A 230,686-nucleotide genomic window follows, 5' to 3' on the forward strand; every position below is an offset into this window, starting at 1 on the left:
TCAGCTCCGCTGGTGATTCTTCCTGATCCGTGTAAAATCCATGCACCCCGAACCTGGACAGAATCTGCATAACCGGTCTGCTGTTGACGGTGTGAACATAGCTTTTTACCCCAAACTTATGTAGTGTTGGAACTAAATTGGGGTTTAGATACACACGGTATACAGGCATGGCAACCGCTGTCAGTTGTTTGTCCCTTACGAATTCTACAATACTTTCGGCGGAGGCGCCAGTTTTGTAAAGTGAATATATTTTGTTTGGAAAGGGGTGGATTCCCATAACCGTGTCATACATTTCCGGGCTGAAAATTTCAGGTATAATCCGGTTGAGCAGTGCAGGATCCGTACGTTGAACCTCATTGACTAGATGCGCAAACTGCTGCTGAATTTGCTCTTTGCTGCCTGCTTTCGTATCCACAATTAAGTCAAAATCAGGATATTGCTGCATCAGCTGCAGTATGTCCGGCAGTGTAAGAGGGTGGAATCTTCCCATAATAAGCGAGTTTTCAAACTGAAGCGTTGTTACGTTTCGTCCGCGATGAGCGGCCAAATCCGGCTGTAGCTTCTGCGACCAATCATGTCTGGCTACAAGTTTCCCGTCCGTCGTCTGCACCAGATCAACCTCGAACAAACGGTACCCTCTATTGTAATTGGTTATAAACGCCTCATAAGAATTGGTGTAGCTAGCCCCGTTAACTCCACCAAATGCATGTGCAATAAGCCTATTCTCCTGCCAGCCGCTGGTGCCAAATGTAGAGTCCGGCTGATTCTGACCTGTCCTAACAAGCCCCCAGTTGAACCAGATCATTCCTGCCGTAATGACTATGAGTAAGGTTAACATCATCGTTTTCTTCATTCGTTGTGCTCCTTCGTTATCCCGATGTAAGACATACTACAGGACGCAAATGAAGAAGGAGTCGTATAAAAACGAAGGAATTTATGAAGTTTTTACATTTCACTACCAAACGAGATTTCTTCACTGAAGAGAAGACATTCACAGTCACAACTTTCCGCCTAGTCACGCCCACCGTATGACCCCGAATGAAATGAAATTGGTACTTCAGAGTTTAAGAAGAGTTTTTTTGGTAATCAACAAGTATTAACAGATCTGAATTTTCAATTTGAAAAGGATAAATTTATGGCCTTACCGCTGGCAATACTACCAACTCTCTGAACACCGATGCAAACATCACGATGTTAAATAATTATTATCGCTTGTTTGATGCATCTCGCACTGACGATCGGGCTATGAAGGACTTGTTATCCCTGTTCACGCAGAATGCTGAAATTGTTTCAAACGGTAGCAGTCGTACAGGATTCGAGGTGGTTATTAAGACTTTTTATGAATACAATAAAGACATTAAACATATGTGGGATGCATGGGTTCTTCAGCCCGACGGCAGTTATCGAACTAACTGGGCAGTATGCGGGCAAGCAGTAGATGGCACGGTGTATGCGAAGGCGGGTATAGATATTATGCGTGTGAACGAGTCAGGGCAGATCGTGTATCTGAAGAACGTGCAGACGACTGAAGATGCTTACAATGAATATAACTCGTAAGATGAATATAGGTGGTTGTTACTTCATAGGCCTCTGGTAAGCAACCATTGCTAGTTTGCTACATAGTAACCCATTTTTTTGATCAGTAGACATAATTTTATCGACTTATATTTTAGATTCACAGCATCTGTGGCCTTCAACCGAACTATCCTAAAACTAAAGAAACCGATGGGACTTTACATAAGTAAAATGCCCATCGGTTTTTATTTTATCTCAACAATAAGATACCTTCTTATTCTGGTGGTGAAAATAGGTCAGGCTGGATAACTTGGCTAGGTACGTCGCGTAGAGTGAGCTTCATGCTAGTCTAACATGATTTTCTCGTTAACCATTTGATAGTAATACTCATCCATCTGTCCTGCCGTAACATCTTCTTCAAGATGATATATCCACCACGTGACAAGTAAACTAATGACCCCTGAATGATATTCGGCTAAGAGTTCTATGGGGGGTGAAAATGGTTTACCTCTTCTTTTTAGTTCCAGAAAATCTCTTCTGGATATATCTCCGATATAGTTTTTGAAAAAGTCAGTAAATCCCTTGTCATTCTTCTGGTTTTGAACAATCGGCTCCAGTAAATTCTCCAACATGAATCTAGATAGGCTTTGCAAGGGCTGCCGAAGCCGATCTTCTATACTCATTTGTAAATAATCCTGAAGAACCCACGTGAGGGTAGCGGATAACAGCGCAAATTTATCCTCAAAATGTTTGTAAAACGTTGTACGGTGAACCATCGCTTTATCACATATCTCATTAATCGTGATATTGCTGAATAGTTTGCCTTGCTCAGATAACAGATCTCTAAAGGCCGTAATTAACAATTTATGAGTCCTGGCAACTCTTAAATCAAGCTTTTTTTCATTGATTTTCATCTACACCACTTCCATATCGTAGTTTAACTATATGCCATCGCTATATTGATTCTTACTATAAAAGAAATTTTGATTATATATTGGTATTATAAGTAATATTTTGATTGATCTACAAGTGTAGATTAAAATCTAATTTCTAGAAAGGATGAATCTTCGGTGTCTGACATGAAAAAAGCTGTGGTGATCGGAGCAGGGATTGCTGGATTAATTACTGCAAGAATGTTAGCCGATTATTATGAGGAAGTATGTGTGATTGAGAGGGATGAATTCCCTTCGGAGCCAAATAACCGGCAGGGTGTACCTCAATCTTTTCATCCACACCGTGTACAACCACGCGGCGCGCTGATTATGGAACATTATTTCCCAGGTTACAATGACGAATTGATAGCATTGGGAGCGATCTCTTCACACGATGAGAAGCTTATAGTTACTAATCGATACGGTACATTAGTTAACAAGGAGGATCCTTCTTCATTCAAAATTGCATCGTGCAGCAGAGCTTTGCTGGAATGGGTGCTGCGCAAACGACTCCAGGACATTTCTCATGTAAGCATCTTAACCAGCTTGGAAGTTACCGGGCTAATGGTCTCTGAAGATCAGCACTCCATTACAGGAATTTACACAAAAGAAAGAAAAGGAGAGAAGCGAGAAGACCAACTTCCAGCGAATATGGTTATTGATGCCTCTGGTCGTTCCTCCAAATTGATCAGATGGCTTGATAAATTAGGGTTGAATGTGCCGGAGCCGGAGGTGCTGAAGGTATCTCTTGGTTACAGCACTCGTTATTACAAAATAAAATCCTCTATTCCAAATGAATTCGTGATGTCTGATTCAGATCCTGAGCAAGGTATTCGTGCAGGCATATTTACGCGCATTGAGGATGATATCGCTGGACTCATTCTTTTCAATGCTGGAGGGGAGGAGTATCCTTCAACTCAGCCAGAGGAGTTTCAAGAACAACTCAAGCATCTATTTGCTTCAGATAAAATTGTGGAGTTGATGGAACGGTTGGAGCCTGTGCAAGGGCCGCGCGGATATCGTATATCCGAGTCTATTCGTCAGCATTTTGAACTCATGGAAGATTGGCCATCTGGTTTACTCGTCCTTGGTGATGCATTTTGCAGCTTTGATCCAATTCATGGACAAGGCATCACCGTTGCTGCGATCGAAGCTGAGACTATAGGGAAATGTTTGGAAGCACAGCGCTTGCATCCCGATCCGCAGTTTGAACGGAACGTATTGCTGCGTATGCAGCAGGCCATCGATCCGGCTTGGTGGCTTAGTTCCGTGGCTGACCTGCGTTGGAGAGGGGTAGAACATGGTGGGCCTTATGAACTGAAAGGAGTAGATTTTGCTCAGAAATATATCAACTTATTTACGAAGAAAGCGATGAAAAAAGCGGATCAGGAAAAAGATAACCATCTCTTTTTTATGCAATTCCTGATGAATGCTTTGATCCTTCCTCCAAGTGAATATTTCAAAGCGGATGTCCTGGACATGATTTTGAACGACAATGGTTCAGAAGAAGAAATGGAATTAAGAGCAGCGCTTCGTGTCCAGGATCCGGAATTGTACCAGCAAAAATTAGATGAGGTAATTCCATTATTCCAACTGGACTATGATGAAGAGATTAAGAAACTGCTGGAAACTCTTCAGCCTGCGATGAGCTAATAAAACAACTTAAAAGCTGTATGTAGGGGTGATTACAACCACCACAACTAATAGTCGAGAAACCCAGGTGATTCATAGACCTTGGGTTTCTTTCGTGTTTGAATGAGGACGTACAATTGAATAACGAGGTGACGCTGCTCGCAAGTGAGGAGGCTGCACCCTGTTTGACCGGAGCCATTCCGCTTATTAAAAGTAAAGTTACCCTCGAGCTAGCATGCAGCAATCCTTTGAAACACTGCGTTACTTTTATGTTACAAATGTGAATCTGTGATACCTTGAACTAAATACGAAATAACATATATTTTATGAATTAATCTATGTAGCATAAGTTGTGCAAACAAATACATGATAAAAAAACCGATAAAGCGGGATTCGTTTTTTATCCAGATCAGCTGAAGGTTTAAAAGAAAGGTGGGCTTACCAAATGAGTCAAACATTTCAATTTCCTAATGGTTTTTTGTGGGGCGGTTCCGTCTCTGCGAACCAAATTGAGGGTGCATATCTAGAGGACGGGAAAGGACTATCCATTTCGGATATCATGCCGCACGGCATTCAGACACCTCCAACAACAGAACCAACAGAGGAGAATATGAAGTTAATCGCAATTGACTTCTATCATCGATACAAGGAGGACATTAAACTCCTTGCCGAAATGGGTTTCAAAGTTTTCCGCACGTCTATCGCCTGGTCCAGAATCTTCCCCAAAGGGGATGAACTTGAGCCAAACGAAAAAGGCCTCCAATTTTACGACAACCTTTTTGACGAGTGCCGGAAATACGGAATTGAACCTCTAGTTACGATCTCTCATTATGAGACTCCTCTACATCTCGTTAGGGAATATGATGGCTGGGCGAATCGAAAAATGATCGGTTTCTATGAACGGTATGTGCAAGCCATTTTCGACAGATATAAAGACAAAGTGAAGTATTGGCTTACATTTAACGAGATTAATTCTATTCTGGAACACCCGTTTGTGGGCGGCGGGATTAACACGCATGCGGATCAACTTAGCAAACAGGATCTGTACCAAGCGGTTCACCACGAGTTTGTTGCAAGTGCTCTGGCGGTTAAAATAGGGCATGAAATTAACCCTGATTTCAAAATTGGTTGTATGGTCATTGCTATGCCGATTTACCCATTGACTCCTGACCCTAATGATATGATCAAAGTGATGGAAGCTGATCATAAGAATACAGGTTTCACGGATGTCCATGTGCGTGGTTACTACCCAGGCTACATGAAACGTTATTTGAAAGATAACGGAATTACCATTCATTTTGAACCTGGCGACGAAGAAATATTGAAAAACACCGTTGACTTTATTTCCTTTAGCTACTACCAAAGTAGTTGCGAAACGGCTGATCCAGCCAAGCAAATTAAAGGAGAAGGAAACCTGATTGGTGGTGTTCCTAATCCGCTCTTGGGCGCGAGTGAATGGGGTTGGCAGATCGACCCCCAAGGCCTGAGGTACATCATGAATGCGATGTATGACCGTTATCAGAAACCATTATTCATCGTTGAAAATGGATTAGGAGCCGTAGATGAACTGATCACGGACGAGCATGGCCACAAAACAGTTATTGATGATTATCGCATCAATTATTTGAAGGAGCACTTGCTTCAAGTCGCTGAAGCCATCCAAGATGGTGTTGAATTAATGGGCTATGCAACATGGGGTTGTATTGACTTGGTTAGTGCAACAACTGCAGAAATGAAAAAACGGTACGGATTCATCTATGTGGATCGTCATGATGATGGTTCAGGAACATTGGAACGCTATCGTAAGAAGTCCTTCCACTGGTATAAGGATGTCATTCAGAGCAACGGGATCAGCTTGTTTCGTGAATAGCGACAGCTGCTGATGTTGGAAATACGTTTATTACAGATTAGCGTACAGGCCTACAGAATAAATTAAGAAAGGGCCGCCAGTCAGCGGCTCTTTCTTAATTTAATATTGATATTTGAACGATTAGGGAGCAGAATATGAGAAAAAAAATGTTTTTAATAATTGCATTATTTGTTGCTACATTGAATTTGCGCCCAGCTATTAATTCTATATCTCCGCTGCTAGATACGATTCGGGAAGATCTGGGGATGAGCGCTGCACTAGCCAGTTTGCTAACTTCTATACCTGTACTATGTATGGGCGTATTTTCACCTTTTGCCGTCAAAGCAAGTGGGAGATGGGGAATAGAACGAATCATTGGATATTCCCTGATTGTGGTGGGAATCGGAATAGGCACTCGGCTATTTACACAGTCTACGTTCGTTTTACTTTTATCTGCATTGATCGTAGGTATCGGGATCGCTTCGATTGGCCCGTTAACTTCAGGTTTTATTAAAAAGTATTTTCCCGATCATGTGCCATCCATGATTGCACTCTATAGTATTGCGATCACTGTAGGGGCTGCAGTTAGTTCAATGGTATCCATTCCCTTAGAGGCATACTTCAATTCTTGGCAGACAGCGGTAGGAGGGTGGGCATTAATTGCCTTTGTGGCAGCGATCGTTTGGTGGATCATGGTGAAGCCGCGGTCTGAATCTGTTCATGTGAGTGAAATAAAAGAACGTCCGCAAATTAAACTTCCTTGGGGAAATAGAAGCGCATGGACGCTTACGCTTTCATTTGGATTAATGGCTATGTTGTTTTATTCTTTTACAGCGTGGCTCCCGTTAATGATTCAGGAAATGGGGTATAGCAAATCCTATGCAACGCTTTGTCTGACCATATTTGTTGTAATCCAAATCCCGATTAGCTTTATACTTCCTGTATTATTGAAGAACTTTCCCTCAAGAAGAGTATGGATGGTTGGTGAATCTCTGTTCATGATTGTTGGTTTGATTTTATTGATGATGAATTTCATACCGATGGTTTCCGTTGTACTCTTTGGAGTTGGAGCAGGGGGCTTGTTCACTTTAAACCTGATGTTACCAATTGATTCTACAACCAATGTGAACGATGCAACTTCCTGGTCTGCGATGCAGCAATCTGCTGGGTATGTTATTGGAGCGATGGGTCCAATATTGCTAGGTTGGATTCATGATGCTTCCAATAGTTTCACACCTGCTATGATTGGAATGATTGTGATCATCATTCTAATGATTATGACGCAAATTGCAGCAACACGAGGAAAAAAAGTAATGGAAAGCGTCTAACGTAGTCATCCCATAGAGAGTCATTAAGACTGAAAAGAGAGCCTAGAGGGCTCTCTTTCTGGTGCGTGTTTATAAAAAGATCGGGTTCTCTCTCATAGCTCTAATTCTGTATTTACCATTTCTTTGAAAACCTCTCGTCCCAGCCATTCTAAAAGGAACGCAACTGGAACCTGAGTGGTGATGTTAGTGGATTCATAATACTCTTCTTTTACATAATAAGGGATATTCACATCTGATATTTTAGCCATGGTGGATTGGCGATTGTTTGTTATCGCCACAATTTTATTTTGCTCCTGCTTGATCCGTTGGAGATAAGGTAGAACATATGGGTTTTCACCTCGCGTAGATAATGCAATCGTAACGCTGTCTTTTTGCATTTTGATATGAACAGGATAATGAGGATCTTTTATGTACACGGAGCATATCCCTAGATTTGAGAAAAATCGGGCTCCATACTCACCCATTATTCCGGAGCTCCCGATACCAATAAAAATGACGCTACTGGCTTTAGCAATTAATTTTGCTGCCGTTTGAATTTTTTCCTCCAATTCAGGAGATTGAGAACGTTCAAAAAACTCATACACAGCATGATGTGGACTTTTTAACTCCTGCTTCGTTAGTTTACCCTTTTGGGAAATGAGCATCTTAAGTTTTACTTTAAATTCCGAAAATCCCTCACATTGATTCTTTCTGCAAAATCGCATAATGGTGGCTGTAGATACATGAGTTTCATCGGCCAGCTCTCTAATCCGCATGTACGCCACTTTTTCCATGTTCTGAGAAATATAGTTATATAAAGATAATTCCAATTCATTATAGGATGAGATTTGTTCACTGGTGAACATGGATATGCACTCCCTTAGACCATAATAAAAATAATAGGTAACCTGCTTAGGCAGTATACATTACCTGTATTCAAAAAACAACACGTTACATTTTTGTTACAAAAATCATTTCGTGTCAAAGGAAACTAAACACTTAAACAATATATATTTTCTTCTCTGTTCTGAGTAACATGACGTTATAACATATGTTTCGCACTTCCATTATAACTGGCTAACGCGTCCATGGTCAGAGAACGAAGGTGGCAACGAATAAACCAACCTACCCTTAACTAGTTCCAGTTTCAAGCTTGTTGAGCTTCCTTAGTCTGCTTAAGAATGTCACAATAGCTGTCATATGAAAACATAATGAGTTTGTTTTGCCATCCTCAAAATTTTAGCTTTACTACCTTAATATACGTCGAAGGAGCCTTACATCATGGATAAACAACAATTGTCCAAAGATATTCTCAAACTGGTTGGTGGGGAAGAGAATATCGATCAAGTTACCCACTGTATGACTCGACTCAGATTCAATCTAAACGATAACAATCTAGCAGACAGAACAACGTTAAAAAACACACCTGGCGTTATGGGTGTAACGGAAAACGGTGGACAGTTTCAGGTGATTATTGGCAATGAAGTTTCCGAAGTGTACAAAGCACTAGTGAACAATATGAGCATGAAGCCTAACGGAGAGAGTGCTCCAAAAGGTGGAAAGAAACAAAGAAATCCGATCAGCGCATTATTTGATTTCATCTCGGGCATGTTCACGCCAATCCTGCCAGCAATTGCTGGCGCAGGTATGATCAAAGGGATCGTGTCCATTCTGGTGGCTCTTGGTTGGATGACGAATACAAGTTCAACCTATATCATTTTGTCTGCGGTTGGCGATGGCGCATTCTACTTCCTGCCCATTATTCTGGCCATTAGTGCTGCGAAGAAAATGGGAAGCAATGTTTATGTAGGTGCTGCACTAGCGGCTGGTCTCATGCATCCAACCATTACAGCGTTGCTTCAAGAGGGTAATACTTCGTTTGCAGGCATTACGGTTATTGCCACATCCTATGCATCATCGGTTATTCCCATCGTCATTGCAATCTGGATCGCTGCTTACGTGGAGAGAGCCATTGACCGCATCACTCATTCTTCACTGAAACTGATTGTTGTACCAACTGTTACGTTACTCATCATGGTACCACTAACCTTGATCGCGATCGGGCCACTGGGTGGCATTATTGGAAACGGTTTATCTGGGGGTATCAGATGGTTATTTGATAACGCATCCATTTTGGCAAGTATCTTGATTGGTGGCACAATGTCTGTGCTGATTATTACAGGCATGCATTATGCACTGTTGCCGCTTGCAGTTGGTTCGATTGCAACACTTGGTTACGATTTTATCGTTCCGTTAATGTTCGCAGCTAATATGGCCCAGGGTGGTGCTGCATTTGGTGTGGGCTTCAAGTCTAAAAACACCCAAACCAAATCACTTTCATATTCTACAGGACTGACCGCTCTTATGGGAATTACGGAGCCTGCCATGTACGGAATTAACATGAAATTCAAAAAACCATTTATTGCAGCGCTCATTGGGGGCGCAGTCGCTGGGGCGTTTCTGGGAACCTTTTCTGTTAAAGCCTATTTCATTAGCACTGTAGGTCTTCCGGGAGCTGCCTCATATGTCGGTCCAGACATTAGCAACCTGCTCTTTGCACTGATTGCTGCTTTAATTGCATTCGTTGTAGCTAGCGTAATTACTTATTTTCTGGGCTTCCAGGAAGAGGTACCTGCACCATCAGCAACGTCTGCAACTATACCTGTAGTAGCTGAAGACACTAAATTACAGGATGAACAAATATTCAGCCCTATGAGTGGGGAAGTTAAGCCACTTAGCCTAGTTCCAGATCCTGCTTTTTCAGAAGAAATGATGGGTAAAGGATTTGCCATTCAACCTTCAGAAGGACGTGCAGTTTCCCCAGTTAACGGCACAGTATTCTCTGTTTCTAAGAGTGGTCACGCTATTGGTCTCGTAAGTGATCTTGGCGCAGAGATGCTGATTCACATCGGGATTGATACTGTAAAGCTGAAAGGCCAATTTTTCTCGCCCAAGATTCAGGCAGGAGCAAAAGTATCCGTAGGTGATCTATTGATGGAATTTGACCGTGAAGAGATCGAAAAAGCGGGTTACAATATGATTACCCCGGTCATTATTACGAACATGGTTCAATATACCGATGTCCAATCGGCTGGGCGTACCACAATTAATGAAAAAGAATTGATGTACACAGTCAAAGCCTAATTTGGTGTTATTAATAGCGGCAGTGATTCCAAGTTATTTCTGGAACGCTGCCGTTTTTAAATAAAATAAAACACTGCGTTACTTTTGAGTAACAAATGTGATCTCATGTTAATTCAAACTAAAATGCCAAAATGTATATATTTATTTGAATAATAAAAGTAACATAAGTTTTGCAAAATAAAATGTATTACAGACGGATAAGTAGGATTACTCTGAATATGGAGAAATCTCTTACGGAGTTAACACTGAAAGGTGGAACACACAAATGAGTCTAACCATTCGATTAGCGGATGTTTTAATGTGGGAAGGTCTTTAGCTACTAATTCAATAGAAGGGTCTTATATAGAAAATGGTTTTGTCCCAAATGAGTGAATGTAAAATATTTATTTTAGTGAATAGTTAATTAATCTATTTTTCTAGAAATACAGAAATAAGAAGGTGAAATTGTTGAAAAATATGTGGAAAATATATTTATTAGCTGTAATTAGTTTTCTTAATGGAGCATCAGAATATGTTATTGCCGGGATCCTAGACAAAATTGCTGAATCTAGCAACATTTCAGTTTCTTCTGCTGGACAGCTAATTACAGTGTTCTCTATAGCATTTGGCGTAGGTACTCCTTTTTTAATTGCTTTCACATCTAAATTAGATCGAAAAAAACTCTTAGTTTATGCATTAACTGTATTCTCTGTTATTAACATTTTAATTGCAACGATAACAGGATATGAGATGCTTATCGTAGCTAGAATTATTTCAGCACTTAGTGCCGGTGTTATTCAGGTTACGCTCCTTACTCTTGCTGCGGTTTTGGCTGCTCCAGGAAAGCAAGGCAGCTCAATTGCTACTGTTATTATGGGAAATAGTACGGCATTAGTTATCGGTGTACCCATAGGCAGGGTTGTAGCTTCCCATTATGATTGGAACATCATATTTATTGGTCTTGGAGTAATAGGACTTATTCTCTTATTCCTAGCGCTGCTGATCATCCCCAAAGTAGTTGCTGAAGAAGTTGTTCCTTTGCGTGATCAGTTTAAATTCATCATGCAACCGCGTATCGCAGCAGCGTTACTGATTACGTTCGTGTGGTTAGGCTCATATTCCATTTTATTTACGTACATTTCACCGTATCTCCTTGATATATTTAGCATGAGTGATCAAGGTGTAACGTTAGCCCTGTTTATATTTGGTATCGCTAGTGCTATTGGTTCCAAAATAGGAGGACTCAGTACAGATAAATGGGGTACATTCCGTACACTAGCTGGTGGAATGATACTCCATGCCACTGCATTACTGTTGTTCCCGTTTATAGGCCAATCCATATTTCTTCTATATATATTACTTATTTTCTGGGCAATAGCAGCCTGGTCCTCAGGTACGCCGATCCAATTTCAGCTTATAAGTCTCGCTCCCGCTGCTTCAGGCATTGTACTTAGTTTGCATAGCGCGATTGGACAAGTTGGAATGGCTGCCGGAGCTGGTATCGGGGGTATTGCTGTCAACCACAGTTTGTTGAACTACATCCCATGGATCGGCGCGCTTGCCCTTGTGATTGGCATCGTAACAACGTTGCTTGATAACTCTCTACCTAAAAGAAAACAAACGAAAAAATCTTTGCAATAAATAAACACTTGTATCATCTTCGTTTGTTACATGCCTCTTAACGATGTATAAAACCTTCTATAACAATAAGAAAGCAGCTGACCCAAGTGATCAGCTGCTTTCTTTGTTATATAATTCATAACTCATTAACCCAATAATAGTAGGTCCAACTGCACCAAAGCTTGATGTGATGGGATTAAGTTCACAGCGAATGAAGTCAAGCTTATCGACGGTTTCCGCATACATTTATATACCGGTTGAGACGAGTACTAACCTCCAAGCCTTGTTACACCACAACTAACAGTACGATAATTCCGAGAAAAATTAGCCAGCATACTGGGTGACCGAAATTTAATCCCCAGCCGACTCCGAATCTTTTCTCAACGATTAGGTTTGGATCCTTCCGATTGAAATAAATCATACCTAATAGCCATTTATCATCATCATGGACAGGTCTGAAATTGGAGCGATCTGCCGATTGCTCCAAGCGGCTTCCACCCTGACCAGCCCAAAACGATAATGCTAAGGCGTATAGGATGATAAAGGCTATTATGATTAGGACAATAGGAATAGCGAAATTGATGTTAAGCAGAGATATCATATTTAGTTGCACGACGGACAACAGGATAACTATTAAGAAGCTTGCTGTAATCATAAAACCTGACCAAGTACGGCGGAAAATTACGTCTTGTCTGATGGAGCGGTTCGGATCAGTGGGTTGAACCTGCTGCTTCACTCTGCGAATACTCCAATTCTCAAATATGAACACAAGCATTAAGAACACTTGCATTATCGTAGGCATAAACACAGAACTATAAGATTTAGCTGCATAGCCGTCTACGTTCCAACTGCTGTTGTAATGGATCGGAATCTGATCAGGAATTAGGTCGTAGTTGAGTAGCACAGTTACAATACCAACAACAATAATGAAAACATGGATGAGGAACCAGTTACTAGACAAGTTAATGTTTCTTTTCCGAAAACCAGTGTCCACTGCTATGATCGATGGTTCCAGAGCAATAGGCAGCATAGGTAGTAAACTTTTCATTTTGAAATGATAGCTAATGTTTATGACTAGGGAGATTACGACCATGGCGAGTGAATAAGTGACAATGATCCAACTTTGTTGCTTGGAATGTTCATCACCGTATATTAGGCAGATGATACAAACAATGAATAGGATGGTATGCAAGGTAGCACTAATCCTAACATATAACTTCCGCATCTGGCGCAGAGGTTCGCTGTGAAATTGTACAGCGCTGACGGTGACCCCAAAACTAATCGTCTCTCTTGTTAAATAAGGCATGCTTATCATGAGTATAATGGAAGGTACAAATACAAAGATCATTACTATAACAGGCATTATCGTCATATCTTTCGCCTCCTCTTATACATAAGTGTGTATTTGAAAACTCTATAACCTTTAGAGCATATGCGATGCATCACTATGTCTTTTTGCGTTTTAACTTAGGGTAGGTAATCGACTTGAATATAAGTTAATTATAATCGATTTTAGTGGATATATGGGTGGAATTAACATTTGTTCAGGCCAACAATGTTAATCAAAAGTTTCTTATCAAAATCCATATCTCAACGATTTCCATTCAATCAAAAGGGAATATCGCATCAGAGCTTATTTGGCTTGAAGCTCTGGTTAAAGATACAAATCTCGTCGTACCTGTACCTGTTAGAAATCTTCAAGGTGATCTGGTAACAGAAATCTTAACTGATCTTAGAGAAAATACAATCATGGTGACTATTGGATTCATGGAAGCGTACTTCAAAGAGAGCCAACAAGTAATGAAACTGAAAATTTGGCTCTCTTAATGGCGGCTCACTTAATCAATTAAAACGGTTAGTAAATTTAGAGCTTATCTCAAGTGAAGTGTTTGTTCATGTGGAAGAGTCAGCACATAAAATAGCAAATGTGATACAAAATCATAAACGTTTGCCAAGTAACTGGGGAATTATTCATTCTGACCTTCATGAGAGTAACTATGTATTTTATGACGATACTCCTCAACCTATAGATTTTTCGAATTGTGGCTATGGCTTTTATTTATTTTATTTCATCGTATAGCAAAGTAAATCAACTGGAAGAGAATTATGTCTAGTTATTTAGAAGCATTTTTTATTTGGTCAATCATTAGGACTTTCGCATTCCATTCTCTAAATCCAAATGAACAACAATCCTTAGCGGCAAATTTTCCATTAGTTATTGAAAACTATTTTAGGAAATATCTTAAAGGAGAAATTTTTTTGTTAAACTAAGGAGTAGGTTAGTGTAATTTCCCGTTTTAGATAACGTTATAATATAAACAGAGTTCAAGACATGAATACAATAAATGGAGGGGTAGGATTGAACAAATATGTGTTACATATAGTTGCAAGTGTAATTTGCATATTGTTACCTGCTATTGGTCTCTTATATGTTTTGTGGGATAGCCACCAACCCAAAATAGGACCTGTAGGAGACGGAAAACCGAATTATCCTTCAATATCTCAATGGATATCTATTAGCTCTTCTTTTATTCTTGGAGTAGTTAATTTACCTCTTTCCATAATTCGATATAGACAAAAGGCTAAAGAAGATATTAAAAGTTAATGCTTTATTGCGCTAACGTAGAAACTATAAAACATAAACTTTTAAGATTAAAGTAATGCTACAGTCTTCAAAATCGCAGAATTCGTCAAAGGAAGTACGATCGAAGAATAAAGAGGTCGAACCCGTCCGAATTTTATGGCTATCAGCCCTTCGATGGTGAAGTGCCTTCATGCACAAGATACGATCATAATCCATTAAACCGGAAGGAATATCTCTTACATATCTTGAATCACGATAAATCTGAATTAAAGCTGGAGGCGAATGAGATGCTGGAATTAGAGTTTACGACTATAGAGGAGTGGGATGAAGCATTGTGGGCGCGGATGGAGCGAATCTATCATGAGGCTTTTCAAAGCGGCGCTAAGACAAAAGCGATTCTGCGCAGTATGCTGGACCGGAAGATTGGTTATTTACACACGGGCGTGCATCATGGAGAAGTGGTTGCGATGGCTGTTACTGGACTGGAGGGGAAGGTTGCGGACCGCATCCTGATCATCGATTACCTCGCGGTTGAACAGAAGCTGCGTGGGTGGGGCATAGGGACCTGGATGCTGGAGCAGCTCAGAGCCTGGGCGTTAAGGGAACACCGGATTAAAGGTATGATTATCGAGGCGGAGTTCGGGACAACGGAGGCTCATCAGGAACGCATTCAGTTCTGGCAACGTAACGGGTTCATCCTAACCTCCTATGTCCATCAATATAGAATGGTGCCAGAGCCGTATCAGGCAATGATGCTGCCACTGGATACAAGTACGCATGTGCCTGATGATGGTGAAGCACTGTTTCGTTATATCAATGCTTTTCACAAGGTTGCTTACCGGAAGAGTTAGACCGCATTCAATGGACCTGCAGGAAATTACCGTAGAGATTAGGATGTAAAATGATCAGTTCTTGACTGCATGGTCAATAACTGATACATTAATCCCATGAGCAGACCAAGAGAATTTGATGTCGATCGTGTATTACACCAGTCTATGGAAGTGTTCTGGAATCAAGGCTTCAAAGCAACTTCTTATGAGGACCTTACGCGTACTACAGGAGTCAAAAAGCAAAGTTTGTACTGTGTTTTTAAAGACAAGCGATCGTTGTTCCTGAAGGCGCTGGCACTTTACCGTGAACAGGTTATAGCGAAACTGAAAGAGATTGAAGCCCTGGATTCGTCTCCCGTTGATAAACTGGATACCTTACGATATTCCCTTTTAGACGATGAAACTAGCTGCCAAGGGTGTCTAATTGTGAATGCATCACTCGAATTCGGAACAGATGACGAGCAGGTCACACGCGAAACTGAGCTCATGGCAGAAGAGATTCAACTGGTATTAGAGAAGATCATAAGTAGTGGCCAGAAACAACAGTTAATTTCCAACCGATATACGAGTATAGAGCTTGCATCTTATCTAAATAACACCATTCTTGGTGTGAGAGTTATGGAGAAATCAGGTTCATCCCGTGAACAGATCGAGACGGTTCTGCGTACTTCATTTGGCATGATCATGTCTTGATCTTTTTTTTGTGGAATTCTTGACTACGAAGTCAAAAATAATTGAAGGCGGATTAATACACCACGAAACCTTGAAGGAGGTGGGGCTTTTCGATAAAAATCGTGTATTGATTCATTTGGAAATAACGTCTAGCTGTTAACCAGGCTGATTGCTGTTTAACATCTCCTAGGTCAATTTATATAAAAAAAACGAAATATGTGGAGGTTATTATGAATTATTCTCAATCCGTAGAAGCATTGTTCCAACCTATAGAGTTAGGTCACTTGAAGTTATCCAATCGGATCGTGATGGCGCCGATGACGCGTCAATTTTCTCCGGACGGTATCCCGGGTTCGAATGTTGCGGGCTATTACCGCCGCAGAGCAGAGAACGCAGTGGGGCTTATAGTGACGGAAGGGACAATAATTAATCATCCGGATGCATCCAATCAAGCCAATGTGCCGCACTTTTATGGTGAAGCTGCAATGAATGGTTGGGCACATGTTGTATCTGAAGTACATGAAGCTGGCGGTCGAATTATTCCACAGATCTGGCATATGGGAGCCAAAGGTCATGTTAATGATTATTCGGAAGCTGAGATTGCTACAATCGTTCAGGAATTCGCAAAAGCAGCCTCAGAAGCGAAACGCGTTGGGTTCGATGGTGTTGAAATCCATGGAGCACACGGCTATCTGATCGACCAATTCCTGTATGAGAAAACCAACTCTCGTACGGATCGTTACGGTGGAGATATGATGGCTCGCACACGTTTTGCAGTTGAAGTGATTGAGGCTTGCCGTAAAGTAGTGGGATCGGAATTCCCTATTGTACTGCGTTTATCTCAGTGGAAGACAGATGATTATCAGGCTAAATTGGCTGAAACACCGGAATTACTGGAGCAGCTTCTCGCACCGTTAGTTCAAGCTGGAGTCGATATCTTCCACTGTTCCACACGCCGTTTCTGGGAACCGGAATTCGAAGGGTCTGATCTGAATTTTGCTGGATGGACCAAAAAACTGACTGGTAAACCGACAATCACTGTTGGATCGATTGGTCTTGATGGTGACTTTACAAGTCTATTCACAGAAGGTAAAGGCGCAAGTAACGCCAGTATCGAAGGATTGGTACAACGACTTCAGAATAATGAGTTTGATCTGGTTGCTGTAGGCCGTGCTCTTCTAGTCGACCCTGAATGGGTTAAGAAAATTCAAGAAGGACGTACTGATGATCTGGTTCCATTCACAAGAGAGGCGATGACTGTACTTACTTAATTGTAGTTATAATCCTTAAGAATATGTATTAATCAAACACACCTTCAAGATCATCTTGGAGGTGTGTTTGTAATGGCAACCAGAGTGAGTTATCCGGTGGAACTAAAGATGAACGCCATAGAGATGAGACTGGCAGAGGATGCAAAAGAAACATCGGAATAAGGTCCTCAACTTCATTATTGCTGGTTCCTTAATTTCTACATCATCACTCAACAACACCACTGCTTGGGGGGAGCTCTCCCTCCGAAAGATCAACGCTTCTCTTCACTGAATTCCCAATGCAAGTGACGATCTATTCATTAGTGCTAAGTGACAACAAGTGTTTTAGATTGTCATCAATAAATTGATTATCGGCACTGTTGATTCCACGACCGGCAAAATGGCCCCAGATCGATTGGATTGGTTTCAAGACAGCATTAGGTATACGCTTAGCTTCGTATTCATTATCGGCCGCTGTGCAGAAGAGATCCGTGCTTCCCGGCATGATACAGGCATAAGCTTTTATGCTCTGAAGTGCTTTATCAAAGTCTCCGTTATAGGAGGGGTTTGCACTGATATCTGCATGTTGTCCTGTCCATAACATAGCCAGAACATTATACGGATCCATATTCATAAAGCTATTTTCCCAAACACCAGCTACAAAATCCTCCAATGTGTCAAATCCCATCTCACGGTATAGCTCTTCTCTATAAAACGCATGTGATAGTCCCCATCCCGCATACACCCGACCAACGGCACGCATATCTGTAGAACTTAGTTGGTTTAATTTACTTGAGTCGAAGCCGACTGCGGACAGCAATGAAGCTTTCACGCCTTCCAGAACCACAAATGTGTGAGGCCAAGGTTTGGCGATGCCTCCGAAAGGTGCGATTCGTTCAACCACCTCCGGGTAACTTGCCCCCCATTGAAATGCCTGAATACCACCCATCGACCACCCGACGACGAGAGCAATCTTTTTAATACCTAATTTTTCGGTCAGCAGTTGGTGCTGGAAACGTACGTTGTCATAGATGGTTACCTGTGGAAAGTTAGCGCGATCGAATGGAGGAGGCGTGTTACTGGGAGAGGAAGAGAGTCCATTGCCCAGCAAATTGGGAACGATAATAAAATATTTCTCTGGATCCAGTGCCATCCCGCTGCCAATGAGCCATTCATTCTGAACATGCTGATCACCAAAAGCCGTTGGATAGACAATAACATTATCTTTCTGTTCATTTAATTTTCCGTAAGTTTGATAAGCGAGATAAGCGTTTGGTAACGTCATTCCTGATTGTAAGATGACATCACCCAAGTTAAAAATTTCATAATCCATCGTATAATTGCTCCCTTCAAAATGAAACACCACAGGTTCACTGTGATCTCTTGTACTCAGTATAGAGCTGTGATACTCTCAATAAAAGTGAATAGAATTCAAGATAGTATTCAATAAAATTGAAAGATGAAGGAGGGATTATTGGATGGAATTGCGTCAACTGAATACGTTTTGTACGGTTGCAAAAACATTGAATTTCACGCGGGCAGCAGAAGCGCTGAGCTACGTTCCTTCCAACGTCACGATGCAAATTAAAGCATTGGAAGATGAGCTAGGTGTTCGCCTCTTTGATCGGTTGGGCAAGCAACTCGCGCTCACAACTGCGGGTAAACGCTTTTTAACACACGCCCAAGGCGTTCTCAAAAAAATGGACGAGGCTCGTAGTGCTGTCCATGATAATGAAAAACTAAGTGGAACCTTAACGATAAGTGCGAATGAGGTTATTTGCTCCTATCGGCTTCCACCTGTCTTCCAACGGTTTCGTTCGCAGCATCCGGGAGTTCGCTTAATTTTCCGCTCAGTTCCGAATCAAGAGCTCAAGCAAACGCTCTTTGAGGGGACCACGGATATTGTTTATATGTTGGATGAACCCATTCGCTCGAGTGGACTTTCCGTGGAACCTTTGCTGGAAGAACATTTCCGATTGTTAGCTGCTCCAGATCACCCACTCGCCAAACGAACTGTGTTGCAATTGGAAGATTTTCATGATGAAGTGTTCCTGACAAATGAGAAGGGTTGTCCCTATCGGACGATGTTTGATCGGTCATTTGAGAAAGAGGGCATTGATAGCATTACATATTTAGAGTTTCAAAGTGCCGAAGCCATTAAACAATGTGCAATTTCAGGAATCGGTATTGCCTTTCTTCCTGAGATCATCGCGGAATCTGAAGTTGAACGCGGAGAACTTGTTGTCCTCCCCTGGCAAATTCCGGACTTGCAGGTATATACACAGATGTTGTGGCATAAAGACAAGTGGCTTTCACCAATGATGTTATCTTTTATAGAAGCAACCAGGGAAGTTTTTGGTTCACAGAGTGAAAATAAAACCGTATAGCTTATGTACGAGACATCAAACTCTTGAGCACAGTAAAATGCTGTTGAAAGTGAGGAGACATTATTTATGATTCCATTAGTATATGACCAGATTAACCATTGGGGAAAAGACGATGAATTTTTCCTTGCATTGTTAAAGAGATTACAAGTAGAATCTATAGCTGACCTGGGCTGTGGAACAGGAAGATGGACTACTCATCTTGTTCAGTACGGTTATAAAATTACCGCTATAGATCCCAATGAAGAAGCGATTGAAATAGCGAGAAGTAAAGATAATTCTGAAAGTGTGGAATGGATTATAGGTGATAGTGCAGATTTACAAACCAATACCTATGATGCGGTAATTATGACAGCGAATGTTGCACAGGTATTTCTTACAGATGACAGCTGGAAACGAGTAATCTCAGACGTATTCCGATCCCTAAAAATCGGGGGTCACTTTATTTTTGATACAAGAAACCCTTTGGTAAAAGTATGGGAAGAATGGGAGAAGGACAAAACTCCTGACTTAGCTAAATATAGACTAAGCGGAGATCCTTTAGAAATTTATACAGAATATGAAGGGTTTGAGGGAGATATTTACACTTTCTATGAAATTGTAAAAAATACCAAAACAGACAAAGTATTAGTTCATGAAAAAATGCAGCTGAGGTTTCGAAATCAAGAAGAATTCAATGAATCGCTGAAACAAATCGGTTTTTCAAAAATTAAAACATATGGTGATTGGGAATTCAAACAAGCAAATTCTCAGAATAGATCGTTTATTTTTCATTGTGTAAAATACTAAAATAACTACAAACATTGTTTCATTCAAATCCATTCAATGAAATTTGTTCATATATGATGAACTGGAGTATGATTGGGGAAGGCGTTGCTGATAACTATCATATAATCAATGCCATGTACAGAGTGTAATTTGATATAGGTCTAAAGCTTTTGGACCCGGCTATACAACACCATACTTCCTTGAAGGGGGACATCTGTTTTGGATGAGCAGTTTCTAGATTTATTGGCCGAGAAATATGATACGGAAGAAAAAATCATAACAGAGATCATCAACCTTGAAGCGATCTCCAATCTCCCGAAGGGAACCGAGCATTTTGTCAGTGATTTGCATGGGGAGTTTCAGGCTTTTCAGCATGTACTACGAAACGGTTCGGGTACCGTCAAAGAGAAAATCAAAGAATTATTCCGGGAGGTTTGGACGGATCAAGAGATCAATGATTTTGCGGCGTTGGTTTATTACCCTGAAGAAAAAATACAGCTGGTTATAGGGGAACTGAGCAATAAACAGGCTTTGAACCAGTGGTATAGACTAACAATTGAACACATGCTTAAGCTTATTTCTTATGCCTCTTCCAAGTATACACGCTCAAAATTGCGTAAAGCTCTGCCGGAGCAATATGTATATATTGTAGAAGAGCTTTTATACAAGACGGATTCGACCAACAATAAGGATCCTTATTACGAGGAAATATATCGGCAAATTATATCCTTGGGCCAGGCGGACAATCTCATTATCGGCCTTGCTTATACGACACAGCGCCTGGTGGTTGACCATCTTCATGTGGTTGGAGATATCTATGACCGGGGGCCGTACCCCGATAAAATTATGGATACGCTGATCAACTACCATTCTGTAGACATACAGTGGGGGAACCATGATGTCCTCTGGATCGGAGCCTACGCAGGTTCTCTAGTCTGCCTTGCGAATATTATTCGGATCTGCGCCAGATACGATAATCTGGACATCATTGAAGATGTATACGGAATCAATCTGCGCCCACTGCTAAACCTGGCGGAGAAATATTACGAAGACAATCCGTCCTTCAGACCTAAGTTACAGGCTGGACATAATGTATCGGAGCAGGAAATTCTGCAGATCACCAAAATTCACCAAGCCATTGCCATGATTCAGTTTAAACTTGAAAGCCCGATTATCAAGAGACGCCCATACTTTAATATGTCTGAAAGACTTTTGCTGGAGCAGATTGATTACGACAACAATGAAATCAACATCTGCGGTAAAACGTACCTGCTGGAAAACACCTGTTTCGCAACCGTAAATCCGCAGAAGCCCGAACAATTGCTTGAGGAAGAACGCCAGGTGATGGAAAAGCTGTTGTTTTCCGTTCAGCATTCCGAAAAGATGGCCAGACATATGAATTTTCTCATGAAAAAGGGCAGCCTTTATTTAAAATACAACGGGAATTTGTTAATCCACGGCTGTATTCCTTTGGATGAAGAAGGAAATATGGAAGAAATGCAGATTGAAGACAAGACATATGCGGGCCGTCAATTGCTTGATGTTTTTGAAGATTATTTACGTTACGCCTTTGCGCATCAGGAAGAGACAGAAGATCTGGCGACGGATATGGTATGGTACATCTGGACAGGAGAATGTTCCTCGCTCTTTGGAAAGAGAGAAATGACCACTTTTGAACGGTATTTTATCCAAGATAAAGAAGCACATAAAGAGAGAAAGAATCCGTACTACCATTTACGTGAAAATGAAGATATCTGTCGAATAATCTTGCAGGAGTTTGATTTGAATCCAGATCATGGACATGTCATTAATGGGCACACGCCAGTCAAAGAAATTAGTGGAGAGAGCCCTGTTAAAGCAAACGGAAAAATGATCGTGATTGACGGCGGTTTTTCCAAAGCCTATCAATCCACAACGGGCATTGCCGGATATACCTTGTTGTACAATTCCTTTGGCATGCAGCTCGTCGCCCACAAGAAATTTAATTCAAAAGAAGATGTGTTATGTAACGGAACGGACGTGTTATCTCTAAAAAGATTGGTGGACAAAGAACTGGCGCGGAAGCTGGTGAGGGAAACCAATGTCGGAGAAAAGCTGTTGCAGAAAATTTCAAATTTGAAGGATCTATTAGACTATCGCTACATGAAATGAAACGATTGCTAAAAGTACACATTCGGATCAACCGTTTGAGTGCAATATGACATAGACGCTCGTATTGGGCAGGGAAGTAATAATACCCTGCCTGTGCGAGCCTTTCTTTTGTAACATGCGATTTAACAACAAACTTTATGACTTACAGTTGAACTAAACGAGGATTTTCAATTGGTGGAGAGGAGGAAGATATGGACTACAATTCACGGAAGGAAGCGGTTTTTGAGACGAAACGGTTCCATAACTGTACCATAGCGGCAGGTCGTCGTCATACCGTTGCTCTTAAATCTGACGGAACAGTAATAGCTGTGGGTGATAATAAATATGGTCAATGTAAGGTAAGCGATTGGTGCCATATCGTCGCAGTTGCAGCGGGTAATGTTCATATGGCTACGAACACCGGTAATGCACATACCGTTGGTCTTAAATCTGATGGTACGGTAACTGCTATAGGTTGGAATAAGCATGACCAATGCAATGTAAGCGAATGGCGCGATATTGTAACCGTTTCGGCAGGTTGGTGCCGTACGGTTGGGGTTAAATCAGATGGCACCGTGGTTGCGGTGGGGCGAAATAATGAAGGGGAATGCAACGTGAGCAGCTGGCGCGATATTGTATCGGTCACGACGGGTGACTGGCATACAGTCGGTTTAAAAATAGACGGAACGGTAACAGCAGTTGGTAACAATAAGTATAACCAATGTAACGTAAACGACTGGGGCGACATATTGGCTGTTTCGGCGGGGTATCTTCATACAGTTGGGCTTAAATCGGATGGTACGGTATTGGCTGTGGGAAGAAATAATGAAGGTGAATGCGACGTAAGCGGATGGCGCGATATTGTAGCAGTTGCAGCGGGGAGTTATCATACTGTTGGTCTTAAGTCCGACGCTACAATGGTTGCTGTGGGTTCGAATAAACATAACCAATGTGATGTACGTGGCTGGCACGGAATTAGAGCTGTTTCGGTGGGGTGTGTCCATACGATTGGACTGAAATCGGATGATACGATGGTTGCTGTGGGTAATAATGATTATGGACAATGTGATGTAAGCGGATGGAGTAACATTCAACCATAAATAAAGGAATTTTATATCGAGGGACAAGATCATGGTCCAATTGAAGTCGCTATTTTAGCGGCTTTTTTGTTTTATCAGGTACAAGTTTTATTCCCAAGTCAAGGACAAGAACATGGTCCGATTACCAATCAGCGTATAAATAATCGATTCTTCTCTCCATAAATTCATTGATCTAACGAGAGAGATAGTCCATATAGGGTAGGGGGGTATAAAAATATGTTGACTAATATAGGGTAGGGGGGTATTGTATTGTACAAGAGCTTGATGAGACCTGAAAAACTGGCCTCGAGAGTTTAGCCCATCGTTTAGGTCAAACTAAACCAAAAAATCACCCACAAGAAGGGACGAAATAAGATGAAAAACATTGTTTTGAATGTACAAGGTATGAGCTGCCAACATTGTGTAAACTCCATCGAAGGTGCTCTGAAAGAAATTGGAGTGAGTGGCAAGTTGAACCTCAGTGATGATTCGGTTGAAGCGACGTATGATGAAAATCAAGTCTCCTTGGAGCAAATTAAAGAAGTTATTGAAGAGCAAGGCTACGAAGTAGCGTAAGTAATGGACGATGAGGGGAGTGAGTTATTGTGGCAACAGCAGCGGCTCAGACAAAACAGTCGAGTATACAAATTACAGGTATGACCTGTGCAGCTTGTGCAAACAAAATTGAAAAAGGCCTCGGTAAGATGGACGGGGTCACATCAGCAAATGTTAACTTTGCTTTGGAAAAGGCGAGTGTAACGTATGATCCCACGAAAGTGGAAATGAAAGAACTTGAGGAAAAAATCAAAAAACTTGGATATGGTTCCGTATCAGAGGTTGCGCAATTCAATCTTGAAGGCATGACCTGTGCAGCATGTGCGAACAAAATTGAAAAGGGCCTGAACAAATTGCCCGGCGTGACTAACGCTTCAGTAAACTTCGCCATGGAAACGGCTCGAGTTGAATTTTCTCCTGGTGAAGTTTCCATCGAAGACATGAAAGACAAGGTAAGAAAACTCGGTTATACAGCGATCAGCAAAGCAGACGGTTCCAGTGGTGGTGCAAGTGAGCATCGTGCTAAAGAACTGAGCAAACAAAAACGGAAATTACTGATTTCGGCAATTCTTTCCTTGCCGTTGTTGTGGACTATGGTAGGTCACTTCTCGTTCACTTCATGGATCTATGTACCGGAATTGTTTATGAATCCGTGGTTCCAACTAATTCTGGCTACACCAGTACAATTTTATATTGGTAGACAGTTCTATGTGGGTGCGTATAAGGCTCTCCGGAATGGGAGTGCGAATATGGATGTGTTGGTATCACTTGGCACCTCTGCAGCGTACTTCTACAGTTTATATTTGACCATTCAATGGTCAAGTATGGCTGACGGGATGCATCATGGTCCATCCCTGTATTATGAAACGAGTGCGGTCCTTATTACTTTGGTTCTTATGGGTAAATTGTTTGAATCACTTGCGAAAGGCCGAACATCAGAGGCAATTAAATCACTGATGAGTCTGCAGGCGAAGACGGCATTAGTGGTTCGGGATGGCAAAGAACTTACCATTCCAGTGGATGAAGTCATTGTAGGAGATGTTGTCCTTATTCGCCCAGGAGATAAAGTTCCTGTAGACGGAGAGGTGCTGGAAGGGTTCTCATCTGTAGATGAATCCATGCTTACGGGTGAAAGCCTTCCAGTAGAGAAAAAAGTCGGAGATGCTGTGATTGGAGCTACGATTAATAAAAACGGTATTCTTCGGATCAAAGCAACCAAAGTAGGTAAAGAAACCGCTCTTGCACAAATTATTAAGGTTGTTGAAGAAGCTCAGGGATCAAAAGCACCAATTCAGCGGGTAGCCGATGTGATCTCGGGCATATTCGTCCCGATCGTTGTAGGGATTGCAATAGTTGCTTTTGTGGTTTGGTACTTCTGGGTTACACCAGGCGATTTTGCAGGTTCGTTAGAAAAAGCAATTGCGATTCTTGTTATCGCATGTCCTTGTGCACTTGGACTTGCAACCCCAACATCCATTATGGCGGGGTCTGGTCGTTCGGCTGAACTAGGGGTGTTGTTCAAAGGCGGGGAACATCTGGAACAGACACATAAAATTGATGCGATCCTTCTGGATAAAACCGGTACTGTTACAAAAGGTAAACCTGAATTGACTGACGTCGTCGCTCTTGGCAATGAAAATGAATTCCTGAAACTTGTTGGAGCTGCAGAGAAAAATTCTGAGCATCCACTTGCAGAAGCCATCGTTGTAGGCATCCAGGAACGAAATATCGAACTACCAGGAACTCAATCCTTTGAAGCATTTCCGGGTTTCGGAATCCAAGCAATGGTTGAAGGTAAACAACTGCTCGTGGGTACACGTCGACTGATGGAAAAGTATAATATCGATGCAAAAGCAGCTTATCATTCGATGTCACGTTTGGAAGAAGCGGGGAAAACTGCGATGCTGGTTGCCATTGATGGTCAATATGCAGGTATGGTCGCTGTGGCAGACACAATTAAAGAAACGTCGAAAGCTGCAGTGAGCCGTCTGAAAGAAATGGGCATTCAGGTCATTATGATTACAGGTGACAATGAACGGACGGCAAAAGCCATCGCTGCTCAAGTAGGTATTGACCACGTTCGTGCAGAGGTCTTGCCTGAAGGAAAAGCGGAAGAAGTTAAAAAACTTCAGTCTCAAGGTAAAAAAGTGGCCATGGTTGGCGATGGTATCAATGATGCACCGGCTTTGGCAACTGCAGATATTGGTATGGCGATTGGTACGGGGACAGATGTAGCGATGGAAGCAGCTGATGTAACACTCATGCGCGGCGATCTATCCAGTATTCCTGATGCTATATACATGAGTCGTAAGACCATGCGCAACATTAAGCAAAACTTGTTCTGGGCACTTGGTTACAACACTTTAGGCATCCCTATTGCAGCTATCGGTCTGTTAGCACCATGGGTTGCAGGCGCAGCGATGGCCTTGAGTTCGGTATCCGTCGTTCTGAACGCCCTGCGATTGCAACGCGTAAAAGTACGTCACTAGTCAAAGTACTAGAATAGGAGCGAACAAAATGATGAGGAGGAGTAAAAAAATCATGCTAATGTTAACCGGTGTTTTAGCTTTCGGTGTGTTGTCTGCTTGCGGAACCCCTAAAGAAAGTGCACATACAGATGGACATGGTGGTATGAATCATACTGAGATGAATTCTGAAACTGAAGGTGCGAGTCATGATCATGCAGGGCCTCACGCTGATTCAACAGCAAGTAGCCCTAAAGCCTCGTTCTCCTTTGCATCAGATGTGAAGGCCAATGAAAATTCGCATCTGACAATCCAAATCACGGACGCCGATGGAAATCCGGTTAATGAATTTGAAATGGGCCACGAAAAACGAATGCACCTTATCGTAGTGAGTAAAGATCTTTCTTACTTTAATCACATTCATCCTGATTATAAAGGCGATGGAAAGTTTGCGATTGAAACTTCATTTCCAGCCGGTGGCGAATACAAAATCCTTGCCGACTTTGTTCCAAAAGGTGGAGCGAGTACTACACTCAGTGAATGGGTGAACGTTGGAGGTCCAGAAAAAGCCCAAGAGCCTGTTCAAGCGGATTCCGACCTTATAAAAGAAGTGGATGGTAAAAAAATCGAACTTTCATTGAGTACCAAAAAGGCCAACAACGACGTAAATCTGACCTTTAATATCATGGATGCGTCAACGAACGAAGGGATTAATAATCTTGAACAATACCTCGGTGCTGTAGGTCATGTTGTTATCCTTTCTGAGGATGCAGAGCAATATCTGCATGTTCATCCAACAGAGGAAAAGGCAACAGGTCCAAAAGCGGAATTTATGACCTCCTTCCCGCATAGCGGAATCTATAAAATCTGGGGCCAATTCCAACATGATGGGGAAGTCTTTACAGTACCTTTTGTCGTAGATGTAAAGTGAGTAGAGAGGTATGAGCATGGGAGATCAAATTAAAATAGCGATTAGTCCAGCAATCCAACTTGGTGGAAGCTTATTCACTCCAGAGCAACTAGTTAAAATTGGCGAGATTATTGGTCCCGATTCAAAAGTGGAAATGACACCTTTTAAGCAACTCTACGCAGAAGTATCGATTGAACAACGAGATCATATCACAAATGAACTTGAGGATCACGGTCTTGAAATAAACCCTGCAGGATTTGTAACCAAAAGTCTGATCGCTTGCAACTTTTGTAGAGGTGCAGAAGAAGCAGGCATGGAAACAGCCAAAAATTTAAATCAGGCCATTTCCGGTATCGATACGCCTACACCACTCAAGATTGGATATGCTGGATGCGCCTTAGGCACAAGTGAACCGTTGATTAAGGATATTGGGATCGTAAAGATGCGCGATAAGTTCAATGTTTATGTTGGTGGCGAGTCGAAGGGGCTTAAACCCTCCTTCGCCAAGCTGCTACATTCCGGATTAACGGAGGATCAGCTTATTCCTTTCGTTACCGCAATTATTGATTATTATAAGATGCATGCAAAAGGCAAAGAAAAGTTCAGCAAATTCGTTAATCGAATGACACTGGAAAACTTGAAGTCTAAGACGCTTGAAAGGGGGTGAAAACAGTGAAAGAAGCAACTGTAAAAATTCAAGGTATGTCTTGCCGTTCTTGTGTATCTAAAATTGAAGGTGCAATTAGCGCTCTTGGCGCTGAAGGCCACGTTAATTTTGAACAAGGAACAGTAGAACTTCGATTTGACGAATCTAAAGTTCAAATCGCTGAAATTGAAGAAGCGATCCGTAAAAAAGGATATAACATCGGAGCGTAATATATATTGAAATACAAGGGAGAGTAATTGGGCATGACGGAATCCATTCAGATTTATTCAATCCCAACCTGCAGCGATTGCAATTATGCTAAACGTTACTTTAAAGAGCATGAGCTTCCCTATACGGATTACAATTGTGAAGAAGATGCCAAGTACGCTGAGGAAGTCTGGAAGTTGACTGGAAAACAGGTTGTTCCAACCATTGTCATTGGAGATAAGGTGTTTGTAGGCTTTGCCGAAAATCTAACTGAAATCAGCGAGTTAGTTAAATAACTGTTAGGACCCCGGTCAACTTCCGTCCGGGGTTATTCTTAATAAAAATATACCTTTGACTGATATATCTTTGTAGGAGTGGAGGGTATAATATGCTTACAAAATGCAGTAGATGGTTGCCCAACCGATTCAATCTTGGTTGATGACAAGCCGTTCTCTTAGCACGTACCATGATACTTCTTGCTCCCTTTACATAGGGTAGGGGGGGATGGTAATGTGTAATAAAGGAGTTGATCTACATGGATGATACGATACTTGAGGACGCCTCATGTGACCATACATCTTCAAACGAGCGGAAAAGCCATCATTCGGAGAGTACAAAGCGAAAATTAATTAGCCGGTTGAATCGGATTGAAGGGCAAGTGCGTGGAGTAAAAGGAATGATTGAGAAGGATACGTATTGTGATGACGTGTTGCACCAAATTGCCTCCATTCAATCCGCGTTGAATGGGGTAGGAAAGCAGCTTTTGGAACATCATATGAAAAGCTGTGTCATTGAACGCATTTCAGAAGGCGATCACAACGTTTTGGATGAACTGATGATCACTGTAAATAAGTTAATTAAGTAAGCTAGGATAGGGGAGATATCCTCTTGTTTTATTCAGGCAAATGCCCCATCAGTACTTCAAATGACCATATTGACAAATCTAACACCTTCCACTAAGATAATCGTACAAGTAAATAATGAATATAATCAGGATTGTTACTGATCAGCAGGCAAGACCGATTAATATGCAAACATGTAGAGTATAATTACCATGTGTGCACTATTAATGGTCTTTTTTATTTGCTAAATTCTGTTAACGTTTCATTTTAAAAGGAGATTCGTATGAAAATCACGCGAATTATTAATAATAATGTCGTCTGCGCTGTAAATGAGAGACGCCAGGAAATGATGCTTCTAGGAAGTGGCATTGGTTTTCAGAAGAAAAAAGGAGACGATGTGGACACAGAGAAGATTGAGAAAGAATTTTTCCTGAAGTCCAAAAATGTAACTGGCAAATTATATGCCCTGCTCGCGCAGATTCCGATGGAGTACATCCGTGTGTCCGATAGTATTATTCAATATGCCAAGCAGTCCTTGGATAAAGAGCTGAATGAAAATATATATTTGACGCTAACAGACCATATTAACTTCGCCGTATCACGCTATAAACAGGGAATGAACTTCAACAATGCGTTATTGTCTGAAATTAAAGCATTCTACGCCAATGAGTATCGAGTGGCTTTGAAGGCTTTGGATATGATTAATCAAGAATTCAACATTACGTTGCCTGAAGATGAGGCCGGCTTTATTGCGCTTCATATCGTCAATGCAGAGCTCGGATCTGAAATGGAAGATACCATGAAGATGACACAATTGATTCAAAAGGTCTTAAATATTATTCGTTATCAGTTCAAAATTCACTTTAACGAAAGCTCCCTTCACTACTCCAGACTGATCACGCATCTAAAGTTTTTTGCCTATCGTCTGTTTAACAATACGGTGATGAAAAGTAATGATAACGATTTCCTCAATATTATTAAAGAAAAATATAAGCTAGAGTACCAATGTAGTCTAAGAATTGCGCAGTTGATTCGGGTAGACTATGGGAAAGAATTAACCGAAGACGAATTGGTGTATTTAACTGTTCATATCAAAAGGGTGACTGATGAAGAAAGGGATTGACCCATCATCGCTCCATAATGACTATACTAGGATTGTTACTGGTGATGCAGGCAAGACCTAGAGTTCCATCGTGTATAGAGCATATCTATATTCGATAGAACTCTAGGTCTTTTTTTGTAGAATAATGCATTGAAGGGGGAACAAAAATGAAACATGAACAAACGGCTACCGACATTCTAAAACTTGTTGGTGGTGAAAAAAACATTGAAAGTGTTACACACTGTGCTACCAGGCTGCGCTTTAACTTAAAAGACGAGTCGATTGCAAACAACGAAGCACTGAAAAACGTACAAGGAGTTGTGGGCGTTGCCAGTAGTGGAGGTCAGTATCAGGTCATTATTGGTAATGAGGTCAACAACGTCTATAAAGCCCTTGCGCAGCTAGGGAACTTTACAAGCAAGAATGATGCTCCAACTGTGAAAAAAGGAAAAGTTTCTACTGTTCTGGACACGATTTCCGGAATCTTTACACCCATCCTACCGGCGATGATCGGTTGTGCCATGATTAAGGCAGTTCTTCTTATTTTGAAAACCTTTGATCTCGTTGACCTTGACGGTCAATTTAATACGATTATGACTTTCGTCGGGGATGCGGCTTATTACTTCTTGCCAATGCTGCTCGCTTGGAGTGCTGCTGTTAAACTTAAAGCTAATGTGGGTTTTGCGTTAACCATTGCGGGTATCTTGTTACATCCTAGCTTTTCGGCATTGATGTCTGCAGGTGAGCCTGTTACGTTCTTGGGTCTGCCTGTCACACAAGCGACGTATTCTTCTTCCGTTATTCCAATTATTCTAGCTGTATGGATCCTGTCATATGTGGAACGATTTGCTGAAAAGTATTCTCCTTCCGTGATCAAATCCATTTTGAAACCTTTAGTTGTAATCCTTGTTATGGCGCCTCTAACATTAATTATTCTAGGACCATTGGGTGCGATTGCCGGTAACTACCTTGCTTCTGCTGTATCCTATGTCAATACACACGCAGGATGGTTAGTGTCTGGTATTATCGGCGGGGCATTCCCATTCCTGATTCTGACGGGGATGCACTATAGTTTGGGACCCGTTGTCCTCACTGCTTATGCACAGACAAAAACCGATGGCATTGTTGGCCCAGGTATGCTCGTACACAATATAGCTCAAGGTGCAGCTGCGCTCGCGGTCGCATTAAGAACCAAAAATAAAGCATTTAAACAAGTTGCTTACTCTACTAGCGTAACTGCGCTGTTAGGAATTAGCGAACCTGCATTGTTTGGTGTAAATCTACGGTTAAAAAAACCACTGATCGCTGTTGTCATTGGTGGTATTGTAGGCGGAATATACGTTGGCTTGTTCGGTGTAGCTCGATCTGCTCTAGGCATTGCCGGCTTGGCTACGTTACCAGCATTTATCACAGATAATCCATGGAACCTAATCCATGCAGCAATTGGTCTGGTCATTGGCTTTGTTGTTACCTTCTTGATGACGCTTATTTTAGGATTTGAAGATGTGCCTGAGGATGGAGAGGATCAACGAACACCAGCCAATTCATCTTCAACAAACCGTGTGCCTGTTGTTAGTGATTCTGAACATGTGCTCATAGCACCAATGACTGGTCGAGTTCTAGAGTTATCAACAATAAAGGACGAAGCCTTTGCAACTGGAGCTATGGGAAAAGGGATCGCCATTGAACCTACGATTGGAAAGCTTGTTTCACCAGCCGATGGTGTCATATCCGCGGTATTCCCTACCTTCCACGCAATGGGTATTAGCTCGAATAATGGCGCTGAACTCCTCGTTCATATCGGCATGAACACGGTGAAGCTGAAAGGTGAACATTTCAAGGTGCATGTACAAGAAGGTGATGAAGTAAAAGCTGGGGATTTACTTATCGAATTCGATACAGATGCAATAGCCGCCAAAGGTTATGATCTGACTACACCTATTATTGTTACGAATTCAGATGACTTTACAGATGTAATTGGTATAGATAAACCATCGATTACGATCGGGGAAAAACTAATTAAGATCATATAAGGAGGAATTTCCAATGAAGAACACAACCGTATTCCCAGACTCTTTTATGTGGGGCGGCGCAACAGCGGCGAATCAATACGAGGGTGCCTGGAACATTGATGGTAAAAAAGCAAGTACAGCAGATATGATGACGGGTGGAACGCATACTATTCCAAGACGGATCACTAAACACATTGAGGAAGGTGTAAACTATCCTTCCCATGAGGCAGTAGACTTTTACCATCATTACAAAGAAGATATCCGTCTGTTTGCAGAGATGGGCTTTCGATGCTTCAGAATGTCCATTGCTTGGTCCAGAATATTCCCCAACGGGGACGATGTAACGCCAAATGAAGCAGGACTTCAATTTTACGACAAGGTGTTCAGTGAACTGAAAAAGTATAATATTGAACCTATCGTTACGATCTCACATTACGAAGCTCCGTTTGCGCTAACTGAGAAATTCAATGCTTGGGCTTCCAGAGAAATGATCGATTGCTACGTACGGTATTGTGAGACCATTTTCACCCGTTACAAGGATGTCGTGAAGTACTGGATTACATTTAATGAGATCAATAGTTTAATTGTTCCAGCAGGAGCATATATAGCAGGGGCATTATTAGTTGATGATAGTGGTGTATTTAACAATACGGTTGTGGATAGTACGCAATTAAGATTCCAGGCTTTACATCATCAATTTATAGCAAGTGCAAAAGCAGTCAAGCTTGCTCATGAAATTAATCCGGCGTTCCAAATCGGTTGTATGATTAATTATAGTCATGGTTACGGAAGTACATGTAAACCGGAAGATATGTTGAAGGCTCTGAGAATGGATCAGATTAACAATATGCTGAGCAGCGACGTGCAAGTTAGAGGGGAATACCCTGACTTTGCCAAGAGATATTTTAATGAGAACAATATTCAGATTGAGATGGCAGAAGAGGACGTAGAAGTGCTAAAACAAGGCTGTGTTGATTTCTATAGCTTCAGCTACTACAAGTCTCATGTAGTGGGTACCCGCCCAGAAGGTGATGAGACCCAGGGGAATGTCTTTGGTGGATTCAAAAATCCTTATTTGAAGGCAAATGATTGGGGATGGCAAATCGATCCAGTTGGACTTCGTTACGTCCTCAATCATGTGTACGATCGGTATAGAATCCCTATAATGATCGTTGAAAATGGTCTAGGAGCGGTTGATGTCATAAAAGAGGATGGCTCTATCCATGATACGTATAGGATCAATTTCCTGCGAGATCATATCGAACAAATGAGAGAAGCTATCCTCGATGGCGTTAATCTTATCGGCTACACGGCTTGGGGTTGCATCGACATCGTTAGTGCCTCAACTGGCGAAATGGAGAAACGCTACGGATTCATTTATGTAGATAAGGATAACGAGGGCAGAGGTACCCTGAAAAGAAGTAAAAAGGACAGTTTCCACTGGTATAAAAAGGTGATTGAATCCAACGGGGAAAGATTGGATTTGGAAATATAATTTGCAATCGAACGAAAGATGATCCAATCTTTAAATCCTATCAAATAGACCAAGTACTTATCACTTTGTGAGACAAGTACTTGGTTTTTTGTGCATCAATAATAAAACTAAAAATTAATTATTTGGATGGCTACAGTGGCTGACAATATCCAGTCTACAGTTCATTATGGTGTCCAAGGGTTTTCAAAAGCTAATTATAAATATTTACCTCTTGCATAAAGAACATGTGTTCGGTCTATAATATATACAAACATACGTTCTCAAAAGTACAGGAGTGATTACAGTGTTGACTAAGCAACGAACCATTATGCTCATTGATATGCAGAGCTTTTATGCTTCAGTCGAAAAGGCAAAAATGCCTCAATACAAAAATAGACCATTAGCTGTTGCGGGAGACCCCGCAAGACGCTCTGGAATTATCCTTGCCGCTTGTCCACTAGCCAAAGCGAAGGGTGTGTCTACCGCGGAACCACTCTGGCAGTCTCTTCAGAAGTGCCCTGAACTGATCATTGTGAGACCACACATGCAAGAATATATCGAAGTATCCACTCAAATCATGTCCATTATTGAAGAGTTCACCGATCTGGTCGAACCGTACAGTATAGACGAATTATTCGCTGATTTTACAGGGTCTATGCATCTATTCGGTAATGATCCAGTAGATTTGGCCAAGCAAATTCAAGACAAAATCTATAATGAAACAGGCGTTTACGCGAGAGCTGGCATTGGTGAAAACAAAATCATCAGTAAATTATGCTGCGATATAATCGCTAAAAAAGCAGAGGGGGGCATTTTCCACTTAAAAAAAGAGGAGTTACACCTCCATATTGGAGATAAGCCCATCCGCGATATGTGGGGGATAGGCTCAAGAATGGAAAAACATCTGTGGAAGATGGGGATCCGAACCATTAGAGACCTGGCGAATACGCCTCTTTCCAAATTAAGAAGTAAGTGGGGCGTTAATGGAGAAGTCATCTGGCGAGTCGCAAATGGACTCGACAATTCGCCGGTAACCGTCAACACGCACAGTACACAAAAAGATATCGGAAACGGAATGACCTTGCCTAGAGATTTCACAGAGGCTTGGGAGATCGAAGTGGTTATTCTCGATATCTGCACAGAAGTATGCAGAAGAGCCCGCCAAAAGGGACTGATGGGTAGTGTCGTGTCCGTAAGTGTGTCTGGAGCGGATTTTGACCACCCCACTGGTTTTCACAGGCAGGTTAAACTGTCTGATCCTACAAACATAACCGTTGATGTATGCAAGATAGCCAAACGCATATTTCATCAACACTGGGATGGGCAACCTGTGCGCCGTGTAGGCGTATCCCTGTCTCAATTATCCAACGCGGATACATATCAACTATCTTTTTTTGATGATCAAGAACAGAAACGGGCCATTGATCAGGTGATGGACGACATTAAGGATCGATTTGGCGACATTGCCATTCTACGAGCAAGCTCCATTACGGCTGCGGGTCAAGCGATCGATCGAGCATCTAAAATTGGGGGGCATTATAAATGAGCAAAAAACTGGAGGCCAATGGATTATGGGAATCGAGCCGCATGATGCTTCCACAACATAAAGAACGGATTATACAGCATCGTACTCAAGTTCATTATCTAACGAAACCGCTGATCCATGAAGATGAGTGGGAGATTATTACACAAAATATAGATATGTCGCTCAATTATACATTGCAAGCCACCTTTGCAATATTTACTGAGTCAGGCAATCGTTATATACACGGGATCGTCACTTCAGTCAGTACCTTTGGAAAGAAAATCAAAATTGAAATGGAGAATGGATTTGAATGGGTCGATTTTGATCAATTGGTCGCTGTAAAACTTGAAGAAGGAGGCGTGTAAAGTGCGACAGACTTTCGAGGAACTTTCACTCGTAAAGAGGGTAGTGGAGCTCCCTTATCTGTTAGGTGCTCTGGAGGTAGATAAGCATAAAATATACGCTTCAAACTTCAAAATGAAATCTGTGTATGTTGACTACCTGGACGGTACCCAAAAGAAAATAGCTTTAGAAATGTACAAATCAAAGCAAAGGCTAAAGGAACATCATATAAAAATCATAGATGAAGTGAGATCTGAGCTGAGTTTAACGGTAGATTATTCGGTGAGAGGTTACATTCATAAAATGACATTATTATGGAGCAAAGTGAAAGTAGATGTAACCTTAATGCTTACTGAACATATGAACGTTGATATTACTGAATTGCCCACATGAACATAGAAAATAAGAGTCTAACTTATGGGTGCGGCAACAAATACGAGCAGATCTTTCGGCAAACCGGGAATCACAAAAAAGATAAATAAAGAGGCAGAGTAAACTATGTTTGGATGTCAAAGATAAAAAACTTCATTATTATAAATCTGCCCCTGTATTCAGTAAGGACATTCAAAAGAAAAGCCACGAAGGAGGAGGAATAGCAGAAGGTTTAAGACAGTCGAGAAATCAGTAGGATGCCCCATTTCCCGGTTCGCTTGCGGGACGTAATTTTCAAGTCGTCATTTCAAGTAGCATGAGAAATTTTAAGATAAAACTCAAGAGGAGAAGTGGGCGTAAAAGTAATTGAGGGGATGGTAGCGTCATGCCAATTGAAATCAAAGACATTGTGTCTAAGAAAATATTAAGTGAAGTAAAAGGTTATCTAGATATTGGTTTTACTCATTCACTAAATCCCTATACGGGTTGTGCATTTGCTTGCGAATACTGTTACGTCAGAGAAATGCCTATTCAAAAGTTTAAGGATATTCCTTGGGGATCGTGGGTGGATGTCAAGAAAAATGCAGCAGAAAACTATCTAAAGGAAGTCTCTCTTCTAAGACGTAAAAATAAACCCATAAGTATATTCATGTCATCAGCCACAGATCCTTATCAACCTGTAGAGCAGAAGGCAAACATTACAAGAAGCCTGTTGGAAGAAATGGATAAAAACCCACCAGATTCACTTCAAATTCAAACTAGAAGCCCGCTGGTTGCCAGAGATCTTGATATACTGCTGAAATTAAAGGAAAAATGTAGAATTATGGTTTCAATGACAATCGAGACAGATCGCGAAGACGTGAAACGAATTTTTTCGCCCTATGCTCCTGGAATAGATTTACGAGTTAAAGCCTTGAAAAAGATAAATGATGCAGGGATACATACACAAGTATCTATTTCCCCTGTGCTACCTTTTTCACCTAATTTCGCTAACATGTTACAAGGCATAACTGATCGAATTTGGATTGATACGCTATTGATTGGTGATGGTCAAATGGGGATGAGATCTAAGCGGTTAGGGATGCCACAATTATTTGAGGCGAACGGCTGGGAGAAATGGTACGAGAAAAGAATTCATCTGAAAGTCGAAAAATATTTTAAGGCAAGGTTTCCATCTGAAATTATTCATGTATCCAAAAACAGTGCATATCCATTTTGATTTTAAATAGCCATTCATTTAATAAGGATCTTGCCCGTTTTTTCTTCATGCAATAGAAATATTGCAGAAACTGGTGTTCGAAGATCAACTCTCTCATACGAGTCAATGGAGGACGTATGAGTCCTCCATTGATTTAACTTGAAGATGTAGAGGGATTCATTTTATTTTGAAATGACCGTGGAGTAACAATTTGACATCATTCACTCTGATGAATATCGTTTGGAAGTTCATCATTGAGTTTCTGGTACCCGAGCCCCCATGTTTCCATAGAGAATATAATTGGCTTCAGTGAATTTCCTAAATCACTTAAGCTGTATTCGGCTCTCGGAGGGACTTCTGCAAAAACAGTACGAATGACAATTCCATCCTCTTCCATTGAACGCAAATTTTCAGTGAGAACCTTTTGACTGATCTCAGGTATACTTTTACGAAGTTCTCCGAATCGATGAGTTCCCTTCAAAAGATCCCTCATAATCAATAACTTCCACTTGTTACCTATCAATCCAACTGTCGTTGCGACGGGACACAACGGCAACTCTTTTTTTGAAATCACTACATTATCGCCTCCAATAGTTACTATTAGTATCCTATATAACAAAAAGGTGCCTACTTTCAAAATCAATACATTGCTTATATTATAATTCTGTCGATGAAAAATCAAATGAAAGGAGGAGGGAGTTTGCAAGAGAGTTTATGCAACTGAGTGACTATTTTTTGAATCATATGTTAACGTTCTTGAATTCTTGGAGACAGCATTTAGAGATCAGTTTATTGGCTCTGCAGCCTAGAGATAAAATAATAGTTACAAAAAGGTTCCTATATAACAAAAAGGTGCCTACTTACCAATTATCTAAAGTAGCGATAAAATTTAAGTGAAGGCATATGCTCACGAAAATAGAAAGGGGTTTAAATATGACGATTACAGAAAACAAACAATTGATGTATCGTTTCACGAACTTCATTAATACGGCAAGCAAGGAACTTGCTGAAGAATTGATTGCTCCAGATGCTGTTTTTTATGTACCTATGCAAAAAGAACCAATGAATGGTCCAAGTGGTTATCTCTCCATAATTCATATGATGAGATCTGGTTTTTCCGATATACAATGGACTGTTAAGGAGCTGGTAGCAGAAGAGGATCTAGTAGCAGCTCATTTTGTCATGAAGGGCACACAAGACGGAGAGTTTCTCGGGTTTCCACCAACGAGCAAAAAAATCGAAGTAAATGCAATGAATTTTTATCGGATCTCTAATGGCCAAATTATTGAAGAGTATGGTCAACCCGATATGCTTGGCTTGCTTCAACAAATAGGGGCAATTCCAAAAGCATAATTAGATTAAAGTCGAAGAGGGACTGCATTTTGCAATCCCTCTTCTTAGTGATTTTACAATTAGGAAATATAAACTACTAGTTTTAGCCTAGTTTTTGCGAACCATTGAACCACACAGATTTGATTGACAAGGTATCTGAAATATTAGTGATCGGATCACCGTTTATAAGAATAAGATCAGCACGTGCACCTTCGGTAATCCGGCCACGATCTTGTAGACCAAAGCAACGGGCCGGTTTGGAAGTAGCCGACTGAAGAGCTTCGATCGGAGTGAACCCAGCCTTCACCAGCAGCTGCATTTCGTGGTGAACACTGGCCCCATGAGCAAGGCCACCAAGGTTCGGAACGGGAACCGGCGCGACATCCGTCCCTACAAGAATATCAACTCCGGCACGGTGAAGATCCATCACATTTTTAAAGCTGTTCTCCATGTTACCTTGTGGGAATGTATTGAAGCTTGAGTTCAAAATATCGATCCAATCCGGACTTAATTTGGAATGAACTCGTGGATCACTAGCCAATTCCGATGCCGGATTACCAATAATCGATGAATTTAACACCAAGCACGGTGTAACAAAAGCTCCAGAATCTGCTATGGATTTAACCAATTCGGACGTGTACTCGGGTCTGTCGATAAACAAGTGGCCCAATCCGTCAACTCCAAAATCGATGGCAGCTTTCGATGAAAGAGCCGTCAAAACGTGGGCAATGACCAACTTATCGAACTTGTGGGCTTCAGTAACGGCTGTTTTTAGAATCTCGTCACTTAGAACAGGCAGGCCGGGTGCACCCATAACCGTTCCCTCTTCAATCATGATCTTAATATAGTCAGATCCATTCTCCACTTGGGTATGCACATGTTTGATCGCTTCTTCAACCGTTGTCACTTGAGGTATTTCGTCGTGATCGTGAGCGTAGGCGGCCAACATTGCTTCCCGGTCTTCCTCCGATAACTTCTCTAGTTCCTTTAATACGAATTCAGGTATTTCATCTCCATCAGGCAGTAATTCATCTGGGTGCCCACCAGGAGCGGTAATCGCTGTCCCAGCAGATCGGACGTCTGCAATGTCATCCACATTTTTTAGCTGAATTTCGCGCCCTCTTTTCGTAAAATCGCCGTTCATTTCGAGTTCTGTTGTAACACCGAATTTTAAGGCATCTCGTAATCCGCCAATTGAGGTATGGACATGTGCATCAACCAGGCCGGGTATTAATGTCGCATTTTCTCCATCGATAATTGTTGCGTCGCTTGGGATGTCTCCGCCCACTGAAATAATGGACACCCCTTTAATGACAATATGTCTGGGAGCAATGATTTGATATCCATCAAAGATTCGTACATTTGTAATCGCCGTAATTTCTTCTAACACAGCATTTTGATTTAATTTCTCCATCATAAATCCTCCTAATGTGTTTGTGACCGAACACTTAGCAGTATAACTGTTAGATATCTAACAGTCAATAGTCTAACAATTGTTTGACAAGCCTACTGGGATCACTGTATATTTTAGCTACTTACAATTAGATTCCTAACAATTACAGAGGGGACGATGGACGGTCATGCATTCCCGAGAAGATACGCCTTATATGGAATTGTTTCAAATTATCGGTCTTAAGTTAAAGAAAAGAGCGGATGAGAGTATAAAAGAGCTAGGATTAAGTTCTCAACAAGGAAAAGTAATTGATTATATTTATGAGAATCAAGATAATCATATTATTCAAAAGGATCTTGCAGATCGGTTTCATCTGCGTGGGGCAAGCGTTACAAGCATGCTTCAAGGTCTAGAGCAAAAAGGTTTCATCGAACGTAAAATCCCGGCCAATAATGAACGGCAAAAAAATATTTACGTATTACCAAAAGCGGTTGACTTGATTGAAGACTTCAATAACTCATTTCAAAAAGTGGAGGATGAAATCGTTCAAGCCCTTAATGACGAGGAGAAGCAAATCTTAAAGAAATTACTGATCAGAATTAATGAACGCATATAATAGACGGGCAGGAGAAGTAAATGGTGGCCATAGAACACTGATGACATTGATTTCTCATCAGGAATTATTACTTACAATAGAACGGAAATCTTGGATCAAGAAGATATTTTTCAAGTCATTACTGCATCGTTTGAAAATCTTTCTATTTAAGGCGGTATATTAATGAACAAACTTGAAATTAAAATATCTAACTATAATCCCAAGTATGCTGAACATACAGTGAAAATGTGGAGAGATAGTAAGGAACGGGCAATTGGTCAGGCTGAAACCCATAGCTTCGAAAACCATCTATATTTTTTAAATCATATACTATCTAAACAGTATCAAATAGATTTAGCGTTAATTGATGAAAAAGTAGTTGGAATGATTGACTATAGTGAAACTGAGATAAGCCAACTTTATATTCATATTGATTATCAAGGGAATGGAATAGGGCGAACCTTGCTTAATAAAGCAAAAGCACAAGCAAATGGAAAATTAACTTTATATACATTTGAAGTGAATAAAGATGCCCAAAAATTTTATGAGAATAATGGGTTTGAAATTACTGGTAGAGGACAAGAAAATGAAGAGAATTTACCTGATATACGATATGAATTGAAGTTGTAAGAATTGAAGTTGTAAAAATCGAACATAAAGTTACATTCAAAAAAGTGAACAGTCTGCAGGTTAGCAGGATGCTTGACCACCCAACCATTTTCACTGGAAATGTAATCCCATGTATTTGTCTTGACAGTAATTGAGTCTGACTCGTAATATTTGAAGTGGAGATGTAGGAAAGGGGACTCGCCGGACCATGTGGACTTCCTTGTAATGATTATCTAAACTGGATCGCTCGACTTGGTGTTTTGGTTATAACCACACGCCTGGTTTGTGATGCCGATCCGCAATCATTCAAGGGACGCGAGGAACCGTTTGAATCAAACCCGGGCGCGGATACTTGATGTATCCGCTTTTTGTTATACCTAGGATAATTCCATCTCCAATGAAAAATGGTTTTCTCCCTCCCTTATTAAACGGAGGTAATAAAATGACCAAACTATACGGAAAAACCGCTATTGTGACAGGCACAAGCCGCCCCGGAGGTATTGGAACCGCTGTCTGCCGCACGTTGGCACAAGAAGGCGCTAATGTGTTCTATACCCATCTGTACGATTACGATAAAACAGAGAATCCGGGGGATGCCGACAAAAACTGGCCGGATTTCTTTGCCGAAGAACTTCGCTCCTATGGCGTTAAGGTAGCGCATATGGAGGTCGATCTTACCGATCCCAATTCTCCAGCGCAACTGCTTGATGCATGCCGATCGGCTCTCGGGCTGCCGACCATTCTCGTCAACAACGCTACTTACAGTGTAGCAGCTGATTTCCGTCAATTAAATGCATCATTGATCGATGCGCACTGTGCCATGAATATTCGAGGTACATTCATGCTATCGGCCGAATTTGCGCGTATGCTGGAGGTTGAACTGGCCGTCCATCAGGACCTTTGCGGCGGCCGGATCATCAACCTCACGTCCGGTCAAGGTAAGGGGCCGATGCCTGGCAATCTCGCTTATGCCGCAACAAAAGGCGCTGTCTCCACCTTTACCGAATGTCTATCTGCTGAACTGGCTCCGTTTCACATTACTGTGAATGCGGTTGATCCCGGTCCTACCGATACGGGTTGGATGTCGGAAGAAGTGAAAAAATCTTTGCTACCGGGATTTCCGATGGGCAGGATCGGTCTTCCTGAAGATGTATCCCGTCTGATTGCTTTTCTCGCAAGCGACGATTCTCAATGGATCACCGGACAAATCATTCATTCTAGAGGTGGTTTCTAATTTCCATAAAACCAAAGGAGGCCGCCGATCAGCAGGATCGGCGGCTTTATTCGACTACCGGGTGGAAACTACGCTTTGTGAAGAAGATGATGCAACGGTGGCGAAAGAAGCTTTACGTCAATACCCAATCAATTGGGTAAAACTTGTCGTCTCCGCCTTTTTAACGTCTTCGAAACGCTCCAGCGCGCGCCAGAGCATAGAAAATCAAGAGAGCAATGATTGACCCGACGATCGCGGGTATGATATGAAATCCACCCACCACAGGCCCCCTCGGTCCCAACAGTTCATACCCTAACCACGATCCAACAAAGCCAGCAATGATATTTCCAAGTACGCCTCCCGGCACGTCCCGTCCAATCAGATTTCCACTTAACCAGCCAATTAGCCCACCGACAATAAGTATCCAGATTAAATACACGAATTGGTCTCCCTTCCATTCATTTATTACAAGTTATGTTTCGTTAGGGGGAATGTTGCGGATCATCTGCGAATCGTCCACTAAACCATTTCCATTTTAATCCAAGGGTAGTAAAATCGGTTGTACCACCACTAGTATGAATGCTGGTGCAGATGGGGATGGAGATGGCCAGTATAGAAAGGAGGCGCTCAGGTGTTTATGTTTCGAAGTCCTTTTATTTTAGCCTTGTTGATGATGAGTCTGATGTCAGGCTTGTCTGCTTGTTCTGAGTCAGAGCAATCGGAAGATAAGGGTGCTTCGACAAAGGCTGACTTCACGGAGCAGATACAGAGCCTTAATCTGAATCTGGAAGAACCGTCATGGAAGCTGGATACCACCCCCGTGAATCTAACGTGGTTCGTTGGAGCCGAATGGTACGGGCACACTTGGGGTGAGAGCCTGACTTCCAAATATGTCACCCAAAAAACAGGGGTCAATATCGAATTTGAAGTATCAACTGGTGAACCAAGCGAGATGTTATCACGAATGTTGACGACCGGTAGTCTGCGGGATCTGATAACCATCGGCTCCTGGGAGAGTGCGGTTAACAAACTTCGGGAGAGTAATCTCGTCTATGCCCTGGATGAGCTAGCCAACCAGTATGATCCTTACTTTTACAAGGTAGCAGGTGATGGTATTCTACAATGGTATCGGCAGGAAGACGGCCATACCTATATCATTCCCAATGATGCGTACAGTCCCGAACAGATGCGTTCAACCGGCTTGACGGGAGCGAACCAAACCTTTCTCGTACGTAAAGATCTGTATGAGTCGATGGACAAACCGGACCTTACCACACCAAAAGGTTTTTTAAATGCATTGCAACTGCTGAAGAATCAATATTCTGTTTATAAAGGTCAGCTGATCAGTCCGTTTTGGGCACAGGGGAATGCATCCTATGGGTTGACCGAATATTTGCAAAATCTGCTTGCGATCCCCCATGAACAGAACGGTAAAGTATACGACCGAATGACAGATCCCGATTATATGGAGTGGCTGAAAACATTTCGTACCGCTTACGAGCAGGGCCTGATTAATGTTGATTTTCTGGTCGACTCCAGTGCGCAGGTGCAGGAAAAAACCAACCATGCCCAATATTTTATGATGATTCGGGAATGGACAGACATATCGGACCTCAATTCGAAATTGGAAGTCCTTACGAATCAGAGTTCATACTATATCGCTGTAGATGGACCCCGGAGCAGCAGGGGAGAATCCGCCAAACTGTTTCCCGGCAGCATGGATGGCTGGATGGTTACGTTGATTAGCAAATCCACGGAAAACCCTGAACGGGCCATTCGATTTTTGACCTATCTGGCCAGCGAAGAAGGCCAAAGGGATTTATTTTTGGGCAAAGAAGGTGAAACCTGGGCGATGAAAAACGGCAAACCGCAGTTGACTGCGGCGATGGTTCAGTTGTATGACACGGATAGGGAGCGGCTGGAAAAGGAATATGGCATTATGGATACCTACTGGATGCTGCGAAACCCTGCTTTCGTTAACAAGTGGAGACCAGAGAATGCACCATCCATTAAGCAAATGGAGGAGTTCGCCAACCAACAGGCCGATCTGGACAGCGGCATCTATAAGGGACTAGATCCTATAGGGGATTCCGATATAGCGTTAGCCTGGTCACGTATTTCTCAAAATTGGGAAGAAGTGCTGCCAGAACTGATTACAGCGAAGGATGAAGCTGCCTTTGACAAAATTTTTGAGAATTTTCTGATACGTCGTGTGAACTACGGCTTTAACCAGGTGATGGAATATCGCCAGGCTGAACTGGAACTGCGGAAATCCAAGATAGCCAGATAACCACTCGCTACTACATTGTTAACGATCAGCTAACTAGTAATATATGGTATAACAAAGGTGGTGAATACATCAGAATGAAATACCTACTAACGAGATTGAGGAAGCTTTATCGCAATGCCCGTATATCCCAAAAGCTGTTTCTGGCATTTAGCCTGATGATTGCCATACCTGTTATTTTGATATCCTTTGTGTATATCCGCATGCAAGAAACCCAGCTATATAAGGATGCTATGGCAACGGGCAACAGCCATGTTTCATGGCTGAATGAACAATTGCGCAGAAGAATGGACATGATTGAGAACGCTTCCAACACGGCCCTTACTCAAAAGTCATTTGTGGATTTTATTCATTCCAATATGCTTGTGGATGGACTGCGTCTGGTGAAGTTTAAGCAAAACCAGTTTGAGCAAATGCTTAATATCATTCAAAGCAATGCGATGATCAGTGAGCTTAGCTTTTACGTTGATAACCCAAACTTGTATGAAATCTGGCCTGAAATCTATCATTATAAGAAATTTTGGCCGCAGGATTATTGGATAAAGCTACGGGACGAAGGTGGTGCGGCTTACCGTTTATTTTCTTTTAGGGATGGTGAACACACTTTATCCTACTATCGTCTGGTTCGCCTTCAAGGTCAGGAACAAAAACGCCCTAGTATTATGGAAGTGCGAGTCCCGCACAGCATGTTTTTCAGCGACCTGCTCCAGGAGAGCAAGGGGGACTTCTTTTCGGTATTGATGAACGCAAGTGATCCTCCTCAGTATGTTTACAATCCCCAGCATGAGTTTTCTGAGAAGTACGGGCAGAGGATGAAGGAGATCCTTGGCAGTATTCATCGACAGCTGGATATATTGCCGCAGGAAAGCCCGCTTCAGGTTAAGGTGGGAGATCAGAGCTTCTATGCATTGTATCGATACATCGCTCCGTTGAACACTTATGTGGTTGAGATTGCTTCCCATCAGGCATTGATGAAGGGGCCGCGCAGTTGGTATGCATTTGTGGTAACGATTACATTATGTGTATTGCTGCTGATTATGCTACTCGTATCCCAAACGACACGGCGTATTTTCCGGCGGTTGGACAGCGTACTGATATCCATGCGTCAGGTACGAAAAGGCGAGCTGGATGCAATGATTGATACAGGCCTTGATGAGAACGAAAGAGGAGATGAAATCGATGAGGTGGCGGTGAATTACAATAAAATGTTACATGAGGTCAAACGTCTAATGACACAGGTCGTGGATAAACAGTTAATTGCCAAAAACGCACAGTTGCACTCCTTGCATTCGCAGATTAATTCTCATTTTTTATATAACGCCCTGGAATCGATCCGTATGGTGGCAGAGGTACAGAGGCAGCCTGCTATAGCCAATTCATTGGTGTCGTTGGGCTCCCAGCTACGTTACAGCATGCAGTGGCGTAGCGATACCGTTGCTTTTCGTGAGGAGCTTGCCAATATCCAAAGTTATATTGAATTTATCAACTTTATGGAAGTCGGCAGTATCGTTATGACGGCAGATCTTCCTCAGGAGATACTTCGCTACGCCATTCCCAAGATGTGTATGCAGCCCATCGTTGAAAATGCAGTTCATCACGGGGCACCTTCAGGCGGCAGGGTAACTATAGAGATTACCTTTTCTGTGGAGAATGACAGTCTGCTTTTCATTAACATAAGAGATGACGGAAAGGGGTTAGAGCCTGAGATGTTACACCGTCTTCAGTCAGTACTGCGGAGCGAATCGGATACGCCGATGGTTACTAGCAGGAGCGGACTTGGTTTGGAAAACGTGAATAAGCGATTACAGCTTCATTATGGCAAGAATTGCGGTCTTTGGATTGATAGTGTTCAAGGTGCATATACCTGCGTAACGATACGTTTGCCTTGGGAAAATGTAAATCTTGGAGGGTGGTAGAGCATGATTAATATCCTGATTGTGGACGATCAAAAACACATTCGTGACGGCCTGCAGGCCATGCTGCATCAATTTCCTCTGGAGCTGAACAACATATACTGTGCCGCGAGCGGGATTGAGGCGCTGTCCCTATTGCGGCAGCATTGCATTCACATCGTGATTACCGATATTATGATGCCGGATATGGATGGGTTGGCACTCATGGCTCAAACCAAAGAGGAATACATGGATGTGGAGTACCTCATTATCAGCGGTTATAGTGATTTTACATATGCCCAAAAAGCGATCGGGCTTGGTGCAAAGGGTTACTTGCTCAAACCTTTGAAGCGAGAGGATCTGCAACATTCCCTGGAGCACGTATGGCAAGAGATCCAGACACGGCAGGCACTTACGCATAATATGCAGCGTGTATCCCGCCTCGCCCAAGAGACCGATCGTAAAGAATTAAGAATGTTTATGCAAGGTGCGTTAAGTGATGACGCATGGATTCTTCAGATTGAGAAAAAAAATGATGCGTTATGGCGTAATTATCGCCTAGCCCTGCTACGGGAAGAAGTTTGCATGAACCAGCCCGGAGCAAGCAGTGCACATAGCATGGAAGCCATTGCTTATCGTGTGTTTGGCAGACAAGGTTGTATTTGCCTGCAACATCGCCCATACCTGATCCTTGCGGTAGATGCATCCATAGATTCAAGTGTTTTGCCTGCAGCGCTCAAGGAAGGAAAGATCAATGTCATAACGGCCATGACTAACCCGATTCAGGGGTTAAAAGAACTACCCGACAGCTATACCCAAGTGCTTGAGCTCTATCGCCACAGTTACCTGTTTCCTGATCAGTATAGTATCTTCCCAGCACATATTGAGCATATGGAACAGCAGTGGCAACTTCCCTATGAAGACTTATATGAACTGTTCCAGTCGATTGGAACAGATAACAGCGGAACAATTACTCAGGGTATTTCTGCAATATTTCACAAAAAGGTGCTGCAACGTTATCCTATTCGCTATACCCAACAGCTCTGCGCCGCCACCGTTCAGATGATGGAGGAATACGAACGAGTTATCCACCCTTATATGGGGGAAGAAGTGCTGGATCTTGAATCATTGCGTAATCTCTTTGATTATCAAGGGATGCGTGAGTATATACAAGCACTGCAACAGCAGCTGCTTCGGCTGAATCAGTTATATTATGACTATAAGTGCAGCTATCGCCATTCGCAGGATCTAAATGAAGCCATTCGTTTTATACACGAGAGTTACCACAAACCGCTGGACCTCGCGATGGTATCCAATCATGTATCGCTTAATTATGCTTATTTTTCAAATCTGTTTAAGAAGAATGTTGGTAAAGGTTTTGCTGAATACCTACGAGATGTGCGTCTGGATAAAGCGCGGCGGCTTCTCGCCGAAACCGATCATAAAATTGTTGAGGTGGCTGCTATGGTTGGCTATGAAAGCTACAAAAGCTTTACACGCGCGTTCCGACTTGTGATGCAGATCCAACCCACAGAGTACCGACAGATGATGCGGCAGAAGGCAGATTGAATCAAAAGCCAAAAAAATGGGATACCACAAAAACAATTGTACCTTTTCAGCGAATTAACCTATTCGATAGAATAAAGATATCCCTTCATGTAAGCGATTTCCTTAATGCACATGGATTGGGAAAAGCTATTATTCTATTAAAGGAGGACAATTATGAAACCATCTCACTTTACGGCGAAACGGTTTATGAAAAAGGTACTCGGTATGTTCCTTGTGGTTGTGATGCTGGCTAGTATTGGCATACTGCCAGCTTCAAAGGTTCAGGCAGCGGGAACTACCGTAACCTCAATGGAGTACTTCTCACCAGCAGACGGGCCTGTTATTTCAAAATCAGGGGTTGGCAAGGCCAGCTACGGATTTGTTATGCCTAAGTTCAATGGAGGCTCCGCGACATGGAATGATGTTTACAGTGATGTAGGCGTTAATGTAAAAGTGGGCAACAACTGGGTTGATATCGACCAGGCAGGCGGTTATATCTATAACCAAAACTGGGGGCACTGGAGCGATGGCGGCTTCAATGGTTATTGGTTCACCCTCTCCGCAACAACCGAGATCCAACTGTACTCCAAAGCGAATGGTGTTAAACTGGAGTATCAACTTGTATTCCAAAACATCAACAAAACAACCATTACCGCGATGAATCCGACACAAGGTCCACAAATCACGGCAAGTTTCACAGGCGGTGCAGGCTTTACATATCCAACGTTCAACAATAATCCTGCGGTCACTTATGAAGCTGTTGCGGATGATTTGAAGGTATATGTCAAACCTGTAAACAGCAACACCTGGATTGATATTGACAATAACGCAGCCAGCGGATGGATCTACGATCACAATTTTGGCCAATTCACGGATGGCGGCGGTGGGTACTGGTTTAACGTAACGGAGTCGATCAATGTCAAATTGGAATCAAAGACTTCTTCAACTAACCTTGTTTATACCATTACGTTTAATGAACCTACAAGAAATTCATATGTCATTACGCCATACGAAGGAACAACCTTCACAGCAGATGCGAATGGTTCCATAGGGGTTCCGCTTCCCAAAATTGATGGAGGCGCGCCAATCGCCAAGGAACTGGGCAATTTTGTATACCAAATTAACATGAATGGGCAATGGGTTGATTTGAGTAACTCCAGCCAGAGCAAATTTGCATACTCCGCTAATGGGTATAACGATATGTCCGATGCCAATCAGTGGGGTTACTGGTCCGATTATATCTATGGTCTTTGGTTCCAGCCAATCCAAGAAAATATGCAGATCCGTATTGGATATCCACTGAACGGACAGGCGGGTGGAAATATTGGCAACAACTTCGTCAACTATACCTTCATCGGCAATCCAAATGCCCCGCGTCCGGATGTATCTGATCAAGAGGATATCTCAATCGGAACGCCAACCGACCCGGCAATCGCGGGCATGAACCTCATTTGGCAGGATGAATTCAACGGAACTACGCTGGATACAAGTAAATGGAACTATGAAACAGGATATTATCTCAATAACGATCCCGGTACTTGGGGATGGGGAAATGCAGAACTGCAGCACTACACAAACAGCACTCAAAATGTTTATGTACAGGACGGGAAGCTGAATATCAAAGCCATGAATGATATTAAATCTTTCCCGCAGGATCCAAATCGGTATGCACAGTATTCTTCGGGAAAGATTAACACCAAGGATAAACTGTCCTTGAAGTACGGCAGAGTCGATTTTCGTGCCAAGCTTCCTACAGGTGATGGTGTATGGCCAGCACTGTGGATGCTTCCAAAAGATTCGGTATATGGCACTTGGGCTGCATCAGGTGAAATTGATGTTATGGAAGCGAGAGGCCGTCTGCCTGGATCAGTAAGCGGTACCATACACTTTGGTGGACAATGGCCCGGGAACCAGTATTCGGGCGGCGATTATCACTTCCCGGCGGGGCAAACTTTTGCCAATGATTATCATGTATACTCGGTAGTCTGGGAAGAGGACAACATTAAATGGTATGTGGACGGCAAGTTTTTCTATAAAGTCACTAACGAGCAGTGGTATTCCGCAGCTGCACCGAATAATCCGAATGCACCTTTTGATGAGCCGTTCTACCTCATTATGAACTTGGCAATCGGTGGTAACTTTGACGGCGGCCGTACCCCGAACGCCTCCGATATCCCGGCGACTATGCAGGTAGATTATGTACGCGTGTATAAAGAACAGTAATTTGCGATTTCGGATAGAGCGAATGAAGATCAGATGGAACAGATGCTGGGCAAACCGGAGATCCTGAAATCTCATACTCTATAATTGGCTTACGACCGATTCCCAATATTTCAACCTGGGAATCGGTCGTTTAATTTTAGACTTGATACTGTAGTTCATCGGCTGCAACTCTTGTCGAAGGACAACATCATTAGGAGGAAATATGAATCAGAAAGAATTTGAATCAGTCATCAATCTCCCTGCAAATATTCGTTATGAATACTTCATCAAAAAAGTAGTGGATTCAGAAGAAGTGTGGGGGCTTTATGAGAATGCTTGGTCAGTTACTGAAGATGATAAAGGTAATAAATTACTTCCATTTTGGCCTAAGAAAGAATTCGCGGAATACTGTGCAACTGATGGTTGGGAAATTTACTCAAGTAAAAGTATGGATTTGTACGAGTTCATAGACGATTTTCTACCCAATTTAAAAAAAGAGGGTTTTAAACCTTCAATATTCTTAAATAATGCTGATTCTGCTGTATTAGAAGTCGATATACTAATTGAGGATTTAAAGACAGAACTTGAAAAATACTAACTTAAAACCTCAACGAAGGAGTTTGGAAAACCGTGAAAAATACGAGACGTAAACGAATAAAATTGGGTGATATCTACGCTATACCTCTGCCTAACGGTAAGTTTTCCTTTGGGAGAAGGCTTAAAGATGCCAGCATTGCAATCTATAATGTGATAAGTGACACGATAGAAGAGATACCTCAAGAAGAGGAATACCAATTTATCGTGGGTGTATATGATGATGTACTGAAATCAGGTGATTGGTCGGTCGTTGAAAATCGTCCGTTCCCGGATGAAGAAGAGGCGTGGCCCCCACCTGCCTGTATCATTGATAAGATATCAGGAGAATATTTGATTTATCATATGGGAGAGATTAGACCTTCTAATAGCGAAGAAAGCGAAGGATTAGAGATTGCGGCTGTTTGGGAAGCCCATCATATTGTTGATAGAATAATGGGAGATGATAAGTGGCACCGAGACCCGAATAAATAGCGAATAAATAGTGTACGAGTATACCATCTATGGTTCCAGAAATCAGGTGTAGCGGTTTGAACCGCTTTTTTACTTTCCAATACTAACATTAAGTCACGTTTCTATAGGGGTAACACCAAGCGCTTCAACCATTTTCTCTGTTTAAGTAAACTCTTCTGGCATCTTATATAATCAAAATCAACCAAGCCAAGCCCTCCTTTTACAAAGAGGGGCTTAGCTTGTTTTGCATTCAGAGGTAAGTAAAAATGCAAAGTTAACTTGACACATAATGCAAAGTGAACTATGCTAAAAATGCAAAGTAAACATTGCAAGGACGTGATCACTTGAAGACAAGAATTGCAGAACTGCGTAAGCAGCATAAGCTGTCACAGGAAGAGCTGGGACGAATTGTTGGTGTTACCCGGCAAACCATTACCTCTCTTGAAAGGGGAAAATACACGGCTTCCCTTATTCTTGCTTACAAAATTGCCAATTTTTTCGGACTCGCCATTGAAGATGTTTTTGATTTCAGCGAAGTGGAGGAAATGTAAATGGACAAGTACAAGATTAAAATAAAAACTCGCAAAAACGTACTGTCACTGGTAGCCGCTGCTACCCTATTGATCTATGTAGGACTTATATTTTACCGAGGTGGACTACCCGATTTACCTAGTTTTATAAAGGGATTTCACACAGGCGCTTTTATCGGGGTTGAAGTGGCCGTCGCTTTTTTCCTCGTCAGGTATATAAAAGCCAGTAATAATGAAGCCGAGCTGAAGAAGCAGTATATTGAGGAGAATGACGAGCGGAGTGTAATGATACTCCAGAGAGCCGGCACACTCAGCACAGCAATCATTCTCATTGGTCTGGGCATCTCCTCCGTGATCGCCGGTTTCTTTAATCCCTTGATATTCTACACCTTACTAACTTGCTTATTATTTGTTTTAATCGTATTTTTTGCACTGTGGATGTATTATGCGAGAGAAATTTAAGGTTTAGATCAATGATGCTCATACAACCAAAACTAATGTACTTAATATAACAAAGTTGTCGAGGGACAAAAACATGATCCCATTGAAGTCGCTATTTTAGCGGCTTTTTTGTTTTATCGGTACAAGAACATCTTCCGCTTACCGATTAGATGAATATCTATTGGCTGGTGAGACTTTCTCAACAGCTTGGAAGCAGGAATTTCCCCGCTTTTTTAATAATATAGGGCCTTGACCTTCACATGGGCTACCCAGGAATATTCGAAATGGCTAATTTTGCATTATGCATAAAACAAGATATAAATAGTTTTGATCTTTTATGATCAAGTTATCGTTAATTAGTTTGAGGGGGTGAGGGAGCGTTGGATGATGAAGAATTAATTCATGAGATTCGTGAAGGTAGTCGGGCTGCAATGGAAGTTTTGGTGAAGCGGCATTACAAGTCGATATTTTCATATGTGTACCGAAAAACGGGAGATTATCATATCTCTTTTGATCTAACTCAAGAGGTATTTGTAAAAATGATGAATTCATTGGAGAATTATCGAGATAACGGAAAATTCAGTCACTGGTTGCTGAAAATAGCAGTGAATCATTGTATGGATTATTTTCGTGGGCGCGAGTTCAAGCAACAACTCAGAGAGAGCGAGTTAACAGAAGAGGCGCTCCCAGCAAGTGAGCACCAGAATGTGTGGAACATATTCTATAAACGGCTTCAGAATGATAAGGTCAGGCTGGCGGTACAAAGTTTGCCTGAGCACCAGCGGGACGCAGTCATTCTGAACTATTACAACGGGCTAAAGATCAAAGAGGTTGCCGAGCTGACGGGATCGAATGAGTCGACAGTGAAATCACGTATACGCTTGGGCATAACAAAGTTAAAAGAGATCATTGTGGGAGGTGAGCGGGATGAAACGTACAGAAAACGAAGATAGAAGGAAGCGTCGAGCTGAATTAGAGATGGAGGAGTACGCCGAAATTGCCCCTTTTTTGGATGACTATGTGGTTGAATATCCATCCGAGATGGAGATCGAAAGGACGATAAGGGCCTTGGATGCACATATGCCGGGACAGATGAATGTTCATCTGGAGCAATCACCGGGGAAATCATTTACAGAACTGTTCCAACTCGTTCGGGGTGAGGTTATGGTTTTCCACAAATCGTACTGGCTAGTTTGCGCATTGCTTCTGTTGTGCGGATTCTGGTTGGGAACCCGCAGCACAATATCCCCATACATGAGTGGACTTATTCTGGTACCTGTACCTTTTATTCTCGGATTACTGGAAGTATTCAAAGGTCGGGATCAGGGGCTGATGGAGATCGAACTGACCTGTAAAATTACGGCACAACAGCTGATGCTGACTCGTCTGATCGTCGTGCTTGCAGGAAATATGGTATTTGTTCTGCTTCTTATGCTATTGGTATCTGGCGGAAGAGGAAGTTTCATCTCATGGAGTGGCGTCGGTCTGTGGTATACCCAACTGATGATTGCGGCAGGGGCTAGTTTGTGGCTGGCTATGCGTGTTCGGGGTGGAACAGCTGTTAGTATTTTCTTGGTCGCATGGTTTGGGCTTTTCTGGCTTATGTTAAGCAATCCCCGATTTGTTACTTTAGTACAATCGATTCAGACCCCAGTACTTATTGCAATCGCATTATGTGGAGTGGTTCTGTTGATCAGTCAGATCCGGCAGATGACGCGAAAATATACATCACAAACGGAAAGAGGTTATTCCTTTGAAATTGACCATGGATAACGTATCCAAGAAGTATAGAAACAAGTGGGCCGTGAAATCGTTCACGCTAGAGCTGTCCAGCGGTGGCGTCTATGGCCTGCTTGGACCAAATGGAGCGGGCAAAACAACGCTGCTTCGCATGCTTGTAGACATCGCCAAGCCAACGTCCGGACAAATTATGCTGGATGGGCAACCCATTGAACAGATGGGGGATCGTTATCGCGATATATTGGGCTATATGCCGCAGCGCTTTGGATTTTATAATCGTTTCAGTGCTCATAAATTTCTCATGTACATGTGTTCGTTAAAAGGACTGAGTACGAATCAAGCCGCTATTCGAGTGCAGGAGACATTACGTATGGTTGATCTGGAAAAGCAGGCACAACATAAAATTCGTACGTTCTCTGGAGGCATGAAGCAGCGGCTCGGAATTGCACAAGCCTTGCTAAATGATCCGCAAATTCTAGTTCTCGACGAACCTACGGCTGGCCTTGACCCGAAGGAACGTATTCGATTTCGTAACATTATCGGTGAGTTGGGAAGAGACCGGATTGTACTGTTATCGACGCATATTATCTCTGATCTGGAGTTCTCGTGTAAGGAAATGATCCTGATGAATGAAGGTCAACTGATTACTCAGAACACACCGGAAGCGATCATGAACAGTATGCAAGGCAGCGTTTGGACTGCAACGTTAACAGAACAGCAGCTTGCCGAACTCACCTCTCGTTTCAAGGTAAGCGGATTGTCCTATCAGTCCGATGGTATTGTGGCGAGAATCTTGGCAAAAGAACGGCCTGTCCCACAAGCTATGCCAGAGGCCCCTCGGCTTGAAGACGTATATATGCACTATTTTGATGAGGAGGCGACATCGTGATTCGTTTGATCGGATATGAATTTGTTAAAATAATGACGCGTAAAAGTATCTATCTTGCACTCACCGGGCTACTAATGTTGCTTGTTCTGTATGCCTATCTCGGACATCCGGGGCCGATGAAGGGTACATCGTTCTACAAACCCTATGAAGGAGCCATTACGGCTGAGAAGGTTCAGGCTGCACAGGAACAGTTACAAAACAAGGGTTATAGTGATGAAGCGAATCAGAATCGATATGGCGTATTTTATGAGATTTCCATGTTTTCGCCGGAATTCATAAAAAACTACACCAAAACTGATGATAGCGGGAATGTCATGGAACGGACCGTAAACGTCACTGAAATTCACTACAATAAACCTTGGGGTTATCTGTTGGAATACATTGATCAATTTGGCGTGCTTTTTATGATGATCATGATTTTGCTGGGACTGGCTCCCGTATTTGCAGAGGAATATGCATTGGGAACGGCAGCGTTGGTACGCAGCAGCAAGCGAGGGAAGAGCCAAATCGTATCGGCTAAATTGATGGCTTCAATAGTATATATTGTCCTATGCGTCATCTTGTTTACAAGTATCAACTTGCTAATCTACTGGTTGAGGTTTGGAAATTTGGCTGGAGCAGATACCCCAATACAGAGTGTAGGCATGTACTTTCAAGGCTTCGATTATGAGTTCTCGCCTTATAGGTTGTCTGCGCTTCAGTATTATGTAGTTCAGTTGGTCACACACTTGGCAGGCAGCCTGATTTTTGGATGCGTTGTGCTATGGGTTTCTTCGCTCAGTTCAACGGCGTTTGTTGCCATAATCATTAATGTGGCTATTGTAGGCGTGCCCTATCTGGCATTTGATGTAATGAACTTTAACCCAGGATGGGCGAAGTGGATTGAGGAATTTTCCTTCAGTACAATGATGCGGGTAACGAGACTGTTCCAAACTCCAGTAAACTACTCCATATTCAGGGTGGAGGTGTCATATCTACAGTTGTATTTGCTTATTATGACTGTAGTTACAGCTGTAGTTGTACTTGGTACATATCGAGCGTTCCGTAATCGTGAGGTATTTTCTTGACTTGAAGCACTATGAGGAACATGATGTATTACACAATTAGGTCCGCAGATTCTGCGGACTTCTTTTCATATGAATAAGCATGGCAGTGTCCCCAGCTGAGGACAAGAACTTGGTTCCATTGCCAAAAGGACAAGAACATTGTGTCATTTCAGATTAGATAGTTATCTAAATAGTAGCATGATGGAACTCCTATGGCGAGATAAAACCCACATTAATATAAGACTTCGTTTGAATGACGATTTTAAGAACATGGTACCGATGTCGATTAGAACATTTATCTGTTTCATTAAACTAACGGGCAGGTTAGTTTCGGTATGTGGTATTATTTGTTTGATGGAGTAAACTAAAGCTTGAGACAAACATCAGTCAGTGTTTTCCAAAAAAAAGGTAAGCATAACGATCAAAGTTTTAAAAGGGAGTGAACTATATTAATATACAGCATCCCTATTTACGACAAATTCAGCTTAAGCGGCAACAAGTACCCACCTATAATCGTTACCCCTTTGATTTGGCAGTCATTCGAAACCTAAATACTCTTGATTTCCACCCCAAGGTAACCTATATCGTAGGTGAAAATGGAATGGGCAAATCAACACTGATGGAGTCCATTGCTGTCGCATGGGGATTTAACCCGGAGGGTGGGACGATCAACTTTTCCTTCTCAACCCAGGCTACTCACTCGAACTTATATGAATATATACAATTGATTAAAGGTCCGCGACGCCCGAGGGATGGCTTCTTTTTCCGGGCAGAAAGTTATTATAATTTAGCCACAACGATCGATGAGTTGGACAGTCAGCCTTCATTCGGTCGCCCTATTCGCCCTATTAAAGATTCGTACGGTGGCAAGTCCTTGCATGAGCAATCGCACGGAGAGTCGTTCTTTTCCACTTTCATTCATCGGTTCGGAGAGAATGGATTATATATACTGGATGAGCCTGAGGCTGCACTGTCTCCCCTTCGCCAAATGGCGATGCTGACACGAATCCATGAACTTGTTTTGCAAAACTCTCAATTTATAATTGCGACCCATTCCCCAATCCTTATGGCATATCCAGATTCGATTATTTACAATCTAAAGCCAGATGGTATCGAAGTCCAAGTATTGGAAGAAACCGACCATTATATGATTATGAAAGAGTTTGTGAATAACAAGGATAGGATGCTCAGAGAGTTATTCGAGTAAGCTAAAGATTAATTCCACTGCTATCCTATAGAATCTAAAAGCTTAAGAGAGATCGTTACAAAGAAAGCGATCTATTGTCGAGATTAAGCTAACGAGAAACGTTAGCTTAATCAAACTTAATAAGGCATCAAATTGATCATCTGCTGATTTCAACTAGCGGACTGACAACAGGGATCGTTGCAGAAATGCTAACGATCCTTTTTTGTATATGTTTACGTATGAGTATTTAAATCACGAAAAAGGGCTCCTCCGTAGATTAGGACGCCCCAAGTGCAGGTCAGCGATCACGTACCTGGATATAAAGGGAAAACAGTGGGTGTTGCCCAACAAAGTGACGTTTTTATTTTTCACAGTCCGATCGGTAATTTTGGTGATGCTGAGTATCTACATGCTGTAAGCTTAGTAGAAGTGACTTTGTAGAACCATTCGAACGCTCTACAAAGAGAAACAACGGGTCGAACAGGAAGAACGGTACAACTATATTGGACTTTTATGGAGAAATAAGGATATAAAGCTACTGCTTCTATATATTTTAAAACAGAAGATTCTATTTTTTAGCATGGGTGCTTGTAGGGGGGGATGCATGTTTCATTATTTTCTGAAGATAAGCAGAAACATTGTTAGGATTGCAACTGCGAAGCATTCGTCCTAAATCGAGGAAGTATAAATATACTATTCTCTATTTTCATCATCTAATCGCCGACGAAATATCAAAGCCGAAACAGCAAATATAATAAAAGATAATGTTGAAGCAGCAGTAACCATCTTCAACACACTTCCTATCGGGGGGTTAAACAACAGAGCAATTGAGATGATTAAAACAGCACCTGTTAAACCCATTCCCAAAATCGAGATCGCTAAAATCTTGTTCATCAAATCACCTCACAGGTTGAAATAGAGTTTCTCATTGCATAATAATAGTTTAATACATGATGAATTAGTATAGAATGTAACAAAAAGTATAGCAAAGATTTAGTAGCGATTGCTTCCGAGAATGGGGAAGCAATCGCTATGTTTTTTTGCAGATTTTTTTATTTTTTTGTCCGCCACATGTGTACAAAAAATAAAAATGATGATACATTGAATTTAGTTTATTTCCTTTTATAACAGGGTTTTTTCGAAGAATACTGTGTCTCCTGTACGAGGACATGCGTATATCGAGGAGGGAATGGAATGTCAAGTCAAGCATTGGACCAATTTTTAAGTTCGAACATCGAAGATCTAAAGACTAAAGGTCTATATAACGTCATTGATACGCTGCAGGGTGCAAATGGTCCTGTTATTCGTATCAACGGAAAGTCCTTAATCAATTTGTCTTCCAATAACTATTTGGGACTGGCAACAGATCACCGCCTGATTGATGCTTCAGTTAAGGCGTCGCAGACATACGGGGCAGGCGCAGGGGCTGTGAGAACAATTAATGGTACGATGGATCTTCATATTGAGCTTGAAGAAAAACTGGCCCGTTTCAAAAAAACGGAAGCCGTTATCGTGTATCAATCGGGATTTAACTGCAATATGGCTGCTATATCCGCGGTAATGGACCAGCATGATGCGATTTTATCAGATGAGCTGAACCACGCTTCGATTATTGATGGCTGCCGCCTGTCGAGAGCCAAGGTGATTCGCTTTAAGCATTCGGATATGAATGATTTAAGACAGCAGGCGAAAGATGCCAAGGAATCCGGTCAGTACCATAAAATTATGGTCATCACCGACGGGGTTTTCTCCATGGATGGTGATATAGCAAAGCTGCCTGAAATCGTGAAAATAGCAGAAGAATTCGATCTGATTACTTATGTGGATGATGCCCACGGTTCTGGCGTTCTCGGAGCAGGTGCGGGAACCGTGAAGCATTTTGGATTGTCCGACCGCATTGACTTTCAAATTGGTACTCTTTCCAAGGCGATTGGCGTTGTCGGCGGTTATGTGGCGGGTAAAAAACAACTGATCGAATGGTTGAAGCTGAGAAGCCGTCCGTTTCTGTTCTCGACATCGCTACCTCCGGCTACAATCGCTTCTTGTAGCGCTTCTGTCGACATTTTGATGAATGACAAAGAGCTGATCGAGAAGCTGTGGGAGAACGGCAGTGATTTGAAAAATGGCTTGAGCCGGCTTGGATATGATGTAGGCCAAAGCGAAACGCCGATCACACCTTGTATCATTGGCGATGAAGTAACCACCCAACAGTTCAGCAAACGGCTTTATGAAGAAGGCGTTTACGCCAAGGCAATCCTGTTTCCGACGGTTCCGAAAGGAACCGGAAGAATACGCAACATGCCGACAGCTGCCCATACCAAGGATATGCTCGATCAGGTGATCTCCGTTTATGAGAAAGTTGGCAAGGAAATGAAGCTGATTTAGCTACATTCGCGGGAGTACATTTCGGGAGGAATGTCTTATGAACAAGATTTTGGTGACCGGAGCACTGGGCCAAATCGGTTCTGAGTTAGTTGTTAAATTACGTGAAATTTATGGTGCGGATCACGTCATTGCTACGGATCTCAGGTCATCAGCCCACGAAATTACCCGATCCGGGCCATTCGAGCTGCTGGACGTGACGAATGATAAGGCGATGTTCGAAATCGCCAAGCGGTACGAAGTTGATACCGTCATCCATTTGGCTGCGCTGCTGTCGGCTACCGCAGAGGAGAAACCGCTACTTGCCTGGAATTTGAATATGGGTGGATTGATGAATGCACTTGAAATATCCAGGGAGCTCGGCTGCCAATTTTTCACTCCAAGCTCCATTGGATCTTTTGGTCCTTTGACTCCGAAAGACAATACCCCTCAGGATACGATCCAGAGGCCCAATACGATGTACGGCGTGAACAAAGTGTCCGGCGAACTGCTTTGTGATTATTATTTTCACAAATACGGCCTGGATACTAGGGGACTGCGATTCCCGGGTTTGATATCTTATATGACGCCTCCCGGCGGAGGAACGACGGATTACGCCGTGGAAATTTATTACGCAGCCGTGACGGCTGGCCGGTATACATCTTATATCGCCAAGGACTCAAACATGGACATGATGTATATGCCGGATGCCCTGAACGCTATCATCGATTTGATGGAAGCGGATTCTTCCCGGTTGATGCACCGAAATTCATTTAATGTCACGGCAATGAGCGTGGATCCGGAGGCGATCGCTGCAGCGATTCGGGATGAGCTTCCCGGCTTTATCCTCGATTATGACGTTGATCCGAAGAGACAGGCGATTGCCGATAGCTGGCCGCATTCCATTGATGCAACGGCAGCGAAAACAGAATGGGGATTTCATGCTCGCTACGACTTGAAGGCCATGACGAAGGATATGCTTTCACATCTAAGCGAGAGACAAATGCTTCGCAAGGCTTAAAGTTATTATGAATTCGATCGAAGAGTGACATCGCTAAAAAAAGCAAGAAAGGGGAACTTATAAAAACAAAAACAGAACGAAACTGTCGAGGGACAAGAACATTGTTCCATTAAAGTCGCTATTACAGCGGCTTTTTTTGTTTTAAGGACAAGAACATTGTGTCATTTCGAATTAGGTATCTATCTAAATAGCATCATGATGAAGATCATGTGGCAAGAAAAAAGCACATGAATTTAAGAATTCGCGTGAATAACGATTTTTTTATTAGAAATAACGTTTTTCCGGTAAAGACCAATCAATCTGCGCCAACCATCGGGACGCGAATATGTGCTTACGAACTCGTCGATGTCGGTTTCGTAGATTGCTCTTGGTATCTCACGCTCATGCTTAGGAACACGAATTGTGGCTTCTTGGCAGAGGTAGTAATTCAAATGTTCGTGTCCAAATATGATTGTCATGTGGATTCATGACAGGCTCATGGTACTTGGAAGCGTTGAGAACGCCGGAGTAAGGACAGTACCGTTATCTTCGTATCTGACTGCAAACATTATTCTATGCCTGCCTAGTTCTGACAGATCTAAGCAGGGAGTCGAGCCAGATCAGATTCGGCAAGAATAGCCTTTCTGTTCATATCATACTAGTTTATTATCAAGTATCCTTCAGCAAGTCAACCATGTTAGAATAGTGAATTTCACTCAGTTGCTCGATAAAGTTATCTACCCTGTAGTTCTCCGGTTCAACTATCCAGAGACAAATTACTCCTACCAATCCAGATATCATGTATTCGATGCCAATTTTTATCTTCTCATCGTGGCGATGATCGCCGATTCCCGAAAAAATGATCGTTTTAAAAGCCTCTTTCAAGTAAACGGAGAAGTTTGGATAAATATTTTGAGTGATCATTGTCTTAAAAAATATCATATTGGCTTCAATATCGTCGAAAATCGTTTTTAACATGGTAGCAAACATATCTTTATCCATCTCATGAATTGAACTCACTTCCAGGCTTAAGCAAGCATTTAAACTCTCCACGTTTTCCTGAAATAACTTCTCCATGAATTGAGGTTTATCTACATAGTGCAAATAAAATGTGTTGCGATTTATCATCGCTTCTTTGGCAATGTCCTGCACAGTAATTCGTTCATAGCCTTTGGTTTGTACTAATCTCAGAAACGCTTCTTTAATGGCTTTCCGCGTTTTGAGAATGCGCAGATCCACTTTATCTTTACCCAATTCGTACTTCCCCTCCATAAATAATAGTCGGATTTATCAAAAGTGATGTTTAATTAACAGATTGAACAATATCAACCATTGAGTCGTTTAAGTGTACGTTTTACAATCAAAACTGTCAATTGAACTCACTAACTCATTCATAAAAGGAGAATCATAAATGAAAACACTGGCGATTATTGGTGCAGGTAAGGGATTAGGATTATCTATTGCGAAGAGCTTTGGCAAGCGCGGCTTCCAAGTGGCATTAGTTGCAAGAAATGCTGCAAAACTGCAAGATATGGTGGATGAACTGAAAGCGGATGGTATCGAGGCATCTTATTTCGTAGCAGATATTTTTAACAAGGAACAGATTGCACAGGCTATGACCAACATGAAAGAAAAGTATGGTCAGATTGATGTGTTGGAATTCAGTCCAACAGCAGGCAATTATCCTCCCACTTCTGTATTGGAGCTAACGGCGGAGAACGCCAGGGACGCATTTGAGGCGAATGTGGTTAGTGCCATCCATGTCGTCAATGCTGTTCTCCCTGCTATGCTCGCCAGGAAAGAGGGAGCCTTGCTCTTTACCTCAGGATTATCCGCCATGTACCCTGTGTCCATGATGGGGAATATCGGTATTGCTCTTTCAGGGTTACGCAATTATGTTGCTAATCTTCATACTTCATTGTCTGCTCAAGGGATTTTTGTGGGCCACCGCTCATTAGGTTTATTGATCAAGGAGTCAGGTACCGGCGCAATTAATGATCCGGATGTAATTGCAGAGATGTGGTACCAGGCCTATGTAGAGAAAAACGTATGGGAAGAAGAGTATCCTGAGGGGGTTACCCCCGAAACCATTCTGTTTTAACATTGGTGATGATTTCAGCAGGTCATAACATACAGTTGTAACCAAGTAGATGAGCTTGAGAACTAGGCATATATTTTGTGCTAAGAGACGCTTGAAAGAGATGAAGAAGTCGCTAATTTAGCGGCTTTTTTGTTTATCGGTACAAGTTCTTGTCCCGAGTCGAGGACAAGAACTTGTACCGATTGCCGATTAGATAAACACCTAACTAAGTTTCATGCAATTTCATTTAACAAATGTGTAGGAAAAATAAACTAATTGTCCAGTGAAAATATAGTATTTTCTTAGTGTTTAGGTTAAAGATAAGTCCCTGTTTAAGCACTACATGCTACACGCGTAGGTTCTTTAATAAATGATTGGAAATGGAATATAAAAAGGAGGACGTAACCCGCGAAGGCGCGGAGGGCAGTGCTTAGACTTTCATGAATAAAAGAGGTGTCTGGGGTATTATATGTAATTATGGGTTATGAAATAAATGGATTATTTGAAAAGAAAATGGGGGAATCAAAATATGGAACGTAAAATTCAACTAATGGAAACCTACGTAAATATCGACTTTGGAAACTCACCCTTTTTAAAATTAGATAAAGGGTTGCAAATTCCATACTCTTTAATCGAGGGAATAACAACAGGTAGACCAATACCCAAGGCTTTTAAACTATATGGTGCTTTATTAGGAGAAAAAAGAAATGGGTTATTTAGATCAAATGGTGGTTATCAACTCCACTTTTTTGAAAATGAGCTTGAAACTCTTCATTTAGATTTGAATAGCTTGAAAGTTGGTATGTTCAAAATATCAAAGTTGATCATTGGTGTTGAAAATCCTGAAGAAATAAGTGAAAATATTTCCGAAAGAGTGCAGTGATAATAAAGGAAAAGTGTATTACGAACGTGAGACGGTGGAACTTCGAGAAAAAAGCTTACGAGCTCAAAAACTTGTGAAGACATATAATGGTTGCGATCCAGAGGAGAAGAAATAATATGTGCGACAAGACAACGCAAAAAAGATCACTTCATTGTAGAATATAAGAATTATGAGATGGGCGGGAATTGTACATTTTTTCGGGGGAAGTTCTTTATTATGTGTACTAGGAAAGAATAAGCGGAGCTTATACAATAACATTAGAGATTGTAAACGCTTGCTTTTAATTCTGAGGATGCAATCAATGAATTACCGTAATCCCGTATATGAAGGATTCTATTATTCCAATACCAAAGGAGATGCCTTATGAATCAACAACAACTACCTAAGCCCCACCAACCGCTCGTAACCCACATCTTCACTGCTGACCCGTCCGTCCATGTCTACGAGGGCAAAATCTACATCTATCCTTCCCATGACTTCGATCATGACGAGCCGAGCAACGATAACGGCGACCAGTATAAAATGGAAGACTATCATGTCCTCTCGATGAACAACTTCGATTCCCCGGTGGTTGATCACGGCGAAGCGTTGCATCTGAGAGATATTCCGTGGGCCTCCAAGCAGCTCTGGGCACCAGATGCCGCTTATAAGAACAATACCTATTACCTGTTTTTCCCGGCACGGGATCATGACGACATCTTCCGTCTGGGTGTGGCAACATCAGAGTCTCCGGCAGGCCCATTCATGCCGCAACCGAATTATATGGAAGGCAGCTTCAGTATCGATCCGGCCGTATTGGTGGATGACGACAATCAGTCATACATCTATTTCGGCGGACTCTGGGGTGGCCAGTTGGAGAAATGGCAGACCGGCAGCTTCGTGCCAGATGCAGAAGGACCTGCTCCTGACCAGCCGGCGCTTGGACCGCAAGTTGCACTGCTTAGCGACGACATGCTGTCCTTCCAAGGCAAGCCTGCCGAGATATCGATTGTCGATGAAGACGGGAATCCGATTCTGGCTGGGGATGAGGAACGGAGATATTTTGAAGGCCCATGGGTGCATAAATATAACGGCTATTACTACCTGTCCTACTCTACAGGAACCACGCATAAGCTCGTATATGCGATCGGCAAGAACCCGATGGGACCATTCACGTTCAAGGGCGAGATTCTCTCTCCGGTTATCGGCTGGACAACCCATCACTCCATTGTGCAAGTTGAAGACAAGTGGTATCTGTTCTATCACGACAGCTCCCTGTCGGAAGGCGTCAACCACAAGCGCTGCGTTAAATATTCGGAGCTGAACTACAACGAAGATGGAACGATCCAGAAGATCAATCCTTATCCGGGTGCGGAGTAAGTTAGCTGGTTAGCGGAAACAGATAAGATTACAATATAAGGCATAATACATGAGGCAGCTCCTGACGGGGCTGCTTTTTTGATAGGAGGAGGATCAGTTGTTTCACTCAAACTTGGAGAAAATCTCTGCTGAACAAAGAATACTTCAGCAGTATACTGATTGAATTAATAAATTTATCTTAATTAAACATAAAGCCTTCTTTCCTTCGGAGAGAAGGTTTTTAGTTTAATTAGAATTTTGTTGACACATATAATATCCTAATGGCTTTATCCAGTTGAATGCGTGAAGCGCGTGTCGACGAGTTTTAGTAGGGAACTTCTTTTCCTGTGGAGGGACAAGAAAATAGTCCGATTAACGATTAGATGAGTATCAAAATAAAAAAGCTATATAGAGGAGAGTGGGCTTTAACTTGGGTCAGTAGCGCTACAGGGAAATACTTAACCCATAGAAAGGGATGAAATAGTTGTTTACTTAGATACGTATTGTGTCTTATAATTTTCACAAAGATACAAATCGTATCCTAAAAAGTTTGTATCGCACAAGTAATGTAAGGGTGCTCGCATCTTGGTTCCAGTTGGTTCCAGTTTTTGTAGAAAGAGGGGACGATCGATGGAAACGAAAAAAACGCCTTGGCAGGCACCGGAATTAGAGGTGCTGGATGTGCAGCAAACGATGGCTGGCTATGGATTCAGGCAAATTGATTGGATCGAAGAACATGATGCAGACCTATATGATCCATCGTCCTGATAATCATACTTCAAATTAGAAATCGTATTCTTGCTCAAAAGGTCGCCTGTGGGCGGCTTTTTCGATGCTCAGATGAGGGACAAGAACATTGTACCATTCCAGACCAAGACGACTATGATTGATATTGAGCAGCAGCTAAATAAGGCGTAGCATCAGCCTCCTGTTGATGTAACATTTGTTCGAATACGTTGCGAAATTCGTTACGCCGCTCGACAAACATTGTCCAATTGAGGCCTCCACGAAAAAATGATTTCTCCAAAAACGGCTTATACAGACAGTTCATAATATATAACGGAACCTGTTCTTTCAAATCCAGTGGTTGAAACACATGTGATGCATCATCGTAAACGGCTCTTCTTTTGTCAGCTTCAAATGAACGGGGGTGAAGGAGTCAAAAAATACTCTTCTCTAAATACGATTGAATTGTGCATGATCAGATTCCCTTCGCTTCGTAAGTCATTTGGAAGGAAGCATTGCTTACGGACAGTATGTCTGTATTTTTCAGCGCATTCAACCATATATAGGATTTGTTTATTATGTTAAAGAGGTTCTACACCATTTATAGCGTTGTGAGAGGGGAGTGATCATTTTGAATACTTCTAAACAAATGATGTCTCATAATTCCAATGATCGTTTTAGTAAACTTGGAATTTATAGCGTCCAAAGTGTCTTTATTATTCTGTTCTTGCTGTTAACCCCTGTCTACTATTTGAACAAGTGGGACTTTAAACGTCAGAAAAAGCGGAATCCTTTCTACACCAGTAAATTGGTTCGATTGCAAGAGCGTTATCCGATTTTCTACGAATTGGCCATGTACGTTCAAAATTTTCCTATTCCTCGTAATGTTTACAAAGTTTTACCCCCTTTAAAGGGCGATGTTCTTCAGGTGGGCTGTGGTACAGGTTTATTGAACAAGTATTTTCGCAAGCAGAAGGATGTTCGTTTTTTTAACATGGATCCGAATATAAATGCTCTAAAACTTGGAAAGAAGTGGGGAAGGTTTAATTCTTATATCCATGCTTTCATTGATAAACCGACTTCTTTACCTGATCATAGCTGCGATATGATTTTGTTTGCAAGAAGCTTTCATCACATTCGCTATCACAAAAAAGCCTTCATAGAGAGCTGCAGACTGTTACGTGACGGTGGATCTATCATTATTGCGGACCCGGTTGTTCTCAAGTCTCTTTCAGGTTCTGTAACGGACGGTGGTTATATGGCGAACTCTTCGATTGATGGTGTAATTTGGAGATTTACCAAAGAAACATTAATTACTCACATAGAGCGCTGTCTTCCTCCTGAATTAAAGATAGAATCAGTAACCGAAACGAGACAAGTGCATGTAACGAATTATAATTTATTTGTACCTCAGACAGATATCGTAGTGGTACTGCGAAAAAGGGAGGCTGTATACAATGACAACTAAATTTATTTATGGTGTTTGAAATCTGCAGCATTATTCAATGTTTATCCATTGCTCAGCCAGAAACATGTCTTGCGGATAATATAGGTAAAGGTATCTCTCCACAGAGGTGCCTTTTTTTGTTTTTAGGAACCAAGTCTTGTCCCAAGCTGAAGACAAGATCATTGTGTAGGCTGCAACGTTTGTCGTGTCAAGGGAAGATGAGTTGCACGGGAATAACGGCGTTCTTAGGAGAATAGATATCATCCATTTGTTCACGTAACAGCTTTACGGCTGTTCGTGCCATTTCCTGTTCATCCTGCTGCACATAAGCTACGCCTGAAAGATGTGGATTATCAAAAGATAGCAAGTCGATATTTGAGTGAACGTTCAGAAGACTGATAGCGGCGGATGTAAGGCGTGCTGTTTCTTCAGTCAAGGAAAAGGCTGCCGAAATTCCAATGTGGTTCTGCAAGAAGTTGCTTACATAGTCCAATGCTTGCTCGCTGCGTAGAATGTCGAGAGGGATGTGACACCACAAGCTCTTGTCAATCGAGATGCCTTGATCTGTGTACGCCTGCTCAAAGCCGAGCGTGCGATCCTCGACGGCTGTATTGGCATTTTCAGGTGAGATGAGCGCAATCTGCTGATGGCTCTTGGATAACAAATGGGATACAGCTTTATACGCACCGCCGTAATTGTCGGATGTAATGGTGTACGTCTCAATGTTGCGCAGATAGCGGTCGATGAACACACACGGGAATTTATCGAGCGACAGACGCAGTAATGATTCGTTATACTTCTCATCTTCTGTTGGAAAAACGATCAACCCCTTCACACCGAGCTCCGTTAGTGTACGAATGACGTTTGATTCGATAGAGGAGGACTCGCGCGTGATGCTTAGTACCATGCTGAGGCAGGCTTCTTGTAGGAAGTGTTCCGTGTAGTCAACGAGCTTCTGAATGACACGGGTTCTCATCGTCGGAATGATGAAGCCGATGAGCGGCATGGAGCACGCGCTACTTGGGGATGGCGAGAAATTGATGCTAGAAACAACAAGACTAGAAGAGACGAATGAGCCTTTGCCTTGTACGCGTATAATTAATCCTTCGTCAGCTAGTAGGGTTAGGGCGTTCCTGACGGTTATTTTACTTACTCTGAATTCGTCCATTAGTTCTTGTTCAGAAGGAATGCGGTCCGTTGGCCGAAGCTGCCCCGATTTAATTTTCTGTATAATATTTTCTCGAATTTGTTTGTAGAGCGCCAGCTTTTTCAAAGAGTAGCATCTCCCCATAAACTTTATGATTTTATAATCAATTGGTTATATAAAGCTTATTTCATATATATTATAATACGGCATGTAAAGCGCTTACAATACGAAATCTGAGAAATTGTTGCGAAGGGGTCTTTTCTTTGAAAGGTTAGAATTATGTTAAGGATGGTGGTGCCAAGATGGATTGTAACCGCTTAAATTAACAGAACTAACTAGTCAGCCGACTTTTCAAATGCATAACAAAAAAGAGAGGATGACGAACAAATGAAAAAACGCAGTGCTTTAATCTCCATCGTTACTCTCCTGATTATGTCACTTGTTTTTACTGCATGTGGTAGTCCTTCTGGTTCAAAAACGGAAACACAACAATTAGGCGCTAATGCCGGTGAGAATGCAACAGAATTATCATTTTGGACATTCGCAGATTTGCACGGCAAGCATTTGGATAAAATGCTGGGGTTATGGAACCAACAGAACCCAGACAAACAGATTAAGTTGAATGTAACGGTTATGCCTTACGATGATATGCACAACAAGCTCTTATTGGCAGTTACAAGCGGAAAAGGTGCTCCTGATATCGCGGATATTGAGCTTGGTCAATTCCCTAAATTCTTGGAAGGTGACAACGTTCCCCTGGAATCTTTGAATGATGTATTTGCACCATACAAAGACGTTGTTGTTCCTTCACGTGTCGAGATTTACTCCAAAGCCGATCAGGTTTATGGCTTTGATTATCACGTAGGTGCTACGCTTGCTTTCTACAACACTGAAATTCTCGAACAAGCAGGTGTTGACTACAAGACAATCAAAACGTGGGAAGATTACAAACAAGCAGGTATCAAGGTTTACGAAAAGACTGGCAAGTACTTAGGTACTGCTGATACATCAGCTTCGTGGCAAGCATCGCTGCTACTAGCTCAGCAAAATGCCGATTTTACAGATGAAAATGGTAATCCAAAAGTGAACTCGCCTGAAATGATTAAAGCGTATGAAATGTTAGTCGATCTGCAGAAGAACAATGTTATTCATACGATCCCTGGCGGACAACCCGACACAGAAGAAGCAAAAGGTGAATATAACAAAGGCAACTACGCAAGTGCATTGATGCCTGAGTGGTACATGTCCCGCTTTGTAAACGAAATGAAAGACCTTAAAGGTAAGTATGCAATAGCTCCATTGCCTGTATTCGAAGAAGGTAATCCTCGTTCCGTTGGTTTAGGCGGTACTGGCACAGTTGTTACTAAGAATGGTAAAGACGTTCTGTTGGCAAAAGAATTTGTAGCCTTTGCTAAGCTTTCGAAAGAAGCTACTACAGAAATCTGGAATACACTTGGATTTGACCCAATCAACATGGAAGTATGGAAAGATGATGCAGTTACGAAAAACCCTGAAAATGAATACGTCCAATACTTTAAAACAAATGCATTTGATACTTTGAATGAAATCAAAGAAGAAATTAGAGCGATTAAGTCCGTTAAAGCTTCACCAACCATCGGCAATATATTCAATACGGTTACTTTGAATGCTATCTTTGAAGATGGCCAAGACGTGAAGGAAGCGTTGGATGAAGCACAAGCAGCAATTGAACAAGAATTGAAATAAATATAATAAGTAAATGATTTGATTAAACCTGTCGGCAGGTACAGTGGTCGGCAGGTTTAACCATAGTCAAGGGAGATTGAGAATATGATAAAGAAATTTGTATACTCTCAAAAAGTTGCACCTTATGTTTTTGTATTGCCATTTATACTCATATTTTTGATATTCTGGTTTTTTCCGCTTGTAAATTCATTCGTAATGAGCTTTCAAGATAGGATGCTGGGACAGGATCCTAAATGGATTGGTGAAGCAAATTATTCGAAATTACTTACTGATAAAGTGTTTTTGACATCTATTAAAAATAGCGTTGTGTACATGTTAGGAACCTTAGTGCTGTTGATTCCTTTTCCCATGTTATTCGCCGTTATGATCAACAGTAAGTTAATGATGGGAAGAGAGTTTTTTAAATCTTCTTTCTTTCTCCCTGCATTGACATCTGTCGCAGTTGCGGGTACCATTTTCCGCCTTACATTTGGTGAGATGGAAGGTTCATTAATGAACAGTTTCCTAGGTATATTTGGTGTAGAGCCTATCAAATTTTTGAAAGACGGAAATTGGAGTATGGCAGCACTGTTAATCCTCGCATGTTGGAGATGGACAGGCGTTAATATGCTTTACTATCTATCGGGTTTGAAAAGCATTGACAATGAATATTATGAGGCTGCTTCAATTGACGGTGCATCTGCTTGGCAGAAGTTTAGAACGATCACAATGCCATTATTGAAGCCGACCACGGTATATGTTACCACAATTAGTGTTTATGCAGGTTTAGCAATGTTTACTGAGAGCCTGATGATGTTCAACGGTAACAAATCACCACAAAATATTGGCTTAACCATTGTTGGATACCTGTATAGACAAGGGATTGAGCAGAATAAGCTGGGTTACGCAGCAGCAGTTGGTATCGTTCTGTTAGTCATTGCTATGGTTATCAATTTAACGCAGTTGAAATTTAGTGGAATGTTCAAAAAGGAGGAGGATTAAAGTGGGCAGAAGTCAGACGAGGAGTGATTTCATCTCTAGAATAGTAATTATTTGTTTATTCATTATACTATTCGTTATAATTATGATCCCATTCTACGCAGTGGCCCTATCTTCCTTTAAACCAGGTGAATCATTAGTTAGATATGGTCTTAACCTAAGTTTGGATTTTGAAATCATGAGTTTTGATAATTTCATCTTTCTGTTTACTGGAGAACATGATTATTTTGTGTGGTTTTGGAACAGTATGATTTTAACAATCGTTCAAGTGGTTTTAACACTTTTTGTAAGCGCATTTGTTGCATATGGTTTTGCAGCATATCATTTTAAAGGTAAGAACTTCCTCTTTATATGTGTTTTACTCATTATGATGGTGCCTTTCGAAATACTGCTGGTTCCTTTGTACAGCCTAATTAATGATTTGGGAATGGTGAATAGCTATACGGCAATCATTCTGCCCGGTATAGCCAATGCCGCGACAATATTTTTCTTCAGGCAATATCTACGAAGCATACCCAACGAGATTATTCAATCTGGGCGGGTTGATGGCGCAAACGAGTATGCGATTTATTTCAGACTAATTATGCCGATTATGAAGCCATCGTTTGCAGCAATGGCCATATTGAATGGTATGAATAGCTGGAATAATCTATTGTGGCCATTCATGGTGCTCGGAGATCAGAGTAAATATACACTTCCAATCGGTTTGAAAACATTGTTAACTCCTTATGGCAATAACTATGACTTATTGATCGTGGGCTCCTTCTTCTCCATCATTCCAATTTTCATATTATTCATTGCTTTTCAGAAATATTTCATAGACGGTATGACTGCAGGCGCTGTTAAAGGGTAATCTATATTATGATGAAACAGGTGATAAGATGGAAATCCAACAACGAGCGTCACACGACATTCAACCATTAATTGAACAGAGAGCTGATCCTTTTATTTACAGACATTCGGATGGTTATTATTACTTCGTAGCATCCGTTCCGGAGTATGATCGGATTGAAATCCGTAGAGCCCAGAACCTTGAGAAGCTTGTTACATCAACTCCTGTAGTGATCTGGAGAAAGCGCGAGAATGGTATCCTTAGTGCCAATATTTGGGCACCCGAACTGCATTTTATTGATAACAAATGGTACGTGTATTTCGCTGCCGCATACACGACGGAAACGAATGAAAGCTTGTTCGACCATCGGATGTACGTGCTAGAGAATGAAAATGACAATCCGCTCGAAGGCAGTTGGATGGAAAGAGGGCAGATTCGTACCGAATGGGAAAGCTTCGCCCTCGATGCCACTACCTTTGAGCATAATGGCAGCCGTTATTACGTATGGGCACAAAAGGATCCGAACATCGGAGGTAACTCTAATCTGTATATATCTAAAATGAGCAATCCGTGGACGCTGACTGGGTCGCAAACGATGATTTCGATGCCGGAATATGACTGGGAGATCATTGGTTATAAAGTGAACGAAGGCGCGGCATTTCTTCGCAAGGGTAATCGGGTATTCCTCTCTTACTCGGCTAGCGCCACCGATTTCAATTATTGCATGGGCTTACTTGAAGCCGATGCGGATGCTGATTTGCTCGATGCCACCTCATGGCGCAAGTCTCAAGCAGCGGTTTTCTCTACAGATGAGAGTATCTCAATGTATGGTCCCGGTCATAATTCCTTCACGGTGTCAGAGGACGACGAAGAGACGCTATTTGTGTTTCACGCAAGAACGTACAAGAACATTATAGGAGATCCGCTGTACGATCCGAATCGCCATACATTTGTGACGGAGCTTTTGTGGACGGCTGACGGCAGACCCGATTTCCGCGGTTCTGTTGCAGCACTTGCACGTTCTTTACAATGAACGAGTGTCCCAACAAGGTTGGTTGATGGATTTGAGTTCGTTTATCCAACTTGCCAAAGAGAGACAGTTAGAACATCGAAGGCACCCTACTGGGTGCCTTCGATTTCGCTCTACAGATAATACTTCGAACCGTATCATAAGGGCAGGATAGTTTAACAAATAAGTCGAAGAGTTGAGTGGGACTAACCTTGCTTAAAGAGGAAAGAGATAACGTTAAATTATAAAAATGTTGTTCACACTTAAATTAACCATGAATTAACCAAAAGTGAGGAAAAAATACTTGTGATAATTTTGGGTTTTATCGAACAAATAGCTTTAAGTAATGATGTTGATGTTCGAAATGTTGTAAGTGTATCAGTTATGACTCGGTTAGGCGACGATACAACAGTTCTGACTAACGACTTGAAATATCTAGGGGAACAAACAAATGTATTGTCTAAAGAAATTGAGGCGAGTTATGGAAGAAGTTGCAATCTAAAGATTCGGGAAACGATAGCTCAATAAAACCGAGGATAGGGCAGGTTATAATCAAACTGCTTAGCAACTTTTTTTGTTTTAAGGAACCAAGTTCTTGTCCCAAGCTAAGGACAAGAACAAACCGACCAGATTTACACATGATAACGGCATCATTTCGATGATAAATCTTTTACCATTAGATAATGCGGAATTCCATCTTCCATAAATACATCGGAGGTAGTCTGGTATCCTAGCTTGTGATAAAATCCCTCTGCATGTGTCTGTCCGTGTAATTTAACTTTGGATATTTCTTTATTTTCTGCAATTTCTTCCAGTGATGTAACGATTAATTTACCGAGACCATATTCGCGATAAGGTTTTAAGATACATATTCGATCTAATTTACCTACGCCATCTCGAATAATAATTCTGCCTGTTCCGGCGGGTAGTTCATTAAAATAGACCAGGATGTGCTCACACTGTCCATCTAAATTATCATAATCATCAAACTCATCTTCAATTGGTACATTTTGTTCTTTCACAAACACTTTTTCTCTTATTTGAAAAGCGATGTTGAGCCCCTCAATTGAGTCTATTTTTTTTGATTTCATTTCTTATAATCCTTTCAGAAATTCATTTTGTAATTAAAAACAAATTAAACATACTTTTAGAATGATTATAAACGATAATTTTTTTGTTGTAAATACAACAAAAAAGGAGGAGCTAAAGGACTACGACAGATCATTAAAGACTCCTAGATACCGAGTGTTAAATTACCAGTTGCCTTATCATTTGTAGTGAGCGCTTGAGTGTACAACTCAATGATTTTTAAAGCATACGGCAGGAATTGATGACCATACTGAGTAAGAACGACTTGTTTACCCAAGCGATCAAAGATAGGTTTTCCAAGTTCAGTTTCCAATTCTTTAATATGCGTTGTGACAGAAGACTGAGCATAACCTAGTTGATAAGCTGCTTTCTTAAATCCCTCTTTTTCAACGATGGTCTTTAAGGTAATTAGATGACGAAGTTCCATAATTACATCCTTAATTAATTGCTCTTAATAGGAGGTTTTATTATGATTTTAATTGAACTTTGGAATCATTATAAGGCTGATAAACGAATTCAAGGGTTGAGCCCTCAAGATGTTGGTTTCTGATCTAGGGGATGTCGATATTTCGGGAGTAACTCTAAATCTCCTGAAGGAATACTTAGCAAAGCAATCTGATCGTCTAAAACCAAGCAGCCTAGGGCACGGTATCCCTTTTGTACGTTCCTTATTTTGCTTTGCACATGAAGAAACCTATCTATCTAGCAATCCTTCTATTAAACTGCATGAGCCAAAACATGGAGAAGCGGGTATTTAAGTTTTTGATGGAAGAAGATGTGATTCATTTAAAGATCTCTTGTCAGACCTTACGGGAAGGAGTTTAAATTAAAATAGTATGCCTTCATAAACTGTTAAGAATTGCTCTCTATAATTCAAACTGTAAGCATTAAAACAAATTATTAGGAGGGCATTAATATGAAAAGAAAGAGTTTGAAGTGGGTTGGATCAACAGCATTATCACTTGTACTGGTAACTAGCATATTACCAGTGGCAGGGGCGACTGGTGTGTCTAAAGTTAATAGAGTTACGGAAGTGAATGGAACTGTGACTACAAAAAGTGAGAAAAACAATGTATATGTAGAGAGTGAGTTCGCCACGCTAAAAAGAGTTGTATTGACACAATCTGAAGCTTTTATGCACTTCAATTTTGATGATTTTCCAGAAGGAGACATGCCTATGCCTGAAGGAGGCATGTCTATAATGAATACGGATCCGGCAGAGGCACAGAAAAAGTGGGAAAAAGAGCGTGAAGATCTTAAAAAGGTTCTTGAAAAATACGGGGTTGAGGTTCAACGTCCACGCCTTTTAAATGAAAAAGAAAAACAACTAGGGGCTGTGAAAGATGGCATTACAGGTGGCGAAGGAGTAACTAATTTCTTTGTCAGAGATCCATTCTTCACAATCGGAAATCATCTAATTGAAGGTTCATTTAAATCGGCTTACCGGAGACTTGAGGTTTTACCTGTTAGAAGTATTCTGGATAAGGAAGCAGCCCAAAATAACGTTCCGCATGTAGCTGTCCCACAACCAGACGTTTCTAAAGGAATCAACTCTGCTGCCGGTCCTTACCTTGAAGGTGGAGATATCCTCGTGTATGGAAAGACTGTATTTGTCGGTAATTCTGGTCTAGCTTCAAACAAAGCCGGTATTGATTGGCTCAGAAACTATTTGACACCATCAGGTTATAAGGTGGTTGAGGTGAAGCTAGAACCTGGCACATTGCACCTGGATTGTGCTATCAGTTTTGTAAGAGATGGATTAATGATTGTTAGCATGGATTCGTTAGCCAATGGGCTCCCAGAAGAACTTAAAAATTGGGACAAAATCGAAGTGAGTTACAAGGATGCTCAAGATTTGGCAGTAAATGGATTGCCAATCAGTAGCAAAGTATATGTTACGGACATTGCATTCAAAAATACAATTGGAAAAGAGCTTGAGAAAAGAGGAATCAAAGTAGAATATGTTGATTACGAAATTTCTCGTTCTTTCGGCGGAGCTTTCCGTTGCAGTACACAGCCATTGCTCCGCACGGATAGCTAAAAGTTAAATCAAGTATGAGGTGAACTATGACAAGCCGGATTTTAGTGGTTGAAGATGATCAGGAAATTCGTGATCTGCTACGTATGTCTCTTGTCCGTGAAGGTTATGAAGTAACAACAGCTAAAGATGGAGAACAGGGAATTGAATTAGTAAATGAGTCATTGGATTTGGTGATTCTGGATATTATGATGCCTGGAATAAACGGACTGGAGGCTTGTATACGAATCAGAGAACGATACAATGTTCCTATTCTTTTTCTAACTGCTAAATCCGGAACTTTGGACAAAACGGAAGGTTTGCTTGCCGGTGGAGATGATTACTTAACTAAACCTTTTTCTGTACAGGAGCTTCTGGCAAGAGTTATTGCTTTGTTGCGTAGGTATACGATTTATCAAGATAAAAAGGATTATGGCGAAACATTTCTTATCGGAGGACGCTTAAAAGTAAGTGAACAATTTAACGATGTATGGAAAGGCAGTCAGAAGATTGAGCTTTCCGATCTGGAGTACGGTCTACTTAAACTGTTGATGACCAGAAGAAATAAAATTTTCTCTGCCCAAAATATTTATGAGAGTATTTGGAAGGAACCTTATTTCTACAGTTCAAATAATACGGTAGTAGTACACATCCGAAAATTACGATTGAAAATCGAAGAAGATCCAGCAAAACCAGCGTATATCTTAACGGAATGGGGAAGAGGTTACCGTTTTGGCCACTCATAAACTTACAATAACTAAAAAGTTGACTGTTTTAATAATTATTGCTCTCACCATAAGTGTTCTTTGTTTTTTACTTTTGCAGTCCATAAGCAATCGGGTTATGGATCATTATTTTACTTCTGATGAGCGTTTAAAGTCCGAATCTCAAGTTTACGTCCAAAAATTTTCAGAATATGTTTCAGCAAACGATCTGTCAACGACAGATCGTATTGCGTTTTCAGACTGGATTAAAAGTCAGAAGAGTAATTTATTTTTATACGTATTTCAGAACCAGGTGCTTCAATATGATTCCTTGTATCATGCTGATGACGAAGGAGCATATGGAAGTCAGCCTGAAACTGATTATGATCGACGGAACTCTTACCCAGTACAATTTAAGGATGGGACAGGTAACGTTTCAATCTATGGATTTTATTTTTCCCACTACTATAATGTGGCCTACATGCTTGAAATATTGCTGTCCGCAATGTTATTTATAACCATTGTTTTATTTGGAATACGTAGAGGGATCAAATATTTACGCACAATTAATAATGAAATTCATATCCTTGAAGGCGGCTCATTAGACTATTCTATAACGGTACGAGGGTATGATGAATTGGCGATGATTGCGGAAAGTATAGAGGAACTACGTAAAGCATTTTTAGGCAGGTTAGAAAGGATAGAAAATTTGCAAAATGAGAGTAGAAATCTCGCAACCGAAATGTCTCACGATATGCGTACGCCACTGACATCTCTCATCATGTATTTAGAGTTTGCCCGTAATACACCAGAAGATTTATGTGTAGAAACAAGGTATCAAATCGAGAGTGCGTATCAAAAGGCTCTCCAACTTAAGAATCGTACAGACGATCTGTTTTCATATTTTTTATTAGATAAAGAGAGGGAGGCAGACTTAGTAACCCTTTCAGTTCGGGAATCAATTCATGATGTATTGTCAGATATTACAGCTGTACTTCGAGCGGAAGGATTTCAGGTACTTGTAAATGCCTCCCCTACGGATGTCATAATTATAGTGGATATGGAAAATATTGGACGTGTATTTGATAATTTTCTGTCGAACATACTAAAATATGCAGATCGAGAGCAAAAAATTAATTTATTTACTTATATAGAAGATAATCATTTTGTGATTTGTGTAGAAAACAAATTAAAAATAAATAATGAATCTGTAGAAAGTTATAAATTGGGTGGAAAAATCATAGAAAAAGTTATGCATCGGATGATAGGAGAATTCTCTTCATCTGAAGATCAAGAGAATTACAAGATTATCCTGAAATTTAAAATAAGTCGAGCTTTTAAATAGCTGCCTAAAATTGCATGTAACATGTTTTCGTAGATCTATCACGTTGACTGTATTCAATTCGTTCGACGATGAAGTTATGCGCGGGGTTGTTACGACAAAACGGGTAATTCTGTTGGAAGAAGGTACAGCTGAGATGAAAGGGCTAATGGGCAGTAAAGGGGCTCAACGAAGCGAGCACTGGAAATCTGCCATAAAGATCCAGCCACAACTCATGTTCACCTTTATAATTGGACTGATGAAGTGAAAGAGCTGAAGGTACTGGCCCATGCTGATCGATCGACCACAGGATGCCCTGACATCACGAGAATCAATATTTTTCCAGCCCATTCCAAAATGAATTGTCGAGGGACAAGAACATGGTCCCATTGAAGTCGCTATTTTAGCGGCTTTTTTGTTTTATCGGTACAAGTTCTTGTCCCGGGCCAAGGACAAGAACTTGTACCGATTGCCAATTAGGTGTATATCTAAATAATCAGCATATGCACTTATTTGGGAACAACTATAAGAATAATGTTACATTAATTAAATCCAAACCCCCGAGTTAGCTGTCTATATAACAGGAGGTGAACGACAATGATCGATGCACAGCAACAAATCAACGCCGCACAAAACGGAGATCACGATGCCTTCGTTTCTCTTATAAAGGATCGAACGGATAAGCTGCACCGAGTGGCTCGCCATTATGTACGGGAGTCCAAAGATGCGGAGGATATCGTTCAGGATGCCCTGGTTAAGGCTTATGAGTCACTGCAAACGCTGCAGCAAGCCGAAGCGTTTGAGAGCTGGCTTACCAGAATTGTGGTGAACCGGGCGCTCAATCATTTGAAGAAATCCAAGCGTGTTCACCTGAGCGAAGACCCGCAGGCGCAAGAGCCATTGGTCGTTAATGATATCGATCAAACCCTGGATCTGGAGCGTGCATTGGCCAGTCTGAATCCGAAGCTGCGTCAGCTCCTGTTCTTAAAATATAAGAAGGACCTGACCCAGCAGCAAATCGCCCATCTCCTGGATATGCCATTAGGTACTGTAAAAACACAATTACGGAAGGGGCTGGAACATTTGCGCAACGAAATGGCTCAAGATTTTCTCGAACGAGACCTGGATACATTACGCCTGCAGTTAAGACAACAGGCAGAGCACCAGTTTGCCGTTTCACCGGATTATGATCTGATCGTCAATGACTATCAAGAGAACACCGGGAGGGGAACAGGGAAGGGAGAAGCGGGATTCTTATGGGTTAAAACGGGGAGTGATGACGCCGTTTCTGCCACGCTCTCCAGGGGCGGCAACTTGCTAGACTATGCCATTTCCTGGGCCTCATTGGACAACGAGACACGGATATCTGAGGAGGAGCTCAAACAGCAGGCAGAGCAATTCCTGGAAGATCATTATCCCGGCGCACTGCGTGATTTTCCGTATTGTGAGATGGAGTGGATGGAAGGGATGTTGGTGTACACACGACAGCAGAAGGCGATGGGGCTGCCGCTTCCTGAGACGGGATGCCTGATTATGGTTCATCCCAGCGGTCGCGTGGTCGGATTTAGGTACTATGGAACCGTTCCAGGGCCAGCACTCCCAACCATGATCACACCAGAAGAGGAACAGATGGCGTGTATGAAGGCGAATTTTTTGCTACATGTGGAATATTGCGTATTGGACAAAGCCGTGTACACGGATGGTGACGATCAGGTCCATCTTGTTTACGCCCCCCGAAGTAGAGGACTAATCTATACTGCATCATCACAGGAGGAAGTTCCGACAGCCTATAGGGCAGAAGCTGTCCCCTCTGACCCAAGAACTCTGGACGAGTGGCCAGGTGAGTTCCCGCCCGCACGAAGCCTAGAAGAGTGGATTGGCGTAGACAACGACCAATTTCAGTTAGTACAAGACAACAATATTGGCTCGAACACCAAGTTGATGGTGTGGAAGCAACAGAATGAAGAGCGTCCAGCCAAGAATGACCGGTCTTGGAAGGCCTATTGGGCTGATCAGATGGAGGGAGCGGTCAAGGCGCGAATAGACAGCCAAACCGGACAACTGATTGACTTTGTTTCGCATGGTAAGCCAGATCAACTAGCTCCATTAACCTGGGATCGAGACGCATGTATAGAAGTAGCTATGGACTATGTACGAGGACTAGCAGCCGAAATGTTGCCGTATCTCAAGCTTCTAACTGAAGAGAGCGACGACGAAGATCGTTTGGAAATCATTCGCTTTGGTGTATATGTTCAAGACATATCTGTCAGGGATGAATGCTATCAACTAGCTGTTGACCGCTCTAATGGGAGGGTCAAAAGTTTGATGTCCCCCTCCATAAGGCCAGAACAGTTAAAGAAGCTGGAGACCGTGCCTTCATTTGATTACCAGACAGCCATCCTCCGATGGACGGCACAGGCCAAGCTGCGTCTGCAATGGGAACGGATGCACAATACTAGGGCGGAAGAGGCCCCGTACGAACTAGTGTATCGAATGATTGGTAGCGAGCACGAGCGGACGCCCGAAGTGCTTGATGCGCATACGGGGAAGTTATACGAAAATACTTTTTACTGACAAACAAAAACATCTAGCCCGAAACTAAGGGCTGGAAGGCATTCAAAAGCCTCCGGACGTAGAACAGCATTTTACAAATAGACGTTTAACACAACGTTCTATGAAAAACTTGTTGAGAAATATGCAACAGCCTTTGGAAAGCCGGCTTTGACGGTTCATTCTTCTTTGAGGCATTCATTTGCCATTATTTAGACAAAGGGCATAAATTCATGAACCTGGAGGATGCGAGAGTCGATCAAACCGGCATATTAATTGTGTCCATTGAATTTTAAAAACGCCGAACTCGGAATATGAGTTCGGCGTTTTAGGTAGATTATACGACGGAGGGGTGGGAGTTAAAACTACAAACTCATGTCCAGGGACAAGAACTTGACCGATTACCGTAATGGACAAGAACATCGTCCGATTGCCGATTAGATGTGTACTTAAGTAAAAAGTACATAAGCCCTCATTAGTACCAAATAATTTTATATAAGAACATTCACATTAAAATATATTACTTATGTAACATTTCTCAAAGAAAGACTTTTAAATTATAGTTCTCTTTTTTGTCTCAAACTCTCAATAAAAACAGGTAGTGATCTCGATAAACTTAATGGAGCGAGTAAATGAAATAATAATTGCTTCTCGATCGTGTATGCGATATATTGCATATAAGAATAATTGTAATGAGGATGAAAACAATGCCAATACCTAAAGATTTTTCCTTACCAGTACGTATGTCCGCAAAAGAAAGAGCGTTTTCTCAGATTCAGCGATGGATCATTGATGGAACACTGCAACCAGGTGAAAAGCTTATTGATGCGGAAATGGCTGAATCGCTTGGAGTCAGCCGGACACCGATTCGGGAGGCATTTCAGTTACTCGAAGTTCAAGGCCTCGTGTCCATGCATCCAGGAAAAGAAACAAAAGTAACGAATATTGAGAAAAACGATATTTTTAAGATGTATTCAACCATGGCTGCTCTTCAGGCTTTGGCTGCTGAAATTACCGCCAAAATTATTGTTCCAGAACAGATTGAGAAACTAAGATCACTAAATTTGGAATTTGCAAGTTCCATTAAGAATGGCCAAGTTTATCAGGCTATGGAGGTGGATGAGCAATTTCATAATTATATTGTGGAGCTCTCAGATAATCCTTATGTAGCTACATTTAATACATCTCTTCAGATTCACATTAGGCGATTTAAATACGTATTTTTAAAACAACCTATTAAGGCTACACTAGCTTCAGTTGAAGAACATGATCAGATTATTAAAGCTTTTGAAGGCAAAAATAGCAACGATGCCCATAATTTAATGAAACAAAATTTTATTCGACCGATGCAGGAACTGAACGAAATACTTTGAAATGAGGGAAGAAACATGGAAACTAAAAAAGATCTTCGCATTCGAAGCAAGGTAATCAGTGAAGGTGCTAACCGGGTACCGAACAGAGCGATGCTGCGTGCAGTTGGATTTCAAGATGAGGATTTTAAAAAGCCAATGATCGGAATAGCAAGTACGTGGAGTGAAGTAACACCGTGTAATATGCACATCAATGATTTAGCGGTGCAAGCTAAGCGGGGCGCACGTAATAACGGCGGTGCCCCACTAATTTTTAATACGATTACCGTTTCTGATGGGATCTCGATGGGGCATGGCGGGATGTTGTTCTCGCTACCAAGTCGGGAAGCTATAGCTGATTCGATTGAAATTGTGACCGGAGCCGAGCGTTTTGACGGCGTTGTTGCAATCGGTGGGTGTGACAAGAATACGCCTGCATGTTTGATGGCTATTGGACGGATGAATATTCCTTCTGTTTATGTATATGGAGGAACCATTCAACCTGGTAATCTCGACGGTAAAAAAGTGGATATCGTTTCAGCTTTTGAAGCCGTTGGGCAATATCAAGATGGAAAAATAACAGACGAACAATTGCATAAGGTCGAATGCAGTGTTTGTCCAGGTCCAGGGGCTTGTGGGGGGATGTATACCGCTAATACGATGGCCGCAGCTGCAGAAGCAATGGGTATGTGTTTGCCTGGTTCATCTTCGACATCAGCTATCTCAGCGGATAAAGCATTGGAATGCGAAGCAGCCGGTAAGCAGGTCATCTCACTTCTTGAACAGGAAATCTACCCAAGAGACATTATGACGAAGAAAGCATTTGAGAATGCGATCACCGTTGTTATGGCTCTAGGGGGATCAACCAACGCATTTCTCCATCTGCTAGCTATTGCGCACTCCGTAGAAGTGGATTTAACCTTGGATGATTTTGAACGAATTCGCTTGCGTGTTCCTCATTTGGCAGATCTGAAGCCAAGTGGCCAGTATGTCATGCAGGATTTGAATGATATTGGTGGTGTTTCCGGGGTAATGAAGCTATTGCTCGCTGAGGGATTACTTCATGGGGATTGCCTCACCGTAACTGGTAAAACGTTGGCGGAGAATTTAGCGGAAGCTGCTCCACTACAGAATGATCAAGAGATTATACGTCCACTCAATAATCCGCTCAAACCAAATGGACCACTGGTTGTGCTTCGAGGAAACCTAGCTCCTGAAGGCGCTGTTGCCAAAATGTCAGGCATGAAGATACAACAGTTTTCCGGACCGACAAAGGTCTACGATAGCGAAGATGAAGCGACAGAAGCGATCATGAATGATGAAATTCAAGAAGGGGACGTATTGGTCATACGCTATTGTGGACCGAAGGGTGGACCAGGTATGCCTGAGATGCTTTCCGTTACAGCACTCATTGTAGGGAAAGGTCTCGGTGGGAAAGTTGCTCTCATAACAGATGGTAGGTTCTCGGGTGGCTCGCATGGATTTGTAGTCGGCCATGTATCCCCTGAGGCACAAGTAGGTGGACCGATCTCTTTGCTCCAAAATGGAGATATTATCACCATTGATAGCGACATTCAGGAAATTAAGGTTGAAGTGCCAGAAGAAGAGTTGGCCGCTCGAGCGCAAGCTTGGGTACAACCGCCACTGAAAGTGAAATCCGGTGTACTTGCCAAATATGCTAAATTAGTTTCCTCTGCTTCAAGAGGTGCAGTAACAGATTTGATGGAATAGACAATTAAACATTGATGCTACATATAAAATGGGAGGGGAGAAGCTACTACAACGAATGCATGAAGCGTGCTAAACAAAAAAAACGCCATTTAGAGATCAAGAATGTCGCAAGAAAAAGATGAAGAATTTAGTTTCATCATTCGAAAATGAAGTGCACCCCTTAGAATAGACATTGGATTAAACCCCTGAGTTTAGCCGATGAAATTCTAGGGGGTGTATTTTTGCTTGTACCGTTTCTCGACTTTCATTAATTGGGGGTTCGCTACGAATAGCAGGCAGGTTCCGGCTAGTGCAGGAATGTTTGGATGGAGTAAATATACCTGTCGAGGGACAAGAACATGGTCCCATTGAAGTCGCTAATTTAGCGGCTTTTTTATTTTATCGGTACAAGTTCTTGTCCCAAGCAAAGGACAAGAACTTGTACCGATTGCCGGAATTGACAAGAACATAGTCCGATTGCCGATTAGATGAATATCTAAGTATTCAGGTAAAGGTTTTATTGGGACAAATACACACTATACAATTGTCACATCACGATGAAGCAACAGCGTTTCTGAGGGTAAACACAGGCTGCCAAGCATTAAAAAAGCGAAATTTCGTAATGAAACTAGCTGTTGAAAGACACGAACTTGTTCCCATTTCCGATTAGATAAATATCTAAGTGTAGAAGCGAGTCTCTTTTGAGCGATTAACAGACTACGGGTTGGATTATGAATAAGAGACCAGCTTCAACGCTAGGAGAGACTTCCACTTGAACTGTAATCCCATTTGAAATAGATAAAACAAGTTCGTTAACAAGCACTTTAGCAAAGAAAAGGGGAGGAAGCCGAATGTGATTTTGGATCAAGGGGCAGATACCGTACTTAGTGCTGATTTGTCATTGTTAGGGACAAGAACTTGTACCAATTGGGCATATTAACTAATTTTTTTAAGAAATCAAAAAATGTTAATTTACGGAGCAAGTTGAGTGTGTGATAACATTGGTTTAACTTATGCCTGTTGGTGAACCAGGTGGACCTAATCTTGAACCAGGGGTTGATTCACTGGATCATCCTGCTTCTGTAAGCGAGAGATTTTTAGAAATTGGGAACAATGTATTTATGTGTTACAAAAAAGAAGACACAGGATTTGTAAAAATGCAAAATCCCAATATTGATTATGGAGGCGGACTAAAAAGTATTGCAACAGCTCTTAATGGTGACAAGGATATTTTTATACGGTTTTCTTCTTTAATCCCAATAGAAAATTGATGGAGTTAAATGGTAAACAATATACTGACGATTTAAAGTCGTTTAGAATGATACTTGATCATGTGAGACCGGCTCTTTTCTAATTAATGATGGTGCGGAGCCCGCTAATAGTGATGCAGGGTATATAACAAGAAGGTTATTATGAAGGGCGATTAAAAAAATAGGTATACAAGGAAGTTTTGTGGGTGAGTTGTCTGAAGTTTATATAGATGAAGCAATAGCTGTATGAAGAGTAGTTAGTGAACTCTTCTACAAGGTCGTAAGACGCCGACATCATTTAATCCACTCATGGATTGATGATATGAAAGACCGATTACAAACGTTAGAAGAACAAAAAGCATTATTGGAAGAACTCAAAGCATCGATACCTGATTCGATCACGCAAATTTTCAGTTTGAATACCAAATACAAGACCTAAAGGCTAAGTTAGAACGAGTAACCGGCAATAAGTTACCTTATCGATGTGCACAATGAGCAAACATCCGAATCATCTAACTCTGGGGAATTGTGATTTTTGACAGCCATAGTTTGGAAAATGAAACCTTGTCCATACAAAACCATAATGGTTATTGTTGGACAAGGTTTCTTCATATTTTCTTATATGGAGCTTACGATTCGTACAGATAACAAGAAGCTAGAGGGATAAGCTAACAGGACGTCGGCAACCCCAATATTAATTGGGGTTGTTTAATATCTTTAGTTTTATAACTGATCCTGGACTGGAAATGTCTGAAATAACTAATCCCGAGTCACTGTTATTCCACAACCTACTTGAAGGATTAGTACTCCCAGAAATAACTACACCATCTTTCTCGGAATATAGATCAGTACCATCACCAGAGTTAACGTCATTTTCCAAGTCGGAATTACCATCTGCTTGTAGAAGTGCACATTGATAATGTCTATTGGAGCTACCTGTCTGTAATTCATTAGAACCTAAAGTATCACAGTGATACACAGCCAGACCACTGGAAGGGAGATATTTATCTAGATTTAAATTTGTGCGATTTTCTAAAATAAAATATTCATTCTCGCTATGCGTACTATACATGCAAATTGTGTTATATTCACCATGCTTTATGGAAAGTTCTCCGTTTATCTCATTAAGATTAATAATATTAGGAGCCCACCCTACAAGCTCTCTTAGATAAGAACAAACTGGAGAGGGGGTATGACCATTATCTAAATGATTACCTGAACCCATTAGACAATACATGCCAATACCACTGCTCTTGATATTGTCTCCATCACGTTCACCATAATCATACATATCAGGGAAACGTAAAAGTAAATGGCCTGTCTCATGACAGAATGTCCCAATACTTAGATCACTTTTATTCCTCCCCATACTTGTAAGCATATATAAATCAATTTTATATCCATTGTAGTTTAAATTAGCATTACCATTGTGGGGCCAGAGGTTCCCTTCATAACTTGTTCTGCCCGCATATAAAAAGTTGATGGAGTCTACAATTTTAGAATTAGTTGAATCAACTGCAGAAAGGTCAACATTGAGATCATTTATTATTATATCTAAAGCATCTTTCACAAGAAGATTACGTTTATAATACTCTACTGTATTAGGCAAGGTTATAGGTCCAATAACCGTGTTTTTATAGTCGAGTTGGTTAGATGATATAATTTTGAAATATTCATTTATCGAGCAATAATTTCCATTCTCCTTATAATTCTCTCCATTTAACATCTCATTAATATCGTCGCTGGTGACAGTAGATTTGAGGTCTTGGAAATCAACGAGTACTGTCAACCCATTAATATTCCCTTTAGCGAGGGACCTTCCTTCGAGAAGTCCCTTATTTGGCCCTAAAGTTTTATTCGTATTGTTTTCATGTGGATTACTTTCACTGGAAATAAGTTCATTGTATTTTTTATTGAATTTACCATTTTTTACAACAGAATTTTCTAATAAGTGCACTTCTAAATCAGCTGGTGGAGGAGAAGTAATATCTATTCCATTTGAAGTCAGAGCACCATTTACCAAGGAAGCATAACAAAACTTTTGTAACTTATCATCATATATAGCTGTATAACCCTCCAGTGACTCATACCGCGCGTAAAACTCATCTCCATACACTCGAAGTTTTATTTCATTATTGTTCTGTGTAAAAGTTAAAATCTCACCATCTATGTAGCTCATCCAAATCTTACCTCCATAAAATTAATTTACTTATATGGTTCTCCATCTAAGAACATTTATTCTTAGTAAAATTAGTTATTACAGTTCCACTAACGTCTTTGTGTTTCCTCATCTATAAGCGCCATCAAAATTCAAATTTTCTTGACCTTTGTCAATTTCACCACTGCCAACAATGTATAATTTATGATCTGTTTATTAATAATAATTTTGCGAATATATTGAATTAGGAGGATGGATAAAAACTGAAAAGATGGCATCACGATTAAAGCTATCTTATAGTACTACTAAACACTTAGAGGAATGGAACAGCTTAATTTGGGTTATCCACATTTGAAATAGCAAAAAAGGATAAAACATACGGATGGACAGTCAGAAGAAAATTTCTTTGTGAAGGTGGTATACAACTGTGGCGATTTTAATTAGAGAATATGATGCACGATTGCGATCAATGACAATTGATGCTGATCCAGATAATCCAGAGAATTTTGTTACTGATGATTATATAGATTTTGGTGTGCCTATTAAATCATGTTGGACCGCATTAAACACTTTCAGTATTGATTTGCCTAACTACAAAGATGAGTCTGGAAAAATAATAAACATTTCAAGTAGCAATCTGACTGTAGGATTGCTTGTAAGAGAAATAAATAACACATTTGCTAGGATCAATACAGTAATTTCAATGAGATCACCTGAGCTAATTGAGAAAAAGTTAAATATTACAGGGCTAGTTAGTTATATCGCTTTTGCAGAAACAGTCGATTAAAAAACACAGTTTCCGTTAGATGTCTCTAGATTAAATGACGGTTATGATGGCACGCATATACGTGCCATCAATGAATCGCAGCTTTTTCTAGGCAACATGAATTCGTCAAGAGGAACTTTATAAACCCAAGTTGCACAGGATCTTCCTGAATCTGAATTAAGCAATGCAAAAGTATTCAAGTGGTTTTGACATAAATCTAAAACTCATTGTGAAGCTTGATTTTAAATTTAATAAGGAGGAACTTACTATGGCAAAACTTAAACAATTTGATCCACCTGCTTTTCTGGAAGACATGAATGAAGAACAAAAGAATCAATGGAGTGATTACATATCAACAAGATTTGACGTGTGCATTTCAGAGGTCGAATCCGAAGTTGGAGTCGGAAAATGTCAATTTTACAACCCTGTAAAGATAGATACTCCAGAAAATTACCTTACCAAAACAATCCGTTGGAAGGCATTCCCAAAACTGATCGCGGACAAATATCAAGATAATTGGGAGCTAGCTTATAAAGAAGCAGAGGAGACGTTAATTCAGAATGGAAAGTATATTTATCGCCCACAGGATGAATATTGTGAATGGCATGTAGAACGTGATGAACAAACGGGTAGGCTCAAACGTGTGACGTTTACATGTGAAGGAGAAGAATATTGGAAGTCCCTGGATCAAGATAAAATTGTAGAACTTTACAATCAATATATAAAAAATGGAATCTCTAAAGAAGAGTTATTTATGAATGAAGAGTATAACCCTTACAATGCATGGAATACCGAAAAAGGCAAGATGCATTTAACTCATGAGTCCAATACACTTTCAGCTGAAATTAATATCGCTGCCCGTGCTACTGTTCTCCGAATAAAAGACGGCAACGAAATAAAGGCATATGATGAGTTGATTGAGTGTAGTGACTATGGAAACGCAGGACGTGCGAGCGATCCACTTATTGGGGGTATCATAAATGATTTCGCACGAGATAAGTACTTTATAACCATACAAAATCCTGTTGCTCTATATATTGATGATTTAGATACAAATGGGTGGAAAACTAAGTCTGGTACCGATCCAAAAACATATTGGAAAATAATCAGAGGACAAGATGGATCTAGTGGTGAGGAAGTGCTAGGAGTCAGGGCGGTCTATGAAATTCCAGATGGAGAAGAAGTTTTAATTGACGATAAACCGATTCGTTACGGTGGTCAGGTTGCTCGGTTCATTGATATTAAATTAACGGGCATTGTATGCCGTAAAGGCGAGGCAGACAATGTGCAGCATCAGTGTCCAGGAAATACAGCTGCAGTAGCTGAAATGATGATACATCCAACAGATATGCAGCGCAGTAGACGCAATTAAATTATGAAAGGTTGAGATGGATGGTAGAGCAATCTGAACCGGTCTTGGATATACAGGATATCCAAGGAAATATTTTAGCCGGATTTAATAAAGACTTTCAGAACTTTCTATTTCTCAAGATCATCCAGCCTCAGCAGACTAAAAAGTGGTTGAAGGAACTTCTACCCGAGATTTCCTCTCTGGAGGAAGTTTTGCGTTTTAATAATTTATTTAAGTCGATGCGTGAAAGACTTGGTGGTCGAGATCCACAAGGACTAACATCAACCTGGATAAATGTCGCATTCACTTATGTTGGACTTGAAAAACTAGTTCCCGATGAATCAGTACATTTTACAAGCGAAGCTTTTAAAGATGGCATGCCGAGAAGATCTCTTGGAGATCGTTTGAACCCGGAACAATGGGAATATGGAGGATGGAACAACTATCCAGACTTTGTACTAATCGTTGCTAGCGATAATGAAAATTTTTTGCAAGAAAGAGTAAACACTATAAAGAAGATGATTTCCGAAAATGTAGGACTTCGCTTAATTCAAGAAGAAGTAGGACGAGTTCTACCAGACAAGCCAGGGCATGAGCATTTTGGGTTTAAGGACGGGATCTCGCAACCAGGGGTAAGAGGGCGAATCTCTGATGGTGATCATGATTACCTGACTCCAAGACTCATTGACCCTGATGAAAAGAGATCTCTTTCATTCTCGAAACCAGGAGAACTGCTCATTTGGCCAGGGGAATTTGTATTTGGATACCCAGCACAAGGAGCAAGGCCTCACCCTGATGATGATATCCAACCCCTACTCAAGGGACCTGATATGTACATTAATGTACCAAAATGGGCTCGTAATGGTTCATATTTGGTTTTCCGACGATTACGCCAAGATGTAAAAGCATTTCAAGATTCTTTAAAACAAATTAAAGTGCAGACCGGACTATCGGAGGATCTCATTGGAGCCAAATTAATGGGACGATGGCCAAGTGGTGCTCCTATCATTCGTTCTCCAGAGCACGATCAAGAAAATATAGGAAAGGATGCGTATGAAAGCAATCACTTTTCATACAATGAAGTGGAGCCCCCAATCAAAATGAGTAAGGAAGTAGGCGGACGAGTAATAAGTGGCGCAACGAACGATAGACTTGGAGGAATATGCCCTTTTTCAGCACATATACGTAAAGTCAATCCTCGGGATATGGGTACTGATTTAGGTTCTGCAGAGCAAACACTACTTAGACGCATTATAAGAAGAGGTATTCCATTTGGAAGATCGTTTAATGAGGTGCCCGAGGAAGAAAGAGGATTATTGTTTATTTCATATCAAACATCCATAGAAAGACAGTTTGAGTTCTTGCAAAAAACTTGGGCAAATAATAAGAAAAATCCTCCGGGCTCTGAAGGAGAAGATCCTATAATCGGACAAAATACATCAACTGATCGGAGTAGAACATTTGTATTAGAGCACAAAACACTAAATTTACAAGAGTTTGTAACGATGACAGGTGGGGGTTACTTCTTCCAACCTTCAATTAGTGCAATTAATGAGATTATCACTAAACACGTATAAGGTAATAGCAACAACTTTAAAGCAAATTACTGTTATGGTCGTTCACCTTAACCTGGTAATGGTCGTTTATTGTCGAGGGACAAGAACATTGTCCCATTGAAAGTCGCTATTTTAGCGGCTTTTTTATTTTATGGGTACAAGTCTTGTCCCAAGCTAAGGACAAGAACTTGTACCGATTACCGAAAAAGACAAGAACTTGATCCGATTGCCGATTAGATGAATACCTAAACATTGATCATATGCACTTAAAACCGATCAAAGTTCAGACATAATTTTTGACGATGATGGATCAGGGGAAATTGCTGATATTGTTTCTATTAAAATTGATATGCAGCATAGAAAAATTATATTTCATCTTTATCATTGTAAGTATTCACACGGAGAGCATCCCGGTTCTCGTGTCTCAGATCTATATGAAGTTTGCGGCCAAGCTGAAAAATCAATTGTTTGGAATGATAATGTATTAGAAATAATACAAAGAATGATTGAAAGGGAAAATTCGAGACAGAAAAGCTATGGTGAAACACGATTTGAAAAAGGGAACTTACAAACTTTAAATATGTTAAAAAAGATGGTGAGAGCTGGTTATGAAACAGAATTTGAAATTTCTATTGTCCAACCAGGAGTATCAATATTAGCGATCACAAACTCTATGAAACAAATTATCCTAGCAACAGATACTTATTTAAAAGATACGTTTGGTTTACGTTTGACATGCTTTTTTAGTAATTAGTTGGATATTTGTGGCTTACAAAGACATAAAAAAGAGCGTGCAACTGTAAGGAGTTGTACGCGTAGTTTATATTTTATAGGATTAGAACCGTTTAATATATACAACTGGGTAGTAGAATTTTTAGGTTTAGGACAAGCTGGACTTAGATGGCTTAATAAGCCAAACCCATAATCCTTTCTAATTAGAAAAAGTCTATAACTTGCGAAATAACTGCAATCTCTAAAGGTATCAACATTCAAAACTGTCTCTCCGATATAAGGAGTAATAAAAATTGGAGGTATAAACATAGCTTATGAGAATCAATGCAAAATCTATACTACTCTTTCTTAGTATAATTCTCTTATTCTGTGCGTGCTCAGAGAAAGCAAGTAGTAGTCTCCATGTTGAACTTTCCGTAAAAGAAGATTTCGATAAGGATAGCCGACTCCTTTTCACCGGCACCACTAATTTACCAAATAGAATGAAACTTGTTTTATCTATAACAGGTGAAGATGGATTCTCAGCTCAGAAAGAAGTTGAAGTCAATAATGGTAAGTTAGAAAGTGAGTTGATTTCTAATAATGGAGCAGGGTTAGTTCCTGGAAAGTATAGCCTTCAAATCACGTCTCAAGCAGGTATCATACAACCTATTTCAGTTCAAAACATAATTGGTAAACAAGGTGAGAATCTTGAGGGTGAATTTGTTTTGTCCCAAGAGACTCTTGGAAAAATGATCGGATATACGTATTCTTTTAGCACGAGTGATTCTCAGACCGCAGCGACCGAGAGCGAGAAGGTTTGGGATGAGTTAAATGGCTATTTAGCCACAGGACAATACGCTCTCATAACGGAGTTTATTGATAAGATCCAAACAACAGATCAGGATCTCCAGATGATGTATCACTTTTCAAAATATCATATCTATGGCCAAGCTGGAGATGATAAAAAAGCATTAGAGTCCTTATATAGCATCCCTAAGAACTATAAGGGTCGAAATGAGGATTTGATTAATTACTACAAATATTTAAATGATTTTTACAAAGATGAATCTCCTTTTAGCTTTAATGATTACGTAGCACTCTACAGAAAAAACCGAATTACCCCAACCTCCTTCGCATATTATGCAACTAAAAGTGAACAATTCGGTGATACTAAAAACAGTGATGCTGACACAGTTTACAATTATATGATGAAGGAGTTCGATATCTTAACGGATTACGGAAACAATTACGTTCCTGAAATACACGATCCCATTATACTTGAAAGAGCTAGTACACATTTTGGAATGACATTGAGTCAAGTAGATGAGATTTTTATGAATCGAGCAATGCAATTACCGTAATTTGTAGCAAATCACAAAAACGAGATCTTCTTATGTGAAGATCTCAAATGTTATAGCTTTAAAAAGTGGAATGTATGAAACACGCGAAACAAAAATCTGCCAGCCATAGGATCAAGGATGTCGCCAGCAAGATTGTGCTGAGAGAGGATTAAAGGGTGTCGAGGAACAAGAACATAGTCTCATTGAAGTCGCTATTATAGCGGCTTTTTTTGTAGAGGGACAAGGACATTATTCCATTGCCGAAAAGGACAGGAACTTGGTGTCATTTCGGATTAGATAGTAATATCGAGGATGGTTTACAAATAGGCCATCTTGGACTGTCACTAAGGTAGATAGGTGATATCCGTCAGAAGAGCGAGACCAGGGATTCTTTTCATGCAGTCTCTCTATAAAAGGTTAGGTAATGTTAGGTGCTCCTGAGCCGCCTTAACCATCCGTTTGAATGGTTTGGGTTTCAGATGAAGACAGACCAAACCGAATTTCTTTATCAATCTGCGAATTCGTTTGAGATTATACACGATACCAAACTCATGATGAGCGTCATTTTGCTGGAACGTGAACCTTTCTTAAAACCTGGGCGATGAAAGGCTCTCTTCACCCATTTAAAGACATCTTCATCGCGCTGAGCCTGCTTTAAGCGTACCATCTGCTGCTTGAAGATAACGATAGTAGCCGGATCTGGAGACCCCTAAAAGCTCACAAAAGTACCGGGTCATCCGCTTCAAACCTTGGCCTACGGCTTGTTAACAGAGTTCAAAATCTTGATTTTCATAATACTACGATCACAAATTCTATCTATAACCTTGAAATATATGGTATTGTTGTACTAGAAATTAGAAGGAGGGTAGACCTAATGGACTATATTATTTTTCTGCTGATTATTGCTGCAGTTTTTGTGTTGTCTATATTAATTCTCATCTTGTCGAGAAAACAAAAGACTATCGTTGTATTTGATAAGGAGGATTACGATCTAAGAGATATCACTTTAGGTGATATTGATAGGATGGGTGACGGCTCAGGTTTTGAAATGTACCTATACAGATTATTAATCGAGCTAGGCTACTCCGGTGTATATAAGACTGTGGGTAGTCGTGACTTTGGAGCTGACGTAGTTTTTACTGATCCGGATGGAGTCAGAAATGTCATCCAAGCCAAAAGATACGCTGTAGAAAATCCGGTAGGCATTAGTGCCGTTCAAGAAGTCTTCTCTTGTATGAGATACTATAAGGCCAAAAAAGCGGTTGTCATTGCAACAACCAGATTCACAGATTCATGTGAAATGCTGGCAGGTATCAATTATGTGAAATTGATTGATCGAACTGACTTATCCAACATTATTGAGGCCTTCAGGGCTGGTGACACCCTTGAAGCACGTAAAATAATCGAAGCGGAACCCAGAAGGTTACTTGATTCCTGGTCAGAGACAAATTCAACTACGCTGCATGAAGTTCGTAAGGATTACAAGGCCGAGAAGTATGTAAAAAAAGTGATGAGTAAATGAGAATATATATTATTATCCATGGGAAGAGGAGGAAGGGATATTGGGAAAGTTTATAGCGTTTAAGTTGAATAAAGGTGACTCGTTCTATTTAGAAATAAGAGTACATAATTAAAAGAAATCGGTAATGGTAGATGGTGGAGATGAATCAGAGTGGCTAAACACTTCAAAACATAGTAGGTAAGGATAAAGTAAATGCTACTGTGTGCACACACAAAGACAGTGACCATGATAAGGGAATAATAGCAATCTTAGAAAGTATCAGCTGTGATGAGGTTTGGTTGCCATCAGAATGGGGAGATGTACTTAATCATTTCACCAGAAGTAAATTGTCAGTACAGCCGGCATCACGAACCCTGATCCTTACCGGGTTAAACTCTTCATGGCCAAACTCACATACCCACGATGCTCAACGATGAGATTCTGCAGTTACATCGTTCGGTGAAATCCTTTTATTTTTCTTTGTATCCCACTCTGCAGCTTTGTGGCTATGAGAAATCGAAAAGGAGACGTTTGTTTGTGCTGACAAAGTATATTCACTCCTAGTAATTGCAACTTTTAGTCAATCATTCTCTTCTCTGATCCATAAGTATAGGTGAGTACTTGAAACTTTAACAAGGGTTATGTTTCATCAGTTAAGTAGCCGATAATATTTATTATATATGATGTATAGCAAGTAAACTATTGGAAAAGTGGGGTATGTATATGAAACGAATAACAAATGAGAACTTTTATAAAGCTGATGAACTTTTTAGTTATTTTGTTAAGCCCAATCTACAGACAGGTGAAGAACAAAAAATTACGGAGAGTCACTTGATAGAGTTGATCGATAAGCTTGATCTTAATGAACATATTGTTCCAGACATAAAAGAGATGTTAGAAGTATCTAAAGCTCTCTTTGCCTACGGTTATTTATATTGGAGTTTCCTGACACTATCGCTGGATCAAGCATTTAAGGCTTTTGAGGCTACCGTTGCTCATGTTCACGAGAAGGTCTATGGATCAAATTACTCTGAAGGTAACCGTGTGACACTTTCAGCTATGATTGACAGATTGTCTAAGAGAAGAATTATAGATACTGAACAAAAGTATAAATTCCATAACATAAGAAAATTTAGGAATATGCAGGCTCATCCATCTTTTCAAGCGCAGCTTGGGTTGCCTTCCTATGATGTACTGAAAAATCTATGTACAGAAATAAATTCCTTATTTCTTATTTTACATAATCGTAGTCTTAGTGAGTAATTAAAGCTGAGTTAAATAAAGAGGAGAGATCTGGGTCACATGGTCACGCTTATAACTGATTTTAAGTTTTACTGGTAAATGCGAAACATACAAGCTGAATATGTAATGGAGGAGAATAGATGAGTTATCTAAGTGAACAAGATTTCAGGAGACTTTGGAAAAGTGCTCTCATATCCGTTGACACATCTGCATTGCTTTTTTTACAAGAATGTAATTCACCGCTTTCTAAATATGCAATGGACACTCTACTTTTTATTGAAGATCGTATTTGGATTCCTTCCCATGTTGCTAATGTTGAGATGGATCCCCAACTCAATTATACCGGTGAAATAACTGGTTCAATTAGAAGTCTAAATAATTTTGATAGGGAGTTCGATAAAACTATCTCGGCCATAGATGAAAAATTTCAATCGCTACACAAAAAACTAGATGAACAAGGTCATGAGTTGCTGTCAGATTTAATTGCTGAAATCGATATAAATAAAGTTTTGTATGATGCAATCAGCAAGTTCAAATTAAATGTAGCTTTATCAACCGAAGAGAACAAAGATTTCCTTCAATCAAAATTGGTACAAGTATTCCAAAAGTCACTTTGTTCTAGAACTAGCACTGGGTTTACTGACGAAGAGGTCTCAGATATTGAACAAGAAGGTACCATACGATATGAAAATAGTATCCCGCCAGGATACAGTGATCGAAACAAAGCCACAAATAAATTCGGGGATTTAATCATTTGGAAGGAATTATTAAAAAAGTCCAATGAAGAAAAAAAACCTATTTTGTTTATAACAAGAGATAAAAAAGAAGATTGGTTCAAACTAACAGATAACAAGATTGTAGAAGTACGAGAAGAACTACGTAAAGAGATGGAAGCGAACAATGCCGAAGTGTTTGTCATATACTTCAATGATTTTATTAAAATGAGTCTTGAATTTGTAAGCAGAAACTTCGAGGAACTACAGGAGAAAGTTGATAATCAAGAATATGAATTAGCTGAGCAAATAGAAATTTATATTAACGAAAATATGCACGGAGAAATTGAAGAAAAGCTTACAAATATAGAAAGTATCGAATATAATTCAGACTTTATTGCAGTGGATGTGGTTGAAGATATAGAGATTAATAATTATATGAATGATATTGATGATGAAATAGTGATTATTAATTGTAAGGTGAATTTTACTGTATATGTTGATCATAATTATTATGTTGGTAGTAGAGAACCTAACATTGAGCTTCCTAGTGTAATAAAATGTCAGGTAGATGCAAGGGTTTATATTGAAATTTTTTCTGGTACACATAACGATCAAATTAAATTAATTGATATTGATTCACCTTACATTGAACTGGATGAAGTTGAAGTGATCAGTTCAACTGATCCGCTAGGTCATGATGAGGATTATGATGATGCATTTCAAGAAGATACAGAACCCTACGAAGACCAGGAACGTACTGATGAACTTGAGGCAGAATTTGAACGAAATAAGGAACAAAAAGAATCAGCTTTTGCCAATGAGGAACACATTAGCGTGGAAGAAATTGAAGCAGATCTTGAAGAACGTATTCGACAAAAAGAAGCTCAAGATGACTACGAAGAGAGGTTACGGGAAGAAGAAGAATAGTTTCTATTCATAACCCAGAGAGTTCTTTTCCGATATTAGATGCTAAAACTCCATTAGTAATTCATTCAGTACAATTGAAGCAAGAGATTCATTAAAAACTAATACAGCGGGCATCACATGTTAACTGATGTATTCACATTTCAATTTTCACTTCAGTAGTAATCTTAATTACGTGTATCATTCTTTGCTTGAAAGGGAGAGATCTATATAAAGTTGCCGTTTATAAATCAGTATTTTCTGAACAATACTTATCAACCTATTATTAGGAGGATGTTTTAGCATTTATAAATGGAATTAATCTCCTTTTGATAATCAGCTGCTTCAGGCCACCCCTCATTTATCAGTCTTATATTTATAACTAGGGATGACTGATAGTGAGATTCTTATGTATTCCAGTGTCTTCGTTTCTATTTTTTCATTAGCTTACTGATCGCAAGATAAAAGAAGTTCATAGGAAAGTTTCGTTATTATATGGTTTAGCTACGTAACACGTATCTCTTTGTTGATAATAGGCATAGGGATAAGGCACATGAAGACTAATCATTGGTCAGTTAATTTGGCAATAATATATTTGATTCTTATTTCGATTGTTAATATAAGCATCTCAATTTGGTCGTCTATTGAATTTAATCAGATAACACAAAATTTCAACGAAGCATCAAAAAATTCAACCGTCACTCGAGAAGCTGATTCGTTAATTAAAACGGCTGCGAGTGCTCTTATTTACATTTTGCTAAGCGGATTTGCGATGTTATTTACAACTATTGCATTGTTATTTCCAAAACGCATGATGGATTTAATTGAGAAGGTAGTTGATGACCCTGATGCTGACTTTGATTCGATTTATAAATTCAGATTAGTAATGGTTCTAGCTAATAGCAGTATTCTCATATTGGATTTTTATGGAATAGTCAGTGCATTCAAATATCTGTAAACCTTTATGTCAATATAGCAGATGTATTTGAATTTTAGGCTCCAGTTCACTATTCAGGCGTTCAAAGTGAAAACGAGCAACACTCATAGAAAACACCTAGTTTCCTAGGTGAAGGAACTAATTGTTAAATAATAGTAGTATCCGAACGGAACTTTACTAATATGGGAGTGAACCGTATGGAAGCACCAGCGACTACAGGAACTGTTTTTTTTGAGAATAAGGTTACTATTTTATTAAACAATATAGGTCCAGATTTAACTCAAGTAATAGCGGGTAATCTATTGAGCCATGAGGGAGAAATACTCATTGTCGATTATTATGGAAAACCAAAGAAATCTACAAATCCCAAGATCGAAGTCTGAACATGACATCTGTGTCAGTTAATGTTTTGTTTACTTCGTTAATGGAGCACACTAATTATAATTACCTCGTAATTAATGGAGTTGAAAGGTTAATCAAATCCTTTAATGGAGATGGATTATTTATAAGAAAAATCGCAAATCAGCGAATTAGATTCTTTCAACAACATCAACTTGACTGGAACTGGCTGTCGAGTTTTGTAAAAAGGCTAGGTGATTTGCTAAATGAAAAGAAAGCTATTGTTTGTCTTTATGTAGAAGAGGATTGATATTCAAAAGAAACTGCTTGAGGAAATGCAAACTGTATACATATGTACAAAATACGAGTTTTGTGAAACAGTACTAATGATTTAAAAGCTGTACAGTGATTTTTACCCCTGTACAGCAATTCTTTATATTTTTCGAGTTAATCCCAAACTACTTCTGTTCCTGCTACAAAGTCATGAATCGCACGTCGATCCTCACGCAAACCGACCATAAAAGCACTCACAATAACTCCGATACCCAAAGTTAATACGTACACAAGTCCAGCTACAACAACTCGCATCAGCATCGTACCAATTTTTGGCGGTTCGTGTGTATCGTATTGGCGGATTCGAATTCCACATATACGTTTGCCTATGGTTCGACCATACCAGTAAACTGGTAATAAAATTGAGTATAACGCACTAAGCAGTTTGGCAATCGGCTCATCCGTATCAAAGTTGCCCGTCAGCACACCTGCAATAATCACTAACGGAATTGAAATAATAAGACTATCCAATACACCTGCTCCTAATCTAATCCAAAAACCTGCTTTATACAAAGTGCTTTCCTCCAAACTACAATTTTAAACTAAACGGCTAATTTACTTCATGAACTCCCTTCATTAAAATATCTAACTTTATGTACACAACCCAAATAGTATAACAGAAAATTTTACCTTTTTACGATAAAACTCCTATTTCATTTTAATTGCATCCTTTGTGAATTTTATAACAAATATCGAATTAACATACTGCTGTACATGTTCACTATTTACTCTTACATAATCCTTTCTAAATATTGTATTTGGCTTCTGAGCCCCCAATGAAAACACCATAATAATTATGTAAACCAAGAAGGCTACTCAACATTTGTTAAGTAGCCTTCTGTTCGTTCTGTATCTGCCCTCTTCGCCAAATCTTATTCTCTAAAAAAGCATAGACTAAACCGGCGATGGCAAATATCCATATCGATGTCATTCGGTTCAGATGGTATCCATTCACGAAATATGGATTGTACATGAGATCAAAAACCCACAGCCCGCCCCATCCAAACCCAATCATATAGATGAAAGTTCTCACCATAGGAAAGCATACATATTTCCGCAGCAGCCATGAGATCGGGCTAATAATAACAACATAAAAAGCGACTAAATAGTGACCGAATCCCAGGATAAGCGAAAGAATATATATTACTCCCCCTGCATTGCGTAAGCCGTAATACTCTGTCGTTGTAATATGGTACCCTTCAACCCTTTCAAGAACGAGATATGCAGTCAAGCTTATACCTATAAATATAAGTCCTAATACCATGTACCGTTGAACCGCGTTCACCAACATCAGATCAGCCCAATGTCTAAACGCAGCCAGAACCGCTCAAGTTACATGATTTCGAACAAATTACACAATTACATATAGAGCCGCCATTAGATTCTGTTAAATATTAATGTTAATCCATCGTTAATCGCTCCAATCCAACGACTACTTCTTACCTTCCAGAATCATCGTACCCAAACGGTCCATAAGCTCCATTCTCCCCATCGCTGTGTACGAATAATTATAATTATCGACATTAGAGATTTTATAGATCTTTTCATTCTTCACTGCGTTCATGTTATTCCACACCTTACTATCGACCATCTTGTTCTCACTATTCTCCATCAATAACAGACGATCCGGATTAACGGTAGCCAGAGCCTCCAGTGCGATCTGTTTACCGCCCCAGCCCTCTGGATCAGGGATACCCTCTGTGCGCTTCTGGCCCCATTCACCGTATAACATCTCAGCTGCCCCTTTATTGGAATAGATGACCAGGTTGTTTGGATATGTCTCAATTACGGCAAAGGATTCACCATGTACAGCCGCCTCCAGCTTTTGTTTCCACTCTGCAGATTTCGCATCATACTTGGCCAGATATTCATCTTTCTTGCTTTCTTCTCCAAACGTATCTGCCAAGAATGTCAGGCGTTCTCTCCAATCATAGTAAGAGTAAGGCAATGCAATTGTAGGTGCAATTTTAGATAAAGTTTCATATTGATCCGTGTTAAAATCCTTTCCCAGAATAATCAGGTCCGGATTAGCACCCGCTATAGCTTCAATGCTGAACGGTGAACCATACCAGCCCAGATTAACGGTATCTGCACTCAGTTGATCCTTAATGGTTGGAGTGATTTCCTCCGGGTTACCGTAATCCGCACTCATCGTTGCAACAGGTGTTTTCCCAATGATCAATAGCTCTTCTGTAGAACCGGATAGATCAACAATACGTTCTGGATTCAAAGGGATCGTAATTTCTTCTCCATTCGGGTTGGTAATCATTTTGGTCGTTGCTTGTGTGGTTCCCTCTGAGGAGCTCGCCACTTCATTGGTGGTCTGGGTCGTTCCACAGGCCGCCAAGGTGAGCATACAGCATAGTGCAATCCATACAGGAATTCGTTTAAACATCGTCGTCATTCTCCTTTTATGTCAGTTCAAGAGCTACATCAGGCTTATTTACTTCATTAATCTCATCGAACTCATGATCCGTTCAATTTTACATGCCAGCCTTCTGCATCCTGTTGTAATTGCCACAACCGAGCGTAGATGCCTGAGTGATCTAACAAATGCGCATGCGTTCCTTGCTCTACGAGCTGACCTTGGTCCAATACAAAGATCTGATCGGCATTCTGAATGGTCTTTAATCGGTGCGCAATCAAAATAACCGTCTTGTCCGCGACCAATTCATTAATCGCTTGCTGCACGGCGGCTTCGTTCTCCGGATCAAGTGAAGCTGTAGCTTCATCGAGCAATACGATTGATGCATTTTTCAACAAGGCACGTGCAATGGAAATCCGTTGCTTCTCCCCACCAGATAACGTCGATCCACCCTCGCCAACGAGCGTATCGTACCCTTGAGGCAGACTGGAGATAAACTCATGACAACAAGCTCTGCGTGCTGCTTCCTCAATCTCGAATTGCGAAGCGTCTTTCTTTCCTACACGAATGTTGTTGCCGATCGTATCCTGGAACAGATACACGTCCTGGAAGACCACAGAGATATCCTGCAACAGCTTCTCGGGGTTCATCTGATCAACGGGTCTGCCACCAATGCGAATGGTTCCTTGCTGTACATCCCAGAAGCGGGCAATGAGACGTGTGACTGTACTCTTACCACTACCGGATGGGCCAACCAAGGCAGTAATGGTATGCGGCTCAATCGTAAAGGACAAGTCTTTCAACACAGGCTGCTGGTCATCATATCCAAAGGTCACCCGGTCGAATGAAATCGCCTGATTGGGCTGTACATCTCCCGTTCCTGCCATCGGGGCCTCCTGCTGCACATCCATAATACGTCTTGCACTATATGCAGAGTACCGCATCTCCCCATAACTCATCAGTACAACCGTTAACGGTTCGAATACCTTTGTACCTACCAGCAAAAATAACAGAAATACCGGTAGGGACAACTCACCACCAGCAAGCAAATAACTGCCCACTAGAATCATCCACGTCATCCCTGATCGTGCAAGCAACATCGCGCCCATGATCATCGGTCCCATAATACCTTCTAACCGAATGGAAGCTGATTTCAATTCGTCAAAAGAACGACGCAGCCGTTCAAAACGTTTGCCCCCCATATTGTGGGCCTTAATCTCACGAATACCGCTCAGATACTCCTGCAGCCGATTGGCGGCTTCGTTTTTGGCTCGAACATGGTTCTCACTCAGTCGTGCCTGAATCGAATCCGTAAGCCATAACAGAGCCACACCTAAGGGAACCGCAACAAACATGGCTACGGCCATTCTCCAATCCACCAACAGAAGTCCGCCAAAAGCAAGTACCGGAAGCACAATCGCGCTGATCAGCTGCGACAGATTGTGAGAGATCGTATGCTCGACCTGACCATAATCACTCAGGATCAGGTTCGTCAGATCCCCAGGATCACGTTTTCCGAAGAATCCCAGCGACAGATGGCGAATATGTTCGGCCAGCTTTAACCTTCCTGAGGCCGCGAGGCTGTATGCTGCCCGATAGGTCTTGTCATAGAGCGAAGCATAAGCCACATACTCCACCAGAAGCCAGGCAAACAGGATGCAGCATACAACCCACATTCGGTTGATATCCAGTCCTTTGTCTGGTTCAGCGAAAGACTTATAGATCGTATTGAATATATCCACAAGCAGCACCGCAGGAACAATCTTTGCAATCCCGTCCAGAATCGCTGCAATTACCGAAGGTAGCAGACTACGCGGGTTACCCCCAGATATATTGTATAAATAATTCTTCATCGTCCTGCACCTCCAAGCTTCCAGGAAGCCGCACTGATATGGGCCTGCCACATGTGCTCATATACTCCGCCTAATGCACGCAATTGATCATGTGTCCCACGCTCAGCAATTGTCCCTTGCCGGATCACAAGAATTTGCTCTGCTGCACGAATCGTTGTTAGACGATGAGCAATAATCAGTACCGTTTTGCCTTGAACCAATTGGGCCAGACCTTGCTGTATCTTGTGCTCATTCTCTGCATCCGCGTAGGCCGTCGCTTCATCCAAGACCAGAATGGGAGCATTTTTAAGCAGTGCTCGTGCAATTGCAATTCGCTGTGCTTCACCGCCAGATAGATACGTACCGCCTTCTCCGATTTTGGTGTCATATCCGGCATCCAGTTTCTCAATGAATTCATGACAGCAAGCAGTTTGAGCCGCAGCTATAACGTCCTGTCGTGAAGCTGATGTATTGCCCATCCGAATATTTTCTTCAATTGTATCGTAGAACAGATGTACATCCTGAAATACAAAGGACACGGTATCCATCAGTTTCTCCGTACCCATCTCCTGAATCGGAATTCCACCAATCGTAATCTCACCTTCCTGTACATCCCAGAAACGAAGCAATAGATTCGCAATGGTGGACTTTCCTCCACCAGAAGGTCCGACAAGTGCGGTCATCTCTCCTGCGTTGGCTACAAAATCAACCTGATCAAGTACAGGTTTATATGCTTCGCTCTCCTTACGTTCATAAGCAAAAGATACCTGACGAAAGGCAACCTCATATGTATCCGGAACTTTGGGCAACTCAGGTTCTTGTACAACCGGCTCGGCAAACACCGATTCTATCCGTTTCTGTCCTTCCACAATCTCTCGCATCCCACTACCCAGATACATTAACTTCAATAACGGAGCAGATAGACTCGGGGTAATGATCAGAAACAGAATAAACGTGATCGCAAACGACTGATTGCCCGCATTTCCACTTGACAGCAGAATACCCACCGGAACGATGAAGGTAAATAACGAGATCATGATTACAAAAAACAGCCCGTAGGATGTTTTACACAAATCTGTTATTTTTAACGAAATATCCCGATACCGCGTCACCGCCTGTTTAAACGTCAGAAACGAATCAGCTGTAATGCCAAATACTTTCACCGCCGGCATACCTCTCACGTATTCAACACCCGTCGCATTCATCTCTTCGATGGCAAGTTGAAAATCACGATAAGCCTGACGGCCTTTTTCGCTGCGGAAAAGGCGACTTTGGAGCCAGAACCCGATTCCAATCGGAACCAAAAGCGTCAGCGCCATGCGATAATCGAGCCAGAACAGATATCCCAAGAGCATCAGTGGAATAACGATCGCACTTACCAGATCCGGCAACTGATGAGCGATAAACTTCTCAATTTTCTCCACACTGACTTCGATGATCTTCTTCAGCTCACCGGTTGCCGTCCGGGTGTGATACCCCATGGGTACTTTGGCAACATGTTCCGCAAGTCTCACTCTGAGCTGGTACAAAATGTTGAACGCAGCAATGTGTGAGCACATCCCCCCGATATAGAGCGCAACAAGCCCTGCAATGAGGGCTACGAATGCGACGATCCCCCAATAGATCAACAGATCTTTGTCCATGGCAGAGGGTTGCCCCGCATGCGTTAGCAGTTCCTCGACGATCTTATACACTCCGACAAAAGGAACAATCTGCAACAGACTCGACAGGGTCGAGAAGATACTTGCTGTAATCAGCAGACCTTTACGCTCCTTCGTCACTTGCATTAACCCGGACACTTCAGATGTGTTGTTCATCTCACCCCTCCTGATGTTAATAATCATTCTCAATATAACGCAGTGTTATATACGCACATTAATATCTCATAGAGCCCTGAATGATCACTACCTCTTCACGGAGCAATAATACCTCATCACGGATTATTGTTGTCTAACAGCATCTTATAAGCACTATTGGACATATGACCTCGTCGCGTAACTTGAGAATGACTGGTGAAGTATTTACATTCTCGCCAAGCAAAGAAAATTGTTGTTGGAGAAAGTTTTCGTTTTTGATTGTATAGATAAATATGACTTCTTTGATCTGTAAATCCCGTAATATTTTCCATTTAGTATGGATAAATATGTGAAAGAGTTACTTACATCATTAAACTGCCGCCTATTGAAATCAACTGTTAGTATGTTATATTAAACTTTAACATGTTATAACATACAAAAGGAGTGATGCAATGCAATCGCCAGTATTAACTATTGGAGAACGGTTAAAAGAAATACGAGCAACGAGAAATCTTACACTTGAAGATGTTTCTAAACTTACTGATGTAAGTAAGCCTATGCTTGGACAAATTGAAAGAGGACAGTCTTCACCAACGATTACAACTCTTTGGAAAATCGCAGTGGGCTTAAAAGTTCCTTTATCTTTATTATTGGAAGAGCTAGAAGATGAGTGCAATGTGGTTGATACACGGTCCAAAGACGCTATCATTGAAAATGATGGAAAAATGAGAGCATTTCCTGTTTTTCCTTTTGACCCTACCCGTAACGTTGAAATATTTTATATCGAATTTGATCCTGGGTGTCACCATCCATCTGAAAGGCACCTTGATGGTGTGGAAGAATATGTTTTTGTGGTACAAGGTATGTTAGAGCTGGTAGTCAACACAAAAAAAATTGTTCTAAAAGAAAATCAAGCACTCCGCTTTCGTGCTAATGTTTTTCATTCCTATAATAATCCCTATCAAGAACCATGTGTCATTTACAACATGATTTTTTATCCAAGAACATAGGCAAGTTTCATCTATGATCTTCTAGAAAATATTTTAAAATGAGGTGTGATGATTATGGCAATTGAAAAAGTAAAAGATTTTTTTAAACAATATGGTATGGATTCTGAAATTATCGAATTTGAAGTATCTAGTGCAACCGTGGATTTGGCTGCAACTGCATTAGATTGTGAGCCAGAGAGAATCGCAAAAACACTTTCTTTTATGGTGAATGGACAAGCTGTTTTAGTAGTTGCTGCCGGGGATGCAAAAGTGGATAACAAAAAATTCAAAGAGTATTTCAAAACAAAAGCAAAAATGCTTTCTCCTGATGAAGCCATTGATATGGTTGGTCATGCCATTGGAGGTGTTTGTCCATTTGCTATTAAAAATGATGTTTCTGTTTATCTAGACATATCTCTAAAACGTTTTGACATAATCTATCCAGCTTGCGGGAGTAGCAATAGTGCTATTGAACTTACAATAGAACAATTAGAAAAATACTCTAGTTATTCAGAGTGGATTGATGTGTGTAAAGGATGGAATGATTGATTTATAGTAGCTCTATATGGGGTAGCGCCAACATTTTGACTGTTATATAAGCTAAGCATCAGCGGACATTTGCTTAAAGCAGGAAAAATCCGCTGTCTTTGTGCCTCAACGTCCTTAGCGTATATTTTCGTTAAAATGTTGGCTGTCCCCTCAATCAATTATGAAAAGCTCTCCAGAACGAACCTTCTGTATTAATGATATCCTTGATCTGGACAAAAGGAATCGTAAACGTTGGAAACCCTGCCGCATAGGGTGCGATATCATACGGGTTGAAGTAGAGATGTAGAGCATCCGCTGTGACAAAAAACGGCTGATCCGCACTAATCCCCGTATAGGTGTCCGGAAACACATACGAGTATTGAGGATCATTTTTGATCTGATCCCCCACAATCTGGCTCAACACTTTTACATAGTCACTATTTGGTTTAAATAAATCCTTCAACGCATACAACTGACCATTCGTCAGATTAATGATCGCATAGATCATCGTAGGCATACCATGCGCTGCACCCGCCGGGTAGTTATAACCTGTGAGTTGCAGTTGCAGCAATTGCTGCTGATAAAACGTAATATCAAAATCACCTGTATACGTATAATCCAGCTGCTGATCGGCAGGGATCGGTTTAACTTGGGAGAGTTGCTTCAATTTGGCATTTAGCGCAAGCTGCTCCGCTTGGTTCGTTAATCCCTCCACCTGCGGATAATATACGAGATAGTCCCTGTTTGGTTTGTACTTCTCTTCGCGTACACGGTACGGCGGATGAAGTGGAACGATTGTATTTTGCCGCCAGATGATCTGTCCGGCCCGGTTCACATACGATAAGCGCTGGTCTACATAGGCCTTAATCAGATCTGGTGCCACGACCTCCAGCGTACCCGAACCTTCTACATGTGGATACCCAGCGGCAGGTCTTCCACTCAGATCCAGCAGATAGGTTTGTCTGCCATCCGATGCGGAAGCAAGACCGTTTTTGTAATTGCCTACTTCGCGATATAGGAACTCCGTAAGTCTTCTACCGTTGGTATCTGCAATCGTATACACAGAGCCGATATAAGGCTGCTCCGGGTTAATCGCTTGCCCCAGCGCATAACGATGCTCGCCTAGTTCGCGGATGTCATTATACGCGGGTTGAATGATAAACGATCCTTGCGTATTAATAACACCGTAGATCGATTTGTAATCCTCTGCTGTATTAACAATCGCTTGCCCGTCGTTAAAAGGAAATGCCGATGAAAACTTGGGCTGAATGCGAATATTACCCCGTTCGTCGATGTACCCATATTTGCCCGAGCCCTCTTTTTGAAAAGCGAGCAGTCCATCCCCTAGTGGTCCCACATAGGCATATGGATACGTTGCGAGCCGATGTCCATTGCGATTAATGAGTGCATATTCATTGTCCTTAATCTGCACAACCGCTTTACCATCTTGAAAATCATTCGCAGAAGCGAACTGTGCAGGTATCACCTCATTGCCCGACGCATCCAAATAACCATACCGACTCACCGATCCATCTGCCTGACCAGGATTAGAATCGTAAAATAACGCTCGACCGTCGTTCATATTTGAGATATACGGGTACGCCCGTTTGGTCAGGACTGTACCTTGTTCATTAATCATCTTAAATCCTTGAGAATCAATTGTTATCGCCCGTTCTTCGGAAAAGGAATTGATGGAATCGTATACAGGTTGAACGACATACTGCCCTTGAAGATTAATAACGCCGGCACGACCGTCCTTCACAACCACAGCCAATCCATTCGGCTGAAACTCTTGCGCGTCATCCAGTACCGGTTCAAGCCGAATGTGGCCTTGTGCATCCATATACCCCCAACGCGTCCCACTCGTGGTTCGAACGGAGATTGGATATAACCATGTCGCTACCCGGGCATGGCTTACAGGGACCATCGCCTGCTTAATTTTCTTTTCCAGCTCCTGTAGTACCTCTCTGGAAGGATAAGCTTCCGGGAAACTGAGTGCCTTCTGAACTGAAGCGAGAGCTGCCGGATACTGGCCCGCGTGGTACTGAGCATCCGCAAGGTAATACCAGTAAAAGATATAATCAGGATATTGCTGGGTTAGTTGCTCGTAATATTGCACCACTTTTGGATAATAGGTTGCATATACGTCCGGTGCAGGAACCCATTTCCCATTCTGCCATCGGATAATCTCCACACGATAGGCTTCACCTGTGTCATGTATCCAGAGTGCAATCTCCACTTTCCCATCTCGACCATTCGGACCAGGCATATCTATAATCTCTGCATAGCTATAATATAGATCGTCAGGCGCCAGATCTTTGAGCCCTGATTCCGTCCACTCATATACGGCAAGCTTAGACCAAATAGAACCAATCCGCCAACCGATAATAAGATTGTTCCTTGCCGTTGAAGTTACAGGGGCAGCAGTCATTAAAGTCACCCCATACCCCAATCCCTTAATTAGTGCCATCTTGATCCAATGTCCTTGAACAAATTTCAGAATGAGCAAATACAGCTCACCATTCAACTGATAGACTGCAGCAATCTCCGGCATACCGTCACCGGTAAGATCGGCCGCATAGATCGCTGGATGTTGAACAGGTTTATCAATAGTGACGACCGTTGCACCAGCCGGAATATGTTGATTCACAATCTGCGTTAACAGCGGTTCGCTCATGGACATCTCAGTTTCCTCCCTTATGACCGCATTCGCCTAATGGTATGCGTCATAAATCAGGATATGACATGTAATTCATTTTATGTAAGTTGAACTAAAGAATATTCACACTTACCACTCCGATAACAGAACAGCCTTCTGATTGCACTTATTCCCCGATTCTTTGATTCACTTTTTATATTATCTATCTTGCAAAGTTACTTTCTCTCCATTGATTAGCAGGTAGCTCACATCATTCACCGGAATGGTCTTAGGCGAAATCCACTTAATGAGATCCTGATCCAGCTGGAGGAAACCGGATTCGCCAGTCAACTTTGTACCATCCTTCAGGTGCACTTCAATACTCAGATCCTCCATCCGAATCATACTCAGTGCCTCACCTGTAAGTGTGACACCAACCGGGGAAAGAGTAACATTTGCCTGTAAGCCTCCATTTGTATCAAGCTGAATGTTTCCTGTTTTACTCAAAGCATTTTGACTCAAGTTAAAGGTCGTTTTCCAATTTCCCTGCACAACTTCACTTATGCTCGTAAAGCTGCCTTGAATTCTCAGCTTATCTAAATTGTCAACAGTAGACAGATCATACACAAACTCCTCATAATCTCCTCCATACCCGACCCCATCTTTCATATAATGTCCATAGCTAATGGAATATTGGGGAATATCGAGCTTTTGACCTTGCTCATCCGTGAAGTAGAAATATCCATGATTATACTCGCCTATCTCATTATTCGGATTAATCTGAATGTGTAACTTGCCCTCCACAAAACCTAGATTGGAAATATGCATCCAATCAATACCGGAAATGGGGATATTCGTTACATCCTGATGCAGTACCCGAATAGGATCAGTTTCCAATTGAATATCGGTTGTACCTCCCAAGCCACTTATACGATCTCGCTCCAGGATTTCATAACTATTGTTTTGCTTTTCTTGTAACAACTTCTCCCAGTCCACTTGTACGTTGTAACCATCTTGAAGAGATGTACCTGACATCAGCGTATTAATCTGAACGGTAATTCGATTTTTGCTGACTTTTCCTTGAATGAGGAATCGAACAATAGCCGTTTTATTAGCTTCATCATAATAAATAATCTGAGCGTTGTTTGCATTACCTCCGGTTACCCTGTAATCATATACATCCAGTGTATCGTCAATGCGATGACCCGTCAGATCCGATAATGAAACATAGATTTCCGTTGTATCTCCGTCCCTGACAGCACCTATAACCTCCATTCGAATCCCTTGATCTTCACTCACCTGATGAACAGGCTGAAGAATGCCAATCCGATCTGCACCTAGAAAATGAAGAACAGTAGACAGATCAATGATGCCCACCGATGCAGCTGCCCCTGTAACAAGACATAACGATAACGCAGCGGTTACAGGAATATAGATGGCTTTGCGATACCTTTTTCTTTTATTCATGGACTTCTTTGTCTGTGCGGATGGAGCGGATGGATATAATATAGGTGGATAAAATGATGAATCTGATCTCGTAACGGTTGGTGGTTCATTCATCGCCAATTTATCATAGAACAACTTTTTAATATTAAAGAGGTTCTGCTCAGTGAATTCTTTTTCGGATTTTCGCATTTGATCGCCTCCTTTATTTCCTATTCATCCACCATGTCCTCAATCGTTGCCTGGAGCGATAAAGCTTGTTATGGACTTGCCTAACGTGTAGGGACAATGCTTCCGATATCTCATGGGGTCTCTGTCCTTCGTAAAACCGACGTTTCATAATCTCCCGTTCCGGTTCTGGAAAAGATTCAATCATTTGATTAAGTTCCGTATATGTCTCTTTACTGATCATCTGAACCAACAAATCATCCGTTTGCACCGAATGAATCTCCTCTTCATATGTAAGCTCAGTTCTTCGATTAAGTTTCCGGTAGCGATCAATCGCTTTATGTTTTGTGATTGTTGCAAGGTAATTTTTCAGGCTACTTCGCCCAGACTGGAATGCATCCGGATTCTGCCAAAAAGCAAAAAATGTATCTGCTACGCAGTCTTCAATCTCTTCTGTCGATGCATGATGTAGGATGGAATGAGCAATCTTCCATAACAAACCTGCGTAGTGGTTCATCACCCATTCCATGGCTTCAGGATCACGATTCGCTACTGCCTTCCGTATCTGTTCTTCTTCCACGATTAGATGTCCCCTCCCTTCCATGCTCATATGATCACGAGTGGTCGTGTTGATCCGTGCTTCCTACCTATATTCGTTTGGCAAATGACTTTTACTTACTCCACGATAAAAAAAGATTTGCAGTGACCTTGTGGTCTTCTACAAATCTTTTTTTATCCTATAATACATCTTGTAATACATCTTGTTTATTACATCATATCGCTCTCATGGGTCTTCGCTTAGAATACTAACCAATATTACGCCTCTTCTTGCACACTCAATTGTACATATTGGGTGAGACGACAATACTGAAATAACAGCAACTCTTCATTACCTTGTCCAAGAGCCACGCTACGCCCTTCCTTGATGAGGTGATTCAACAACTCATGCAGGAAACTCATCTGCAACCGCAAGGATTCCGCTGCGAGCTGCTCAAGTACCTCAATATCTCGGATCGTAAACTGAGATAACCCGCGCAGCAGCAACTCTTCTGACCAGCCGTTAATTTTCTGCATGAACTGATTATATTCTTCCAAGTCTGCCCATCCTCCCATTACCGATATCCATTTTCAGACTGAGCACCGTTTTGCCCTTCAGGAAACTGATTGGGCTAATCCGTTTTGGTTCCACACGCACAAAGGCATAGAAGTGTTCAAGCGATTGGGAACCATATCCTGACTCCAGTCTTTGGATCATCGCCTGCCAGTCAGATGAATACGGGAGAGTGAGTGCCAGTCTTTCCCCTTCGGTATTCTCAACCGTCAGGACAAGATCCTGCGTTTGTTTGACAAAGTTATGGTCCACGATTCGAGCAACTTTGATCACTGCCAATCGTTCTTTGGGAGCAGCAAACAAGTCGAACGATCGCGATTCCTCTTGAAGTACTGACGTTACGTCTTGCATGGTTTTGCCCATATTCAACGTTTCCACACCCGTTCGTGGCAAAATCGCAAGCTTGGCACCTTCCCCGGAAGAGATCCGGCGTTCTTCATTCACTTTTACTGAATGGAATTGAACTTCTTCACCCACAAACTGGCGAAAAGTCAGATTAGGCAGCCATGGTGTGAATGCACCATAATGCTCTGTATATGAGAACTGCTGATCATCATAATATACAGCACGTACATCGCTATAGGTGTAGATTTCCTCATCATCGAAACAATAGAAATGATAAGTGATTCCACGGAAACCGGATCGTGTCTCCCACGCGTCAGCTCCCAGTCCATACAGGTGAAGTGAAGGAACCGTAAAGTATTTACTTCGAAAACTGCCAATGAGCTGACTCTGCTGAATGACAGACACCTTTTCTTCTTCAAGAACCTGGAGTGCAAGATATAGCTTGCTTACCCGATCCAACATGGATTGCATGGAGAAACGTATATGTCTGTTGAAAAACAACTGTAGTTCTCCTTGAATCCCTCGTAAACTGCGTTCTATGTCAGGCAGGTTGCCACTATGAGCTGCAATTGCCAAAGTCTCCAGTTGTGCCATATAGGACTGAGGAAGGCGGGCCAGTCCCGTCTTCAACAATCCTGCCAGCATAACCCGACATTCCTGCACTGTCTGAAGAGAGAACTTGGCCTCGTACACCCGTCCACTTAATGCATCCGTATCATCCAGACCTTTAAAGTTCCGGTACCGTAACAAAGCTTCAAGCTTGGCCATTTTCCCGGCTGTCTGTTGCACCTTACATAGTGCTTTCGCAAGGTTCGGTTCCTCCGTAAAAGACACCTCGATATTCTGGGTGGTCAGATGAACCGTAAGAAGTGAATCTTCAAAGATCTTAATTTCCTCTGGGTATCTCAGTCGGAAAACAACTTCCTCAATCATGGAAGAACTATACGATTTAATTAACACGGGAAGGTCAGACTCCGTTATCCAGCGGAAGCGAGACTCGATCTCACGTGACACCGTATGCGGAATTTCGCTTGGATCGTCCACATTTGATAGTAAGTTTGATGCTGATTCTGTTACTGATACGTTTTTTGGTACGTCCAACGGATCATTATACGATATCCCTGAGTCCTTATCCAGCGCATGCTTCTCGTCTGCATTCATTGAATCCTCTGCCGTATATTCCCGTTGATCATACAGAATTGCAATAAGCACATGCTTGCAGATATGATCGGCCGGGCAGGAGCATTCCCAATGATCCAGCGTATTTTCAAGCGTACATTGTGTCCCGTCACTGAGCTGACAACTCACAGATGATGCATTCCATGTGTACGTTACACTTACACCATTGTCCAACTCTTTCAAAGACCTTTTGTACAACCCCTTGTTGGCATACCGAATCAAATAATCCTCCGTACACTGCTTCGAAAAAATCCGGAATTTTTCCTTGAATCCATTCACGTCATCAACGCCCCGTTGCTCTCAGAATGTCGTAGATCGTTTCACTGAACACGCGACCTGGAACGTTGCCTAGAGCAATGGGTTTGTTGTCACCATAGTAATAATATTGCTTGTTATTCGGTTTGAAGAAATGAAGGGATTCCAGGGTAATGTCATCCAATCCCTCGTAATACGTGATGCTCGTACCACTGAATTGCAATTCTGCAACAAGATCTCCGTACTCTTTATAAAATTCATGATACCAGCCGCCGTCCTGTGCCGGTCCTTTGATCCAACCGTATTTCTCCAGTGCTTTGGGGAAAGCCGTTGGTGAAAAATCAGACTCGGGCAGATGATCGTATTCATTCTTCGTTTTATCCTCATCTTCTGGCTGGTGAATCTCACGATTCAATTGCTCAAATGGCTGCTTGATCTCGTAATCCTCCAACTGCGTTGTCCAACCTTCAAGCGTTGCCTGATCCAGTTCCAGCGGGTGTATAAGTCCCACCTGCGCATCCGAAGGTAGATCAACCTCATCTTCATCCACAGAATTGAAGGTGCCGTCCTCCATATAACGGAAGGTGCTGATCAGAGCGCCATCCTCATACGTTCCCCAGATCAGACCAACAGCAAATTTTTGCATGATTACATTTTGTACAAACAATGCTTTCCACTCATCGGCAGACCACAGACGTTGCTTGGACAATGACTCTTCCAGACGCTGCGCCTGAATGTTAACCATGGATTTGAGATCTTTTTTCAGCTGTGTGAAACGTGCCTTGGACTGCGCTGCCAATTCAGGATCATCTTTCTGTGCAGGAGCAGGCAGACTCTTCACGGATTTGCCCGTTTCTTCATTTAAGACAACGACTTGTAAGTCTCCATTGACCTTAACCAGGAAGGAACGCTCTCCGTAACTCAGCTGCATGGTTCCTTTTTCATCAAAACCAAGTGTGGTGACCAGCCGATCCTCCAGTTGTTCCGAGGTAAGTCGCATATTATCGGCTGCAAGTTGCAATGCTTCTTCTGCTGCACCTTTCACCTGACGGTTCTTCACGCCACGTTTGATCTTGTCAATCGCCATAAGAGCGGATGGATCTTTCAGATAAGCGAGCACTTTTACAGCATCTGCTGCAATCGCGCCACGACTGTTTTCTGTCCATTCCTTAATTTGCGGAGCCAGAATATTCACAATGTGAATATCGCCAAAGAGTGCTGATACATACATCACCCATTTCTCTTTTGCAGGAGCACCTTCCTGAATCCAGACCTGGAGCAGTTCACTTGCAAAACGAGCGAGCGATGCCTCACTTACGTAATCTCGTAATTCATTCAACCGTTCATTAGGACCGGATGTATGATCCAATGATTGGACCAAAGCATACTGTTTAATCCGGTCATCTAAAGGCTGATTGTCTTCAATACGTATCAGTGAAGGGAGATCTTTCAAGGACAACCAGCTCAGTCTCGACAACTTTTTGGCATCCGCCTGATCAGCGAGTGCAGCATGGGCATACTCTGGACTTAGATCTGCGGTATCTAGCAGAATTTGGATCAAGCTCTTCCAATCGTCGGACTTCTCTTTCTTCAAAAGTTCACCGTACAGTTCCTTGCTGTTTTCCAGACTGCGGATTGCAGTCAGAGCCATTTCTTTGATCGCCACTTTTTTCTCCGAGAGGTATATGAGCGTATACAAGTCCTGATCAGGAATTCGGTTGAATTCCGCTAACGCCACGCCGTTGGCCTTTTTGGAAGAATCCTGCAATCCGGCACGAATCGCTTCGGCCAATATTTTCTTCGATAACTCATCACGCTGTTCAAAGGTAATCTCCAGAATTAAAATGCGTGTATCTGTTGGCAGTTTCTTGTACTGTGTCAGTGCATAGTCCAGATTCTGCTGAATGATTCGGCGGTATTCGTCATGCGGCATCGATTTGTATCTGTAGTCGGTCATGCCATTAAGTGAGATCAGGCTGGTTAGCAATTTCTCACGTTGCACCTCAGGGTCTTGCCCGTAACGTTGAAGCAGTTGCTCTGCACTAAAAGCGTATGAATTGTACATGTCCGAGATAATATCCAGTGTCCAATCGGGATGAGTGGTCAGGATTGCGAACCTGCGCATCGCCTCCGAATCCAAGGGCAGAAAACTAATACTAATGAGGTTGTGAACACGCTTCTTATCCCGATTCAGTTGATTAAACAACCCGCGACTATTTGGGTCCTCCCAATATTCCTCCAGGGTGTTTTCCCCACTTAAGTATCTTGCAATCGCAAGTCCTTGACGTCCCCCGTCCAAAGGATGCCGAAGAGCGTTAAATACCGCTTGCTCCAGTGACCCCTCCGCATTAGGCAATGTCAATCCTTGATCCTCCATGAATTTCTGAATGCAGAGTTTGAGGAATGGCGGTTTGATAATCTCGTATGCTCGAATCGCTTGTTCAGGACGATTCGCGATCGCTGATTGTAACATGTTCCAAGATACCGTGTACGAATTAAGCTCGTCCCGCAACATTTCAACCAACTGATAAGGTTCATCCAGAGGCACAAGTCCAGCAAGTAGATCATTTGGACTCTTGGCTCTAGGGTCCATACTCAGCAAGTAACGGCGAACTTCAAGTGGATAAATCTCATGTAATTGATGTACTGTGTGAAGCAAAACATGCCCAATCTCACTATTTGTATCAAGGAACCGTTGTTTACCTCCACTAATGTTAATCAGGTACAACAAGGCACCACTCACAAGTACCATTGTTTGATGGAATACTGTGTTTGAACATTGCTCTTTTGAAGAGAAAGACGTATTGGGATACAGTTCAGCTATGAGCTGACTACGCTTCTCCTTGAGGAATTCATCCTTCAATTCTTGGGAAGATCCGTTATGCTTTCCTTGAATATTACTGACCACTACAGGTTCAATCAACGTATGTAACTCGTCCCGCAACTTATCTGCATCATTAGCCATTACATGTTGAAACAACACTGGTAACGATTGAACAGAAGATTGAACCTCTGCAAGATGAGAAGCCGTGTCACTGAGTCTTGAATATAATTGCAGCAGCATTAATGCATTAATTACATCCCGGTAATCCCCTTGACTGTCCGCTTTTTTGGAATCAAAAAGCCACTGGGCACGCTTTAATTTACTCTTTAATTCAGTCAAAATTTCGTTCTCGCCTGCAAACTGTTTGATTTTCTCCAACCGAGACAACAATCCATCCATGCGATCAGCGCTTTTGCTCTTCCCGCTTAATCCATAAGCTTCGGAGTCATTTCCCATACAGACAGTAAAGGCATCCGTTCTCCATGAATTTCTTTTGGAATAATTGGATTCCAGATATATCACAATAGCCCCGGCACGGTAAAAGATATCTCCGTCGTCTTTTTTGGCAAGCTTCATGAGCAGATCAATCGTTTGATACACATAATGACTCGAATTTCCCAACATATCCGGGAACTTGTCTGTCGTTCCCAAGACGTAATCAATAATTTCGGAGCTTCGATCTGTTTTTAATGAATACTCGTTTGAACAAGTTACTGCGAATTTCTCCACCAAAGTTTCAACTGCGCGGTCTGCGGTAAGCATTACACATTCCTCCTTGAATTTAAGTGATGATCTCGCCAATCCAATCCGCGAGTTCGTTAGGCGTAATTGCTGCTACATGTGCCCCCATATTGGTTAATGTCTGTGCGGCATGTTTGTTATAGACTGAATCCCCGTTAAAATCGAGCGCGGTGAGAACCAGTAGCTTGCATCCTGCATCGATAATATCTTTACAGGCTTTATACATTTGCGCTATCGGGTACCCTTCCTCCAGATCACTGACCAGAATAAAGATGGTTTTGCCTGGATTATCGATTAACGTCTCGCCATATCGCAACGCTTTCGTAATATGTGTCCCCCCACCGAGCTGTACATTCATGAGCACGTCTACGGGGTCTTCCAGTCTATCGCTCAGATCAACAACCTGCGTATCAAATATGAATAATTTCGTGCGAAGCGCATTCAAGCGGTAGAAGATGCTGGCCATCACCGAACTGTAGATGACTGAATCCAGCATACTGCCACTCTCGTCCACACCAATGATGATGTTCCACTTGTTATGGGGCTGGATATTCCCGTCGAAATATAGACGATCAATTACAAACCTGCGCTTGTTTTTATCGTAATTCTTCAAATTCTTGGTGATAGTTCGCTTGAAATTCAGATTGCGCAAAGATCGTACTGAACTCGAGGTATAGCGACTGCGCTTGCCCATGATACTCGCTCGGGTCTGAGATTCCAGCTTACTACGCAGCTCTTCAACCACGGTTCGCACGATATCCTTGGCGCTCTTTAACACCTCACCTTTCATCCGTCCTTTGAACTGCATAATGTTCTTGAGCAGATTCATGTTGGGTTCAAGGGATTCAAGCAACTTTTTGTCCGTTAACAATTCTGTCAGCCCATAACGATCAAGCGCCTGTTTTTCCAATATTTCGACCGTTGGTTTGGGGAATAGATCCCTGACCTTGTGCAGCCATTTCGGTACAGTCAGGTTAGACGCACCGCGTCCTCCCTCTTTTCGATAACCTTGTTCTTCACCGTATTCACGGTTATAGAGATACCCCAGAATCTCATCGATTTCCGTATATTGAAATTCAGCAGAAGTGTATTGGTCTGTATTACACAACCCTTCTTCCGCCGATTCACCGAGAACCAGACGCCATCGATTTAAAGTTTCAGCAGAATGTTGATCCCCTCGTTTGCTTCCATCCGGATTGGAACTTTCATTGATTTCTCCGGTTTCGTCCGTTGTCCGATTCGCTTCATTCATATTAGCTTCCATGCAGCAAACTCCTTTCGAAGCGCTTCATCCCACGTCTTGGACTGAATCAGCATCTGTTCATCGACCGCAGGCCTCAACATCTCCTCTGGTTCAACCTGATGCAGACTCGCCACCCGCTCCGCAATCAAGCCCGTCTCCATGGGTGTAAAGTAGGTGAATGCCAGCCTTAATTCCGGTACCATACTGATGAAGTCGTCGTAGGATAACTGTTCAATCAAATAATTCAACTCAGACAACAGCTGATCTTCATATAAAAAAGCGTCACGTGCTACAGTGAATACTCCCTGTAAAAAAAGTGCCGTTTGACGGGTCTGATCCGGTGTACCATGGATATACCCGCGAGCACGATCAACAATCTCATCCCTGGGCCTGTCACCGAGCCCTGAGGAAATAGCCACACACACACCCTCCAGCTGAGCCGGAAGCTGCTGATCCGACAGAAGCTCATTCAGATGTATTCGGAATGTCTCATCCTGAAAATACCCCTCTGATGACTCCGCGAGCATAGCTAACAGCTTCAATCCCTGAATAATGGCTTCATGTTCATCCGAATTGGCTCTGGAGAGCTGTAACAACTTGTCCACGGCGTTTCTATAAGCTTCGGATACCAGATCAGGGAGATGTTGCTCGTCAGATAATCCCAGCAACCTGCGGTGTTGATGAATTCGGTTCAAGATATGCAGACTGTTACATAAGGATAGAAAATTCCCGTCGGTTCTCAGCGCCGAGCGCACCTGTTCATAGAGTTTCATCGCTGTGTCTTGAAGCCCCATGAGCAACGCTTGAAGCATGAGTCGGGCAAGTTCACCGCTATGATGATCCGGTATTTCTTGCATCTGTTCTTCCATTTTGCGTGTGGCTGCTCCAGCAAGTGTTCCGCCATAGAGAGAGTTTTCTATCAATCTGGCTTCAATACGGGATGAGTACATATAAACCCAGGTTTCGCGAACAAGATTCATATCACGCTCTGCGATCCAGTCCGGCCCCGATTGCCGTTTCGCAAATTCCGGAACCAGATAGGTGATGCATTGAATCAATTGGCTTATCTGACGATGCTCCGGTTTCGCATACAGATCCAGCACTTTCTTGTGTTGACCTGTTGTACGAATCTGCAGTTTGTACTCTGTACAACGCGCCTTGAAGTCCTCCACGATGGGAATACTGAATGAATTGGGAGCCACGCTTCCAATGACGTCTCCAGTCAATAACTGCTGCAGCTCTTGCAGCGGTTTATCGGTCGCCAAGGTAAGCTCCCCCTTCACAAAGGAAGAGAGTGCTGCATCCATCAACTCATAGACGCCGCCTTCCCTTTTACCCCGAAGCCCGGCAAGACCTTGAATCATGCTGTACGCCTCAATCGCATCACTCGTTGATACATGTTCGTGACCATCCCGTAATTGGCGCATCAGCCGGGATAACAAGTCCAGAGCCGTTAGATTATACGGTGTACTCTTTTTGCGAAGCAGCTGGTTCCAGATCTGATCATAATAATTCACATAAGGCATGCCGCTCGCATATCCATTGAGCCGATCCGCCTCAGCAAAGGTATAGACCATCGGGTACATTTGTTGGTGAACCGTATCTGGATTAACCGCACTTTGTTGAGACGTTCCTGGTTTACCTTGTCCATCCAAACGTTGGTCTGTATGTCGTTTATTCATTTCTGGCTGTTCCAATTCCGATTCATGTTTCTCTGACATCAACAGTCCATACGTATGAAACCCACCGGTAATGACAAGCACACGGTCATGCTCCTGCACCGCTTGTTGAATATGTTGTTTCATATGTGCTTCTCTTGCCAGATCACCTGAAGACTGTAATCGTTCCGTGGAATAGCACATTCGGGATAAAGTACAATACGTGAATACATCCTGCACGAATGCCTGAGTGGATTTTTCCAGACCACCAATTTCAAACACCTTTTCCCACAATTCATCAAAACTGCGACAGTTTGTTTTTTGGCATAATCGGTTAATGAAATCAGACCCCGCAAGCAAGGTTTCGTCCTGAATAGAGATCTCCTTTTGTTCTGTCTGGCCGGATTTGGATGCACGATTGGAGAAGTGTTGATAGTCCAAATCAATAAACTTCGCTGGAATGTCCAGCCGTTTTGCTTCTTTCAAAGCTACATATTCAGGCGAATACCGAAGCATCGGATAATAGCAGGCTTCTCTCTCTAGTTCACTCTCATAGGTATAGTACAGACTGACAGGAGGTATCGTTGCCTCATCACTCAGCACTGAAATTAATGGATTACCGCTCTCCGGTCCTTCGATCAGAATGATATCCGGCTTGTACTCCCCAATTAATCGTAACAAGTGATACGAACATGCAGGGCTATGGTGTCGTATTGGATAATAGACCGTAGGATTACTTAGGTTATACACCTGGGATTCGAACAAGGATTGTAACTGATCAACATCAGGGTCCAGAACTGCTGTTAACCGATCCATTTTCTCTCCTCATAATAGTCCTTCCACATTCCCTCTTCTCTGGAACGCTCTTTTACGACCTTGGAGAAGTAGGTTTTGAGAATGGACAGATCCTTGTCGTTTTCCTTTGCAATGGTCCCTAGCATATTCTGCACCAACCGATCCAGCCCAATAGCTTTATCTTCGTAATAATAGGAAGTCATCGCACTCTGAACATAGACAGACACCGCTTCCGCCGTACTCATGGATGCTTGAGGGGTATCGAGCTTGTATCCTTCCCGTGTCATGCCGGTGCGCAGTTCCATGAATGTTGTAGCCAGCAATTCAACCACATCCGGGTTAATTTCAATATCAATTCCACTATGTAACAACAGGCTTCGTGCCTGGGATTCAATGATTTTAGCTTCCATCTTTACGTTATGAATGGGCTTGATTGTTTCAAAATTGAAGCGACGTTTCAATGCACCGCTCATTTCGTTAACACCTTTATCCCGAATATTGGCTGTAGCAATGACGTTAAATCCCGGTTGGGCAAACAGTACACCACCATCCAGTTCAGGAATGCTCATGACCTTGTCACTGAGAATACTGATCAGACTATCCTGCGCTTCAGCCGGACAACGTGTAATCTCTTCAAAACGGGTAAGAATACCTTTCTTCATGCCGTTATATAACGGTGATGGCACAAGTGCCGCTTCCGAAGGGCCTTTATCAAGCAACATGGCGTAATTCCAGGAATACTTGATCATATCCTCTGTTGTGCCTGCTGTACCTTGAATCGTGTTTAGACTGGTACCGGAGATCGCTGCGGTCAGCAGTTCGCTAAGCATGGTCTTGGCTGTCCCGGGTTCTCCCACGAGCATTAATCCTCGATTGCCTGCCAGAGTAACCACTGCCCGTTCAATTAACACGTCATTGCCATAGAATTTGCGGGTAATCGGGATCTCTTCTCCATTTAATAACGCGGGCTTATCCCTGCCAATAATAAAATCGCGCACATAGGCGGGAGATAACAGCCAGTTCGGGGGACGTTTCCCCTGATCTTCCTCTCGCAGCGCGCGTAATTCAACCTCGTATAATGTCTCGGCGGGTGGTTTAAGCATCTCCATCGTCAAGGTGTCTCCTCTCACATAAACAGATCGTATGTTCTTATTCCTATCATTTTATCACAGCACTCCAGCAACTACCCTGTAAAACGATAAAAATGGTTGAAACGTCCTTCTTATCAGCACTCTTCCTAAGTCCATGGACATAGCCTCTAGCGCAAATATGAAGGTGAAACATCCTTACAACCGTGCCAACACACTGGTTTCGGATCCGAATCAGCATGCTTATTACCCATGTATACGCATTGTAGGTCATATGACCTTAGGATTCATTAAACTTTCGATCATGTGTTTCAACCAAATGAAGCCGATTATTACAAAGAAGACACAGGCCATCAGCAGCCTGTGTCTTCTTATATGTCCAAATTTCACCCAACATCTATGAATTTTGATCGAAACGAACCAATCTCTCAGAATTCCCTACTTACATTCTACGCCCGCATGAAGCGGAATACAGCTCGTACCACTCATAACGGGTAAGCTCAATATTTGTTGCATCACGACAGGCCAGAATACGTTCTGGTCGAATCGAACCAATGACAGGTTGAATCCCTGCTGGATGCTTCATTAACCAAGCCAGTACAATAGACTCCGGTGTAACTCCACGCTCCTTAGCCATTCGATCAACCAATTGAGCCGTATGCTCAATCTCAGCCCGCTGTCCCTCAACTACCCTGCCAGTAAATCGCCCTTGAGCAAGGGGACCCCAAGCTTGCAGTTGAATATGCTCTGCCTGACAATATTCCATCGTGCCATAGGGAAACACGTTGTCTCTGGCTTGAGGACGATTTACCGTCACACCAGCCTCTACGAATCCGATTTTGTCCAGACTCATCTCCAGCTGGTTCACAATCAGAGGTACTTTACTATGAAGCTGAAGAAGACGAATCTGTTCAGAACCCATGTTGGACACACCAAAATGGCGCACTTTACCGGAATGATGCAGCTCAGCCAGTGCTTCTCCAATCTCTTGCGGATGGGCAAGTGGATCAGGACGATGTAACAGCAAAATATCCAGATAATCGATTCCGAGCCGTTCCAGGATACCGTCCACACTCGCCAGGATATGTGCACCTGAGGTGTCATAACGCTGTGGCCCTTCATCATCACCCACAAGACGTATACCACACTTCGACTGTATAATGATCTGTTCACGCAAACCGGGAGTTTCCGATAAAACTCGTCCCAAGACATGCTCTGCCTTACCACGTGTGTAAATATCCGCTAGGTCAAAGTGATTAATGCCTATTTCGATAGCTGCTTCTACAGCTCGATGACCTTCTACGACAAGATCTGAAGTAATGGGGAGCCCATCCCATTCACCCCCAAACCGCATACAGCCAAGAACCATTCGACTTGCCGGAATCTGGTGGTGATGCAAAGGAAGTTGTGCGTAAGACATGTCAGCGTTCACCTCATTTTCATTTTTACCAAGCATAATAACCGATTCTCTCTACCATGTCTTCTTCCATCTTCCTCTATTTTCCTGCTCTATCATCCATATGAAGAAAAAACAAGGTTTCAAAAGCTTGTGTATTGAATATATAGAGGGTGCAGGTATTATGCAGGAATATGAGAGGAGATGCTGCATTTGAATCCGAATGAATCCAACGAGTCCTCAAAGCCAGCGTTTTTCACGAAAGAATTCACGCATAACCCTTACCCGGTATATGAAATGTTAAGAAAAGAGGAGCCTGTTTTCAGACTCATGTTTCCTCACGGGGAATTCGGCTGGATTATTACGCGATACGAGGATGCAGTCCGGATCCTGAAAGATCCTCGCTTCAGCAAAGATATGGTCCGACGTTACGGCGCTGACAATCAAAGCATCTTCTCCAATAATATGTTGTTCTCCGATCCGCCGGATCATAAACGTCTTCGGGGACTTGTGCAGAAAGCATTCACACCCAAACTGGTCGCAGACATGCGGAGCCATATTCAGGACATTGCTGATGAACTGCTGGACAACCTCCCGTCACAGGAAAAAATGAATCTGATCGATGACTTTGCCTTCCCGCTGCCCATCATTGTCATTAGTGAAATTCTGGGAGTCCCTCTTGAGGATCGTGACAAATTCCGCATCTGGTCCAATACGATAATTGATGCTTCCATAGCCGAGAGCGCCGAGCTGTTTGAGCAGCATGCCAGAGAGTTTACGGATTACCTGACGGCCTGGTTTGCGAAAGTTCGCCAAGATCCCGGCACTGATCTGATCAGCCAGCTCGTCATTGCGGAAGAATCCGGGCAGCAGTTAACTGAACGAGAACTGCTTGGCGTTGTCTCCTTATTAATTATTGCCGGTCATGAAACAACCGTGAATCTGATTGGAAATGGGATTCTCGCCCTGCTGGAGCATCCGGAGCAACGCGAACTGCTCATCAACCAGCCCGAGCTTATTCACAATGCCATTGAAGAGATGCTTCGCTATAATGGACCGGTGGAGTTCAGCACATCCCGCTGGGCTCTGGAAGATATTGAATTCCGTGGACAACGTATCGCTCAAGGTGATCTTGTCATTGTTGCGCTTGATTCCGCCAACCGGGACGAACAGCAGTTTAAGGATGCTGATATTTTCGATATCACACGCGAGAAGAGTTCGCATCTGGCTTTTGGCAAAGGCATTCATCTCTGCCTTGGAGCACCGCTTGCTCGTCTGGAAGGTGAGATTGCAGTCAGCACACTTCTGAATCGTTTTCCAAATATACAGCTTCAGGCAGATGTGAATGAACTGGAATGGAGACCAGGTATGAATGTTCGTGGTGTCAAGGAAATCCCGGTTCAACTAAAATAATGGCTAAATATGAATAAATGAAAGTGAGGCACATTACATCATGGAAATGAACACCTTGGTATGGATCGTTTTGCTGCTTCTGATCTTTGTGTTACTGGTCAGAGTCACCAGCCTGCAACGCCAATTAAATGAATTGAAAAGAGATGTCGAGCGTCTGGAGAACGGTTCAACCGGCAGCGTCCGATCCGACTTCAATTACACCTTGTCGCCGAAGGAAGCACCTCCTTCCCATACAAGCCAACCAGCCCAAACGGATCTGGATCAGGAACTGCTTACACTTATACAACAAGGGAAAAAAATTATGGCGATCAAACGACTGCGTGAAGCCAGAGGTCTTTCGTTGAAGGAAGCCAAAGACTATGTTGATTCTCTGGATCGGTAATATACAACTCACATAACTCTCGGGGGAAGTTACTCCAGACTTTCGGCTGTTAACACAGACGCAGTAGAAAGTATGGAATCTTCGTCCGAGAGTTTACTTTTCAAACAACATATGCTACTGTTATTTCTATATTACTAGAAATAAGAAATAAAGACGAAAGGACCGATCATTATGCAATCAAACTCAAATGAGATTGAACAAGTTGTCAAAATTCATAAAGCGCTGGGCGAACAAACACGCTACAAAATCATTCAGATTTTATCGGGCGAAAGCAACCTGTGTCCTGCCGATCTGGAGAGCCGCCTTGTTACGGTTGCCCTATCGACTCTGTCTCATCACCTGAAACAGCTGTCCGATTGTGGTCTGCTTACATCGCAAAAGAAAGGTACGTATATCTACTACAGCCTGAACACGGAGACCGCACAAAAGTTTGTTCCCTATCTGCTAAATAAATAAAAAAATTTGAGTCATATTTCTATATAATTAGAAATATTGAAACAATGTACAATATTTATTAGTAGAACTAGGTCACCTAAGTTAACGCTTATGCCATTATTCATTATCTAAGTTGTAGCATTACCATTCGCGCAGATGGGTTGCATTCAGAGCATTCATGTCTTGTTCTATCGTCTTTATTTCTATATTTCTAAAAATATAATAATAATCAGAAAGAGGTTATGTTTCCATGTCTTCTACGCTCAAAATCTATGTTCTTGCCTTGGTCAGTTTCCTTGTGGGAACGTCCGAATATGTCATTGCCGGCATTTTGGATCGCATTGCAGATACCATGAATATCTCTTTAATCGCTGCCGGACAGCTCATTACGATTTTTTCACTTGTATATGCGCTAGGTACACCTGTCATTATTGCATCGACTTCACGCTGGGACCGTCGCAAGCTGTTGTTATACTTCCTCGGTCTATTCGTTGTGGCTAATGTTCTTGCTTACCTGTTGCCGGGTTATGGACTGTTCGTCGCAGCACGAGTGTTGATGGCTTTAGGCGCGGGTGTTGTTGTTATCACGGCATTAACGGTTGCTTCCCAAATAGCGGCGGAGGGCAAACAAGCTAGTGCAATCGCCACAGTAATCACTGGATTTACGGCTTCTTTGATTGTTGGCGTTCCGCTCGGAAGGCTTGTGGCTGCATCTTGGGATTGGAAGCTTGTTTTTGCCGGTATCGCTGTTCTTGGCGTTCTCGCCATGCTGGTAATTGCGGCCGCCATTCCGCCTTCCAAAGCAGAAGCGCCTGTTCCGCTGAAGAAACAACTGTCTTTGCTCAAACAGCCACGAATTGTTTTGGCACTGCTGGTGACATTTTTCTGGTTAGGTGGTTATTCCATTGCCTACACGTACATTTCACCTTACCTTGTATCCGTTTCAGGAATGAGCGAAGCACTACTCAGTTCAGCTTTACTCGCATTTGGCATAGCAAGTCTGATCGGTTCAAAAGTTGGAGGGTTCAGTGCTGACCGATTGGGTGTCAAACGAACGCTGATCACAGGCATGACATTGCATATCGTAAGTCTGGTCCTGTTGAATATAACAGCAAGCTCTCATCTCGCTGTCTTCCTTGTTCTGATTTTGTGGTCTTTTGCCGCCTGGTCTTCGGGTCCAACTCAGCAATATAACCTGGTCACCATGGCTCCGGAATCCTCTGGCATTATGCTAAGTCTGAATAGTTCGGTTATGCAATTAGCCATGGCTGCCGGCGCAGGTATTGGCGGAATCGCGGTCAGCAGCGTTTCATTATCATCCATTACCTGGATTGGCGCTGTCGGGGTTGCTGTTGCCGTCATCATCGTTATAGGCTCGTATCGTTCAGGATCTGCGAAAAGTACACACACCGATACATCTCACAACGCTGCCTGATATGAGTTCGTAGTATAAAAGACAAACCAAAAAGAGAGGCACTGTATGCAAACAGTGGCCTCTCTTTAACCATTTTAACGGCTATTCTATTACCGATAAGCAGAACTCTTATTGGGCCGTAACTGCACCATCGATCGGATATACTGCACCATTGATATAAGGCGCTTCATCTCCAAGCAGGAAGGAAACCAAGTTCGCGATCTCTTCCGGTCTGCCCAGACGTCCGGATGGAATGCTGTCAACAGTTGCCTTGAACACTTCAGGATTGTCTTTACCGAACTGAATGACCATCGGTGTCTCAATTGTACCTGGTGCAATCGCATTTACACGAATGTTGTCCTTGCCATATTCAATCGCAGCTGTGCGGGTCAAGCCCACTACGCCATGTTTGGTTGCTGCGTATGGTGCAACTGCGGGTACACCAACAATACCGGCTGTGGAGGCCGTGTTCAGAATGGAACCCCCACCTGTTTTGAGCATTTCAGTAATTACATACTTCAACCCGTAGAATACACTTCTCAGGTTAATATCAATAATCTGGTCAAACTGCTCAATCGTATGTTCAATCAGCTTAATACCAGGACCTGCAATACCTGCATTATTAAAGAACATGTCGATTCGTCCGAACTCTTCGACTGTTTTTTTCACATAATTCTCAACTTCAGGTGCTTTACTTACATCTGCTTGTACAAAAATAGCTTTACTTCCCAGCTTCTCAATCTGCTTAACCGTTTCAAGACCTGTCTCTTCGACAAGATCCACAACGACAATGGATGCACCCTTCTCAGCCAGCTTCAATGCTGCTGCTTGGCCCAATCCACTTCCTGCTCCAGTAATAATGGCTACTTTTCCTGCGTGACTCATGTTGATCTCCTCCATGTGTGTGTGTCATCTTGTGATTGGATCGATGAATACGATATGAAACGTACTTACATGCAATGATGCAATATGTAGGTCAAAAATGGCATAAAACCTTCCTGACTTTACCTATTCTAATAGACTTTCGATATAAAAACAAATCATATAATATGTATTCATACTATATCACTTGTCACATATTCAGCATTTTTATTGAAGGAGCATACAACTATAACGTCTTGTTGCATGCTCCTCTTTTACATATACAATACTTTTTAAGTCAGTATCTCTACAACTTCAAACGGTGCATATCCGCTTTTTGAAACACTTTAACGCAGCAAATTCGTTTTTGCCAATTCAATAATTTCGTCCCCTCGTCCGTTGAGCACGGCTTTCATCATCCATAAGGTGAATCCTTCCGCCTGTTTGAACTCAATCTTCGGAGGTAAGGACAATTCCTGACGATTCACCACCACGTCAATCAACACAGGACCTTCATGCTGAAGCGCACGCTGTACAGCTCCTTCGAGTTCATCCGGATCCTCAACCCGAATACCTTCCATGCCCATGGCTTGAGCAACCATCGCAAAGTTGGGATTGACAAGCTCTGTTCCCGATTCCAGGAATCCGGCAGCTTTCATCTCCAGCTCAACAAAACCGAGTGCTCCATTATTAAACACCACAACTTTAATCGGCAGATTATGCTGTTTCAATGTCAACAGATCACCCATCAGCATCGTAATACCGCCATCACCCGACAAAGAGATGACTTGTCTGCCCGGATCAGCGACCTGAGCACCAATGGCCTGTGGCAAAGCGTTTGCCATCGTACCATGACTGAATGAACCGAGCAGTCTGCGATTACGAGACATCTCGATATAACGGGCCGCCCATACTGTCGGAGTACCGACATCACAGGTGAAGATAGCATTTTCAGCTGCGGCATCACTAATGACCTTGGTCAGGTACTGCGGATGAATGGGCTTTTTACCCGGTTTTCCAACGGCCAGCTCGTCCAGATCTTTGCGTACTTTCACATAACGATCCACACTTTTACGCAGATGTTTGTCACTGTGTTCTTCTGTTAGATAAGGAAGTAAAGTTTCAATGGTCGCTTTCACATCCCCACATACGCCGTAATCCAGCTTCGTGCGCCGACCCAGATGGGAAGATTGAATGTCGACCTGAAGGACTTTTGCATCTTCGGGATAGAATTGACGATATGGGAAATCCGTTCCCAGCATTAATAATACATCACAGTCCATCATGGCATGATAACCGGATGAATACCCAATTAGACCCGTAAGACCCACGGAATAGGGGTTGTCATACTCCAAATATTCCTTGCCTCGTAGTGCAATAACCATCGGGGATTTCAAGCGATCACAGAGCTGCATAAGGGGTTCCCGAGCGCCCGCGCAGCCTGCACCGCACAACAACGTAATTTTTTTGCCTTGATTCAGATACTCCGCCAGTTTCACGAGTTCCGGCTCAGAAGGATGTACCACGGGGTTGGTTGCGTGATACACATGCTCAGGTACAGGAAGATCCGCTGCTTCAAGTCCTGCTACATCCCCCGGCAATACAACGACGGACACACCCGAACGTGCAACTGCTGTCTGAATGGCCATCGTCAGAGAACGCGGCATCTGTTTGGCTGTTGTAATGACTTCACAATAATGACTACATTCCTGAAACAGATACTCCGGATGGGTCGCCTGAAAATATTCACTGCCAATCTCGTCACTTGGGATATGTGCAGCGATAGCGAGTACAGGAACACGATTGCGGTGACAGTCATACAGACCATTAATCAGATGCATATTACCAGGACCACTGCTACCTGCGCAGACAGCGATACTTCCACTGACCTCAGCGTCCGCCCCAGCAGCAAATGCAGCTACTTCTTCATGTCGTACATGAATCCATTCAATCTTCCCAGAACGACGAATGGAGTCGAGTACCGCATTCAAGGAGTCTCCAACAATGCCATATATACGTTTGATGCCAGCGTTCAATAAGGATTCAACCAGAACGTCCGCGACTGTTTTTTTCATAAGTGATGGGTCTCCTTTAATTGCTCATTTTGATTATGTTTCCACTCGGTTAATATACCTATTCTTATACCCCAATCTTTCGAAAACCGAACCAACTCAATATGTATGTCTGGATATATGAAACAAAACCAGCCCCTTAAACCTTTATTCCAGCTATAGCAAAATGCCAAAAAATCCGCTTGTCGAATGACAAACGGATTACGGTTAAACTCAGTTAATTCATTTTTATGTGAAATCCCCGAATTCAATCAGACACTAGATAGCAGGCATCACATTGCCACCACTAACCGGGATATAGGCACCTGTGATAAATGAGGACAGGTCCGAAGCGAGAAAAGCTACCGCATTGGCGATTTCCTGATCTTCACCCCTGCGCTTCAGCGGCACGGTACGCGTATATGCCTCATCATGTCCAGGCTCACTGGACCGATCACGTTCACTAATTGTCCATCCAGGTGCAACCTGGTTTACGGTAATCTGATACTCACCAACCTCCTTGGCAAGTACGCGATATACACCGTCCATTCCACGCTTACCAGCGGTGTAGGCCGATTGATGAGCGAAATTTTGCATCGCACATTCTGTATTGATACCAATGAAGCGACCGGCTCTGACGTTTTGCATATGCGGTATGAAAGCTTTGGCAAGATACACACTTTGCATGACACAGGATTCAAACTGGCTCAAGTAATCTTCAGGAGACTGTTCCAACACCGTTGTCCATTCATATTGAATGACCGCATTGGCAACAACGATATCCACTCCGCCGAGGACAGACTGAATCTCATCACGCATCCGAAATGCTGTATCCCGCTTTGTAATATCTCCCTGTACAATAACAGCCTGACGACCGAGTGCTTCAATCTCACCTTGAAGCTCCCGAGCCTTGGTATCATTATTTATGTAATGTAGAGCCAGATTGGCGCCACAGGCTGCCAACGTGCGGGCGATGACTCTCCCCAGCTGTCCGGTTGCGCCTGTAACCAGAGCCGTTTTTCCTGAGAGATCCAATTGCATAACAGCGAAAACCTCCTTGAATCCATTTGGTCGAAAACGATTTCGGAAATATGTTACTTTTGTTCATTAATTACGCATTATTCAGAGAGATATACAGCATTGTTCAATGCTGTATATGGTAGTTCAACTTTTTCCCTATATGTGGAGACTATTAATTATGATGTTGAATGAGATCAATTTCCTGGAAGCGACTGACTTCCTTTTCCCAACGCTCTTCTACATATTGACGGTGAACCGGGTGATTGTTATATGCATCATACGCAGCCTGATCCACAAAGACCATCGAGAAACTGTAGTCAAACTCATTCTTCTCACTTACCTGTTTCAGAACCTGAAATTGCTCTACCCCAGGAATGACAGCCAGTGCATCTGAACTTTCCTTCAAAAAGGCTTCGGCCTCCGGTGTATCTTTACCCGCGTAAAGTGTAAACGTTACCATATGTGTGATGCTGCTCATCTCTATTTCCTCCTCCAATATGTTCGTACTCGTTTCCTAGTGTACATCCGAATGTGTTGTAAGCGCAATAATTGGTTGAATTAATTTTTATGAAATGGATATTTCTATATAAATTGAACTAAGGAATATTTACACTGGTCACTTCGATGACACAACAACCTTCCGATCGCTGTTATCCCCAGATTTTTTTGATTCCTTTTATAAAGGTTAAATCCGGGGATAAAGGCGAACGCTCCACTTCTTCAGGTTCTTTCTGTCCTCTCCGTTTTGTGTAAATGTTTATCTCAATTTATATAGTTACAAATATTAATTTCAAGTAAAATTCACTAGCCTTTACCCTGAATATGTACACAAAAAAACCTCAGGACAAATCCCGAGGTTTTTTGTAATGTATGGACAAACTTATTTGGTGATGTTGTATTTACGGTTAAATTTATCAACACGGCCACCGATATCCACGTTTCTTTGTTTACCAGTGAAGAATGGGTGGGATGCGGAGCTAGTGTCCACACGGATTACTGGGTAAGAGTTACCGTCTTCCCATTCCATAGTTTCGTTAGAGAACTTCGTGGAAGAACTCAGGAATTTGAAATCAGCACTTGCATCGTAAAAAATTACGAGTTGTGTCTTTGGATGGATGTCAACTTTTGGCATAATCTATTTACACTCCTTTAATATGGGTACTTCTTTAGAATCAAACTACATTTTATTATACTCTTTTTTTGGACAAAGTACCAGCAGGTTTTGAGGAATAGCTAAAAAAAATATGATATCTGTGACTTTGCACCTAATCAGGTGTCACGCCGTCCCTTTCTCCAGTACATTCAACATGTACTCCAAAGCCTCCAGTTCATCCCTGCCTCTTGTCTGTAATCTGACAACACTACCATATCGAATGGGTAGTAACGCCATTCCAAGCAGGCTTTTGACATCTACACGATGCTCATGCTCAGACTCCATATACGACAAAATAATATCCGAGGAAAAACGCGACGCTTGAGAAGATACCGACATCAAATCATCCCGATGAAAATCAGCGTGTATCATAAATTCATGTACTCTCACAACCTTCAGTTCCTTTCGCTAAGTACTTATTCACCGATATGGTGTGTATCCATTTATATATTAAAATCTTCATGAATTATACCATGTTATGGGAGCTTGACCCATACTTTTTTGCAAAAAAAAACAAAAAAAGAGTCCTGAACCGCAGGACTCTTCCAGGCTGTTCTTACATACCGTTCGGATATACCATGACCTTCAGACTGCCGCTCTTATTGTGTAATGCGCGCTCCATCGCTTGCTGTGTCTCTTCGAGTGAATAACGATCTGTAATCAGGGACATCACGTCATGCTGACCGGAGCTCAGGAACTCAATTCCTGCCGGATACGTATTGGCATAACGGAATATGCCATAGATATCAACTTCATTGTCTGCGATAAAGGGAACATTGAGTGCGATCTCATCCTGTGCAGGCAGGCCCACAATCGCAAGTTTGCCTCCACGTCGAAGTGAATACAGAGCAGATTGTAGCGCCTTTGGATTCCCCGCTGTTTCCCATGCGGTATCCACACCCACACCACCTGTTAACTCGCGAATCACAACCAGCGCATCTTCATGTCGCACATTAATGCTATGAGTGGCACCCATGCGGCGAGCTGCTTCCAGCCTAACTTCCTCCAGATCCGTTACAATGATCTTCTCTACACCGAAAGATTTGGCAGCAGCCACGGCCATGAGTCCAACGGGACCCATGCCCATAATCGCCAGGGTTGTACCCGGAGCCAACTTGCTACGGCGTGCAGCGTGAATACCAACAGAGAATGGCTCGTTCATAGCTGCTTCCTCATAAGACAGGTGATCCGGGATCGGGAATACCATATCTTCACGTATCACCATGTATTGTACAAATGCCCCATCCACCGGAGGGGTCGCTAGAAATTGTACATCCGGACACAGGTTATAGCGACCTTCCTTGCATGCCGAGCAACGTCCGCAAGTCACCCCAGGCTCAATAGCAACCCGATCCCCTGTTTTCAGACGGGATACGTTCGAGCCAACAGCAGCAATGAATCCCGCACACTCATGTCCCAAAATGATCGGTTTCTCCACCACAAATCTGCCAATGCGTCCATGTTCAAAATAATGCACATCCGAGCCACACACCCCGACAGCCATAACCTGGATTAACACCTCATCCGCAGCCGGTTGCGGGACAGGTTGTTCCTCAATAATAATGTGTCCTGGCTCTGTCATGACAGCGGCCTTCATGGTCTCAGGCAGTTGATATTGTCCCATACGGTTCTCCTCCTCATGTATGTCCATGCTGTCTATTGTACATCAAAGAAAACAAGGTATCTTCTTACTTCCTTCCTAATTACCAAGTTCATCTGCATCCGCAATTCCACTCAATAGATAGTTCGACCCTGTTCATCCGCAATGCCGCTCTTGCGATAGAAGTACGTATTGATCATGTCCCGCCATTCCTTCGCATGTTCGGCCTGGTTGTCCTGTAAAGAAGCAACTTTGCTGAAAATGACTGGGTCGATTTTGCCCTCCAGCCCTCTCCATGTCTCGGCTAACGCCTGCGCCTGAGCAACACCTTCAAAGTGTGTATCATAAATATGCTGAATGACCGTTTTACCCGAATGCAGAACATGGGTGTATGGCACGTGATGGAAAAATAAGATCAGCTCATCCGGACAGGTGTCTACGGACTCATAACGATCAGCATTCTCAGGGTGATACTGTGACGTGTATCCTGTACCGCTGTTCACGGTTCGATCTACACCAATGCCATGACAATCGGCAAAGTGATACGTTCCCCATTTGGAATACTCGTATCCATCTACATTCGGCCCGTAATGATGTTCCGGGTTAACCATCCAACCCACACCGAGAGGCGCCGTATAATTCTCATAGATATCTAGTGATGTCAAAAGCATGCCCGTAACTTGCCGCACAACTTCGTCTTCATGTCCAAAAGTGAGTCTCACCCACTCATCGGCAATCTCTTCCGCGGTCAGCTCCGGATTCCACGCAAGTCTTCCGTATCCATATAGATTCGCCTGCGCGAGTGGATGTCCTGTCCAACAGGCATCTGCACCAATATTGGATACTGCGGCGAAGCCACTGTATGGTCGTTTATACAGAGAACCGTCCGCGATTCGCTTGATCTCTGAACCTTCGCCTTTAGCGTATGTGTCAAAGTCCAATACTTCTTTCCACTGGGGAACCAGATAACAGAGATGACGTTGTTGCCCGGTATACTCCTGTGTAATCTGAAATTCAATCACCTGATTTGTATTTTCCATGGCCCCGAACAGCGGGGATACCGCCTCTCTTACCTGAAAGTCCATCGGCCCGTTTTTGATCTGCAAAATGACATTTTCGGCAAAACGCCCGTCCAGCGGCGTAAAGTGGTCATAGGCTGCACGTGCACGGTCAGTGGAACGATCCCGCCAGTCCTGCTTGCAGTTATAAACGAAGCAACGCCAGATGACCAATCCACCGAATGGCCGAAGGGCTTCAGCCAACATGTTCGCACCATCGGCATGATCACGGTTATACGTGAACGGTCCAGGACGATTCTCGGAGTCTGCCTTGATCAGGTAACCGCCAAAATCCGGAATCGCAGCGTACACCTTGGCCGTTTGAATGTTCCACCATTCCCGTACCTGCGCATCCAGCGGATCAGCCGTACGCAAACCACCAATCTCAATTGGACTTGCGTAGTTGGCGCTCAGGAACAATCGAATGCCATACGCTCTGAATTCAGCGGCAACCTTCGCCACATCACTAAGATAACGTTCCGTCAGAAACAGACTCTCACGGCGGTGTACATTGACGTTGTTGATCGATATGGCATTGATTCCCGTGGAAGCGAGCAAACGTGCGTAATCCCGGATGCGTCCCGAGTCCAGCGTGAATTCCCCGTTATCATAGAAAATGGATTCTCCTGCGTAACCCCGTTCAATGCTGCCGTCCACATTATCCCACTGATTAATCATTCGTAGTGCATTGGTAGGCTGCTCTATAATGAAGCTCCACTTACTCACAGCGTCATCCGCCTTACTTGCAATTCCTTGATCCATTGTCAGTTCCCGAAGCAGATGGAATGCACCATACAACACACCTTGAGGAGTCTCTGAACCAATGACCAGTACACCCTCGGTCTCGTTCTCACGAATGATGTACCCTTCTCCTTGAACAGTTGAACGCTCTGTCTCACTGAACGACCCAGCCACGGAATCGCTCCCTGTCCAAGTGCCGATTCGTATTGCGGGAGCGGAAGCGAGATTGTCCCGTTCATTTTCCTGAGCATCAGACAGATGACTGACCGACGGTTTCACGCCATATAACCTCTCCAGTCCCCGTGAAAGTTCGGTCAGAGCTGTTGTGATCACTCCATGGTTCTCTTCCGCCAGTATAAGTTTGCTCCATGCAGGAGCCGTCTTTTTGGTAAACTCATTCGCTCTTGGCAATTCAGAGTGATACCCCAGCCACGCATCATACTGTGGACCTGACAAGGCAGATTGAACGACGGATTGGCTCATTGTACCGCCTCCTTGCTCGCATAGATCTGCGTAAGGCGATTCCCTTTTCCTTCGAGTAACCATAGAATTGACGTTACACCACGCGGATAGTATTTACTGCCAACTGCCACACCAGACAGGATCTGGTCACTCCAGCACCAGTATGATTCCTCCGGATGCAGCAGCCAGTTGACATGAGCCGCGTCTGCAGCCTTGCCTGTCTCATTCCATTCCACACCCAGCAGCTCTCTAGCGATAAACTGGGACAAATAGATTTTGCTCAGCCACGAGTTATTGCTTGTTGAGGACAGTTTCCAGCCTCCATCTTCGAACAGACATGTTCCCGGTACAAGAACCGTCTTCAGATGAGTTTGGAGTGCTTTAAGATAAGGGCCAAAGCGACCATTGACATCCAGTGCTGCTTCACAGCCTGTAAAGTACGGGAACACCAAACCTTCAATCGCCGGAATAATTCGGGAATCATTATTTTCTGCAATCACAGCTGGAATGTAGCCGTCATCAGTCAACTGTGCAGCGATACTGGCAGCACAGCGATCGGCTTGAAGCCCTGCTTGATGGGACAGATCGGCCAACTTCTCAGTTGCGAACAGCTTCTCCAATGCAACATAGACCGCCCAACATTTACCCGCCAGATAGATATTATTGCGAGACTGACCAAGTGACACATCCAGGCTGTCGTAAGTTGTAATCTCCGCTCCACCTTGGGTACGGCTGCTATCCAGACCCATTAGACCGTTACGCTGCTCTGCGTCGGGATGGTCACGATTAAGCATGCTTTCGAAGCAATCTTGGATAACAGGCAACATGTTTTTCACAAAAGCTTGATCCTGTGTCTGTTCAATGTATACTGTCGCGCAGCAGAGCCAGTTCACCAGCTCCTCGTGGCTCATCTGTGAGAAACAGTCGTCAATGCCAACCAGCTCATATGCCGAGTGTCCAGGGCGTGAGAACACATTGGCAACACCAATATCATGTGTAAAGGTAATTCCGCCCGGATATAACTTCTCTTCCCCCGGGAAACGAACCTGATCCGTATAACTGTATCGTTTCACAAACCACTCCAGCTCATTACGCACCGTCCATGGATTCAAGGCAAGCTCGAAGTACAACTGATCAGCCGTCAGATCAAGTGTGTTCATCATCCGATACTCCCCTTCGTTCACCACCCAGAGTGGCTCACCATCGGCATCCAGCAGTTGAGTACTGGCATAATAGCTGTGAATGGAATGAGCAAGCATGAATGATTGATCTTCGGTCAAAGCAGCCGATCCAAGGCGTTGTTCAACCTCTCCACAGGATGCAGTCAACTCACTGAAGCGTTGAAGTGCATACTCTCCTGCTGCCTGAATATCGGAGAAGTACCGCGTATACCAATACGTTGTGTCCATTCCTGTCGTCACAATGCCCCCGCGATAGAAACATACTGCGAATTGATACGTGCGTTTCTCTCCAGCCGGAACCTCCATCAGTAGTGCAGCGATTGAGCCAAGTCCAAATGCCAGATTCTCCCGATGTTTCTCCTGCAACAGTTTCTCCAACGTAAATCCGCGTGCGGGCCACAGTCCCTCATCTGCTGACATAATTGCTGTAAGTCGACCTTGTCCCACACCTGTGATGGAGCCACCTTCCGGTCCCCCAATCAGACGCATCGCAGAGTACGGATCATTGCCCTGATAGCCAAAGTAGGCTTTGCGGGGTTGTTGACCTTCCGTATTGTCAATTGTCATCTCAACCAATACGGCAGGTACGAGTGCATCCATTATTTCTTCACGATTCCCATTCGTTGGATCAGGTACTGGACGTACAGGCGAGTAGATACGGAACGTCAGATCTCCAGCAGTCCACGTATCCGTACCTGAGGTAAATTCACGTGTGATATCTTCATCGCGAAAAGCCGTAATAAGAGGTTGTGGAACTTTGGTCGCTGTTGTCGACGCAGGGTCCCCATTCTCCAGCTTCTCTACATCATAGCGGCTGCTCTCATCCTCGGAAGCTTCATAAAAAGGAAGCGCCTGATAATTGTCGCCATCGCGAGATTGTAATCCAATATATATATTCTGGTCTGCCGGCTTGCCGAGTTCAAGACCCAGCCCGCCTTTGGCTCCTTTGTAACCAAGTGTAAAACTCGCAAAAGCACCAATCGGTGCGTGATGTGCATTATAAAAGATGGATTTGAATGTGCTCATGAGTCATAACCCCTCTCAGAATGGTATGCATGCGTTTTCATTAGCCCCATCCTAACACGTGGTTCCACCTTCGACCATGATCAAATCAATCGGATATTTACCCAAATCAAGCTGATAGACTATAATAGATTAAAGCGGTTACAAAAAAACATTCCAATTGATATACGTGCGTAATCAAAATCACATTTTTTGAACAACGTCTATGAAGGAGGATCTTCCATGTCTTCAACATATTTGCCTCCTACTTTGGGAGAAAGTGTCCATGAAGTTTTTTATCCAGATGTGCAAACAACGGTTAATCTGTTCGCCATTCATTTACGAAGTGTGGGTATGGAGTGGGATTATCCGGCGCATGAGCACCCTCAATATGAATTGAATTATGTCACGGAAGGCGAGCAACACATGATGGTGAACGGTACCTTATATATTCAAAAGGCTGGCGAACTGCTCCTGATTCCTCCGGGAAGCATTCATTCAAGTCAGAGCCATAACGGTAAGGGATTCACTTATTTTTGCATGCATTTTGACATTGATGATCAGTTGTTCCTATCGTTGCTGGCGCGCATCAAACAAGTGCGATTCAGTGCGGATAGTCCGGTTACACAGCAGATTGAGCCGGTTTTACGCAAATTGATGTCATCTGCGGATGATGAAACAGCAAATACGATGGTACAGCGTATGCAGCTGCAATCTGCGGTATTTGAACTATTTGGCCATCTGTGGGAGACGGTCTCGCAAGAGGCAGCGCACTGGTTTACCGACGGACACGAGAAGATCGAACTCGCCCACCAGATTCGTAATCGGTTGCAAGGCCTGATGAGTCAGCAATTCAAACAGGGACACGAGTCCAACGGTCACTATGGCATTGATGATATTGCAGCAGAGCTGGGCATCAGTTCTTCTCACTGTAATCGCGTGTTCAAGCAGGTGTTTGGTCAGTCTCCACGTGCTGTATTATCCCAGTTGATTTTGCATGAAGCGAAGCTTCTTCTGGGCAATCCGAAGCTGTCCGTTCAAAATATTGCCGTCATGCTTGGTTATAAGGATATTGCCCATTTCAGTCGTCAATTCAAGCGCTGGTCCGGCATGTCACCCTCCCGCTACCGACAGGAACAGCCTGCTCTGGAATGAAGTCCAGTAGCAGGCTGTCGGGCTTGATTCAACTTTTTCATAATTCGATTCAAGATGTTCTCTGTGTTTAATATGAAGTGTTATTTCAACAAACGCTTAATCAACTTCAGCTTGTTATCATAAGGTGGATACAAAATCGGCAGATTCAACTTGGTGCTTTTTTTCAGTACACTTTTGAGATGAGAGAAGGTTTCGAAGCTGTACTGCCCATGATACGAGCCAACACCGGAATGACCAACACCGCCAAACGGCAGACGTGGATTCGCTACATGCGTGATGGTATCGTTAATGCAGCCGCCTCCAAAAGAAACTTCGCGCAGTACTTTGTCCTGAACCCGGGTGTCGTAAGTAAACAGATACAAGGCGAGTGGTTTCGGCCGCTTTACGATTTCTACAATGGCTTCATCAATGTTACGATAACTAATGATCGGCAGAATCGGTCCAAAAATCTCATCTTCCATCGTTGCTGCATCCCAGGACTCTGCATCAATCAGTGTAGGTTCAATGAAGCGATCTTCCTCATCCGAAGCTCCCCCATATATCACGTTGGCCTGATCACGCTCAATCAAAGTCGTCAGCCGTTTAAAATGTCCCTTGTTCACGATTCGCCCATAGTCCTTGTTGTGCTGGATATCCGAACCAAAGAAGGACACGATCGCTGCCTTCATCTCCGTAATTAACGGTTCCTTCACGCGCTCATGCACAAGTAAATAATCGGGTGCGATACAGGTCTGTCCTGTATTGAGCAGTTTACCCCATATAATGCGCTCAGCTGCTACTTTGATATCCGCCTGTTCATCCACGATGACCGGGCTCTTGCCTCCAAGTTCTAACGTAACGGGAACGAGATTTTTGGCAGCTGCCTCCATCACAATCTTGCCAACCGGTACACTGCCTGTAAAAAAGATATAGTCGAATGGCGCGTTAATCAGCGCTGTTGTTGTATCTTTTGCACCATCAAGCACTTGTACGTATGCTGGTTCGAACACACTCGCAATCATCTCACGTACAACAGCCGACACCGCAGGTGTATTCTCTGACGCTTTGAGCACGGCTGTGTTACCTGCTGCAATAGCACCTACCAATGGTTCGATTAAGAGTTGAAAAGGATAATTAAACGGTCCGATAATCAGAACCGCCCCGTAGGGTTCGGGTATGATATAACTTTTCGAACCAAGGAGCGCCATTTGCGTTTTCACTTTAACGGGTTTCACCCATTTATTCACTTTACGAATGGTGTGTGTGATGCTGTCCATCATAAATCCGATCTCGGTTGTGTAGGATTCGAACTCACTTTTGCCCAAATCCTGATAGAGAGCTTCTGTCAGTCTGGTCTCGTACTTTTGAATGGCCTGCTTGAGTTGGGTCAGACGTGCAATTCGAGCTTCTGCCGATCGTGTGGCCCCGGAACGAAAGAACTGTCGTTGCTGCTCCAAAATCTGTTCAACTTCCTGACTGGTTACTTCCTGTATAGTCGTTGTCATATATACATACTCCTCTATTCATTATTGATCAAGCGTTTAAACTTACGAACCTATAAGACACATGCAAAAGCATGTTTTATCACTATTACTCTACAGACACTCTTCTTCCAAAGCAGCTACCAGTTCCTTCAGCAGTTCCACCGATGCATTCAATGAAGCCGAATAATAACGCTGTGTGCCCTTCTGTTCCACAGATATAAGCCCTTTCTCTAACAACAGCTTGAGATGATGAGATATGGCTGGCCGGGATAGGCTGGATTGTTCGGTAATTTCATTCACCGTCATTCTGCCCTTCTCGGTAAGTGTCAGCAAAATGGATTGACGATGGTTGTCACTTAACACCTGAAATAACGGAATACAGGTTTGAAAAACGCTAATTGCTTTTTGTCCCATAGTTTCACCTCTATACTATTTCTTCTTCATTATTTCTACGTATATTTTCTCTGTTTGATGTCTGTTCGTTTAAACATTCGAACCTAGTGATTGAATTGTACTCTTTAATCACTTGAACTGCAAGTGAACCATCAACTAAATTTAATATAATACCGATAAAGCGCTTCCATACTACCATACTTGTATGGTAGTATGTCATTGAAGGAGTTGAAGTTGTGGAATATACCCCAAAGTTATCATCCAAAGCCGGTTTGTTGCCTGTTGCGAGCAATATGTCTTCCATGAATAATAAGCAATCTTACTCAACGCGAGATGTCGTTTACTTCACGCTGAAACAACTCATTTTGAGTTTGAAAATGCCTCCGGGAACAGCTATTTCTGAGAAGGAAATTTCGCTGGAGTTCCAGGTAAGCCGGACACCTGTTCGAGAAAGTTTTGTAAGGCTTGCACAGGAAGGTCTGCTGGAAGTGTATCCACAGCGCGGCACATACGTCTCTCTGATTCAGGTCGATCTCGTTGAGGAAGCACGGTTCATGCGTGAACAGCTCGAACGAGCCGTAATCAGGCTCGCCTGCGAGAACTTTCCGAACGAACAGATGGTCGCTCTTGAACAGAACCTTGCGTGGCAACAGGAATGCAGGGTCAAACCGGATGATGAACGAATGTTCCAATTGGATGAGGAATTCCATAGCACTCTTTTTGCAGGCTGCAACAAAAGCAACACCTGGACTGTTATCCAGCAGATGAATGTACATTTGAATCGAAGTCGCATGTTACGCCTGTCCTCGGACCACCAGTGGGATCACCTGATTGAACAGCACCGGTCTATGGTCAAGGCCATTCAGCAGCATGATGCCGACACAGCAGAGCGACTGATGCAGGAACATTTGCATTTAACTGTCACCGATTTGGCTGTCCTGCAGGATACATATCCGTCCTATTTTCAATGACTGAATTTTTCTTCCTACTATTCATGATGAGGTGAACGTGATGAGAATGGTTTTTCGCTGGTTCGGCGAAGGCAATGATACGGTAACGCTGGATCATATCCGGCAGATTCCGGGTGTTGAAGGTATTGTGTGGGCACTGCACGATGTTCCTGCTGGCGAGGAATGGCCAATGGACAAAATACTCGCTGTCAAAACAGCAGCAGACAAGGCCGGGTTACATCTGGATGTCGTTGAGAGTGTGAACATCCATGAGGATATCAAGTTGGGCCTGCCATCAAGGGATAAATACATTGCGAACTATATTAAAACAATGGAGAAACTGGCTCAAGTTGGTGTGAAGGTCATCTGTTACAACTTTATGCCGATCTTCGACTGGCTTCGCACGGATATGCACAAGGAAATGGAGGATGGCTCAACTGCCCTCTTCTATGAGCACAGTAAACTTGCAGATATAGAACCTCTAGAACTCGTTCGACGCATTACGGAAAACTCCGCACTCACCATGCCAGGTTGGGAACCGGAACGATTGCAGTATTTAACAGGTCTGTTCGAAGCCTACAAGGATGTAACCGAGGATCATATGTGGGAGCACGCACGTTATTTCCTGCAAGAGATTATGCCTACAGCCGAACGGCTGGGGATTCGAATGGCCATCCATCCAGATGACCCGCCATGGCCAATCTTTGGATTACCAAAGATTATTACAAGTCAGGAGAATGTTCGGAAATATTTGAATCTTTATGATAGCCCTTACAACAGCGTGACACTATGCAGTGGCTCTTTGGGAGCGAATGCTGATAATGACATTATCGGGATGATACACGAGTTCAAGGATCGGATTCCATTTGCCCACATTCGTAATGTCAAAATCTACGAAAACGGCGACTTTATTGAAACGTCACACCGCAGTCAAGATGGAAGCGTCGATATTGCGGGGGTTGTTGAGGCTTATCATGATATCGGTTATGAAGGTTATGCAAGACCCGACCATGGTCGTCACCTCTGGGGAGAACAGTGCCGACCTGGTTATGGACTCTATGACCGGGCTTTGGGGATCATGTATCTCTGGGGCGTCTGGGATTCCCTGCAAAGGAGGGCAAAAGCATGAGTGAACACCAATATGAACGCTCATCTCGTCTTGAAGGCAGAACAGCTGTAATCACCGGAGGTGCTGGAGTATTATGCCGCTCCATGGCGGAAGAACTCGCTCGGCACGGTGCAAGTGTAGCCATCCTGAACCGCACGGTGTCCAAGGGACAGGAAGTTGTATCTGCGATAGAAGCTGCCGGTGGCAAAGCGATTGCTATTGCCTGTGACGTAACCCAGGCCGATAGTGTGCAAGCAGCGGCAGATGCGGTGCTGGAACAGCTCGGACCATGTGATATTCTGATCAATGGCGCGGGTGGCAATAACGCCAGTGCCAACACCACGAATGAAATTTTCAGATTGGAAGATCTGGAAAAGAACGATGTCACTACATTTTTCGATGTAAGTGTAGAGGGATTTCGTCAGGTGATGGATTTGAATTTTGTCGGTTCTCTCATCCCTACTCAGATCTTTGCAAAACATATGATAGAGCGCGATGTTCCCGCTACTGTCATAAACATTTCTTCCATGAGCGCCCCATCGCCCATGACGAAAGTTCCTGCGTATAGCGCTGCGAAGGCAGCCATTAACAACTTCACGCAGTGGCTCGCCGTTCATCTGGCCGAATCCGGAATTCGTGTCAACGCTATTGCACCCGGATTTTTCCTGACTGAGCAAAACCGTAATCTATTACTGCAACCAGACGGCTCACCAACGGAACGTTCCAGTAAAATTATTGCTCATACACCCATGCGCCGCTTTGGCAAACCGGAAGACCTGCTTGGCACATTGATGTGGCTTGCGGATGAAAGACAATCCGGCTTTGTCACTGGCACAGTCATTCCGGTAGATGGCGGATTTATGGCGTATTCCGGTGTATAAGGATTAACGTGTAAATGAATCAGTTCAACTAATATAGAGAATTTATAGAGACCGAAGCTTGGGATACATACCCAGGTTTCGGTTTTTTGCGTTCAAGCATAAGATCCTCCAGCATAGGAAAAGCTTGTTATAATACCTGTTCGAAAGCAAACTTTTTAAACAACCTCTTAATACAGCTACGGTGAAATAAAGGAAGGTGATACATACATGATGGAAGAAACATGGGTTGTTGCTGTACGGTCTATTATTGCCTTTCTGACCCTGATCATCTATACAAGGGTACTAGGAAAGCAGCAGATGGGTAACTTGACGTATTTTGATTACATTAACGGCATTACAATTGGTTCCATTGCGGGTACGTTTGCAACCGATCTTTCGTCCAAGGCGTGGATTCATTTTGTGGCCTTGACCATTTTCACAATCATTACGATCATCTTTCAGTATATTACGCTGAAAAATCGCACCATCTCCAAACTAATGGACTCTGATCCTACATTGATCATCCAGAACGGTAAAATTCTCGAACAGAACCTGAGTAAAATGCGAGTCAAATTTGATGAATTGACCATGATGCTGCGGCAAAAGGATGTATTTGATATTACGACTTTGGATTATGCGATTCTGGAGCCGGATGGTAGCCTCTCGGTTGTTTTGAAACCTGAGAATCAGCCTGTAACCGCCAAAGATATGCATATGCACCCGCCCAAGAGCAAGCTGATGACCGAGATTATCATTGATGGCCTGCTGATTAAGCAAAATCTGGAGGAAAGAAACAAAGATATCAACTGGCTCAGCGAGCAGCTTAAGAAACAAAAGATCACGATACAGGATATTGCTTTTGCCGCCATACTGCCCAATGACAAATTGTATGTTGATCTGTTCAAGGATAAAATCACCGAAAAAATCGATATGGGCGATTATGAGGGGCCTTTCTAAACTCTTCACATCAAGGAGGCGGTTGAATGAAAACGCGTTTCTGGCTGTTATATGTGCTTCCGATCTTCCTCATTCTTGTGTTCGTTGCAATTATGGCTAGCGGATCCTTTCTCAAAAAGCCCTTTGGCACCGATGATCGCTTGCTTGAATCTATACAAACGTTAGAGAAACAGGTTGAGAGCAAAAAATGGACTGAAGCCAAGTCTCAAGTTGATTACGCAATGAAGGCCTGGGATAAAGTCGTTAACCGCATTCAGTTCAGTGTGGAACGTGAAACGATATATGATATTCTGGGCACGCTTGCTCGGATCAAGGGCGGCGTTGCGGCAGAGGATGATAAGGCGATTATGGAAGAGATTTATTACTTTTATGTGTTATGGGATAATCTTGGAGATTAGGTTCAATAATCTTTATTATCAGACTTTAATATCAGATGTAAGTCCAAAAAGAAAAGGCACTTTCCTTTCATAAAGAAAAGAAGTGCCTTCTTTGCTTTTATATAACTTTATATCCGTTACGCTCTTCGTAATCCCCGAGACCGTGACGATCGCGAAGTACCTTCTTTGCGGAAAAAGAGACTGAGTGCTCCCTTGGCACACCATAGTGCAAACAAAGCAAACAGCGTTCCCCAGAATAGCGCCGGAAGGAATGTCTGCTGAGCGAGATTCGCCGCATCCCCTGCCCGTGAAGGTTGAGTCCAGGACATCAGTCCAACGTATACCGCACTAACAACCGACTCTTCCAGCGTAAGAAACGCCAGTAACAGATAATAGAACTTCACGATCTTGGCGCCAAAAATCATAATGACAACGTTCAGTACGATGAACCCGGTCAGCCATAACATGCCGAACTCCCCTCTTACATATAACAGGAGCGACACCAGAGCGACAGCCGTCATAATACCAAGTCCCCACATGTGCAAGCCTTTGCGGTATAAGTAAAACAACAGTAAGGCGAACAGAGATGCACTGATATATCCCGCCAGAGAAACCAGGATCGATCTGCCTGGCGTCAGCATGGAAGAGTAAGTTACACCACTATGATCAGCGTATAATTCAATGCGCAGCACTTTGCCGGACAATACCAGTGTCATTAGTGCATGACCGAATTCGTGAATCATCGTATCCAGGTTACGGAACAAGGACGAAAATGGGATGAATCGTGTAAGAAAGACGGAGCCTAGTAGAAAAAGTATCGTTTTGATCCACTTATTCAATCGTGTTAAACCTCCCTTACCTTCAAGTAAACAAGCCTATTCTTTATACTACGCTTTTTTCACTCGATTCGTTTCGGCTTCCGAACTGTAAGGCACAGTGCTCCATCCACCAGCAGAAGCTCCGATTGTGTCCAATGAAAAAAGAAGATAGATCATAGCGGCCCTTTTCGGCTTCTAGCGTAACGAGCAGTCGATTCCGCATCCGACGGAGAGCATAGTGCACGAATTGATCTGCAACCTCACTTTGTATCAGGGTAACATAAGCATAAAGGGAATGATCGACAGGTTCATCAAGCGGACTCACCCCTGCACATGAAAATTCCGTCCTCACGCCCGCACTCTGAAGTATGGACAATGTCTTCACAAGCTCGGCATCAACTTCAACACCGTTCCAAATCTCTGTTTTCTTCGCGGATACCGTATGTTTATCACGTTCCGTCCAGTGCATCAGCTCCAGCTTACGCCGTCTCCACAGATGGGCAGGCTGTTCACTTAACAGCAATTCATGTTCCTCATTTAAATTCATGCAATGCGTCCTCCTGTTCTCCTCGATCCGGTCACCTTATTCAACAAAGCAGAGAGCACATCACTGTGCTCTCTGCTTTGCAAAAAGGCAAAGGAATGGCGGTCCATTCCTCAGCATGTTGTATTATTGTACCTTTTTCGGTGAGAGGCATCAAATCGATCTTTTATTATTCGTTCAGCGCCAGTTTCAGAGCCTCCAAATTTTGTCTCATCACGCTAATGTAGTCCATTCCCGCCGCAATTTCTTCCTCGGTGAGTCCCTCTATCGGGTTCAGTACAGCCGTTTTGGCCCCCACTTCACTTGCGATCGTCTCAGACACTTTGGATGAAACCAGTGTTTCGAAGAAAATCGTTTTCACCTGATGCTCTTTCGCAAAATCAATGACAGATGCCATCTGTGCTGCCGAAGGTTCTTGCTCAGGAGACAATCCTGCGATGGGCACCTGTTGCAATCCATATTCCTTGGCAAGGTAGCCAAATGCAGCGTGTTGTGTGATGAAATCTTTGCGTTTGCTATCCGTCACAGCCGCCTTGAAGTCCTGATCCAGTGACTCCAGTTGAGCAATGTAAGCATCTGCATTCTGCTTGAACTGTTCAGCATGTTCCGGGGCAGCCTGCGCCAAACCAGCTTCAATATTGCGCACTTCCTTTACAGCCAATGCAGGTGACAGCCACACATGGGGATCGAGTCCACCATGATCATGTACATGTCCTTCTTCTGCCTCGGCGTCATGATCATGATCGTGTTGTTCTTCAGCAGTCGCTTCATCTGCATGATCGTGGTCATGTTCTGTTGCCTCTGAATCTTCATGATGGTGATCATGCTCTCCACCTTCAAGAAGGTTGATGCCCTTGCTTGCTTCCGCTTGAATGAGTGAAGTGTTACTCAGACTTCCGGTGACCTGATCAATCCATGATTCCATACCGGCACCGTTGTATACAAGCACATCCGCTTTCTCAATGCTGGCAATGTCCTGTGGTGTAGGCTCCCAATCATGGGGCTCCATTCCTGCTGGAACGAGTGTATGCACATCGGCCAGATCACCTGCCACGTTTTTGGTGAACTCATACATCGGGTAGAAACTGACCTGCACGTTTAATTTTGCTGCTTCACTCTCGACTGGAACGGAAGTGCCCGTCGAAGCTGTATTTGTATCAGAAGCGGATTTTTGTCCGCAGCCTGCGACGATAAGTGTAAGACTAAACAACAATCCGAGCGTAGCTTTTTTACTGAATTTCATGTGATGTATTCCTCCTAGAATGGTTGACCAGAATGACGTGCTGTGATTTCGTTTCTTTACGGTGACGCTTGCGGTTGTATCGTGCAATCAGCTTTTGCGCTGATATTCCAGTCAATAGGAAGACCAACAGGATGAGAGCAATCGTTCCTCCCGGTGGTGTATTTAGATGGTAAGATGTTGTCAGTCCGCTAAAAATACCGATTACCCCCGTGATTACCGCGACGATCATCGCTGCTGTAAAACTGCGAGACACTCTTAGTGCCAAGGCAGCAGGCAATACAATAAGAGCAGAAACCAGCAACACACCAACGATGGGCATGGCTGAAGCTACAGTCATTCCTGTCAGAATGGCAAATGCAAACGATAAACCTCTCACCTGAACGCCTCCAATGGAAGCTGTCTCTTCATCAAACGTAAAGCTATAGAGCGGTCTTCGGAGTAAGATGAAAAAAAGTAAACCAATGACACATACTCCCGCCATCATCCACAACTGCATATCGCTAACCGCGACAATAGATCCAAATAAGTATGAGCTGAAGGTCTTGGACAGATTGGTTTTGAGACTCATCAATACCACAGCAAGAGCCAGCCCCGAAGTCATGATGATCGCCACAGGTACCTCGCTGTAGGTTCGGTAACTTCGCCGCAGTTGTTCAACCAGTAAGGCACCGATAATTGCAACGGCGAATCCGCAGATCACCGGGTTAAGATTCATGACTGAACCGAGCGCCACCCCTGCGAGTGAGACATGGGATAACGTGTCTGCCATTAGGACCTGCCTCCTGAGCATCAGATAAACCCCGAGAATTGGAGCGATGACTCCAATCAGTCCACCTGCCCAGAAGGCACGTTGCATGAATTCGTACTCAAACACTGCCATTCCTCACTTTCTTGCCGCTCCAGAGTAATCGTACGATCCAATCGATTCCCCATCTCTTCCAGTCCGTGAGTAACCATAATAATCGTTAACCCATGAACATCAGCATAGTGGCGCATCAGATTGTAAAATCCTTCACGGCTGTGGCGGTCCATTCCCGTTGTTGGCTCATCCAGTACCAGAACTTGCGGTTGCCCAGCCATAGCTCTGGCAATACAGATCCGCTGCTTCTGTCCACCAGACAGCTCACCGACGCGTGTATTCCGATATTCCCACATGCCAACTTCCCGCAAACTGCGTTCAACGATGGCATCCTGCTCTGCTGTGAATCTGCGGAATAATCCCAGCCTGGTGTAACACCCGGACCGGACCAGTTCATTCACCGTACTGGGAAATCCACTATTAAACGATGCCACCTGCTGGGGCACATAACCGATATTGGACTTGTTCCCACGTTTCAACTGCGGACTCATATGTATCGTGCCGCTCCAGGGCTTCAATAGCCCCAGCAGCAGCTTTAACAGGGTTGTTTTGGCAGAACCATTGGGACCTGTGATGCCTATGAACTCTCCCACATGGATATCCAGCGACAGTTGATCAATGACCGGCTCTTTGCCATATCCAAATACAACATCATGCATGGAGGATAGTATCATGCCTTTCCCTCTTTTCGTAAATATTACGATTTAAAAATAACAAAAAAATTTTATCTGGTTTCCCGGCGGATCGTCATTTTCTTCAAACGTGGGGAGTACTTCTTCATCTCAAGTCTCTCTGGATGGTTACGTTTGTTCTTGGTTGTTGTATAGTTGCGGTCCCCGCACTCGGTGCAGGCTAAAGTTACAATGACTCTCATGGTTGTTGCCTCCTCTTATTTAATCGTAATTATTACTATTTAATGATATTAGTCTATGGCTTTTCTTTTGTCAACTCTATATCTGTTACAGTAAAATTTTGTATGAATAATATAATTTCATATGATATACTGCTTTGGTAGCATTATACTTTACCTACGGAGGAACTAGATGAAGATCAAAAAATCAACTTTTATTGGGTCATTGGTAGCATGCAGTTTGGCTTTCGGTGCCCTGGGTGTAGCAGCTTCAAACGGAATTCAAGATATTGAAGCAGCACTCGACAGCAATATTAGCTTTAAAGTAAACGGTCTGTCTTGGACACCCAAGAATGAAGCTGGAGACAAACTGAATGCACTGGTATATGACGGTGATGTATACTTGCCTGTAAATACCACAGCAGAAGCACTCGGAGCCAACGTATCTCTGAATGTTAGCAACAAAGTTGTAAGTATCACTAATTCAGGTAACAGTAAGTCTAGTAGTTCAAGTAATAACAGCAGTACAGGTACCAAAGGTTCTGAAGATTCAAGTAAACCAAGTAGTTCAAGTAACTCAAGCACTTCTGGCTCAATCAAGATGACTGGAACTGACGCTCAGATGATAGTCAAATTGCAGAAAGAATCTTTAACATTGATCAAAATGTATGGTAAAGCACTTAAAACAGGTAGCACTAGTGAATTTGATAAATACATAGATGCTAAAGTTATTGAAAATCCCGAGATCGACATTTTTGATCTGGGTAAGCAATCCCAGAAAGATAAATTTAAGACTACAGTCAAAGGTATCATTGCAGCAAATGATAAAAAAACGCTGACTAAATATGCAGATCAGTTGATTAATGTGAAATCAGCTGATTTTAAAGTGATTGCAATGGATGATAAAACCAAAACAAGACACAGCTACAAAGCCATTTATTATCCACAAGGATGGACGGGTTCCTATGGAGTGTACCTTACCTTTGTGTTTAGTCCGCAAAAAAGTGGCAACGGTGATTTTTATCTTGGCGATTTGTACTTTAGCTAAAGTCATTAATGCAATATAATCATTGATCTTCAGGGGCACTATTGCACTTGAAGATCTTTTCTTTTCACTTCAACTCCACGCTGGAAAAGGATCTTTCAGTTCACGCCAGTTCATCAACATCTCCTCCTCCGTAAGAAGGGTCTCATCCAATGTACGTTCAATCTCCGCCCAGTCCATGTCACTGCCGATGAATACTAATTTGGTTACCCGGTCACCCCACTCATCATCCCAGTCCGGTATGCTTGGCAGCGTGTCGCCAAAATGAAGTTGCCTTCCCTCCTCACTCATCGCACCTACCCATATTCCTGCTGGCGCAAGCTGCTTCGATGTGCCTGCATGACTGAAAGAGATTGCCATATGGTTCCTTGTTGCCAACCACATCAGACCTTTGGATCGCACGATGTTATCTGGCCGATTCGCAATCCAACGCAGTAAGCGTTCCGGGTGGAATGGACGTCTACGATGATAGACAAATGAATGAATTCCATATTCTTCAGTCTCCGGCGTATGTTCCTCTTTCATTAATTCGCGGATCCAACCCGCGGACTGGCTTGCTTTTTCAAAATCAAAACGTCCCGTATTCAATATCTCTCTCGGATCAATCTGACCATGTGTCGTGCGATGTCAACATCTAATATGATGAAAAATCTTGATTAATCGTAAAAATGTTGATTAGAACATAGGAATGATGTATGTTGCCGCACGTACAAGCATATATTTTAGCAAAGTCCTAGTTGTGGAGGTCTGTTTCATGAAAATGGCAGCCAATCTGAAGCTCCTGTCCTTCCTGGTCCCTTGTGCATTTCTTGTTCCCGTGTTGATCACAATGGCTCCAGACTTGAAGGAAGCATGGAACAGTGAAGCTTTGCAAAATATGAAAACCGTATTCATAGGTATTTTCCTTGAAGCCGCACCTTTTCTGCTCATGGGTGTGTTATTGTCCTCGCTCATGCAGTGGTTCGTATCTGAAGAAATGGTCCGTAAACTCACACCCAAGAATCCGATCGGCGGTGTGCTGGTCGCAGGACTACTCGGTATTATTTTCCCCATCTGTGAATGTGGCATGATCCCGGTCGTAAGAAGGTTGATGCACAAAGGCATGCCTGCCTATATCGCAGTGACGTTCATCTTGAGTGGTCCCGTAGTCAATCCCATCGTATTTACGGCAACCTTACTTGCCTTTCCCTCCCATCCTGAGATTACCATTGCCCGTATGGGACTGGCCTTTGCTGTAGCAGCTTCCATAGGGATGCTTGTGTATGTGTTTGTTCGTCGAAATCCTCTTCGGATGCCAAAAGTCGCAGCGACAGAGGTTAAGACACATCCTGGTTTTAAAATGGCGCAACCTCACGCGCACGCAAATGCACATGATCATAAGCATGTAAAAAACTGGCGCAGCTTCTTCATTCACGCCGGAGACGAATTTGTCGATATGAGCAAATATCTGGTGATCGGTGCCCTGATTACAGCCTGCATCCAGACATTCATTAGCCGCAGCGATCTGATCTCTCTTGGTAATGGTCCTGTTGCCTCCTATGTGTTCATGATGGGATTTGCTTATGTACTGTCTCTCTGCTCCACTTCTGATGCTTTTGTGGCTTCTGCGTTCTCACATACGTTTGCACTGGGGCCGCTGGTATCCTTCCTTGTACTTGGTCCGATGCTGGATTTCAAAAGCACGCTCATGCTACTCTCCACCTTCCGTACCCGATTTGTTATTGGTCTAAGTCTAGCGATTATTACGCTCGTTTTTGCCGGCTCGTGGTTGATTAACCTACTGGTATAAAGGTTGAGCAACATACTTCATGGCCTGAATGGTTAATCACATGAACTTTCATACTAACTATGAATAGAGATGAGGTGATGATTATGAACCACACTGTCTATACGATGACCAAACCTCCTGTTCCAAGGTCACACGTCATCCAATGGCATAACCTGATCCGTGCAGGCTGGATCGGCGGGGTGGCAGTGTACATTATTCAGTTGAATTCAAGTGATTCGCTTCATTATTATTTGGCTCCTACCATGCAAAAACTGCTATTATGCTGTCCTGTTCCCTTATTGTTTATTGCCGTTATCATGGCGTGGCACGGACTGTTCGGCAGAAACGAGGTTCATTGCGACTGTGAACATCCACCACCCTCGGGGTTCTTTCGTAGCTTAATGGTATATGGTCTGATTGCTATCCCCTTGTTGCTGGGGTTTCTGTTACCTGATCGGGCTCTCGGCAGCTCCATGGCCAGTCAGAAAGGCATGTCTCTCACCTATGCCCCTCCCGAGATTCGTCGAAAAGAGCCTTTACCTGATCCAGCAACGCAATTGAAAGTACAAGATTTCACACAACAACCAACGGCTGTTCAGGCTGCTTCGGCTACCAAAGTACAATTCATTCCCCCAGACGAGTATAGCCGCGAATTCGCTGAACTGGCGGAGAAGTTGTATGCAGAACAGGTCATTCGAGTCTATCCTGAAATTTTCTCTGAAACCCTCGGCACGATTGATATGTTCCAGCGACAATTTGCAGGCAAAGATATTTCGTTAACCGGGTTTGTCTACCGTGACAAAAGCATGGATCATGAATCACATTTTGCGCTGGGTCGATTTCTCGTCATGTGTTGCCCCGCAGATGCTGCTCCCTTTGGCGTGATGATTCACATCCCCGAAGCGGATAGCTTCCCTACAGACAGCTGGGTGCAAATCGATGGCAGCATCGGTTCTGCACAGGTGAACGGTAAGGATACGATTGAAATTCGCGCCACAAAGGTGACACCTGTAGCCGAGCCATCCACGCCTTATATTTACACCAATGCGGACTCGGTGATGGCTTATGAGAAAATAAAGAGCCCGTAGTTGCTAGTAGTAGTAACAACAGCGTACTTTTACGACAAAAAGCCCCAAAGCTATGGATTACATCGCTTTGGGGCTTTCATGTTCAGTCAGATACGAGATTACATCTCGTCTTCTCTGATTGTATTATTCCGTTACGATATCATGAACCAATACAGGAGCATCGGCATGATCCGCAATTGTAATGTTTTCTTTGATCTTCGCGATGACGTCTGCTACGTCTTCACGATTGGCATGGATCGTTACGAGGGACTCACCAGCTTTGACTGGGTCACCCACTTTTTTGTTCAGCATCAGACCAACAGCGAGATCAATCTCGGACTCTTTTGTTGCACGGCCTGCGCCGAGTAGCATTGCTGCAGTTCCGATTTCGTCAGCGACGATTCCGGCAACATAGCCGTCTTTGTCTGCTGGGACTTCAACCAGATATTGTGCTTGTGGCAAACGATCTGGATGATCCACAACCGAAGCGTCTCCGCCTTGGTTTGCCAAGAAATCTTTGAATTTCTCCAGTGCTTTACCGTTCTGGATCACTTCTTTCAATTTCTCCTCAGCGTGCTCCAATGAATCTGCTTTGCCAGCAAGGAATACCATCTGACGTCCAAGTGCCAGGCACAGTTCTTCCAGATCTTTTGGACCTTTACCTTGCAGGGTGAGGATGGCTTCTTTCACTTCAAGTGCGTTACCAATCGCCAGACCCAGTGGTTGGGACATATCGGAGATAACAGCCATCGTTTTACGGCCAACATTGTTACCGATGCTTACCATGGCATGTGCCAATTCTTTGGCATCTTCTGTTGTTTTCATGAATGCACCAGCACCCGTTTTAACATCCAAAACGATTGCATCTGCACCTGCTGCAATTTTCTTGCTCATGATGGAACTGGCGATCAGTGGAATGGAGTTAACGGTAGCTGTTACGTCACGCAGTGCATAGAGCTTTTTGTCTGCAGGCGTTAAGTTACCACTCTGTCCGATAACTGCAACCTTATGTTCGTTTACGAGACGAATGAACTCTTCTTTTTCAAGCTCTACGTGGAAACCAGCAACGGATTCCAGCTTGTCTGTTGTACCACCCGTGTGACCAAGTCCACGTCCGGACATTTTGGCAACAGGTACATCAAGCGCAGCAACAAGCGGAGCAAGTACCAGTGTTGTTGTATCGCCCACTCCTCCTGTGGAGTGCTTGTCTACTTTGATGCCTTCGATAGCGGACAGGTCGATCGTTTCACCGGAATTCACCATCGACATCGTCAGATCAGCGCGTTCCTTGTCTGTCATATCTTTGAAGAATACTGCCATCGCCCAAGCGCTGACTTGATAGTCCGGGATTTCTCCTTGTGTGTATCCTTGAACAACAAAATCAATCTCAGCAGTTGTCAGTTCTTTTCCGTCGCGTTTCTTAGCAATAATGTCTACCATTCTCATGATGATCTCTCCTTGTGTGTGTTGATTGTATTGAACACTTTGTTGTTAGTCCGTTACGGCTCCGGATCGTTCCTCCGATCGCTGTTGTCTCCAAGTTTTTTTGATTCCATTTGCAATGGAGAAAACTCGGAGACAAAGGCGAACGCTAACGCTTCTTCAGAATCGATTCCGGGTCCTTTACTCCGTGCTTAAAACAAAAGTTTCGATCCACAGCAATTAATTATGAATATAAAATGCAACAATTACAGTGTGATTGCTGTGTCCAGGGCAACTACCATCATGTCGTTGAACGTTTTTTGACGTTCTTCGGCAGATGTTTCTTCGCCTGTCAGCAAGTGGTCACTTACCGTCAGGATGGTCAGTGCGTTAACACCAAACTTGGCAGCGATAGTGTACAATGCTGTTGTTTCCATCTCTACGCCGAGTACGCCGTGTTTCATCAACTTCTCGGTTACGGAACGGTCATCGCGGTAGAAAGAATCGGAGCTGAATACGTTACCGACGTGAATCTTCATACCTTTAGCTGTTGCACGGTCATAGGCTTCTTTCAGCAGGGAGAACGTAGCAATTGGTGAGAAGTCATAACCACCGAATACGTGTTTGTTCATGCTTGAATCTGTACATGCTGCTTGTGCAAGGATGACGTCACGTACACGTACATGCTCCTGCATACCGCCACAAGTGCCCACACGGATCAGGTTTTTTACGCCATATTCGCTGATCAATTCGTTAGCATAGATTGCGAAGGACGGAATTCCCATCCCTGAACCTTGCACCGAAATCCGGTGTCCTTGATATGTACCTGTGTAACCGAGCATTCCACGAACCTCGTTGTAACATACAACATCTTCAAGGTACGTATCTGCAATATATTTCGCACGCAAAGGGTCACCTGGCAAAAGGATCGTTTCTGCGATATCCCCGGGTTTTGCTCCAATATGTGTACTCATGAATGAATCTCCTCCAGTTATACAATTAGTCTATTATGATGGCAGGACCGGAGCAGCCAAGCTACTCCGACCTCCCCTATCCAGTTTTGAAAAACTTATTTCAAATCCTTCAGGAAGCTGGTGCCGTATTCCGGCATTTTCACTCCAAAGTTCTCGGCTACGGTTGCGCCAAGGTCAGCAAATGTGCTGCGCAGATCAAGCTTTTTGCCCTCGCTGAAGCGCGGAGAGTAGGCAAGCAGTGGTACATATTCACGTGTATGGTCTGTACCGCGGTATGTTGGATCGTTACCATGGTCAGCTGTGATCAGCAGCAGATCATCATTGGTCATTTTGGCAAAAATCTCTGGTAGCCGTGCATCATAGTCTTCAAGTGCCTGAGCATAACCTTGCGGATCACGACGGTGACCGTACAGGGCATCAAAATCAACCAGGTTCAGGAAGCTGAGTCCAGTGAACTCTTCATCCATTGTTTCAGACAACTTGTCCATGCCATCCATGTTAGAGACGGTACGAACAGCCTTGGTTACACCTTCGCCATCATAGATATCTGCGATTTTACCCAAAGCAATCACATCAAATCCGCTATCTTGCAGTTCATTCATAACAGTACGACCAAAAGGTTTAAGCGCATAGTCATGACGATTCGCAGTACGTTTCCAGTTACCCGCTTCACCTACAAATGGACGTGCAATAATGCGGCCGAGCATGTACGGATCTTCAAGTGTAATCTCACGGCAGAACTCACAGATCTCATACAGTTCTTTCAGTGGAACAACGTCCTCATGTGCTGCAATTTGCAGAACCGAATCAGCGGATGTATATACGATGAGCGCGCCAGTTTCAACATGTTCTGCACCCAGCTCATCCAGAATTTCCGTGCCGCTGGCCGGTTTGTTACCGATTACTTTGCGGCCCGTTTTCTCTTCAATGCGTTGAATCAACTCATCGGGAAAACCATTCTCGAACACACGGAAAGGTGTATCAATGTAAAGACCCATTAGCTCCCAGTGACCTGTCATTGTGTCTTTGCCTCTGGATGCTTCCTGCATCTTGGTGTAATACGCTTTAGGTGCATCCGCTACAGGGACACCCTCAATTTCTTTGATGTTGGACAGTCCGAGACTGGCCATGTGAGGCATTTTCAGACCTCCGCGTTCACGTGCAATGTGACCGAAGGTATCTACATCAAAATCATCAAATTCTGCTGCATCCGGCGCTTCGCCGATCCCTACAGAATCCATAACGATTAGATGTACTCTTTTGAATGTTGACATAAACTAAGCACTCCTTCCAATAATCCGGTTTACAAGAACAGTCCAGTAATGATCGCTGACAGCACGCTGACAAGCGAAGCACCGTAAAGCAGTTTCAGACCGAAGCGGGCGACCACATTACCTTGCTTCTCATGGAGTCCCTTCACCGCACCAGCAATGATACCGATGGAGGAGAAGTTGGCGAACGACACGAGGAAGACAGATACGATACCCGTTGTTCTGGCAGACATTGCAGTCTCCTTCAAATTAAGCATAGCTACGAATTCGTTGGATACCATTTTGGTTGCCATAATACTTCCTGCCTGAATCGCTTCTTTCCATGGAACACCCATGATGAAGGCAAATGGTGCAAACACATAACCAAGTAGCTCTTGGAACGAAATGCCAAGCACCGCGCTGAAAATTCCGTTAACAAGTGCAATCAAGGCAACAAACCCGATTAACATCGCAGCTACGATGATAGCAACTTTGAATCCATCCAGGATGTATTCGCCAAGCATTTCGAAGAAGGACTGTTTCTCCTCTTCCTGTACTTCCAATATATCTTCTTCCTCTGTAACCTCATAAGGATTCACAATCGAAGCAATGATAAAACCGCCAAACAGGTTCAGTACAAGAGCTGTAACCACATATTTCGGCTCGATCATGGTCATATAAGCACCAACAATCGACATCGATACCGTGGACATCGCCGAAGCACACAAGGTGTACAGCCGATGTTTTGGCAACAACCCAATTTGTTTTTTCACAGAAATGAACACTTCAGATTGCCCCAATACAGCCGAAGCAACCGCGTTATATGATTCCAGTCTGCCCATTCCGTTGATTTTGCTTAATACCAGACCAATATATTTTATAACAAAAGGCAAGATTCGGATATACTGCAATATACCGATAAGGGCGGAGATGACAACAATCGGCATCAATACGCTGAGGAAGAACGGTGCCCCCCCGCTTTCGGCACCTACAGTAGTCAAACCCCCAAATACAAATGCGATACCTTCATTCGCATAGTCGAGTAAACTTTTAAATACGGTCGCGAAACCGCCAATTAAAAAAGTACCCACTCCTGTATTCAACAGAGCATAAGCTAATATAACTTGCAAAACAATCATGATAGCCAGCGGCCGGTAACGAATCTGCTTTTTGCCGTTGCTTGCGATATAAGCCAGTCCAAAAACAACGAGTAAGCCGATAATGGCAATTAGAAATTTCATTTGATTTCTCCTTTGAAGGTAGTTAAGCCGGATGTGAAAATTCAGCTCAAAGGGCTCTTAAGCATTCTTATCAGTAATCTTTCAGAAAACTTATGAAGCGCTTACAATAAGTTCAGTTAATTAAAATATAAGTGTAAGTTGTATTCCCTGTACCTGAGTCGAACGCCCAAGTACAGAGAATATAACATTACTTTTATTTATTAAGCTTTTTCTTGATAAGATGCTTTTGCTTAATAAGAAGATGTAGACTGACCACCCTGCATAATCTTCACGCCAGAACTTGCACCGATACGAGTTGCACCCGCTTCGATCATTTTTTGCATATCTTCCAGGCTACGTACGCCACCGGAAGCTTTAACGCCAACATCAGGACCTACAGTACGACGCATCAAAGCGATATCCTCTGGCGTTGCTCCACCTGTGGAGAAACCTGTAGAAGTTTTAACAAAATCAGCTCCAGCTCGCACAGCTGCCTGACAAGCACGTACTTTCTCTTCATCCGTCAACAGACAAGCTTCAATAATAACTTTCACCAAAGCTTTACCCGCAGCCGCTTCAACGACAACACGAATATCTTGTTCAACGTAATCATCATTGCCATCTTTCAAAGCACTGATGTTGATGACCGTATCGACTTCAGTTGCACCTTTAGCTATCGCATCTTTCGTTTCGAAAGCTTTTGTCTCCGATGTAGATGCTCCCAGAGGGAAACCAATAACGGTGCAGATATCTACGCCAGTACCCTGCAACTGCTCAGCAGCATAAGCAACCCAGCCTGGATTAACACATACGGAAGCAAACTGGTATTGCTTCGCTTCTTCGGTTAACTTGGCCATTTCACTTTGCGTTGCGTCCGCACGAAGCAACGTATGGTCGATCATTTTCGCTAATTGTGGTGTAGTCAATTGAATCTCTCCCTTATCTGAACTAGTTATTTTCTATACACTTACACTAACATGAACATATGTAAAAATCAACTTGAACTTTTGTTCACAGTTACACTTACATTTCTTCTTCGTTATATTTTCTTCCTAAAAAAGCAAAACATCCGCCCTTTTTGCATGGCAGATGTTGTCATCCATATCCATTTGAAATTAAAATCGAAGTAATGCCTGCGCTGTGTACTGATCCGTGACCAGAATATTAGCGTAATGACCTTTGAGCGCGGCGTGAATGGCTTCAATTTTGCGTTGTCCTCCGGCGACAAGGATTGATTTTTCCTTATTTCTCAACTCGGCTAGATCAATTCCAACGGTTCTGCTGTTAATCTCTTCACTGATCAACTGACCTTCCGCGTCGAAAAAGCGTGAACAAATGTCACCTGCACCGGAGTTCATCAGCAATTGTTGCTCTTCTTCATTGAAGTAACCGAGCCTGAACAATAATGCATCTTCTTTCACAGTACCCACGGTAAACAAAGCAATGTTGGCCTGTCTGCCAAGTTCCACGATTCTGCCGATATGTCGATCCGCTTCTACCATGTTTTTTACTTCAATGTTGTCGAAAATAACAGGCAGCGGCAGATACCTTGGTACCGTATGGAATGCCTCAGCGAACAAATGAACAATCTCAGCGGCATACGTATTGACATGGGAGTGGCTTACGCCCCCCTTCAATTGTACGACTTCAACACCTTTAACCTGCTTGGGACGAAGCTGGCGTGCTACAGCATGCATGGTTGTTCCCCAAGTCACCCCGATAATATCTGCATCCTGAACCGTCTCTTGAAGGTAGTCTGCTGCTCTTTTGCTGATATGCTTCTGTATTTCCTCATCACTCTTCAACGGGGTAAAACACACAAGTGCCGTATCCAGATCATATTTTGACTTAAGTTCTCCGGCAATGATGTCGATATCCTCCAGCGGGTCCATAATTTCAATCCGGACATATCCACGATCTTTGGCGTACTGAAGTAACCTTGATACGGTTGGACGCGACACGCCCAACCTTGCGGCAATATCCTGCTGGCTATAATCGGACTGATAATACAATTTCGCTGCTTCAATGCTTAATCGTTGCTTCTCCAGGTCCATTCCCATGTGCGCTCATCTCACTCATCCTATTGTCTTTGGAAAATAAATACTCGTCCTGTATATTATACATGGATTGAGTATCCGGTCACCATATAACATCCAATTCAGTATCATGATCGATCCATTCATTCATATCCCTTTCTGACGTATAAAAATGGGGAAACGATGCATACTACTGCGGTCGCTTCATCATTGCCAAGATCAATTCACCCCATTAATCGCACAGAGAGGAAGAACTACATGTCTACCTTATTGTATATTACTGCCCATCCTCATGATCATGAAACCTCCTTCAGCATGGCTACGGGCAAAGCATTTATTGATGCGTATCGTGAAAGTCACCCTTCTGATGAGGTAGTTCACCTCGATCTGTATCGTTCGGATATTCCGCATATCGATGCGGATGTCTTCAGTGGTTGGGGCAAACTGCAATCGGGCAGTGATCTGACTGCCGAAGAACAGACCAAAGTAAGCCGTTTGAATGAACTATCGGATCAATTTGCCTCAGCAGATAAATATGTTTTTGTAACCCCGATGTGGAACTTCTCGTTCCCTCCTATTCTGAAGGCTTATGTCGACTCGATCTGCGTAGCTGGCAAAACATTTCGTTATACCGAACAAGGTCCTGTCGGACTGCTGTCTGATAAAAAAGCACTGCATATTCAGGCCCGCGGCGGCATTTATTCCGAAGGCCCAGCGGCTCAGATGGAATCCGGTCATCGTTACTTAAGCATTATCATGTCATTCCTCGGTGTGCCGAAGCTTGATGGCATTTTTGTTGAGGGGCATAATCAATATAAAGATCGTGCAGATGAGATCAAGCAACAAGCTATAGAGCAAGCACGCACTTTCGCGAAACAGTTTTAAGAGAGGTAGTTCAAAAAGTTGAATATCACTCAAAACATAAACAAAACCCGCGTGCGACCTAGGGGATGATCCCAGGAGACACGCGGGTTTTCAATGTATAATCAACCTAGAGCTTACTGATGTCCAGCACTGGCACGGCTCATGGTTTCAAGTTTACGTGTGATCGCATGACGGTCAACTTTCAATCCCCAGATCATTTCAATAATCTGTTCTTTCTCCTCAGGACTGTCGGCATACTTCAATTGCATTAACAGATCATGCATTTGTTCATTAATGCCTTCAAATTGAATCCATAAATCCTGTCTTATCTCTTTGGAATCCAAATGATGATTCGCATCGACTTCTTCCTTCAATGCTTGCAGAATAGCATCTTTCCATTCGTCATCACCTAGCTGTTTCGCAATGTTCAGGAGATCCAGATAATCGTCAACAAGAAGTGAGTTCAATTCAGCATGTGTTTTCATCGTTTATTGCATCCCCTTTTCGTCTATTTACCAAGTATTATACTCGGTATTTCAGGATATGCAATAGCTGTCGGAAAAAGTTGATTTATGTAGCCTGTCCCTTCAACCTGTGAACAAGCAAATTACACAAGACAAAACCGATCAAAGCGTACACACCGATCATCCCCACAATGCCTATCCATCCAAGATGACTGTAAAGCAGTCCACCTCCTGTTCCACTTACGCTTGAACCAAGATAGTAGAAAAATAAATACAACGCATTGGCCTGGGATTTGTGCTGATTGGCCACGAGTCCAACCCAGCTGCTTGCGATGGAATGACCGCCAAAGAAACCAAAGGCAAACAGGGCGAGTCCGATAATTTTGACCCAAAGCGCTGGATGAACGGTACAGACTGCACCAGCCAGAATAATTCCCAGCGCGATTCCAAGCACATGTGACCTGCCGTACCGATCTGCCATCCTGCCCATCCAGGTGCTGCTTACCGTGCCCATCAGATATACCACAAAAAGACTTCCAACGATAGACTGGCTCAGATGATAGGGTTCACCCGTTAATTCAAAACCGATATAGTTGAACAGGGTCACGAATCCCCCCATCAGGAGAAAACCGAGTCCATACAGGCATAACAGCCTTGGATTGCGACATTGTGACCACAAAAGAGGTATTGGATTTTTGAATCCTGGTGCAGCTTTGACAAAATGACGGGATGGCGGGATGACAAGCAAAAAAATAACGGCTGCACACAGTCCAAGAATACCAATGAAACCCACAGCAGCGCGCCAACTGAACCAATCTGTCACCACACCGCTGATGAAGCGGCCGGCCATGCCTCCTATCGAATTGCCACTTATATATAGGCCCATAGCATAACCAAGACTTCTAGGTTCAATTTCTTCTGACAGATATGTCATGGCTATCGCTGGCAACCCCGCGAGTGCCACACCCTGGAGAATACGAAGCAGAAGAAGCTCCGTATATCCCGGGCTGAATGCGCTGAGCAAAGCAATAACAGAAGATATCACCAGTGCAGCTGTCATTATAAAGCGTCGGCCCACAGAATCAGACAAGGACCCGATGAACAACATCGTCAGTGCCATGGCGATCGTTGTAACGGATAACGTAAGACTGGCGTGTGCCGGCGTAATGGAGAATGCGTTGCTAATCTCAGGCATCAGGGGCTGGAGGCTGTAGAGCAAAGCAAAAGTGACAAAACCTCCGGCGAACAGTGCAAGGCTAATGTTACGAAACGTCTTAGTTCCCTGCTGAATCATGGATGTTCCAACTTTCCCAGTAAGAAAGCTTCTTGGATCGACTGTGGTCTGATCGCCGGTCAGCGAAGCCTTCCATCTATCGTTATTTAGTGAACAATTTCCGCTCCATATGGGTTAAAAACTCATAACCATCTGGCGTTACAACAATTGTATCTTCGATTTGGAATCCACCAGCACCTAGCTCGTAATAGGGTACCTCAACACATAACACCATACCGGGCTCCAGTATACGCTGTTCCCCAGGGGAGAGGGTTATATCGTCGTACAGTTCCAACCCGATGGCATGTCCGACATGCTGACGTCGGTAATGTGGAATCCCTTCACGCTGTACGCGAGATACTGCCGTATGGAATACTTCCGACGCCTTGACGCCAGGGCGCACCGTTTCAAGTGCCGTCTCCCATCCACTTTTGACCGCAGCAAAATGTTTTTTCATCCAAGCGGTAGGCTCCCCTGCAACAACCGTGCGGCCCGTATCTCCCCAGTATCCTTCCAGCTGCAGGCAAAGATCGAAACGGACCTGATCTCCAACCTCAATCATATGAAAATAATTTTCGATGAGTGGTAGCGCACTACGTGGCCCTGCCCCTACCGCTGTCATTGCCGGAGTTCCACCCGCTCTCATCACAGCCAGACGATAATGATCGGCAAGTTGCTTCTCATGAACACCTGCTGCAATCAGGTCAATTAGTTCCTGCTCAATCCGTTCATTTAATTGGGCAGCCTGACGAAGTTGCTCGATTTCGAAAGGTGTCTTGACCAGACGGATTTCTCGGAACAACTTATATGCGGGAATTACCGGTCTGTCAGGAACCTCCTCCTTGATTCTAGCCAGAATATCGGGAGCGATCCGCATCTCATCGATGCCAATCGGCTGATCTTCGATCTCAAGCTGTTTTAATGCAGCCTTGAGTGCTTCAACAGGACCCGGATGAATAACCGTCGTTTGCAGAAGAGAATAAAAGAGATCAATGTCGTCAGTGGAAGGTTTGCCTTCAATTGAACCTTCCACAAAGAAATCACTGTAGGCAAATATATCTACCCCCGTAATACCGAACTGAGCTACAACGCCTAACCGATTCGTTGGAATGACGATACAAGGCTTTGCAGATCTGTCGGCAGGTAAAACAGCATAAATCTGCATGGTCCAGTTGCTTGCGCGTAGCTGGGACCCGATGACATAGTGAATATTCTCCGGAGTTGTTGCGATCAGGGCGCTTAGCCCTTGAGTTTTCATCACTTCTTCCGCTCGGTCCCAGTTAAGACCTGAGCTATGGGATAGATGCTGTGAATTATTCATTTTGATCCAGTCCTCCTTTTGTTTTCCTGCGACCAAACAAACTTTCAAGTCCTGGTACAGAGCGCAACACTAGTTTAATCGTCATAAACAGAGCCAGCGCAAACGCGATCAATACAACAGACACCACGGCTATCGTTGGGTCCTGCCATTTCTCCATATACAGGAATAGTTGTATTGGCAACGTGTAGCTGTCCTGACGGAGCAGCAACAGAGCAGCCTCTACCTGATCAAAAGTGAAGACAAAAGCGATTGACCCTGACAAAAGCAGGGATAGTCGGAGCTGTGGCAGCGTAATTGTGAAAAAAATGCGTATCGGCCCAGCACCAAGGTCCGCGGCAGCTTCCCGATGAGCCGGGTGCAGATTGGCTAACGCACTGCCAACAATAGTGAGCACAAATGGCAGCACAATGACCGCTTCACCCAAAATAAGTGCAAACAGTCCGCCTGCAATATGCATTTTTGAGAATAAAATCAGGTATGCAATACCCAGCGTAATTTTTGGCATAACCATTGGAGATACAAAAAATGCCCTTAAGATACCAGAGCCCGGGAAAGGGTATTGCACGATTGCTAACGCAGCAAGCGTACCTGTAATCAAAGCCAGCAGAACCGCCCCTGTAGAAGCAATAAGGCTGTTCTTGAATGCATCGAGAAACTGGGTTTGCTCACTCAGATTGGCATACCACTTCAAGGTGAGACCTTCCGGGGGAAATTTGCTGGCTGAACCTGAGCCTACAGATGTCAACATAATCATCAGCAGTGGCAGCAGCAAATAAATCGCTACGGCACCCACAAAGATGTAGAGTAACAGCTTGGTGCCCCTGTTCGACTTAACCATACGCCTGACCTCCCTTGCGGGAACGACGGAACATCAACGTTTCTGCTCCTTTATTCACAAGCAACGAAACAACAATGGAAGACACAAGTAAAAACAGGCTGGCAACCGCAGCCATCGGCCAGTTGGTGTCCAAGGTTCGCTGATATATAAATACCGGAAGTGTCATGACTCTTCCCCCGCCGATCAGCTGAGGTGTGGTGAATGCGGTGAGACATAGCGTGAACACAATCTGCACCCCGCTTGCAATGCCTCTTGCCGATAAAGGCAGGGTAATGGTCAGGAACGTTCTCCAGCTGCCCGCCCCCAGATCCTGAGCAGCTGCCTTTAAGGAAGCGTCACTTTGGGACAGTACATTTAGAATCGGAAAGACCATAAATGGCAGAAAAATATGGACAAGGGCCACAACAACACCTGTCTCGTTGTATATCATGCTGAATCCTTCCTCGGTTAGCCCCAGACGGATGAACAGCCAGTTCATGAAGCCCTGTTTGGACAACAAAAGCTGCCATCCGTAAGAACGCACAACCGCACTGACCAGTAGCGGAAGAAACGTGAGCAGCAACAACAATTGCTTCATGCCAGGCTTCTTTAGACCCGCAATGCAATAGGCCAGCGGATAGGCAAGCAGAAGACTCCATAGCGTAACCTTGAAGGCAATGCGAAACGTTGTGCCAATCAGCTTCCAATAATAAGGGTCGGACAGAAACGCACGATAAGCTCCTAAATCCCAGCCCCGAATAAGCTTTCCATTCTCATACATATCAAAGCTATATCTGCTAAAGATCAGCAACCCACCCAGATAAACAATGCCCATCAGAGCAAGCGCAGGCAACAGAAGCAACAACCGGGTTACCCATGTGCGGTCTCCAAAGGAATACAGATTCACGATCCGATCCGCGATCCGGTTCATATTCCTGCCCCCTGTAAACGGTCATCAATGGGTTCGGATAACAAGAGCGCGTCCTCTGGGTCAAAGCCAATCTGTATTGGCTCACCTGGACTATAACGTGAGGTTCCCCGCTGATGCAGCACACTGGCCTGAATTAGAAAACCCTCAGCAATCTGCACACTGTATCGAATATTTGCTCCGCCATACACCGCTTCAATCACGTGTCCATCCAGCTTGTTCAGGCAATGAGTTGCATCTTCTCCAAGTCGAATATACTCATTGCGGATTGATAAGGAATGTCGTGCTCCCGCTTTCGGTACAGCATTGCCATCACTGACTTTCACCAGCAATGGCTTGCCGAAGCATTCCACCCGAATTCCATTCACATCATGTCCCAGTACTTCCGTCTCAAAGAGATTGGTATCTCCAATAAACTTGGCCACGAAACTATCGGTCGGTCTTTCATAGATTTCATCAGGGGTTGCGTATTGCAGCAGCCTTCCATCGCGCATAATGCCAATTCGGTCAGACATATTCATGGCTTCGCTCTGATCATGCGTTACAAAGATAAACGTTCCGCCAAATTCACGCTGGATGCGTTTCAGTTCACGCTGCATATCGAGACGCAGCTGCATGTCCAATGCAGAGAGAGGTTCATCAAGCAGTAGCACTTCGGGTCTGTTGATCAGTGCGCGAGCAATGGCGACGCGTTGGGCCTGCCCCCCGGACAGCTCGGATACAGCACGCCTGCCATAGTCTCCGAGCTGGACTAGATCAAGCATTTCACCTACCTGCCGTTGGATATCGGCTTTTGGTAACTTCTTCACCTTTAGCCCATAGGCAATGTTGTTGAATACATCCATATGAGGGAACAGCGCAAGCTGCTGAAAAATCATATTGCTATTGCGTCCATAAGCCGGGATGCCAGTAACATCCCGACCTCCCAGCATAATGGTGCCCTGATCCGGTTGCTCAAGTCCGCCAAGCATGCGCAGCAGTGTTGTTTTGCCACAGCCACTCGGACCAAGCAAGGAAACGAATTCGCCCTTTTTCACTTGGAGTGTTACTTGATCAACGGCGGCTCGCTCACCATAAGTCTTCGTGACTTCCCTTGTTTCAATGGATATGGTCTCTTGTCCGCTGCTCATCTCTGATTCCCTCCCATCCATTCCAGGTTCATAACAAGACCCGGAATCGTAGTGTACCTGGCAACAATCCTTTTATTGAAGCTTTGTTTTCACGAGTCGATCCCATAGTTCTTTCCAAGAAGAACTGTTCTGTGCAAGCACATCCCAGTCTGGATTAATGCCGTTACTTTGCGTTTCGACGGAGAATGAAGGATCATCCTTGTACTTGTCCGGAACTGCAGCTGTCGTACTGGTTACCGGCGTACCCGTTGCTTCTGCATATTGTGACAGCGCCTCGGCGCTCAACAACTCGTTAATAATTTCATTTGCAACACGTGCTTGCTCAGGTGTTGAGCCCTTCACTACCTGAAGTGTGTACGGGAAGGAGATGGCACCTTCACTCGGATAAGCTACGGCAAGTGGAGAACCACCATCAATCCATGTCTGTGCAACCTGTGCACTGAATGGGGCAATGAGCGCATCACCTGACTCCAGCAGTGCCTTCAGCTGATCATTGGATGAAACCAATGTGCCAATCTGGTCACTGCGATCTGCCCAGAACTGGAAGGCTGGCTCGGGATTTTCATAGGATGCGCCAATCTCTTGACCTTTGGTAGCAATAAGTGGGGAGATATATGAATAGAACATGTAGTCCCAGAGCGCAGTTTTTCCTTTGAACTCCTCGTTATCCCATAGATCGTTCCAGCTGGTAGGTGGCGTTTTCACCAGATCTTTGTTATATACCAGGGCGAAGCTCGAAACGCCCCAGACCACACCTTTATTGTCTGGCTTGTGGAAGGACTCGGGAATATCCTTAATATTGGTCACGATGCTGGTATCCAGTGGCTCCCACATGTCATCATTCAAGCCTTTTGCCGTCGCATCTGCATTGAAGTAACCGAAGTTAACAATCGGATTGTTGGCATCAGCCTGCTTGCCTGCGACCATCTTGGGGTACATTACCGAATTGGAGGATTCCTCAAAGGTGACTTCAACGTTGGGATGTTCTTTCACATACTCGGCAACCACTTCTTTCGGAACGACATCCTGATTGGAGCCAGCCCAGATAAACATCGTCAGCTTAACTTTGTCTCCGCTTACTCCTGAAGAGTCGCTCTCTCCGGCAGTATTACTTGAGCTGCCTGCTCCACCGCAGGCGGAAAGCACCAATGTACCGGCCAGTGTCAGAGAGGCGAGGCTGAGAAAGCGTTTTTTGTTGGATTTGAACATGCAAATTCCCCCATCCATGTAGTTGGTTTTACCGATAAGACAGAACTAGATAGTCTCCATACACTTGATCAATGCAACCCTATTTGCTGGCGTAAACCTTCCATAATGTCGGATATCTCCCGTGGATCTACAGATAGGGAATCCTTATACTTCTCCTCTACAACGCCCATGGTCTGACGCTTCAGGTAGTCTCTTAGTGCAAGCGGAGCATTCAGCAAGGCCTGATTCAGTGTTACCTGCATCTCATCGCTCCATATGTCTTCAAATTGCTCCCGCGCCTTGCCAAAGGCGAATTCCTCCTGCTGCCGTGGTCGCTTGGCTCGCATTTGTTCGGTATCGCTCTCGTTCAGCTCCAGGCCGTCAATCACAACACCATATAACTCAAGAGCTTTCTCCGGGGATACCAGCCCACTTCTTACATCCTCCAGAACTAGGCGTGGTTCACGTTCAAGTGGATCACCATATCCGCCTCCGCCTTGCGACAGGAACGTAACCGTTTCTCCAGGTTGAAGCAGCAGCTCATCAATTCTTCCCAGATGATGCTCACTTGCACGTCCAGCATTAAGAATCGCTTCTCCATGTGAACCTACGCCACCACCGAGCCTGCCCCAGGGCTGGAACTCCATACGCTCCATGTTTCTGGCCGTCATCACGGTATCCGGTGTTAGAATTCTGACACATAAATCAATTCCGCTTCCGCCACGGAAGGTTCCTGCACCCGCCGAGTCAGCACGAAGACCATAATGCTCAATCAACACAGGCATCTCGGATTCCACCGTTTCCGCAGGAATATTCCGAAGATGACCGACCGCAAAATCCATGCCATTAATGCCGTCTTTCATCGGCCTAGCTCCCGAACCTCCGCAGATCGGCTGAATTACGCCCACCTTTTTCTTGCCATCGGATGCATCTGTCATCGCCATCATGACGATGCAGGCTTGTCCAGCTCCTGCCGCGGGAACCATACTGCCCTGAGCTTTCCCCAGTGCTCCCGTGATAACGTCCATCAGCCGGATAAAGGTCGCAGCACGTGCCCCAACTGCTGCCATCGGCTCCGGGTTTAGTACGGAAGCAGGCGGCGCGTAATTTCGCACCATACGAATCATGCCCGAATTCCAAGGAATGGTCGGATCGAGCGTACGGAAATAACGAATGAGTGCGGGCACCAGCATGTAATGGCCCTGTTGGTTGTGGGTAGGAATGTTGAATGAAGCCCTAACCTGAGGATCGGTGCCGCTAAAGTCCAGATGAATGTCACTACCTGCAATCGTCATCTTGCAACGCAACCGAATAGGATATCCCCCTGGTCCTTTCTCCAGATAGTCCCAGAAGTCATAGGAACCGTCCGGGATATCTTGCACGATAACACGTGCCTTCAGCTCGGCATATTCCAGCAAATGTTCGATGCCCTGCTGGATTTTTCCCACGCCATATCGTGCAATGAGTTCCTCAAGCCGTTGCTCTCCCCGATTCAATGCAGCCATAAGCGCTTTGAGATCACCGAGATTTTGCTCCGGAATTCGGCTGTTGTCCATAAACATTCGCAGGATCTGCTCGTTGAGAACACCAGCTTCATACAGCTTGACTGGTGCAATTCGAATGCCTTCCATATGAATATCGTAGGCGCTGGGAGATACGCTCCCCGGTACCTTGCCGCCCACATCGGATGAATGGACAAAGCACATGCCGTAAGCAATGATTCGCCCTTCGTGAAAATAAGGCTTGATGAGATGAATGTCTGGAAGGTGTGTGACCATGCCTTTGGTGGAATAAGGATCATTACATATGACGAGATCCCCTTCTTTCCAGTCTTCTATACTGTTAATGGTCGCAGCAGCAGGGATGCCCAGGGACAGATTGTAACCCGTCTCCAGCGGCGATCCGAACGTTTCCCCGGATGGAGATAAGAGGTAGGTTCCAAAATCGCCAGTTTCTTTGACAAAAGCGGTGAATCCTGTGCGCAGAACAACATTTGCCATCTCTTCCACGGTAGCTTGAATTCGGTTGTTAAAAATCTCAAGAAAGACCTTGTCGCCGATCATGCTTCCACCTCCCCAATCACGTTCCCATGCACATCCCGGTATACCTTATATCCTGGCGGAATAAAGATCGTTGTATCATATTCCTCCACAATAATGGGCCCGGGGATGGGGGCATCCACCGATGGAATTTGTCCCCTTTTCAGTACCTTGGCAATCTGCTGTACATGGTCAAAGGTGATGAGCCTTTCTTCCGCTACACTCTCATCAAATGGCAAATTTGCCGGATCTACCGTGTTATGGGTAGGTAAAACACCAACAATGGTTGCTCTGAGACTTACAAACATGACCTCTGCCTCTGGCTGACTAATGCCAAACACGTTTTGGTAAGATGTATGGAATTTAATCCCTGCCTTCTTGGGATCTTGAATTTCTTCCAATGTCAGCGTGACCTCTATATCAAAGGCCTGTCCCTCATATCGCATATCCGCACTGTACAGGCAATAAATATTGTCCAGCTTGACACCACCACGGGCTTCCTCATCGACCCAGCTACGTCCCAGGTTTTCCAATTCAGCAAAAAGAGAGCTTAATTCACCACACTCCAGAGTCTGAGTGCTTTTGTGTAACGTATGAACGAAATCATTGCGGAGATTGGCAACCGTGCAGCCCATGGCACACAGTGTTCCCGGAGATGGCGGGATCAGCACTCTGCCGATACCTACCTCACGTGCCATCAGAAAAGCATGCATCGGGCCGGCTCCACCATATGCGAGCAGCGTAAAATCGCGGGGATCAACACCCTTGCGAGCCATGAGGGGAGAAAACTGGGCGTACATATTGGCAGTTGCCACATCAAGAATGGCTTGCGCAGTCTGTTCGGCATTCAGTCCAAGCTTCTCTCCCAGATTGCCCAGAGTACGCTCTGCAAGTTCGGGATACAGACGCATTTGTCCGCCAAGGAAATGGTCAGCATGCAGGATACCGAGCTGTAGATAGGCATCTGTGGTTGTCGGCTCTTCTCCCCCGCGCTGATAACATGCCGGACCGGGATTGGCTCCCGCGCTGCGCGGTCCAACCTTGAGTACGCCTACGGAATCAAGCCAAGCAATTGAACCACCACCTGCTCCTATAGCCGTTACATCAACAGCGGGAATGATGACAGGAAAATCTCCAACCTTGTTCTCAGAAGAATAACTCGGTTCTTTGTCAATAAGGGCGACATCAACGCTTGTCCCACCCATGTCAAATGTGATGACCTGATGAATGCCCGCTCGTTCAGCAATATGGGTCGCGGCCATTACACCGGAAGCAGGCCCGGACAGAAGCGTACGTACCGGCTCATTAGCCGCTCTGGCAGCCGTCATAATTCCACCGTTGGACATGGTCGACAGCAAGTTGGCTTTGAGGCCGTATGCCTGAATCCCTTCTTGCAGACGCAGGAAGTAAGACCCCATCCGTTCACCTACATAAGCGTTCATGGCCGTTGCGAGTGTTCGTTCGAACTCACGCTGTTGCGGCCAGATGGCGCTGCTTCGGCAGATGAACAGTTGCGGATAACGTTCCCTGATCAGATCTTCTGCAAGCTGCTCATGAGCAGGATTCACATAAGCATGTAAAAAACTAATCGCCAAAGCGGTAACGCCATCCTCCACCAGCTCATCCACCGATTGCAACAGTTGTTCCTCATTCAGTGGCTGGAGTATGCCTCCACTCGCAATGACCCGTTCATCGACTTCCTTAACGCGATGTCTCGGTACCAGAGCATCGGTCTTGTCACCATACAGATTGGTTGTATCCTCAAGTCGCAACCGGCGGATTTCAAGAATGTCACGGAATCCTTTAGTGACCAGCAGACCTGTAACTGCGCCATTTCGCTCAATCAACGTGTTGACGCCAAGCGTTGTTCCATGCACAAACAGATCAATCTCATGAATATTCACGCCACTCGCCTTCAACTGATCAAGTGCGTTAAAAATCGCCTGTTCCGGAGCTACTGCAATCGATGGCGTCTTCAGCGCCGCAATCACCCTGCCCTGATGGTCCATCACCAGCGCATCCGTGAAAGTACCTCCGATATCTATGCCTAAACGGTAGATTGTGTCCACAAGCTCAACTCCTTTATCACCGGGTCTGTTTCTAAGGAATGTTATTGGTTTTGCATGGCGAAATAACGTTTGACATCATCGATCATTTGGTTGATATGATTCACCATTGCCGCTTCAGCCTGCTCCGGAGAGCCCGCTACAATAGCATCCAGAATCTGCTGATGATCCACAACTAATTCACTTCCTACTCTCCGGCGAATATACGCTGTTTCCAGAAAATCGCGGCTTGTCTCCCATACCAGTTCAACCGCATGCAGAAGAATTTGGTTTTGCGCAGCATAAGCCAGCAATCTGTGAAACTCCCGGTCCTCCTCGTATGGTATAATATTCTTGGAGAGCAATTCATGCTGGTTGGCAATAGATGCTTGCAACAGTACTATGTATTCTTTCGAGGCACGTTGTGCTGCCAAGGAAGCGATCTCCCGCTCAAGTGCCCTTCTGGCAACGAGAACATCCAGCAGAGCCTTTTCCCCGGAATGGTTCAGCATCTGAATTAACTGTGAGTTCACGCTTTGTTGCTGCAAATCTTTTTCCAATGTCTTCATTCGATCCAGACCCTGTTCGGTCAAAGTTCTTCCCTTGCGACCTTCCAGAACTGTAAAACCTTCAACATCCATCTCCATAAGTCTTCTTCCGATGGTTGCCTGACTCAGACCATACGTTTTGCCCAAAGTATGAACCAACGTACTGGCCCCGATGGGAGCATTAGCGTCTCGAAGCTGCTTCAACAGTTCGTATTCCAACTCCATTTCGTTTAGCTCAGGACCCACTGATCTCACCCCTCTTAGATACTTAATTGTTTTTTTATCTTCTTCGTAGTTGTTACTCACTGATGATTAACGTTAGTATACCTTGCAGACATCACAATTTCAACAATTCTCATCAAAATAGTGCGAATTATTCCCTCAACTATACTGTGCACCTTTTCAATTCAAAATTAAAATTAAAAAAGAGCATTTCACATCCTTTGTTCCAGCGTTTATCTGGAGGATGCAATCTGCCCTTAACGTAGTAATCTTTTAAGATCACGAATGTAATCATTAATACTCAAATCAGGTATCAGGACTTGAGTTGTTGCAGTAACTGCACACGGTAGGCTTCACTTTCAAGCGATTGAATTTCCTTATATTCTTCAGCAGTTAACACTTTGGGTTCCCCCGCTGCCTTGGCGATCATATATACCTTTGCGCTTTCTTCCACCACTTGGGTGCGGTAATAGGCTTCGCGGAGGTTTTTACCGGTCGTAACCAATCCGTGATTGACGAGAATGAGTGCCGTATGTTCTTCTACCTTTGCTGAGACTGCATCGGCAAGAAGCTTCGTCGTTGGCAGAACGTATGGAACAAATCCGATATCACCTACCAAAGCGGACTGATCAGGGAACAAGTGTGGCAATTCATCGAAAACGAGACTAAGTGCGATCGTATATGCCGGATGCGTATGCACAATGGCTTGGATATCAGGATTCACACGATAACTGTACAGATGCATCAATACTTCGGAAGATGGACGTGTTGATCCCGCACGAGTCTCTCCTGTCTCGATATCAATGGCGATCCATTCGTCAGGCTCCAGATCCTCAAGTGCATAACCACTCGGAGACAACAACATCGTTCCCCCAGAGCGAGCGCTCAGATTCCCACCGGGTCCTACCACCAACCCTTGGGCAACTGCTCTACGTGCATACTTCGTCAACTCTTCCCTTACTTGCTGTTCAGACATGTTGCTCACCACTCCTCATACTTTTCTTTTTAGCATTTTGCGTCAATGCTCATTGCATTGAATCTGTTCATTACCTTTTGATTTAATTCAGACTTTGGTAGTTTTCATAAGCTTCCTGCCACAGCTCTGTATCCTCAGGCTCATAGGTCTCGGGGGAAAAGGAAGCAGCCATGACCTCCCGTACCTCGGCCAAGCTACTCACTTCTCCATGCGCAAGGAATTGCAGCATGCAATTCCCGGCTGAAGTCGCCTCTGCGGGGCCTGCCACCACCGCGACACCGGCTGCATTGGCTGTAAACTGGCATAATAGTCGATTGTGTACACCACCACCAACCATATGAATAACACGAGGTCTTGTACCTGTAACCAACTGCAATTCATCCAGCGTCTGTCTGAATTCCAGTGCAAGACTTTCCAGAATGCAGCGTACAATCGCTCCAATCGTTTCGGGCACTGTCTGTCCGCTGGCACTGCATTGTTGCCGTATTCGTTCAGCCATATTTCCTGGCGCCAAATACACGCCATCTCCCGGCGATACATAACTTTGATGCGGCGTTGCCAAGGTAGCCAATCGAATCAGTTCTTCATGTGTAAAAAGTTGATTCTCCCGCTCCCATTGCCGTTTGCATTCCTGTAGCAGCCATAAGCCTGAACGATTTTTCAGGGTGCGTACTTTTCCACTTACCGTCCCTTCATTGGTGAATCCCAATGCACGACTTCGGTCATCCAATACAGGTGTATCACGCTCCACCCCCATAAGAGACCAGGTACCACAGCTGATAAAAGCGAAATCCGAATCCATCGCAGGAATCGCTGCCAAGGCAGATGCCGTATCATGTGATCCTACAGAGACTACCTGCATCGGTCCAGTCCGTAACTCGGCGCACAACTCATTTGTTAGATCGCCCAGCACGGTGCCCGGTTGAACGAGTTTTGGAAATAATGTTTCCGGTATACCGAGACGCCCGATCAGATTTTCATTCCAACGCGCCTCGCCTGCATGCAACAGCCCACTGGTACTTGCAATCGTATACTCACAAGCCTGCTGACCAGATAGATAATAGTGAAATAAATCCGGCATAAATAACATGCGCACATCCGGACGCAAACCTTCGGCCTGCTCTCGTGCACTGCCTAGCAGTTGAAATACTGTATTGATCTGCTGCGGCAAAACGCCGGACATGGCATACAGTTCTTCTTCTTTCACCATGTGCAGAACTTCTTCCATCCACTCTGCGTTGCGTGCTTCCCGATAGTGACGTGGGTTCGAGCACAACCTTCCCGCACCATCCACCAGTCCATAGTCCACTCCCCACGTATCCACTGCTATAGAACGGACCGATGGAGAGATGCCTTGCGTCCCTTTCACAATGCCTTGTTTTAATTCATGAAAAAGTCGCAAGAAATCCCAATACAATCCGTCCCCCAGCTGCACGGGCTCATTGTTGAATCGATGCACTTCTTGTAACCAGAGTCTGTTACCATCAAAAGAACCACGGACTACGCGTCCACTACCGGCGCCGTAATCGGCAGCAAGCACATGTGTTGCTTGATTGCCCATTCTTTCAAGCCTCCTTAACTCTTCGCGATAAGCCGTATTTGAGTTCTGAGCACAGCTTCAAGAGAAAGCCATGTTACCTCATCTCACAAGGAACATGGCGTTTGACAGGAATGGAACTTTATTTTAACGATACAACGGGCCAAACACACTGCAAGCACGGTAATCTGCACTCTCCGGCTCACTTGTGCCGAATAATCCCCATGCACGCGGACGGAAAATTTCCGTTTCAGGTACATTATGCATATTTACCGGAATGCGAAGCATGGAAGAGAGTGTAATCAGATCAGCACCGATGTGTCCATACGAGATGGAGCCATGGTTGGCGCCCCATTGATTCATGACTTCGTATACGGAAGTAAACGCTCCCGATCCGGTTAGAACAGGTGCAAACCAGGTGGATGGCCAGGTTGGATCTGTCCGCTGATCCAGCGTATCATGCACATCTTCAGGCAGATCGACCGTGTAACCCTGAGCGATTTGCAGCACCGGTCCCAGTCCTTTGACCAGATTCAGACGTGTCATCGTTACAGGCATGCCACCTTTGGTCAGGAAATCCGCTGAATAGCCGCCTCCGCGGAAGTATTCTACCGATGCCGGTCTCCATGATGTTGCTTTCAGGCAGTCCTGAACTTCCTCATCTGTAATTTCCCAGAATGGTTTAAGTACAGGCTTACCATCTCTGGACTGTTGCCCAGTGCCATCCAAGGCTGCCGAACCAGAGTTGATCAGATGCAGGATACCATCCTTCGCGTTTCCTTCCAACTGGTGTCCCGTCACACGCTGTACTGAATCCGGACTCCAATACGTACGCACATCAGCAAAGATCTGTGCCGTATGTGTCAGCAGCGAACCGAATAACATCGATACTCCATTCAAGCTATCATTCTCTGTTGCAACCAGATAAGGCGCACGTTTGCCATTCCAGTCAAAGGAAGAGTTTAATATCGACTCCAGAAAATCTCCGTTCGGAGAATGATCCGTCCACTGCCGTTGTCCCTGGAAGCCGGATACAATCGCGTGGTGGCCCATCGATTCCTCTGTAAACCCGAGCTCTGCCAATCTTGGGTTGCCCGCCATCAAGTCACGCACGATTTGGGTCATTTTCACAACGGTTTCCCATTCGTACTCTTTGCGTTTGCGATCCGTTTGCAGATGGGCAGCGTTATTGTCCGGACCTTCGCTACAATTCTCCTTCACCCAGGCCAGTGCGAGCTTATACTCCTCAGGATCATAGATTTCTTCTTCAATACGACGAGTGAGTTCGCTCATATCCACATATTCGTTCCTCATGCCCAGATACTCCTGGAAAAATGAATCGTTCACAATCGAGCCTGCAATCCCCATGGATACCGATCCAATGGACAGATACGCTTGCCCTTTCAAGGTAGCGGCTGCCAGACCCGCACGGCTGAACCGGAGCAATTTCTCACGCACGTCCTCGGGAATCGTTGTATCTCCGCCGTCCTGCACATCTTCTCCATAGATCCCAAAGGCCGGGATCCCCTTCTGTGCATGGGCAGAGAGTACTGCCGCCAGATATACTGCACCCGGACGTTCAGTCCCGTTAAAACCCCAGATGGCTGTAGGAATGGATGGTGACATATCCATCGTTTCCGTACCATAACACCAGCATGGTGTCACGGTGATCGTTACGCCAACGTTCGAACGGCTGAACAATTCTGATGCTGCGGCCACCTCGGCCACCCCGCCAATACAGGTCTCAGCCACAACACATTCCACCGCGGACCCGTCAGGATAACGCAGTTCGGCTGCAAGCAGTTCCGCAACAGATGTCGCCATCCGCATCGTTTGCTCTTCCAGTGACTCCCGAACACCCTTGCGTCTTCCATCAATCGTGGGACGAATACCAATCTTGGGGAAAGCCTGTTTATAACGATAATCCTGATGTGTCATACTGGAATGTCCTCCTTCAATTCGTTTCATAGAATTTGGGTTGAATTGAGAAACCTTCTGTCTGATCCATGTGCAGTGATTGGAATAAGATAATGACGGAAATACAACCGATACCCGGGTGGCACGCAAGAGCTGCATACACAGATTACCAAGAGCCTTATTTTAGTTTGAATACGTTTACATATTTAAAAAATAACAATAAACCATTTCATTAATTAGCTATGTATGTAGTTCCTCTATTCAAGAAAATGGAACGTGCATGAGCGAATTCAACGAAATGGTTTATGTAGTAAAGACGTTCAGAACCCTTTAGGGTTATCGGTAACCCTAACATAGCACGAGCCTATCTTGCTGTCAATTGACATTATCCTATAGAATGGTAAGACTATGTTGCGGAAAGGTTAGATTCTAATGATTACCATTTACGATATTGCCAAAAAAGCCAACGTCTCCGCCATGACGGTCTCCAAGGTCATTAATCATACAGGCCGTATAAGTTCCGCGACACGTGAACGTGTGCAACAGGTGATCGACGAACTGGGTTACATCCCGAACTCCAATGCACGCAGCCTTGTGCTTCAACGAACCCAGATGCTCTCCCTGCTTATTACGGATATTACCAACCCTTTTTATACAACACTGGCGCGTGGTGCTGAAGATGCAGCCCATCTTCGTGGGTACCGTCTTTTATTCGGCAATAGTGACGAGGATTACAAAAAGGAAAAGGATTATGTAGATGCGATTCTGTCTACTCGTGTGGATGGTGTACTCTTTGCCCCAGCGGGAGATCGTTCTCTCCAACATCTGAAACAGCTGCAGGAACGTCACATTCCGTTTGTCTTTCTGGACCGCACCGTACCTGGCATTACGTCAGATATCATTGCTGGAGATAGCCGGGAAGGCGCGATTGCTCTGATCCGATATCTGGTGCAATTGGGGCACCAGCGCATTGCACTGGTCAATGGTTCTTCGGAGGTTTCTACCGCCAGACTGCGGGAGGAAGGTTATATAGCGGGTTTACGAGAGGCCGGAGCTGATATTGATCCCGAGCTTGTGCTTCGAACCGGGTACCGGGATTTCACTGATGTAGAGGGACTCGATCGACTACTCTCTCAACCAAATCAACCAACAGCCATTTTTGCAGCCAACAACATGCTGGCGATTGGGGTCATTCGGCTTTTGCGCAAACGGGGACTACGTGTACCAGAAGACATTTCTGTTGTGTGTTTCGACGATCTGGATCTGGCTTCTGCCTTCGATCCTTTCCTGACTGTAGCTGCACAGCCAGCATATGAATTTGGGTTTCAGGGCGTACAGATGCTGATTGACCGAATTGAGGGTAAGTCCCCTTCCGAAGCCCAAACCGTCATTCTACCGTCAGAACTGCGCATACGGGCTTCAGCTACTGCTCCACGTGAGCAAAAATAGAGTTAAGCGCGTGAGTTGACTAAATAATATCGTGTAAAAGATTAGTCCCACTTATCTAAATTAGGTCCCGTTCAAATTCGTAAAAATGTACAACATAAACAGGGTGCACCGGAGATTACGCTCTGGTTGCACCCTGTTGGATGTTCATTCGCTGAAATAATCCGTCATTCGAGCCGTTTGGTTCGTCTGTTTCACTAAGGCTCGTCGAATTCATTTTGGTTCCATCCGGACCGATATTTCTACCGCTCCGACTGTAATGCAAGAGCGACCTCACGAACGAGTCCCGGGAACCAGTCCATCAAAGGTTCGAACGTATACCCCGTTTGTTCAGCTTTGGTCGTCTCCATCGTCCATGATTGCTCAATTCCGAAGGGTGACATGTCCTCTTTCACCGTTTCCGTGAGGATCTGGGACTGCATGCCCGTGACCGTCTCGATCAGATGTATCATGGCTGACAGCGTAATCGCACCCTTGGAAGCTGCATTCACCGGACCTGTAATGGACGAATGTCCAAGCCAAGCGAGAAATCTTGCCGCTTCGGTGGAATTGATAAATCCAATCTCCGCATCCGGATTTGGCATGCCGATCGGTTTTCCTTTTTGCACATGTTCAATATGAAAATGAAGTCTTCTCGTATAATCATCAATCCCGAGTACAATGGGAATGCGCATCGCCACAACCGGGAAATCCGCTTCCTGAAAAAACACAGCCTCCGCAAGCCGTTTGCCTTCTCCATACGAAAAATCCTCTGCACTTCCATACTGCAATGGATATGTATACGGGTCAAAATCCGTTTCCTTAAATCCAGGTCTGGGATCACCGTACACCGAGAGTGTGGATGTCAGAACGTATCTTTTGGTGCGTCCTGCAAAAGCTTCACATGCCGCTTTCGCCGCATCTGGAGAATAACAAATATTATCGTACACAACATCCCACATGTCTGTCTGTGCAACCTCTGCCAGAGATTCCGGGTCTTCACGATCCATCTTGATTCGGTTTACTTCGGGTCCGAAGTCGACATCCGTTTTACCACGAGTTGCGACTGTGATCTGAGACTTCCCTTCCCACAGCAAGTGATCCACCAGACGTTTACCAAAAAAACGTGTACCCCCAAGTATAAGTACTTTATTCATCCAAAAAACCTCCTATCTTGTTCGATTATGTTTAACAATTTGAAGCATGGTATGAGCATTCCGTTGAAACTCATATGAAGTTGGTTCTTCGGATACCGTACACCCACGCTCTTCGAGTATTAATTTCAACTCATCCATGTGTTTGTAACGTTCGCCAGACAGATCCACTGTTGGAAAAATGCGAACCTCTTGTTTGGTCACACGCAGCAACTCCATTATGGTTGCAACATGAAAATCAACATCCAATCGATCCGCATACGTAAACAGGAAATGGGCGGATAACGTCAGATCGAATTGTTCATCTGCAAAGGGTAGATCCGGGAGCACAGACGCCACATAACGGTCAGGAAACATTCTCATATCTGCGATGCAATCTGTGATGGCACGAGTTCGTTCTTCCTTTAACCCCTGGATTGATCCAAATTGATCCCACACATATATGCTTTGCACCGATTCCATCTGTTTCATCGTATGCTCAATGTCCTGAAATCCCTTTACTTCAAGCTCGTCGATCTCATATTCGTAGGCCATATCCACGGCCATGGGGTTGGCACCCAATTTGCGCGCTTGGCTACTAAACGAACAGGCACCGCCTGGACAATCCAGAATGGACTTGCCAGTAAGTTCCTCCACCGTCAGGTTGAACATCTTCATATATTCTTCGAAGGTTCTTCCTATGAAAACGATCTGTGACAGTTCCAAACCTCCAGAATCATTGGAGTGCTGATCTTCTCTGCTGTTATTCTTCTCTTCTCTACTGTTGCTCTGCTCATCTCTGCTCATCTCGTCTCAGCTTCCTTTCCTGCGCTTGAATCAATCGTTAGGGAACACAAGCCCAATCTGCTTCCGAATCTGATCCATAACCTGCATCGTAACATAGGAGCGTTCATACGTGTTCATGTCAGACTCCTTTTGGCCCTGCTCAACCAGATTCACGAACTCCTCCACTTCATAATACATCGCCGGATGGTTTTGTTCGACTGTGAGCTGCTCCACCGTACCGTCATTGTAACGTATCTCTGCATGTTCCGGTGAGCCAATCTTGTCAATGATGATGCTGCCCAGCTCACCCATGATTTCGCTTGGTAGATGAGAGTTGGAGATTTTGGAGTATGTAACGACCGCATCCATCCCATCATAGTCCAGCAGCACACTACCTTGTCCATCCACGCCAGATTCCAGCATCATCGCTTGGGATTGAACCCGGTTAGGTTCACCGAACAACGTAATCAATGGATATAGACAATACACACCGAGATCCATTAACGCCCCATTGGCGAGTTCAGGCTTGAACGCATTCAGGACGATCCCCTCTTTGTACTTGTCGTAACGCGAAGAATACTGAGAGTATCCTGCTACATATTTGCGGACAGGACCGATTTTATGCAGGCTCTTCTGCACTATTTTGAACTGGGGAACAAGGGTCGATTTCATCGCTTCCATGAGCAGAACCTCGTGTTCTCGTGCTGTATCGATCATACTCCGAACTTCGGCGCTATTTGCAGCCAGAGGTTTCTCGCATAATACATGTTTACCGTTTCTCAGAAAAAGCTCAGCCTGCTCCGCATGAACCGTATTCGGTGTTGCGATGTAGACTGCATCAATCACATCACTTGCCGCCAACTCTTCCAGATCGGTGAATCGGTGTTCAACATCATATTTATCTGCGAATGCATTAGCCTTATCTTCAGTTCTTGAATACACGGCGGTTAATTTGAATCCTTCAACCTGTGCTGCGGCTTCAAGAAGCCTTTCTGTAATCCAGTTGGTACCCACTACTCCAAAACGAACCATGCTTACCTACCTCTTTCATCTATAAATTTCATTTGAGATATAAACCACTTCCATCCTGTATATTGTAGCTCATATTTCGTTCAGATTGAAGGAAGGAGCCATATCCCCAAATATTGATATCTTGCTTTTTAAGTTAAAACTTCGTCAGTCCCTTCGAATCAAGGGTATAATTAGAGATGAGGTGATCACCGTGGAAAGTCCAGATCAAGATCGCATACTGCCCAAATCTATAGATGAAAAATACTGGCACGCCATCATCCACAACGATAGTTCCTATGATGGAACGTTCTTTTACGGTGTGCAAACAACGGGTATCTTTTGCCGACCTTCCTGTAAGTCCAGAGCACCCAAAGCTGAAAATGTGCTGATATTTCAACATGTTGAAGAAGCGTTGGCACGAAAGTTCAGACCCTGCAAACGTTGTAAACCTACAGGCGAGCGGGTACCTGATCAGGAGTGGATATACGGGATCACGGATTACATCGAACATCATTACGCCGAACCTCTAACCTTGGATGTCCTTGCCACTGTAAGTCATGGCAGTCCTTATCATCTGCATCGTGTGTTCAAGCGGATTACAGGCCGCACACCGGTTCAATATATTCAGGATAAACGAATTACCGAAGCCCGGAAGTTGCTTGAACATACCGGACTTACCGTCACCGATATTGGCCGCCATGTCGGTATACCTAACTCAGCTTATTTCATTACTGTATTTCGCAAACACACAGGTCTCACACCTGCACACTACCGCGAAAGGCATGAGAACTTATGAAGACAAATCTTACTTACAAAGTACCCAAAACGTTACTCAACAAGGGGACAGGCTTCCTTAATGGCTATACACATACGCTGAATCCTTACACAGGCTGCGCCTTTGGTTGTTCCTATTGTTATGTCAGACAGATGCCTGTCTCCCTATTTCGCAAAGAGGATTGGGGAAGCTGGGTAGATGTGAAACAGGAGGCTTCCCGAGTGTTCGCCAAAGAGTTGCAGCGTGCCCAGACCAAAGGGAAAGTCACTCTGTTCATGTCATCCAGTACCGACCCGTATCAACCCGCCGAATACAAGGAGTGTATCACGCGTTCATTACTTGAAACGATGGTACAGTATCCGCCCGATTTTGTATTAGTCCAAACCCGCAGTCCACTCGTTACCCGGGATATAGATCTGCTACAGCAGTTAGGTGACCGGGTTCGGGTCAGCATGACGGTAGAGACGGATCTGGACGATATGCGCAAGCATTTCAGTCCTTCCGCTCCCCCAATTGCAGGCCGATTACGTGCACTGGAACAGTTGCGGGATGCCGGAATACCCACGCAGGTTGCGATTGCTCCCGTATTACCCAGCAGTGAACAATTTGCAGCCATCATGAGACCTCTGGTTCAGCGTGTATGCATTGACGATTATTTCATGGGTGATGGCAGCGAGGGCCAGCGAACCCGGCGACTCGGCATGGAGTCGCTTTATCAAGAAGTGGGGATGGAGCATTGGTATCATCCAGATGCGTATCAGACTGTTGTACAGCGAATGAAAGACTATTTTGCCGAGGATGAGATCTGGATCAGTCAGGCGGGATTTGAGCCATAAATGGCTATATAAGTTGGACTAAAGAATATTTACACTGGACACTCCAATGACAGAACAACATTCCGATCGCTGTTATTCCCAGATTTTTTTGATTTAATAAAAAACAGCCCCTTTCCTTGTTCGAAGGAAAAGGGGCTGTTTATCATGATATAAGTCATAATGGCTATCTTATTTATCCAATGTATACAATGGCAGATCCACCGGCAATGCAGCCGGGCGCTGACATGAACTTTTCATCTGGTAGAACGTCTGTTCATCTGATGAATCGTGGAATGCCCACATGGCCTCAAGTACGTGGTATGCCAGTTCCCCACTCGCACGGTGTGCACGTCCACTATGTGCTGCATAGGCCATATCTGCCACACCGATGCCGCGTGTATTTTCCTGATATCCTGGGAGGAGCGGAACTTCCGTCCATTCATGTTCACCCAGCAAGCGATAACGAACCGGACCACCAAAGGTGTTGGGGTCAGGTACCTGCAATGTACCGTGCGTGCCATATATCTCAATCGGTGGCAATGCACTTCCGCCAAATACGTCAAAACTTGTAATCAGTGTGCCAATGGCTCCCTGTTCAAACTGTAACAGACCGGTAACGTGAGTTGGAATTTCGACGGGAACCGTCTGACCTCTCTTTTTCTCACTCGTAATCGTCCGTTCTTCCATGGCTTTACCCGTCATGCCTGCAATTGACTTGATCGGGCCCATTAGTTGGACCAATGCGGTGAGGTAGTACGGACCCATGTCAAACATTGGCCCACCGCCTGACGCGTAATAAAACTCCGGATCTGGGTGCCAGTGCTCATGACCACGACTCATCATAAATGCGGTCGCCGCCACCGGCTTGCCGATTACCCCTTCCTCCACCAATTGAAGTGAAGTCTGGATGCCTGAACCAAAGAACGTTTCTGGTGCACAACCCACGAGCAATCCTTTACGCTTCGCTGTTTCGAGCACGGCCTGCCCTTCTTCACGGGTAACCGCGAGCGGTTTTTCTACATAAACATGTTTGCCAGATTCAAGCGCCCGCAAGCATACATTCGCATGAACGGAAGGAATCGTCAGGTTGATGATCAGCTCAATCTCGGGATCAGCCAAGATTTCGTCGACGCTGTATACGTTAGGCACGTTATAGGCTGCTGCCTGCTCCTCGGCACGTTTCCGGTCGAGATCCGCAACAGCAACAAGTTCCAGCACCTCGAACCGGTTACAGTTTTCCATATAAATACCGCTGATTTTACCGCAGCCAATAATGCCTACTTTCATTGTTTTCATACCTGGGGCTCCCTTCGCCGTGGATCAGAAATGGTTTATCCATTGAGGATGAATGGTTAACACTGAAGTTACGTTTGCAATCCAACTACAATCTCATTAGTTCTGGTTGTCCGCCATACCTGTGTACACTTCGGTTGCTGAACTTACTCGACTCTTGGCAAGTTCTTTGCCTGCTGCTGTCCATTTGAACCCACTGCGCATCATTTCAGTCACGGGTTTCATGTCTACAATGTCTGCATGATGTCCCAGGGAGTTGTAGAATACCCGTCCTGCGCCCCAGCGTTTCGTCCAGACAACAGGCATATCTACGGGCCCATTCGCTGCATGCGGACCAGTTACCACTGGGAAACGAGTTGTTGCCAGCACTTCCACTGCCGGGTCTACGTGCAGGTAGTACTGTTCACTTTTCACCTGAAAATCTTCAATATGATCCAATAACGGGCTAGAGCCACGCTTCATGTTCACCATATACTCCACACCATCGTTACCTGGATGGGCAACCCATTGTCCACCCGTCATAAACTGCCAGTCTACGTTATTTCGGAAGGCATCACACATCCCGCCATGAAGACCAGCCAAGCCCACACCGCTCTGAACAGCCGCTGATACGTTATTGACGAGTTCTTGCTCAATCTGTCCCATTGTCCACAACGGCACGATCAGATCCAGACCTAGCAGCTTCTCTGCATCCGCATAAGACTCCAACGTATTCGAGACTTCAACCTCAAACTGCTCTTCCTTCAAAATACGCTCAAATATCGCTGCTACCTGCTCCGGTTCATGTCCATCCCAGCCGCCCCATACAATCAGTGCTTTACTCATCGTTTATTCACTCGCTTTCGCCTAGTTTTATGTGTTCAACCTTATTTCTGACGTCACTGTCTTGCTTGCTCACATCTCTTCAAGCGTCACCCAGCGCCGTTCTGTTACCGAACGTTCTACTGCTTCCAGTACAGCCTGACACGCGACCCCATCGTGGAAACTCGGTGATGGTTGGCGTCCTTCAGAGATCGCTGTCACCAGCTCCAGCATTTCATGGGTGAACGTGTGCTCAAATCCAATCGTATGTCCAGCAGGCCACCAGGCTTCAGCATATTTATGTGCCGGATCGGTCGCCAGTACACGGCGGAATCCCTGTACGTCCTCTTCATCCTTTGTGAAATACACTTCCAGTTCGTTCATCCGCTCAAAATCAAATCGTACACTGCCGAGACTGCCGTTAATCTCAAACGAGTTCGTACTGCGATGCCCCGCTGCAAAACGTGTAGCCTCGAAGCTGCCCAGCGCCCCTCCTGCGAATCGTGCCAGGAACAACGTAGCGTCGTCAACGGTCACTTCTCCTTTCGGTGCATCCGCATTCGAACTGCCCTTTGCACTCAGACCGGTCATCTCAGCTGCAAGCGGTCGTTCTTTGATGAAGGTTTCGCTCATGCCGATGACTTCCTGGAATTCACCAACGAGGAAACGAGCCAGGTCGATTAAGTGTGCACCCAGATCCCCGTGGGAACCGGAGCCAGCCACTTCTTTTTGCAAACGCCATACCAGCGGGAACGAAGGATCCATGATCCAGTCCTGCAAGAAAAAAGCACGGAAATGATAGATTTTACCCAGTCGTCCGCTCTCCACCAGATCCTTCGCTAATTGCACCGCTGGTGAGAAACGGTAGTTGAACCCGACCATATGTGCGACTCCAGCATCCTCAGCTGCCTGAAGCATCTCACGCGAATCCGCAAGCGACAGGGCCAGAGGCTTCTCACAAAACAGATGTTTGCCCTGACGAGCTGCTTCCAACGCAATTTCCTTATGGGCATCACTTGGTGCGTTAATATCAATCAGATCGATATCATCCCGCTTCACCAGTTCACGCCAATCCGTTACACTTTCGGACCAACCGAACTGATTCGCTGCCTGTTGCACTCCCTGCTCGTTACGTCCACAGATCACAGACATCTCAGGTTGCAACGGAGCAGACGGGAAAAACATCGGCAGACTGCGATAGGCATTACTGTGGGCCTTCCCCATAAACTTGTATCCAACCATTCCGACACGAAGACGATTTGACATGATCATTTCCTCCTTTGGAATAATAAAAAGTCTTTCAATATGTGTACCAATAAACTATTGACGGATAGAAGAAGCACGGATAATCAGTTCGGTAGGCAACAACGCTCTCGCAGATTTGGGTACCGCTACAACAGAGTTATTCGCTTCATGTGTATCACCCACAGACCCATGCATAAGCTTCGATACTGCAAGTTCACCCATCTCAAAAAATGGAACCCTGACGCTGCTCAGCGGCGGAACCGCCATCTCGGCGGCATCGGAGTCGTCATAACCCACAAATGCCGGAAAATCCGCAGGCCCTATTCCCCGCTCACGTAAACCATGCATGACACCAATGGCCATCCGGTCATTGGCCGCAAATACAGCATCAATCTCATGTAGGCGATCTGCTACAATCGCTGCCGCCTCAATACCACTTCTTCTACTATAATTCCCTTTAAGCAATAGACTCGGGTCCAGCTCCATACGTGCTTCTTGCAGGCCAAGACAAACGCCTTCCATTCGCTCCTGGCTGTTGGAATAGCTGTCTGGACCATTGAGAAAAGCGATTTTGCGATACCCCTGATCCGTAAGATGACGTATGGCAAGTCTGCTTCCTTCCACATGATCCGCATCCACTTCCGTGAACGATTGGCCCTCAAAATGCTGATTCATGACACAGAATGGGTGTCCTTCCTGATGAAGTTGCTGCATGGCCGCCAGTTCTTCATGATCATCTCTGGCACCAAGGATAATGCAGGCGTCCACTTTCTGACGCCGGAACAGATCCGTATAATTCATCACTTCACCGGGTGTTCGGAACATAACCAACAGGTCCATGCTATTGTCTCTGGCTTTGCTTCCAATCCCACTCAGCATTTCCGAGAAGAAATACGCCGAGAACAGATGCGCCTTCGGAACATAAGGTAATACCACGCCAAGGTTTCCGCTTTTACTTCTGGCAAAACTGCGAGCAAGCGCGCTGGGCACATAGCCTAACTGTTCGGAAGCTTCAAGAACCTTGCGGCGTGTCTCTTCTTTAATAGGACCTACCCCATTAAGCACCCGGGAGACCGTCGCCTCGGAAACACCCGCAAGATCAGCCACTTCTTTACGAGATGCCATGAATTTCACCCCCTTCTAGCTCACCTATTAATGATGTAATAATTAAAAATCGATATTTATGTACGCGCGTACATTTTCTCATGCCATGTAACCGTTGTCAATGCTTTTAACACAAAAAAATAATGAGGGTTTGGGTTAATCCAAGCCCTCATTATTATCTTGCCAGAGATGGTACTTTCATTAACTTCATGCTCTGTAATCTTAGGGGTTCAAGTTACTTATCAACCTTAAATACAACGTTTTCAGTTGATCCTGTTTGTTCAATTATGGGGAGTGCAGCTCACAACGTCGTTGTAACGCCAAGATCAACGGAGGATTGACTAAACTCAGCTTGCTCCATCGTTTTCGCATGACTCGGAATGCGATCCGAGGGTTCTGGCGTGGATTGGAGCTGTCTTACTTTGTGCAACACTTCTTTGTTCGGCAGGAAGTGTTGGGAACGAATAAACCGAATTGTTTTGGTTTTGGCACGCATAACTATCGAATCCGTCTCGGCACGATCATCCGCAAGATATCGTACCCCTCCCAAGATCTCACCTGGCGTCACACCCGTTGCGGCAAAAATGACATCCTCCGTGCCGATCATATCCTGCATCGTTAACACTTTGTAGGGATTATCGATCCCCATCTGCAAGCAACGCTGGAATTCGTCTGCGTTGGCAGGCATCAGACGACCTTGGATCTCACCCCCAAGGCAAGATAGCGCTGCGGCAGCCAGCACACCTTCTGGTGCTCCTCCAGATCCGACATACAGATCAATGCCCGCCTCCGGGAAGGCCGGTGCCATCGCACCCGCAACATCACCGTCACTGAGAAACTTGATCCGTACGCCAACCTTGCGTAGCGTCTTGATGGTACTCTCGTGTCGCACACGATCCAGAATCATCACAGTGAGGTCCGAGATGTTTTTGTTCAATGCGGCAGCGGCTTTCTCCAGTGTGACTTCAACCGGGTCTTCAATGCTGACCTTGCCTACAAGCGCAGGCCCTACCGCCAGTTTCTCCATATACATGTCCGGTGCGTGGAGCAGGTTACCTTTTCCCGCCACTGCAATAACCGATAGAGCGTTGTTTAGTCCTTTGGCCACGATTTCTGTACCTTCGAGCGGGTCTACAGCCACGTCAACCTCAGGGCCCTCAGCGTTGCCTACTTCCTCGCCGATGTACAACATGGGTGCTTCATCCATTTCTCCTTCACCGATTACCACCGTGCCGCGAATGGACACGGAATCGAACATGGCGCGCATGGCCAAAGTAGCCGCTTCATCTGCACTGTTCTTGTCGCCTCGTCCCATCCAGGGTGCTGAAGCTAACGCAGCCAATTCTGTTACTCTGACAATTTCCAACGCCAGTTCGCGTTCCATTTTTCCCACTTCCTTTCCAATTTCCAAAAGCATAACGTGAAAGCGGTACTAAATCCATCGCAAATCCATATGAAATTGATCTATAATCGGCGTAGTAGCGCCTTTTTAACGATTTATACCTTATTTATCCAATTAATATATTGATCGATTTCGCTCCTTTTTTCGGCTGGTTTTAAGAGTCCAATCCACCTGATTTCTCACTTGAAATATTAATTTTAATTTCCATTTTCCGCTCTAAAACTAAATAATTCAACATGGTGAATTAACAAGCCTGATTAATGCGCAAAAAGTTCTTTTAACATGAGGTATATACAACTTATTTACTGATTATTAAGAACGTAACGCTATCTAACAAAATACGAACGAAAACGATTTTTGGCTGACTGTCCAAACGTAGAAATAAACTAATAAATTGTAATAATGACTTTGAGATCAGCCTATTACCTTCACGATTATTGAGCAAAATATTCCTGTTAATTATGTATTAATCAGGCCTTTAACTTTTGCTAAAGCCATAGATGCAGCTTATGAAGGTCATCGAAAATAATAAGTTTACATAATATTTATTATGTATTAAACTTCGTCAATTTCTTCATTTTATTATTCAACGGTTCTGGCAAAACATAAAAAAGCTCAAAAGAATTCTGCTCAATAGCATTTTTCTCTCAAGCTTTTCCCTCGATGATCCCGTTACAGTATCGTTTTGGTCATTATAAAATCAATCTGTTCCTCATCTCCCATGTAAAAAGCATGAGCTCCTGTCTGTACAAACCCCATCTTTTCATAAAATGCGATGGCATTTTCATTTTTCTCCCACACGCCTAACCAAATATTCGTTTTGTGTTGTTCTGTTGCCATCTCTATGGCTTTATGGAGCAGTACCTTACCCAGGCCATGTTTTTGGAACTCTTTTTTGATGTACACCCGCTCGATCTCAAAGGATTCCAAGCCCATCTTCTCAGACTGAGCATCATTGATATTCACTTTCATGTACCCTGCCACTTTATGGTTGACATAAATAAAAAGAAATTGTGAATCCGCAATGGATAGTTCCGTTTCTAATTGATCCCGATTAAACGCCTTTTCCAGATAAGCTTTCATATTTTCGGGTGAGTTTTGCGCTTTAAACGTTTCATTAAACGTCTCATAACTAATCTCCTGCAGTTCACATACATGTTCAATGGTACATATCTCTATACGAATCGTCATCTATATTCACATTCCTTTAACAATTTAATCGTTTGTTGCAAATGCAATAAAAAAGGGTTACATTAAATCTAGCTCAATTTTGTTGTATTTGCAACATAATATCAAAAAAGAGGTTGAATGAATTTGAAATATGTACTTTTTGTCGCAGGTATTCTAATCTTAACACTTGGCATTTCCCTTACCATCCAATCTGAACTGGGTACCTCACCGTTTGATGCACTTCTGGTAGGGCTGTCCCATCATGTAGGGCTAAGTGTAGGAAGCTGGGAGGTCATCATTGCTTTCCTATTAATTGGATGTAATTCGCTTTTGAAGCAGCAAAAACCCGAGTTTTTGGGACTCGTCACCGCATTCATTACTGGTGTCGGGATTGATATCTGGCTTTATGTATCTGATTCCTTGATCACACCCGAAGTTTGGTACAGCAAATTAATGACTTTTGTCATTGGTTTAGTGATCATAAGTATTGGCACGGCAATTTATTTACAGACCAATTTTGCACCCATTCCGATTGACCGCTTAACATTAATCTTGCATGAAATCACTCGAACTCCCTTATTTGTATCGAGAACATTGATTTACTTTGTATTTTTGATCCTGGCGTTTCTGCTCGGTGGTCCGATCGGGCTTGGAACATTGCTAACCGTATGTTGTGCAGGTCTGCTCCTTCAGTTCATCATGGGGCATACGAAAAAGATAATAGATCGCATATTAACAGACAAGGATACATCCACACATACTACACGTGAAAAAGAACATTCCGTCTAACGGGGTACACCGTCTACACAATAAAAGGCTGGATCTGAGGTTCAACCCCTGATCCAGCCCATGAAAACGTGCTTCTTCCTTACGGCTCAATTCCCCATACCAACTGACCATTCACATACCCGGTAACCTTATCATGGTTTGCGAACTGACTACCGGATGCCTTGAACGAGTAATCGTCAGTCTGAGTATAATTCGTCCAATTGTTCTTGGAGAAGCGAGCTTGAAGCTCAGCGCTCTGTCCTGCATTCAGCGTTCCCGCGGCACTTGTAAAGCCCACTTCAAGATAATGATCGGCTCCGGCAACTGGAGTCGCCAGTTTAACGAAATTGCTCGTTACATTCGCACTGCCCATACTGGACCAGTCAGACCAGAAATTCTGAGCTTCTTCCCCGTCGATCGTATAGTAATAACGGAGTTTTACATCACTCAACGAGATGGTCGAATTACCAGCGTTGACCAATTTGAATTTGGGTGAGATTCCGTTGGTGGATGCACTTGTATTACCGTTAAAAGCTTGAATCGTCAAATCCCCTGCTGGCACAGTAACCGTGCTATCTACTACGTTCACCGTAAGCACAGCGTTATTTCCTCCATTGAAGTGAAAGGTCAACACGTTCTGACCCAAAGGCAGCGTAGCGAGGTAGGATTTGTTCAAAACAACAGCAGAGCTGGACGCTGTATAATTCTGACCTGATACAAGCGTAGCATTCCCCTTCGTGATGCTTGTAAGCTGACGTCCGTTTAAGGTGAGAGATACGGTAACATCCTGCGCTGGATTCGTCGCTTTATCAAATGTTGCATTCACAGGAGAAATCGAAGCATTCGTACTTGGTGTTGAATCCACAATTTTGACTTTTAACACAGGGTCCTGACCTTGATTAAAATCCAGAACAATTGAATGTTCGCCAACTGGCAGAGTTGCCAGGTAAGCTTTTTTCAGCAGCAATGTGTTTCCGTTCAAGGTATAGTCCGTCGTTGCGGTCAACGCATTGTTGCCTGCCCGAAGAGCAGTCAGCGTATTTCCGTTCGCATTTACCGTTACGGCTTTGTCGCTTTGATTGGGTGTATATTTGTCAAATTCGACATTTACAGGTGTGATGGATGCACTGGGGTTGGGATTGTTAACCTTTAGATTCGGCAGTTCATCCAACGTAATGACATAATCGCTTTGATAAAGCGTTTTCAAAGTTGCTGGGTAATTAAAAGCAGAACTCATCAGATGCTCGCCATACCAAGGGCAGAAGTACAGCCATCCTGATTTCTCCTCTGTCAGATTTTTCACGCTTGGAATCGTGTCGTTTTCCGTCATCGCAACCATTTTCGTACCATCTGTCAATTCAACAAGCTTATAGAAAATCGAGGTAATCGCATCCTCATTCGGTACGCCGGACAAACCGTCATAACGGTTGTAGATCGTATTGTATTTATCATATCCGACAAGATCTACCTGATCATCGCCCGGATACCAGGCAGGAGAAGTACTGTATACGTAGCTGTTGTAAGTCCAAATCAAATTATGCAAGCCATATGTTTCGGTCAGTTCGGTATATAGCAGATCCCATAGCTCTTTGTACACTTCAGCGCCTGCCGAAGCCCACCAGAACCATGCGCCTTCCCCGTTCAGCCCGCCGTTGCCTTCTGCTTCATGATACGGACGGAACAGCACCGGCACATCGTTATCTTGCAAAATCAGCAATTGCTCTGCCAGATCCTCGATGGTCATCATCACATATTGATACTCTTTCGTACCGGGAATTACCGCATTGGCTGTATTAAAATTCGTTTCTGTTGGCTTGTAGGTAGCTTCTTTCCAATCGACGAAATCCCCGAGCTCATACGTATTGAAATTACGAGGCACATTGATATGCCAAGAAGCTGTTGCAATGCCTTCACGGTTATTCACCCAATCAATCATGCGATCGGTTGTACCGTCCTCCCAACCATACAACGGATTATAGTTCATCAAGTCAAAACCACGGATAGCCGGATACTTTCCGGTAAGATCATGAATCCACTCGAATTCAAGCTCTGTATCTCCGTCATTTCCTCCTCCATAGATCTCTTGCTGACCTGAGATGATGTTGTTTCCGTATACCTCTGTTAAATAATTCATCAAAATTTGAGTTTCCGGTGTAGCTGCTGGATCAGTCAGAACTGGCTGCACATTCAGGGGATCCAGATCAGCATAATCCACTGTGAACGTGTCAAAATAAGCGAAGCCCCAACCCGCCTTTAGCTCGATGGTGTTGGCACCCTGATTCAGCTTATGGAAGCCAAAATCAAAGTCCGACCACGTTGTCGTGTAAGGCAGCATGTACGCCCCTTTCGTAACACCATTTACGATTAAATTTTGTGACCTGCCATCTGCACTGAGCTCCTGCATATATCGTGTGGAGATCGCGTACATGCCGGTTTCCGGGACAGTTACTGTGAAGGTTAATGTGCCAGAGTTCTGCATCCAGACAAATCCGGCCCCTGAGAATCCGGGCTTGGGCTGCCCATAGATTGAAGTAACTACTTGAAGATCCGGGGTGAGCTGCGCATCTTCGCTTTCGATGGTGAACAATGGTGTGTCTGCATGAACGGGCGCTGTCATTAATCCAAGCAGTAGGACCAATGCCAGCATCATTGCGGTTGCCTTTTTGAGCAAATTTTTCATCAATTCCATCTTCCTTCCCAAGTGAAATATGATAATGAAATGTCAATGAACCCATTCATGATGACGCTTTCATTTTAAACATAGCATGCGCATCAATTTTTGTAAATATATGGTTTATTTAAATGTTTAAACTTCTTTTGTACCAGTACTTTGAACATTATATCTCCTTTCTCTCTTCCGACTTGATAATTGACGAAAACGGTTCATAATCCAATCAATTTAGCGTATGAAACTTCATCTCACATTAGATGTGTACTTTAAAGAAAAACTGATAAACAACAAAAAAAAAGCATTCCTATTCGGATGCTTTTTCACGTATGTTTCTTCAATTGTCCTTGCTTATATCTTCAGCCTAGATCCCGCCTCAACTTACGGTTTCCTCGGCAGACGTTTCTTTTACCACACAGCGTTCCCCTGCCTTGCGTACCGCCCGAATAATGCCACCGTAGCCGGTACAACGACACAGATTCCCGCACAATCCCGTTTCAATCTGTTCTTGAGAAGGCTCAGGATGTGCATCCAGTAATGCCTTGGTTGAGATCACCATGCCCGGAGTGCAATAGCCGCACTGAAAGCCACCTTCCTCCACAAAAGCCTGTTGAATCGGATGCAAAGTGCCTTTCTCCTCGCCGTGCAGACCTTCAATCGTCATAATGTCACTGCCTTCACATTGATAAGCCATGACAAGACAGGAGTTCACGGGTTCTCCATCCATCAGAACCATACATGCGCCGCAGCGACCAACTTCGCAGGATACTTTGGTACCCGTTAGTTGCAAATGAGTCCGAAGCACATCGACAAGTCGGGTCGTTTGCGCGATCTCCAGATGTTTCTGTTCGCCATTCACAACGGCTGTCCAGTGATTCTCAAGTGGTTTACTCATGATGGACTCACTCCTTCTTGCAAAGGTACATTTAAAGGTCTGGCCAGTTGTTCCCTCGGTACAGGAAGACGGTTAACCCATACGCCTGTCGCCTGATGAATTGCGGCTGTAATGGCCGGCGCAAGCGCAACGGAGCCTATCTCACCGATCCCCCTAGGGCCAAATGCATCACCTTCGGGTAAGTCTTCAATAGCCTCAACCTCCAGATTGGTATGAATATCCTGAATGGTTGGGATCAGATACGTGTCGAGGTTCGTGGTTACATAACGGCTGTCCTGCATGACCGCATCCTCCGTTAACGTGAATCCAAGTGCCATGACACTCCCGCCTTCAATCTGTCCGATATAACCCATCGGGTTGATAACCGGGCCTGCCGCTACAACATGGCGCGTATCAAGAAGCTTGGTTTCTCCGGTCAAAGTATTTACTTCCACCTCTGCCGCAACCGCCGCATACGTATACAAATAATGCCCGCCTACCACGTTGTCTGGCGTAGTTGGGTAATCAAACTTTGTATCAAAAATCCATTCATCGGCTTCGCCCTGCGTCGCGAGTTCGGCATACGAGATCACTAAGCCTGATGAAACTCCCTGTTTCGCCAGGTATTGAGATGCACCTAAATAACTACTTTCAGCAGTTTGATCACTTTCAGTCCCTCCAGCAACGATATCAGCCACTTCAGTTCTTTCAGCCTTCTCGCTCTTTCCTGTTCTTTGCACATCTGTTTCTACTTCTGAACTTTCGGCAGGAAGCTGGCCTTTGCGCCATATACCACCAGGTCCTGTTAACAGTTCATCTGCCGGAACGCCTGACATTTCAGACGCGACAGCGAGAACACGGGAACGAAATGGAGTCTGCAAGCGTTGAAGAGCCATCCATGCCATCGTTGTTGAACGTGAAGCTGTACTTGATCCGCTGTGGGGCACACGATCCGTATCGCCGATGATAATACTGAGATCCGATGTACTGCATTGGAACAGATCACATAACATAATTTCCAGCGTTGCAATGAGCCCCTGACCAAATTCCTCGTAGCTGAACGCCACCTCAATCTTGCCTTCGTTGTTCAGGGACAGGCGGCCTCCTGCAGGATCTGGAATGCCATAACCCAGCCCTGCACCATGCATGGCGATGGCTGCTCCGACTCCGCGTTTGATCCACGGCGGCAGAGCAGGATCTGCCGGGGGACTCTGATGTTTTTGCCACAGTTCGGAGCGATCCAATGCCTCCCACACTTGGGACAGTCCATCCGTAACCAGAATGCGTTGATTCAGTGGTCCAGGATCATTCTTTTCCCTCATATTACGTCTGCGGAACTCCCAAGGGTCCATGTTCATGATTGCTGCAAGTCGATCCATCTGGCCTTCCATGGCAAAAATCGCCTGATTCCCGCCAAATCCGCGAAACTCACCTGACAGCCCGTTATTCGTATATACAGATACGCCTTCCACATCCACATTTGGAATAGCGTACGGTCCAAGGCAATGCTCGGTACAGAAGTTCAGTACGGGTGCACCAAGTGTGGCGTACGCTCCGGTATCTGCTGTTATACGGACACGATGCGCTTGGATGATGCCTTCTCGACTCATGCCGGTCTGCATTTCAATCTTCATTGGGTGACGTTTCAGTCCTGCACGCACGGATTCTTTACGAGAATTATGCATTTTCACAGGACGTCCGCATCTCAAGGCCAGTAGTGCACCATAGGGCTGTACGTTTAGTTCATCTTTTCCGCCAAACGAACCACCAATCGGTGAAGACACCACCCGGATATCTTCTTCAGGACAGCCAATAATGCGTGCAAGCTGCATCCGGTCTTTATAGCCATGTTGCGTTGCCGCGTATACATTCAGCCTTCCCTCTTCATCCGGGACAAACAGGCCACCTTCTGTCTCCATGTACGCATGCATCTGACGAGGCGTATAATACGTCTCTGTCACGATATGATCACACGTGGCAAAGGCTTGCTCAACATCTCCGCGTTTAATCTCCGTCCGATGCAGCACATTACCTGGACCATGCTCATGCAGCTCTGGTGCGCCGGGAGCCAATGCAGCGTCTGTACTATTCAGCGGAGTGAGTTCCTCATACTCTACACGGATCGCATCCAGTGCAAGCGCCGCACGTTCCGGGGAATCCGCAGCAACCGCTGCAATGGCGTCCCCAACATAACGAACAATATCCTCGCAGAACACAGGCTGATCCGGGGTCGCTATGCCAAAACGATTCAGACCAGGCACATCTTTGGAGGTCAAAACCGCATAGACACCTTCCAACGCCTCAGCTTCCGAAGTATCTATAGACAATAGACGAGCATAAGGATATTCGCTTCGCAATACTCTGCCATGGATCATGTCAGGTAACGTCATATCCGTCAGATATTGAAGTTGGCCTGTAACTTTGGGTGCCCCATCTGGCCGCAGGTGCCAGCGTTTCCCGCTCTGTTTCCGATTCAGCAGCATGATGCCTCTCCTCCTTTCCTTGATCGAAGTCTTCTATTCGTGAAGTGCTTCCCATAGCCCGGCACCAAGCATGTTGCCTGCGGTCTGTTTGCGATAATGTTCCGTTGCAAATACATCGCCATACGTCGTAAATTCGTCAGTCACAGCAGCTGCAAGAGTTGCTGCTTGCATGACAGTAGCTTCGCTACCAAGAAGCTGTTGTTCCGACTTCAGAAGTCGCATCGCCATGCCTGAGCCTCCACCAGCCGCAATCGCAATCTTGGTCCAGCGGTTATCCAAATCAATCTCACCGTATAACGCAACCGTCACCAGCGAAGCACTGAACGTCTCCCGTCGACCCAGCTTGCGGTAAAAGGAAACTTCTCGTGCAGCAGGTCTGTGCTCACTGTCCACATCAAACATAGATGACGGTCTCATCGGGATATGAATCGAGATTAATACGTCCCCTGGATTACGGCTGCCATCCCGTCCACCCTGAAGCCAGGAAGACACACTGCGGATCTCAATGCCGCTGTCTGTCAACCAGTGCAGCTCCGCATCATATACAAGCAAAGCAGGCAGCGTATCCCCTACTCCGGACACAATGTTCCCGCCAATGGTTGCCACATTACGAATGGAAGGGGCCGCAATTGCATTCACCGCTTCTTGCAGGATCGGCAGATGATGCAGCAACGCTTGTGCAGCACATTCCTTTAATCGGGTCATTGCGCCAATGACCATCTCATCTCCACGAATAGATATACCGCTCATTCCAGGAATACAACCCAGACTAATCATGTGTTCAGGCGCTGGAACCAAGCCACCCTCCCACTGGGTTCGTAGCAATGTTCCACCTGCCGTGAAACAACATATTCCTTTGAGTCTACTCCTTAACGTTTGCAGTTCTTGCAGGTTCTCAGGTTGCCATACCGATGGCATGGCTCCAGAACCGTATGCCGGTGTTACCATCGCTGCATCCCCTTTCTCTCTCTCTTCCTTGGGCAGGAAATTTAACCGTCTGATCCAAATAATTCTTCAAATCATATGAGAGTTCAGCAGTAACGTCAATTACCTTTACATCGTTTTGGATAAATGTATAAAACCTGCGTTTTATTTGTGCTTGATGCATCATGATCTATCAAAAGCTAACATGAAGTCTTTTTCACCATACGTGAAAAGAAGACAAATAGGCCAACCAGACTGCCTGGCTGACCTGATCATGTCATTAAATTAAACATAATTATTCATCTTCTCCTGTTCATGAGTCTGTCTGCTGTGATTCATATACATGACTCAGAATGCGTTCCAATTCCGGTTCTGTATCCGCATCCCAGAAACTAGTCTCAGACAGTGGTACATGTACACCTGAATAGTTAGCGCTGCGCATAATCTTACGTGCCCCCTCATCTCCATGCAAGGATAACAGAGGGCCGAACATATGGGAGCGAAAAGCAACGGGCGGCTTGCCTCCCTCACCGTCGGTAGCTGCGACATAGTCACTTAGCTTGTGGATAGCCAGTGCTGTGGTCACCTGATTAATATCCTGTGCTTGTAATAAAGGCTGATCGCCCAGTAACATGAGAATGCCCTCCGGTTTGTACTCCATGGCCGACAATACGCCAGAATGAAGAGAATTGGCCATACCGCAGGCATAGTCAGCACAGACCACAATTCGAAGTCTTGCTGTGGGATGATAGGCATACGTGGCAGAATCAAACCATTTTACAGGTAGCCATGCCAGCGAATCTTCCGGTTTGACCACACAGACCACTTGATCTAGCTCCGAATTCAGCGCAGCTTCCAGTGACCATGCAGCCAGTGACCTCCCGTCTGGCATGACAACCGAGAGTTTATCCCGACCAAGGCGACGACTCTTACCTGCTGCCAGAACTATGCCCGTCATTCGCATGTGCAACGCTCCCCTTCTGCACCTCAGAACTCAAGGAAGAAACCTTATGTTTACATGCGATCAATTCCGCTGCAATGCTGATGGCAATCTGTTCGGGACCGTCTGCTCCGATGCTCAAACCAACGGGAGAATGCACATATTTCAACGGTGGTAAGCCATCCAGCAGACGGGCTGTTCGTGTTTTGGAACCCATGATGCCAAGATACGCGTACTCACAGTCCACTACCATCTCCAACAGTTCACGTTCGCGGGGAAAATTGTGACTCATTAAAATCAAATAATCTCCGTTGTTTACGTTTAACAGAGGCATAATCTCACGTGGGAAACCAAGTACAAGTTCAGCTTCAGGGAACCTTTCCGAGGTGCATAAGGACTCTCGCCAATCGGCTACAACTACTCGGAATCCTGCGGATTGGGCGAGTCTGGCAACAGGAATAACATCATTCCCGGCTCCGATGATAATCAGGCGAGGTTTAGGCGTGTACAGCGAAGTAAGTTGCTGCGGAAGCTCCCAGGGATTCGTTGAAATCCCGTCATTTGTAGGTATTTCAGCATCAGTATCAGAGAAATGTTGTGAATCACCGGATAGATGGGAAGAGTGAAATTCGTTTGACGTAGCAGTTACCATTTCAGGCACAAGCGTAAGGCGAGGTATGTCGGGAGAATATTGTTTTGATGCCGTATGTTCATGCTTGATATTACCACTGCTGTGTTGTACATCAACCTGCAATGAAGCTGGATTATTGTTCGTCACGCGATCATGAGGTGGGACGAGCGAAGGACGCAAGATTGGCTGGCGCCAGGGACCTGTTGGTTCAATCCGTCTCCAGCCATATCGAACCCTTGTGTAACCATCTTGGAACGTTCGGGTTAACGCTGTTGCAGCGCCGGATTGAAAACACTCTTGCATCTTCTGCAACGTATATCGGAGTTCACCACACACGGGTTCAAGCAACACAACAACGAGTCCGCCGCAGCCAATCGTCTCACCCCAAGACAGATCATCCTCGGGACGCATGTCGTATTCCGCGAATTCCATCTGGTTTGTATCCAGCACATGGCTCACCCGGGCCTGAAGATCACTCTCCAGACATCCCGGACTGATACTGCCAACCATTTTGCCATCCTCAGTCAACAGCATAGAGACTCCCTGCTTACGGTAAGCATGACCCTCTACCTTAATCGCTGTTGCGAGCACGCAGCGCGTTTCACGGGCTGCAATTGCACACAGATCATGCATTTCCATAGCGGTCCCCATCCTTTCTGGAATTGCATAAACTTCCTTCGATCAGATACGTTTCATCAATCTCGCAATACTCTTATCCGACTCACGCAGCACAATGCCACGATCAATCGTCTGAATCTTACGATTCTTGAGTACAATGCTACCATCGATAATAACGGTATCCACACAGCTACGTGTTGCGGAATACACTACGCGGGAATAGACATCCGTCTCATAGGAAGGGTATGTGTGGAAATCATCCAGATCCAGCAGCAGCATATCTGCCTTTTTGCCCACTTCGAGACTGCCAATTTCCTTCGACAAGCCAAGCACTTCTGCTCCGCCCATGGTAGCCATGCGTAATACGGTCCGAGCATCCATCACCGTTGGACCATGAGGAATCTTCTGCATCAGGGCCGTCAGGCGCATCTCCTGAAACATATCCAGATTATTGTTGCATGCGGCACCATCTGCCCCAATCCCAACCGCGATCTGCCGATTCAGTAGATCCGGAATATCTGCTACCCCGGAGGAAAGTTTCATATTTGATCCAGGACAGTGAGTGACTTTGACACCACGTTTGCGGATGATCTCCTTCTCTTCCTCACTCAGCCATACACAGTGTGCCAGTACCAATCTGGGGGTCGCCAGACCGATATGATCGAGGTATACGATGTTACGCATTCCGCGTTCGTGTTCTACCAGTTCAATCTCTCCGCGATTCTCGGAGGCATGGGTGTGGACTTTGACATGATATTTATTCGACAGGTCGCGCACCTCTACCAGCAATTCTTCGGTACACGATACAACGAAGCGTGGACAGAAAGCATATTGAATGCGACCTCCGCCAAACCCGTTCCATTTCTCCAGCAGATCCACACTCTGTTGCAGCGAAGTTGTTGTATCCTCACGCAGGGGTTCCGGAACCTCGTCCCCATGATCCATCATCACTTTGCCCGAGATGACCCGGATGCCGCTCTGTGCCATCGCCTGAAATGCGGAGTCTGTGTGATGTACCGTCTCCATATCCAGAATGGTCGTGGTTCCGCTGGAGATCAATTCGCCGAGTCCAAGCATTGCCGAATAATACACGGACTCCTCATCATGCGCTGCTTCCAGCGGCCAGATTCGTTGACGGAGCCAATCCATCAGTTCCAGATCGTCCGCACGTCCACGGAACAAGGTCTGACACAGATGAATATGAGTCTGGATGAAACCTGGCAACAGCACTTTACCACGAGCATCAATGACCTGGTCAGCCTGAACGTCAATGTGAGCTGCAATCTCCTTAATTTTGTTATCCTCGATTAACAGATCTCCAATGAACACTTCCTCTTCTGCATTCATCGTCACAAGCTGTGCGCCTTTCAGCAGGATCGTTCCCATGCCAATCTCCCCTATCTGTGTCTGTCTATATATTACAACTCATACATATTTACACTTGTACTCCGATGACAGACCAATCTTCCGATCGCTGTTATCGTGTAAATATCTAGTTGAACTTATAAATGTCCAATGTAGCTGTTACCACCCAATAGCCATACCATCACCTCTAGGGTCTGCTGCGCCACTAATCATGCCGTCCTCACGAATGACAATGCCTTGCGACTGTCCCATAATACCGTCCCACGGCGCTCTCGCTTCAACGTTATGTCCCCACTGGGCAAGGGTTGCACATACGTCATCATGATATCGGTTCTCCACACGCATCGTATCGCCTTCTTCACCCCAGGTACGTCCGTACACCCAACGCGGCAGGCTGATCGCTTCCTGGATGTTGAGCCCGTAATCAAGCACTCCGGTAAGCACCGATAATTGTGTCTGCGGCTGCCCTTCTCCCCCCTGTGTACCCACGAGCATATAAGGTTTGCCATCTCGTGTAACAAGGCCCGGCATGAGGGTGTGGAATGAGCGTTTGTTGGGTTCCAGAACATTGGCATCCCTCGGATCTAAGGAGAAAAAAGATCCCCGGTTCTGCATGATAACTCCCGTATCCCCTGGTACATACGCTGCACCGAAGTCAAAATACAGGCTTTGAATGAAGGAAACGGCATTGCCTTCGCTATCGACAACCGCTGCATACGCGGTATCCTGACCTATCGTTTTGGACAAAAACGGTTGTGCCACAGGTGGAGCAGACTGAATCTCATTCCACAATTGGTCTCCGTAACTCTTGGACAACAGAAGATCCAGCGGAATGTCCCTGAAATCCGGGTCCGTCAGATAACGATCACGATCCCGAAACGCCTTTTTCACCACTTCCGCCATCAGATGATAGAATTCCGGTGAGGTCCGTGCTACAGAGGACAGATCCGTATGCTCCAGCATATTTAACATCATCAGCATCGAGAATCCCTGCGAGTTGGGCGGCATCTGATGAACTTCATAGCCACGATACTCTGTGCTAACGGGTTTCACCCACTCGCCCCGATGGCCTGCAAAGTCTGCTGGGGCAAGCATGCCCCCATCCTCACGAATAGCCGAAGTCAGACGATCCGCGAGTTCTCCTGTATAAAAAGTATCTCTCCCTTCCGTCTGAATCAGACGAATGGAGGCAGCAAGATCAGGCTGGATCAGCAGCTCGCCTTCCTGCAAAAGTGTACCCGAAGGGGCAAATACCGCTCGCAGCGGTGTATGCCCCATAATAAAATCTTCATCTCTTTCCATCCACAGGCGGAGATTTCGGGATACAGGGCATCCTTTTTCCGCATACTGCGCGGCAGGTTCAAGCAATTGCTCCCACGGTAACTTTCCGTACCGGGACCAGACTTCCCACCAGGCATCCACCATTCCCGGAACCGTGATGGCACTAAGCACACCGCGCTGAGGAATGGCATTCATACCCATCGCTTTGAACGTATCGGCATGAATGCCTGCGGCTGATCGCCCACTTCCGTTATAGGCGGTAATCTCACCGCTCGTTCCATCATGAATCAGGAAGAAGGCATCCCCGCCAAGTCCGGTCATATGTGGATATACCACACCCAGTGCTGCACTGACCGCAACAGCAGCATCGTAAGCATTCCCGCCTTGCTGAAGGATGGAGCTACCTACTGCACTCGCCAGGTAATGAGGAGTGGTGACCATGACCTCTCTGGAGATTGGCATTTGGTTTAACATAAGGCGCCCTCCTTCCCTGCATACACATCCATCGCTGCCTGCACCGCTTCACCGGCTGGTAATACGTGACGATGACGGAGAAGAACAGCTTCCAGCGCTCCCAGCACATGAAGTACGTTCTTGCGTTGGCAGCTGAATCCCATTGTACCGATCCGCCAGATCTGCCCTCTCAACGGTCCAAATGAACTGGCTATCTCAATGCTGAAATCGTTCAGCAACATGCTGCGCACCGACTCACCATCGATCCCCTCCGGAATCGTGATACAAGTAACCACCGGAAGTTTACTGGACATATCCCCATACAACTGTAGTCCCATTCCTTGAATTCCAGCAACCAACGCACGTTCATTCACCAGATGTCTCTGGAACCTTGCCTCCAATCCTTCTTGCAGCAGAATACGTAATCCTTCGTGAAGACCGTAGAGCATGGAGGTAGCTTCTGTATGGTGGTTCAACCGTGCTGAACTCCAGTAATCCTGCAATTGGCTCAGGTCAAAATAATTGCTGGCAATCGTGCGGCCTTCTGCCCTCGCACTGGTTGCATCTCGCAGTCCGCGTTCAACTGTTTTGCGGCTCATCAGTTTCTGCTCCACTCGACTGTTGTATGTGAGAGGTGCCATCCCTGAAGGAACAGACAGGCATTTCTGCGTACCACCCATTACCGCATCCAGATGCCACGCATCCGTCTCCACCGGAGTCCCACCAATGGTAGCCACAGCATCTACAACGAGTAAAATATCAAGATCGCGACAGGCTTTGCCAATCTCGGCAAGGGGTTGCATCTGTCCGGTGGAAGTCTCACCATGAACCATCGCAACCAGACTTGGTTTATGGGTATGAATCGCCTTGATCACTTCTTCTGGATCAAATACCGTTCCCCATTCCGTTTCAAAAAAGACAACCTCGGCACCACAGCGTTCCGAGATTTCAACCAGCAGATGTCCGAATCGCCCATAGATCGGGACGAGAACTTTGTCACCGGGCTGAATTAGGCTGACCAACACAGCTTCTATCCCTGAACGGGATGTACCATCAACTGGATAACACCACTCGTTATCTGTCATATACAGCTCTCGCAGCATCGCCATTGTCTCGTTCATCAAGGATGTGAACTCCGGGTCAAACTGCCCCAGGATCGGAAAGGATAATGCTCTTAGCACACGCGGATCAACCTCAACGGGGCCCGGGGTCATAATGGTCCGCAAGGACGGAGATAACTCTTTATAGTTGGACATCTGCATTCAACTCCCGTAACCGTATTTATAGAGTAGCCGGACCAGAACCTGAAAACCGTGCATCAGGTCTGCTTCAGCTGTATATTCAAGTGGATTATGACTAATACCGTCCTGACTCGGCACAAAGATCATGGCCGTCGGACAAGCCGGCTGAAAAATCTGCGAATCATGTCCCGCGCCGCTTGGCATTAACCAGTAGGACAACTGCTCCTGCTCACAGGTATCCTGAATGTCTGAGATCATCTGTGCGTTCATGGGAATAGGTGTGACGGATAGATGCTCTTCCCAGTCCAGTACAAGCTGCTGCTCGGCTGCGATACGACTAAATGCCTGGAGCATATCCTGCCAGCAGCGATCAATACTCTCCTGCCGGATATGGCGGATATCGAGTGAAAACACCGCCCGTGCTGCAACTACATTCCCAACACCCGGATCGGCCGTGATTCGCCCAACCGTGGCTACAAGCGGTTCTCCTGCATCCAATGCGACACTCCTTACCACAGTAATCATCTCGGCTGCTCCGGCAAGTGCGTCTTTGCGCCAGGACATCGGCGTCGTTCCTGCGTGATTCGCTTCCCCGCTTACGGTAATACTGAACCGCTTCTGACCTACGATATCGGATACAACTCCAATCGAATGTCCAAGACGTTCCAGAACCTGACCTTGCTCAATGTGAAGCTCAATAAAGGCACCGTAATTTTTCGCGGCAGGTCTATATGCACTATCAGGTCCAAAACCCGCATCCCGGATCGCTTGTGCAAATGTAACGCCGTCTTGATCCTTCAAATGCTCTACATCTTCCAGAGACGTTATTCCAGTTATACTGCGTGAACCCCAATACGCAAAAGGAAAGCGACTTCCCTCTTCTTCACATAACGATACCACTTGAAGTGTGCGCTTCGGTGCTCCGAAATGCTTCTGCAAATACTCCAAAGCAAGGACACCCGCCACCACACCGTAAGCACCATCATATTTGCCGCCATACACCACAGTATCAATATGTGATCCTGTAACAATAGGTAATTCTTCAGTACACGTCGCTGATTCCTTACCCTCGCTCTTGAGTGTGCCATACAGATTACCAGACTGGTCAAATTCGGGAGACAGCCCTTTCTCCTGCATTTTGGCAGCAAGGGCACCTTGTGCTTCACACCAAGCCGAGTCATACAACAGTCGTGTAACGCCACCCTGTGCATCCGCGCCATATGTCGACAGCCAGTCAAGCATGGCTTGCAGCTCCACCTGTTCCACATCCGGCAAAGGAAGAGGTGCATTATTTGTACCGGATGACCGGTATACTCCAGACTCCGTCATGGCGTCTCCTCCGTTCCCGCTTCGATGGGACTAGAGGAATAGGCTACAATGTGCTGTCCGACAGGCACAGGAGATAAACCGGATTCCGAGTTATAAACACGCTGCCCACGGCAAAATACGTCTGCAATCTGACACTTAAATGTACGTCCCACATAAGGGCTCTGTTTATGCGTATAGAGCAGATCCTCCGTGTTCAGGGTTGTGCTTTTCTCCCAGTCAATCAGGACCAGATCTGCATCCTTACCAATCGCAATCTCTCCTTTGTTCTCCAGACCAAGCCTTCTGGCAGGCTGCAGGGAGAGCACTCTTCCGAGCAACGGGAGGTTGATATTGCGCTGAAGATGTCCGTCTTCCAGCATGATCAGCAGTGTGCTTTGCGCCCCGGATATACCGCCCCAGATTTCAAAAAAGTTATCGGATTGTTTCATGGATGGCGGACATGGAGAATGGTCTGAGGCAATAACATCAATTAATCCTGACGTCAGTGCATCCCATAACTGCTCCTGCTCGGAAGAGCTGCGAAGCGGTGGAGCACATTTCGCAACTGCACCCAGTCGGACCACATCCTGATCGATCAACGTCAGATAATGAGGGCATGTCTCCGAAGTCACGTCTTGCCCACGCCGTTTTGCTTCTGCAATCAAATCCAGTGCTTCCCGGGTGCTAATGTGTACAAAATGCAGCGCACACCCAGTCTGTTTGCCATATTGCAACGCCCGGGCAACGGCAATGACTTCAGCTTCTACAGGACGGGACCGGACATAGTCCATTGGTCCAGTCTTTCCCTCCGAAATGCTTTTCGCGCCGAGTTCGGCAACCATGCCTTCGTCCTCTGCATGAAGTGCCAGCACACGTTTCAATGTTGCAATTTCATGCATTCCGTCCAGTAGCGTATGGTCATCGGCTCTGGCAAAGATGTCTTCCCCTTCGCCTCCCGGCTCAGACATAAATGCCTTGAATCCGGCAGCACCCAACCCTGCCAATGGAGCAAGATCACCACGATTGCCGGGAACCAAGCCTCCCCAGAACGCATAATCAACATAGGATTGGTCTGCGGCTGCTTTCTTTTTCATCTCCCACGCTTCCGGCCTTGTGGTTGGTGGTACGCCGTTAAGCGGCATATCGACATAGGTCGTGATTCCACCTGCGGCAAGAGCTGCCGAACCCGATCGAAATCCCTCCCAACTGGCGAGTCCGGGTTCATTGAAGTGTACATGAATGTCCACGACACCCGGCAACACTGTAAGCCCCTCAGCTTCTATGATGCAAGTCGCTTCACCAGCGGTCAACCGCGTGGATAGTTCCGTTATTTTTTCACCAGTAATGCCAATATCCAGTTGTTCTACCCGATCTCTCAGCACCACCCGGGCCCCCCGGATGATGGTATCAAATATTGTCATGTGGATGACCCTCCCCCTGAATCAGAACCGGATGTGTGCATATTCAGCTTCCCCGGTATGTACTGTAACCTCCTGGAGCTATCAATAATGGAATATGGTAATGGCTTGAGGCATCAGATACGGCAAAACGAATCGGAACAATCGTCCATAATGCCTGGCCTAGCTCCTCCAACGAACGCTGTGCGTAATAACTCTCGACATGGAATTGAAGCTCATATATGGCTGGCTCCAACTTGCCTCCATCCAGCAGCGGTGCATCCAAACGCCCATCCGCATTGGTCACCGACTCAGCTACTTTTATCTTGCTTTCCTGTTCTCCATCCCTCTTCAGGGTATACAGCTCGATCCGAACACCCGCAGCAGGCACACCTTTGGATGTATCCAGCACATGTGTTGTAATTCGTCCACCAGATATCGACATCAGACGTCACCTTCTTTCCCGGAGTCACGGTCGTCTGTTCCCAGATCATCTCTTGTCATCGAGAAACCCTGGAATCCATATGGTGGTCTCGGCTCGGTAAATACTTTGCCTTCTCCCTCTTTCACTTCCTCCAGCACTGTCTCCCATGTCCGATTGTTGGATTCAAATGACACCTCACTCAGTTGCTCAAATCGACTTAATAACCTTCGTCCAATCTGGTAGATCAGATGTTGAATGGAAGCGGATCGACACTCATGAAATACCGCAGCAGCCAAATCTCTGACCTGTTCCGCCGCTACATACCGTCCACGCTGATCATCTATACCATCTCTCGGATCGTCATAACGCCAATTAATGTTCAGGAAAATAAATAACGGTCGATCCCATGTCTCTGGAAGAGTGGTATATTCATCCTGCATAAATCCGGCAAATTCACTACCTTTGACCTTGATCAGTCTCAGATCGGCTACACCACTGAAATGGTTGCTTAGTTCAATCGAGTCTCCTGATCGTTCTGCTTCCACGGCAGCTGTCGCCCGATCATTCTGCGAATAACGAAATACGAGCGCACTCGGTCGATAACTTCCTTCTAATCCAATAGGTATATCTTCAAACGGAATCTGGTCCGCTGTCATCTGAACCTTGCTCATCTGCGGATACGTCTCCAGGAAACGCCGACTTACCAGCGCAAGAAATCCTTCCACCGTCGCCCCTGTGTAATCCGCTGCATGTTTGAGAATGAAATTTTTCATCGAATCGGTTGCGACCACCAGCGAATTATCCCCTTCTGCAAAAGAAGGCAAGAATTCATCCCCCTGCACAGCCACCTTGATGTTCAATCCAAACAGAATATTGCTGCGTCCCATAAACGGAGATTCCGGAATGGACTGGATACCCGTCAACGGTTTGGCGTAGGAACGATACATCCACACATCCCCTTTGCCGTAATACATCGTCCGCTGCTGCACTGCGGCTCGCTTGCTCACGAACTCATGTTCATGACCGATCTGTGCAAGCCATTGCTCCAAACGAATGCCCACAATTTTGAATACTTCCTTCAATGCAGTCTCGAATTCTTCTTCCCTGCCTCGGCGATGACGTTGCCTCATGGATTCGAGGATGGAGCTTGCGGTATGGCCTTTTACGGCTAATATGAAAGGAAAGCCAAATTGGCTTGTATATGCTTTGTTTAATTGTTGAAGTTCGTTATATTGCTCCTGTGAGAGTGAATCAAGTCCTGCACCAGCCTGCTCCTGAACGGAGTTGCTGCTCATACTGATTCGTGCTCCAAGATCCGGGTGATTTCGAAGCAACTGCAACTTCACCTTGTCATCCGATGCCTGAACCACGTTTTTCATCACTTTCATCATCTGTTCAAATGAATCAAAAGGTCGTGAAAGCCCGGAACGCTCAGCCACCCATGGTGATTCCTCAAATAAGCCGCCAAACGCATGCACAAACTGTGTAGTAGACCAGTTGTTAACAAGTTTAATTAAGTCGCTCATGTTAGAACCTCCGGTCTGTTGTGGATTATTGTTCTTCATTCTAAGTGCCGTTCAATATCGCGACAACAATATTTACGCAATTTTGTAATATAACATAACATCAGAGTTGTGATTTGTTTGCTGTGCACGGGAAGATCAGCTTTTGTTGTCCTCGAACATGAAAAAACCGCACTCCATCAACGGAATGCGGTTCTTGGGGGTCTAACCCGGTAGCATTGTCATGTTGCACAATGTGCGGTCTAGAGTTGGACATTGTGCGGTCTTGCAGCTGCTTTGTCCCGCACGAACTTGCGGAAGGTAAATACCAGCTTTAATTTAAGCAGATCATTCGTTTTCTTAAAGTCCATTTGCAGCAAGCTGCCGACTTTCTCCATCCGATAAGTGACCGTGTTGCGATGCACAAACAGCTGTTTGGCAGCTTCATTGATCAGTCCATCATTTTCTATAAAAGACTCCAATGTATTCATCAGCACTTGATTGGGATCACCATCCCTGGCAAGTAATGGCTCGAGTACTTTATTACAGTAGTTCTCCATAATGTTATCCGGTACATGTTGAAAAACGTAAGCAAATTCGAGCATTTCAAATTGCAACGCACGGTCTTTCATACCGAATCGACGAGCCAGTTGTCGTGTATCCAGACACTCCTGGTATGCTTCACGGAGCGATTTGGGTTCATGTTTCATTTTGCTGATCCAGAAACGCGGAGCCGGTGCCCCTTTTGCTTCTTGCGCTGCCAGAACATCACCGAAACGGCTCAAGAGAAAACTTGACAGCTCTTCTCCATAATCTCGCCCTGTTGGACAGGTGTAGATGGACAGAATGCCATCTTCGATCTGAAAATGCTGTGAGGCCGTGAATTGCATCAGCGGATTGTATTGTAATTCACGATGAATCTGTTTAAGCAGCTTTCCCTCGGCAAACAGAGTCGGCTCAAGTGTAATCAATACGCACTGATAGGTTCCCTGGAACAGATGTACACCTTTGTTTTCACTCATGGTGGCCAATTCCTGAACAGTCATTTTGTTGTCCAAATACTGTGAAAGCAGTGTACGCATCTCATCTTGCACGGTCGGATTAATATGTTCACGATAGGTCATATCCATATAGAATGCCAGTACATCCGCAGCCTGTTGGAACAGCTCTTCCTCTGCCCGAAGCGATAAGGCTGAATCCGTAAACACGAGCAGAGATCCGTATTCTTCATCATTTTGTTTAATCGGTACGCGATGACAACTTCCCTGATTCCATTTCACTCGGTGCATGACGGATTTCCAAGGCCAGCCCTGTGTTAACGCGTCTCCCGCAATGCCTTCACTGCCGTAAAGCACATGCCCACGAGAACCAATGACTGCAAGCGGATAGTTCAGTACCGTGGCAAGTTCGGCAAACACATTCCGGTGTGGCTGCTGTTGCAACGCAAAATGCATTAATTTCTTCTGCTTCTGCACGACCTCATGCAGCAATCGATTACTGCGTTCATGTTCAGCCTTGAACAAGGCATTCATCTGGTCCGAGAAAGTGAATTGAAAAGGAAGTTCAAGCAGCGGCAAACGAAGTCGATCGGCTTCCTCGACAATACCTTGGGGAATGGACTGCCAGAAACGCCCTAGCTTGATGCCAAGTCCTGCACAGCCACGTTCATTCAAGCGCCGCATCAAACGCAGTGCATCCGTCTCACTGTCTTTCATAATAAAAGCGGTGGTAAACAACATTTCTCCGGATTTGATCCAATCCGCGATATCAGGAGCGTCCATGACGTTAACGGATTTCATCATCCGTGAAGTCCCTTCTCCACCCGCAACCAGTTTGGCCTCTGACAACGGGTACACCTGTAAAGCCTCTTTAACCGTAAGTTGCATGGACACTACCTCCCATATATATAACACAATGTTATGTCATTCTGGTTAACGAAACTAAATTTCGCATTTTTTTTCTAATTAAATCCATATTTATGCGTTCAACTTTTATTTGTTGTTAAGTATTATAACATCAATTTTCTGAATAAAGCTTACACGGCAAAAAAATAAAACCTATGACCTAATTACAGCGCAGTTTCCTGTAATCGGCATAGGTTTTTAGATCAGATTTCCATGGTTTCGTGATTCATCCATAATTTCATACGGGATAATACATCTTTGATATTCAGTGGTTTGCTGAGATAGTCCGAAGCACCTGCTGCAATACATTTCTCCCGATCCTCTTTCATGGCCTTGGCTGTCAGCGCAATAATCGGAAGCTGAGTCAGACCAAGTCGTTCACGGATCTGGCGAGTTGTCTCATAACCATCAAGTTCCGGCATCATAATATCCATCATGATGATATCAGGCTTGACTCCTCCACGCTCCAACAATTCCAGACACTCGTACCCGTTCTGCGCTGAAATGACATTCATACCGTATTGCTCAAGGGCGTTAGCCAGGGCATATACATTACGTATATCATCATCAACGACAAGTACTTGGCGTCCGCTGAGCAACGCTTCTTCCAGAGGTGTCAATAAAACATCCGATTGTCCGGAAGTGATTGAAGGAAGCTTATTGATCTCAGGTGTAGTGGTAGCCACCTCATTCAGGAACAACCGCGATGCATTCATAGTCTCAGGTTCATCTCTTCGCAGTGGCAGGAATAGTGTGAACACGCTGCCCTGCCCCTCACGACTTGTTGCCGAGATTGAACCCCCCAGCAAATTCGCAAGCGATTGAGAGATAGACAGGCCAAGTCCGGTTCCCCCGTATTTACGTGCTGTAGCTCCATCCGCCTGTTTGAAAGCATCGAAGATCTGCACGAGTTTGTTATCCGCAATTCCGATCCCTGTATCACTGACGGAAAAAGCAATCACGTCGGTCTCTTGATCTTTCAATTCAGGATGAGCCAGACTCATTTTGGAGATGGTTAAGGCAACTTCACCCTCACTGGTGAACTTGAATGCGTTCGAGAGCAGGTTTCGGAGAATCTGATGCAATCTCATCTCATCCGTCACGATCGTTTCCGGTAAAGGACTTTGGAGCTGAATCCGGAAATCTATTTTTTTCTGTTCCGCTGTTTTCAGGAAATACTGGTTCATGACTTCAGGAAGACTGCCCAGATAGACATCATCGAAATCCACTTCCATCTGTCCGGCTTCCACCTTGGATAGATCCAGAATATCATTGATCAGATTCAGCAGGTCTTTTCCTGATTTGTGAATGACTGAAGCATAGTTCTGCTCTTCACTATTCAAGTGTTGATTTTTATTTTCAGACAATATCTCAGATAAAATCAACATGCTGTTGAGCGGTGTCCGCAGTTCATGGGACATGTTCGCCAAGAATTCGGATTTGTACCCCGAGCTCGTTCGTAACTGATCTGCCACAACCGAAAGTTCATTGGCTGATGTCTCTGCAGCACTCTTCTGTACTTCCAGACGATCGTTAAGCATATGAAGCTCTTCGGTCTGCATCTGCAGTTCCTCCGTCTGAGACAGCATCTCTTCGGTCTGAGCCTGAAGTTTCTCCGATTGTGCCTGTAATTCTTCATTCAGAACTTGCGACTCATCATATAATTGCTGTAATTCCATGCGAGTGACGGTCGAGTGTAGTGAAACACTAAAAATATCCGTCAGTTCTTGCATCAGCTTCATATCATTCTCTTGCAACGGCTTCATTGAAGCAAGCTCGATTACCGCAATCGTTCTGCCTTCGAAGAGGACCGGTACTACAGTAAGTGATGTGGCAGATGTATACCCAAGACCCGAAGAGATTCGGATATAGTTCTGGGGCAGATCATTCATACGTAGAACTCGCTTCTCCACAGCACTTTGACCTACAAGCCCCTCACCCGGAGCAAGCGACACTTTACCGAGCGAACGTTCTTTCTCTCCATCCCCAGCATATGCAGCCAAGCGCAGCAGTCGATTGTCTTTCCAGTAATATAAGACGCTATAGGGAACTTCAAACAACATGGCTAGCTCGTTCAGGAACAAGCGGGACAATCCTTCCAGATTGGTCGGGTTCTGTAAGAGTGTGGCAATGCCTGTAATCTGGTCCTTGACCCGATTCTGTTCCTGTACTTCATCCAGTAATTTGTTGGTTTCGTGGCCCAGGTCTCCCACTTCATCATGTGTGCGCACCTGAATCCGCTGCTTCAGGTTTCCACCTTTGGAGATATCACTGATGGTTTGCATGACATCTCGCAACGTTTTGACGATATTTCCGGATATCACAATCGCGGCTACAATGGATAATGCTGCAATAATACCCCACAGCGTGTACATAATCGTCAGCAGTGTGGAGCTACGTCTGGCAAGTTCAGTAACCCTCGCCTCGGTCAGAGCGATCTCTGTATTACGGAAGGTTGTAAGTTGAGAGCGCAGTAGATCAATTTCAGTTTTACCCGGATCAGATTGAAAGAATGCAACAACTTTCGCTTGATCCCCTTGCTTTTTCAAGTCCACCGACGGCTCCCCAGCGATCTCAATCCAGCGTGTAATATGAGCTTTGATGCTTTGCAGACTCTGCTGCTGTGAAGGATTATCGCTAATGAGAGCATTCAACTGATCATAGTTGGAACTCCACTGGGATAGGCCTTGGGAATAAGGCTCCAAGTAACTTTCATTGCCTGTAATCATGAATCCACGCTGTCCTGTCTCCATGTTCAAGACATTTTTTTCAATCGCGTTGGTCAGATTATGCACTTCCAGATCATGATGGGAGATAAAATCATTTTCCTTCTGTAACACATTAATTTGGGCCGTAAGCACTAACAGAACAGCTCCAAACAAAAGCACAACCACAAGATAGCCCAATAAAATTTTGGAGCGTATCGTAAATCTTCTCGTTTTTGACAACGCGGAAACCTCCAAATATATACGAATCCCATAATTAAATTAAAACTGGTGCATATGTAGTTTATATGTATACGTATAGTCTGACAAGCTTTAAGTTCATCGGTAATCATAAGAAAAACGACCTGCTTGTGCAGGTCGTCCTCTTCAGTGATCTATATTGCTCATTTCGGCTGATTTTAGGCCTTTGGAGCGATCATTTTGGCTGGATCGACATATTGATCAAATTGCTCTTCGGTAAGCAGGCCCGTTTGTAACGTCGCCTGTTTCAAAGACAAACCTTCTTTATGTGCAAGTTTCGCGATTTTGGCTGCATTCTCATAACCAATATGCGGGTTGAGCGCTGTAACCAGCATAAGCGAATTGTTCAGATTATGTTCAATCTGATCCAGATTAGGCTCAATACCCACGGCACACTTGTCATTAAACGCAATAATGGAGTCCGCCAGGAGTTGCACGGATTGCAAGAAGTTATAGATGATAACCGGTTTGAATACATTCAGTTCAAAATTACCCTGACTTGCCGCGAAACCAATCGCTGCATCATTACCCATGACCTGCGTAACCACCATAGTAATGGCCTCGCTCTGAGTTGGGTTGACTTTACCGGGCATAATGGAGCTGCCTGGCTCATTCTCAGGAATACGGATTTCGCCCAATCCACTACGAGGGCCACTGGCCAACCAGCGGACATCATTGGCAATTTTCATCAAATCAGCTGCAAGCGCTTTAACGGCACCGTGCGCATACACAACTTCATCATGACTTGTAAGTGCGTGGAATTTGTTTGGTGCAGATACAAAATCTTTCCCCGTATGTTTGCCAATCTCCTTGGCAGTGAAGTCCCCAAAGTCCGGATGTGCATTAATGCCCGTTCCGACAGCTGTACCGCCGATCGCAAGCTCCTTCAGATACTGTACGCTTTCACGGATCATACGCTCACTCTTGCCCAGCATGGCTTCCCAACCACTGATCTCCTGGCCAAGCGTAATTGGTGTTGCATCCTGGAGGTGAGTACGTCCAATCTTGATAATATCCTTGAATGCCTCCGACTTGTCTGCAAAAGTGGCTTTTAATACCGCGATTGCTGGCAAAAGTTGATCCTCAACAGCCAGAACACCTGCGACATGCAGAGCCGTTGGGAATGTATCGTTGGAGCTCTGGGACATGTTCACGTCATCATTTGGATGCAGACGCTCTTCCTTGCCCTTTTGCTCCAGCAGTTGGTTCCCCAGATTGGCAATCACTTCGTTCACGTTCATATTGGATTGTGTTCCGCTTCCCGTCTGCCATACTACCAGTGGGAAATGGTCATCAATTCGGCCTGCAATAATCTCGTCTGCTGCATAAGCAATAGCATCGGACTTAGCCGCAGATAATTTACCTAATTTATGGTTACTGGCCGCAGCACTTTTTTTCAAAATGGCAAGAGCACGGATAACTTCCATCGGCATATGTTCATTGCCAATCGGGAAGTTCTCCTTGCTGCGCTGCGTCTGAGCTCCCCACAGCCTGTCGGCTGGTACTTTCATTTCGCCTAACGTATCTCTCTCAATGCGGTATTCCACTTGCTTGTCCTCCTCCAAAAAGATGGTTTGGGTCTCTACAAAGCTTGTGTATCTCGTCATATTATACATGATTTACGAGCAGGTTTTCACCTTTTCGACAAAATTGTAAGCGTAGCGCAAAATGAGCGTGAATTATTTTTGTGACGCAATTGGATACAATCGGCTGCTCTGTTCGAATAGTTCACCTGGTTCCAAACCGATCAATCCGATTTCTTCTGCAGGTATGCCTTCAACATTAGGAGCGTTAACCAGGTTCATCTGTGGTTCAGGACAGAAGAATTCGCCACCCATGTTATTGTTCCAGATCATCCAGTGCTTGTAGGAGGTACCCACATCGTATACCAGTTTGTCTCCAGTACGGTGATCCGTAAGTTCCATATAGTTACGTCCATTCTGCGGCTCCGCCGTGTAATGATTATCCATGGCAGCAAAGAACGGACTAACCCCGTCTTTCTTCAATTGTTCTTCCTCAGGTGTAAGCGGTTGAAATTGTCCTGTTGGCAGGGAACGCTCATTCAATTCACGACGTTGTCCAATCGTAACTTTGGCCGTGTAATCCGAGGCCTGACTGTCCGGTGCAAAAGGTACAGCAATCGCCGTGTGGAATGCAAACAAATTCGGCATATATTCAGTCCCGTTGTTGCGGACGATCAATTGTTGCTGAAGTCCTTGGCTGCTCAAAGAGTAACGAAGCGTCACCGTAAACGTAAACGGCAGGTACTGATGGAATGTATGTCCTTCTTTCACGTCCTGGCTAAGCAACACATAACTCTCCAGCTGATCAGAACCGTATCCCTCAACCTTCCACTCGGCATCATGCAAAAATCCATGCAAATGGTTACCTGTAGCCGGTTCGTTCACAGGCAACTGATAGACTTTACCATTCCAGGGGAAGCGTCCATCCTCATAACGGTTCGGTGGAGAAAGAATCGGAATTCCATAGACCGCAGGTGCAGCCATAAACTCATCCATCTGATCCTGATTTGGTTCTCTCAAGTAACGAAAACCCTTTTCTGTATCACGGAAAGCAACGAGGTTCGCACCTACGCTTGGAATAACTGCCGCTTCAAACTGATTAAAACGAAGCCAAATGGCTGGTATCCCTCCAAATTGTTCTTCAAATGCTGCATTTTGCTGTGTCATCGTTATATGTACCTCCTGCATACTAAGGTTATATTATACGGCTCGACTATATCATGCCCGAGCGTAAAATACCAATCTATGATAGAGAACAAATTCATAATAGAAAGACAAAAAAGACAGGAAAAAGACAGCTGTAATACGTTACGGCTGTCTTTTTCCTGTCTTTCATATGATGGTTCAATTAATCCACATATTTGCCATGATCCGGCACAGTGCTCTCTTCAAAGTCCAGATCAAGCCGCTTCAAGGATTCACTCAGCATATCTCCGCTCAAGGCATGCCCGTGCCCGGTAATCGCAAGTTTCGGCTCCAGATGCCTTATATGCTGGACAGATTGATGAGCAACCTGCCAATCGGTTGTAAAATAGGAAGGCGGGCCATGCAACTGTTTGTCCTGAAGCAACACACTCCACAGCGATTCCTGCTTCACTGTGATGATTGCATCTCCCGCAATTAACAAACGGTCCGCTTCCCGAAACAGCGACACATGTCCAGGCGTATGACCTGGCGTGTGCACCCATTCCCATCCTGATAGACCTGGAACGGAATGATCTTTGGGTAGACTGAATATCCGATCATCCAGATTGATTGCCTCATTAGGATAAGCGAATGACAACCTGGACATTAAACCTCCACCTACAGAAGGGTCCGCTGGCGGGTAATCTTTTAATCCCGTTAAATACGGAATTTCAAGCGGATGAGCATACACTGGCACACCCCAGAATTGTTCCAGCTCAATAACGGTTCCTACATGGTCGAAGTGACCATGCGTCAATATGATCGCAGACGGCGGACCTTGAAATCGTTCTGTTGCAACCTGAACAATATGATCCGTGAACCTCGCCATTCCGGTGTCCACGAGGACCCAGTTCCTGCTTCCTGGCTCTCCGATGAACACGACATTAACGAATAGTGTACGTAGACTGAGAATATCGGGCGCGACTTCTTCAAGTCCCGTCAACCCTTCTGTAATCAGATTGTCAGATGCCATTCACGGTTACCTCCCATTAGGCGGATTGTCTCTCTGGTTCCATTCATCTCGTAGACTTCCCTTTTCTGGATCATCTATTCAACATTTCCAATAAAATAGACGGTATACACCCTGTTTTGGGCATACACCGTCTAGTATAGTCATCGACACAACACAATAGAACAAGAACATCTCAGCTAGTTAAGCTGGAAATGCCTCCAAAGCAGCATCAAGCAATTGATTGTACAGATCGTCATCATTCTCAAGCAACTCGTCCATACGCAGTAACTCTTCTTCATCACCGGATTGCTCCGTGAAATGCAAGCTATAGTCCCAGTCTTTTCCGTTCTTGCTCATGAAGGTAATCTCATATACTGACTTTTCGCCTTCTGTGCGGTAAACGGTATTTCCCACGTATCCTTTTTCACCTTCACGGCGCATTTCAGTACTTATAATTTCAATATTCACAATCATTCTCTCCTTTAATCTTTCATCTACAGTCGGTCTCCAACATTTCTGGTAAACCTAGTTTGGTAATTATTATTGGTTAATTGTACAATATATAACGTAGCAACGTATACCTTATTCAATGAAGGAACCATTCTGAGTCCTTACATAGTTGTAATGAGGACTATAATAGCCAACAAGCTACGATATTATTATCACATTGGAGGAAAAAATAGCATGAATACTTTTGAAACGAATCTGCAGCAATATGCTGAACTGGCTGTACAAGTCGGTGTCAATGTCCATCCTGGACAGACACTCGTGGTTAACGCTCCAATCTCGGCAGCACATTTTGTACGACTGATTGTCAAATCAGCCTACGGTAAAGGTGCGAAATTGGTCAAAGTAAACTGGAGTGATGAAACCGTTACACGTCTTCATTACGATCTTGCACCTGATGAAGCTTTCTCCATTGAACCGAAATGGTTTGCAGCTGAAATGACTGAACTCGTTGAAGAAGGTGCCGCTATTCTGCACGTCATCGCTGAAAATCCAGATCTGCTGAACGGTGTAGCTCAGGAACGCATTATTACTAGCCAAAAAGTGCGCGGCAAAGCGCTCGAAAAATATCGTTCTTATCAGATGGCTGACAAATTCAGCTGGTCTATCGTGGCCGTTCCTTCTCCGGAATGGGCAGCTAAAGTGTTCCCGGATCTGCCGGAAGCGCAACAAGTGGACCGCCTGTGGGATGTCATTTTCAAAACGGTACGGATCGGTGAGCAGGATGCTGTTGCCGAATGGAAAACCCATTTGCAAAACCTGGATTCCCGCGCTGATCTGTTGAACAACAAAAAATACAAGAAGCTTCACTATACAGCTCCAGGCACAGACTTGACCATTGAACTTCCAGAAGGCCATATCTGGGTATCCGGTGGAAGTGTGAATGAGCAAGGACATGTCTTTATTGCCAATATGCCTACGGAAGAAGTATTCACGGCTCCGCTGAAAACGGGTGTTAACGGTACAGTGCGCAGCACGAAACCACTGAGCTACGGCGGCAACCTGATTGACGGTTTCTCACTAACATTCGAGAACGGCCGAATTGTTGACTATACCGCCGATCAAGGTCTCGATGCACTCAAAAACCTGATCGAGATAGATGATGGCGCACACTATCTGGGTGAAGTAGCTCTCGTTCCACATCAGTCCCCAATTTCCGATACCAATATTTTGTTCTACAATACTTTGTTTGATGAAAATGCCTCCAACCATTTGGCGATTGGTAATGCCTATGCCTTCTGTCTGGAAGGTGGTAAAACGATGTCCAAAGAAGAGCTGATTGAACGTGGCATGAACTCCAGCCTCACTCATGTAGACTTCATGATTGGATCCGGAGAAATGAACATCCACGGTGTGACCTCCGAAGGCGCGGAAGAGCCGATCTTCCTCCAAGGAAACTGGGCATTTTAATCCCGTTTGATGTGATTTAGGAGAGAGGAGATTACTCCTCTCTTTTCCTGCGTCAACAGGTCAAAAATTCAACAATTGGAGGGAACTCATATGTTAAGTTTTGAACAAAAACTGGATCGTTACGCTGAACTTGCTGTAAGAGTAGGTGCTAATGTGCAACCAGGGCAAGTATTTGTCATCTCTGCGATGATTGATACCGCTGAATTTGTACGTTTGCTGGTACGTAAGGGATATGAAGCTGGAGCCAAGCAGGTGATTGTAAAATACGGAGATGAAACCGTCAATCGATTGCGGTTTGAAATGGCCCCTGAGGAATCCTTCCAAGAGCCGCCGAAATGGCATGCAGCGGAGCTTGAAGAACTGGCGGCCAATAATGCAGCCTTCCTGACCGTATTGTCATCCAGCCCAGACCTGATGAAAGGTATTGACCCGGAGCGGATTTCCACTCATCAGCGTACATATGGTCAGGCGATGGCCAAGTACCGTCAGTATCAACAGGCGGATAAAATGAGCTGGACGGGTGTGGCATGTCCTTCGCCCGATTGGGCAGCCAAAGTATTCCCGGATCTCCCGGCAGCTGAGCAGGTTAGCCAGTTGTGGGAAGCCATTTTTGCTGCGGTGAGAGCCGATCTGGAGGACCCTGTAGCGGCTTGGGAACAGCATATTGAACGACTGGAGACCAAAGCCGTTGCCCTGAACAACAAGAAGTATCAAGCATTACACTTCCTCTCCCCGGGGACGGATCTTACTGTCGAGCTTCCAGAAGGTCATATCTGGGCGCAGGCAGGTAGCGTGAATGAGCAAGGCACCCCTTTTGTCGCGAATATCCCGACAGAGGAAGTATTCACCGCTCCAGCCAAACATGGCGTTAATGGCAAAGTGTCCAGCACCAAACCACTCAGCTATGGCGGCAGTATCATTGATCATTTTTCGCTCACATTTGAGAACGGACGTATCATTGATTTTCATGCTGAAGAAGGTCAGGATACGCTGGAAAGACTCATTTCCATGGATGAAGGATCTCATTACCTCGGCGAAGTCGCTTTGGTTCCCTTCCATTCACCGATCTCTGAGAGTGGCATCCTGTATTACACTACATTGTATGATGAGAATGCGTCGTGCCATCTTGCGATTGGCAGTTCCTATGCATTTAATATCGAAGGTGGCAAAACGATGTCTCCTGAAGAGCTTGCAGCCCGTGGCATGAACACCAGCATCACCCATGTGGACTTCATGATGGGCTCTCCCGAGACGGACATCTACGGTATCACGGCAAACGGCGAACGTGAAGCCATCTTCCTTAAGGGAGACTGGGCGTTCTAAATGATCGCGGAGAGTTATCTCCCGTAATGTATGTTCTCTGAATAGTCGAAAGGCTGTCTTGCAACCATGTATTCATGGTTGGCGAGACGGCCTTTTATTAATTTTCAGCCAACTTTCCCGCATGTTATACACACTTCTCTCATCTGGTTTTTCCCTGACCAACCTCCCATTGTACCGTTTCCATATTATGTTGTAAAATGTAATGATACCAATGTTTGTGGACTGTTCACCAGAAAGGAGAACATCATGGCCAATCGGCTCCAGTTATTACTAGCCTCAGATTTCCATAATTTAGGCTCTGCACTTCAAGAAGAAGTGTATTATGAATATTATAATATGGTACATGGTCTTATCGTTTATATCATCAAGGAGCGTGCTGCAGCAGAAGATATTATTCAGGAAGCTTTTATCAAAATCATTAAAAACAAACCCATCTTTGAAGACGAGGTCAAACTGAAAGCCTGGCTCAAGGTTGTCACACGGAACACAGCTATTAATTATCTGAGAAAAAATAAAAATAACCGTAACCAATTGGATACGGATAGTGTTTTTATAGATATGGAGACGATGAATCAGACCGCAGCTTCCGTGGAAAGCATGGTAGAAACGCAGATGATGGAAGAGTCCATTGAATATTATCTCAGACAGCTCAAACCGGAATATCGTGTACTGGTGGAGTTACGGTGGAAAAAAGGTCTCTCCTACCGAGAGATGGCCGAACTGCTGGATACCTCCGAAGACATTGTGAAGCAACGCTTGTTCAGAGCCCGTGGCAGTATTAAGAAGAAATTACATAAGGAATGGGGTGGAAGCATTGAGCAAAGGCAAGTCCGATAAAAACGTGGAGCGATTCGATTCAGAGCTGGAAGACGAATATTTCGACGCTGCGTTTGACCTGGCTTTTGATGAAGCTTTCCATCAGGCCGTCTCTGCCCCTTCCGCCTCCCATACCGAATCCATGCGGCAATCCTGGCAGAAGGTAAACAGGGAAATTAACAGAATCGGTTTACGTAAAAAAAGAATACGTACCTTGCGACTTTCAGTTGTAGTCGCTGCATCCGTAACTATCGGGGCCGTTATTTTCAGCCTGCCGTCCGGTACGCAAGCGGTATCCCCTTTTGTGCAATCCATCAAGGATTGGGGCAATGGCATGAAATCCATTATCATTGAGGATCGTACGACCCAACTGGGGGCTGATCCGTCAACAGCCAAAACGCCTCCACCACCAGAAACCAGCTTGGACGACATTCTTAAGGTACAAGAAGAAGAAGCTCTTAATACACCTTCGTATGAGTTATCGAGCCATCAGTTTCGTCCAGTACTTGTTACGGAAGAGATTGCACGCGAAGGGTTCATGGGTGACTTTCTGTTATCCAAGGCCATTCCCGAGCGATTCAACAAGGTCAAATTCGAACTCGTGCTTGATACTGAAAACCCTGTGAATCCAGACGATTATTATGAGTCCAACCAAATGAGAGTTCAATATACCAGTGAAGGCAAAAGCATAGAAGATGAGATTATCCAGTTTGATTATATCTATGTCATGCCTGGGGAGAAAATTGAAGGAGCCATGCTTCGTGATATGAGCACCGTAAAGCTGGCGGATGGCTCGGAAGCACTGATGTATATCGGCCCACCTTATAACTCCTTTCAGTGGATGATGGGTTCAAACAATATGAGTCTGTTTGGCACCCTTTCGGAAGAAGAAATGACTGCTATTGCCAACGATTTTCAAGAGCAGAAGTTTCCGGGTAGCACCCGTCGATAAGATCAAAATAACACGGTGCCAGAGACATGTTTGCTTGTTTCCGTGGCACTTCCATCATACGCTGTATGAATACTGGTAACGCGATAATAATATCCTGGCATTACGGTCCAATCCGATGCGGCATTCAATAAGTTTGTATTCGTTGCATTGTTGGAACCCGTTTTGAAAGTTACCCATGCTGTTCCTGTCCAGCGCTCAAGTCGATAATCTACGGAAAGTGTCTTCATTGCTGTATATGTCATGGTCTTGGTATTGACGATAGCCGATAGTCCACCCCCCGGAATGACTGCACCGACCGCTTGATAGATATGTCCACGTTCGGAATTGGTAGCAAGCGAATGGATGGATGGTTCTGGCGGTGGCGGAGCTGTAAGGGCACCAGAGGACACGTTGATTATCGGGCTTGCAACGGCTGGTTCGGACGTAGGTATAGCCAGGATTGTTGGCACCATTAACAAGACAACAAGGGTTATTTTTAGCATAGATGCTGCACTCTTTGTTTTCATTTTCCACATATTGATCCATCCTCCGCTTCCATACTTGATTTTGTGTAAGGGTATAAACGGACGGATCGGGTGACAGGTTTCAAAAAAAAATTAGACGCTCCGATGTTTCTGTCGGCAGCGTCTTTTATCTTTGCATGCATCTCCAGCATAGTTGAAACCTAAATTATTCCAGCCCGTATGTATTGGGTAATGGATACACGAAACCATATGAACCAACCAGATTTGCAAATGAGGTGTATAACTTGAGTAAATTTCAATTCAAATCCAGAAGGCATCGTCACAGCTCCAATCCGAATCAACTACATATCGAAGTTTCCGGCTCGTTCAAACGTTGGCTTGTTATCTTGGTGAGTGCACTTACCGCAGGGACCTTAATATATTTCTTGGCTACAGCTCGGGAAAGCTGGATAAGCATGGGGATTGACCGCTATGTATTGCCCTTTATGATCTGGGGACTTGTACTGTCCCCCATCCTTGCTTTTCTTTTTCTCAAGCAGAGCGGACGGACCCTTTCCCATGTCAAATTTTTACGTGTTTTCGGGATTGCTTTCTCCCTTCTGCCTCTGGTACTTCTGTTTTATGTGTTACCCGTAACACTTGGCATGGTGAATGATCACCTGACCCAGTTTAAGCAAAATCCCGTGTTATCCACCACTAAGGTGGGGGACTACAATTCTCACGAGGTTACTTTTGTCGATACGCCTATGTACGCCATCATCACCATTAAGACACCGATAACAACCCAATCCACTCGAAAAAAGCTGAATATCCAGTATGATCTTGCTCCGGGAGAGAATGTTTACGTCACTTATAAGCGAATTTCTATCGAGAACAGCTTGGTCACGGAGAATCGTTACGCCGATATTGTCATTCATGCACCCAAAGAATCATGAGCATGCAAAAAAAGCTGTACGATGACCATTACGTCACCATACAGCTTCATTTGTTACAATTTCGATCCGGCTACGCGCCTTCTTCTTCAACCAACAGTTCCAGCTTAATCACATTTACTCGGGAAATCCGCTTATGCTCTGTCTCTTGAATGACAAATACATAACCCCCATACTCAACCGATTGACCAACCTCAGGTGGAATGGCATCTACTCTGGAGTATAACCAGCCCCCGATGGTATCGTAATCGGCACGATCCATCTCCAGTCCGAATCGTTCGCTGACTTCTTCAATCAGCATCAATCCATCAATAGAGTATTCCATCTCATCCACTTGTTCAATGACAGGACGCTCATGGTCGAATTCATCCTGAATCTCGCCTACGATCTCTTCCATGATATCTTCAAGTGTGACAAGGCCGGAGGTTCCGCCGTATTCATCAATCAGAATCGCAATCTGTGTCTTGCTACGCTGCATACGTTTGAGCAGATCACTGATTAGCGTGGTATCTGGCACAGCCAGGATGGGCCGGATCACGGAGATGGTATCCGTAAGTTGGGATCGCATCAGATCCTTAATGTGAATAAAGCCGATAATATGATCCTTGTCTCCGTTATATACCGGATACCTTGTTCGCATACTCTCACTGGCAATCTCCAGATTCTCCAGCATGGACTCATTGGCATTCAGACAGATCATTTCCGTTCGAGGAATCATAATTTCACGGGCGGTTGTATCCGTAAAATCAAATATATTATCAACAAGTGCTAATTCAGTGTTATCAATTAAACCGCTCTTATTGCTTTCTTTCATCAGAATGCGTATTTCATCTTCGCTATGTGCGGAGTCCATCTCCGAAGCTGGTGCCATTCGGAACAGTCTCAACAAGCCGTTAGCCATACCGTTCAGTGCCCATATGAATGGATACATTAACTTGTAGAAGAACGTTAGCAAAGCCGCAGACCACAACGTGATCGTCTCAGACTTTCGAATTGCCATCGTTTTGGGAGCAAGTTCTCCCAGTACAATGTGCAAGATCGTAATAATCACAAATGCAATGGCAATAGAGATTCCATGAACGTAGACTGGTCCCAGTCCAAATGCGGTAAACATGGGCTCTAACAGATGTGCAATTGCCGGTTCTCCCAGCCACCCGAGTCCCAGTGAAGCCAAAGTTATACCTAGTTGGCAAGCTGATAGATATGCATCCAGATTACGTACGATATTGGAAGCATAGATGGCATTTTTGTTGCCTGTTTCCACCAAAGCCTCAATTCGGCTTCCACGAACTTTCACCATCGCAAATTCCGCCGACACAAAGAAACCATTCATTAATACAAGTAAACCAATGATTACTAAATTTAAAATACTCGGTAAGGGGTCACTCAAATTTTCATCCTATTTGCCGTCATTCTTCGGCAAATAGGTCCACCTCCTTCGAAAATGTAGGATATTTGCCATTCTGCCGCTCATATGCAATTTCAACTTCCCAATGCTTCCACCTCCACCTTGTTCTGTCGAATAACAAAGATATGCTTCTTTTATTATATAATTCTACACTACACAGTCAATCCGTGTCCTATGACAACGAAATAGCACAAACGCCTTTTTTCTTGAACAAAAGTCTCGATTACGCTGTTTTTTAACATTTCACAAACAATGATCTACCATAACCAAACCAAAGAGAGCATCCTCGCTCATGCTTCGACATGGCTGGATACTCTCTTTTTGCAATACTTTATTTTCTCAGATTCTATCTGCTGATTACGATGTCGACTCAATCTCCACTACGGTTTCCGAAACGGGGTTCCAGCGCCATCTGGCTTGTTTCCCGCTTGCGTTATGCAATCCACCGATCCAGAATTCATCCTGCTTCAGCAGTGCCCAATCGACTTCTCCATTCAACACCTGAATTCCGAGTTCCGTTAGCGACAGGATTCCGTCACGGAATTTTTCATCATGCTGCTTGAAATTAGGGAAAGTGGTTGCACCGCTCATCTGAAGAAGAGCATGAGGTCCTTCTGTCATCCGCTTCAGATGTGCCCAGTATTCAAGATCACCCATCCCGAGAATATGCAGCTTGTCTCCTACCTCGCGAAATAATGGATACGGATGCTCCACACCTGCTCTAATGGTTTCCAGTGTTGTCTGCTCAATGAGTCCCAGACCGTTCGATACAGATGGCAGACGGGACAAATGTGCCTTAAAGGCAGCTTTCGCAAAGGGTAGCGCAGAAGTATCTGCCTGCAAGTAATCCAGATGATGCCGGAAATCAGTCGACGTATAGGCTTGCCAGAACTGTGCACCGGCTTGTAACTCGTTTTTCTCAATCACATGCCAACTGCCGGACAGACGTTCAATCTGTGTGGAGGTAAGCTGTCCCAGTCCTCTAAAGTGCTCAATCTCTGGATACGAGTCAATACAGAGTAAATTCAGTTTCGTATTCTGGAGTGCTTGTCCTTTGAAATAATGCAATAGATAAGATAACATCGTCTGATCATAGAGATCGTATTCGAACCATAAGACAATTTCCTTGTATTGTTGAAACGAATTCAACTTGCGTTCAAGTTCCTCGATCTTCAAGTATTCCGCCTGTGGAATGCCCAACTGCTGCTCTAACACGGATGCCCGAGTCTGCCGCTCCTTCGTATCTCCCATCTCTTTGGCTACCGGACCGAACGTGTACAACTCTCTCCATACCAGGATGTCTCCCTGAATTCCACTCTCTCTTAAACGATTGGCAGCGTGATCCCCATTCATAATGTGTAACAATCCTTTTCCCCCTTCATACAAGTCACTGAATACAGAGACCAGATCCCTTACTGGCATAGAGCGCTTAAGTTTGGATCGGGCATCGAACAGTCTTTTCTTTAATGCAGGTACCTTGACCCCGAGGAAATCCGATATTTCCTTGAGCGAGTATCCTTCCAAATAAAACAGTTCAACAGCAATCCGCATCGATGATGGCAGTATTGCAATAGAATCACGCAGGGTACGATGCATTTCGTTTTGCACCGCTTGTTTTTCCGGATTATGCGCCTGATCCTCTTCATGGAATACATGCTCCAGCTCCTGAACTGGAATCATGGTATGTTGCTTGCGTCTTAGCCAGCGATAACACTGCCTCTCCACGATCACCTTGAACCACCCGGGAAAAGCCTCAGGAGCTTCCAGCTTGGACAGATTGCCAAAGGCTTCAGTAAATGCCTCCTGTACGACATCTTCAGCCCAAAATGTATCTCCTAAACGATTGTAGGCAACAGCAAGAGCCATCCCGCGATATTGAGACATCAGTTGTGCGTAAGCATCAGTTTCGCCCTTCATCGCTCCTTCAATCCATGAATTCAATGCTATGGACTCCCTTCATATAAGCATGCTGCTTGTTCTATTCATGTATAAGTGCCATGTTATCGCCAAAAGGTTACGTATAACTCTAAACCTAGAGTAACCTTCGTATATATGTTTATGTAAAAAACTGTCCTGTCTGCGGATTACCTCCACATTCAGGACAGCGAAGTAAATCAGTATGTGTTAGACATGTGACATGTCAGTTATCAATCAACATGATGAGGTGAAAATGGTTATCTGCTTGGAGCTTGCGGGTAATTGCCTACCACGCCCGGATATTGATACAACAACGGCTCATCAAATGTAGCATAGTCGAAGTTGACCATCAACAGCATGATTCTTCTACCTGTCTTCGGGTCACTGATGATAATATGATCACGGCCCGCTGCTTCAATAATACCTTGGAATATGCGAGCGTTCCATTCTTTATTGCCTTCATATGTCATGTAGAATGTACCGAATTTACCAAGGTTCAGACGTAAAATATTCTCAATGTATGATTGCTCAAACTGTGGAGCCGTTGTTGTAATCACTGCACCTGTTGGTGTCATTGGGCTTCCACTGGATACGAGTGGCGGTACACTTGTGGAGCTTGGTGATACCATCCCTGGCGTTGGTGACATGGCAGGCATTCCGTTACCAATTTTGTAAGACGTACCTTGAACCTGAGAATTAGCTTGTTGACCCATCACAGAATTGGCTTGCTGACCCAGTGTTTGAGTTGTTGGTTGATAAGGCTGATTAATCATGATGATTCCTCCCAAAATTTAATATACTTCCGGACAGTCTTCGCCTGAAGGACTGAAGAAACAATGCGCTTTGAAACGTCCTGTATTTTGCTGGTCATACCACGTTGCCGGACACTCGGCCACAGGTCGGAAGAACCACAATGAATTGCTGGCAGGCCAGAAGCGCTCTCCATTAATCACCCGTTGTGCGAGACGTATCTCGGACTGTCTTGCCCGTTGGTAAAAGTACCCCTTCTGTGTTGACTCGTAGCCTCCTGGATTCTGGAATACCATACGATTGATATCGCGAATATCCTTAAAGTCCAGACAATCCACCAGCACCCGGTTCACACTTACATTGCCCACAAGCAACATACCCTGTTCGCCGTCACCTTCAGCCTCTGCCCTCATGAGCCTAGCCAGCAGCTTGACGTCCTCTGAGTTGGCTTTAATAACAGCCATAGTCTGTTTCCTCCCTTGTTTCAGCTGTTCATCACCGTACATCGTATTGTGCAGGAGCCCATTCGGTGACACGATTCCATCTTTTTTCCATAAAAAAAAGCCCGGAACCTCACCCAAGGTGAAGTCCCGAAGCAACTCGTTTCTTATAATACTCGCCTGTTTAAGGCTTGGCTTCAATCCAATAATCATAGGCATGAACAATGTTGCCTTGGTAAGCCTGATATTCGGCCAGCAGATCAGGAAGCTTGGCAAGCTGAAGTTCCATCTCCGCTGCCCCTTTTTCATAAAAAGAAATATGAGGACCTTCGTGGTTCTGCTTCATTTCGACCGAAATCATCAACCTTTTACCGAAACGATCGGCGATCTCCATCTCCTGACTCACAACAGCAGCAATCCCATTGGAACCTTCGGCGTTGTTACGGAAAGCCATCAGCGACACATGATCGAGTGTACGGATCATAAATTCAGCCACAGATGTATCCTTTCCTGGCAACGCGAAGCTATCCAACCATACAGCAAGGTCTGCGCTTGTTTCGAGATCACTGTCCTTCTTCGTTTCTTCCTGGAAAAATGTAATATTGGCAGCCCATTCGGTCAATAAGGTGTCCCGACTATTCTCCCACTCTGGCAAAGTGTAAGGCTCAATATCCAGATGGATGCCTTCAAATCGTTCATCCGGTTCGGATTCAGCATTATAGTTTTTCACATAATCAATCAAGCGCTTAATGCGTGGACGATTCTCCTTCTTGCCCCAGATCGGATGTCCACCCATCGCATGGATCTCTATGCCCTGCGCTTTTGCCCGTTTCACAAAACTACGATAGCTGGAATAGGGTTGATCCAGGTCCAACCGGACATACAACCAGTTAATATTCTGCTCTCTAGCAAATGCTAGTATGTGCTCTCCCCCGTCATTCGTCACCTGAGAGGCCTCCCAGATATACGTTCCCCGAATCTCTGGCTGATTGGATGGAGTCTCCGGTGATGGCAGTTCCGACGGCTCCAGTTGTCCCCAGTATACGATGTCATGTACAGCAGAACCTGCGTAGGAACTATGCTCGCCGAATGCGGAGGCAACTTCTTCAATAACACTTTCCAGTTGTGCTGCACCTTTCCCGGCAAATGACGTGAACTCCTCGCCAGGCATGGGCTTGGTGTTCAACCCAACCGTGACGCTCACATTGCTGGCATCGGCCCAGTTCATTTCCTGTTCAATCAAACGTATGATACCATTGTTCCCTTGCGCGTTATCACGGTAAGCGAGTAAAGTGACATGCTCCACTTGTTCAATGAACCAACGTGACAATGGTTCGTTATCTGCATCCTCAGAAACTCTATTTCCTGTGACGGTATAGGAATCCAGCCAAAATGGCAGGTCAATATTCACTGCAACTGCGCCATCCTGTCTCACTTGCTCAAATAACAGATTCATATTGGCTACCCAGGATTGTACCAGTGGTTTAGCATCTTCTTTCCAGGCTGGTAACACATAGGGCTTGATATCCAGATGTATGGCATTAAATTGCTCGTTGGGTTCAGCAGCTTGATTGTAATCACTTATCCAAGACGCTAATCTGAGCATGGGACCTTCACGGCCACTTAGTGCCCAGGATGGATCGCCTCCCAGCGCTTCAACCGCAATACCTGCACGGCTTGCTTTGGCTATAAACGTCTGGTATACCTCTTTGGACAGCGTCATGTCTACATTCACGTACAGCCTGTTTATCTTATGTTTAGCTGCATTGGCCAACAGCTCATCTCCGTTGCTAACAGACTGTGCCTGCCATACCCAGGCCGCCCGTATATCTGCGCCGTCAGCTTCAGCAGGTGACTCATTACCTATCATTATCATCCCTCCGATCAGCAGTAACAGCCAAAATACCTTCCGGGATTGTTTCCCGAACATATACTCCCTCCATTCCTCTACTGTTGTA

200 protein-coding genes and 1 pseudogene (1 of these 201 only partly in view) are annotated in these 230,686 nt (G+C 44.2%); 100 read left to right on the forward strand and 101 right to left on the reverse strand.

The window, feature by feature from the left end:
- Positions 1-853: the 5' portion of a phosphatidylinositol-specific phospholipase C/glycerophosphodiester phosphodiesterase family protein gene (locus MHI55_RS16915; protein WP_340386378.1), read on the reverse strand. Its footprint begins 110 nt before the window's first position; 853 of the gene's 963 nt are visible here — the first part of the coding sequence; the start codon lies at positions 851-853; its stop codon lies off the left edge, out of view.
- A gap of 338 nt (positions 854-1,191) precedes the next feature.
- Between MHI55_RS16915 and MHI55_RS16920 the strand changes: the two genes are divergently transcribed.
- Positions 1,192-1,557 carry a nuclear transport factor 2 family protein gene (locus MHI55_RS16920; RefSeq protein ID WP_256721204.1) on the forward strand — a complete coding sequence of 122 codons (366 nt, stop codon included), beginning with the start codon at positions 1,192-1,194 and terminating at the stop codon, positions 1,555-1,557.
- Positions 1,558-1,859: 302 nt separating this feature from the next.
- On the opposite strand, the gene MHI55_RS16925 is transcribed toward MHI55_RS16920, so the two are convergent.
- A complete protein-coding gene (locus MHI55_RS16925) occupies positions 1,860-2,429 on the reverse strand; it encodes a TetR/AcrR family transcriptional regulator (RefSeq protein ID WP_076317758.1) in 570 nt (189 codons plus the stop codon).
- 165 nt (positions 2,430-2,594) lie between these two features.
- On the opposite strand from MHI55_RS16925, the gene MHI55_RS16930 reads away from it, so the two are divergent.
- The 3 genes from MHI55_RS16930 to MHI55_RS16940 all read left to right on the forward strand — a co-directional run bounded on the left by MHI55_RS16930 (position 2,595) and on the right by MHI55_RS16940 (position 7,256).
- A complete protein-coding gene (locus MHI55_RS16930; RefSeq protein ID WP_180361761.1) occupies positions 2,595-4,100 on the forward strand; it encodes an FAD-dependent monooxygenase in 1,506 nt (501 codons plus the stop codon).
- Positions 4,101-4,524: 424 nt separating this feature from the next.
- The gene (gene ascB / locus MHI55_RS16935) at positions 4,525-5,949 is read left to right on the forward strand and encodes a 6-phospho-beta-glucosidase (protein ID WP_340386380.1); all 1,425 of its coding nucleotides are present in this window, start codon (positions 4,525-4,527) and stop codon (positions 5,947-5,949) included.
- 134 nt (positions 5,950-6,083) lie between these two features.
- The gene (locus tag MHI55_RS16940; protein WP_340386382.1) at positions 6,084-7,256 is read left to right on the forward strand and encodes an MFS transporter; all 1,173 of its coding nucleotides are present in this window, start codon (positions 6,084-6,086) and stop codon (positions 7,254-7,256) included.
- 92 nt (positions 7,257-7,348) lie between these two features.
- Here the strand turns inward: MHI55_RS16940 and MHI55_RS16945 are convergent, their stop codons facing one another.
- The gene (locus tag MHI55_RS16945; RefSeq protein WP_076250570.1) at positions 7,349-8,101 is read right to left on the reverse strand and encodes a MurR/RpiR family transcriptional regulator; all 753 of its coding nucleotides are present in this window, start codon (positions 8,099-8,101) and stop codon (positions 7,349-7,351) included.
- Positions 8,102-8,516: 415 nt separating this feature from the next.
- On the opposite strand from MHI55_RS16945, the gene MHI55_RS16950 reads away from it, so the two are divergent.
- Both MHI55_RS16950 and MHI55_RS16955 read left to right on the forward strand, forming a co-directional pair.
- Positions 8,517-10,379: a beta-glucoside-specific PTS transporter subunit IIABC gene (locus MHI55_RS16950; RefSeq protein ID WP_340386384.1), complete on the forward strand. Its 1,863-nt coding sequence runs from the start codon at positions 8,517-8,519 to the stop codon at positions 10,377-10,379.
- Between the two features lie 456 nt (positions 10,380-10,835).
- Entirely contained in the window at positions 10,836-11,999 is a 1,164-nt protein-coding gene (locus MHI55_RS16955) for an MFS transporter (protein WP_340390612.1), read from the forward strand.
- Between the two features lie 265 nt (positions 12,000-12,264).
- On the opposite strand, the gene MHI55_RS16960 is transcribed toward MHI55_RS16955, so the two are convergent.
- Complete coding sequence (locus MHI55_RS16960) at positions 12,265-13,350, reverse strand: DUF5808 domain-containing protein (RefSeq protein ID WP_340386386.1); 1,086 nt, start codon at positions 13,348-13,350, stop codon at positions 12,265-12,267.
- A 143-nt stretch (positions 13,351-13,493) separates the two neighbouring features.
- Between MHI55_RS16960 and MHI55_RS16965 the strand changes: the two genes are divergently transcribed.
- The 5 genes from MHI55_RS16965 (at position 13,494) to MHI55_RS16985 (ending at position 17,335) form a co-directional block, all read left to right on the forward strand.
- Positions 13,494-13,805, forward strand: coding sequence for a hypothetical protein (locus MHI55_RS16965; protein ID WP_340386388.1), 312 nt, complete (start codon positions 13,494-13,496; stop codon positions 13,803-13,805).
- Between the two features lie 532 nt (positions 13,806-14,337).
- Positions 14,338-14,583 carry a hypothetical protein gene (locus MHI55_RS16970; RefSeq protein ID WP_081746010.1) on the forward strand — a complete coding sequence of 82 codons (246 nt, stop codon included), beginning with the start codon at positions 14,338-14,340 and terminating at the stop codon, positions 14,581-14,583.
- Positions 14,584-14,849: 266 nt separating this feature from the next.
- Complete coding sequence (locus tag MHI55_RS16975) at positions 14,850-15,413, forward strand: GNAT family N-acetyltransferase (protein WP_101313857.1); 564 nt, start codon at positions 14,850-14,852, stop codon at positions 15,411-15,413.
- 96 nt (positions 15,414-15,509) lie between these two features.
- On the forward strand, positions 15,510-16,085 hold the full coding sequence (locus MHI55_RS16980) for a TetR/AcrR family transcriptional regulator (protein WP_340386390.1): 576 nt from the start codon (positions 15,510-15,512) through the stop codon (positions 16,083-16,085).
- Positions 16,086-16,294: 209 nt separating this feature from the next.
- The gene (locus MHI55_RS16985) at positions 16,295-17,335 is read left to right on the forward strand and encodes an NADH:flavin oxidoreductase (RefSeq protein WP_340386392.1); all 1,041 of its coding nucleotides are present in this window, start codon (positions 16,295-16,297) and stop codon (positions 17,333-17,335) included.
- 292 nt (positions 17,336-17,627) lie between these two features.
- Here MHI55_RS16985 and MHI55_RS16990 read toward each other — a convergent pair whose 3' ends face one another.
- Complete coding sequence (locus tag MHI55_RS16990) at positions 17,628-18,647, reverse strand: alpha/beta fold hydrolase (protein ID WP_340386394.1); 1,020 nt, start codon at positions 18,645-18,647, stop codon at positions 17,628-17,630.
- A 145-nt stretch (positions 18,648-18,792) separates the two neighbouring features.
- Here MHI55_RS16990 and MHI55_RS16995 point away from each other — a divergent pair, with 145 nt between their 5' ends.
- The 18 genes from MHI55_RS16995 to MHI55_RS17080 all read left to right on the forward strand — a co-directional run bounded on the left by MHI55_RS16995 (position 18,793) and on the right by MHI55_RS17080 (position 37,346).
- Positions 18,793-19,701, forward strand: coding sequence for a LysR family transcriptional regulator (locus MHI55_RS16995; protein WP_340386396.1), 909 nt, complete (start codon positions 18,793-18,795; stop codon positions 19,699-19,701).
- Between the two features lie 66 nt (positions 19,702-19,767).
- A complete protein-coding gene (locus tag MHI55_RS17000; protein ID WP_340386398.1) occupies positions 19,768-20,487 on the forward strand; it encodes a class I SAM-dependent methyltransferase in 720 nt (239 codons plus the stop codon).
- 198 nt (positions 20,488-20,685) lie between these two features.
- Complete coding sequence (locus MHI55_RS17005; RefSeq protein ID WP_340386400.1) at positions 20,686-22,617, forward strand: fructose-1,6-bisphosphatase; 1,932 nt, start codon at positions 20,686-20,688, stop codon at positions 22,615-22,617.
- Between the two features lie 191 nt (positions 22,618-22,808).
- Positions 22,809-23,696 carry a chromosome condensation regulator gene (locus MHI55_RS17010; protein WP_340386403.1) on the forward strand — a complete coding sequence of 296 codons (888 nt, stop codon included), beginning with the start codon at positions 22,809-22,811 and terminating at the stop codon, positions 23,694-23,696.
- 354 nt (positions 23,697-24,050) lie between these two features.
- A complete protein-coding gene (locus MHI55_RS17015) occupies positions 24,051-24,251 on the forward strand; it encodes a cation transporter (protein WP_340386405.1) in 201 nt (66 codons plus the stop codon).
- A gap of 29 nt (positions 24,252-24,280) precedes the next feature.
- Positions 24,281-26,719: a heavy metal translocating P-type ATPase gene (locus MHI55_RS17020; RefSeq protein WP_340386407.1), complete on the forward strand. Its 2,439-nt coding sequence runs from the start codon at positions 24,281-24,283 to the stop codon at positions 26,717-26,719.
- Between the two features lie 52 nt (positions 26,720-26,771).
- The gene (locus MHI55_RS17025; protein WP_340386409.1) at positions 26,772-27,626 is read left to right on the forward strand and encodes a hypothetical protein; all 855 of its coding nucleotides are present in this window, start codon (positions 26,772-26,774) and stop codon (positions 27,624-27,626) included.
- Between the two features lie 16 nt (positions 27,627-27,642).
- Positions 27,643-28,272 carry a nitrite reductase gene (locus MHI55_RS17030; RefSeq protein WP_340386411.1) on the forward strand — a complete coding sequence of 210 codons (630 nt, stop codon included), beginning with the start codon at positions 27,643-27,645 and terminating at the stop codon, positions 28,270-28,272.
- Positions 28,273-28,277: 5 nt separating this feature from the next.
- Positions 28,278-28,481 (forward strand): heavy metal-associated domain-containing protein, encoded by a 204-nt coding sequence (locus MHI55_RS17035; RefSeq protein ID WP_074095289.1) that lies wholly within the window; start codon positions 28,278-28,280, stop codon positions 28,479-28,481.
- A 33-nt stretch (positions 28,482-28,514) separates the two neighbouring features.
- Entirely contained in the window at positions 28,515-28,754 is a 240-nt protein-coding gene (locus MHI55_RS17040) for a glutaredoxin family protein (protein ID WP_074095290.1), read from the forward strand.
- 239 nt (positions 28,755-28,993) lie between these two features.
- The gene (locus tag MHI55_RS17045; protein WP_076250548.1) at positions 28,994-29,323 is read left to right on the forward strand and encodes a metal-sensitive transcriptional regulator; all 330 of its coding nucleotides are present in this window, start codon (positions 28,994-28,996) and stop codon (positions 29,321-29,323) included.
- Positions 29,324-29,583: 260 nt separating this feature from the next.
- Positions 29,584-30,423, forward strand: a complete 840-nt coding sequence (locus MHI55_RS17050) for a PRD domain-containing protein (protein WP_076250546.1) — start codon at positions 29,584-29,586, stop codon at positions 30,421-30,423.
- A gap of 146 nt (positions 30,424-30,569) precedes the next feature.
- On the forward strand, positions 30,570-32,435 hold the full coding sequence (locus MHI55_RS17055) for a beta-glucoside-specific PTS transporter subunit IIABC (RefSeq protein ID WP_339187007.1): 1,866 nt from the start codon (positions 30,570-30,572) through the stop codon (positions 32,433-32,435).
- Between the two features lie 13 nt (positions 32,436-32,448).
- Positions 32,449-33,909 (forward strand): glycoside hydrolase family 1 protein, encoded by a 1,461-nt coding sequence (locus MHI55_RS17060; RefSeq protein WP_340386413.1) that lies wholly within the window; start codon positions 32,449-32,451, stop codon positions 33,907-33,909.
- Positions 33,910-34,195: 286 nt separating this feature from the next.
- Positions 34,196-35,434, forward strand: coding sequence for a DNA polymerase IV (locus MHI55_RS17065; protein ID WP_340386415.1), 1,239 nt, complete (start codon positions 34,196-34,198; stop codon positions 35,432-35,434).
- Positions 35,431-35,778, forward strand: a complete 348-nt coding sequence (locus tag MHI55_RS17070; protein WP_036673624.1) for a YolD-like family protein — start codon at positions 35,431-35,433, stop codon at positions 35,776-35,778. The genes MHI55_RS17065 and MHI55_RS17070 overlap by 4 nt, the downstream gene beginning before the upstream one ends.
- 1 nt (position 35,779) lies before the next feature.
- Positions 35,780-36,148 carry a hypothetical protein gene (locus MHI55_RS17075; RefSeq protein WP_036613922.1) on the forward strand — a complete coding sequence of 123 codons (369 nt, stop codon included), beginning with the start codon at positions 35,780-35,782 and terminating at the stop codon, positions 36,146-36,148.
- A gap of 364 nt (positions 36,149-36,512) precedes the next feature.
- On the forward strand, positions 36,513-37,346 hold the full coding sequence (locus MHI55_RS17080) for a radical SAM protein (RefSeq protein ID WP_076250537.1): 834 nt from the start codon (positions 36,513-36,515) through the stop codon (positions 37,344-37,346).
- Positions 37,347-37,542: 196 nt separating this feature from the next.
- Here the strand turns inward: MHI55_RS17080 and MHI55_RS17085 are convergent, their stop codons facing one another.
- Positions 37,543-37,899, reverse strand: a complete 357-nt coding sequence (locus tag MHI55_RS17085; RefSeq protein ID WP_340386417.1) for a helix-turn-helix domain-containing protein — start codon at positions 37,897-37,899, stop codon at positions 37,543-37,545.
- Positions 37,900-38,258: 359 nt separating this feature from the next.
- Here MHI55_RS17085 and MHI55_RS17090 point away from each other — a divergent pair, with 359 nt between their 5' ends.
- Positions 38,259-38,678, forward strand: a complete 420-nt coding sequence (locus tag MHI55_RS17090; RefSeq protein ID WP_076317746.1) for an ester cyclase — start codon at positions 38,259-38,261, stop codon at positions 38,676-38,678.
- An 82-nt stretch (positions 38,679-38,760) separates the two neighbouring features.
- On the opposite strand, the gene MHI55_RS17095 is transcribed toward MHI55_RS17090, so the two are convergent.
- A complete protein-coding gene (locus tag MHI55_RS17095) occupies positions 38,761-40,071 on the reverse strand; it encodes an amidohydrolase family protein (RefSeq protein WP_340390613.1) in 1,311 nt (436 codons plus the stop codon).
- A 166-nt stretch (positions 40,072-40,237) separates the two neighbouring features.
- On the opposite strand from MHI55_RS17095, the gene MHI55_RS17100 reads away from it, so the two are divergent.
- The 3 genes from MHI55_RS17100 (at position 40,238) to MHI55_RS17110 (ending at position 42,488) form a co-directional block, all read left to right on the forward strand.
- The gene (locus tag MHI55_RS17100) at positions 40,238-40,666 is read left to right on the forward strand and encodes a MarR family transcriptional regulator (protein WP_047843226.1); all 429 of its coding nucleotides are present in this window, start codon (positions 40,238-40,240) and stop codon (positions 40,664-40,666) included.
- A 162-nt stretch (positions 40,667-40,828) separates the two neighbouring features.
- A complete protein-coding gene (locus MHI55_RS17105; RefSeq protein ID WP_340386419.1) occupies positions 40,829-41,275 on the forward strand; it encodes a GNAT family N-acetyltransferase in 447 nt (148 codons plus the stop codon).
- 421 nt (positions 41,276-41,696) lie between these two features.
- Positions 41,697-42,488, forward strand: coding sequence for an SDR family oxidoreductase (locus MHI55_RS17110; RefSeq protein WP_036613912.1), 792 nt, complete (start codon positions 41,697-41,699; stop codon positions 42,486-42,488).
- Between the two features lie 160 nt (positions 42,489-42,648).
- On the opposite strand, the gene MHI55_RS17115 is transcribed toward MHI55_RS17110, so the two are convergent.
- Positions 42,649-42,906 carry a GlsB/YeaQ/YmgE family stress response membrane protein gene (locus MHI55_RS17115; protein ID WP_036613911.1) on the reverse strand — a complete coding sequence of 86 codons (258 nt, stop codon included), beginning with the start codon at positions 42,904-42,906 and terminating at the stop codon, positions 42,649-42,651.
- 198 nt (positions 42,907-43,104) lie between these two features.
- Between MHI55_RS17115 and MHI55_RS17120 the strand changes: the two genes are divergently transcribed.
- The 13 genes from MHI55_RS17120 to MHI55_RS17180 all read left to right on the forward strand — a co-directional run bounded on the left by MHI55_RS17120 (position 43,105) and on the right by MHI55_RS17180 (position 57,296).
- Positions 43,105-44,757, forward strand: a complete 1,653-nt coding sequence (locus tag MHI55_RS17120) for an extracellular solute-binding protein (RefSeq protein WP_340390614.1) — start codon at positions 43,105-43,107, stop codon at positions 44,755-44,757.
- A 95-nt stretch (positions 44,758-44,852) separates the two neighbouring features.
- The gene (locus MHI55_RS17125) at positions 44,853-46,670 is read left to right on the forward strand and encodes a histidine kinase (protein ID WP_340386421.1); all 1,818 of its coding nucleotides are present in this window, start codon (positions 44,853-44,855) and stop codon (positions 46,668-46,670) included.
- A gap of 3 nt (positions 46,671-46,673) precedes the next feature.
- Entirely contained in the window at positions 46,674-48,215 is a 1,542-nt protein-coding gene (locus MHI55_RS17130; RefSeq protein WP_340386424.1) for a response regulator, read from the forward strand.
- A 153-nt stretch (positions 48,216-48,368) separates the two neighbouring features.
- Positions 48,369-50,417, forward strand: coding sequence for a glycoside hydrolase family 16 protein (locus MHI55_RS17135; RefSeq protein WP_340386426.1), 2,049 nt, complete (start codon positions 48,369-48,371; stop codon positions 50,415-50,417).
- 202 nt (positions 50,418-50,619) lie between these two features.
- A complete protein-coding gene (locus MHI55_RS17140) occupies positions 50,620-50,994 on the forward strand; it encodes a DUF2750 domain-containing protein (RefSeq protein ID WP_127549260.1) in 375 nt (124 codons plus the stop codon).
- A gap of 32 nt (positions 50,995-51,026) precedes the next feature.
- On the forward strand, positions 51,027-51,464 hold the full coding sequence (locus MHI55_RS17145; RefSeq protein WP_340386428.1) for an Imm26 family immunity protein: 438 nt from the start codon (positions 51,027-51,029) through the stop codon (positions 51,462-51,464).
- Between the two features lie 323 nt (positions 51,465-51,787).
- A complete protein-coding gene (locus tag MHI55_RS17150) occupies positions 51,788-51,994 on the forward strand; it encodes a helix-turn-helix transcriptional regulator (protein WP_036613900.1) in 207 nt (68 codons plus the stop codon).
- Complete coding sequence (locus MHI55_RS17155; RefSeq protein WP_340386430.1) at positions 51,995-52,435, forward strand: hypothetical protein; 441 nt, start codon at positions 51,995-51,997, stop codon at positions 52,433-52,435.
- A gap of 359 nt (positions 52,436-52,794) precedes the next feature.
- Positions 52,795-53,367 carry a sigma-70 family RNA polymerase sigma factor gene (locus MHI55_RS17160; RefSeq protein ID WP_339282721.1) on the forward strand — a complete coding sequence of 191 codons (573 nt, stop codon included), beginning with the start codon at positions 52,795-52,797 and terminating at the stop codon, positions 53,365-53,367.
- The gene (locus MHI55_RS17165) at positions 53,342-54,187 is read left to right on the forward strand and encodes a hypothetical protein (RefSeq protein WP_340386432.1); all 846 of its coding nucleotides are present in this window, start codon (positions 53,342-53,344) and stop codon (positions 54,185-54,187) included. Before MHI55_RS17160 ends, MHI55_RS17165 begins: the two co-directional genes overlap by 26 nt.
- Complete coding sequence (locus tag MHI55_RS17170; protein WP_221821441.1) at positions 54,168-55,043, forward strand: ABC transporter ATP-binding protein; 876 nt, start codon at positions 54,168-54,170, stop codon at positions 55,041-55,043. Before MHI55_RS17165 ends, MHI55_RS17170 begins: the two co-directional genes overlap by 20 nt.
- Positions 55,040-56,110 (forward strand): hypothetical protein, encoded by a 1,071-nt coding sequence (locus MHI55_RS17175; RefSeq protein ID WP_340386434.1) that lies wholly within the window; start codon positions 55,040-55,042, stop codon positions 56,108-56,110. Before MHI55_RS17170 ends, MHI55_RS17175 begins: the two co-directional genes overlap by 4 nt.
- A gap of 427 nt (positions 56,111-56,537) precedes the next feature.
- The gene (locus MHI55_RS17180; protein ID WP_076250655.1) at positions 56,538-57,296 is read left to right on the forward strand and encodes an AAA family ATPase; all 759 of its coding nucleotides are present in this window, start codon (positions 56,538-56,540) and stop codon (positions 57,294-57,296) included.
- A gap of 672 nt (positions 57,297-57,968) precedes the next feature.
- Here the strand turns inward: MHI55_RS17180 and MHI55_RS17185 are convergent.
- Positions 57,969-58,169, reverse strand: a complete 201-nt coding sequence (locus tag MHI55_RS17185) for a hypothetical protein (RefSeq protein WP_076250515.1) — start codon at positions 58,167-58,169, stop codon at positions 57,969-57,971.
- A gap of 300 nt (positions 58,170-58,469) precedes the next feature.
- Between MHI55_RS17185 and MHI55_RS17190 the strand changes: the two genes are divergently transcribed.
- The gene (locus tag MHI55_RS17190; RefSeq protein WP_076250513.1) at positions 58,470-59,660 is read left to right on the forward strand and encodes a glycine C-acetyltransferase; all 1,191 of its coding nucleotides are present in this window, start codon (positions 58,470-58,472) and stop codon (positions 59,658-59,660) included.
- A 37-nt stretch (positions 59,661-59,697) separates the two neighbouring features.
- Positions 59,698-60,657, forward strand: coding sequence for an L-threonine 3-dehydrogenase (locus MHI55_RS17195; protein WP_076250511.1), 960 nt, complete (start codon positions 59,698-59,700; stop codon positions 60,655-60,657).
- A gap of 648 nt (positions 60,658-61,305) precedes the next feature.
- Here MHI55_RS17195 and MHI55_RS17200 read toward each other — a convergent pair.
- Complete coding sequence (locus MHI55_RS17200) at positions 61,306-61,890, reverse strand: TetR/AcrR family transcriptional regulator (protein ID WP_051447337.1); 585 nt, start codon at positions 61,888-61,890, stop codon at positions 61,306-61,308.
- A 157-nt stretch (positions 61,891-62,047) separates the two neighbouring features.
- Between MHI55_RS17200 and MHI55_RS17205 the strand changes: the two genes are divergently transcribed.
- From MHI55_RS17205 to MHI55_RS17225, 5 genes are all read left to right on the forward strand, one after another.
- Positions 62,048-62,737 carry an SDR family NAD(P)-dependent oxidoreductase gene (locus tag MHI55_RS17205; protein ID WP_076250508.1) on the forward strand — a complete coding sequence of 230 codons (690 nt, stop codon included), beginning with the start codon at positions 62,048-62,050 and terminating at the stop codon, positions 62,735-62,737.
- A 508-nt stretch (positions 62,738-63,245) separates the two neighbouring features.
- Positions 63,246-63,599 carry a hypothetical protein gene (locus tag MHI55_RS17210; RefSeq protein WP_076250506.1) on the forward strand — a complete coding sequence of 118 codons (354 nt, stop codon included), beginning with the start codon at positions 63,246-63,248 and terminating at the stop codon, positions 63,597-63,599.
- 363 nt (positions 63,600-63,962) lie between these two features.
- Complete coding sequence (locus MHI55_RS17215; RefSeq protein WP_340386436.1) at positions 63,963-64,958, forward strand: glycoside hydrolase family 43 protein; 996 nt, start codon at positions 63,963-63,965, stop codon at positions 64,956-64,958.
- Positions 64,959-65,567: 609 nt separating this feature from the next.
- Complete coding sequence (locus MHI55_RS17220; protein ID WP_106427116.1) at positions 65,568-65,705, forward strand: paeninodin family lasso peptide; 138 nt, start codon at positions 65,568-65,570, stop codon at positions 65,703-65,705.
- A 589-nt stretch (positions 65,706-66,294) separates the two neighbouring features.
- Entirely contained in the window at positions 66,295-67,131 is an 837-nt protein-coding gene (locus tag MHI55_RS17225) for a class I SAM-dependent methyltransferase (protein WP_340386439.1), read from the forward strand.
- 187 nt (positions 67,132-67,318) lie between these two features.
- Here MHI55_RS17225 and MHI55_RS17230 read toward each other — a convergent pair whose 3' ends face one another.
- Positions 67,319-68,401, reverse strand: a complete 1,083-nt coding sequence (locus MHI55_RS17230; protein ID WP_340386441.1) for a GntR family transcriptional regulator — start codon at positions 68,399-68,401, stop codon at positions 67,319-67,321.
- A 243-nt stretch (positions 68,402-68,644) separates the two neighbouring features.
- On the opposite strand from MHI55_RS17230, the gene MHI55_RS17235 reads away from it, so the two are divergent.
- The 4 genes from MHI55_RS17235 (at position 68,645) to MHI55_RS17250 (ending at position 72,825) form a co-directional block, all read left to right on the forward strand.
- Entirely contained in the window at positions 68,645-69,982 is a 1,338-nt protein-coding gene (locus tag MHI55_RS17235) for an extracellular solute-binding protein (RefSeq protein WP_340386443.1), read from the forward strand.
- Positions 69,983-70,066: 84 nt separating this feature from the next.
- Entirely contained in the window at positions 70,067-70,963 is an 897-nt protein-coding gene (locus MHI55_RS17240) for a sugar ABC transporter permease (protein WP_036613887.1), read from the forward strand.
- Position 70,964: 1 nt separating this feature from the next.
- Positions 70,965-71,813: a carbohydrate ABC transporter permease gene (locus MHI55_RS17245; protein WP_253508865.1), complete on the forward strand. Its 849-nt coding sequence runs from the start codon at positions 70,965-70,967 to the stop codon at positions 71,811-71,813.
- Positions 71,814-71,841: 28 nt separating this feature from the next.
- Complete coding sequence (locus MHI55_RS17250) at positions 71,842-72,825, forward strand: family 43 glycosylhydrolase (protein ID WP_340386445.1); 984 nt, start codon at positions 71,842-71,844, stop codon at positions 72,823-72,825.
- Positions 72,826-73,451: 626 nt separating this feature from the next.
- On the opposite strand, the gene MHI55_RS17255 is transcribed toward MHI55_RS17250, so the two are convergent.
- Together MHI55_RS17255 and MHI55_RS17260 are read right to left on the reverse strand one after the other, a co-directional pair.
- Positions 73,452-73,892, reverse strand: coding sequence for a GNAT family N-acetyltransferase (locus tag MHI55_RS17255; protein ID WP_339186995.1), 441 nt, complete (start codon positions 73,890-73,892; stop codon positions 73,452-73,454).
- A gap of 146 nt (positions 73,893-74,038) precedes the next feature.
- A pseudogene (locus MHI55_RS17260) lies at positions 74,039-74,317 on the reverse strand (LysR family transcriptional regulator); the annotation flags it as partial.
- 489 nt (positions 74,318-74,806) lie between these two features.
- Here MHI55_RS17260 and MHI55_RS17265 point away from each other — a divergent pair.
- The 8 genes from MHI55_RS17265 to MHI55_RS17300 all read left to right on the forward strand — a co-directional run bounded on the left by MHI55_RS17265 (position 74,807) and on the right by MHI55_RS17300 (position 84,812).
- Positions 74,807-75,931: an arginine deiminase family protein gene (locus MHI55_RS17265; protein ID WP_083684368.1), complete on the forward strand. Its 1,125-nt coding sequence runs from the start codon at positions 74,807-74,809 to the stop codon at positions 75,929-75,931.
- A gap of 26 nt (positions 75,932-75,957) precedes the next feature.
- Positions 75,958-76,653, forward strand: coding sequence for a response regulator transcription factor (locus MHI55_RS17270; RefSeq protein ID WP_036673666.1), 696 nt, complete (start codon positions 75,958-75,960; stop codon positions 76,651-76,653).
- Positions 76,640-77,956 carry a HAMP domain-containing sensor histidine kinase gene (locus tag MHI55_RS17275; protein ID WP_340386447.1) on the forward strand — a complete coding sequence of 439 codons (1,317 nt, stop codon included), beginning with the start codon at positions 76,640-76,642 and terminating at the stop codon, positions 77,954-77,956. The genes MHI55_RS17270 and MHI55_RS17275 overlap by 14 nt, the downstream gene beginning before the upstream one ends.
- A 43-nt stretch (positions 77,957-77,999) precedes the next feature.
- Positions 78,000-78,200, forward strand: a complete 201-nt coding sequence (locus MHI55_RS17280) for a hypothetical protein (protein ID WP_253508885.1) — start codon at positions 78,000-78,002, stop codon at positions 78,198-78,200.
- Between the two features lie 329 nt (positions 78,201-78,529).
- Positions 78,530-80,506 (forward strand): sigma-70 family RNA polymerase sigma factor, encoded by a 1,977-nt coding sequence (locus MHI55_RS17285; RefSeq protein ID WP_339186989.1) that lies wholly within the window; start codon positions 78,530-78,532, stop codon positions 80,504-80,506.
- Between the two features lie 683 nt (positions 80,507-81,189).
- Entirely contained in the window at positions 81,190-81,855 is a 666-nt protein-coding gene (locus MHI55_RS17290) for a GntR family transcriptional regulator (RefSeq protein WP_339186988.1), read from the forward strand.
- Between the two features lie 15 nt (positions 81,856-81,870).
- On the forward strand, positions 81,871-83,562 hold the full coding sequence (gene ilvD / locus MHI55_RS17295) for a dihydroxy-acid dehydratase (protein ID WP_339186986.1): 1,692 nt from the start codon (positions 81,871-81,873) through the stop codon (positions 83,560-83,562).
- Between the two features lie 992 nt (positions 83,563-84,554).
- Positions 84,555-84,812: a hypothetical protein gene (locus MHI55_RS17300; RefSeq protein ID WP_036673671.1), complete on the forward strand. Its 258-nt coding sequence runs from the start codon at positions 84,555-84,557 to the stop codon at positions 84,810-84,812.
- A 673-nt stretch (positions 84,813-85,485) separates the two neighbouring features.
- Here the strand turns inward: MHI55_RS17300 and MHI55_RS17305 are convergent.
- Positions 85,486-86,970, reverse strand: coding sequence for a M6 family metalloprotease domain-containing protein (locus MHI55_RS17305; RefSeq protein WP_340386449.1), 1,485 nt, complete (start codon positions 86,968-86,970; stop codon positions 85,486-85,488).
- 406 nt (positions 86,971-87,376) lie between these two features.
- Here MHI55_RS17305 and MHI55_RS17310 point away from each other — a divergent pair, with 406 nt between their 5' ends.
- The 10 genes from MHI55_RS17310 to MHI55_RS17355 all read left to right on the forward strand — a co-directional run bounded on the left by MHI55_RS17310 (position 87,377) and on the right by MHI55_RS17355 (position 98,358).
- Positions 87,377-87,736 carry a hypothetical protein gene (locus MHI55_RS17310; protein ID WP_036673674.1) on the forward strand — a complete coding sequence of 120 codons (360 nt, stop codon included), beginning with the start codon at positions 87,377-87,379 and terminating at the stop codon, positions 87,734-87,736.
- Between the two features lie 247 nt (positions 87,737-87,983).
- Positions 87,984-89,087 (forward strand): hypothetical protein, encoded by a 1,104-nt coding sequence (locus tag MHI55_RS17315; RefSeq protein ID WP_051449947.1) that lies wholly within the window; start codon positions 87,984-87,986, stop codon positions 89,085-89,087.
- Positions 89,088-89,107: 20 nt separating this feature from the next.
- A complete protein-coding gene (locus MHI55_RS17320) occupies positions 89,108-90,643 on the forward strand; it encodes a Dyp-type peroxidase (protein ID WP_036673677.1) in 1,536 nt (511 codons plus the stop codon).
- A gap of 328 nt (positions 90,644-90,971) precedes the next feature.
- Positions 90,972-91,376 (forward strand): hypothetical protein, encoded by a 405-nt coding sequence (locus tag MHI55_RS17325; RefSeq protein ID WP_036673678.1) that lies wholly within the window; start codon positions 90,972-90,974, stop codon positions 91,374-91,376.
- 292 nt (positions 91,377-91,668) lie between these two features.
- A complete protein-coding gene (locus MHI55_RS17330; protein WP_036673680.1) occupies positions 91,669-92,697 on the forward strand; it encodes a hypothetical protein in 1,029 nt (342 codons plus the stop codon).
- 853 nt (positions 92,698-93,550) lie between these two features.
- On the forward strand, positions 93,551-94,198 hold the full coding sequence (locus tag MHI55_RS17335) for a restriction endonuclease (RefSeq protein ID WP_036673682.1): 648 nt from the start codon (positions 93,551-93,553) through the stop codon (positions 94,196-94,198).
- Between the two features lie 702 nt (positions 94,199-94,900).
- Complete coding sequence (locus tag MHI55_RS17340) at positions 94,901-95,440, forward strand: DUF4145 domain-containing protein (RefSeq protein WP_036673684.1); 540 nt, start codon at positions 94,901-94,903, stop codon at positions 95,438-95,440.
- A gap of 119 nt (positions 95,441-95,559) precedes the next feature.
- Positions 95,560-97,062 carry a PIN-like domain-containing protein gene (locus tag MHI55_RS17345; protein WP_036673686.1) on the forward strand — a complete coding sequence of 501 codons (1,503 nt, stop codon included), beginning with the start codon at positions 95,560-95,562 and terminating at the stop codon, positions 97,060-97,062.
- 529 nt (positions 97,063-97,591) lie between these two features.
- Positions 97,592-97,996 carry a hypothetical protein gene (locus MHI55_RS17350; protein ID WP_036673688.1) on the forward strand — a complete coding sequence of 135 codons (405 nt, stop codon included), beginning with the start codon at positions 97,592-97,594 and terminating at the stop codon, positions 97,994-97,996.
- 176 nt (positions 97,997-98,172) lie between these two features.
- Complete coding sequence (locus tag MHI55_RS17355) at positions 98,173-98,358, forward strand: hypothetical protein (RefSeq protein ID WP_036673690.1); 186 nt, start codon at positions 98,173-98,175, stop codon at positions 98,356-98,358.
- A 403-nt stretch (positions 98,359-98,761) separates the two neighbouring features.
- Here the strand turns inward: MHI55_RS17355 and MHI55_RS17360 are convergent, their stop codons facing one another.
- The 4 genes from MHI55_RS17360 to MHI55_RS17375 form a co-directional block, all read right to left on the reverse strand.
- Positions 98,762-99,160: an RDD family protein gene (locus tag MHI55_RS17360; protein WP_081746009.1), complete on the reverse strand. Its 399-nt coding sequence runs from the start codon at positions 99,158-99,160 to the stop codon at positions 98,762-98,764.
- 919 nt (positions 99,161-100,079) lie between these two features.
- Positions 100,080-101,042 carry an ABC transporter substrate-binding protein gene (locus MHI55_RS17365; protein WP_340386452.1) on the reverse strand — a complete coding sequence of 321 codons (963 nt, stop codon included), beginning with the start codon at positions 101,040-101,042 and terminating at the stop codon, positions 100,080-100,082.
- Between the two features lie 71 nt (positions 101,043-101,113).
- Positions 101,114-102,865: an ABC transporter ATP-binding protein gene (locus tag MHI55_RS17370; protein ID WP_340386454.1), complete on the reverse strand. Its 1,752-nt coding sequence runs from the start codon at positions 102,863-102,865 to the stop codon at positions 101,114-101,116.
- Entirely contained in the window at positions 102,862-104,661 is a 1,800-nt protein-coding gene (locus MHI55_RS17375) for an ABC transporter ATP-binding protein (protein ID WP_315371723.1), read from the reverse strand. The genes MHI55_RS17370 and MHI55_RS17375 overlap by 4 nt, the downstream gene beginning before the upstream one ends.
- Before the next feature lie 431 nt (positions 104,662-105,092).
- Between MHI55_RS17375 and MHI55_RS17380 the strand changes: the two genes are divergently transcribed.
- Complete coding sequence (locus MHI55_RS17380; protein ID WP_036673696.1) at positions 105,093-105,650, forward strand: XRE family transcriptional regulator; 558 nt, start codon at positions 105,093-105,095, stop codon at positions 105,648-105,650.
- Between the two features lie 54 nt (positions 105,651-105,704).
- Positions 105,705-106,178: a YbaK/EbsC family protein gene (locus MHI55_RS17385; RefSeq protein WP_340386456.1), complete on the forward strand. Its 474-nt coding sequence runs from the start codon at positions 105,705-105,707 to the stop codon at positions 106,176-106,178.
- 154 nt (positions 106,179-106,332) lie between these two features.
- Here the strand turns inward: MHI55_RS17385 and MHI55_RS17390 are convergent, their stop codons facing one another.
- From MHI55_RS17390 to MHI55_RS17435, 10 genes are all read right to left on the reverse strand, one after another.
- Complete coding sequence (locus tag MHI55_RS17390; RefSeq protein WP_340386458.1) at positions 106,333-108,840, reverse strand: WG repeat-containing protein; 2,508 nt, start codon at positions 108,838-108,840, stop codon at positions 106,333-106,335.
- A 174-nt stretch (positions 108,841-109,014) separates the two neighbouring features.
- Positions 109,015-110,430 carry a hypothetical protein gene (locus MHI55_RS17395; RefSeq protein ID WP_340386460.1) on the reverse strand — a complete coding sequence of 472 codons (1,416 nt, stop codon included), beginning with the start codon at positions 110,428-110,430 and terminating at the stop codon, positions 109,015-109,017.
- A 13-nt stretch (positions 110,431-110,443) separates the two neighbouring features.
- Positions 110,444-110,986, reverse strand: a complete 543-nt coding sequence (locus MHI55_RS17400; RefSeq protein WP_339186979.1) for a sigma-70 family RNA polymerase sigma factor — start codon at positions 110,984-110,986, stop codon at positions 110,444-110,446.
- 236 nt (positions 110,987-111,222) lie between these two features.
- The gene (locus MHI55_RS17405; protein WP_100527492.1) at positions 111,223-111,501 is read right to left on the reverse strand and encodes a hypothetical protein; all 279 of its coding nucleotides are present in this window, start codon (positions 111,499-111,501) and stop codon (positions 111,223-111,225) included.
- Positions 111,488-113,320, reverse strand: coding sequence for a hypothetical protein (locus tag MHI55_RS17410; protein ID WP_340386462.1), 1,833 nt, complete (start codon positions 113,318-113,320; stop codon positions 111,488-111,490). Before MHI55_RS17410 ends, MHI55_RS17405 begins: the two co-directional genes overlap by 14 nt.
- A 4-nt stretch (positions 113,321-113,324) precedes the next feature.
- Complete coding sequence (locus MHI55_RS17415; protein WP_340386464.1) at positions 113,325-116,882, reverse strand: DUF4132 domain-containing protein; 3,558 nt, start codon at positions 116,880-116,882, stop codon at positions 113,325-113,327.
- Between the two features lie 19 nt (positions 116,883-116,901).
- A complete protein-coding gene (locus MHI55_RS17420; RefSeq protein ID WP_256719993.1) occupies positions 116,902-118,125 on the reverse strand; it encodes a VWA domain-containing protein in 1,224 nt (407 codons plus the stop codon).
- Complete coding sequence (locus MHI55_RS17425; RefSeq protein WP_076250453.1) at positions 118,110-120,578, reverse strand: DUF5682 family protein; 2,469 nt, start codon at positions 120,576-120,578, stop codon at positions 118,110-118,112. Before MHI55_RS17425 ends, MHI55_RS17420 begins: the two co-directional genes overlap by 16 nt.
- The gene (locus MHI55_RS17430) at positions 120,566-121,666 is read right to left on the reverse strand and encodes an AAA family ATPase (RefSeq protein WP_076250451.1); all 1,101 of its coding nucleotides are present in this window, start codon (positions 121,664-121,666) and stop codon (positions 120,566-120,568) included. Before MHI55_RS17430 ends, MHI55_RS17425 begins: the two co-directional genes overlap by 13 nt.
- Before the next feature lie 421 nt (positions 121,667-122,087).
- The gene (locus MHI55_RS17435; protein WP_076250649.1) at positions 122,088-123,065 is read right to left on the reverse strand and encodes an aldo/keto reductase; all 978 of its coding nucleotides are present in this window, start codon (positions 123,063-123,065) and stop codon (positions 122,088-122,090) included.
- 180 nt (positions 123,066-123,245) lie between these two features.
- Between MHI55_RS17435 and MHI55_RS17440 the strand changes: the two genes are divergently transcribed.
- The 4 genes from MHI55_RS17440 (at position 123,246) to MHI55_RS17455 (ending at position 126,706) form a co-directional block, all read left to right on the forward strand.
- A complete protein-coding gene (locus MHI55_RS17440) occupies positions 123,246-124,454 on the forward strand; it encodes a cytochrome P450 (RefSeq protein WP_101313861.1) in 1,209 nt (402 codons plus the stop codon).
- Between the two features lie 40 nt (positions 124,455-124,494).
- Entirely contained in the window at positions 124,495-124,836 is a 342-nt protein-coding gene (locus MHI55_RS17445; protein WP_076317707.1) for a ribosomal protein L7/L12, read from the forward strand.
- Positions 124,837-125,007: 171 nt separating this feature from the next.
- Positions 125,008-125,292, forward strand: a complete 285-nt coding sequence (locus tag MHI55_RS17450; RefSeq protein ID WP_036613842.1) for a metalloregulator ArsR/SmtB family transcription factor — start codon at positions 125,008-125,010, stop codon at positions 125,290-125,292.
- Between the two features lie 229 nt (positions 125,293-125,521).
- On the forward strand, positions 125,522-126,706 hold the full coding sequence (locus MHI55_RS17455; protein ID WP_340386466.1) for an MFS transporter: 1,185 nt from the start codon (positions 125,522-125,524) through the stop codon (positions 126,704-126,706).
- 108 nt (positions 126,707-126,814) lie between these two features.
- Here the strand turns inward: MHI55_RS17455 and MHI55_RS17460 are convergent, their stop codons facing one another.
- The 9 genes from MHI55_RS17460 to MHI55_RS17500 form a co-directional block, all read right to left on the reverse strand.
- Positions 126,815-127,570: a glucose 1-dehydrogenase gene (locus tag MHI55_RS17460; protein ID WP_076250445.1), complete on the reverse strand. Its 756-nt coding sequence runs from the start codon at positions 127,568-127,570 to the stop codon at positions 126,815-126,817.
- A gap of 323 nt (positions 127,571-127,893) precedes the next feature.
- Complete coding sequence (poxB, locus tag MHI55_RS17465) at positions 127,894-129,621, reverse strand: ubiquinone-dependent pyruvate dehydrogenase (protein ID WP_076250443.1); 1,728 nt, start codon at positions 129,619-129,621, stop codon at positions 127,894-127,896.
- 255 nt (positions 129,622-129,876) lie between these two features.
- Positions 129,877-130,638 carry an SDR family oxidoreductase gene (locus tag MHI55_RS17470; protein WP_076250441.1) on the reverse strand — a complete coding sequence of 254 codons (762 nt, stop codon included), beginning with the start codon at positions 130,636-130,638 and terminating at the stop codon, positions 129,877-129,879.
- Positions 130,639-130,789: 151 nt separating this feature from the next.
- Positions 130,790-131,095, reverse strand: a complete 306-nt coding sequence (locus MHI55_RS17475) for a Dabb family protein (protein ID WP_076250438.1) — start codon at positions 131,093-131,095, stop codon at positions 130,790-130,792.
- A 402-nt stretch (positions 131,096-131,497) separates the two neighbouring features.
- Complete coding sequence (locus MHI55_RS17480; protein ID WP_036613829.1) at positions 131,498-131,749, reverse strand: type B 50S ribosomal protein L31; 252 nt, start codon at positions 131,747-131,749, stop codon at positions 131,498-131,500.
- Between the two features lie 144 nt (positions 131,750-131,893).
- Positions 131,894-132,160: an HPr family phosphocarrier protein gene (locus tag MHI55_RS17485; protein WP_026081056.1), complete on the reverse strand. Its 267-nt coding sequence runs from the start codon at positions 132,158-132,160 to the stop codon at positions 131,894-131,896.
- A gap of 166 nt (positions 132,161-132,326) precedes the next feature.
- Entirely contained in the window at positions 132,327-133,394 is a 1,068-nt protein-coding gene (locus MHI55_RS17490) for an NAD(P)-dependent alcohol dehydrogenase (protein ID WP_340386468.1), read from the reverse strand.
- A 110-nt stretch (positions 133,395-133,504) separates the two neighbouring features.
- Positions 133,505-135,652 (reverse strand): alpha-glucuronidase family glycosyl hydrolase, encoded by a 2,148-nt coding sequence (locus tag MHI55_RS17495; RefSeq protein ID WP_340386470.1) that lies wholly within the window; start codon positions 135,650-135,652, stop codon positions 133,505-133,507.
- Positions 135,649-137,838 carry a glycoside hydrolase family 52 protein gene (locus tag MHI55_RS17500; RefSeq protein ID WP_340386472.1) on the reverse strand — a complete coding sequence of 730 codons (2,190 nt, stop codon included), beginning with the start codon at positions 137,836-137,838 and terminating at the stop codon, positions 135,649-135,651. Before MHI55_RS17500 ends, MHI55_RS17495 begins: the two co-directional genes overlap by 4 nt.
- 219 nt (positions 137,839-138,057) lie before the next feature.
- Here MHI55_RS17500 and MHI55_RS17505 point away from each other — a divergent pair, with 219 nt between their 5' ends.
- On the forward strand, positions 138,058-138,969 hold the full coding sequence (locus MHI55_RS17505) for an AraC family transcriptional regulator (protein ID WP_340386474.1): 912 nt from the start codon (positions 138,058-138,060) through the stop codon (positions 138,967-138,969).
- A gap of 80 nt (positions 138,970-139,049) precedes the next feature.
- Here the strand turns inward: MHI55_RS17505 and MHI55_RS17510 are convergent, their stop codons facing one another.
- The 3 genes from MHI55_RS17510 to MHI55_RS17520 form a co-directional block, all read right to left on the reverse strand.
- Positions 139,050-140,453, reverse strand: a complete 1,404-nt coding sequence (locus MHI55_RS17510) for an aldehyde dehydrogenase (protein ID WP_339186964.1) — start codon at positions 140,451-140,453, stop codon at positions 139,050-139,052.
- A gap of 90 nt (positions 140,454-140,543) precedes the next feature.
- Positions 140,544-140,846: a metalloregulator ArsR/SmtB family transcription factor gene (locus MHI55_RS17515; protein ID WP_017688208.1), complete on the reverse strand. Its 303-nt coding sequence runs from the start codon at positions 140,844-140,846 to the stop codon at positions 140,544-140,546.
- Positions 140,847-140,856: 10 nt separating this feature from the next.
- Entirely contained in the window at positions 140,857-141,129 is a 273-nt protein-coding gene (locus MHI55_RS17520) for a hypothetical protein (RefSeq protein ID WP_340386476.1), read from the reverse strand.
- Between MHI55_RS17520 and MHI55_RS17525 the strand changes: the two genes are divergently transcribed.
- From MHI55_RS17525 to MHI55_RS17545, 5 genes are all read left to right on the forward strand, one after another.
- Entirely contained in the window at positions 141,128-141,796 is a 669-nt protein-coding gene (locus MHI55_RS17525) for an FCD domain-containing protein (RefSeq protein ID WP_036614006.1), read from the forward strand. The two genes, MHI55_RS17520 and MHI55_RS17525, sit on opposite strands and share 2 nt — an antisense overlap.
- A 40-nt stretch (positions 141,797-141,836) precedes the next feature.
- Entirely contained in the window at positions 141,837-142,904 is a 1,068-nt protein-coding gene (uxuA, locus tag MHI55_RS17530; RefSeq protein WP_017688206.1) for a mannonate dehydratase, read from the forward strand.
- Positions 142,901-143,764 (forward strand): SDR family oxidoreductase, encoded by an 864-nt coding sequence (locus MHI55_RS17535; protein ID WP_076250426.1) that lies wholly within the window; start codon positions 142,901-142,903, stop codon positions 143,762-143,764. The genes uxuA and MHI55_RS17535 overlap by 4 nt, the downstream gene beginning before the upstream one ends.
- A gap of 207 nt (positions 143,765-143,971) precedes the next feature.
- Positions 143,972-144,700 (forward strand): DUF421 domain-containing protein, encoded by a 729-nt coding sequence (locus tag MHI55_RS17540; RefSeq protein ID WP_083684362.1) that lies wholly within the window; start codon positions 143,972-143,974, stop codon positions 144,698-144,700.
- Between the two features lie 26 nt (positions 144,701-144,726).
- Entirely contained in the window at positions 144,727-145,098 is a 372-nt protein-coding gene (locus MHI55_RS17545) for a DUF4363 family protein (protein ID WP_076250424.1), read from the forward strand.
- 116 nt (positions 145,099-145,214) lie between these two features.
- Here the strand turns inward: MHI55_RS17545 and MHI55_RS17550 are convergent, their stop codons facing one another.
- The 6 genes from MHI55_RS17550 to rpmG all read right to left on the reverse strand — a co-directional run bounded on the left by MHI55_RS17550 (position 145,215) and on the right by rpmG (position 149,415).
- Positions 145,215-145,916 carry a M50 family metallopeptidase gene (locus MHI55_RS17550; RefSeq protein ID WP_340386478.1) on the reverse strand — a complete coding sequence of 234 codons (702 nt, stop codon included), beginning with the start codon at positions 145,914-145,916 and terminating at the stop codon, positions 145,215-145,217.
- A 43-nt stretch (positions 145,917-145,959) separates the two neighbouring features.
- Positions 145,960-146,442 (reverse strand): hypothetical protein, encoded by a 483-nt coding sequence (locus MHI55_RS17555; RefSeq protein ID WP_076250420.1) that lies wholly within the window; start codon positions 146,440-146,442, stop codon positions 145,960-145,962.
- Positions 146,443-146,608: 166 nt separating this feature from the next.
- The gene (locus MHI55_RS17560) at positions 146,609-147,682 is read right to left on the reverse strand and encodes a metal ABC transporter substrate-binding protein (RefSeq protein ID WP_076250417.1); all 1,074 of its coding nucleotides are present in this window, start codon (positions 147,680-147,682) and stop codon (positions 146,609-146,611) included.
- Complete coding sequence (locus MHI55_RS17565; protein ID WP_076250414.1) at positions 147,669-148,562, reverse strand: metal ABC transporter permease; 894 nt, start codon at positions 148,560-148,562, stop codon at positions 147,669-147,671. Before MHI55_RS17565 ends, MHI55_RS17560 begins: the two co-directional genes overlap by 14 nt.
- Entirely contained in the window at positions 148,508-149,215 is a 708-nt protein-coding gene (locus MHI55_RS17570) for a metal ABC transporter ATP-binding protein (protein ID WP_076250412.1), read from the reverse strand. Before MHI55_RS17570 ends, MHI55_RS17565 begins: the two co-directional genes overlap by 55 nt.
- A 50-nt stretch (positions 149,216-149,265) precedes the next feature.
- The gene (rpmG, locus tag MHI55_RS17575; RefSeq protein WP_340386480.1) at positions 149,266-149,415 is read right to left on the reverse strand and encodes a 50S ribosomal protein L33; all 150 of its coding nucleotides are present in this window, start codon (positions 149,413-149,415) and stop codon (positions 149,266-149,268) included.
- Between the two features lie 169 nt (positions 149,416-149,584).
- On the opposite strand from rpmG, the gene MHI55_RS17580 reads away from it, so the two are divergent.
- Entirely contained in the window at positions 149,585-150,439 is an 855-nt protein-coding gene (locus MHI55_RS17580; RefSeq protein WP_076250410.1) for a stalk domain-containing protein, read from the forward strand.
- Between the two features lie 69 nt (positions 150,440-150,508).
- Here MHI55_RS17580 and MHI55_RS17585 read toward each other — a convergent pair whose 3' ends face one another.
- Positions 150,509-151,024 (reverse strand): GTP-binding protein, encoded by a 516-nt coding sequence (locus tag MHI55_RS17585; RefSeq protein WP_340386482.1) that lies wholly within the window; start codon positions 151,022-151,024, stop codon positions 150,509-150,511.
- Positions 151,025-151,190: 166 nt separating this feature from the next.
- On the opposite strand from MHI55_RS17585, the gene MHI55_RS17590 reads away from it, so the two are divergent.
- Positions 151,191-152,225, forward strand: coding sequence for a permease (locus MHI55_RS17590; RefSeq protein WP_340386485.1), 1,035 nt, complete (start codon positions 151,191-151,193; stop codon positions 152,223-152,225).
- A gap of 104 nt (positions 152,226-152,329) precedes the next feature.
- Positions 152,330-153,292: a TIGR03943 family protein gene (locus tag MHI55_RS17595; protein WP_340386488.1), complete on the forward strand. Its 963-nt coding sequence runs from the start codon at positions 152,330-152,332 to the stop codon at positions 153,290-153,292.
- A 123-nt stretch (positions 153,293-153,415) separates the two neighbouring features.
- Here the strand turns inward: MHI55_RS17595 and MHI55_RS17600 are convergent, their stop codons facing one another.
- From MHI55_RS17600 to MHI55_RS17625, 6 genes are all read right to left on the reverse strand, one after another.
- Entirely contained in the window at positions 153,416-154,717 is a 1,302-nt protein-coding gene (locus MHI55_RS17600) for a pyrimidine-nucleoside phosphorylase (RefSeq protein ID WP_036613808.1), read from the reverse strand.
- Positions 154,718-154,959: 242 nt separating this feature from the next.
- Entirely contained in the window at positions 154,960-155,667 is a 708-nt protein-coding gene (gene deoD, locus MHI55_RS17605) for a purine-nucleoside phosphorylase (RefSeq protein WP_017688193.1), read from the reverse strand.
- Between the two features lie 95 nt (positions 155,668-155,762).
- On the reverse strand, positions 155,763-156,941 hold the full coding sequence (gene deoB, locus MHI55_RS17610; RefSeq protein ID WP_047843308.1) for a phosphopentomutase: 1,179 nt from the start codon (positions 156,939-156,941) through the stop codon (positions 155,763-155,765).
- Positions 156,942-156,970: 29 nt separating this feature from the next.
- Positions 156,971-158,158 carry a NupC/NupG family nucleoside CNT transporter gene (locus tag MHI55_RS17615; RefSeq protein WP_036613804.1) on the reverse strand — a complete coding sequence of 396 codons (1,188 nt, stop codon included), beginning with the start codon at positions 158,156-158,158 and terminating at the stop codon, positions 156,971-156,973.
- 230 nt (positions 158,159-158,388) lie between these two features.
- On the reverse strand, positions 158,389-159,039 hold the full coding sequence (deoC, locus tag MHI55_RS17620) for a deoxyribose-phosphate aldolase (protein WP_127549426.1): 651 nt from the start codon (positions 159,037-159,039) through the stop codon (positions 158,389-158,391).
- 213 nt (positions 159,040-159,252) lie between these two features.
- On the reverse strand, positions 159,253-160,191 hold the full coding sequence (locus MHI55_RS17625; protein ID WP_036613997.1) for a sugar-binding transcriptional regulator: 939 nt from the start codon (positions 160,189-160,191) through the stop codon (positions 159,253-159,255).
- A gap of 240 nt (positions 160,192-160,431) precedes the next feature.
- On the opposite strand from MHI55_RS17625, the gene MHI55_RS17630 reads away from it, so the two are divergent.
- Positions 160,432-161,058, forward strand: a complete 627-nt coding sequence (locus tag MHI55_RS17630) for an FMN-dependent NADH-azoreductase (protein ID WP_036613802.1) — start codon at positions 160,432-160,434, stop codon at positions 161,056-161,058.
- A gap of 113 nt (positions 161,059-161,171) precedes the next feature.
- On the opposite strand, the gene MHI55_RS17635 is transcribed toward MHI55_RS17630, so the two are convergent.
- The 13 genes from MHI55_RS17635 to MHI55_RS17695 all read right to left on the reverse strand — a co-directional run bounded on the left by MHI55_RS17635 (position 161,172) and on the right by MHI55_RS17695 (position 177,463).
- On the reverse strand, positions 161,172-161,522 hold the full coding sequence (locus MHI55_RS17635; RefSeq protein ID WP_340386490.1) for a hypothetical protein: 351 nt from the start codon (positions 161,520-161,522) through the stop codon (positions 161,172-161,174).
- A gap of 85 nt (positions 161,523-161,607) precedes the next feature.
- Positions 161,608-162,795, reverse strand: coding sequence for an MFS transporter (locus tag MHI55_RS17640; protein ID WP_340386492.1), 1,188 nt, complete (start codon positions 162,793-162,795; stop codon positions 161,608-161,610).
- An 82-nt stretch (positions 162,796-162,877) separates the two neighbouring features.
- The gene (locus MHI55_RS17645; protein WP_282321160.1) at positions 162,878-164,095 is read right to left on the reverse strand and encodes a Xaa-Pro peptidase family protein; all 1,218 of its coding nucleotides are present in this window, start codon (positions 164,093-164,095) and stop codon (positions 162,878-162,880) included.
- Complete coding sequence (locus MHI55_RS17650) at positions 164,088-164,933, reverse strand: ABC transporter permease (protein WP_036613795.1); 846 nt, start codon at positions 164,931-164,933, stop codon at positions 164,088-164,090. The genes MHI55_RS17645 and MHI55_RS17650 overlap by 8 nt, the downstream gene beginning before the upstream one ends.
- Complete coding sequence (locus MHI55_RS17655) at positions 164,926-165,843, reverse strand: ABC transporter permease (RefSeq protein ID WP_340386494.1); 918 nt, start codon at positions 165,841-165,843, stop codon at positions 164,926-164,928. The genes MHI55_RS17650 and MHI55_RS17655 overlap by 8 nt, the downstream gene beginning before the upstream one ends.
- Positions 165,840-166,970 (reverse strand): ABC transporter ATP-binding protein, encoded by a 1,131-nt coding sequence (locus tag MHI55_RS17660; RefSeq protein WP_340386497.1) that lies wholly within the window; start codon positions 166,968-166,970, stop codon positions 165,840-165,842. The genes MHI55_RS17655 and MHI55_RS17660 overlap by 4 nt, the downstream gene beginning before the upstream one ends.
- A 72-nt stretch (positions 166,971-167,042) precedes the next feature.
- The gene (locus MHI55_RS17665) at positions 167,043-168,179 is read right to left on the reverse strand and encodes an extracellular solute-binding protein (protein WP_076328592.1); all 1,137 of its coding nucleotides are present in this window, start codon (positions 168,177-168,179) and stop codon (positions 167,043-167,045) included.
- Positions 168,180-168,247: 68 nt separating this feature from the next.
- Positions 168,248-170,221, reverse strand: coding sequence for a hydantoinase B/oxoprolinase family protein (locus MHI55_RS17670; protein ID WP_340386499.1), 1,974 nt, complete (start codon positions 170,219-170,221; stop codon positions 168,248-168,250).
- Positions 170,218-172,266, reverse strand: a complete 2,049-nt coding sequence (locus MHI55_RS17675; protein WP_340386501.1) for a hydantoinase/oxoprolinase family protein — start codon at positions 172,264-172,266, stop codon at positions 170,218-170,220. The genes MHI55_RS17670 and MHI55_RS17675 overlap by 4 nt, the downstream gene beginning before the upstream one ends.
- A 41-nt stretch (positions 172,267-172,307) precedes the next feature.
- Positions 172,308-173,036 carry an FCD domain-containing protein gene (locus MHI55_RS17680; protein WP_245838229.1) on the reverse strand — a complete coding sequence of 243 codons (729 nt, stop codon included), beginning with the start codon at positions 173,034-173,036 and terminating at the stop codon, positions 172,308-172,310.
- Between the two features lie 289 nt (positions 173,037-173,325).
- Positions 173,326-173,988 carry a class II aldolase/adducin family protein gene (locus MHI55_RS17685; RefSeq protein ID WP_076328589.1) on the reverse strand — a complete coding sequence of 221 codons (663 nt, stop codon included), beginning with the start codon at positions 173,986-173,988 and terminating at the stop codon, positions 173,326-173,328.
- Between the two features lie 82 nt (positions 173,989-174,070).
- Positions 174,071-175,549 carry a rhamnulokinase family protein gene (locus MHI55_RS17690; RefSeq protein WP_340386503.1) on the reverse strand — a complete coding sequence of 493 codons (1,479 nt, stop codon included), beginning with the start codon at positions 175,547-175,549 and terminating at the stop codon, positions 174,071-174,073.
- 123 nt (positions 175,550-175,672) lie between these two features.
- The gene (locus tag MHI55_RS17695; RefSeq protein ID WP_340386505.1) at positions 175,673-177,463 is read right to left on the reverse strand and encodes an L-fucose isomerase; all 1,791 of its coding nucleotides are present in this window, start codon (positions 177,461-177,463) and stop codon (positions 175,673-175,675) included.
- Positions 177,464-177,874: 411 nt separating this feature from the next.
- Here MHI55_RS17695 and MHI55_RS17700 point away from each other — a divergent pair, with 411 nt between their 5' ends.
- The gene (locus MHI55_RS17700; protein WP_340386507.1) at positions 177,875-178,891 is read left to right on the forward strand and encodes a LacI family DNA-binding transcriptional regulator; all 1,017 of its coding nucleotides are present in this window, start codon (positions 177,875-177,877) and stop codon (positions 178,889-178,891) included.
- 115 nt (positions 178,892-179,006) lie between these two features.
- Here MHI55_RS17700 and MHI55_RS17705 read toward each other — a convergent pair whose 3' ends face one another.
- From MHI55_RS17705 to MHI55_RS17720, 4 genes are read right to left on the reverse strand one after another with little or no spacing between them, the layout of a single operon-like run.
- The gene (locus tag MHI55_RS17705; protein ID WP_340390666.1) at positions 179,007-179,153 is read right to left on the reverse strand and encodes a hypothetical protein; all 147 of its coding nucleotides are present in this window, start codon (positions 179,151-179,153) and stop codon (positions 179,007-179,009) included.
- Positions 179,131-180,024, reverse strand: a complete 894-nt coding sequence (locus MHI55_RS17710) for an NAD-dependent epimerase/dehydratase family protein (protein WP_340386509.1) — start codon at positions 180,022-180,024, stop codon at positions 179,131-179,133. Before MHI55_RS17710 ends, MHI55_RS17705 begins: the two co-directional genes overlap by 23 nt.
- Positions 180,025-180,036: 12 nt before the next feature.
- Positions 180,037-180,807, reverse strand: a complete 771-nt coding sequence (locus tag MHI55_RS17715) for an SAM-dependent methyltransferase (protein WP_340386511.1) — start codon at positions 180,805-180,807, stop codon at positions 180,037-180,039.
- Positions 180,808-180,837: 30 nt separating this feature from the next.
- Complete coding sequence (locus tag MHI55_RS17720) at positions 180,838-181,818, reverse strand: Gfo/Idh/MocA family oxidoreductase (RefSeq protein ID WP_076328586.1); 981 nt, start codon at positions 181,816-181,818, stop codon at positions 180,838-180,840.
- 190 nt (positions 181,819-182,008) lie between these two features.
- On the opposite strand from MHI55_RS17720, the gene MHI55_RS17725 reads away from it, so the two are divergent.
- Both MHI55_RS17725 and MHI55_RS17730 read left to right on the forward strand, forming a co-directional pair.
- On the forward strand, positions 182,009-182,593 hold the full coding sequence (locus MHI55_RS17725; protein WP_340386513.1) for a bifunctional transcriptional activator/DNA repair enzyme AdaA: 585 nt from the start codon (positions 182,009-182,011) through the stop codon (positions 182,591-182,593).
- The gene (locus MHI55_RS17730) at positions 182,590-183,408 is read left to right on the forward strand and encodes a radical SAM protein (protein ID WP_340386515.1); all 819 of its coding nucleotides are present in this window, start codon (positions 182,590-182,592) and stop codon (positions 183,406-183,408) included. Before MHI55_RS17725 ends, MHI55_RS17730 begins: the two co-directional genes overlap by 4 nt.
- A 168-nt stretch (positions 183,409-183,576) precedes the next feature.
- On the opposite strand, the gene MHI55_RS17735 is transcribed toward MHI55_RS17730, so the two are convergent.
- From MHI55_RS17735 to MHI55_RS17760, 6 genes are all read right to left on the reverse strand, one after another.
- Positions 183,577-184,683, reverse strand: a complete 1,107-nt coding sequence (locus MHI55_RS17735) for a Gfo/Idh/MocA family oxidoreductase (protein WP_036613782.1) — start codon at positions 184,681-184,683, stop codon at positions 183,577-183,579.
- 96 nt (positions 184,684-184,779) lie between these two features.
- Positions 184,780-185,505, reverse strand: a complete 726-nt coding sequence (locus MHI55_RS17740; RefSeq protein ID WP_036613781.1) for a ThuA domain-containing protein — start codon at positions 185,503-185,505, stop codon at positions 184,780-184,782.
- 69 nt (positions 185,506-185,574) lie between these two features.
- Complete coding sequence (locus MHI55_RS17745) at positions 185,575-186,747, reverse strand: Gfo/Idh/MocA family oxidoreductase (protein WP_340386517.1); 1,173 nt, start codon at positions 186,745-186,747, stop codon at positions 185,575-185,577.
- A gap of 54 nt (positions 186,748-186,801) precedes the next feature.
- The gene (locus MHI55_RS17750; RefSeq protein ID WP_127549118.1) at positions 186,802-187,851 is read right to left on the reverse strand and encodes a LacI family DNA-binding transcriptional regulator; all 1,050 of its coding nucleotides are present in this window, start codon (positions 187,849-187,851) and stop codon (positions 186,802-186,804) included.
- Between the two features lie 280 nt (positions 187,852-188,131).
- Positions 188,132-189,214 (reverse strand): class II fructose-bisphosphatase, encoded by a 1,083-nt coding sequence (glpX, locus tag MHI55_RS17755; protein ID WP_036613775.1) that lies wholly within the window; start codon positions 189,212-189,214, stop codon positions 188,132-188,134.
- 690 nt (positions 189,215-189,904) lie between these two features.
- Positions 189,905-190,423, reverse strand: coding sequence for a GNAT family N-acetyltransferase (locus MHI55_RS17760; protein ID WP_340386519.1), 519 nt, complete (start codon positions 190,421-190,423; stop codon positions 189,905-189,907).
- 123 nt (positions 190,424-190,546) lie between these two features.
- Here MHI55_RS17760 and MHI55_RS17765 point away from each other — a divergent pair, with 123 nt between their 5' ends.
- A complete protein-coding gene (locus MHI55_RS17765) occupies positions 190,547-191,191 on the forward strand; it encodes a YitT family protein (RefSeq protein WP_340390615.1) in 645 nt (214 codons plus the stop codon).
- Between the two features lie 79 nt (positions 191,192-191,270).
- Here the strand turns inward: MHI55_RS17765 and MHI55_RS17770 are convergent, their stop codons facing one another.
- The 19 genes from MHI55_RS17770 to MHI55_RS17860 form a co-directional block, all read right to left on the reverse strand.
- Complete coding sequence (locus MHI55_RS17770) at positions 191,271-193,850, reverse strand: X2-like carbohydrate binding domain-containing protein (RefSeq protein ID WP_340386521.1); 2,580 nt, start codon at positions 193,848-193,850, stop codon at positions 191,271-191,273.
- 364 nt (positions 193,851-194,214) lie between these two features.
- A complete protein-coding gene (locus MHI55_RS17775) occupies positions 194,215-194,733 on the reverse strand; it encodes a (2Fe-2S)-binding protein (RefSeq protein ID WP_036673756.1) in 519 nt (172 codons plus the stop codon).
- Positions 194,730-197,195, reverse strand: coding sequence for a molybdopterin cofactor-binding domain-containing protein (locus tag MHI55_RS17780; RefSeq protein ID WP_340386524.1), 2,466 nt, complete (start codon positions 197,193-197,195; stop codon positions 194,730-194,732). The genes MHI55_RS17775 and MHI55_RS17780 overlap by 4 nt, the downstream gene beginning before the upstream one ends.
- A gap of 33 nt (positions 197,196-197,228) precedes the next feature.
- Positions 197,229-198,143: an FAD binding domain-containing protein gene (locus tag MHI55_RS17785; protein WP_340386526.1), complete on the reverse strand. Its 915-nt coding sequence runs from the start codon at positions 198,141-198,143 to the stop codon at positions 197,229-197,231.
- A gap of 289 nt (positions 198,144-198,432) precedes the next feature.
- The gene (locus tag MHI55_RS17790; protein ID WP_339186933.1) at positions 198,433-199,083 is read right to left on the reverse strand and encodes a nucleotidyltransferase family protein; all 651 of its coding nucleotides are present in this window, start codon (positions 199,081-199,083) and stop codon (positions 198,433-198,435) included.
- On the reverse strand, positions 199,049-200,329 hold the full coding sequence (locus MHI55_RS17795) for an XdhC family protein (RefSeq protein ID WP_339186932.1): 1,281 nt from the start codon (positions 200,327-200,329) through the stop codon (positions 199,049-199,051). Before MHI55_RS17795 ends, MHI55_RS17790 begins: the two co-directional genes overlap by 35 nt.
- Before the next feature lie 42 nt (positions 200,330-200,371).
- Entirely contained in the window at positions 200,372-201,694 is a 1,323-nt protein-coding gene (locus MHI55_RS17800) for a 5'-deoxyadenosine deaminase (protein WP_339186931.1), read from the reverse strand.
- Positions 201,695-201,832: 138 nt separating this feature from the next.
- Entirely contained in the window at positions 201,833-203,428 is a 1,596-nt protein-coding gene (ggt, locus tag MHI55_RS17805; RefSeq protein ID WP_339186930.1) for a gamma-glutamyltransferase, read from the reverse strand.
- Complete coding sequence (locus MHI55_RS17810) at positions 203,422-204,663, reverse strand: alanine--glyoxylate aminotransferase family protein (RefSeq protein WP_339186929.1); 1,242 nt, start codon at positions 204,661-204,663, stop codon at positions 203,422-203,424. The genes ggt and MHI55_RS17810 overlap by 7 nt, the downstream gene beginning before the upstream one ends.
- A gap of 6 nt (positions 204,664-204,669) precedes the next feature.
- A complete protein-coding gene (locus MHI55_RS17815) occupies positions 204,670-205,977 on the reverse strand; it encodes a Zn-dependent hydrolase (RefSeq protein WP_339186928.1) in 1,308 nt (435 codons plus the stop codon).
- On the reverse strand, positions 205,974-207,377 hold the full coding sequence (gene allB / locus MHI55_RS17820) for an allantoinase AllB (RefSeq protein ID WP_339186927.1): 1,404 nt from the start codon (positions 207,375-207,377) through the stop codon (positions 205,974-205,976). Before allB ends, MHI55_RS17815 begins: the two co-directional genes overlap by 4 nt.
- A 43-nt stretch (positions 207,378-207,420) precedes the next feature.
- Entirely contained in the window at positions 207,421-207,798 is a 378-nt protein-coding gene (uraH, locus tag MHI55_RS17825; RefSeq protein ID WP_340386528.1) for a hydroxyisourate hydrolase, read from the reverse strand.
- Positions 207,798-209,303: a factor-independent urate hydroxylase gene (gene pucL / locus MHI55_RS17830; RefSeq protein WP_339186925.1), complete on the reverse strand. Its 1,506-nt coding sequence runs from the start codon at positions 209,301-209,303 to the stop codon at positions 207,798-207,800. Before pucL ends, uraH begins: the two co-directional genes overlap by 1 nt.
- A 239-nt stretch (positions 209,304-209,542) precedes the next feature.
- The gene (locus MHI55_RS17835) at positions 209,543-211,165 is read right to left on the reverse strand and encodes a PucR family transcriptional regulator ligand-binding domain-containing protein (protein ID WP_339186924.1); all 1,623 of its coding nucleotides are present in this window, start codon (positions 211,163-211,165) and stop codon (positions 209,543-209,545) included.
- A gap of 221 nt (positions 211,166-211,386) precedes the next feature.
- Positions 211,387-214,131, reverse strand: coding sequence for a CHASE3 domain-containing protein (locus tag MHI55_RS17840; RefSeq protein ID WP_339186923.1), 2,745 nt, complete (start codon positions 214,129-214,131; stop codon positions 211,387-211,389).
- A gap of 176 nt (positions 214,132-214,307) precedes the next feature.
- Positions 214,308-215,696, reverse strand: coding sequence for a class II fumarate hydratase (fumC, locus tag MHI55_RS17845; RefSeq protein WP_017688147.1), 1,389 nt, complete (start codon positions 215,694-215,696; stop codon positions 214,308-214,310).
- A gap of 132 nt (positions 215,697-215,828) precedes the next feature.
- Complete coding sequence (locus MHI55_RS17850; protein ID WP_074095412.1) at positions 215,829-216,839, reverse strand: aldose 1-epimerase; 1,011 nt, start codon at positions 216,837-216,839, stop codon at positions 215,829-215,831.
- A gap of 181 nt (positions 216,840-217,020) precedes the next feature.
- Positions 217,021-217,830 (reverse strand): MBL fold metallo-hydrolase, encoded by an 810-nt coding sequence (locus MHI55_RS17855; protein WP_339186922.1) that lies wholly within the window; start codon positions 217,828-217,830, stop codon positions 217,021-217,023.
- Between the two features lie 180 nt (positions 217,831-218,010).
- On the reverse strand, positions 218,011-218,277 hold the full coding sequence (locus MHI55_RS17860) for a hypothetical protein (protein WP_081746005.1): 267 nt from the start codon (positions 218,275-218,277) through the stop codon (positions 218,011-218,013).
- 216 nt (positions 218,278-218,493) lie between these two features.
- Here MHI55_RS17860 and MHI55_RS17865 point away from each other — a divergent pair, with 216 nt between their 5' ends.
- The 4 genes from MHI55_RS17865 to MHI55_RS17880 all read left to right on the forward strand — a co-directional run bounded on the left by MHI55_RS17865 (position 218,494) and on the right by MHI55_RS17880 (position 222,817).
- On the forward strand, positions 218,494-219,726 hold the full coding sequence (locus MHI55_RS17865; protein ID WP_339186921.1) for an aminopeptidase: 1,233 nt from the start codon (positions 218,494-218,496) through the stop codon (positions 219,724-219,726).
- A 90-nt stretch (positions 219,727-219,816) separates the two neighbouring features.
- On the forward strand, positions 219,817-221,049 hold the full coding sequence (locus tag MHI55_RS17870) for an aminopeptidase (protein ID WP_127550689.1): 1,233 nt from the start codon (positions 219,817-219,819) through the stop codon (positions 221,047-221,049).
- Between the two features lie 246 nt (positions 221,050-221,295).
- Positions 221,296-221,886 (forward strand): sigma-70 family RNA polymerase sigma factor, encoded by a 591-nt coding sequence (locus MHI55_RS17875; RefSeq protein WP_017688141.1) that lies wholly within the window; start codon positions 221,296-221,298, stop codon positions 221,884-221,886.
- Positions 221,864-222,817 (forward strand): hypothetical protein, encoded by a 954-nt coding sequence (locus MHI55_RS17880; RefSeq protein ID WP_127550687.1) that lies wholly within the window; start codon positions 221,864-221,866, stop codon positions 222,815-222,817. Before MHI55_RS17875 ends, MHI55_RS17880 begins: the two co-directional genes overlap by 23 nt.
- 2 nt (positions 222,818-222,819) lie before the next feature.
- On the opposite strand, the gene MHI55_RS17885 is transcribed toward MHI55_RS17880, so the two are convergent.
- Positions 222,820-223,332, reverse strand: a complete 513-nt coding sequence (locus tag MHI55_RS17885) for a hypothetical protein (protein WP_340386530.1) — start codon at positions 223,330-223,332, stop codon at positions 222,820-222,822.
- Positions 223,333-223,565: 233 nt separating this feature from the next.
- Here MHI55_RS17885 and MHI55_RS17890 point away from each other — a divergent pair, with 233 nt between their 5' ends.
- The gene (locus MHI55_RS17890; protein WP_340386532.1) at positions 223,566-224,216 is read left to right on the forward strand and encodes a hypothetical protein; all 651 of its coding nucleotides are present in this window, start codon (positions 223,566-223,568) and stop codon (positions 224,214-224,216) included.
- A 70-nt stretch (positions 224,217-224,286) separates the two neighbouring features.
- Here MHI55_RS17890 and MHI55_RS17895 read toward each other — a convergent pair whose 3' ends face one another.
- The 5 genes from MHI55_RS17895 to MHI55_RS17915 form a co-directional block, all read right to left on the reverse strand.
- Positions 224,287-225,603 carry a hemolysin family protein gene (locus MHI55_RS17895; protein WP_036613746.1) on the reverse strand — a complete coding sequence of 439 codons (1,317 nt, stop codon included), beginning with the start codon at positions 225,601-225,603 and terminating at the stop codon, positions 224,287-224,289.
- Positions 225,604-225,978: 375 nt separating this feature from the next.
- Entirely contained in the window at positions 225,979-227,562 is a 1,584-nt protein-coding gene (locus tag MHI55_RS17900) for a sigma-70 family RNA polymerase sigma factor (protein ID WP_340386534.1), read from the reverse strand.
- Positions 227,563-227,795: 233 nt separating this feature from the next.
- Positions 227,796-228,194 carry a spore coat protein GerQ gene (gene gerQ, locus MHI55_RS17905; RefSeq protein WP_235193948.1) on the reverse strand — a complete coding sequence of 133 codons (399 nt, stop codon included), beginning with the start codon at positions 228,192-228,194 and terminating at the stop codon, positions 227,796-227,798.
- A gap of 135 nt (positions 228,195-228,329) precedes the next feature.
- Positions 228,330-228,752 carry a cell wall hydrolase gene (locus tag MHI55_RS17910; RefSeq protein ID WP_076217086.1) on the reverse strand — a complete coding sequence of 141 codons (423 nt, stop codon included), beginning with the start codon at positions 228,750-228,752 and terminating at the stop codon, positions 228,330-228,332.
- Positions 228,753-228,912: 160 nt separating this feature from the next.
- Positions 228,913-230,598 (reverse strand): hypothetical protein, encoded by a 1,686-nt coding sequence (locus MHI55_RS17915; RefSeq protein WP_340386536.1) that lies wholly within the window; start codon positions 230,596-230,598, stop codon positions 228,913-228,915.
- Positions 230,599-230,686: the final 88 nt, after the last annotated feature.

The organism is Paenibacillus sp. FSL E2-0151, from assembly GCF_037993015.1.
Classification (GTDB): Bacteria; Bacillota; Bacilli; order Paenibacillales; family Paenibacillaceae; genus Paenibacillus; species Paenibacillus amylolyticus.

What these genes read in the sequence shown, in the direction of transcription:
- MHI55_RS17685 (WP_076328589.1), bottom strand. Translation starts at nt 173,988, where the DNA reads ATGTCTGAACAGCAAGTAAGGGAAGAGTTGACGAAGTATGCACGTAGA.
- MHI55_RS17110 (WP_036613912.1), top strand. Translation starts at nt 41,697, where the DNA reads ATGACCAAACTATACGGAAAAACCGCTATTGTGACAGGCACAAGCCGC.
- MHI55_RS17440 (WP_101313861.1), top strand. Translation starts at nt 123,246, where the DNA reads ATGCTGCATTTGAATCCGAATGAATCCAACGAGTCCTCAAAGCCAGCG.
- MHI55_RS17815 (WP_339186928.1), bottom strand. Translation starts at nt 205,977, where the DNA reads ATGACGGAGTCTGGAGTATACCGGTCATCCGGTACAAATAATGCACCT.
- MHI55_RS17365 (WP_340386452.1), bottom strand. Translation starts at nt 101,042, where the DNA reads ATGTTTAAACGAATTCCTGTATGGATTGCACTATGCTGTATGCTCACC.
- ggt (WP_339186930.1), bottom strand. Translation starts at nt 203,428, where the DNA reads ATGTTAAACCAAATGCCAATCTCCAGAGAGGTCATGGTCACCACTCCT.
- MHI55_RS17910 (WP_076217086.1), bottom strand. Translation starts at nt 228,752, where the DNA reads ATGGCTGTTATTAAAGCCAACTCAGAGGACGTCAAGCTGCTGGCTAGG.
- MHI55_RS17710 (WP_340386509.1), bottom strand. Translation starts at nt 180,024, where the DNA reads ATGAATAAAGTACTTATACTTGGGGGTACACGTTTTTTTGGTAAACGT.
- MHI55_RS16990 (WP_340386394.1), bottom strand. Translation starts at nt 18,647, where the DNA reads ATGGATTATGAAATTTTTAACTTGGGTGATGTCATCTTACAATCAGGA.
- MHI55_RS17495 (WP_340386470.1), bottom strand. Translation starts at nt 135,652, where the DNA reads ATGAGCCAATCCGTCGTTCAATCTGCCTTGTCAGGTCCACAGTATGAT.
- MHI55_RS17700 (WP_340386507.1), top strand. Translation starts at nt 177,875, where the DNA reads ATGATTACCATTTACGATATTGCCAAAAAAGCCAACGTCTCCGCCATG.
- MHI55_RS17330 (WP_036673680.1), top strand. Translation starts at nt 91,669, where the DNA reads ATGAGAATCAATGCAAAATCTATACTACTCTTTCTTAGTATAATTCTC.
- MHI55_RS17055 (WP_339187007.1), top strand. Translation starts at nt 30,570, where the DNA reads ATGAAACATGAACAAACGGCTACCGACATTCTAAAACTTGTTGGTGGT.
- MHI55_RS17375 (WP_315371723.1), bottom strand. Translation starts at nt 104,661, where the DNA reads ATGAACAACACATCTGAAGTGTCCGGGTTAATGCAAGTGACGAAGGAG.
- MHI55_RS16925 (WP_076317758.1), bottom strand. Translation starts at nt 2,429, where the DNA reads ATGAAAATCAATGAAAAAAAGCTTGATTTAAGAGTTGCCAGGACTCAT.
- MHI55_RS17515 (WP_017688208.1), bottom strand. Translation starts at nt 140,846, where the DNA reads ATGGGACAAAAAGCAATTAGCGTTTTTCAAACCTGTATTCCGTTATTT.
- MHI55_RS17135 (WP_340386426.1), top strand. Translation starts at nt 48,369, where the DNA reads ATGAAACCATCTCACTTTACGGCGAAACGGTTTATGAAAAAGGTACTC.
- MHI55_RS17800 (WP_339186931.1), bottom strand. Translation starts at nt 201,694, where the DNA reads ATGGGAACGATCCTGCTGAAAGGCGCACAGCTTGTGACGATGAATGCA.
- MHI55_RS17045 (WP_076250548.1), top strand. Translation starts at nt 28,994, where the DNA reads ATGGATGATACGATACTTGAGGACGCCTCATGTGACCATACATCTTCA.
- ilvD (WP_339186986.1), top strand. Translation starts at nt 81,871, where the DNA reads ATGGAAACTAAAAAAGATCTTCGCATTCGAAGCAAGGTAATCAGTGAA.
- MHI55_RS17050 (WP_076250546.1), top strand. Translation starts at nt 29,584, where the DNA reads ATGAAAATCACGCGAATTATTAATAATAATGTCGTCTGCGCTGTAAAT.
- MHI55_RS17435 (WP_076250649.1), bottom strand. Translation starts at nt 123,065, where the DNA reads ATGTCTTACGCACAACTTCCTTTGCATCACCACCAGATTCCGGCAAGT.
- MHI55_RS17155 (WP_340386430.1), top strand. Translation starts at nt 51,995, where the DNA reads ATGGACAAGTACAAGATTAAAATAAAAACTCGCAAAAACGTACTGTCA.
- MHI55_RS17565 (WP_076250414.1), bottom strand. Translation starts at nt 148,562, where the DNA reads ATGGCAGTGTTTGAGTACGAATTCATGCAACGTGCCTTCTGGGCAGGT.
- MHI55_RS17215 (WP_340386436.1), top strand. Translation starts at nt 63,963, where the DNA reads ATGAATCAACAACAACTACCTAAGCCCCACCAACCGCTCGTAACCCAC.
- MHI55_RS17790 (WP_339186933.1), bottom strand. Translation starts at nt 199,083, where the DNA reads ATGCGAATGACGGGCATAGTTCTGGCAGCAGGTAAGAGTCGTCGCCTT.
- poxB (WP_076250443.1), bottom strand. Translation starts at nt 129,621, where the DNA reads ATGAAAAAAACAGTCGCGGACGTTCTGGTTGAATCCTTATTGAACGCT.
- MHI55_RS17255 (WP_339186995.1), bottom strand. Translation starts at nt 73,892, where the DNA reads ATGAAATCAAAAAAAATAGACTCAATTGAGGGGCTCAACATCGCTTTT.
- MHI55_RS17265 (WP_083684368.1), top strand. Translation starts at nt 74,807, where the DNA reads ATGAAAAGAAAGAGTTTGAAGTGGGTTGGATCAACAGCATTATCACTT.
- MHI55_RS17025 (WP_340386409.1), top strand. Translation starts at nt 26,772, where the DNA reads ATGCTAATGTTAACCGGTGTTTTAGCTTTCGGTGTGTTGTCTGCTTGC.
- MHI55_RS17345 (WP_036673686.1), top strand. Translation starts at nt 95,560, where the DNA reads ATGAGTTATCTAAGTGAACAAGATTTCAGGAGACTTTGGAAAAGTGCT.
- MHI55_RS17535 (WP_076250426.1), top strand. Translation starts at nt 142,901, where the DNA reads ATGAGTGAACACCAATATGAACGCTCATCTCGTCTTGAAGGCAGAACA.
- MHI55_RS17810 (WP_339186929.1), bottom strand. Translation starts at nt 204,663, where the DNA reads ATGTCCAACTATAAAGAGTTATCTCCGTCCTTGCGGACCATTATGACC.
- MHI55_RS17625 (WP_036613997.1), bottom strand. Translation starts at nt 160,191, where the DNA reads ATGGACCTGGAGAAGCAACGATTAAGCATTGAAGCAGCGAAATTGTAT.
- MHI55_RS17210 (WP_076250506.1), top strand. Translation starts at nt 63,246, where the DNA reads ATGGAACGTAAAATTCAACTAATGGAAACCTACGTAAATATCGACTTT.
- MHI55_RS17640 (WP_340386492.1), bottom strand. Translation starts at nt 162,795, where the DNA reads ATGATTCAGCAGGGAACTAAGACGTTTCGTAACATTAGCCTTGCACTG.
- MHI55_RS16955 (WP_340390612.1), top strand. Translation starts at nt 10,836, where the DNA reads ATGTGGAAAATATATTTATTAGCTGTAATTAGTTTTCTTAATGGAGCA.
- MHI55_RS17325 (WP_036673678.1), top strand. Translation starts at nt 90,972, where the DNA reads ATGCAGCATAGAAAAATTATATTTCATCTTTATCATTGTAAGTATTCA.
- deoB (WP_047843308.1), bottom strand. Translation starts at nt 156,941, where the DNA reads ATGTCAACATTCAAAAGAGTACATCTAATCGTTATGGATTCTGTAGGG.
- MHI55_RS17540 (WP_083684362.1), top strand. Translation starts at nt 143,972, where the DNA reads ATGATGGAAGAAACATGGGTTGTTGCTGTACGGTCTATTATTGCCTTT.
- MHI55_RS17655 (WP_340386494.1), bottom strand. Translation starts at nt 165,843, where the DNA reads ATGAACCGGATCGCGGATCGGATCGTGAATCTGTATTCCTTTGGAGAC.
- MHI55_RS17645 (WP_282321160.1), bottom strand. Translation starts at nt 164,095, where the DNA reads ATGAATAATTCACAGCATCTATCCCATAGCTCAGGTCTTAACTGGGAC.
- MHI55_RS17670 (WP_340386499.1), bottom strand. Translation starts at nt 170,221, where the DNA reads ATGATCGGCGACAAGGTCTTTCTTGAGATTTTTAACAACCGAATTCAA.
- MHI55_RS17650 (WP_036613795.1), bottom strand. Translation starts at nt 164,933, where the DNA reads ATGGTTAAGTCGAACAGGGGCACCAAGCTGTTACTCTACATCTTTGTG.
- MHI55_RS17555 (WP_076250420.1), bottom strand. Translation starts at nt 146,442, where the DNA reads ATGAATTTAAATGAGGAACATGAATTGCTGTTAAGTGAACAGCCTGCC.
- deoC (WP_127549426.1), bottom strand. Translation starts at nt 159,039, where the DNA reads ATGATCGACCATACGTTGCTTCGTGCGGACGCAACGCAAAGTGAAATG.
- MHI55_RS17230 (WP_340386441.1), bottom strand. Translation starts at nt 68,401, where the DNA reads ATGGGGAGATGCTACTCTTTGAAAAAGCTGGCGCTCTACAAACAAATT.
- MHI55_RS17475 (WP_076250438.1), bottom strand. Translation starts at nt 131,095, where the DNA reads ATGAGCAGCATCACACATATGGTAACGTTTACACTTTACGCGGGTAAA.
- MHI55_RS17775 (WP_036673756.1), bottom strand. Translation starts at nt 194,733, where the DNA reads ATGAGTAAACCACTTGAGAATCACTGGACAGCCGTTGTGAATGGCGAA.
- MHI55_RS17480 (WP_036613829.1), bottom strand. Translation starts at nt 131,749, where the DNA reads ATGCCAAAAGTTGACATCCATCCAAAGACACAACTCGTAATTTTTTAC.
- MHI55_RS17390 (WP_340386458.1), bottom strand. Translation starts at nt 108,840, where the DNA reads ATGTCCATGAGCGAACCGCTGTTAACGCAGATTGTGAATCAACATATT.
- MHI55_RS16975 (WP_101313857.1), top strand. Translation starts at nt 14,850, where the DNA reads ATGCTGGAATTAGAGTTTACGACTATAGAGGAGTGGGATGAAGCATTG.
- MHI55_RS17665 (WP_076328592.1), bottom strand. Translation starts at nt 168,179, where the DNA reads ATGTTCAAATCCAACAAAAAACGCTTTCTCAGCCTCGCCTCTCTGACA.
- MHI55_RS17490 (WP_340386468.1), bottom strand. Translation starts at nt 133,394, where the DNA reads ATGGGACAATATCAACTGCCTGAGACCATGAAGGCCGCTGTCATGACA.
- MHI55_RS17430 (WP_076250451.1), bottom strand. Translation starts at nt 121,666, where the DNA reads ATGGAGATGCTTAAACCACCCGCCGAGACATTATACGAGGTTGAATTA.
- rpmG (WP_340386480.1), bottom strand. Translation starts at nt 149,415, where the DNA reads ATGAGAGTCATTGTAACTTTAGCCTGCACCGAGTGCGGGGACCGCAAC.
- MHI55_RS17340 (WP_036673684.1), top strand. Translation starts at nt 94,901, where the DNA reads ATGAAACGAATAACAAATGAGAACTTTTATAAAGCTGATGAACTTTTT.
- MHI55_RS17760 (WP_340386519.1), bottom strand. Translation starts at nt 190,423, where the DNA reads ATGACGATTCGTATAGAGATATGTACCATTGAACATGTATGTGAACTG.
- allB (WP_339186927.1), bottom strand. Translation starts at nt 207,377, where the DNA reads ATGACAATATTTGATACCATCATCCGGGGGGCCCGGGTGGTGCTGAGA.
- MHI55_RS17060 (WP_340386413.1), top strand. Translation starts at nt 32,449, where the DNA reads ATGAAGAACACAACCGTATTCCCAGACTCTTTTATGTGGGGCGGCGCA.
- MHI55_RS17040 (WP_074095290.1), top strand. Translation starts at nt 28,515, where the DNA reads ATGACGGAATCCATTCAGATTTATTCAATCCCAACCTGCAGCGATTGC.
- MHI55_RS17350 (WP_036673688.1), top strand. Translation starts at nt 97,592, where the DNA reads ATGAAGACTAATCATTGGTCAGTTAATTTGGCAATAATATATTTGATT.
- MHI55_RS17370 (WP_340386454.1), bottom strand. Translation starts at nt 102,865, where the DNA reads ATGAAGAATTATTTATACAATATATCTGGGGGTAACCCGCGTAGTCTG.
- MHI55_RS17850 (WP_074095412.1), bottom strand. Translation starts at nt 216,839, where the DNA reads ATGACACAGCAAAATGCAGCATTTGAAGAACAATTTGGAGGGATACCA.
- MHI55_RS17305 (WP_340386449.1), bottom strand. Translation starts at nt 86,970, where the DNA reads ATGAGCTACATAGATGGTGAGATTTTAACTTTTACACAGAACAATAAT.
- MHI55_RS17015 (WP_340386405.1), top strand. Translation starts at nt 24,051, where the DNA reads ATGAAAAACATTGTTTTGAATGTACAAGGTATGAGCTGCCAACATTGT.
- MHI55_RS17010 (WP_340386403.1), top strand. Translation starts at nt 22,809, where the DNA reads ATGGACTACAATTCACGGAAGGAAGCGGTTTTTGAGACGAAACGGTTC.
- MHI55_RS17785 (WP_340386526.1), bottom strand. Translation starts at nt 198,143, where the DNA reads ATGGTAACACCGGCATACGGTTCTGGAGCCATGCCATCGGTATGGCAA.
- MHI55_RS17000 (WP_340386398.1), top strand. Translation starts at nt 19,768, where the DNA reads ATGATTCCATTAGTATATGACCAGATTAACCATTGGGGAAAAGACGAT.
- pucL (WP_339186925.1), bottom strand. Translation starts at nt 209,303, where the DNA reads ATGAGCGACTTAATTAAACTTGTTAACAACTGGTCTACTACACAGTTT.
- MHI55_RS17385 (WP_340386456.1), top strand. Translation starts at nt 105,705, where the DNA reads ATGGCAATTGAAAAAGTAAAAGATTTTTTTAAACAATATGGTATGGAT.
- MHI55_RS17080 (WP_076250537.1), top strand. Translation starts at nt 36,513, where the DNA reads ATGCCAATTGAAATCAAAGACATTGTGTCTAAGAAAATATTAAGTGAA.
- MHI55_RS17185 (WP_076250515.1), bottom strand. Translation starts at nt 58,169, where the DNA reads ATGAACAAGATTTTAGCGATCTCGATTTTGGGAATGGGTTTAACAGGT.
- ascB (WP_340386380.1), top strand. Translation starts at nt 4,525, where the DNA reads ATGAGTCAAACATTTCAATTTCCTAATGGTTTTTTGTGGGGCGGTTCC.
- MHI55_RS16995 (WP_340386396.1), top strand. Translation starts at nt 18,793, where the DNA reads ATGGAATTGCGTCAACTGAATACGTTTTGTACGGTTGCAAAAACATTG.
- uxuA (WP_017688206.1), top strand. Translation starts at nt 141,837, where the DNA reads ATGAGAATGGTTTTTCGCTGGTTCGGCGAAGGCAATGATACGGTAACG.
- MHI55_RS17220 (WP_106427116.1), top strand. Translation starts at nt 65,568, where the DNA reads ATGGAAACGAAAAAAACGCCTTGGCAGGCACCGGAATTAGAGGTGCTG.
- MHI55_RS17425 (WP_076250453.1), bottom strand. Translation starts at nt 120,578, where the DNA reads ATGGATCGGTTAACAGCAGTTCTGGACCCTGATGTTGATCAGTTACAA.
- MHI55_RS17520 (WP_340386476.1), bottom strand. Translation starts at nt 141,129, where the DNA reads ATGGAAGACATATTGCTCGCAACAGGCAACAAACCGGCTTTGGATGAT.
- MHI55_RS17355 (WP_036673690.1), top strand. Translation starts at nt 98,173, where the DNA reads ATGGAAGCACCAGCGACTACAGGAACTGTTTTTTTTGAGAATAAGGTT.
- MHI55_RS17635 (WP_340386490.1), bottom strand. Translation starts at nt 161,522, where the DNA reads ATGAAAACACATGCTGAATTGAACTCACTTCTTGTTGACGATTATCTG.
- MHI55_RS17240 (WP_036613887.1), top strand. Translation starts at nt 70,067, where the DNA reads ATGATAAAGAAATTTGTATACTCTCAAAAAGTTGCACCTTATGTTTTT.
- MHI55_RS17290 (WP_339186988.1), top strand. Translation starts at nt 81,190, where the DNA reads ATGCCAATACCTAAAGATTTTTCCTTACCAGTACGTATGTCCGCAAAA.
- MHI55_RS16930 (WP_180361761.1), top strand. Translation starts at nt 2,595, where the DNA reads ATGAAAAAAGCTGTGGTGATCGGAGCAGGGATTGCTGGATTAATTACT.
- MHI55_RS17510 (WP_339186964.1), bottom strand. Translation starts at nt 140,453, where the DNA reads ATGACAACGACTATACAGGAAGTAACCAGTCAGGAAGTTGAACAGATT.
- MHI55_RS17590 (WP_340386485.1), top strand. Translation starts at nt 151,191, where the DNA reads ATGAAAATGGCAGCCAATCTGAAGCTCCTGTCCTTCCTGGTCCCTTGT.
- MHI55_RS17545 (WP_076250424.1), top strand. Translation starts at nt 144,727, where the DNA reads ATGAAAACGCGTTTCTGGCTGTTATATGTGCTTCCGATCTTCCTCATT.
- MHI55_RS17560 (WP_076250417.1), bottom strand. Translation starts at nt 147,682, where the DNA reads ATGAAATTCAGTAAAAAAGCTACGCTCGGATTGTTGTTTAGTCTTACA.
- MHI55_RS17450 (WP_036613842.1), top strand. Translation starts at nt 125,008, where the DNA reads ATGCAATCAAACTCAAATGAGATTGAACAAGTTGTCAAAATTCATAAA.
- MHI55_RS17500 (WP_340386472.1), bottom strand. Translation starts at nt 137,838, where the DNA reads ATGAGCACATTCAAATCCATCTTTTATAATGCACATCACGCACCGATT.
- MHI55_RS17165 (WP_340386432.1), top strand. Translation starts at nt 53,342, where the DNA reads ATGAAACGTACAGAAAACGAAGATAGAAGGAAGCGTCGAGCTGAATTA.
- MHI55_RS17195 (WP_076250511.1), top strand. Translation starts at nt 59,698, where the DNA reads ATGAACAAGATTTTGGTGACCGGAGCACTGGGCCAAATCGGTTCTGAG.
- MHI55_RS17870 (WP_127550689.1), top strand. Translation starts at nt 219,817, where the DNA reads ATGTTAAGTTTTGAACAAAAACTGGATCGTTACGCTGAACTTGCTGTA.
- MHI55_RS17660 (WP_340386497.1), bottom strand. Translation starts at nt 166,970, where the DNA reads ATGAGCAGCGGACAAGAGACCATATCCATTGAAACAAGGGAAGTCACG.
- MHI55_RS16950 (WP_340386384.1), top strand. Translation starts at nt 8,517, where the DNA reads ATGGATAAACAACAATTGTCCAAAGATATTCTCAAACTGGTTGGTGGG.
- gerQ (WP_235193948.1), bottom strand. Translation starts at nt 228,194, where the DNA reads ATGCCTGCCATGTCACCAACGCCAGGGATGGTATCACCAAGCTCCACA.
- MHI55_RS17780 (WP_340386524.1), bottom strand. Translation starts at nt 197,195, where the DNA reads ATGCTGCTGAATCGGAAACAGAGCGGGAAACGCTGGCACCTGCGGCCA.
- deoD (WP_017688193.1), bottom strand. Translation starts at nt 155,667, where the DNA reads ATGAGTACACATATTGGAGCAAAACCCGGGGATATCGCAGAAACGATC.
- MHI55_RS16940 (WP_340386382.1), top strand. Translation starts at nt 6,084, where the DNA reads ATGAGAAAAAAAATGTTTTTAATAATTGCATTATTTGTTGCTACATTG.
- MHI55_RS17525 (WP_036614006.1), top strand. Translation starts at nt 141,128, where the DNA reads ATGAATAATAAGCAATCTTACTCAACGCGAGATGTCGTTTACTTCACG.
- MHI55_RS17100 (WP_047843226.1), top strand. Translation starts at nt 40,238, where the DNA reads ATGCATTCCCGAGAAGATACGCCTTATATGGAATTGTTTCAAATTATC.
- MHI55_RS17140 (WP_127549260.1), top strand. Translation starts at nt 50,620, where the DNA reads ATGAATCAGAAAGAATTTGAATCAGTCATCAATCTCCCTGCAAATATT.
- MHI55_RS17190 (WP_076250513.1), top strand. Translation starts at nt 58,470, where the DNA reads ATGTCAAGTCAAGCATTGGACCAATTTTTAAGTTCGAACATCGAAGAT.
- MHI55_RS17335 (WP_036673682.1), top strand. Translation starts at nt 93,551, where the DNA reads ATGGACTATATTATTTTTCTGCTGATTATTGCTGCAGTTTTTGTGTTG.
- MHI55_RS17600 (WP_036613808.1), bottom strand. Translation starts at nt 154,717, where the DNA reads ATGAGAATGGTAGACATTATTGCTAAGAAACGCGACGGAAAAGAACTG.
- MHI55_RS17730 (WP_340386515.1), top strand. Translation starts at nt 182,590, where the DNA reads ATGAAGACAAATCTTACTTACAAAGTACCCAAAACGTTACTCAACAAG.
- MHI55_RS16980 (WP_340386390.1), top strand. Translation starts at nt 15,510, where the DNA reads ATGAGCAGACCAAGAGAATTTGATGTCGATCGTGTATTACACCAGTCT.
- MHI55_RS17835 (WP_339186924.1), bottom strand. Translation starts at nt 211,165, where the DNA reads ATGCAACTTACGGTTAAAGAGGCTTTACAGGTGTACCCGTTGTCAGAG.
- MHI55_RS17395 (WP_340386460.1), bottom strand. Translation starts at nt 110,430, where the DNA reads ATGCGAAAATCCGAAAAAGAATTCACTGAGCAGAACCTCTTTAATATT.
- MHI55_RS17885 (WP_340386530.1), bottom strand. Translation starts at nt 223,332, where the DNA reads ATGTGGAAAATGAAAACAAAGAGTGCAGCATCTATGCTAAAAATAACC.
- MHI55_RS17740 (WP_036613781.1), bottom strand. Translation starts at nt 185,505, where the DNA reads ATGAGTAAAGCACTGATTGTATGGGGCGGCTGGGATGGACATGAACCG.
- MHI55_RS17865 (WP_339186921.1), top strand. Translation starts at nt 218,494, where the DNA reads ATGAATACTTTTGAAACGAATCTGCAGCAATATGCTGAACTGGCTGTA.
- MHI55_RS17505 (WP_340386474.1), top strand. Translation starts at nt 138,058, where the DNA reads ATGTCTTCAACATATTTGCCTCCTACTTTGGGAGAAAGTGTCCATGAA.
- MHI55_RS17460 (WP_076250445.1), bottom strand. Translation starts at nt 127,570, where the DNA reads ATGAGTCACGCAGGAAAAGTAGCCATTATTACTGGAGCAGGAAGTGGA.
- MHI55_RS16945 (WP_076250570.1), bottom strand. Translation starts at nt 8,101, where the DNA reads ATGTTCACCAGTGAACAAATCTCATCCTATAATGAATTGGAATTATCT.
- MHI55_RS17380 (WP_036673696.1), top strand. Translation starts at nt 105,093, where the DNA reads ATGCAATCGCCAGTATTAACTATTGGAGAACGGTTAAAAGAAATACGA.
- MHI55_RS17735 (WP_036613782.1), bottom strand. Translation starts at nt 184,683, where the DNA reads ATGAAAACAATGAAAGTAGGCATTATTGGCTGCGGTAAAATCAGCGGT.
- MHI55_RS17300 (WP_036673671.1), top strand. Translation starts at nt 84,555, where the DNA reads ATGCCTGTTGGTGAACCAGGTGGACCTAATCTTGAACCAGGGGTTGAT.
- MHI55_RS17030 (WP_340386411.1), top strand. Translation starts at nt 27,643, where the DNA reads ATGGGAGATCAAATTAAAATAGCGATTAGTCCAGCAATCCAACTTGGT.
- MHI55_RS17695 (WP_340386505.1), bottom strand. Translation starts at nt 177,463, where the DNA reads ATGACACATCAGGATTATCGTTATAAACAGGCTTTCCCCAAGATTGGT.
- MHI55_RS17720 (WP_076328586.1), bottom strand. Translation starts at nt 181,818, where the DNA reads ATGGTTCGTTTTGGAGTAGTGGGTACCAACTGGATTACAGAAAGGCTT.
- MHI55_RS17445 (WP_076317707.1), top strand. Translation starts at nt 124,495, where the DNA reads ATGGAAATGAACACCTTGGTATGGATCGTTTTGCTGCTTCTGATCTTT.
- MHI55_RS16960 (WP_340386386.1), bottom strand. Translation starts at nt 13,350, where the DNA reads ATGACGATAATGCCTGTTATAGTAATGATCTTTGTATTTGTACCTTCC.
- MHI55_RS17470 (WP_076250441.1), bottom strand. Translation starts at nt 130,638, where the DNA reads ATGCAATTGGATCTCTCAGGAAAAACGGCTCTGGTTACAGGCGCAACC.
- MHI55_RS17285 (WP_339186989.1), top strand. Translation starts at nt 78,530, where the DNA reads ATGATCGATGCACAGCAACAAATCAACGCCGCACAAAACGGAGATCAC.
- MHI55_RS17455 (WP_340386466.1), top strand. Translation starts at nt 125,522, where the DNA reads ATGTCTTCTACGCTCAAAATCTATGTTCTTGCCTTGGTCAGTTTCCTT.
- MHI55_RS17250 (WP_340386445.1), top strand. Translation starts at nt 71,842, where the DNA reads ATGGAAATCCAACAACGAGCGTCACACGACATTCAACCATTAATTGAA.
- MHI55_RS17270 (WP_036673666.1), top strand. Translation starts at nt 75,958, where the DNA reads ATGACAAGCCGGATTTTAGTGGTTGAAGATGATCAGGAAATTCGTGAT.
- MHI55_RS17320 (WP_036673677.1), top strand. Translation starts at nt 89,108, where the DNA reads ATGGTAGAGCAATCTGAACCGGTCTTGGATATACAGGATATCCAAGGA.
- MHI55_RS17715 (WP_340386511.1), bottom strand. Translation starts at nt 180,807, where the DNA reads ATGAGCAGAGATGAGCAGAGCAACAGTAGAGAAGAGAAGAATAACAGC.
- glpX (WP_036613775.1), bottom strand. Translation starts at nt 189,214, where the DNA reads ATGGAACGCGAACTGGCGTTGGAAATTGTCAGAGTAACAGAATTGGCT.
- MHI55_RS17580 (WP_076250410.1), top strand. Translation starts at nt 149,585, where the DNA reads ATGAAGATCAAAAAATCAACTTTTATTGGGTCATTGGTAGCATGCAGT.
- uraH (WP_340386528.1), bottom strand. Translation starts at nt 207,798, where the DNA reads ATGTCGATATCTGGTGGACGAATTACAACACATGTGCTGGATACATCC.
- MHI55_RS17095 (WP_340390613.1), bottom strand. Translation starts at nt 40,071, where the DNA reads ATGGAGAAATTAAATCAAAATGCTGTGTTAGAAGAAATTACGGCGATT.
- MHI55_RS17090 (WP_076317746.1), top strand. Translation starts at nt 38,259, where the DNA reads ATGACGATTACAGAAAACAAACAATTGATGTATCGTTTCACGAACTTC.
- MHI55_RS17120 (WP_340390614.1), top strand. Translation starts at nt 43,105, where the DNA reads ATGTTTCGAAGTCCTTTTATTTTAGCCTTGTTGATGATGAGTCTGATG.
- MHI55_RS16985 (WP_340386392.1), top strand. Translation starts at nt 16,295, where the DNA reads ATGAATTATTCTCAATCCGTAGAAGCATTGTTCCAACCTATAGAGTTA.
- MHI55_RS17420 (WP_256719993.1), bottom strand. Translation starts at nt 118,125, where the DNA reads ATGGAAGCTAATATGAATGAAGCGAATCGGACAACGGACGAAACCGGA.
- MHI55_RS17105 (WP_340386419.1), top strand. Translation starts at nt 40,829, where the DNA reads ATGAACAAACTTGAAATTAAAATATCTAACTATAATCCCAAGTATGCT.
- MHI55_RS17205 (WP_076250508.1), top strand. Translation starts at nt 62,048, where the DNA reads ATGAAAACACTGGCGATTATTGGTGCAGGTAAGGGATTAGGATTATCT.
- MHI55_RS17315 (WP_051449947.1), top strand. Translation starts at nt 87,984, where the DNA reads ATGGCAAAACTTAAACAATTTGATCCACCTGCTTTTCTGGAAGACATG.
- MHI55_RS17690 (WP_340386503.1), bottom strand. Translation starts at nt 175,549, where the DNA reads ATGGGCAATCAAGCAACACATGTGCTTGCTGCCGATTACGGCGCCGGT.
- MHI55_RS17615 (WP_036613804.1), bottom strand. Translation starts at nt 158,158, where the DNA reads ATGAAATTTCTAATTGCCATTATCGGCTTACTCGTTGTTTTTGGACTG.
- MHI55_RS17235 (WP_340386443.1), top strand. Translation starts at nt 68,645, where the DNA reads ATGAAAAAACGCAGTGCTTTAATCTCCATCGTTACTCTCCTGATTATG.
- MHI55_RS17750 (WP_127549118.1), bottom strand. Translation starts at nt 187,851, where the DNA reads ATGGCATCTCGTAAAGAAGTGGCTGATCTTGCGGGTGTTTCCGAGGCG.
- MHI55_RS17745 (WP_340386517.1), bottom strand. Translation starts at nt 186,747, where the DNA reads ATGTCAAATCGTCTTCGTGTCGGAATGGTTGGATACAAGTTTATGGGG.
- MHI55_RS17855 (WP_339186922.1), bottom strand. Translation starts at nt 217,830, where the DNA reads ATGGCATCTGACAATCTGATTACAGAAGGGTTGACGGGACTTGAAGAA.
- MHI55_RS17915 (WP_340386536.1), bottom strand. Translation starts at nt 230,598, where the DNA reads ATGATAGGTAATGAGTCACCTGCTGAAGCTGACGGCGCAGATATACGG.
- MHI55_RS17630 (WP_036613802.1), top strand. Translation starts at nt 160,432, where the DNA reads ATGTCTACCTTATTGTATATTACTGCCCATCCTCATGATCATGAAACC.
- MHI55_RS17595 (WP_340386488.1), top strand. Translation starts at nt 152,330, where the DNA reads ATGACCAAACCTCCTGTTCCAAGGTCACACGTCATCCAATGGCATAAC.
- MHI55_RS17570 (WP_076250412.1), bottom strand. Translation starts at nt 149,215, where the DNA reads ATGATACTATCCTCCATGCATGATGTTGTATTTGGATATGGCAAAGAG.
- MHI55_RS17415 (WP_340386464.1), bottom strand. Translation starts at nt 116,882, where the DNA reads ATGCTTACCGCAGACCGCGCAGTTGAAACTTTGGTGGAGAAATTCGCA.
- MHI55_RS17770 (WP_340386521.1), bottom strand. Translation starts at nt 193,850, where the DNA reads ATGAAAAATTTGCTCAAAAAGGCAACCGCAATGATGCTGGCATTGGTC.
- MHI55_RS17070 (WP_036673624.1), top strand. Translation starts at nt 35,431, where the DNA reads ATGAGCAAAAAACTGGAGGCCAATGGATTATGGGAATCGAGCCGCATG.
- MHI55_RS17130 (WP_340386424.1), top strand. Translation starts at nt 46,674, where the DNA reads ATGATTAATATCCTGATTGTGGACGATCAAAAACACATTCGTGACGGC.
- MHI55_RS16920 (WP_256721204.1), top strand. Translation starts at nt 1,192, where the DNA reads ATGTTAAATAATTATTATCGCTTGTTTGATGCATCTCGCACTGACGAT.
- MHI55_RS17795 (WP_339186932.1), bottom strand. Translation starts at nt 200,329, where the DNA reads ATGGAAATGCATGATCTGTGTGCAATTGCAGCCCGTGAAACGCGCTGC.
- MHI55_RS17875 (WP_017688141.1), top strand. Translation starts at nt 221,296, where the DNA reads ATGGCCAATCGGCTCCAGTTATTACTAGCCTCAGATTTCCATAATTTA.